Origin of the sequence: Lacrimispora sanguinis (assembly GCF_044987295.1) — a bacterium.
GTDB classification, from domain to species: Bacteria; Bacillota; Clostridia; order Lachnospirales; family Lachnospiraceae; genus Lacrimispora; species Lacrimispora celerecrescens_B.
In genome coordinates, this window is the sequence record NZ_CP173277.1 from 1,729,539 (window position 1) to 1,960,224 (window position 230,686).

At 41.7% G+C, this 230,686-nt stretch carries 204 protein-coding genes, 9 pseudogenes and 1 riboswitch (2 of these 214 only partly in view); of the genes and pseudogenes, 50 read left to right on the forward strand and 163 right to left on the reverse strand.

The annotated features are described in order from the left end of the window. The 6 genes from ACHZES_RS08115 to ACHZES_RS08140 all read left to right on the forward strand — a co-directional run. Positions 1-246, forward strand: the 3' end of a protein-coding gene (locus ACHZES_RS08115; RefSeq protein WP_404820350.1) for a sulfatase-like hydrolase/transferase. It extends 1,125 nt beyond the left edge of the window; the window shows 246 of its 1,371 coding nt (coding positions 1,126-1,371); its start codon lies beyond the left edge, outside the window; it ends in the stop codon at positions 244-246. 17 nt (positions 247-263) lie between these two features. Further along, positions 264-2,294, forward strand: a complete 2,031-nt coding sequence (locus ACHZES_RS08120; protein WP_395548318.1) for an alginate lyase family protein — start codon at positions 264-266, stop codon at positions 2,292-2,294. 103 nt (positions 2,295-2,397) lie between these two features. Continuing rightward, positions 2,398-4,542, forward strand: a complete 2,145-nt coding sequence (locus ACHZES_RS08125; RefSeq protein ID WP_395548317.1) for a heparinase II/III family protein — start codon at positions 2,398-2,400, stop codon at positions 4,540-4,542. 61 nt (positions 4,543-4,603) lie between these two features. Then, entirely contained in the window at positions 4,604-5,776 is a 1,173-nt protein-coding gene (locus ACHZES_RS08130) for a glycoside hydrolase family 88 protein (RefSeq protein WP_404820351.1), read from the forward strand. A gap of 9 nt (positions 5,777-5,785) precedes the next feature. Then, a complete protein-coding gene (locus tag ACHZES_RS08135; protein WP_395548315.1) occupies positions 5,786-7,219 on the forward strand; it encodes a sulfatase-like hydrolase/transferase in 1,434 nt (477 codons plus the stop codon). 21 nt (positions 7,220-7,240) lie between these two features. Beyond that, positions 7,241-8,731, forward strand: coding sequence for a DUF3604 domain-containing protein (locus ACHZES_RS08140; protein WP_395548314.1), 1,491 nt, complete (start codon positions 7,241-7,243; stop codon positions 8,729-8,731). A gap of 336 nt (positions 8,732-9,067) precedes the next feature. On the opposite strand, the gene ACHZES_RS08145 is transcribed toward ACHZES_RS08140, so the two are convergent. From ACHZES_RS08145 to ACHZES_RS08265, 25 genes are all read right to left on the reverse strand, one after another. Beyond that, positions 9,068-9,811, reverse strand: coding sequence for a D-alanyl-D-alanine carboxypeptidase family protein (locus ACHZES_RS08145; protein ID WP_395548313.1), 744 nt, complete (start codon positions 9,809-9,811; stop codon positions 9,068-9,070). Positions 9,812-9,999: 188 nt separating this feature from the next. Beyond that, positions 10,000-11,082 (reverse strand): vancomycin resistance histidine kinase VanS, encoded by a 1,083-nt coding sequence (vanS, locus tag ACHZES_RS08150; RefSeq protein WP_195841106.1) that lies wholly within the window; start codon positions 11,080-11,082, stop codon positions 10,000-10,002. Positions 11,083-11,122: 40 nt separating this feature from the next. Further along, positions 11,123-11,824: a VanR-ABDEGLN family response regulator transcription factor gene (vanR, locus tag ACHZES_RS08155; RefSeq protein ID WP_038279150.1), complete on the reverse strand. Its 702-nt coding sequence runs from the start codon at positions 11,822-11,824 to the stop codon at positions 11,123-11,125. A gap of 408 nt (positions 11,825-12,232) precedes the next feature. Continuing rightward, complete coding sequence (locus ACHZES_RS08160; protein WP_395548312.1) at positions 12,233-14,686, reverse strand: glycosyl hydrolase 2 galactose-binding domain-containing protein; 2,454 nt, start codon at positions 14,684-14,686, stop codon at positions 12,233-12,235. A gap of 70 nt (positions 14,687-14,756) precedes the next feature. Continuing rightward, positions 14,757-17,867 carry an alpha-mannosidase gene (locus ACHZES_RS08165; protein WP_395548311.1) on the reverse strand — a complete coding sequence of 1,037 codons (3,111 nt, stop codon included), beginning with the start codon at positions 17,865-17,867 and terminating at the stop codon, positions 14,757-14,759. A gap of 80 nt (positions 17,868-17,947) precedes the next feature. After that, positions 17,948-19,423, reverse strand: a complete 1,476-nt coding sequence (locus ACHZES_RS08170; protein WP_395548310.1) for an ABC transporter substrate-binding protein — start codon at positions 19,421-19,423, stop codon at positions 17,948-17,950. Between the two features lie 31 nt (positions 19,424-19,454). Next, positions 19,455-20,390 carry a carbohydrate ABC transporter permease gene (locus tag ACHZES_RS08175; RefSeq protein ID WP_038279158.1) on the reverse strand — a complete coding sequence of 312 codons (936 nt, stop codon included), beginning with the start codon at positions 20,388-20,390 and terminating at the stop codon, positions 19,455-19,457. 14 nt (positions 20,391-20,404) lie between these two features. Continuing rightward, on the reverse strand, positions 20,405-21,292 hold the full coding sequence (locus tag ACHZES_RS08180; RefSeq protein ID WP_154522655.1) for a sugar ABC transporter permease: 888 nt from the start codon (positions 21,290-21,292) through the stop codon (positions 20,405-20,407). Positions 21,293-21,347: 55 nt separating this feature from the next. Continuing rightward, entirely contained in the window at positions 21,348-22,403 is a 1,056-nt protein-coding gene (locus tag ACHZES_RS08185) for a LacI family DNA-binding transcriptional regulator (protein WP_395548309.1), read from the reverse strand. 369 nt (positions 22,404-22,772) lie between these two features. Beyond that, positions 22,773-23,417, reverse strand: a complete 645-nt coding sequence (gene pgmB / locus ACHZES_RS08190) for a beta-phosphoglucomutase (protein WP_154521888.1) — start codon at positions 23,415-23,417, stop codon at positions 22,773-22,775. A gap of 147 nt (positions 23,418-23,564) precedes the next feature. Beyond that, positions 23,565-25,175, reverse strand: coding sequence for a TIM-barrel domain-containing protein (locus ACHZES_RS08195; RefSeq protein WP_395548308.1), 1,611 nt, complete (start codon positions 25,173-25,175; stop codon positions 23,565-23,567). Then, positions 25,172-25,996: a carbohydrate ABC transporter permease gene (locus tag ACHZES_RS08200; protein WP_038279167.1), complete on the reverse strand. Its 825-nt coding sequence runs from the start codon at positions 25,994-25,996 to the stop codon at positions 25,172-25,174. Before ACHZES_RS08200 ends, ACHZES_RS08195 begins: the two co-directional genes overlap by 4 nt. Further along, positions 25,986-26,903, reverse strand: a complete 918-nt coding sequence (locus tag ACHZES_RS08205) for a carbohydrate ABC transporter permease (RefSeq protein ID WP_038279169.1) — start codon at positions 26,901-26,903, stop codon at positions 25,986-25,988. The genes ACHZES_RS08200 and ACHZES_RS08205 overlap by 11 nt, the downstream gene beginning before the upstream one ends. Positions 26,904-26,932: 29 nt before the next feature. Then, positions 26,933-28,246 (reverse strand): ABC transporter substrate-binding protein, encoded by a 1,314-nt coding sequence (locus ACHZES_RS08210; RefSeq protein WP_395548307.1) that lies wholly within the window; start codon positions 28,244-28,246, stop codon positions 26,933-26,935. 13 nt (positions 28,247-28,259) lie between these two features. Further along, positions 28,260-29,282 (reverse strand): LacI family DNA-binding transcriptional regulator, encoded by a 1,023-nt coding sequence (locus ACHZES_RS08215; RefSeq protein WP_395548306.1) that lies wholly within the window; start codon positions 29,280-29,282, stop codon positions 28,260-28,262. Positions 29,283-29,301: 19 nt separating this feature from the next. After that, a complete protein-coding gene (locus ACHZES_RS08220; protein ID WP_395548304.1) occupies positions 29,302-31,455 on the reverse strand; it encodes a glycoside hydrolase family 65 protein in 2,154 nt (717 codons plus the stop codon). After that, positions 31,442-33,259 carry a glycoside hydrolase family 125 protein gene (locus tag ACHZES_RS08225; RefSeq protein WP_395548303.1) on the reverse strand — a complete coding sequence of 606 codons (1,818 nt, stop codon included), beginning with the start codon at positions 33,257-33,259 and terminating at the stop codon, positions 31,442-31,444. Before ACHZES_RS08225 ends, ACHZES_RS08220 begins: the two co-directional genes overlap by 14 nt. Positions 33,260-33,489: 230 nt before the next feature. Continuing rightward, a complete protein-coding gene (locus ACHZES_RS08230; protein WP_395548302.1) occupies positions 33,490-34,632 on the reverse strand; it encodes a Gfo/Idh/MocA family protein in 1,143 nt (380 codons plus the stop codon). A gap of 12 nt (positions 34,633-34,644) precedes the next feature. Then, on the reverse strand, positions 34,645-35,991 hold the full coding sequence (locus tag ACHZES_RS08235) for a GH1 family beta-glucosidase (RefSeq protein WP_395548300.1): 1,347 nt from the start codon (positions 35,989-35,991) through the stop codon (positions 34,645-34,647). 16 nt (positions 35,992-36,007) lie between these two features. Beyond that, complete coding sequence (locus ACHZES_RS08240; protein ID WP_025231897.1) at positions 36,008-36,469, reverse strand: VOC family protein; 462 nt, start codon at positions 36,467-36,469, stop codon at positions 36,008-36,010. Positions 36,470-36,490: 21 nt separating this feature from the next. After that, positions 36,491-37,504, reverse strand: a complete 1,014-nt coding sequence (locus ACHZES_RS08245) for a mannonate dehydratase (RefSeq protein WP_395548298.1) — start codon at positions 37,502-37,504, stop codon at positions 36,491-36,493. A 6-nt stretch (positions 37,505-37,510) separates the two neighbouring features. Beyond that, on the reverse strand, positions 37,511-38,920 hold the full coding sequence (locus tag ACHZES_RS08250; RefSeq protein WP_395548296.1) for a mandelate racemase/muconate lactonizing enzyme family protein: 1,410 nt from the start codon (positions 38,918-38,920) through the stop codon (positions 37,511-37,513). A 69-nt stretch (positions 38,921-38,989) separates the two neighbouring features. After that, entirely contained in the window at positions 38,990-39,844 is an 855-nt protein-coding gene (locus ACHZES_RS08255; protein WP_038279195.1) for a carbohydrate ABC transporter permease, read from the reverse strand. A 1-nt stretch (position 39,845) separates the two neighbouring features. Next, positions 39,846-40,724, reverse strand: a complete 879-nt coding sequence (locus ACHZES_RS08260) for a sugar ABC transporter permease (protein ID WP_313186869.1) — start codon at positions 40,722-40,724, stop codon at positions 39,846-39,848. Positions 40,725-40,796: 72 nt separating this feature from the next. Continuing rightward, on the reverse strand, positions 40,797-42,086 hold the full coding sequence (locus ACHZES_RS08265) for an ABC transporter substrate-binding protein (RefSeq protein ID WP_395548294.1): 1,290 nt from the start codon (positions 42,084-42,086) through the stop codon (positions 40,797-40,799). A gap of 248 nt (positions 42,087-42,334) precedes the next feature. On the opposite strand from ACHZES_RS08265, the gene ACHZES_RS08270 reads away from it, so the two are divergent. Next, positions 42,335-43,354 (forward strand): LacI family DNA-binding transcriptional regulator, encoded by a 1,020-nt coding sequence (locus ACHZES_RS08270; protein WP_395548292.1) that lies wholly within the window; start codon positions 42,335-42,337, stop codon positions 43,352-43,354. A gap of 191 nt (positions 43,355-43,545) precedes the next feature. Here the strand turns inward: ACHZES_RS08270 and ACHZES_RS08275 are convergent, their stop codons facing one another. The 44 genes from ACHZES_RS08275 to dinB all read right to left on the reverse strand — a co-directional run bounded on the left by ACHZES_RS08275 (position 43,546) and on the right by dinB (position 80,955). Then, on the reverse strand, positions 43,546-44,415 hold the full coding sequence (locus ACHZES_RS08275) for a nucleoside hydrolase (RefSeq protein WP_395548290.1): 870 nt from the start codon (positions 44,413-44,415) through the stop codon (positions 43,546-43,548). Between the two features lie 6 nt (positions 44,416-44,421). Continuing rightward, entirely contained in the window at positions 44,422-45,444 is a 1,023-nt protein-coding gene (locus ACHZES_RS08280; RefSeq protein WP_395548289.1) for an ABC transporter ATP-binding protein, read from the reverse strand. A 29-nt stretch (positions 45,445-45,473) separates the two neighbouring features. Further along, positions 45,474-46,295, reverse strand: coding sequence for an ABC transporter permease (locus tag ACHZES_RS08285; protein WP_038279209.1), 822 nt, complete (start codon positions 46,293-46,295; stop codon positions 45,474-45,476). Between the two features lie 3 nt (positions 46,296-46,298). Further along, positions 46,299-47,168, reverse strand: coding sequence for an ABC transporter permease (locus ACHZES_RS08290; protein ID WP_395548456.1), 870 nt, complete (start codon positions 47,166-47,168; stop codon positions 46,299-46,301). Next, positions 47,168-48,361 (reverse strand): ABC transporter substrate-binding protein, encoded by a 1,194-nt coding sequence (locus tag ACHZES_RS08295; RefSeq protein WP_395548455.1) that lies wholly within the window; start codon positions 48,359-48,361, stop codon positions 47,168-47,170. Before ACHZES_RS08295 ends, ACHZES_RS08290 begins: the two co-directional genes overlap by 1 nt. 89 nt (positions 48,362-48,450) lie before the next feature. Next, on the reverse strand, positions 48,451-49,338 hold the full coding sequence (locus ACHZES_RS08300; RefSeq protein ID WP_395548287.1) for a rhodanese-like domain-containing protein: 888 nt from the start codon (positions 49,336-49,338) through the stop codon (positions 48,451-48,453). Positions 49,339-49,478: 140 nt separating this feature from the next. Continuing rightward, a complete protein-coding gene (locus ACHZES_RS08305; protein ID WP_038279223.1) occupies positions 49,479-50,483 on the reverse strand; it encodes an aminoglycoside phosphotransferase family protein in 1,005 nt (334 codons plus the stop codon). Positions 50,484-50,494: 11 nt separating this feature from the next. Then, positions 50,495-51,832 carry a TIGR04283 family arsenosugar biosynthesis glycosyltransferase gene (locus ACHZES_RS08310; protein WP_395548284.1) on the reverse strand — a complete coding sequence of 446 codons (1,338 nt, stop codon included), beginning with the start codon at positions 51,830-51,832 and terminating at the stop codon, positions 50,495-50,497. Then, positions 51,833-52,285 carry a C-GCAxxG-C-C family protein gene (locus tag ACHZES_RS08315; RefSeq protein ID WP_395548282.1) on the reverse strand — a complete coding sequence of 151 codons (453 nt, stop codon included), beginning with the start codon at positions 52,283-52,285 and terminating at the stop codon, positions 51,833-51,835. 2 nt (positions 52,286-52,287) lie between these two features. After that, positions 52,288-52,992: a TVP38/TMEM64 family protein gene (locus tag ACHZES_RS08320; protein WP_154521929.1), complete on the reverse strand. Its 705-nt coding sequence runs from the start codon at positions 52,990-52,992 to the stop codon at positions 52,288-52,290. Then, positions 52,985-53,986, reverse strand: a complete 1,002-nt coding sequence (locus ACHZES_RS08325) for a heterodisulfide reductase-related iron-sulfur binding cluster (RefSeq protein WP_395548281.1) — start codon at positions 53,984-53,986, stop codon at positions 52,985-52,987. Before ACHZES_RS08325 ends, ACHZES_RS08320 begins: the two co-directional genes overlap by 8 nt. Beyond that, positions 53,976-54,656 carry a TVP38/TMEM64 family protein gene (locus ACHZES_RS08330; protein WP_395548279.1) on the reverse strand — a complete coding sequence of 227 codons (681 nt, stop codon included), beginning with the start codon at positions 54,654-54,656 and terminating at the stop codon, positions 53,976-53,978. The genes ACHZES_RS08325 and ACHZES_RS08330 overlap by 11 nt, the downstream gene beginning before the upstream one ends. Continuing rightward, positions 54,649-55,080 (reverse strand): hypothetical protein, encoded by a 432-nt coding sequence (locus tag ACHZES_RS08335; protein WP_154521938.1) that lies wholly within the window; start codon positions 55,078-55,080, stop codon positions 54,649-54,651. The genes ACHZES_RS08330 and ACHZES_RS08335 overlap by 8 nt, the downstream gene beginning before the upstream one ends. A 65-nt stretch (positions 55,081-55,145) precedes the next feature. Beyond that, positions 55,146-56,225, reverse strand: coding sequence for a sulfurtransferase (locus ACHZES_RS08340; protein ID WP_395548278.1), 1,080 nt, complete (start codon positions 56,223-56,225; stop codon positions 55,146-55,148). 277 nt (positions 56,226-56,502) lie between these two features. Continuing rightward, the gene (locus ACHZES_RS08345; RefSeq protein WP_395548277.1) at positions 56,503-56,712 is read right to left on the reverse strand and encodes a (2Fe-2S)-binding protein; all 210 of its coding nucleotides are present in this window, start codon (positions 56,710-56,712) and stop codon (positions 56,503-56,505) included. 45 nt (positions 56,713-56,757) lie between these two features. Further along, the gene (locus tag ACHZES_RS08350) at positions 56,758-58,053 is read right to left on the reverse strand and encodes a LysM peptidoglycan-binding domain-containing protein (protein WP_395548276.1); all 1,296 of its coding nucleotides are present in this window, start codon (positions 58,051-58,053) and stop codon (positions 56,758-56,760) included. A 287-nt stretch (positions 58,054-58,340) separates the two neighbouring features. Then, positions 58,341-59,210, reverse strand: a complete 870-nt coding sequence (locus ACHZES_RS08355) for a LuxR C-terminal-related transcriptional regulator (protein WP_395548275.1) — start codon at positions 59,208-59,210, stop codon at positions 58,341-58,343. Between the two features lie 558 nt (positions 59,211-59,768). Continuing rightward, positions 59,769-60,284, reverse strand: a complete 516-nt coding sequence (locus tag ACHZES_RS08360) for a nitroreductase family protein (protein ID WP_395548273.1) — start codon at positions 60,282-60,284, stop codon at positions 59,769-59,771. A 305-nt stretch (positions 60,285-60,589) separates the two neighbouring features. Then, positions 60,590-61,627, reverse strand: a complete 1,038-nt coding sequence (locus ACHZES_RS08365; RefSeq protein WP_038279251.1) for an ROK family protein — start codon at positions 61,625-61,627, stop codon at positions 60,590-60,592. A gap of 31 nt (positions 61,628-61,658) precedes the next feature. Further along, on the reverse strand, positions 61,659-62,756 hold the full coding sequence (locus tag ACHZES_RS08370; RefSeq protein ID WP_395548271.1) for an N-acetylglucosamine-6-phosphate deacetylase: 1,098 nt from the start codon (positions 62,754-62,756) through the stop codon (positions 61,659-61,661). 4 nt (positions 62,757-62,760) lie between these two features. After that, positions 62,761-63,504 (reverse strand): 6-phosphogluconolactonase, encoded by a 744-nt coding sequence (locus tag ACHZES_RS08375; RefSeq protein ID WP_395548269.1) that lies wholly within the window; start codon positions 63,502-63,504, stop codon positions 62,761-62,763. 33 nt (positions 63,505-63,537) lie between these two features. Next, entirely contained in the window at positions 63,538-64,821 is a 1,284-nt protein-coding gene (locus tag ACHZES_RS08380; protein WP_051835067.1) for an AGE family epimerase/isomerase, read from the reverse strand. A 17-nt stretch (positions 64,822-64,838) separates the two neighbouring features. After that, positions 64,839-66,368, reverse strand: a complete 1,530-nt coding sequence (locus ACHZES_RS08385; RefSeq protein WP_395548268.1) for a DUF4127 family protein — start codon at positions 66,366-66,368, stop codon at positions 64,839-64,841. A 17-nt stretch (positions 66,369-66,385) separates the two neighbouring features. Beyond that, a complete protein-coding gene (locus ACHZES_RS08390) occupies positions 66,386-67,207 on the reverse strand; it encodes a carbohydrate ABC transporter permease (protein ID WP_395548267.1) in 822 nt (273 codons plus the stop codon). A gap of 8 nt (positions 67,208-67,215) precedes the next feature. Beyond that, on the reverse strand, positions 67,216-68,091 hold the full coding sequence (locus ACHZES_RS08395; protein ID WP_395548266.1) for a carbohydrate ABC transporter permease: 876 nt from the start codon (positions 68,089-68,091) through the stop codon (positions 67,216-67,218). A 32-nt stretch (positions 68,092-68,123) separates the two neighbouring features. Continuing rightward, positions 68,124-69,377: an ABC transporter substrate-binding protein gene (locus ACHZES_RS08400; protein WP_038279264.1), complete on the reverse strand. Its 1,254-nt coding sequence runs from the start codon at positions 69,375-69,377 to the stop codon at positions 68,124-68,126. Positions 69,378-69,692: 315 nt separating this feature from the next. Then, a complete protein-coding gene (locus ACHZES_RS08405) occupies positions 69,693-70,361 on the reverse strand; it encodes a class I SAM-dependent methyltransferase (RefSeq protein WP_395548265.1) in 669 nt (222 codons plus the stop codon). A 119-nt stretch (positions 70,362-70,480) separates the two neighbouring features. Further along, a complete protein-coding gene (locus ACHZES_RS08410; RefSeq protein WP_404820352.1) occupies positions 70,481-71,107 on the reverse strand; it encodes an HD domain-containing protein in 627 nt (208 codons plus the stop codon). Positions 71,108-71,594: 487 nt separating this feature from the next. Next, positions 71,595-72,836 carry a tyrosine-type recombinase/integrase gene (locus ACHZES_RS08415; protein WP_091237011.1) on the reverse strand — a complete coding sequence of 414 codons (1,242 nt, stop codon included), beginning with the start codon at positions 72,834-72,836 and terminating at the stop codon, positions 71,595-71,597. Positions 72,837-72,869: 33 nt separating this feature from the next. Beyond that, complete coding sequence (locus tag ACHZES_RS08420; RefSeq protein ID WP_091237010.1) at positions 72,870-73,043, reverse strand: CopG family transcriptional regulator; 174 nt, start codon at positions 73,041-73,043, stop codon at positions 72,870-72,872. An 86-nt stretch (positions 73,044-73,129) separates the two neighbouring features. Next, a complete protein-coding gene (locus ACHZES_RS08425; RefSeq protein WP_091237009.1) occupies positions 73,130-73,330 on the reverse strand; it encodes a DUF6462 family protein in 201 nt (66 codons plus the stop codon). Continuing rightward, a complete protein-coding gene (locus tag ACHZES_RS08430; protein ID WP_091237008.1) occupies positions 73,299-73,742 on the reverse strand; it encodes a type II toxin-antitoxin system PemK/MazF family toxin in 444 nt (147 codons plus the stop codon). Before ACHZES_RS08430 ends, ACHZES_RS08425 begins: the two co-directional genes overlap by 32 nt. Positions 73,743-73,744: 2 nt before the next feature. Next, a complete protein-coding gene (locus ACHZES_RS08435) occupies positions 73,745-74,131 on the reverse strand; it encodes a resolvase (protein WP_395548262.1) in 387 nt (128 codons plus the stop codon). Between the two features lie 13 nt (positions 74,132-74,144). Next, positions 74,145-74,495, reverse strand: a complete 351-nt coding sequence (locus ACHZES_RS08440; protein ID WP_091237006.1) for a helix-turn-helix domain-containing protein — start codon at positions 74,493-74,495, stop codon at positions 74,145-74,147. Then, positions 74,485-74,691, reverse strand: coding sequence for a hypothetical protein (locus ACHZES_RS08445; RefSeq protein ID WP_091237005.1), 207 nt, complete (start codon positions 74,689-74,691; stop codon positions 74,485-74,487). Before ACHZES_RS08445 ends, ACHZES_RS08440 begins: the two co-directional genes overlap by 11 nt. Then, positions 74,691-75,107, reverse strand: a complete 417-nt coding sequence (locus ACHZES_RS08450) for a recombinase family protein (RefSeq protein WP_091237004.1) — start codon at positions 75,105-75,107, stop codon at positions 74,691-74,693. Before ACHZES_RS08450 ends, ACHZES_RS08445 begins: the two co-directional genes overlap by 1 nt. A 160-nt stretch (positions 75,108-75,267) precedes the next feature. Then, positions 75,268-75,609, reverse strand: a complete 342-nt coding sequence (locus ACHZES_RS08455; protein ID WP_091237003.1) for a helix-turn-helix domain-containing protein — start codon at positions 75,607-75,609, stop codon at positions 75,268-75,270. A 34-nt stretch (positions 75,610-75,643) separates the two neighbouring features. Further along, positions 75,644-75,781, reverse strand: a complete 138-nt coding sequence (locus ACHZES_RS08460) for a hypothetical protein (protein ID WP_169823787.1) — start codon at positions 75,779-75,781, stop codon at positions 75,644-75,646. A gap of 364 nt (positions 75,782-76,145) precedes the next feature. Continuing rightward, complete coding sequence (locus tag ACHZES_RS08465; protein WP_404820353.1) at positions 76,146-78,179, reverse strand: hypothetical protein; 2,034 nt, start codon at positions 78,177-78,179, stop codon at positions 76,146-76,148. Positions 78,180-78,218: 39 nt separating this feature from the next. Then, on the reverse strand, positions 78,219-78,539 hold the full coding sequence (locus ACHZES_RS08470; protein WP_395548260.1) for a helix-turn-helix domain-containing protein: 321 nt from the start codon (positions 78,537-78,539) through the stop codon (positions 78,219-78,221). Positions 78,540-78,813: 274 nt separating this feature from the next. After that, positions 78,814-79,029 carry a hypothetical protein gene (locus ACHZES_RS08475; protein WP_091237000.1) on the reverse strand — a complete coding sequence of 72 codons (216 nt, stop codon included), beginning with the start codon at positions 79,027-79,029 and terminating at the stop codon, positions 78,814-78,816. A 173-nt stretch (positions 79,030-79,202) separates the two neighbouring features. After that, on the reverse strand, positions 79,203-79,454 hold the full coding sequence (locus ACHZES_RS08480; protein WP_091236999.1) for a hypothetical protein: 252 nt from the start codon (positions 79,452-79,454) through the stop codon (positions 79,203-79,205). Positions 79,455-79,469: 15 nt separating this feature from the next. After that, positions 79,470-79,691, reverse strand: a complete 222-nt coding sequence (locus tag ACHZES_RS08485; RefSeq protein ID WP_242875675.1) for a LexA family transcriptional regulator — start codon at positions 79,689-79,691, stop codon at positions 79,470-79,472. A 16-nt stretch (positions 79,692-79,707) separates the two neighbouring features. Further along, complete coding sequence (gene dinB / locus ACHZES_RS08490) at positions 79,708-80,955, reverse strand: DNA polymerase IV (RefSeq protein WP_395548259.1); 1,248 nt, start codon at positions 80,953-80,955, stop codon at positions 79,708-79,710. A gap of 195 nt (positions 80,956-81,150) precedes the next feature. Here dinB and ACHZES_RS08495 point away from each other — a divergent pair, with 195 nt between their 5' ends. Then, positions 81,151-81,606: a helix-turn-helix domain-containing protein gene (locus tag ACHZES_RS08495; RefSeq protein WP_395548258.1), complete on the forward strand. Its 456-nt coding sequence runs from the start codon at positions 81,151-81,153 to the stop codon at positions 81,604-81,606. Positions 81,607-81,674: 68 nt separating this feature from the next. Next, positions 81,675-82,229 (forward strand): ImmA/IrrE family metallo-endopeptidase, encoded by a 555-nt coding sequence (locus tag ACHZES_RS08500; protein ID WP_295679462.1) that lies wholly within the window; start codon positions 81,675-81,677, stop codon positions 82,227-82,229. A gap of 103 nt (positions 82,230-82,332) precedes the next feature. On the opposite strand, the gene ACHZES_RS08505 is transcribed toward ACHZES_RS08500, so the two are convergent. The 3 genes from ACHZES_RS08505 to ACHZES_RS08515 form a co-directional block, all read right to left on the reverse strand. Beyond that, complete coding sequence (locus ACHZES_RS08505) at positions 82,333-83,892, reverse strand: IS1096 element passenger TnpR family protein (protein ID WP_395548257.1); 1,560 nt, start codon at positions 83,890-83,892, stop codon at positions 82,333-82,335. A 212-nt stretch (positions 83,893-84,104) separates the two neighbouring features. Then, entirely contained in the window at positions 84,105-84,569 is a 465-nt protein-coding gene (locus ACHZES_RS08510; RefSeq protein WP_404820389.1) for a DUF2326 domain-containing protein, read from the reverse strand. Beyond that, entirely contained in the window at positions 84,503-85,333 is an 831-nt protein-coding gene (locus ACHZES_RS08515) for a hypothetical protein (RefSeq protein WP_395548256.1), read from the reverse strand. Before ACHZES_RS08515 ends, ACHZES_RS08510 begins: the two co-directional genes overlap by 67 nt. Before the next feature lie 58 nt (positions 85,334-85,391). Here ACHZES_RS08515 and ACHZES_RS08520 point away from each other — a divergent pair, with 58 nt between their 5' ends. Continuing rightward, on the forward strand, positions 85,392-85,484 hold the full coding sequence (locus ACHZES_RS08520) for a hypothetical protein (RefSeq protein ID WP_395548452.1): 93 nt from the start codon (positions 85,392-85,394) through the stop codon (positions 85,482-85,484). Positions 85,485-85,565: 81 nt separating this feature from the next. Here the strand turns inward: ACHZES_RS08520 and ACHZES_RS08525 are convergent, their stop codons facing one another. The 5 genes and pseudogenes from ACHZES_RS08525 to ACHZES_RS08545 all read right to left on the reverse strand — a co-directional run. Beyond that, a complete protein-coding gene (locus ACHZES_RS08525; RefSeq protein WP_395548255.1) occupies positions 85,566-86,054 on the reverse strand; it encodes a pyridoxamine 5'-phosphate oxidase family protein in 489 nt (162 codons plus the stop codon). 360 nt (positions 86,055-86,414) lie between these two features. Further along, positions 86,415-87,677, reverse strand: coding sequence for an IS1380-like element ISEnca1 family transposase (locus ACHZES_RS08530; protein ID WP_031587700.1), 1,263 nt, complete (start codon positions 87,675-87,677; stop codon positions 86,415-86,417). Between the two features lie 180 nt (positions 87,678-87,857). Further along, positions 87,858-88,121: pseudogene (locus tag ACHZES_RS08535) on the reverse strand (BREX-1 system phosphatase PglZ type A); the annotation flags it as partial. Between the two features lie 14 nt (positions 88,122-88,135). Further along, positions 88,136-89,044, reverse strand: a complete 909-nt coding sequence (locus ACHZES_RS08540) for a hypothetical protein (protein ID WP_395548254.1) — start codon at positions 89,042-89,044, stop codon at positions 88,136-88,138. A gap of 11 nt (positions 89,045-89,055) precedes the next feature. Then, a pseudogene (locus tag ACHZES_RS08545) lies at positions 89,056-89,850 on the reverse strand (restriction endonuclease); the annotation flags it as partial. A gap of 140 nt (positions 89,851-89,990) precedes the next feature. On the opposite strand from ACHZES_RS08545, the gene ACHZES_RS08550 reads away from it, so the two are divergent. The 21 genes and pseudogenes from ACHZES_RS08550 (at position 89,991) to ACHZES_RS08650 (ending at position 110,025) form a co-directional block, all read left to right on the forward strand. Next, positions 89,991-90,467: a PcfB family protein gene (locus ACHZES_RS08550; RefSeq protein WP_395548253.1), complete on the forward strand. Its 477-nt coding sequence runs from the start codon at positions 89,991-89,993 to the stop codon at positions 90,465-90,467. After that, positions 90,464-90,667, forward strand: a complete 204-nt coding sequence (locus ACHZES_RS08555; RefSeq protein ID WP_395548252.1) for a hypothetical protein — start codon at positions 90,464-90,466, stop codon at positions 90,665-90,667. Before ACHZES_RS08550 ends, ACHZES_RS08555 begins: the two co-directional genes overlap by 4 nt. Before the next feature lie 139 nt (positions 90,668-90,806). Continuing rightward, positions 90,807-91,181, forward strand: a complete 375-nt coding sequence (locus tag ACHZES_RS08560; protein WP_395548251.1) for a hypothetical protein — start codon at positions 90,807-90,809, stop codon at positions 91,179-91,181. A gap of 694 nt (positions 91,182-91,875) precedes the next feature. Beyond that, on the forward strand, positions 91,876-94,038 hold the full coding sequence (locus ACHZES_RS08565) for a HelD family protein (RefSeq protein WP_395548250.1): 2,163 nt from the start codon (positions 91,876-91,878) through the stop codon (positions 94,036-94,038). Between the two features lie 206 nt (positions 94,039-94,244). After that, positions 94,245-94,664, forward strand: a complete 420-nt coding sequence (locus tag ACHZES_RS08570; RefSeq protein WP_173821045.1) for a response regulator transcription factor — start codon at positions 94,245-94,247, stop codon at positions 94,662-94,664. A 340-nt stretch (positions 94,665-95,004) separates the two neighbouring features. Continuing rightward, positions 95,005-95,400, forward strand: coding sequence for a plasmid mobilization protein (locus tag ACHZES_RS08575; protein ID WP_404820354.1), 396 nt, complete (start codon positions 95,005-95,007; stop codon positions 95,398-95,400). Continuing rightward, positions 95,372-95,779 (forward strand): annotated as a pseudogene (locus ACHZES_RS08580) (relaxase/mobilization nuclease domain-containing protein); the annotation flags it as partial. The gene ACHZES_RS08575 and the pseudogene ACHZES_RS08580, both read left to right, overlap by 29 nt. Next, a pseudogene (locus tag ACHZES_RS08585) lies at positions 95,775-98,024 on the forward strand (VirB4-like conjugal transfer ATPase, CD1110 family); the annotation flags it as partial. The pseudogenes ACHZES_RS08580 and ACHZES_RS08585, both read left to right, overlap by 5 nt. A gap of 12 nt (positions 98,025-98,036) precedes the next feature. After that, positions 98,037-99,800: a CD1108 family mobile element protein gene (locus ACHZES_RS08590; RefSeq protein ID WP_395548246.1), complete on the forward strand. Its 1,764-nt coding sequence runs from the start codon at positions 98,037-98,039 to the stop codon at positions 99,798-99,800. 12 nt (positions 99,801-99,812) lie between these two features. Continuing rightward, complete coding sequence (locus tag ACHZES_RS08595) at positions 99,813-100,064, forward strand: DUF4315 family protein (protein ID WP_395548244.1); 252 nt, start codon at positions 99,813-99,815, stop codon at positions 100,062-100,064. Further along, positions 100,051-100,770: a DUF4366 domain-containing protein gene (locus ACHZES_RS08600; protein ID WP_395548242.1), complete on the forward strand. Its 720-nt coding sequence runs from the start codon at positions 100,051-100,053 to the stop codon at positions 100,768-100,770. The genes ACHZES_RS08595 and ACHZES_RS08600 overlap by 14 nt, the downstream gene beginning before the upstream one ends. Then, entirely contained in the window at positions 100,767-100,931 is a 165-nt protein-coding gene (locus ACHZES_RS08605) for a hypothetical protein (protein WP_395548240.1), read from the forward strand. Before ACHZES_RS08600 ends, ACHZES_RS08605 begins: the two co-directional genes overlap by 4 nt. A gap of 4 nt (positions 100,932-100,935) precedes the next feature. Further along, a pseudogene (locus ACHZES_RS08610) lies at positions 100,936-101,253 on the forward strand (toprim domain-containing protein); the annotation flags it as partial. A gap of 46 nt (positions 101,254-101,299) precedes the next feature. After that, positions 101,300-101,674, forward strand: coding sequence for a TnpV protein (locus ACHZES_RS08615; RefSeq protein WP_001129922.1), 375 nt, complete (start codon positions 101,300-101,302; stop codon positions 101,672-101,674). A gap of 366 nt (positions 101,675-102,040) precedes the next feature. Then, on the forward strand, positions 102,041-103,960 hold the full coding sequence (tet(O), locus tag ACHZES_RS08620; protein WP_000691758.1) for a tetracycline resistance ribosomal protection protein Tet(O): 1,920 nt from the start codon (positions 102,041-102,043) through the stop codon (positions 103,958-103,960). A gap of 51 nt (positions 103,961-104,011) precedes the next feature. Continuing rightward, complete coding sequence (locus ACHZES_RS08625) at positions 104,012-104,185, forward strand: cysteine-rich KTR domain-containing protein (RefSeq protein ID WP_002779755.1); 174 nt, start codon at positions 104,012-104,014, stop codon at positions 104,183-104,185. A gap of 235 nt (positions 104,186-104,420) precedes the next feature. Continuing rightward, positions 104,421-106,139 (forward strand): annotated as a pseudogene (locus ACHZES_RS08630) (helicase-related protein); the annotation flags it as partial. Next, entirely contained in the window at positions 106,139-106,474 is a 336-nt protein-coding gene (locus ACHZES_RS08635; RefSeq protein WP_395548229.1) for a plasmid mobilization protein, read from the forward strand. The pseudogene ACHZES_RS08630 and the gene ACHZES_RS08635, both read left to right, overlap by 1 nt. A gap of 80 nt (positions 106,475-106,554) precedes the next feature. Beyond that, on the forward strand, positions 106,555-106,836 hold the full coding sequence (locus tag ACHZES_RS08640; protein ID WP_395548226.1) for a CD1845 family protein: 282 nt from the start codon (positions 106,555-106,557) through the stop codon (positions 106,834-106,836). Between the two features lie 212 nt (positions 106,837-107,048). Continuing rightward, positions 107,049-108,548, forward strand: coding sequence for a hypothetical protein (locus ACHZES_RS08645; protein ID WP_395548224.1), 1,500 nt, complete (start codon positions 107,049-107,051; stop codon positions 108,546-108,548). Positions 108,549-108,612: 64 nt separating this feature from the next. Next, positions 108,613-110,025 carry a relaxase/mobilization nuclease domain-containing protein gene (locus ACHZES_RS08650; RefSeq protein WP_395548451.1) on the forward strand — a complete coding sequence of 471 codons (1,413 nt, stop codon included), beginning with the start codon at positions 108,613-108,615 and terminating at the stop codon, positions 110,023-110,025. Here ACHZES_RS08650 and ACHZES_RS08655 read toward each other — a convergent pair. Both ACHZES_RS08655 and ACHZES_RS08660 read right to left on the reverse strand, forming a co-directional pair. Beyond that, entirely contained in the window at positions 110,008-110,286 is a 279-nt protein-coding gene (locus tag ACHZES_RS08655) for a hypothetical protein (RefSeq protein ID WP_395548222.1), read from the reverse strand. The genes ACHZES_RS08650 and ACHZES_RS08655 overlap by 18 nt on opposite strands. Then, on the reverse strand, positions 110,283-110,636 hold the full coding sequence (locus ACHZES_RS08660) for a helix-turn-helix domain-containing protein (RefSeq protein WP_395548220.1): 354 nt from the start codon (positions 110,634-110,636) through the stop codon (positions 110,283-110,285). The genes ACHZES_RS08655 and ACHZES_RS08660 overlap by 4 nt, the downstream gene beginning before the upstream one ends. 425 nt (positions 110,637-111,061) lie before the next feature. Between ACHZES_RS08660 and ACHZES_RS08665 the strand changes: the two genes are divergently transcribed. Genes ACHZES_RS08665 through rlmN form a run of 3 tightly spaced genes read left to right on the forward strand, consistent with a single transcriptional unit; the run spans position 111,062 to position 113,481 of the window. After that, entirely contained in the window at positions 111,062-112,285 is a 1,224-nt protein-coding gene (locus tag ACHZES_RS08665) for an MFS transporter (RefSeq protein WP_395548218.1), read from the forward strand. Beyond that, a complete protein-coding gene (locus ACHZES_RS08670) occupies positions 112,286-112,456 on the forward strand; it encodes a cysteine-rich KTR domain-containing protein (RefSeq protein WP_395548217.1) in 171 nt (56 codons plus the stop codon). A 47-nt stretch (positions 112,457-112,503) separates the two neighbouring features. After that, positions 112,504-113,481: a 23S rRNA (adenine(2503)-C(2))-methyltransferase RlmN gene (gene rlmN, locus ACHZES_RS08675; protein WP_395548216.1), complete on the forward strand. Its 978-nt coding sequence runs from the start codon at positions 112,504-112,506 to the stop codon at positions 113,479-113,481. A gap of 497 nt (positions 113,482-113,978) precedes the next feature. On the opposite strand, the pseudogene ACHZES_RS08680 reads toward rlmN, so the two are convergent. Then, positions 113,979-114,419: pseudogene (locus ACHZES_RS08680) on the reverse strand ((2Fe-2S)-binding protein); the annotation flags it as partial. 108 nt (positions 114,420-114,527) lie between these two features. Here ACHZES_RS08680 and istA point away from each other — a divergent pair. Together istA and istB are read left to right on the forward strand one after the other, a co-directional pair. Continuing rightward, positions 114,528-116,078 (forward strand): IS21 family transposase, encoded by a 1,551-nt coding sequence (gene istA / locus ACHZES_RS08685; protein WP_395549405.1) that lies wholly within the window; start codon positions 114,528-114,530, stop codon positions 116,076-116,078. Positions 116,079-116,084: 6 nt separating this feature from the next. Next, complete coding sequence (gene istB / locus ACHZES_RS08690) at positions 116,085-116,861, forward strand: IS21-like element helper ATPase IstB (RefSeq protein ID WP_395549404.1); 777 nt, start codon at positions 116,085-116,087, stop codon at positions 116,859-116,861. A gap of 79 nt (positions 116,862-116,940) precedes the next feature. Here istB and ACHZES_RS08695 read toward each other — a convergent pair whose 3' ends face one another. The 7 genes from ACHZES_RS08695 to tnpA (ACHZES_RS08725) all read right to left on the reverse strand — a co-directional run bounded on the left by ACHZES_RS08695 (position 116,941) and on the right by tnpA (ACHZES_RS08725) (position 122,596). Then, on the reverse strand, positions 116,941-117,090 hold the full coding sequence (locus ACHZES_RS08695; RefSeq protein ID WP_395549363.1) for a hypothetical protein: 150 nt from the start codon (positions 117,088-117,090) through the stop codon (positions 116,941-116,943). 143 nt (positions 117,091-117,233) lie between these two features. Further along, complete coding sequence (locus ACHZES_RS08700) at positions 117,234-119,078, reverse strand: heavy metal translocating P-type ATPase (protein ID WP_066084863.1); 1,845 nt, start codon at positions 119,076-119,078, stop codon at positions 117,234-117,236. Between the two features lie 15 nt (positions 119,079-119,093). Continuing rightward, complete coding sequence (locus tag ACHZES_RS08705; protein WP_026478195.1) at positions 119,094-119,315, reverse strand: cation transporter; 222 nt, start codon at positions 119,313-119,315, stop codon at positions 119,094-119,096. A 145-nt stretch (positions 119,316-119,460) separates the two neighbouring features. Next, the gene (locus tag ACHZES_RS08710; protein ID WP_104409634.1) at positions 119,461-119,829 is read right to left on the reverse strand and encodes a metalloregulator ArsR/SmtB family transcription factor; all 369 of its coding nucleotides are present in this window, start codon (positions 119,827-119,829) and stop codon (positions 119,461-119,463) included. Between the two features lie 287 nt (positions 119,830-120,116). Further along, a complete protein-coding gene (gene tnpC / locus ACHZES_RS08715; protein ID WP_395549366.1) occupies positions 120,117-121,724 on the reverse strand; it encodes an IS66 family transposase in 1,608 nt (535 codons plus the stop codon). A 150-nt stretch (positions 121,725-121,874) separates the two neighbouring features. Further along, positions 121,875-122,219, reverse strand: a complete 345-nt coding sequence (gene tnpB, locus ACHZES_RS08720; protein WP_395549367.1) for an IS66 family insertion sequence element accessory protein TnpB — start codon at positions 122,217-122,219, stop codon at positions 121,875-121,877. After that, positions 122,213-122,596 carry an IS66 family insertion sequence element accessory protein TnpA gene (tnpA, locus tag ACHZES_RS08725; RefSeq protein WP_395549369.1) on the reverse strand — a complete coding sequence of 128 codons (384 nt, stop codon included), beginning with the start codon at positions 122,594-122,596 and terminating at the stop codon, positions 122,213-122,215. Before tnpA (ACHZES_RS08725) ends, tnpB begins: the two co-directional genes overlap by 7 nt. Positions 122,597-123,086: 490 nt before the next feature. On the opposite strand from tnpA (ACHZES_RS08725), the pseudogene ACHZES_RS08730 reads away from it, so the two are divergent. Then, positions 123,087-123,317 (forward strand): annotated as a pseudogene (locus tag ACHZES_RS08730) (transposase domain-containing protein); the annotation flags it as partial. A 176-nt stretch (positions 123,318-123,493) separates the two neighbouring features. Here the strand turns inward: ACHZES_RS08730 and ACHZES_RS08735 are convergent. The 44 genes and pseudogenes from ACHZES_RS08735 to ACHZES_RS08950 form a co-directional block, all read right to left on the reverse strand. Further along, entirely contained in the window at positions 123,494-123,862 is a 369-nt protein-coding gene (locus ACHZES_RS08735) for an ACT domain-containing protein (RefSeq protein ID WP_395549386.1), read from the reverse strand. A 327-nt stretch (positions 123,863-124,189) separates the two neighbouring features. Continuing rightward, positions 124,190-126,445 (reverse strand): ATP-dependent RecD-like DNA helicase, encoded by a 2,256-nt coding sequence (locus ACHZES_RS08740; protein ID WP_395549370.1) that lies wholly within the window; start codon positions 126,443-126,445, stop codon positions 124,190-124,192. A gap of 65 nt (positions 126,446-126,510) precedes the next feature. Beyond that, positions 126,511-129,000, reverse strand: a complete 2,490-nt coding sequence (locus ACHZES_RS08745; RefSeq protein ID WP_395549371.1) for a PIN domain-containing protein — start codon at positions 128,998-129,000, stop codon at positions 126,511-126,513. Positions 129,001-129,029: 29 nt separating this feature from the next. Next, positions 129,030-129,716 (reverse strand): SpoVG family protein, encoded by a 687-nt coding sequence (locus tag ACHZES_RS08750; RefSeq protein WP_395549372.1) that lies wholly within the window; start codon positions 129,714-129,716, stop codon positions 129,030-129,032. Between the two features lie 43 nt (positions 129,717-129,759). Continuing rightward, positions 129,760-130,140, reverse strand: coding sequence for a hypothetical protein (locus ACHZES_RS08755; protein ID WP_395549375.1), 381 nt, complete (start codon positions 130,138-130,140; stop codon positions 129,760-129,762). 8 nt (positions 130,141-130,148) lie between these two features. Further along, complete coding sequence (locus ACHZES_RS08760) at positions 130,149-130,754, reverse strand: class D sortase (RefSeq protein WP_395549376.1); 606 nt, start codon at positions 130,752-130,754, stop codon at positions 130,149-130,151. Positions 130,755-130,811: 57 nt separating this feature from the next. Further along, a complete protein-coding gene (locus ACHZES_RS08765; protein ID WP_395549387.1) occupies positions 130,812-136,631 on the reverse strand; it encodes a helicase-related protein in 5,820 nt (1,939 codons plus the stop codon). 488 nt (positions 136,632-137,119) lie between these two features. Further along, positions 137,120-137,476, reverse strand: a complete 357-nt coding sequence (locus ACHZES_RS08770) for a TnpV protein (RefSeq protein WP_395549377.1) — start codon at positions 137,474-137,476, stop codon at positions 137,120-137,122. Between the two features lie 800 nt (positions 137,477-138,276). Then, complete coding sequence (locus tag ACHZES_RS08775; RefSeq protein ID WP_395549378.1) at positions 138,277-138,639, reverse strand: hypothetical protein; 363 nt, start codon at positions 138,637-138,639, stop codon at positions 138,277-138,279. 15 nt (positions 138,640-138,654) lie between these two features. Then, complete coding sequence (locus ACHZES_RS08780) at positions 138,655-138,849, reverse strand: DpnD/PcfM family protein (protein ID WP_091232313.1); 195 nt, start codon at positions 138,847-138,849, stop codon at positions 138,655-138,657. Next, positions 138,850-139,764, reverse strand: coding sequence for a hypothetical protein (locus tag ACHZES_RS08785; protein ID WP_091232310.1), 915 nt, complete (start codon positions 139,762-139,764; stop codon positions 138,850-138,852). A 60-nt stretch (positions 139,765-139,824) separates the two neighbouring features. Further along, complete coding sequence (locus ACHZES_RS08790) at positions 139,825-141,696, reverse strand: C40 family peptidase (protein WP_395549388.1); 1,872 nt, start codon at positions 141,694-141,696, stop codon at positions 139,825-139,827. A gap of 92 nt (positions 141,697-141,788) precedes the next feature. Continuing rightward, a complete protein-coding gene (locus ACHZES_RS08795; protein WP_091232307.1) occupies positions 141,789-144,185 on the reverse strand; it encodes a VirB4-like conjugal transfer ATPase, CD1110 family in 2,397 nt (798 codons plus the stop codon). 103 nt (positions 144,186-144,288) lie between these two features. Continuing rightward, positions 144,289-144,828, reverse strand: a complete 540-nt coding sequence (locus tag ACHZES_RS08800; protein ID WP_091232303.1) for a PrgI family protein — start codon at positions 144,826-144,828, stop codon at positions 144,289-144,291. A 6-nt stretch (positions 144,829-144,834) separates the two neighbouring features. Beyond that, complete coding sequence (locus ACHZES_RS08805) at positions 144,835-145,230, reverse strand: DUF4313 domain-containing protein (protein WP_091232301.1); 396 nt, start codon at positions 145,228-145,230, stop codon at positions 144,835-144,837. Between the two features lie 12 nt (positions 145,231-145,242). Further along, the gene (locus ACHZES_RS08810) at positions 145,243-146,085 is read right to left on the reverse strand and encodes a hypothetical protein (RefSeq protein ID WP_091232298.1); all 843 of its coding nucleotides are present in this window, start codon (positions 146,083-146,085) and stop codon (positions 145,243-145,245) included. A 70-nt stretch (positions 146,086-146,155) separates the two neighbouring features. Continuing rightward, positions 146,156-146,542: a hypothetical protein gene (locus tag ACHZES_RS08815; RefSeq protein ID WP_330387851.1), complete on the reverse strand. Its 387-nt coding sequence runs from the start codon at positions 146,540-146,542 to the stop codon at positions 146,156-146,158. Between the two features lie 208 nt (positions 146,543-146,750). After that, positions 146,751-148,913: a VirD4-like conjugal transfer protein, CD1115 family gene (locus tag ACHZES_RS08820; protein WP_091232295.1), complete on the reverse strand. Its 2,163-nt coding sequence runs from the start codon at positions 148,911-148,913 to the stop codon at positions 146,751-146,753. A 5-nt stretch (positions 148,914-148,918) separates the two neighbouring features. Next, positions 148,919-150,076, reverse strand: a complete 1,158-nt coding sequence (locus ACHZES_RS08825; RefSeq protein ID WP_091232292.1) for a PcfB family protein — start codon at positions 150,074-150,076, stop codon at positions 148,919-148,921. Between the two features lie 12 nt (positions 150,077-150,088). Continuing rightward, positions 150,089-150,571 carry a hypothetical protein gene (locus ACHZES_RS08830; protein WP_242875490.1) on the reverse strand — a complete coding sequence of 161 codons (483 nt, stop codon included), beginning with the start codon at positions 150,569-150,571 and terminating at the stop codon, positions 150,089-150,091. 9 nt (positions 150,572-150,580) lie between these two features. Further along, complete coding sequence (locus ACHZES_RS08835) at positions 150,581-151,765, reverse strand: hypothetical protein (RefSeq protein WP_091232288.1); 1,185 nt, start codon at positions 151,763-151,765, stop codon at positions 150,581-150,583. A gap of 30 nt (positions 151,766-151,795) precedes the next feature. Next, positions 151,796-153,223, reverse strand: a complete 1,428-nt coding sequence (locus tag ACHZES_RS08840; RefSeq protein WP_091232385.1) for a relaxase/mobilization nuclease domain-containing protein — start codon at positions 153,221-153,223, stop codon at positions 151,796-151,798. A gap of 13 nt (positions 153,224-153,236) precedes the next feature. Further along, a complete protein-coding gene (locus ACHZES_RS08845; protein WP_091232285.1) occupies positions 153,237-153,566 on the reverse strand; it encodes a plasmid mobilization protein in 330 nt (109 codons plus the stop codon). A 4-nt stretch (positions 153,567-153,570) separates the two neighbouring features. Then, positions 153,571-154,116, reverse strand: a complete 546-nt coding sequence (locus tag ACHZES_RS08850) for a hypothetical protein (protein WP_091232283.1) — start codon at positions 154,114-154,116, stop codon at positions 153,571-153,573. A gap of 340 nt (positions 154,117-154,456) precedes the next feature. Beyond that, positions 154,457-155,428, reverse strand: coding sequence for a DUF3991 and TOPRIM domain-containing protein (locus ACHZES_RS08855; RefSeq protein ID WP_091232280.1), 972 nt, complete (start codon positions 155,426-155,428; stop codon positions 154,457-154,459). A 5-nt stretch (positions 155,429-155,433) separates the two neighbouring features. Beyond that, a complete protein-coding gene (locus ACHZES_RS08860) occupies positions 155,434-155,985 on the reverse strand; it encodes a JAB domain-containing protein (RefSeq protein WP_091232277.1) in 552 nt (183 codons plus the stop codon). After that, positions 155,957-156,085: a hypothetical protein gene (locus ACHZES_RS08865; protein WP_278276582.1), complete on the reverse strand. Its 129-nt coding sequence runs from the start codon at positions 156,083-156,085 to the stop codon at positions 155,957-155,959. Before ACHZES_RS08865 ends, ACHZES_RS08860 begins: the two co-directional genes overlap by 29 nt. A gap of 10 nt (positions 156,086-156,095) precedes the next feature. Next, positions 156,096-157,091, reverse strand: coding sequence for a DUF5688 family protein (locus tag ACHZES_RS08870; RefSeq protein ID WP_091232274.1), 996 nt, complete (start codon positions 157,089-157,091; stop codon positions 156,096-156,098). Between the two features lie 12 nt (positions 157,092-157,103). Then, the gene (locus tag ACHZES_RS08875; RefSeq protein ID WP_091232271.1) at positions 157,104-157,286 is read right to left on the reverse strand and encodes a hypothetical protein; all 183 of its coding nucleotides are present in this window, start codon (positions 157,284-157,286) and stop codon (positions 157,104-157,106) included. A gap of 78 nt (positions 157,287-157,364) precedes the next feature. Then, the gene (locus ACHZES_RS08880; RefSeq protein ID WP_295677909.1) at positions 157,365-162,740 is read right to left on the reverse strand and encodes a SpaA isopeptide-forming pilin-related protein; all 5,376 of its coding nucleotides are present in this window, start codon (positions 162,738-162,740) and stop codon (positions 157,365-157,367) included. 89 nt (positions 162,741-162,829) lie between these two features. Continuing rightward, the gene (locus tag ACHZES_RS08885) at positions 162,830-163,549 is read right to left on the reverse strand and encodes a hypothetical protein (protein ID WP_091232382.1); all 720 of its coding nucleotides are present in this window, start codon (positions 163,547-163,549) and stop codon (positions 162,830-162,832) included. A 239-nt stretch (positions 163,550-163,788) separates the two neighbouring features. Next, a complete protein-coding gene (locus tag ACHZES_RS08890) occupies positions 163,789-163,965 on the reverse strand; it encodes a hypothetical protein (protein ID WP_169823622.1) in 177 nt (58 codons plus the stop codon). 12 nt (positions 163,966-163,977) lie between these two features. After that, positions 163,978-164,415, reverse strand: coding sequence for an ATP-binding protein (locus ACHZES_RS08895; protein ID WP_395549381.1), 438 nt, complete (start codon positions 164,413-164,415; stop codon positions 163,978-163,980). Between the two features lie 11 nt (positions 164,416-164,426). Beyond that, positions 164,427-165,401: a ParM/StbA family protein gene (locus ACHZES_RS08900; RefSeq protein WP_330387848.1), complete on the reverse strand. Its 975-nt coding sequence runs from the start codon at positions 165,399-165,401 to the stop codon at positions 164,427-164,429. Then, the gene (locus ACHZES_RS08905; protein ID WP_091232262.1) at positions 165,367-165,651 is read right to left on the reverse strand and encodes a hypothetical protein; all 285 of its coding nucleotides are present in this window, start codon (positions 165,649-165,651) and stop codon (positions 165,367-165,369) included. The genes ACHZES_RS08900 and ACHZES_RS08905 overlap by 35 nt, the downstream gene beginning before the upstream one ends. Next, positions 165,629-165,784 carry a hypothetical protein gene (locus ACHZES_RS08910; RefSeq protein ID WP_169823621.1) on the reverse strand — a complete coding sequence of 52 codons (156 nt, stop codon included), beginning with the start codon at positions 165,782-165,784 and terminating at the stop codon, positions 165,629-165,631. The genes ACHZES_RS08905 and ACHZES_RS08910 overlap by 23 nt, the downstream gene beginning before the upstream one ends. Before the next feature lie 488 nt (positions 165,785-166,272). Next, complete coding sequence (locus ACHZES_RS08915; protein ID WP_169823620.1) at positions 166,273-166,554, reverse strand: DUF6462 family protein; 282 nt, start codon at positions 166,552-166,554, stop codon at positions 166,273-166,275. 2 nt (positions 166,555-166,556) lie between these two features. Then, entirely contained in the window at positions 166,557-167,021 is a 465-nt protein-coding gene (locus tag ACHZES_RS08920) for a DUF6462 family protein (RefSeq protein ID WP_091232260.1), read from the reverse strand. Beyond that, positions 167,011-167,250, reverse strand: a complete 240-nt coding sequence (locus tag ACHZES_RS08925; RefSeq protein ID WP_091232258.1) for a DUF6462 family protein — start codon at positions 167,248-167,250, stop codon at positions 167,011-167,013. Before ACHZES_RS08925 ends, ACHZES_RS08920 begins: the two co-directional genes overlap by 11 nt. Positions 167,251-167,487: 237 nt before the next feature. Next, a pseudogene (gene lysS / locus ACHZES_RS08930) lies at positions 167,488-168,984 on the reverse strand (lysine--tRNA ligase); the annotation flags it as partial. A gap of 72 nt (positions 168,985-169,056) precedes the next feature. Then, on the reverse strand, positions 169,057-169,539 hold the full coding sequence (greA, locus tag ACHZES_RS08935) for a transcription elongation factor GreA (RefSeq protein ID WP_038279266.1): 483 nt from the start codon (positions 169,537-169,539) through the stop codon (positions 169,057-169,059). A 109-nt stretch (positions 169,540-169,648) separates the two neighbouring features. Then, positions 169,649-170,617 (reverse strand): tRNA dihydrouridine synthase DusB, encoded by a 969-nt coding sequence (dusB, locus tag ACHZES_RS08940; RefSeq protein WP_353655132.1) that lies wholly within the window; start codon positions 170,615-170,617, stop codon positions 169,649-169,651. Then, positions 170,614-170,970 carry a DUF6145 family protein gene (locus ACHZES_RS08945; protein ID WP_038279382.1) on the reverse strand — a complete coding sequence of 119 codons (357 nt, stop codon included), beginning with the start codon at positions 170,968-170,970 and terminating at the stop codon, positions 170,614-170,616. Before ACHZES_RS08945 ends, dusB begins: the two co-directional genes overlap by 4 nt. 150 nt (positions 170,971-171,120) lie before the next feature. Then, positions 171,121-172,128 carry a LacI family DNA-binding transcriptional regulator gene (locus ACHZES_RS08950; protein ID WP_154522013.1) on the reverse strand — a complete coding sequence of 336 codons (1,008 nt, stop codon included), beginning with the start codon at positions 172,126-172,128 and terminating at the stop codon, positions 171,121-171,123. Positions 172,129-172,415: 287 nt separating this feature from the next. On the opposite strand from ACHZES_RS08950, the gene ACHZES_RS08955 reads away from it, so the two are divergent. Then, a complete protein-coding gene (locus ACHZES_RS08955) occupies positions 172,416-173,897 on the forward strand; it encodes a UxaA family hydrolase (RefSeq protein WP_395549384.1) in 1,482 nt (493 codons plus the stop codon). A gap of 56 nt (positions 173,898-173,953) precedes the next feature. Beyond that, a complete protein-coding gene (locus tag ACHZES_RS08960; protein WP_038279278.1) occupies positions 173,954-175,444 on the forward strand; it encodes a tagaturonate reductase in 1,491 nt (496 codons plus the stop codon). Positions 175,445-175,564: 120 nt separating this feature from the next. Here ACHZES_RS08960 and ACHZES_RS08965 read toward each other — a convergent pair whose 3' ends face one another. Beyond that, the gene (locus ACHZES_RS08965; protein ID WP_038279281.1) at positions 175,565-176,467 is read right to left on the reverse strand and encodes a LysR family transcriptional regulator; all 903 of its coding nucleotides are present in this window, start codon (positions 176,465-176,467) and stop codon (positions 175,565-175,567) included. 539 nt (positions 176,468-177,006) lie between these two features. Between ACHZES_RS08965 and ACHZES_RS08970 the strand changes: the two genes are divergently transcribed. After that, positions 177,007-178,269 (forward strand): cation:proton antiporter, encoded by a 1,263-nt coding sequence (locus ACHZES_RS08970; protein WP_395549385.1) that lies wholly within the window; start codon positions 177,007-177,009, stop codon positions 178,267-178,269. A 148-nt stretch (positions 178,270-178,417) separates the two neighbouring features. On the opposite strand, the gene ACHZES_RS08975 is transcribed toward ACHZES_RS08970, so the two are convergent. The 8 genes from ACHZES_RS08975 to ACHZES_RS09010 all read right to left on the reverse strand — a co-directional run bounded on the left by ACHZES_RS08975 (position 178,418) and on the right by ACHZES_RS09010 (position 186,488). Continuing rightward, the gene (locus tag ACHZES_RS08975) at positions 178,418-179,503 is read right to left on the reverse strand and encodes an RNA-guided endonuclease TnpB family protein (protein WP_404820355.1); all 1,086 of its coding nucleotides are present in this window, start codon (positions 179,501-179,503) and stop codon (positions 178,418-178,420) included. Beyond that, positions 179,496-179,900: an IS200/IS605 family transposase gene (gene tnpA, locus ACHZES_RS08980; protein WP_404820356.1), complete on the reverse strand. Its 405-nt coding sequence runs from the start codon at positions 179,898-179,900 to the stop codon at positions 179,496-179,498. Before tnpA (ACHZES_RS08980) ends, ACHZES_RS08975 begins: the two co-directional genes overlap by 8 nt. A 216-nt stretch (positions 179,901-180,116) precedes the next feature. Next, complete coding sequence (locus tag ACHZES_RS08985) at positions 180,117-180,947, reverse strand: sugar phosphate isomerase/epimerase family protein (RefSeq protein ID WP_395548214.1); 831 nt, start codon at positions 180,945-180,947, stop codon at positions 180,117-180,119. 14 nt (positions 180,948-180,961) lie between these two features. Beyond that, complete coding sequence (locus ACHZES_RS08990) at positions 180,962-182,515, reverse strand: glycoside hydrolase family 28 protein (protein ID WP_395548209.1); 1,554 nt, start codon at positions 182,513-182,515, stop codon at positions 180,962-180,964. 68 nt (positions 182,516-182,583) lie between these two features. Continuing rightward, positions 182,584-183,435 carry a carbohydrate ABC transporter permease gene (locus ACHZES_RS08995; protein WP_038284261.1) on the reverse strand — a complete coding sequence of 284 codons (852 nt, stop codon included), beginning with the start codon at positions 183,433-183,435 and terminating at the stop codon, positions 182,584-182,586. A 5-nt stretch (positions 183,436-183,440) separates the two neighbouring features. Next, on the reverse strand, positions 183,441-184,340 hold the full coding sequence (locus ACHZES_RS09000; protein WP_038284260.1) for a carbohydrate ABC transporter permease: 900 nt from the start codon (positions 184,338-184,340) through the stop codon (positions 183,441-183,443). Positions 184,341-184,344: 4 nt separating this feature from the next. Beyond that, positions 184,345-184,992, reverse strand: a complete 648-nt coding sequence (locus tag ACHZES_RS09005; RefSeq protein WP_404820357.1) for a transcriptional regulator — start codon at positions 184,990-184,992, stop codon at positions 184,345-184,347. A 116-nt stretch (positions 184,993-185,108) separates the two neighbouring features. Continuing rightward, positions 185,109-186,488, reverse strand: a complete 1,380-nt coding sequence (locus ACHZES_RS09010) for an ABC transporter substrate-binding protein (protein WP_038284256.1) — start codon at positions 186,486-186,488, stop codon at positions 185,109-185,111. Positions 186,489-186,718: 230 nt separating this feature from the next. Between ACHZES_RS09010 and ACHZES_RS09015 the strand changes: the two genes are divergently transcribed. Beyond that, the gene (locus ACHZES_RS09015) at positions 186,719-187,585 is read left to right on the forward strand and encodes a helix-turn-helix domain-containing protein (protein WP_395548206.1); all 867 of its coding nucleotides are present in this window, start codon (positions 186,719-186,721) and stop codon (positions 187,583-187,585) included. Between the two features lie 62 nt (positions 187,586-187,647). On the opposite strand, the gene ACHZES_RS09020 is transcribed toward ACHZES_RS09015, so the two are convergent. From ACHZES_RS09020 to map, 14 genes are all read right to left on the reverse strand, one after another. Further along, positions 187,648-188,784, reverse strand: coding sequence for a glycoside hydrolase family 105 protein (locus ACHZES_RS09020; RefSeq protein ID WP_395548205.1), 1,137 nt, complete (start codon positions 188,782-188,784; stop codon positions 187,648-187,650). 201 nt (positions 188,785-188,985) lie between these two features. After that, complete coding sequence (locus ACHZES_RS09025; protein ID WP_395548203.1) at positions 188,986-189,579, reverse strand: lactate utilization protein; 594 nt, start codon at positions 189,577-189,579, stop codon at positions 188,986-188,988. A 27-nt stretch (positions 189,580-189,606) separates the two neighbouring features. Further along, positions 189,607-190,581: a 6-phosphofructokinase gene (pfkA, locus tag ACHZES_RS09030; protein ID WP_038284251.1), complete on the reverse strand. Its 975-nt coding sequence runs from the start codon at positions 190,579-190,581 to the stop codon at positions 189,607-189,609. Between the two features lie 65 nt (positions 190,582-190,646). Next, a complete protein-coding gene (locus tag ACHZES_RS09035; RefSeq protein ID WP_038284250.1) occupies positions 190,647-194,129 on the reverse strand; it encodes a DNA polymerase III subunit alpha in 3,483 nt (1,160 codons plus the stop codon). Positions 194,130-194,329: 200 nt separating this feature from the next. After that, entirely contained in the window at positions 194,330-194,587 is a 258-nt protein-coding gene (locus ACHZES_RS09040) for an HPr family phosphocarrier protein (protein ID WP_024291282.1), read from the reverse strand. Positions 194,588-194,615: 28 nt separating this feature from the next. After that, entirely contained in the window at positions 194,616-195,584 is a 969-nt protein-coding gene (gene whiA, locus ACHZES_RS09045; RefSeq protein WP_038284249.1) for a DNA-binding protein WhiA, read from the reverse strand. A 2-nt stretch (positions 195,585-195,586) separates the two neighbouring features. Continuing rightward, the gene (gene rapZ / locus ACHZES_RS09050) at positions 195,587-196,468 is read right to left on the reverse strand and encodes an RNase adapter RapZ (protein ID WP_089993124.1); all 882 of its coding nucleotides are present in this window, start codon (positions 196,466-196,468) and stop codon (positions 195,587-195,589) included. A gap of 19 nt (positions 196,469-196,487) precedes the next feature. Continuing rightward, positions 196,488-197,399 (reverse strand): UDP-N-acetylmuramate dehydrogenase, encoded by a 912-nt coding sequence (gene murB / locus ACHZES_RS09055; RefSeq protein ID WP_038284246.1) that lies wholly within the window; start codon positions 197,397-197,399, stop codon positions 196,488-196,490. Positions 197,400-197,407: 8 nt separating this feature from the next. Next, the gene (gene hprK / locus ACHZES_RS09060; RefSeq protein WP_038284245.1) at positions 197,408-198,340 is read right to left on the reverse strand and encodes an HPr(Ser) kinase/phosphatase; all 933 of its coding nucleotides are present in this window, start codon (positions 198,338-198,340) and stop codon (positions 197,408-197,410) included. Between the two features lie 63 nt (positions 198,341-198,403). Next, positions 198,404-200,206, reverse strand: coding sequence for an excinuclease ABC subunit UvrC (gene uvrC / locus ACHZES_RS09065; protein ID WP_404820390.1), 1,803 nt, complete (start codon positions 200,204-200,206; stop codon positions 198,404-198,406). Positions 200,207-200,284: 78 nt separating this feature from the next. Next, on the reverse strand, positions 200,285-200,806 hold the full coding sequence (locus tag ACHZES_RS09070) for a DUF1653 domain-containing protein (RefSeq protein WP_038284243.1): 522 nt from the start codon (positions 200,804-200,806) through the stop codon (positions 200,285-200,287). A gap of 15 nt (positions 200,807-200,821) precedes the next feature. Next, positions 200,822-202,345: a putative glycoside hydrolase gene (locus ACHZES_RS09075; RefSeq protein WP_395548200.1), complete on the reverse strand. Its 1,524-nt coding sequence runs from the start codon at positions 202,343-202,345 to the stop codon at positions 200,822-200,824. Positions 202,346-202,544: 199 nt separating this feature from the next. Further along, positions 202,545-203,111 carry a DNA-3-methyladenine glycosylase I gene (locus tag ACHZES_RS09080; protein WP_038284241.1) on the reverse strand — a complete coding sequence of 189 codons (567 nt, stop codon included), beginning with the start codon at positions 203,109-203,111 and terminating at the stop codon, positions 202,545-202,547. After that, positions 203,112-203,984 carry a type I methionyl aminopeptidase gene (map, locus tag ACHZES_RS09085; protein ID WP_038284240.1) on the reverse strand — a complete coding sequence of 291 codons (873 nt, stop codon included), beginning with the start codon at positions 203,982-203,984 and terminating at the stop codon, positions 203,112-203,114. It lies immediately after the preceding gene. A gap of 317 nt (positions 203,985-204,301) precedes the next feature. On the opposite strand from map, the gene ACHZES_RS09090 reads away from it, so the two are divergent. After that, positions 204,302-205,780, forward strand: coding sequence for a DUF1846 domain-containing protein (locus ACHZES_RS09090; RefSeq protein ID WP_038284237.1), 1,479 nt, complete (start codon positions 204,302-204,304; stop codon positions 205,778-205,780). Positions 205,781-205,830: 50 nt separating this feature from the next. Here ACHZES_RS09090 and ACHZES_RS09095 read toward each other — a convergent pair whose 3' ends face one another. Next, positions 205,831-206,847, reverse strand: a complete 1,017-nt coding sequence (locus ACHZES_RS09095; RefSeq protein ID WP_395548199.1) for a phosphotransferase — start codon at positions 206,845-206,847, stop codon at positions 205,831-205,833. Between the two features lie 237 nt (positions 206,848-207,084). Between ACHZES_RS09095 and ACHZES_RS09100 the strand changes: the two genes are divergently transcribed. The 3 genes from ACHZES_RS09100 to ACHZES_RS09110 all read left to right on the forward strand — a co-directional run bounded on the left by ACHZES_RS09100 (position 207,085) and on the right by ACHZES_RS09110 (position 210,719). Further along, positions 207,085-208,398, forward strand: coding sequence for a collagen-like protein (locus ACHZES_RS09100; protein ID WP_395548198.1), 1,314 nt, complete (start codon positions 207,085-207,087; stop codon positions 208,396-208,398). Between the two features lie 431 nt (positions 208,399-208,829). Further along, positions 208,830-209,798 carry an aldo/keto reductase gene (locus ACHZES_RS09105; protein ID WP_395548197.1) on the forward strand — a complete coding sequence of 323 codons (969 nt, stop codon included), beginning with the start codon at positions 208,830-208,832 and terminating at the stop codon, positions 209,796-209,798. A 69-nt stretch (positions 209,799-209,867) separates the two neighbouring features. Then, positions 209,868-210,719: an NAD-dependent epimerase/dehydratase family protein gene (locus ACHZES_RS09110; RefSeq protein WP_395548196.1), complete on the forward strand. Its 852-nt coding sequence runs from the start codon at positions 209,868-209,870 to the stop codon at positions 210,717-210,719. Between the two features lie 161 nt (positions 210,720-210,880). Here the strand turns inward: ACHZES_RS09110 and ACHZES_RS09115 are convergent, their stop codons facing one another. The 3 genes from ACHZES_RS09115 to ACHZES_RS09125 all read right to left on the reverse strand — a co-directional run bounded on the left by ACHZES_RS09115 (position 210,881) and on the right by ACHZES_RS09125 (position 213,070). Further along, entirely contained in the window at positions 210,881-211,432 is a 552-nt protein-coding gene (locus ACHZES_RS09115; RefSeq protein WP_395548195.1) for a VanZ family protein, read from the reverse strand. Between the two features lie 68 nt (positions 211,433-211,500). Beyond that, positions 211,501-212,370 carry an NAD-dependent epimerase/dehydratase family protein gene (locus tag ACHZES_RS09120; protein ID WP_404820358.1) on the reverse strand — a complete coding sequence of 290 codons (870 nt, stop codon included), beginning with the start codon at positions 212,368-212,370 and terminating at the stop codon, positions 211,501-211,503. Positions 212,371-212,473: 103 nt separating this feature from the next. Beyond that, positions 212,474-213,070: a hypothetical protein gene (locus tag ACHZES_RS09125; RefSeq protein WP_395548193.1), complete on the reverse strand. Its 597-nt coding sequence runs from the start codon at positions 213,068-213,070 to the stop codon at positions 212,474-212,476. Between the two features lie 294 nt (positions 213,071-213,364). Then, positions 213,365-213,525: riboswitch (M-box (ykoK) riboswitch) on the forward strand. A gap of 530 nt (positions 213,526-214,055) precedes the next feature. Between ACHZES_RS09125 and mgtA the strand changes: the two genes are divergently transcribed. Then, positions 214,056-216,773, forward strand: a complete 2,718-nt coding sequence (gene mgtA, locus ACHZES_RS09130) for a magnesium-translocating P-type ATPase (protein WP_395548191.1) — start codon at positions 214,056-214,058, stop codon at positions 216,771-216,773. A 126-nt stretch (positions 216,774-216,899) separates the two neighbouring features. Here the strand turns inward: mgtA and ACHZES_RS09135 are convergent, their stop codons facing one another. The 4 genes from ACHZES_RS09135 to ACHZES_RS09150 all read right to left on the reverse strand — a co-directional run bounded on the left by ACHZES_RS09135 (position 216,900) and on the right by ACHZES_RS09150 (position 224,810). Continuing rightward, on the reverse strand, positions 216,900-218,870 hold the full coding sequence (locus ACHZES_RS09135) for a Na+/H+ antiporter (RefSeq protein WP_395548190.1): 1,971 nt from the start codon (positions 218,868-218,870) through the stop codon (positions 216,900-216,902). A gap of 15 nt (positions 218,871-218,885) precedes the next feature. Beyond that, the gene (locus ACHZES_RS09140) at positions 218,886-221,015 is read right to left on the reverse strand and encodes an EAL domain-containing protein (RefSeq protein ID WP_395548189.1); all 2,130 of its coding nucleotides are present in this window, start codon (positions 221,013-221,015) and stop codon (positions 218,886-218,888) included. 415 nt (positions 221,016-221,430) lie between these two features. Next, a complete protein-coding gene (locus ACHZES_RS09145) occupies positions 221,431-223,251 on the reverse strand; it encodes a sensor histidine kinase (protein WP_395548188.1) in 1,821 nt (606 codons plus the stop codon). Beyond that, the gene (locus ACHZES_RS09150) at positions 223,248-224,810 is read right to left on the reverse strand and encodes a helix-turn-helix domain-containing protein (RefSeq protein WP_395548187.1); all 1,563 of its coding nucleotides are present in this window, start codon (positions 224,808-224,810) and stop codon (positions 223,248-223,250) included. The genes ACHZES_RS09145 and ACHZES_RS09150 overlap by 4 nt, the downstream gene beginning before the upstream one ends. Positions 224,811-225,003: 193 nt before the next feature. Between ACHZES_RS09150 and ACHZES_RS09155 the strand changes: the two genes are divergently transcribed. From ACHZES_RS09155 to ACHZES_RS09170, 4 genes are all read left to right on the forward strand, one after another. Beyond that, the gene (locus ACHZES_RS09155) at positions 225,004-226,497 is read left to right on the forward strand and encodes a sugar ABC transporter ATP-binding protein (protein WP_395548186.1); all 1,494 of its coding nucleotides are present in this window, start codon (positions 225,004-225,006) and stop codon (positions 226,495-226,497) included. Continuing rightward, positions 226,497-227,492 carry an ABC transporter permease gene (locus ACHZES_RS09160; RefSeq protein WP_038283227.1) on the forward strand — a complete coding sequence of 332 codons (996 nt, stop codon included), beginning with the start codon at positions 226,497-226,499 and terminating at the stop codon, positions 227,490-227,492. The genes ACHZES_RS09155 and ACHZES_RS09160 overlap by 1 nt, the downstream gene beginning before the upstream one ends. A gap of 3 nt (positions 227,493-227,495) precedes the next feature. Continuing rightward, the gene (locus ACHZES_RS09165) at positions 227,496-228,491 is read left to right on the forward strand and encodes an ABC transporter permease (RefSeq protein ID WP_395548185.1); all 996 of its coding nucleotides are present in this window, start codon (positions 227,496-227,498) and stop codon (positions 228,489-228,491) included. Between the two features lie 64 nt (positions 228,492-228,555). After that, positions 228,556-229,647, forward strand: a complete 1,092-nt coding sequence (locus ACHZES_RS09170; protein WP_395548184.1) for a rhamnose ABC transporter substrate-binding protein — start codon at positions 228,556-228,558, stop codon at positions 229,645-229,647. Between the two features lie 221 nt (positions 229,648-229,868). Here ACHZES_RS09170 and ACHZES_RS09175 read toward each other — a convergent pair whose 3' ends face one another. Continuing rightward, a protein-coding gene (locus ACHZES_RS09175) for a DMT family transporter (RefSeq protein ID WP_395548183.1) crosses the window boundary here: on the reverse strand, positions 229,869-230,686 show its 3' portion. It continues 79 nt past the right edge of the window; only the last 818 of its 897 coding nucleotides appear in the window; the start codon falls outside the window, past its right edge — the gene reads right to left on this strand; it ends in the stop codon at positions 229,869-229,871.

A 230,686-nucleotide genomic window follows, 5' to 3' on the forward strand; every position in this document is an offset into this window, starting at 1 on the left:
GACGACTGGGATGATGAAAGCATCAGCCAATACTTAGGAGAATATTTAATGATTAAAAAAGGGCCGCTTAAGTACCAATACTACGGCCCAGACATGCCGCCGGTGCTGTTTGATTTGGATAAGAATCCGTCAGAGACCATAAATTACATCCATGCGCCGGAGTATCAGGAAGTCATAAGGGCTTTTAAACAGCGCAGTGCAGAGCTGGGATTTGGAGCAGTTACCTCCGGTCCTGTCTGCCCATAGCAAAAGGAGGAAAAACCATGACAGAAATCTACCCTTCAATCAAAGATATCCTTCCGGAAGGAATGAGCGTCTCCACCCTGCTGTCTCAATTGCGGGAGCGAGTACTGGAGGCCAATCAACATCTTACCGCCCTGGAACGGGGGCAACTGGTAAAGGAACAGTTTCCCGAGCTTGCCGCGGACACGCTGCGTCTTGCAGACGAAGCCCTGGCCGGACAGCTGGTCCTTCCCGGTACAGGCCCGGCACTCTACTATGTAGGCAATCCCCCGGAGTGGACTGTGAACCCTGTAGGGGATAATGAATACACCTTTCATTTAAACCGGATGCACCATTGGAAAACCTTATGCGAGGCCTACAGCCTGACCGGTGCGCTCAAATATGCCCAAAAGGCCATACAGGAAATCACAGACTGGATTGACCGCGTCCCCTGCCCTGCCCTTAAGGACAAAACAGGGGCTTACGCACCCAGCCGATTCGATGGGCTCACTCCTTGGAGGGCCCTGGAGGTGGGCATCCGCGGATACCGCACCTGGCCCTATGTAGTGGAACTGTTGGCGGACACTCCCTATATGACGGAAGCCTTTCTGGAGAAGCTGCTTCCCTGTGTCTACATCCATTGCCGGATCCTCTATGAGATATCCCCCCTCCTTTGGCCCAAGGCAGACCACAACCACTACCTGATGGAGAATTTAGGTTTGCTCTCCTTCTCCTTACTCTTCCCGGAGATGAAAGGCAGTGAAGCTTTCCGGGCCCATGCCTTAAGAGAGCTGGACCGCTGTATGGACGCTCAGTGCACCCCCTGCGGCGGACAGATTGAGGGCTGCCCCTCCTACCATAACGGATGTGTATTTTGGTTCGCCATGCGGAATGTATTTTCCAGAAAGTATCATATAGAAGAATCGGAAAGCTACACCAGGAGGCTTAATAGCATGTTCCTCCACTCCATCCACTCCACCCGTGCCTGCGGCGGCAATTTCCCCTGGGGCGACAGCCACACAGCCGATAAGGAAACGATGTGCCTGGCAGCCGTATCTTGCTATATGGCCTCCGGTGACCGGAACTACTTAGCCGCGGCGGCGCATTTTTATCCCATTGCCTCCATCTTATCAGACATCCGGGATAATTTGTGGCGGATTCCTGAGATTAACCGCTTAAAGGAGGATTTAAACTGGGCAGAGAAACATCCCAAATGCCCGGAGCTTCCCCTTCTGGCCTGGCAAAGAGATTTAAATCAGGTATATCTGCGTACCTCCTGGGAAACGGATGCCTTAAGTCTTATGACCGCCTGCCGCACCCCTGTGCAGAATCAGCACGCTCATATGGACCCGGGAGGCTTTGATTTCACCGCCTACGGCCTGCCCCTGATCTCCGACCCGGGGATCTATACCTATAAAAGCGGTGAAAACCGTTACCGTTTCAAGCGTACAGCTTCCCACAACTGTCTCACGGTAAATGAGGCGGACGCCTGGGAATACCAAGGCTCCTGGGCATATGGCCCGCAAAAAAGCGGCTGCATTTGTGCAGTGGAGCAGACAGAAGGAGTGACCTTCATCACCTCCCGCCATGAAAATTATGCTCCGGCCATTGCCACACGGCACTTGGCACTTGTGGATGACCGGTTCCTGGTAATCATCGACCATGTGACCGGACTTTCGAAGACGGATACCGTCCAGATCCACTATCACTTAAACAGGACCGAACTGATCCACAGTGGAATGCGCTCCATCATCTCCATGGATGATGGCCCTGCCATCGAACTGGCGGTGGGCAACGATCCGGCTGATTTGGTAATAGAAGATGGAAAAATTTCTACTATTAACGACGTCTGGCATGATTCTAAACTGGTCTGCTTCCATATAACGCCGGTTGAAAACGGAGAATGCTGGTTCGCCACACTGGCCGTCCCCCATCCTCAGTCCCCCGGAAAGCAGACATCATCGGTTCGGCGGCTTTCATCAGACGGCCGTCTCGTGCTGGAATGCCAGGCAGACAATCATGCCTTCCGTCTGACCTTGGACGGGAATCAATTGATCAGAGAGAACCTTTAATAGGACCGCATTTTTTGAATACATAATACAACATGGTGAAAGACGCGCATCATTTTTCTATTACTATTTTGCCGCAGGCGTCAGCGGCGGAATGGAGATTAATATGACCAAAACCAATTCCCACACTGCTTATTCCCCAAAGGGTATAAAACATCGTCGGCCCATCCCTGACCGCGAAGCAGAAATTACAGATCAACAGCTGTTTGAGGCCCTGGATTTGGAACTGCCCGGGCTTTCGGCTGTGAAATCTGCCTGGAGACAGGGTGATACCGCCGCTGCCAAAAAAGCCCTGGTCAGCTATTTTGAAACCCGGAGCAATGTGGCCTATTACTATGATTACCGTCGGCTCCCCCTCCAGAAGATGGAGCCGGATGAGCTGCCCTATGCCTATCAGTCCTCTCTGGGCCTTAGGGGCAGCTTAAAGGAATTCTGCCTGCAGTCCGGGAAAAGCATGATGGAACACCGCTATCTCCTTCCAGGTGCCAGAAAGGTAGAGGATTTGGGGCCCGCCTTTGAATCCATGATCCATTTTAATTTCCTGGAGGATCAGGGCAAACGCCACCGTCACAGCCTGAACATGTTTGTAAGAGGCCAGTTCCTTGAAGCCCTCTGTGTCCTGTATCATGAAGACGAGGACCCGAATGTCCTGGCTTCTTTTACAGAAATTATCCATAAGTTTTTTGAGACTTATCCGCTGGTCATTGAGGATCCGACTCCGGAGGCCAGCCGCTTCCAGTTCACAGAGGATCGGGATGCCATGAGTGTAGGCTGGCTGACCATGGTGCTCATCAGCCTGTTTTATACCAGAGTTCCATATGAAATCGACACAGACACTGCCTTCGAATTACTAAAGCATATCTGGTTTCTGGGTATCCAATTCCAGCGCTTTGAGTCAGATAGCTACCGCCCTTACAACCACCATATGTGGGAGCGCGGCCTTGTACCGTTTCTCCTTAGCATTCTGCTGCCCGAGATTCCTGATTTCCGTGCCTATAAAGAAAGAGGTGCCGAGATCGTATGCCGCCATATCAAAGAGGACTTTAATGAGGATGGCGGCTACAACGAGCATTCCATCGCCTACTGGTCGGGTGCTGCCGTAGGGGAAATGCTGTTTCGCGGGATCTATCTGGCAAAATTAAACCAGGAGCAGCTGTTAGATAAGGAAGCGGACCGGAAAATGTACGCCACCTTTTCCCTCTTAGCTATGCTGACCCCTCCCGGCCCCCTCTATCCTGCTCTTGGCGACAATGGAGGCCCTTTGGCGGATCCCATTCTGGGATTAGGCAGAAGCATTATGGACCATCCTATGTGCACAATGCTTTTAGATGCCAGGGTTACCGGGCAGGAAACTGATCCCTCCGTGCTCCCCCTGGACGTTTGCAGTCAGAGAGCCGGCTTCCTCTGCAGCAAAAGCTCCTATGGCCCCAAAGGTAACTACCTTCTCATGTCCGCCAAGACGGAATGCGGCTGTTCCGGCCACAACCACATGGATATGCTGTCCCTGTTTGTCACCTTCCGCGGAGAAGAGTTCATCGGAGAGCCTTATAGCGGCAAGCTGTATCATTCCATCCGCATGGGCAGCCCGCACCGGGGATATATGTACAACATGACCTCTCACAACACGGTCTTGGCCCATCAGGAACCTGTACTGCCGGATACTATGTATGCCAACAAGTGGGGGGTATACCGTCCGGACTCGCCCGTTACGAACTACCGGACTGAGCCAGACGGCATTTATGTAAGGGCTCACCATGATGCCTATACCTACTGCCGCCATACACGCAGGCTTTTATTCCATCGAACCCGGGGACTTATTGTACGGGATGATATGGAACGGGGCAGCCGCCAGACGGCTCCCCACATACAGCGCTGGCACTTAATGCCCGGAACTGCCTGCCACGTACTGAATGATACTTCCGTCCTATTGGAGAAAAACGGAGTCTCCATCCTGTGCATATGGTCCGGCTGCCAGGATATCCGCGTATGGAAAAATACTGCGCTTTGCCCGGAAATATATACCTCCGAGGATCTTCTGGCACCGATTTTGGACATCTGCTTTGCGGCGCCCGAGGATAAGAAAGTAGATATCAGCACAGTTGGCCTAAGCCTTCTTATGCTGGATGTGACGGACGCACCGGACAGATCCCCGGCCGCACCCTGGCCCTTAAGCAGCTTAGAGGCACAGCTTAGCGCTGTGATTCCCATGATGGAGGACAAAGAAGCGCTAAACCATTTTCCTTCGCTGTAATTTAAGAACCACACCCATGGAACCTATTAAAAACATCAAAACTGCAGAATGAGAGGAAACTATGACCCACGAAAAATTGATGAAAAAACCAGAACTCACACAGGAAGAGGCAAATGCTGCACTACGTCTCGCCATCCGCCAGACAGAGAGCTGCCTTGGCGAATTTTCCCAGCAATTCAAATCCATATTCTCAGAAGGCGGCTTCTACTCTCCCGCCCCCAATGAGCAGTGGACCAATGGCTTCTGGACAGGCGAGCTATGGCTGGCCTATGAAAACAGCGGGGATGACCGCTTCCGTGAGGCTGCTGCCAAGCAGATAGACAGCTTTCTTACGCGCATCGAAACCGGAAACCGCACAGATACCCATGACCTGGGTTTTCTCTACTCCCTTTCCTGTGTGGCAGGCTATAAGCTTACTGGGAACCAGACTGCAAGAAAGGCGGCGCTGCTGGCAGCCGACCGCTTAAAGGCCCGGTTCCATCAGAAAGGCCGTTTTATCCAGGCCTGGGGCTCCTTAGAAAATCGGAATAATTACCGGCTGATCATCGATTGCCTGCTAAACCTGCCGTTACTGTATTGGGCCACAGAAGAAACCGGCCTTCCTGAATACGCCGATGTGGCCAGGGCTCACCTGGAAACTGCTTTAAGCGTCATCATCCGCCCCGACTACTCCACTTACCACACCTATTACTTTGACCCTGATACCGGAATACCCTTAAGGGGCGTCACCCACCAAGGCTACTCAGCGGATTCCGCCTGGGCCAGAGGCCAGTCCTGGGGCGTCTATGGCCTGGCCCTAAGCTATCGTTATACGAAAGACCCCAAGTATCTGGAAGACTTTAAGCATGTAACCGATTATTTCATCTCCCACCTTCCGGAAAATCTGATTCCTTATTGGGATTTTATTTTTGAAGAAGGCAGTGAGGAACCATGGGATTCCTCTGCCTCCGCCATCGCCATCTGCGGCATCCTGGAGATGTGTAAGTATTTACCGGAAGCAGAAGCCGCCCCTTATCTGGCCGCCGCCAAACGGATGATGAAGGCTCTGGTGGACCTTTGCGCCGTCTCTTCACCGGAGATTTCCAATGGCCAGCTGCTTCACGGTGTTTACGGAAAGAAAACCCCTTATAACGACTGTATCGATCACGGCATTGACGAATGCAATCTCTGGGGCGATTACTACTATGTGGAAGCCCTGACCCGCATGACTAAGGACTGGAATCCTTACTGGTAGGAGGCTGCTATGAATGTAATCACCATTTTGTCAGACGAACATTCCTATGAGATGATGCACTTTATCAATCACTCCCATTTACGGACCCCGAACTTGGACCGGCTGGCCGGTGAAGGCATCGTCTTTGACAGCTTTTACTCCACCTGCCCGGTGTGCGCACCGGCCAGGGCCAGCTTCTTTACCGGAGATTACGTGCATCAGCTTGGAACCTGGGACAATTCCACTCCCTACGACGGGACCGTGGAGGGTATTTCCCACCACGCGGTGAGAAAAGGACGCTCCTTCGCCTGTATCGGCAAGACCCATTTCCATCACGAAGGCAGCTATGAATTTACTTTTGAGTCATTGGCCGGCTACATGCACAAACCTGATATCGGCTGCTATTACAGGGATCAGAAGATTGGAAGGATAGGGGCCGAAAAACGCTTTGAACGGATCGGTATCAAGACCGAAGAAAGCTTTGACGATCGGGTTCTGGCTGAAAGCCTGTCCTGGCTGGAGGCGCATCGGGATGAAGAAAATTTCATGCTTTATATCGGCTTTCTGGATCCTCACTTTCCGTTTTATGTGAAACAGGAGCACTGGGACTACTATAATTCCCGGATCACGGAAATCCCCGATGAACTGCGGCCACCCTTTACGTCCCTCAATCCTTCCCTGGAATGGATGCGCACTTATTTTAAGTGTGAGCAGGTTCCCGAAGAAACCATCCGCAGAGTCCTGGTGGGGTATCACTGTGCCATAGAAGAGCTTGATGAGCGCCTGGGCATCCTCTTAGACGCCGTCGACCGTCTTGGTCTGCGTGACAATACGGCTATCTGCTATTCCAGCGACCACGGCGAACAGCTGGGCTATCACGGGATGTGGTGGAAATGCTGCATGTTCGAGCAGTCTGCTCATATCCCGCTGATCCTACGGGTTCCAGGAATCACGGCGAAGCGCATACCCGCGCCCGCCAGCCTGGCAGACCTTTATCCTACATTTTGTGATTTGTTAGACATTCCGCAGCCTAAAGCGATCGCCGGACATAGCCTCATGAAACTAATCATAGACGGCATAGACCCGGACCGGCCGGATTTCGCTTTCAGCGAATATCACGCCCATGGCATACCGGACGGGATGTTCATGATCCGCTGGGGACGGTATAAATACGTATTTTACTGCAATGACAGCCCTCAGATGTTTGATTTGGAAGAAGACCCGGGTGAACATGAAAATATTCTGGAAACCCGCTTCAATGACCCGGAGGTCCAAAGAGTATTGGACAGCTGCCACAGCCGTCTTCTCTCCGTTTGCGATCCCCATGAAGTCAATGCCCGGGCAAAGGAATTTCAAGAACGTATGAAAAAGGAAATGGGACTAGAAGATTATGCTTCCGAAAAGGGGCAGTGGGTGCCTCACCCGGAAGCCATTGTTGCGACAAAAAATGAGGTTATTGAATAAGAATAAGAAAGGATTTCAACTATGAACATATACTGGGGTGACATACACAACCACTGCGGCATCACCTACGGCTACGGCTCCCTTCAAAACGCCCTGGCCGCCGCCGCAAACCACCTGGACTTCTGTGCAATCACAGGCCACGCCATGTGGCCAGACATGCATGAACGGACAGAAGATACCGCCTTTGTCGTAGATTTCCACAACAGAGGCTTTCAAAAGCTTCGGGACCACTGGCCAGAAGTAAACGGCGCTATGGCTGCCGCCAATTCAGACCGCCTGGTGACCTTTCAGGCCTATGAAATGCATTCCTCTCATTACGGAGACCATCATCTGGTGAGCCCGGATGACGCGCTTCCTCTGATTTACCGGGATTCACCCAGAGAGCTTAAGGAGGACTGCGGCTGCCGCTCCCTTACAGTGGCCCATCACATCGGTTACACGCCCGGCTACCGCGGCATCAACTGGGACGAATATGACGAGACTGTCACTCCCCTGGTTGAGGTATGCTCCAAGCACGGCTGTGCTATGAGCGAAACTGCTGCCTATCCCTATTATCACAACATGGGACCCAGGGACAGCCGGAACACCGTTTATGAGGGACTGAAAAGGGGACACCGCTTCGGCTTTGTCGGTTCCACAGACCATCACGCCGGCTATCCCGGCTCCTACGGAGACGGCAAGCTGGCGGTGCTGGCAGAGAAAAAGGACAGGGAAAGCATCTGGGACGCCTTGGTAAACCGCAGGACCTACGCCGTAACCGGCGACCGGATCCGGTGCGCCTTTGACGTTAACGGTGCCGTCATGGGATCTATCGTAAACCATACTTCCTCCGCCAGAGAAATCCATTATGCAGTAGAAGCCTGCTACCCCATTGACAAAATCGTAATCTACCGAAACTTGGAGCCTATCCGTATCGTAGAGGGCCTCCTCTTAAAGCCCCAGGCCGCAGACCGCCGCTACAAGGTACGGGTTGAAACCGGCTGGGGAAACAACGCAGACTCCTTATACCGCTTTGATTGTTCTGCCGATATTGAGAATGGCCGTCTTCTTGGCATAGAGCCCTGCTTCAGGGGACGCAGCGTTCTGGCTCCTTCTGCCGAAGACAATGCCTCTCAGGATGATATTAATCAGATCGACAACCAGATCCTTCACCGTGGGGAAACAGACGCCGCCTGGCGGTGTGAGACAGTTAAGAATCTTTCCACGCTCCATCCCCAGACCTGCGCTGTCGTCCTGGAGATCGAGGGAACACCGGATACAAAAGTCCGTCTCTCTATTAACGGTCAGGAAACCTCCCACACAGTAAGGGAGCTCATGGCCGCAGGATATAGCTCTCATATGAAGCCATACCACAGCCAGGCCTACAAGATCCATACGGCCATCAGCACTTCCCAGTACATGATAGAGGATACGTTTACAGACATGGCATCAGGCCCCAGGGACTTTTACCACATGGAAGTATCCCAGCAAAATGGACACTGGGCCTATGTGACTCCGGTTTATTTCCAGTAAATAATATTGAGGGGCTAAAAGCCGCGAAATCACTCTTAGAATTTCGCGGCTTTGCCGAGCCTCTCATTTCTTATGAATATTCCTCCATATAAAAAAGCAGCAGTCTTTGGAAAATTTCTTTCAAGACTACCGCTCTTATTTATGACTTACAAATTTTCAAATGGTTCCAGCACTTTATCAATCTTTGCCATCATCACATCATCAATATCCCAGGTTGTACATTGAATATTCTGTTCCTGATTTCCCGGCCAGAAGCCCCTGAAACAGCGGACTGTACGGCAGAAATGCCTACACTGCTGCCGTGTATTTCGACCTGACCGGCGACAGATCCTCTTTTCAGTCTCTTTCTCTTAAATATTCCTCAAGGCAGAGGTTTTGATCATTCATTTCAGTAGCGACCTCAATCCCTACATAGCGATAATGCCAAGGCTCATTGCTGACACCGGTAATTTCTGTTTTACTTGGCGGATAGCGGAGGATAAATCCAAAACGGTAACCGTTTTGTTTCAGCCATTTATAAACTTCACTTCCGTTTGATTTAACCCCATCCGCATTGATATCCACTGCAATTCCCAACTGATGCTCGCTTGTACCAGGTATGGCAACCCATGTTTCCGCTTCGGCTTTTGCCTGTGAGACAGAATATCCTTCCGCTTGATAAGCGGCAATTTTTTCTTCCATCAGGCTCTGCTGTTTCTCAGCCGTTCGGTATCCTGAAGCGACCACGGGATAAACACCGTCAGCCCTTGCGGCATCAAACATGTTCTGAAGTGCTGGGTATATCCGTGTATCAACAGCTTGTCCATTGGATAATTCGGTCAAATCTATGTCATAATCCTCCGGAATCGCATTCCAGCGATTGACTAAAATCAGGCACCACGAAGTCTCATCATTATTGTTTTTTTCGATACTGGCTGAACTAACGTTGGAATTGCCCGTCCCAACGGATAAAATGGGTTCGGGCGAAACTTCTTTCAAGTTTAAACCATTGATGCAGTACCAAAGCAGGCCGATGACTGCTGCCACTGAGATGAGCCGCAATATCATATGGTTCTTTCTCTTGCGTGAACGTTGTTTCAATGTTCTTTTCCTTTCATAGCCGCTAGAATTATTATTGCAATTAACCATCATAATTAAGTTCTTTCCTTTCAATGAATCGGATGCAAAAAGCTCCTGCTGGTAAATATCTTACCAAACAGGAGCTTCCTGTATTTTAATATGGAGTTGTTTAATTCCTAAGAAAAGCCTAATATCTGATTGATATCTTACTAATTCATAACCGGAAGAGATACCGTAAAAGCAGTAATACCGTTTTTGCTTTCCGCCGTTATCGTTCCTTCGTGCATGGTTATGATTTCTTTTGCAATAGCCAATCCCAAACCAGCTCCACCCGTATTCGAGGCGCGGGCTTTGTCCAGTCGGTAAAATTTCTCAAAAATAGAGGATAACTCTTCCGCAGGGATTGTGGTTCCCTGATTTCGAAACGTAATCACCACCTGACGATTCCATTCGCCCGCGGAAATGGAGATTTCCGAATGGGGATTGCTGTACGCCACCGCGTTTTTTAAAATGTTATTGAACACACGCGCCAACTGTGCGGGATCTCCATAAACGGTCAGGTTTTCATCCGCTTGGACCGCTATGGTATTTCCCTTAGGGGCGAGAACCGGATAAAATTCGTCCGCCATTTGAACCAGCATATAGTATAAATCAACTACTTGTTTTTCAAGTTTGATCTGCTGCGAGTTATAACGGGTGATCTCGAAGAACTCATTTACCAGATTTTCCAGCCGGTATGCTTTCTCCAATGTAATATGGACATATTTTGCCCTTTGCTCCAACGGCATGTCCGGAGCCTCGTCCAACAGACTTAGATAACCAATCACAGATGTGAGCGGCGTCCGTATATCGTGAGCCAGATACATGATGAGGTCGTTTTTCCTCTGCTCTGCTTCCTGGGCACGGTAAGCACGATCAGCCAAAGTCTTACGGACCGTGTTCAGCTTCTCTTCAATAGCGGCCATTTCAGGAACAAGTTGGATGAACTCATCCTGTTCTGATACCAATTCATCAATCCCACGATTAATTATATCAAAATACCGGGTGAACCGATGGAGAAATATGAACAGTAACAGAAAAAATACGATAAGCGCAGCACCGAGGAAAAAAAGTCCAAAATTATAGCGGAACACATAGTGATAGGTGGTAAATGCTTCTTCTTGCGTCATATGCAAGAACCTTTGGAAAAATTTTACCAGAAGGTTGCCTACTTTGCCTTTCCAAACCATCATATAGATGACTACAATCACTGAAAATGAAATAACAGCCATAATAATTAGCTGCCAAAGCATCTTTTGCCTGAACTTTCTGTATCCAGATGCTTCCTGCAAATTATAGTTCAATTTTATACCCCACTCCCCAGATTGTCTTGATGTATTGTGGATTCTCCACCGTATCCCCCATTTTTTCACGTAAATGGCGGATATGGACGGTTATAGTGTTATTGCTTTTCGTGTAATACTCGTCTTTCCAAATTTCGCGAAAAAGATTTTCTGCGCTGACCACTTTTCCCTTTCGTTCTAAAAGAATACGAAGAATGGAAAACTCGGTGGGCGTAAGGTCCAGTGGTTTTTCATTCAAAAGGCATTCATGGGTGCTGCTATTTAACACCAAACCGGAATGTACGATGAAACTTTCTTCGGTTGTATTGGCCTGAACTGAATTATACTTTTTATAGCGCCGAAGCTGTGCCTTTACCCGGGCTACCAGCTCCAACGGACGAAATGGTTTTGTAATATAATCATCAGCACCCAGGGTGAGCCCGGTAATCTTATCAATCTCCTGGTCTTTGGCTGTCAGCATGATGATGGGGTAGGCATGCTTCTCTCGAATCTTCTGGCAGAGTGCAAAACCGCTCATATCTGGCAGCATGATGTCCAAAATAGCAATATCAAGCTCCGTAGTCTCAATGCAAGCAAGAGCCTCTTTTGCGGTATAAAACTTAAATACCGAATAATTTTCATTTTGTAAATAGAGTTCTACCAAATCTGAAATCTCGTGCTCGTCATCTACGACAAGTATCTTTTCCTGCATAGATTTTAATTCCTTTCCCTGAACGTCAGTTATGTATGATTTTACCATTTTGCATGGGGTTTATTTTGATTATTTTCATGATAAATCATTAATATTTTCTTAAGACTATCGTTTGGGTTTGATCCTAGGCGCATATGAACGTATTATTCCCATGTGCATTGTGTATCATGCTTTTATTGACAAAATGTTTCTATTAAGTGTTTTTGAATAACATAATCGTCAGATACCGTTTTATATAGGTTCTGTAGGTTGGTGTTATTTTATTGGGAGTTCGCAGAAAAGCACAGAGTCCAATAAAAAAAACTACTAACCAAAATACTGAAAGTTAATAGTTTTTCTTATACATATATATTATTTGATAAGTATTTTGCTATTTCACTTATCTGCTATTAATTTAAAAAATCTTATTTACCGAATATCATAAACACTTCTCAGACGCAGTCCCTTAAGCGAACCGCTGATAATGCTCACCCTCTTTTCCCCTGCCTCCATATCAAAATAATTATCGGTAAGAACCAGATCCTCATTCTCATTGAGAATCTCAACCGATTTGGCATATGCCTCTGCCGTAATGATGATATCTGCCCCTTCCATGCGCCATGAAAGCTCCGGTTGTTCGTAGCGGTAGAATTTGGGCATGGTAAAAATGGCTGTTCCCTCAGAAATTACCACTCCGCCCTGTTCACAGGCAAAGTGTACATGATCCTCATAAAGGCTGGCCTCCGGACAATCTACCTTATCCAGCCATATGGTGCTCATAGCAGAGACCTTTCTTTCAACAAGCATTTCTTTTCCAATTATTTCTGATTTGGCATTACGCAGAGAATATCGCACTTTCACCAGCTGCTCATTCATCGTCTCATTGGCCACATTTAAGCGAAAGCTTTTCTCTAACGGATAAGGACGTGTGTTAATATTTGGATTCTGGGAAAGCTGCCCCTCCTCTTCACAGGAAATCATAATCGGAGCAAAAAACCTTTTCTCATAATAATGAAGCGCTTTCCAGCGACCGAAATAGTCAATGGATGACCAGGAGGTCACTGGCCAGCAATCATTTAACTGCCATACAATAGCTCCCATACAACGTCCCCGGTGACGCCGCCAATGTTCCACCGCATACTTCATGGCTTCACCCTGCATTAACTGGGATGCATAAACCAATGTTTTTAAATCAGTTGGATACAAAAAGGTCTGAGCCATGTAGTTCATCATCTTGGCATAGCCCATATTGCTTCTCTGGTGGCGTTCCATCACATAAGAGAATAAATTCCGGTCTTCCTCGCTGGTAAAGCTTTCGATGGTCTTATACGCTGGCATTGCTTCAAAGCCGAATTCCGAAGCATAGCGAAACATCTGTTTGCGGTATTCCGTAAATGGCTTGAACCCGTGCCATACCGCCCAGTAATGTGCATCTCCGCGATTCGGGTCATTGGGAAAATCATAACCGCCTCCTGAGGAAGGGCTTGAAGGCCAGTAGAAGGTGTCCGGATCTTCACTCTTAATGATTTTGGGAATGATATATTCAAATATCTTGATATAATCAGCGCGCAGAGATACCGTTTCTTCAAAGCTTCCATACTCTCCTGCAAGGATCAGCTCTTCCAGTTCATTATTTCCGCTCCAGAGCCCCAGACAAGCGTGATGGCGCAGCCTTCTCACATTTTGAACCAGTTCTTTTGTAATATTCTCCTCAAATTCCGGAGTCAGCAGATAGGTGGAGCAGCAGAACATGCCATCCTGCCAAACGATCAGTCCCATTTCATCACAAAGATCAAAAAAGTCATCATCCGGATAGTAACCGCCGCCCCATACCCGGACTGCATTGTAGTTGGCTCGTATACACTGGGTCAGCAATTTCTTTGTTGTCTCCCTGTTTACCCGGGGAACCAGGCAGTCTTCTGGAATATAATCCGCCCCCATGGCAAAAACCTTAACTCCATTTACTTCATGGGCGAAGCTCTCTCCCCACTCATCCTTCTCAACCGCCATAGTCATGGTGCGAAGACCAATACGAGTGCTATACACATCCTGGAGTTCTCCTCCAATATAAAACTCAACCTCCACCTGATAAAGAGGCTGATCCCCAAGACCGTTGGGCCACCAAACTCTAGGATTTTCAATTTCTATGTTTTCCGGGCTGTTCCCATAGATATTCAGCCTGCCCTCAGGATCAGTAATCCTTACTAAGGTCTCTATCTTCTCTGCGTCTCCGGTCATTGCTCCATTGATATCATGCTCGGTAAACAGATTTAAAGTAACCCGCCCATCCATATGCTGCTGGCGTATATGAACATTGGATAGACGCCCCTTTTCCACCACCACAACAGATGCTTCCTTATAAATCCCCATGTCTGGCAGGCGGGGCGCCCAGTCCCATCCGGACATGCAGCTGGATTTTCTCAGATAGGGAAATCCGTCCAAAGTATCGGTGTTGCAGGGGATTCTTCCATTTTTTTCAATCTGCTCATTCATATAGTGAATGGGGGATTCAAATTCCACCCTCAGATGATTTGTTCCCTTTTTCAGTGCGTGATTCACAGGAAACTCAAAGGTACAGAACATATTGTCGGTATATCCCACATGGATATCATTGAGGTAAACGTTTGAAATGGTGTCCACCCGGTCGAAATGCAAAAAGTATTGCTTTCTCTCGTCGATTTCTTCTTTAAATATAAAGTCATTCCGATAGGTATAATCCTTTTCCGACAAGCTTGTCAGAAGGGTTGCATTATCCCGGTAAAAGGGATCATCGATACGCTTATGGTTCAGCAAATCGTAATAGAGGGAGAAAGGAATCTGCGTATTTAACGTCTCTCCTTCATAATCCAATCTCCACCCCTGATTTAGTAATAATTTATTCATCTATAACTGCCTCCTCACCCTTATAGGCACAAGGCTTTGATTTTGAAAGGGCCCGTTCATGTTTTCTTCCTCACTTATCCAGATTCACTCTATATGTCTTAATCTCAAAGGGCTTGATGGTAAAGGTAAAGCCGTCCTCTGTTTTCTCTACCGCACCCTCAACCGGTTCCTCCATGAGATTGCACTCGGTCACCGTAAACAGCCTGTTATCCATACCAAAGGTAAGCGTTGCCGTAGTCTTCGTGTTTTCGCTTTCGTACAGTCGGATGATGATTCCATTTTTATCTTCCGCTATCTTCACTGTCTCCACAATCACATTTTTCCGGTCTGTCCATAAAAAGCTGTCCTGTTCCTTTGGTGCTCCTGCAAGTACAACGTGAGCCGGATAATTCAGCTTATAGCCCTCCCTAATGGTATTTCCGCCGTAAAGGCTTCCCTCATGGGGATAGAGCGAATAGGTAAAGAAATGCTCCTCCTGATCGGTGGTCTTATTCGGCTCAATACCGGATTTAATCAGCGTCAGGGATACACATCCATTCTTTACTGAGTGTCCATATTTACAGTCATTTAATACGCTGACTCCATAATGGCCTTCTGATAAATCCACCCACTTATGTCCGCAGCTTTCAAACCGTGCCTTATCCCAGCTGGTGTTTTGATGCACCTTGCGCTTTAAATTTCCAAACTGAATGTCAAATGCCGCTTCATCCGAATGAATATCCAGACAAAATTCTACCTTCAGCAGACACTGGCTGTCCTTCCAGTCCACATAGGTATCAAAATCTATGCGCTTTGCATGTCTGTAAAAGCTTATCTTTTGTACAATCATCGAATTGCTTATTCTTCTCTTTATCTTAAGCACCGCGCTAACCGGTCCGTTGGCCATCCATTCAATCTCATCCGCCTTATCAGCAATCCAGCTTTTTTCTGTATAGAAAATGTCAATATCCCAGTTGTCATAATAGATAGGCTTATCTTCAAACATCCGGAACAGATTTGCGCGCCTGCCTTCCTGCACCAGATCACGCCCGGCAGCTTTGTCATAAATGGAGGTAAACATTCCCGTCTGATCCATCTCCACCCGGTAAAATGGCGTTTCAAAACGGGAACCATCACCAGAAATCCGAGCGGTAACATCCTCGCATTTTTCCGGTTCATTCGTAAAGGTGTTATACCCCTTGGAGCAAAGATGCTCCAGATATACTAAGTTGGTAATTTCTCCTTCCTGAATGGGATAAGTATGTCCCTCTGCATCCTTAAGGCTTCCTGTCACCTCCCTGGGCAGACTTACTATATCACTGCGGTCAAAGGACAGCGTATTAAACACGGTTATTTTGCCCTTTTGCCTGCACAGTGAATCAAGGCTTTGCTTAATCAATTGCCCACCAGTCTGCTTAATTTCCTCATACTCCTTCCGGGTTACTTCGTACACTTCCTTAATGGAAGTTCCCGGTAAAATATCATGGAACTGATTCAAAAGTATTGTCTTCCACAACTGATCCAGCTCTTCAGACGGATAGTCCCCCCCCTTTAAAGCGCATAAGGTCAGGAAAAATTCAGCATCCATCATCATTACTTCGCTTTTGCGGTTCGCCCGCTTATTTCGTGCCATGGAGGTGTAGGTTCCCCGGTGATACTCAAAATATAGTTCCCCTTCCCAGGTCTCCAGACGGCAGTTATCTTTTACCCGTTCATACAGCTCATCAAAGTACTGTCTGGTAAACTTCTGTTCCACTTTTGGGATTCCTCTGATTCCTTTTTCCATGCGCTTAGAGGTTTCTAACATCTCCCTTGTGGGGCCTCCTCCTCCGTCTCCGTAGCCATAAGAAATCAGAATATCATGATTGAATTCCTTATTTTGATATCGTTTCCACCCACCCATAATGGCATCAGGATGCAAAATCCCATTGTAGGTAGTAAAAAAATCGTCTTCATTCTGGCCCACACCGAGGGTTGTAATGAGGTGGGTGAATACCTCGCTTCCGTCAATTCCTCTCCACATAAAGGTATCACTGGGAACCTTATCCACCTGATTCCAGGAAAGCTTTGTGGTCATAAAATAATCAATACCGCTTTTCTTCATAATCTGAGGCAGGGAACCGGAGTACCCAAACACATCCGGCAGCCACAGTTCCCGGCATTCAATGCCGAACTCTTCCCGAAAGAAACGCTTCCCATACAGAAACTGACGGACCAGAGATTCACCGGAGGTCAGATTTGTGTCGGCTTCCACCCACATGCCGCCCTCCACTTCCCAGCGCCCCTCCCTGACTTTGGCTTTCACCTTTTTGTACAAATCCGGATACCGCTCTTTCAAAAACACATAAAGCTGAGGCTGGCTGGACATAAATTTATAGTTTGGATATTCGTCCATTAATTTAAGTACCGTAGAAAAACTTCTTGCCACCTTTTCTCTGGTCTGCTCCACCGTCCACCACCAGGCAACGTCAATGTGGGTATGTCCGATGCAACTTGCAATCACATCATGATAACCGGACATCTTAACATACAAAGCCTGTTCAATATAATTGACCGCCTTGTGTATAGACGTATAAAATTCCGCAGAATAAGGCGTCCTTAAATCCAGCAGGTTGATGGTGTTGTTTAAAACCGTCTCAAGGTCGAGCCGTATTTTGTCATCCTTGTCCATCCGGGTAAACGCCTGCAGCGGAACTAAAAGATCAAAATACAACTGTTCAATTAACAAATCAACCTGCTGCATCTCAAGAAACAGGTTAAATTCCGAATGAAGTGTACCTGTATACGCCTGTAAATCAAAGATGTAATTATCCCCCCGTATGGCATGATCAATGAGATGTACAGCCCGGTGATTCATATCCAGCCCCTGAATCGCTGTTTTATTCAGAAACAACAAAAACTGAGGGTTTTTCCCGTCATCCCACTCGTCAACCTGGGTTTTTACCCCCAGCCGAAGAGTCTTTCCTTCCTGCACATCCTCCACCTGATAACTTGCCCTGAACCAGTAATGGGCGTCCGGGCCATACCATTTCATTTTCTGCTGGTCAAATTTCTCCCATGGCTGCTCATTTGCATCCGCATCCTCCGGGTAAAAAAATCTCCCTTTTTTATATTCAATCTCTTTGATAGGCTCTTTTTTTACAATTACCAGCTCTTTCAGTTGATTGCAAATAACCTCAATCCGTTTATCAATAAACCACATAATGTCTCCCTGCGCCTTCACGCACTCTCAGTTTTATTATTTTACAAAAGGGGCATATTCCACATGCCCCTTTCATCTCTTTATTTTGCTGCATTAACCTGTGCCTGAGCTGTAGCAAGAATCTTTTCATATCCTGCTTTATTCAGCTCCTCCCTCATGGTCTTTACCAATTCCCGGGGATCCCTGGCACCTGTCCAGAGTTCAGCCTTATACTTTTCATATACTGCCGTACAATTTGCAATCTCTGTTTTTACTTCACTGGTATCCATATCAAATCCAAGCATAACCGAAGGAGACGCATTAGCATTTAATTCCTTTACCTCATCCCACTGGTTAAATTCGTCACCAACCAGCTGACCCACATTAAAGAAGGTTCCCTGAGTATATCCGGCCATGCCCCAGTTTGAATTCAGTTTGTTTATCTTTTCACCCTCATATACAAAGTTTTCACCTTCCACACCATAGAAGAACCAGTTTCTTACCTTCGGATCTGTGTTTACAAGATTAAGAAGCTGCAGAGCTTTCTCCGGATGTTCACAACCTGCAGAAATGCCGTTTAATGAACCTCTAACGGTGGTGTTGGACACAACGGTTTCGCCAAATTTCACTGCTACACAGTCATCAATGCCATTCTGAGGACCCCATATGTTCTTTGCAGCACCACTCCAGCCCTGTGCAGTAAAAAATGTTCTGTATTTGTTTGCATCATCCGCATTTGGCGCATCGCCATTGATGATGCCTTCTATGTACATCTTGTGGATAATATCCAGTTCTTTCAGTACCTCTTCATCCTCCAGCGGATTTACCACCGTCCTGGTCTCATCATTGTACTTTACACCCAAAGGTACAAGGCCTGCACCTATCTGATCGAAGAAGTTGGTAGCAAGGAATTCCGCTCCGTTCTTGGACATATAATAGGGGGCAGAACCCTCACCTGTCTTGACCACCTTTAAGGCTTCATATAGCTTCTCATAATCTGTTACATGTTCAAAATCAATCTTATATTTATCTGCAATGGCTTTATCCCAGATAAAATACTGGGAAGATGAGCTGTCTTTGTAGGTTGGCACTGCATAAACCTTGCCGCCGATGGAGGTCGCCTTCCAGTAATCCTCCGGTACCATTTGATACAGGTCAGGAGTCTTTTCCTTCAGCAAATCTGTAATATCTAGAAATGCTCCTGTATTTACCTCTGAATTATAACGATTCATATCCGTAAAAAGGATATCAAACTTCTCGCCCGAGTTGACGATTACACTTCGCCGTTTATCCCAGTCACCCCAAGGAACAATCTCCATCTCAACATTTACACCGATTTTTTCTTCCAGGTAAGGATTCAACTGTTGAAGCCATGAGTCATAATTTTCCGGCATTCCATTTCCAACCTGAATCCATTTAATCGTTACCACCTCGCCATCGGCTGCAGTTTCTTCTTTCGCTTCCGTTACTTTTGTCTCTTTGTTACTCATTGCCGCACTGTTTCCTCCGCATCCGGCCAGCATGGATATCCCCAAAACCGATACTGTAAAAAGCCCCAATATTTTTTTCTTTTTCATAATACCTCTCCCTTCTTTTTTTGAATAAGTTCTATCCTTTCACTGCCCCAACCGTAAGTCCCGAAATAAAATATCTCTGGAAGAACGGATAGGTGCATGCAATTGGTACGATAATTATAATCGCCATCGCCATTCTCGCCCCTTCTTTAGGCATGTTATTCATATACTGCTGCAAAGTCACACCTAACGATGGGTTCTTTGCCATCATCTCCATATTTCTTTGAATATGATCCAGTAAAGATTGGATGGAAAATAATTTGGTATCTGTTATGTACAGCGAAGACTGAAACCAGTCATTCCAATAGGCGAAAGACAAAAACAATGCAATGGTGGCAACAATGGGCTTGGACAGCGGGAATGCAATCCGTGCAAAGATGGTGAAATGACTGGCCCCGTCTATCTGGGCGGATTCTACAATGGATTCCGGAATATTCAGCTTAAAAAATGTTTTACAGATAATTACATGAAACGAACTGACACACAGAGGCAGAATAAGCGCCCACAGTGTATTTTTCAGATGTAGAAACTGAGTGTTGATTACATAGGAGGAAATCATGCCCCCATTAAAAATCATGGGAATGAATACCACCATGGTAAAAAATGAATTGAATTTAAACTTCCGGATTGACAGCACATAACCCATAAGAGTGGTCAGGATAACCCCCATAGCCGTTCCCGCCACCGTTACTGCTGCCGATACGCCCAGCGCCCTTATGATCATCTTTCCTTCCTTCCACAAAAACAGGTAGGATTCCAACGAAAATTCTTGAGGCCAGAAGCGGTATCCGTTCAATTTTATAGACTGCTCAGATGAGATGGAAATAATAAACACAAAAACAACCGGGATAATACAAATCAACGCAAACAGAATGAACAGAACGTTAAAGCTAATGTTGATTGCGGGTGATATGCGGTTAAGTGTTGAGCTGTCGGCCATATCCATATCTTTTACTGCTCTTTTTCTCATTTCAGTTTTCCTTTCTAAATGATTGAACTTTCGTTATCAATCTTTTTCACAATCGCATTTGCCACCAGAATGGTAATACAACATGCCACTGACTGGAAGAAGGATGCCGCCGATGTCATCCCGATTGGAGTTGCTGACTTCAATGCATTAAACACATAGGTGTCAATGGTTGCAACCGAATTGAAAATCGAGCCCTTAGCCCCCTGTGACAACTGGTAAAAAAGTCCGAAATCAGAATAGAAAATCTTGCCCACATTCAAAATGAACATCATAATAATTACATTTTTCAGACTGGGAAGCGTAATATATCTGGTCTGCTGCCATTTGCCCGCGCCATCAATCACCGCCGCTTCATAGAGCGTCTGGTCAATTCCCGAAATACTGGACAAATAAATAACCATGTTATATCCTGTACTCTTCCACAAATACATAATAACCAGAATAGATGGCCATACATTTTTATTCATGTACCACTGATTTGCCGTCTTTCCTACATCTCGCATCATATTATTAATCAGACCGTTGTCATAATTTAAAAACGCATCCAGAAAATATGCTGCAACAACCCAGGACATAAAATAAGGGAAAAACATCAGCGTCTGATAGACTTTGGATCTTTTTCTGCTATGGAGCATATTCATCATAATGGCAAGTATTACTGCAAGTGCTGAGCCCATAACAATAAAAATCAGATTGTAAACAATCGTGTTTCTTAATATCACATACAAATCATTGGATTTAATAAGAAACTCAAAATTCTTAAAGCCCGCCCATTCGCTATGGATAACATTGTAGATGAAACCTTTCCCAGGCTGAATTTTATAATCCTTAAAAGCGATAATAAGTCCAAACATGGGCATAAAGCAAAATAAAATATACCAAATGGTTGTGGGCACCGCCATCAGGGTAAGTTCCCAATCACCTTTTGTAGCCTTTCTCTTTTTTGCTTTTGTGTTACTATTTAATGTTTTCAACCTTATCCCTCTTTTCAATTCTTTCCTCACCGTCCAAATTCAGATTTTTCACTGAATTCCGATAGATGATTTCGCCTTCAATCCGCTTTATCTCGGGCTTCTTATCAGGTTTTTCGATTCTTTCAATTATCTGCCTGACAGATACTTTTCCAATTAATGAAGCATTCACTGCTACGGTAGTAAGCTGGGGATCCGTCAACTTGGCATAAATATCATCATCGAAACTGCCTATGGAAATATCATCCGGCACTGTATACCCATGACTATTTAAAGTTCGTGTCAGCCGGAAGGCAGTTTCATCACAGTTACAGATAAAAGCAGTGGGCATTTCTTTTGGTAGCTCTATATCAACCGCTTTTCCCTCCAGACTCCGGTCAGGAATTACCCAATCGTCTCTTAACTGCATGTTTTTTTCCAGCATAGCCCGCAAAAAGCCAAGATAACGGTCGGTAATACTTGTAGTGGAATTAATGGTTCCCACAAATCCAATCTTTCTGTGACCCATCCGGATAAGATACCGTGTCATGTCGTACATGCTGTAAACATTCTCGGACACCACCGAATCTGAACGGTGCGTCCGGTCATAGATATCCACGTAAACCTTGGGAATATCAATTTCCTTAACCTGTTCACGTACCTCTTGATCTAAAAGACCTAAAACGAGAATCCCCTTAAAAAGATTTTCTTTCTTCATCATAGAAATATCATCGTAAATAGTCGCAGGGCTGGGTGTGAGCATCATGGTGGAATAATTATAGCGGCCAAGCTCTCTGACAATTTTCTCATACATCCGCATATAAATAGCCCCGCCGCCACCTTCTGAGATAAAGCGGCCATTCATGATGATGCCAATCTTCTTTCGTTCAGTTTCCTCTTGAACCGGCATAATATATCCCTGTCTGGCAGCAGCCTCTTTAATCTTATTCTTTAATTCCTCGCCCACTCCTTCTTTATCATTCAGAGCTTTGGACACCGTTACCTTACTGATTTTCAGTTCATCTGCAATACTTTGCATGGAAACTTTACGTTTTTTCATCATCTTCTTCTCCAAAACCTTTACTTTAGTTAACTTTAACTATTTGTAACTTAACACATTTTTGTATAATTTGTCAATAATATTTTTGTTTTTAATATTTTTTTATTTCATTTGAACAATTATAAACTTGCATTTTAGTAGAATTTTCTTTTATTTTCTTCATAATAAAAATATCAACTTCTATTGTAAGGTTACAATATGTGCATATCCATATGTTTATCAGCATTTACTTTTCACCACTCCTTTTTTGCTTCATCATAGCAGCCAGCTTGAATGTGTTCTTTGATAGCCCTGTATACAGTGATGGAGGCTGGTAAAACATATATCTAAAAAAGAGACCTAACATGTATTAAGCCTCTTTCACTCTTTTACTCACACTACTTTCAACACAAGTTCCGGCAATTTGCCAAGATTCCAATCCCCGCACCCTGTCTCCGCCGCATACCCTATGGCCGCTGTCCTCATGCCGCCAGCGAAAGCCGCCTTTATTCCGACCTCCGAGTCTTCCACCACGATACAGTTCTCCGGCAAGATTTCAAGGCGCTTAGCCGCCAGCTGAAACACCTCCGGGTCCGGCTTAGAACGGCTGATATCATTGCCATCCACAACCGTATCGAAAAAAGCGCCATAGCCGATCTGATTCAGAATAAACCGTGCATTTTTGCTGGAAGAGCCAATGGCCAGCAGTAATCCGCGCTTACGGAGATGAGACAGGGTATTTGCCGTGTCCTCTGTGATAGAAGCAGGACTTAAGCGTTCCAGATACTCTTTATAGTATCCATTTTTCTTATCCATTAGCTCCAGCTTATCCACTTCGGTCATATGGCAGTTCTGACGGGACAAAATTATGTTTAAGCTTTCTAAGCGGCTGACACCCCGCAAGTCAGAATTTATTTCTCTGTCAAAATACAACCCTGTTTCGTCAGCCAAACGTTTCCATGCAAGGTAATGGTATTCATCCGTGGAAACGATTACGCCATCCAGATCAAAGATAACTGCTTTTATCAAATTCTTCATTTCACCCTCCAAAATGTTCTATAATCCATTCATGTTTAAAATGACAACGGCACATTGGAAGCCTTTTTGTAAGACTTTCTCCATGTGCCGCTGCAGATTAATTGTTAATTTTTATACAATCTCACATCATCCATATACTCTTTCGATCTAATTCAAACGCCAGACCAATAGTTCTCCCACCCGGCATTTTTTATACAAACGGCACGGACCTGCCGTTTGTTCTCCGGTCCAATAATCTACCCAATTCCCTTTTGGCAGATATACCTGTCTCCCTTTCGCTCCTTCCTCTAAAACCGGAGCTACTAATAACTGGGAACCAAACAGATACTCGTCGTCCACCGCGCAGGCCTCTTTATCCTCCGGCCAGTCAATCACCAATGCAGCCATAAGAGGACGGCCGGTATTTGCACTTAAGCTTGCTTCCTTAAGAATATAAGGCATCAGCCGTTCCCTTTCTTTCGTAAACTTGTGGCAAATATCAAGGATTTCCGGCCTTCTCGTTACCTTTGCCATATTCCATGGGCTTCTGTCATTGATCTCTTCTTCTGATGCCGCCAGAAGTTCGGAAAACTGGCCGGAAGCAGGCTCTGAGTGCCACTGCATGACCGGAGCAAAGCAGGCTAAACAGAAAGAACGCAGATACAGTTCTGCGGAAGGCATTTTTCCTGCAAAACCCGCAAGGTCAAAGCCCCAGAAGGGCAGACCTGACAATCCTGCATTTAAGCCCGCCGTCATCACGTGGCGCAGTTCTTCCCAGGTGGACTGCTGATCTCCCGCCCAGTGCATGGGCGTGGTCTGAGCACCCGTGTAACCGGCCCTGGAAAAGAGTACCCGGTCTTCTCCAATAAAGTCCGTATAAGCCTTGGTGTACGCCATGGCGTAGCCGTTTTTCATTTGAACTCCAGTACGTCCGTCAAAGAAGCAGGCACCATCGTCATACACAAACTCCCCGCCGTCAGTCTTAAAGCCGTCAACTCCCATATGAAGCAGATATTGCCGTTTTCCAAACCACCATTCACATGCCGCAGGATTTGTAAAATCCGGTATCATGGAACCGCCGAACCAACGCCCTTCCGGTATCACGTAAGGGGAACCATCGGTATTGGTAACAACAAAGCCCTTTTGAACCGCTTCCGCGCAGTCCGCCTCGTGTTCCGTGCAAACGCGCCCCGGCTCCAGTTTTTTCAAAACCGGAATCTGCCAGAGGATCAGGCGGATCCCCTTTTCGTGAAGACCTCGGATCATCCCTTCCGGATCGGGGAAACGTTCTTTGTCAAAGCGGTAAAAGGTGGCTTCATCGCTCCAGGCTTCGATTACCACCACCGAGGGTTTCATCCCCTGCCTGATCGCTTCCTCCACTACTTCTTCCACCACAGCCTGACGATCCCAGCGGTTGGCAGACATCCAAAGGCCAAAAGCCCAGTCCGGCGGCAGTTTAGGCCGTCCCGTGAGCTCTGTAAACTTATTGAGTACCTCCAGAGGCTTTCCCGTAAATGTCCGTACATCGTATTGATCCGGAAGCGTGAAAACGATCCCGTCAGCGGTTTTTTCCGTTGAGACAGTAAACGGTTCCATTGTATCCACATATAGGCCCCCGCCTCCATCCGTCAGGGCAAATGGAATGGGCAGATAGGTGGAAGCCCCTTGATTGGTAAACGTTTCGTATACGTGGTTTTCCCGGGCCAGGCCCTCCTGATTCAATGCGTCAAACCGTTCTCCAAATCCGTAAACGGCCTGACCAGCAAGCAAGCATTTCATCCTTTCACACCTCCTACCTGCAATCCTGCTGCAAAATATTTCTGTGCCAAAGCATAGATTAGCAGAATCGGGAGCATGGAAACCAGTGCCCCCGCCATAAGCAGGTTGTATTCACTTTTGTACTGCCCATTTAAAGAACTTAGAATAATGGGCAAGGTAAATTTAGTCTTTGTGGTCAGCATAACTAAAGGCAATAAGTAATCGTTCCATGAATCCATAAAGCAGATAACCGCCAAAGTGGCCAGGCTGGACTTGCACATAGGGCATATGATCCGCAGAAAGACGGTGAAAACTCCTGCGCCGTCAATGGCGGGCGCTTCCAAATAGACGTTGGGAATTGTCATCATGCGCTGGCGCAGCATAAACACTGCAAACACCTTGAACACACTTGGCAGAACCAAAGCACCCAGACTATCCACCAGTTTTAACTCGCCCATAAGTAAGTAAAGGGGAATGAAGAGCACCTGGGAGGGGATCATCATAGTGGCAAGATAGACCAGAAATATGACTTCTTTTCCCTTAAACTCCAGTTTTGCAAAAGCAAAAGCGGCCATGGCTGAACTTATGATCGTCACAGTCACAGAACTAATTGATACGACCAGGGAATTAAGCATGGAAACAGTCATTCCCTCTTTTTGAAACAAATCCGTAAAATTATGAAAGGTCGGGTTTTTGGGTATCCACTGGATCGGCAGTGCCATGATCGCACCGTAATCCTTTAACGAAGTGGACAGCATCCAGAAAAATGGAAGCAAGGTTACAGCCGATAGCAAAACCGCCGTCAAATGGTATAAAACTCCGGATACTGCTTTACGACTCATAGTACACCCACTTTCTTTGCAGCACGTTCTGCAGTACGGTAAAGCCAAAAATTATGACAAACAGTACCCAGGACCAGGCCGCCGCATAGCCCATGCGGCCAAACTTAAAGGCGTATTTGTAAATCCGTTCCACCATGACCATGGTTGCCCCATTCGGTCCAGCGTCACCGTTCTTGGTCATGACCATGATCTGCGGGAAAAGCTGAAAAGCATTGATTAAGGAGAGCATGATTACGTAAAACAAAATTGGTGACAGCAAAGGCAGAGTAATGCTTTTAAATTTTTGAAAATATCCTGCTCCGTCAATGTCGGCAGCCTCGTAATACTCCGGATTGATTGCAAGCAGACCGCTGAGCAGAATCATTCCGTAAAATCCCATGTCCTTCCACACACTGGCCAAAACGATGGAGGGCATTGCCCAAACCTCGCTCTGAAGCCATAAAGGTCCCTTAATACCGATGGCTGACAAGGCATTGTTAATGGGACCGTACTCTGGACTTAACATCCATTTCCAGATCAAAGCTCCCGCCACCCAGCTGGTCAGTACCGGAATGTAATATAGTACCCGGTAAACAGAAGCCATGCGGCTCTTTCGCTGTATGATCAAGGCAACCATTAAGGAAAACAGCAGGACCAGCGGAAGGTACATCAGAATGAAGTAGGCGTTATGCCCCAAAACTGCCCAAAATTCCGGATCTTTGACAAGCTGGGAGTAATTGGATACCCCTACGAACTTGTCGCCAACAAATTGGAAAAAGCCGTGAAACAGCCTAACCCTGCTTAGTCCCGACCAATCGGTAAGACTAAGCAGTAAAGAGGCAAAAATAGGAATCAGATTAAACAACACAAGTCCGGCCAAGCTTGGCAAAAGAAAGATAAAAGCTCTTATCCCCTGTTTTTTGTACATAGCAGTTCCTCCTGTCTGGCACAAAAATGTCAGTTTAATTTGATCTTCTGTTCCAGTTCCGCCTGACACGCATCCAGTGCGTCTTTCGCGGAAACATTTCCGGAAACGGCGTTGTTTAAGTACTTGCTGATGATCTCCTGCATTTCAGACTGCTGCTTTACCACCGGAGGGGTAACCAGATAATCCAGGGATTTAAACACAGCTACCCGATTCTCAGGAGGAGTGACCTTTAAGTAGGAATCCAGTACATCCTGATAGGTAACAGGCGGAAGTTCCCAGCTTGCATCCACGCGGATTTGTGCGGCTTCCTTGCTTCCTGCCAGGAATGCAGCAAGAGCGGCGGCTGCCTCAGGATTGGTGGTTTCTTTGTTTACAACGTAGGCATTTGAGAAAAAATGTGTGGCTTTTGCCGTGTTGCCTGGCTCTACTGCCACGTCCCAGGCAAAATCGCAATTGTCGGTAAAGTCACTGAAGGCCCAGATTCCGGTCACAATCATACCCAGACGTCCGGATTTGAACAAATCCCAATCGCCCATGCCGCCCATTTGAGCATCCGAAGGCATCACATTGCTGCCCGTCACCCAATCAGACATAATCTCCAGGGTTTCCACATTTTGCGGTAAATTGACCGTAAAATTCTTGCCATCCTCGCTTAACAAGCTTCCGCCGTTCTGCTTTACCCCTTTGTAAAATTCATGGAAGCTTAAGGGACGGTATAAACCGTAAGTATCTGCGGATATGGCGCGGATCTTCTTTGCGCCCTCTGACATTTCCGTCCAGGTCCAGTCGTCGGTGGGATAGGAAACTCCTGCCTTGTCAAATAAATCTTTGTTATATATAAGAACCACATTGGAGAAGGAATTGGGGATTCCAAATTGTTTTCCATCGTACTGGAACGCTTCCAAAGCCGTCTGGTTAAAGCCTGATGTATCCCCGATCAGATCGCCGATGTCTAAAAGTACATCTTCCGACGCATAAGCCACAAAATTTTCAAAATTCAGTTCAAATACGTCTGCCGCACTGCCGCCGACGATTTTTGACTGCAGCTGGGTGAAATAGTCATCATAACCAAAGCTTTGCAGTTCCACCTTGACATTTGGGTATTGCTCGTTGAATTTTGCAATCATTTTTTTCAATGCTTCCTCGGATGCACCGCTGCCAGAGAACTGGTCCAGGCGGATTGTGACCGCTTCATCGGCCCCTGCCGCGTTTTTCTCCGTTTGGGCATCTGCCGGTTTGCCTGCAGGTTTTTCTGTAGTATTGGAGCCGCAGCCGGAGAGTAAAACAGCGGCACATGCCATTGCACTTACGGCCCATTTGCATTTTCTAGCCAATTTCTTCATAATAACTGCCTCCCTAATCGAACGAATGGTTGTCGCGCACCGATCCTCTTTCTACCAAAGTTAATGGAAATACTTTATTTTGGGGGGTGCGGTCCTCGTTTATTAAAAGTTTCACTGCTTCTGTTCCCTTATCAGCCACATCCTGATGTATGGTAGTAAGAGGCGGATCACAGGCCCTGGAAAGCAGAGAGTCGTCAAAACCTATGATGGAAATATCCTCAGGAACCCTTACACCCTTCTCGCGCAGTCCCACGCATAAGCCCACCGCTAAAATATCTGCAGAAACAAATACCCCGTCAGGCCTTTCGGTCAGTCCCGCCAGATATTCTCCCATTTTACAGCCGTGTTCAAAAGATACTTCTCCTGCTAATAAAAGGGATTTCTCCGGACTTAATCCGAACTCCTCCAGAGCCTTTTCATAGCCCTGACAACGTAAAAAATTCACGCCCTTATCATTGATCTGTCCTGTCACATAGGCAATCTTTCTAAGCCCCTTTTCCAGCAGATATTTCGTTGCCATATACCCGCCCTGCTTATCATCCACGCAAATGGAGTGAAAGCCGGAAGCTTCGCAGTAACTGTCCACCAGTACTACAGGGATGTTTAAGGCTTTTAACTGACGGCATTCCTCATCATCGTTCATTCCTACCACGATCACGCCGTCCAATCCCCGGGTTCTGGCTACTTCCGCATACGTCTGGCCGGAATCGGCTCCGGAAATCAGAATATGATAGCCGCTTTTGCGGGCTGTATACTCCGCCGCCGACATGAAATCACCGTAAAAGGGATTGGAAAACATAAATTCCTTTCCTGACTCCGTTTGCGGAATCAGAACACCTAATAAGTTGCTCTTGTTGTTTGCCAGGGTGCGGGCCGCCTGATTTGGAATGTATCCCAATTCCTTTATCGCGTCATTGACCCGCTTAATCGTTTCGGGACTTAAGCTTTGCGAGGGTGTATTATTGATTACATAAGATACCGTGGCTATGGAAACCCCCGCCTTTTCGGCCACGTCCTTTAAACCTGGTCTCTTCATAAAATCACCTTCCTTTCTTCTATTCCTCTTCCGTTATCAGCTTTCCACCTTCTCCGTCGATCACCGCCAGATATCGCTTACCTTTTACATTAAAGTGAAAAGATAAACGTTTCCAGTCCTTTGGGAGCCTTGGAGATAACTCCGGCTTGCCATTGTCCAGTGACAGACCTGCGAAACCAAAAATCACCGCCTGCCAGGAGGCACCTACTGCTGCCAAATGAATGCCTTCCCGCTCCGTATTCTTCATCCGGTTTTCCAGATCCAGAAACAGGCTCTTGTCAAAATATTCACTGGCTTTCTGTTCCAAGCCCAAATTTGCCGCCGCCCAGGCATGAATCCCAAAGCTTAAGCTGGAATCGTGAAGCGTCAGCGGTTCATAGAAATCCCAAATAGCCTTTTGCTCCTGTTTTGTAAACCATTCCGGCTTTAGAACCATGAGCAGCACTAAATCCGCCTGCTTTAACACCTGATACCTTTGCAGCCAGTCGAAATCGTACTGGTGGTAGGCCGCGCTTCCGTCCACGGCCTTCTGTCCCGGAAATGGTTCCAGCCGAAGGAAATTGTCGTCCTGAATGTACAAGTCCTTGTCCGGATCGTATTCAATCCGGCTCTTTTCTAAGATATCACGCCATTTTTCCATTTCTGAAACACTGGCTTTTGCGTCCTTTCTCTGGACCGCCTGTAAAGCCAGTCGGAGATTATGACGAGCCAGTAATACCGTATAGGCGTTGTTTCCTGAAACGCCGCAGTATTCGTCAGGTCCTTTGACAAAGAGCAGATTGTAAACATCATTTCTTTGGTCATAAGAAAATCTCCCGGCCCAATACCTGGCAGTTTCCACATACAGCTGCGCCGATTGGCTTTCCAGGGTTTCATCTCCTGAGACCGTTAAATAATTTTCAACGGCATAAGCCACGTCTGCGGTAATGTGAATCTCACAGCGGCCGATGTCCCAGCTTTGGCATTGTTCTATGCCGCCTATGGCGCACATCCACGGATACCTGGCACCCGGAAGATTCAGTGCCTCTGCGTTCTTTTTTGCGTCCGGCAAGGTGTTTAAGCGAAACAGAGCCAGATTTCTTGCGGCTTGCGGATCCGTATACAGGTAAAACGGAAACAAGAAAATATCCGTATCCCAGAAGCAGCAGCCTTTATACCGTCCGTGGGTCAGCCCCCTTGCACCAATGCTGACCGTTGGGTCATTGTAAGGGCAATTCTGCATAAGCTGAAATATATTGAAGCGTAGGGCTGACTGTATGGAAACGTCGTTTCCTTTTTGGGTAATCTGTATGTCGGCTTGGTCCCAGCGATATTTCCAGGCCCGCTCGCTGTCTTCTAACAGCTTAGCAAAGGATTGGTTTATGATGCGGGGACGCAAGTCTTGCCCGCCTTTATAGAAAGTTTCTGAGTCCTGGAAAACTGCTTCCTGATCCCGTAAATATGCTTCCGTATAAAGAATCTTTTCGATTCTTACCGTTTCCCCTTCCTGCAGCGGGATATTGAGTTCTTTCGCCGGACAATCAGTCACCGAAGCGTCCTTTGCCGTGCCACGGCTTTGAACGATGCGGGCAGTGACGGCTACGGTCATACGGCCGGAAACCTTACTGTCAGCCTTTAAAAAGCAGTAATCTTCTCCTATCTCCATTTCAGATACAGAGAGCAAAGAAACGGTGTCCAGGTTCTCTTTGGTCTGATCATCATCCACAGGCAGGTTCACGGTATTCCCGTCTATCCCCATGATAACGGCTGCGTTCCCGCTGTAGTTTAAGGCCGTTAATTCCAGCGACAAGGCTGACACATGTTTGTTGTCCATGCTGATAAAACGGGAAATCTCGATTTGCGTTTTCCTTCCTTCCCGATCTTCCCACACCGCCTTCCTCTCAAAAAGGCCGTTTTTCATATCCAGGGTTTGGGAAAAGGATCGATATTCTCCAGTCCCTAAGGATAATTGAAAGTGAAACAAATCCGGCAGATTCACCATATCCGTAACACCGGGACTGATGTACTCAAATCCACCCGCTAAATAGTTACAGCGCTCGTAAGCCTTTGCCCCGTCCATGAAAAATGCACAGCGGGATCCCAAATAACCGTTTGCCTGACTGAATATGCTTTCCAAAAACTTTGGGTTCTCTCTGCCCTCACAGCGTATTTTCCATGGCTCATACTGAATCATCTTCTGTATCTCCTTCCTTTAACCCTTCCATTAAACAATAGGCCAAAAAGCCGGCGCAGGTTGCAAATGCGGCTCCTGTGGTACATTCGCCTGTCACTTCATCCACGCTTTCACAGGCAATTCCATTGTCCATGGACGCCCTGCGCAGAAAGTCTAAAGACGCTTCCTTCCTGCCGCTGATCAAACCGTTAGCAACGCTCAGTATCCAGGGATGAGGCGCATGGGGGCAGCCTATGTCTGAAAAGGGCTTTCCCGCAAAAGAGTATTGATAATCCGGGCTTCTTATGATCTCAACCGTATTCTGCCAAACGGGATCCTCCCTGTCGCAAAATCCGAAATATGGTAAAAGCTCTAAACTACCCGGCGGTTCATCATACACATCCCAGTTCCCGTCTTCGTCGACGGACCAGGCAAAAATCTTTTTTCCCTGATACTCCTTAATACAGTGGGTGCGAATTCCATGAAACAAGCTCAAAACTTCCTCTTCTAACCACTTAAGCGTTTCAGTAGGCCACAAATTTCGGTATAAGTTCCCAAGATCCCGCAGACACCGCCAGGTCAAAACATTGTTATACGTGCCGTAAGGATAAATTCGCATGTCATCCGTTGGCTGTAAAAAAGTTTCATACAGATGCAGGGCATCGCTTCGCTTGGTCTTTAGAATTGAAAGAATCTTCTTTACTCCCCTCTCGATATGGCCCTCCTGCAAAGCGGAAACCTCTCCCGTTGCATCTACGTAACGGCTAAGAGCCATTAAGGGAGCGCACAGTTCATCCAGTTCAAACCCCGGTTCCAACACTGTTCCATCTATGTAACGGCTGTGAATGCCGATTTGTTTGATCTGACGGGTAAATACGTAGTCCAAAAGTTCCTTTGCATACTGCGGATCCGCCTTAAGAATCGAAGGAAAACTCCACAGCAGACTGTCCCGGTCCCAATAAGCCGCGCTGACGTAATACCTGGGACTTCTGGACGTGACCATGACTACTTCCTCCGTATCCATCGTCATGCCCGTTGCATAAAAGAAGTTGAAGAATAAGTTCCTGTTTAACAGGGAATCCACTTCCGGAATACCCACAGTTTTCCGGCGCTCCGACAACCAGCACAGAGTCTCCTTATAAACAGCATCAAAACTCTGCCGCAGAAGTTCCTTCGCCGCCGTGGCCGCGGACACCTCTTCAAAGCCTACACCCCAAAAGGTATCTAACACGACTGATTCGCCGGGCTTTAACAGACAATCATAGGTCCCCTTATAGCGGATCTCCTCTCCCTGTTCAAATTCCCAGGCTACCGGCAAAGCTGCCATAGGCGCAAATGCCATTACCGGCATTCCAATGGATAAATCAAAGACCGGGCCGTCATTCCAGCCTGAGCGGTAAACCGTCCTCTGCCCCGTAATCGTCTTATCCTCGTTGACGCTGTGAGTCACTTTTCCCCATGCACCGAGGAAACCGCATGAGATCTCCTTTTCTTCGTCGGAATGATTCGCGATCGTCAAGCGTATGGCAAAAGCCTTCTGACCTATGGGAGCCAGAAAAATTCCCTCTGTACAAATACCATCCTTCGTTGATTCAAACCTGGGAATCCAGTCATATTCCCGCTTCCATCTCAAATCACAAAGTAAATCTCCACTCACCGCCCGCACAAAGGGCCGTATGAGAGGTTCGCTTTCGCCGCCCCAAAAGGCCAGCAACCCTTTGTAACCCATATGCAGAATTGTAAAGCTTTCTATGGAAGCCGTGTTCTGGTCCAAGGTCGGCAGGCTGACAAATTCGTTCCCCGTGGGTATATAGCAATCTTGCATAAATAACACCTCCCCATTTTTACTGAAGCGTTTAAGTAGTATGTATAAAACTATTGATATTGTATAATAACAATATACTCTTTTTTGTTTTTTTGTCAATATATTTTAATAAATTTCTTTACCCCGATGGAAGTTTATGCAAAGTTAACGATAAAATTCAAAAGAAACCCCATTATTGTAATTTAAAAATGGGGTTTCTCTGCTTCTAAAATTCTCCAGCCACTATCCATTTAAAAGCTCAACGCGCCCTCCGGCTGGTTTTGCGCATAATTCCCGCCCAAATATCCTCTTGGCAGCATAGGCTGTCTTTCAAATCCGGATTTCATCTCATAAAACCCTTTCGTTTCCCCGCTTTCAATGATTCCCGTAAGGATTTCCAAAGCATGAAATGCCATATCACCATTTGTCCTGGGCACACGGCCTTTCCTTAAGGCCCAGGCCATCTCTGCCACTCCAAGACCTCTGTCATCACCATCGTATCCATGGGTATGTGGGAATACGATAGGCTCTGTCCGGCCTTTTAAGATGACCTTCACATCGCCGCCAAAGAAGTTGGGATCCTCCAGGAATATGATACCTTCCGTGCCGTAAAATGCCACATAAGGCTTTTCTGTGCGGATGCTTCTGGAATTAAAATGTAGCGTTCCCATACAGCCGCTTTTAAAGCGTAGAATACCCATAAGATACGTCTCTGATTCCTGGGAATAAGTCTCCCCAAAATTATCATTCTTTACAAAATAATGCTTCTGCTCCGGCATGAAAACGCCGGACATTCCGCACACTTCCTCCACCTCTCCAAGCACGTTAATCATGGCAGTGGTATAATAAATTCCCACATCAATCCCAATTCCGCCTCCCGCTTTCGCTGTGTAGGGAAATTTCTCAGCCAAAAGCCGGGCATCCCTTTGAAGGACAGCCACGCTGGATGTCACGGTTCCGATCATGCCCGATTCTACCAAGTACCTGGCGGTCTGCACAGCCGCCCCCAGAAATGTGTCCGGTGCGCTGCAAAGCAGCTTCCCCTTCTCATCAGCCAGGGCTATCAGCTCTTTTGCCTGGGTAATGTCAGCTGCCAACACCTTTTCCGTATACACATGCTTCCCATTCTCCAGAAGGTTCTTTATCACCTGGTAGTGAGCGGCAGGATTGGTCAGATTCACTACGATTTCAATTTCGGTATCCTCCAGTATTTCTTCCATTGTCATGGCACGAATGCCGAAAGCAGCAGCTGTTTCTTCTGCCAACTGGCGGTTTAAATCACAACATCCTGCTAATTCCAGGATTTCAAAGGTCTTTGACATGTTTTCAATATAGATCCGGCTGATAGCTCCGCACCCGATTACCGCTGTCTTTACTTTCTTTATACCTTTCATACGAAAGCCTCCTTATACCGCATTCTGCTCAATTACCTTTGAATACCAATGTCCGCTTTCCTTGATAATTCTTTCCTGGGTATTGAAGTCCACGAATACGATTCCGAAACGGCTGCTATATCCGAATGACCACTCAAAGTTATCATACAAAGACCACTGGAAATATCCCTGTACATTAACTCCCTGGGAAATGGCCTCCCTAAGTGCTTTTAAATGCCTGTGGAGATAATCCTTCCTTGCGCCGTCTTCCACTTTTCCTTCCATGGAAACCACATCCGGGAAGGAAGTTCCATTTTCCGTTATGTAGATCTTGTCAATTCCGTACTCATTCTTCATCCGCAATAGCATCGTTATCAGGCCTTGCTCTGTCACCGGCCAGTTTCTGTCATTGACAGGAACGTATTTGGGATTCTCTATCTTAAACCCAAGAGGCCATACGCTGTCATCTGCCTTCACATGAAAGTCATTGTAATAATTAAGGCCGATGAAGTCCAGCTTCTGTCCAATGAGCTTCATGTGCTCCTCCCTAAATTCCGGAAGCCTTACTCCCTTGGAACGATAAAACTCAATCATTTCCTGAGGATATCTGCCATACACAATGGGCTCAGCAAACCAGCGGTTTAAATACCCATCTGCCCTGGCTGCTGCCTGGATATCCTCTGGCTTATCCGTAAGAGGAAGCCTTCCCATAAGGTTTAAGGTAATTCCAATTTCCCCATCACAGCCCTTTTTACGGAAATAATCCACCGCAAGGCCGTGACCTACATAAAGATAGTAAGACACCCGCACCGCAGTAGAAAAATCCCGGATACCAGGAGCCTGACGCCCTTCGGAATTGCCTAAGAACGCAGCACAATAAGGTTCATTTAATGTAATCCATTTCTTCACCCTGCCATGAAATGCATCTATAACAACCTTTGCGTATTCCAAAAAGTATTCCGGCATCTGAGGATTGGCCCATCCGCCTATATCCTGCAGGGCCTGAGGAAGATCCCAGTGGTATAACGTGATATACGGTTCAATTCCTGCATTTAAAAGTTCATCTATAAGATTGCTGTAAAATTCAAGCCCTTTTTCATTGACTTCCCCGTATCCCTTTGGAAAAATCCTGGACCAGGCAATGGAGAACCGGTAAGCCTTGATTCCCATATGCTTCATCAAAGCTACATCCTCTTTGTATCTGTGATAATGGTCGCATGCTATTTTTCCATCATCTCCATTTAACACATTACCGGGAACAAGGCAATACCTGTCCCATATTGTTTCTCCTCTTCCGTCTTCATCCCAAGCGCCTTCAATCTGGTAAGACGCAGTAGCCGCCCCCCATGCAAAGCCTTCCGGAAACTGTCTCTGTCCCATGATTCCGACCTCCTTCTTATTCGTCACGCTCTAGCAGCTCTACCACTACTTTCAGGCTGTCCAGCGCATCCATGAATGCATATCTTCCATTGCCTCTCCTGTACTCACCTTTTTGCAGCAGTTCCATTCCCCAATCCTCACAGGCGCTGATGGTCTTTTTCATACCTTTTACATTGAAAGAAATATGATGGATTCCTTCACCAAACTGTTCTAAATGCTCCTTCCAGATGCTTGGCTCTTCATTAGGCTGGATCAGTTCCATCTGTAAATCTCCGAAATAGAAGAATGTCATGTAGCACTTTGCCTTTGGCGCCGGCTCTCCCCTGTACTGCGTCTTTGTTATCTCGAATTCACCGCTGTTTACGGTTTCAGGTTCCTCTACCCCGAAAAAGCGTGCAAACTCCTTTTTTGTCTTCTCAATATCATTTACCAGAAATCCAATCTGTGCCAGTCTCATGTCCTCAATTGGTTTGTCCATAATTATTCTCATCCTTTCAATTTACCCATTTTCCATTGTTTTTAATTTCTCTATCGCTTCCATCAAACCTTTTATGTAAGCAGTATCCGCATAGCGCACCTTGTGGCCCCAGTCTCTGTCACCTTCAATGCCAGGCACGTGGTCACTGACCATAAAGCCGTCAAATCCTGAATGCATCAGTGCATACACCACCTGGAAGGGATCGAAATTCCCTTCTCCCAGGAAACATTCCTGGAATTTAGGCACTGTACCTTGTACATCCCTCATATGGGCATAAATCAGCTTTTTCCTTGGCCCGAAATATTCAATGGCATCAAAAATGTTCTTTGCCCCGCCTTTCATCTGGGAAAAGGTTCCGATGCAGAACAGCAATCCCCAATTCGGGCTGTCAATCATGGCTTCCGCCCGTTTATAGCTGTCCACATCAATAAACATCCTTGCAATTCCTGACAGGCTTTTTATTGGCGGGTCGTCCGGATGCAGAGCCATGGTCACATGGTATTCCTCCGCCACCGGTATGACCCGTTTCATAAAATATTCAAAATTCTCCCACAGCGTTTCCACGTCAGGCACCATCACATCTCTTCTCTGGCCAAAATCCGCCATATCATCAATGCCCTGCTTCTGTTTTTCTAAGTCAAAGGCCTGCACAGAAGCGCCATACCTTCCTACGGGAGCGTGATTTTCCGTTCTCCAGACAAAGGACGGTGAAAAGTGATACCCCAGCACGGGGATCCTGACACGGCCCAGGCTGCGGATGGATTCACAGACATTTTCAATCTGCTTATCTCTTCCCTCCAGACCCAGCATCGCTTTGTCATAAAAAGAAATTGGCATGTTTTCCATTGCTTCCACGATTACACCGTACCGGTCGCATCGTTCTTTAAAACGAGCCAAATCATCGTACTTCCAGTACTTATGCGCAGGCAGATCATAAGGGAGGTTGAACTGTACTCGGTCAATCCCCATCTGCCTTGCGTTGGTCAGGATCTCCTGATCCACACTCCGAATCTGTCCATATGCTAATCTCATCATAACCTGTCAGCTCCATATCCGGTCCAGAGAGGTCTCCTGGTTCCATTCATCGGTAGATACCCATACATCTTTGCCCTTCATAGGCCCGTGTTCCCGGATCAGTTCCTCGTTTAAGGACTCAATTCCAAGACCAGGTGCATCCGTCACTGCCGTAAAGCCCTCCTGCACAATAGGCTTCACCGGTCCTATGATCAAATCCTGCCACCACTCAGAATCAAAAGCGTCATGCTCTTGCACAAAGAAATTCTCACTGGCAGTAGCCATATGGGCACCAGCTAAGGCTGATATGGGGCTTTCACACATATGGAGTGCCATAGATACTCCATATCTGGCCGCCATATCACCCAGTTTCTTGGTTTCCAGGATTCCTCCGGAAGTCAAGAGGTCCGGATGCACCACATCCAAGGCACCTGCCTCAAAAAGAGGTTCAAAGGTCTCTGTCAGGTACATATCCTCTCCCGTTGCAAGGGGAGAAGTCGTTGCATGCTTTAGTTCCTTGTATTGATCCGTCAGATACCAGGGGAGCATATCCTCCAGCCATGCCAGGTTATATTTTTCAAGCCTTCTTGCAATCTTAATCATATCCGGAAGAGGAAAATGCCCGAAATGGTCAATGGCCAATGGCACTTTTGTACCAATCACGTCCCGCACCCTTCCAATGTATTCATCCAGATGCGCCAGCCCTTGTTCCGTCACATGCATATTGGTAAAGGGGTGTGAAATCCGGTTAAAATCATACAATGCCGCATTGGCTGCAGAACCTTCAGCCCTTGTACCGGTTCTTGAAACCCGGCGTACTTCTTCCTCCACAGCCCGCAGCTCATTGACCCAGTCTAAGGGACCGGAATAATTCCCCTCCTGCGCCATAAGAAGCTCCACACTAAGGATCTTTACTGCCGTAAATCCCTGATCCATATATCCTTTTAAGATTTGTCCCACTTTCTCAGGCTCCATTAAGATGCCAGTGGCCCTGCCTTCCTCAATATGGGTATCTGCATAGAGCCTGACCTTATCCCGGAACCTTCCTCCCAATAGCTGATACACAGGAACCCCGTACGCTTTACCTGCCAGATCCCAGAGGGCCAGTTCAATGGCACAAACGCCTGCAGACTGTCTGGACTGACCACCGAATTGCTTGATTTTTCTAAAAATACGATCTACCTCACAGGGATTCTCACCAATAATCCTGCTCTTTAAATATTTTAAATAAGTGGCGCTGGCGCCGTCACGCATTTCCCCATATCCGCTGATTCCCTGGTTGGTGTCAATTCTCACCAGATAACAACCCCAGGGAGGAAGATCCACCTTGGTGAATTTTACATCCGTGATCCGTAACTTAGACGGATTGGAGCTTTGTCTCACAAAATTCAGACACTCTTCATAATTTATATCTGTCTGACCGCTCTTATGTTCCATCGTTAACCTCCTGTCCATTCCAACTCTTATCTTATTTCCTATTCAATTCATTACTGAAGCCTGCTGCAGTTAACCTTTTACCGCACCGTCTGCCATACCCTTGACAAAATACCTGTTGCATGAAAGGAAAATAAGGAGTACCGGAAAAGCTACTATGGCCGATGCAGCCATCGTGGAACCCCAGTCCACCGCAAACTCTCCTGCAAACATGTGGATAGCAATGGGAAGTGTTCTTGTCTTAGTCGATGTACTCAAGTTCAAAGCAAAAAGGAATTCTTCCCATGCATGGATGTAGGTGTAAATAGCCACGGAGATCAATCCCGGTTTTGCAATGGGCAAAACCACTCGAAACAGCGCCCCGATTCCCGTACAACCATCAATTTTAGCTGCTTCCTCCAGTTCCTTTGGCACTGTCTCAAAAAAGGAACTGAGCATGATAACACCCATAGGAATCGTCAGTGCCAGATCTGCCAGGATCAGTGAAAAATGAGTATCCAAAAGCCCTGTTTTTGCAACCAGGAAATACAAGGGGATGATGATTACCACACTGGGAATCATCTGTCCGAACAGAAGGGCAATCTTAAGCACTCCATGTCCCCTAAACTTATATCTGCTTAAGCCGTAACCTGCCAGAATGGAAATAAGCAATGTAATTACAACCACACTGACCGTAATGATGATGCTGTTGACAAAAGCGTCAAACATCTTGGAATTAGTAAGTACATTAACATAATTGCCCAATGTAGGTGTGTCTGGGATGATCTGAGGAGGGATATCATACTGTTCCGTAGGAAGCTTGATGGATGTGGACAGCATCCAGATTGCCGGGAACACGGCTGCCAGAATTACAAGAAGTAAGATTGCATAGGTGCAAATCTGCCAGACAATATTTGTTCTTGTTACAGATTTTTTCATTTTCACCATGTTAATTCCCCTCCTTTTCTCTTGTAAGATAGAGATATACAAGACTTACGAACATAGATAACGCAAACAATACCGCACTGGCTGCACTGGCTATCCCGAAATCATAATCCATGAATGCCCGTTTATAAATGTACATGGCCATAACTTCTGTCTTATGAGCTGGTCCGCCCTCTGTCATTGCGTAAATAAAAGTAAATGCATTCAGGGTCCAGATGATCATTAACAGGATTGTCGAATAGCAGGTTGCAGCGATTGATGGCCAGGTCACATTTTTAAAGATGCCAAATACATTTGCTCCATCAATAACCGCAGCCTCTTTCAAATCCTTGGATACACTCTGAAGGGATGCCTCGATCATCAGCAGGATGAACGGGAACATCTTCCATGTGTTGACTGCAATGACAGACCACATGGCAATCTTGGGATTGGACAGCCATGTCTGGTTCTTTTCAATGATTCCCAGAGAGCTGAAAATGAAGTTGATAATACCATAATCAGCATTGTACATCCACTTCCACACAGCGGAACCGATGATGCTGGGAGTTACCCATGGGATCATTAACAGGATACGAATAAGAGTCTTCCCTTTCACAAATGGCTGATGAAGGATCAAAGCCATGATAAAGCCCAGACCAAACTGGAAGAAAACACTTCCAAACGTCCATACTAACGTATTTGTGATAGAACCAAGGAACACCTTATCCTCAAACAACTTTTTGTACTGGGAAATGCCGCAGAAAACAGGAGCTTCCAGGAACAGGGTGTTGTTAAAGAACCCCATGACCAACGTATAAAGCAACGGATATATCATGACTACTGCAACGGTAATCACAGCAGGAAGTACATATCCGGCTCCTGAACGTTTGATTTTTCTAAGCATACTTTCATTTCACCTTTCTCTTTTAAAAGGCAGGCCCTGCCTGTGAACAGAGCCTGCCTGCCCCACTTCGGTTTACTTTAACAGTTTCGTTGTTGCCTGATCTAACAGACCGCTGGCTTCCTCGGCAGACATATCCTCAGAAAGCATCAGCTGAAGGTTATCCATGATAGCCTGGCGGATACCTACAATGTTCTCAACTGCCGGAAGTGCATTTGCATACTGCAAAGCGTCTGCATTTGGCTTGATGATTTCTTCCGGATAGTCTGTGTAACGGGCCGCTACTTCTGCCGTACCTGTGAAAGTATTTGTATAGATAGCTGCAATATCAGGTCTGCTAAGGAATTTTACAAATTCCCATGCCGCTTCTTTCTCCTTGCTGGATTCTGCAACCGCTACAGACCAGCCTCCTAAAATGGTATTCCTCTCAGCACCGTTCGTAGTGGGAACCATGGTGCATGCAAAATTCAAATCCGGATTTGCCTTCACAATTTCAGCCAAGTCATAAATGCCGCTTAAGTACATCGCAATTTTGCCGCTGGCAAACAGGGTGCGGTTTGCAATGTTGTCATTCTCCAGTAAGGATGCAGGTGCATAAGCTGCCAGATCCTTATAAAGCTGTGCCGTCTGGACCGCCACATCACTTCCAAGCGCAGATGCAGTATTGTCAGCATTCAAAATATCACCACCGGAAGAACGGAGCATGGTTATGTACTGGAAAGAGAAATTCGAGTAATTTGTTCCGCAGAGGCCATAACCATATACATCACCGTTCGTACATGCAGCCGCAACCCCTTTCACCTCATCCCAGGTTGCAGGAGGTGTTTGATATCCTGCTGCCGACAGGATGTCCTTGTTATAGAACATAACATATGTTTCACTGCGGAATGGAAGGCCATAGAGTTTTCCGTTCACAGTGGAGGCATCGTTAGCGCCTTTGACAAACTGATTCACATCCAGTGAATCCTTTGCCACGTATTCATCGAGTGGCGCAAGCAAACCTGCATTACCGAACGTGGTAACCCAATCCAGCGCGCAGGACAGGACATCTGGAGCCGTACCATTTTTAAGCGCTAGCATGTATTTATCATTTGCAAGATCTGCCTGGAACTCCGCTTCAATCTTAATATCAGGGTGTTCCTTGTTCCATATAGCCTCTACCTCCGGCCAAACAGCCTCCTGCCAGTTGCCATCCCAAAATTTAATGGTAACGGGTTTTCCTGAAGCCTCTGTTTTCTGATCAGACTGGGGAGCCGGACTCTCAGATTTCTGTTCTCCCTTTGCTGAAGAGCATCCGACCATAAGTCCTAATGCCATTGTTGCTGCCATAGTCATACTTAATGTTCTCTTTATTACCTTTTTCATGTTTTTCCTCCTTGCTCTTTTTACCCTTTTTCTAAAATGTTAACGTTTTCATTTTATTACAACTACATACTAGCAAATACTTGTGCATTTTGCAAGCTTTTTTTAACTTATCATTTCATTTTTAATCGTTTTTGATCATTTTATTTTTATAAACGTTTTCATTTTTAGCCACTTTCCTGCCTTGAAAGTGATTTTCGGATATGATATAATGAAAAAAGTACAAATATTTTCATAAGAAGGGATTAAAAATGAAAACCATAAAAGATGTAGCAGCTTACTCTGGCGTTTCTTTAACCACTGTATCCCGAGTAGTTAATGGCTCTGATAAAGTCTCTCCCAAAACCAAAGCCAAGGTTGACCAAGCCATAAAGGAACTGGGATATTTTCCTAATAATGCAGCCCGCTCACTGGTAAAGAAGCAAACAGATTCCATTGCTATCCTGCTGCGTAATATACATGATCCTTTTTTCACCGATCTCATTCGCGGCATCGAGGACGCCTCCGCTCTCCTTGGCCGTAACGTCATATTCTGCAGTCCGGGAAGAGATGAGAAAGTCAGGGACCGCTATATCGAATACCTGACAAACGGTATTTCAGACGCCATCATCTTATACGGTTCACTTTTTTCAGACAAAGCAATGATTGAGCATCTGCAAGAAGTGGGATTTCCCTTTTTGTTGATTGAAAACAACTTTCAGATGATGCCGGTTAACCAGTTCCTTATTGATAATGTAACCGGAGCAAAGGATGCGGTGAATTATTTAATCCGCCATAATCATAAGCGTATCGCCCATGTGATGGGTAACCCGAATAAGAAAGTCATCCTGGAGCGTTTCAGCGGCTACATGGAGACCATGCAGGACAACGGTCTGATAATCCAGGATTATTATATCCAGAATACCCTTAATGACTCTTCACTCTCTCTGCCCAATTTCAGGGAAATGATGGCCCATCCAGAAGGTGAACGGCCCACCGCCATTTTCTGCAGCAATGACAAGATTGCCATGCAGGTAATTAACGAGCTGCAGCAGTCTGGTTTTAAGGTACCTGAAGATGTTTCTGTTGTAGGATTTGATAATCTGATTACATACGGCTTTTCCTACCGGGGACCGAGGATCACCAGCATTCAGCAGCCTTTGTATCAGATTGGATACGACAGCATCCTGTCCATAGATGGGATGCTTCAGGGCAGTATCACAACACCTATAAACAAATTCTACCAGGCTACTTTGGAGGAACATGAGACGGTGTGCTTTTGCACGGAATAAATGATAGGCGGATTTATTAAGGAAACTACCTGGCCATAAGACAGCTTGAGATTTTAAATGGGCTTATTATTGAATTTAATAAAAATTGAATGACGCAGCAAAAAAGGTCTTATCACCCCTTTTTACTGCGTCATTCAACGTCTTCACATAATTAATCAATGTATATTTATATATTCTCCACCCCCACCGCCTTAATCCATGGGAACCCGCATCCACGCATCATAAATTTGATCCTTAAACGCCATTTCCTCACCAATCACCGGAAGATTGCACACACAGTTGCCTTCTTTGGCCTCCTGCAGATACCCCCGTTTTAAATCTTCCGTCGAGATAAGCAGCGTCTTTCTCTCATCCGTAAAAAGCTCCGGATTCATCAAATATACTGCCGCGGTCACATCCCAGTTATAAAAACCGCCGATGCCATAGTCCTCCTCATTATACCCAAACCAATAATCAGTTTTCTCACGGATGTATGCAGCGGCCCTATTATCTGAATTGAATAAACGTTCCTTAAACTCATCCCTTGTAAACAGCACCTTCAGGCAATGATTCCCTGTAATCACCGAGACATTCCTTCCTTTCGTAAGCACCGTCCACGTGGCAAAGGGATCACAGGAGAAATTCAGCTCGTCCATTACCTTTTTCTCAAACACAAGCGGGCTTGTAATCCCACCCATTACCACGATTTCTTTTACCTTCTCAAAAAAATGGTTGTCCATTTCATAAGCCCCCCGGAGATTTGTAAGGGAACCGGTTGCAAGAATCGATAAAGATCCTGCATACTGATCCGCCATCTCTGCAAGGTAATCTGCTGCTTCACTTTCGTATGCCCCGCATCTTTCCCCGCCCATTTTCACCGGAATGTCCTCACGTCCCAAATCCTTTAACATGTTTCTACAGGTGTTGTATACAACATCCAACCGATTATTTCCATAAGTTGCCGTAATCCCGTGCACTTTCGCTTCCGGGCAGCCAAGAAGGTACATGAACGCAAGACCATCATCAACATCACAGTCCTTTACCCCAAATGTATTGTCACAGTCAAATATCACATGCTTCATCTATTTTTACGCTCCTCTCCGAAACCAAGTTACTCCGTTTTCCTCTATAGAAATACCGGTCCGGTCTCCTTCTTCCAGTCCCAGCCTCTCCAGTTCATGACTCATGACCTGACTTACTATCACGCCCTCCGGTACCTCTATCTTCACTTCCGCCATCTCTCCCATAAATGCAATTCCGGTAATTGTATAGGTTCCCTCTCTTTCAAGGGTTACGGAATACGGCCGGATCATGGCCTCATAATCCCCGTCTTCCAGTTCTGAACTCATCTCAAACAGACTGCTATAAAACCTGTGATTTATCATTCTTCCCTTCACATAGTTCACCCTGCCGAAATATTCCGCCACTGCCTTTGAAACCGGATGACGGAACATATTCCTTGGCGTGTCGTACTGTAAAATCTGTCCCTCATTCATGAGCGCAATCCTGTCCGACATCTGCATTGCTTCTCTTTTCTCATGGGTCACAAGAATCGTGGTAATCTTCCGTTCCTGATGCAGTTTCTTCACAAGATTCCCCATCTTCAGCCTTAAGCATTCATCAAGTCCAGAAAACGGTTCATCTAAGAGCAGCACTCGCGGATTTGCAGCAAGAGCCCTTGCCAGTGCAACTCTCTGCATCTGTCCTCCGGATATTTCCTTTATCTTCCGGTTCTCAAAGCCCGTAAGCTGTACTTCTTCCAGCAGCTTTTTCACCGTTTTCTTCCGAACATCTTTCGGTACTTTTTGAAGCTCCATGGGAAATGCAATGTTCTGTTCCACTGTCATGTGGGGAAACAGTCGTAAATCCTGAAATACGATGACCGTCCCTCTTTTCTCAGGCGGAATCCCAGCAACCGATGCATTCTGGATCCGGATATCTCCCTGTTGGATTTCCAGAAGTCCGGCTATGCTTTTCAAAAGCGTTGTCTTTCCGCACCCGGAAGCACCAAGAAGCGAGATGAATTCCCCTTCTCGTATATCCAGGCTGATCCCATGAAGAATCTCTTTTTTCTGCAGTACAACTTTTAAATCTTCAACCATAAGGCTCATTGTTTCTCTCACCCTTTTCCTTTGTCATCTCATTCCGATGTATAAAATTCTCCGCCTCCGTGTTTCATAAAGCGGCCTGCCGCCCATTCAAACACTCCAAACACGAGCAATGTCACGCCCAGAAACAAGGTACTGTAAATACAGGCTATGTTTCTATTTCCGCTCTGCAGATAAGGGACCATAAGGATCGTAAAGGTCTTTACATTTCCCCCGCCAATCATCAGCGTGAGAAAATACTGGCTGAAGGAAACGATATAGGACATACTCACCGCGGAAAGAATCACAGGCATTAACATCGGCAGAGACGTTTTATAAAAGGCTTTAAAAGGGGAGGCCCCCAGGACTCTGGCCTGTTCTTCCAGCCTGCTTCCTACAGCCGCCGTCCCATCCATGATGAGGCGTATCGCATAAGGGAGTGAACAGATCAGATGAGCAATGATGACCCCTGTAATCCGGTTATTTAGCCCCATTTTAATAAACGTAATCTGTATCCCCATTGCAAATACGGTGGCAGGAACCATAAATGGAAGGATGGTAAAAAAATACACCACCTGTTTTCCAGGGAAACGGTATAACAATATGGCTCTCGCCGTCATAATGCCGATCACCGCTGATAAGACTGCTACAACCGTGGAAATTAAAATGCTTGACCAGAGGATTTGCAAAAGCTCCTTTTTTCTTCCTGCTATTTCAAAGATCGCTCTCTTTGAAAACACCTGAGGCGCCAAATCCGGCCATGTCCACCGTTCTGTAAAAATCCATAATAACAGAGTGACCGCCGGAACAAGAATGGCAGCCAGCAAAACGAACTGTGTAATGCTTATAAATATTGACTTTCTTTTATTCTTCATAGTTTATTGTTCTTCCGTTAAACATTTCACACTTTTCCGCATCATCAAAAAATATAGCAGCGAGCTGATAAGGGAAATCGCAATAATAATTCCATTTAAAGCCATGGCATAAGGCCGGTTTCTTAAATCCGGATGAATGTACTCCTGATACGCAAGAACTGGTAATGCCTTGGGAACCGTGGCCCCAAGCAAAAGGGGAAGCTCATATGCTCCCAGAGCGAACACAAAAATAATCAAAAATCCGCTTATTATTGTATTTCTGCACAAGGGCAGCGTCACCCTCCAGAACACCGTCCACGTTTTCGCTCCAAGGTTTGTCGCCGCTTCTCCCAGACTTCCGTTAATATTTGCCATCAGCGCGATGACGAAATAAATAATAAAGGGAATTTCTTTCCACAGATATGCCATGATGATTCCGATCCCGTGAGGATCATAGATAAGCATGGGAAACTGCTGCTGTTCCTGTATCATGCCAAGCGCATAGGCAGCCCTGGCCAGGATTCCGTTCCTGGAAAAAATGTTGATAATAAACAGTGCCGTAACCACATGAGGCACAATGATCGGAAGCTGAATGATACGCATAACTGCTCCCTGAGTCTTCTTTCCCATCACGCATACGCCGCAAAAAAATACGCCGCCTGCCGTTGCAAGAACCGATGAAAACAACGCAATCCTGAGGCTGTACAGCACCGATCTCATCATATCCGGCCGTGACAGAACCTCTTTATAATACAAAAGTGTTGGCTTCTTTAACCCAAAAGCTGGAATTACCCCTAAACTTTGGGTAATTCCAGTTACTAATCCAATCATAAACAAAAGGGTAAGCAATATTTGGGGAGCCAAAAGAACATATGGCATCAGCTTATCTTTCATTATTTTCCTGCCACTTCTTCTGTCCATATTTCTTCAATCATGGGAACAAGCTCAGCCGGCATTTCCGGAAGACGTTTTGATAACAGCTCATCCTGGGGAATCGTTCCCTTTCCAAGGTCCACCCCATCAAATGATGCTTTCTGCTCCTTTGAAAGCTTTGAATTATCAAGAACCGGAATGACTTTTAATGTATCATAACGGTCAGCCTGAATTTCCGGAGACAGCATTTCATTGATTGCCACCATTGCTCCTGCCTTATTCCCGGAATTTGCCGCAATGGCCATAAAGTTGGTATTACCGATGGTCCCTTTCTCAAACTGGAACGACTGTGTTGTCTGCGTATATGCCCCGTCCGCTATCTTAACAGCAGTTCCGTAGGCATCATAGGTCATATTCAGCACAACCTCTCCGTCTGAAAACATATTGTCCAGGGTCGTTGAGGAATCCGGGAAGGTTTTTCCTTCATTCCATAAGTACGGATTCAGCTCCCTTAAATATGCCATTGCAGGTTCCACAGCAGCTTTTACCGTTTCCTTATCCCCTTTCATATCCAAAAACTGTTCATATCCGCAGATTTCATAGATTATATTTCTAACAAACGCACTTCCTGTAAAATCCGGAAGCGCCGGATAAGTCACCTTTCCCGGATACTTCCGGACAAACTCCTTAAAGTCTTCGGTGCTTTTGGGCATGTCCGGGGTTACAGCCGTATCCGCAATCATCACGATCTGCGCTTTTCCATAAGGAGCTTCAAATCCTTCAATGGGATACGCAAAATCCAGTGTTACATCTTTGGACTTTGCATCTACATAATCTTGAAAATTGGGAAGTTTATCCACGAAAGGCCCATAGAGCATATTGTTTTCTTTCGCAGAACGGAAGTTTTCTCCGTTGATCCAGATCATGTCAATGCTTCCGTTCTTTTCGCCCGCCTGGATTTCTCCTGACAATTGGCTTAACACCTGATCAATATCCATTGGAACACGTTCCATGGTAATGTCATATGTTTCCTTCATTGCCGGTGCGAAGGTATTGTCCAGCCATTCATTCAGCTTCTCATCCCCGCCCCATCCATAAAATGTAACGGTAGTGCCCTTAGCTTCTTCCTTCATTGTGTCGAAGGACATCTCTTCGGTTACTGAAGCCGTTTTATTCTCTTCTTTTGGTCGTTCATTGTTCCCGCAGGCTGTCATGGAAAAAGCTATCGCAACTGCCAGAAGCGCTGCCGAAATTCTTTTTTTCATCTCTTTTCTCCGTCTTTCACTGTTTTACCGCAGGCTTATTATTTTACAAATGCCGCCTGGACGTCACCGTCTTTTGCCCCGTTTTCAATGATAAACAGATTCTTTTCATCAAAACCAGCATCCTTTAACACGGAAATCGCTGTCTTTGCGCATTTATTTCCGCTGTAGCATAAGAAATATACCGGCTCTTCTTTATTAAGCTTCTCTGCTGCCAGTTCATACATTGCTGTCTGTGCATCGGCACTTTCAAAATCCTTTAAATTAACCTGAAGAGAATTTTCCAAATGGCCTCCTGCATATGTATCATCATCACGTACATCCACGATCTGTGCGTCCTTCTTTGCAATCACATCTGCTGCTTTTGCATACTGCCAGTCTATGCCTTCTTCCGCACGGTTTGTTGTCAGCGCACCTTTTTCTTTTGCCAGGGCTTTTGCTCCCCCTTCAACTGTGTAGATAAGACCTGCATCGATTCCAGCCTCTTCTAACACCTTTGTTGACTTCTGAGCCCCTCTTTGCCCGCTGTTGCAGATAATATAGATTTTCTCTCCGTCCTTTAAGTTTTCTTCCGCATATGCTTTCATCTGATCTGCCAGGGATTCATCCTCCAGAGGGAAGATAGGACACCATTCCGAATTGGCAACTCTTCCTGCCCCGTAATTTGACCACTCCCTTACATCAAGGACATGTGTTTTCCCGTCAGCTGCCGCCTTTACTGCATCCTCTGCAGGTACAAACTGGTATTCCTCTTTCCCTGTGTTTTCTGCTGCTGATGTAACTTCCCCTGCCGTTGTGCCTTCTGCTGCCACTGTGCTTTCCACTGCTGCGGATTCTTTCTTCTCTCCCGTACTTCCAGAACTGCATCCTGCAATCATGGATACTGTCATTGCTGACACTAAAACTGCTGATAAAAACTTCTTTTTCATAAATACTTCCTCCTTGGTTTTCGGTGCGTATATATTTTTTCAGCACCGTGTTATGGTGATTATTAAGGCAATTCCTCTTCATTTAAGCGGAACCGCCATAGTTACCGATTCATTTATTCCATATATTTATATATCAACGATCAGCCAACAAATCCTGCTATTTTATCCAGGAATCCATGACTTAAATACGCCTCCAGCTTACAGGCTGTAGATTCATTGATTATTTCTTTGTCCGGCTGCTTATATTCTACCCAGGCCATTGCACACCAGGTGATACCCCGCAGACACGTAATGGGGATATATGCCCAGGTCCGTTCTTTCAGACCGTCAACATTAAATCTACCTGCAGCCTTTTTGATATACGCATCTGTAAATTTCTCCATCTGTTCACTTTCTAAAATCACATCGGTCTTCCAAAAAGTTGTTGTGGGTGCAAGAAAGTGACCCAGATCCTGTGCCGGATCACCGTAAATCGGCTTTTCCCAGTCAATTAAGTAATTCCCTTTTCCTTCCCCGTTAATAAGAAAATTCGTAGAGTTCAGCTCTGTGTTAATGCAGCACCGGTGGCCTGGCTTTGTCAGACTGTCTGCCCTTTCCCAGCCTCTGTCAAGCATCCTGCGTATTTTTCTTTTCTTCCCTTCGTCCCCAAGAGCGGACTCTTCATACGTACGAAACATCTCCTCGCATTCTTCCAAAATTGCTTTTAAAGGATTGTCCGGAGCTACCAGCGGCGTCTTCTTTCCAAGGTCAATGCTGTGTATATCCGCGAGGCAGTCTGCTGCATAAAGCAGTTCTTTTTCATAATCCAATGCATGTCCGGGAAGGTACTCCATTACCATTACTCCAAAGGGAAGCTTTTCCTTCGTTCCATCCACATATAAGGGTCTTGGCGTGCGTCCCGAATCTTTTAACAGCTCCAATGCCTGGAACTCATAGCCAATCTGATCTTCAAGATGCATTTGGCTTCCAAAATTCACCCTCAGAATCAGCTTCTTCCCTGTCACCGGGTGAAGAAACAGGTAGTTTCTGTTATATTCACCCTGAGCCAGCATCCGGTATTCTTCTGTAACCTCCTTAGGAAGCCCCAGTCTTTCCCGGTATCCTTTCCACTTGATGTATTCCTCTAATCCCTGTACCTGATCCATCTCAACACCCCCTATCTGATATCCCGGTACATATCCGAGATACGTTCTATGGAAGCTCCGTCCCGGTACATTTTTCGAAGCCGGTTCATTTTCCACATGAGCTTCAGCTTTGGTACGGTCCCTTTTGGAAAACGCCTGTCCGATGTATAAATTCTTCTCCCAGCCATCCCAAGCTTCACCCGTTTTTCTTTTAATGTCAGTGAGAACTGGTAGTCTTCCATGATCGGAATCTCAGGAAACATTCCAACTTCAAAAAATAATTCCCGGTCTACAAAAATCCCCTGGTCTCCAAACATGACCTTCCGGTCATTAACTCTATGGTTAGAAATCACCCTGCATGTAAACATGAAAAAGTTATGGGAGTGAAATGCTATCCCAAAACAACCGGCTCGGTGATCCCTCATCACCCGCCTGATTTCCGCCAGTGGCTTTGGCGGAAGCTCACTGTCACAATGAAGGAAAAACAGAATATCACCGCAGCTTGCTTTTACTCCTGCGTTCATCTGCCTTCCCCTGCCTTTTTCACTGTGCAGCACGGTATATCCGGGATCTATTAATTCCAATGTACGGTCTGTACTTCCCCCATCCACAAACAATATTTCACATTTTCCCTGCAATTCCTTTAACTGCTCCTGAAACATTACAATTCTTTTTTCTTCATTATATATAGGGATAATAATTGAGATCGGAGTGATTCCAGCCGCATACCGCCCGGTTTCCGACTGCTTCAGTTCCTTCCTTACGCGCATCCGTTTCCGATACTCTTTTAAATCCGATGGAGTGTCCAAATCCCAAAGCTTCTTCGTATAGCCCACCGTAATTCCGGACTGGGAAAGAGCCTTTATGGTTTCCTCCAAGACCGCCCCATGTCCATACTGGTCAAGACCAAAGGCTTCCCGTCTGGCTTTCTTCATCCCTACGAGATAATATCCTCCGTCATGTGTTTTCCCGAACACCACATCCTTGGTTTTAAGCACTTCAAATGCCCGCATTAGATCACCGGAACGCAGTTCTGGCACATCCGTTCCTATCAGAATGCATTCCTCATAACCCATAGCAAATACTTCTTTAAATGCCCGGTACATCCGTTCCCCCAGATGTTCCCCCTGCTGCGGAAAGTACCCTTTTTGCATTCCCATTATTTCCTTTAGATATCTCTTTTGTATATCTTCTTCCGCGGTATAACAGACAAAAATATTTGCCCGGCACTTTTCACATTCCTTATTCATGTCTTTCAAAAAACAAATATGAAGCTTAGCACATTGCTGCGGACTAAGCTGGGGCATCATCCTGGTCTTTGTTATTCCCGGAATTGGTACTCTTGTAAATATGATAATTGCCCGTCTCATTTATATAATCTTTCCTAAAATTTCTAGTGTATCTTCCACTACCTTGGGGCAGAACTGAAGAAGCAGCCCCTGCTCCATCACCTTTGCCAGCTCTTCCTTCTTTGAAATATCATGCCCCAGTAAATCACGGCAGATACAGGAAGGATATCTCTCCCCAAACAGCCTCTTAAATTCCCCGGTTTTCTGCATCACTATCTGCTTTTGCCCGGTATCTCCCTCTTCACTATGCCCGTATTTCATTCCAAGCACCATCAAAGCCCCTGTAACAGCGCCGCATGTTTCCCCGCACTGCATACCTCCCCCAAAGGAGGCAGAAACCTTCCTAAGCAGTTTCTTATCGGCTTCTAATTCATCCGCAAACGCCCCTGCAACTACCTGAGAACAGTCAATTCCCTGGAGGAATAGTTCCTGGATTTCTTCAAAAGTGATATGCTGTCTTTCATAAGTACCCATTCTTATTTCTCTCCTTTTTGTCTTTGTTTTTCCACGTATATTTTTCTTGCCATTACAATGAACGCAGACAATGCAAACAAGATCATAAGCCCTGTTACAAATAATTTTGCACCACCTGTCAGCATTCCTCCCACATAGGAATACACAATGGTCGCCGGAAGCTGACCGATACCGGTTGCAAGAAAGAAGGAGCCAAATGACATGGAAGTTAGTCCTGCCCCATAGCTTACAAGGTCAAAGGATACAAAGGGTAAAAGACGGCAGACCAAAATCGTACTTTTTCCATACTTTTCAAAGAAAGCATCAACCTGTTTTAATCCGGCCTTGCTTGTAAACCTTTCTGCCACATCTCTTCCCAGAACTCTTGAGATATAAAAGCACAGCGCAGCTCCCGCCATGGCACTTGTCCATGAAAGGATCGCTCCCTGCCACCAGCCAAACAGATTGGCATTTGCAAAGGTTATGAGAAAGGCTGGCAGAGGTGCCGCTATTGACTGAAATATCATAAGTCCAAAGGATATCACGGCCGCATACGCCCCCCAGGATGCGATGAAATCTTTCACCACTCCAAAATCGCCGCTTGCAAACATTTTAAATACCAGATTCATGGTTTCTTTTACTGATGGTATCCCATAATAACTTGCTATCGCAGCCCCAATCCCTAATATCAACACGAATTTCTTAATCCATTTACTCTTTTTATCCATTATTTTTCTCTCTCCGGTATTTTGTCATCATTCGGTTTACCACAGATCTGCCTGTGTCCGGCCCCTCGTTTCTCTCTAGTATTTCTAAAAGAATATGCTTTGTATCCTTGTATCCCTTTCTTACAAAGTTCCCTGAACAGGAAGCACAGTAAGTATATATGGTCTTCTCACTCTCCTGCCCGATGCTGCATACCATCTGTTTTGCCAGATCCTTTTCTTTGCTCCCGGCGCAGCCTCCAAGCCCGCAGCACTGCACATGAGCGATCAGATCCGGTTCTTCCTTTAAAAACGCCCGTATGAAGTCCAACTGCTCTTTATTTTCCCTGTCCGGACAAGGCGGAAATATGGTAAGTCTTCCTTCAATCATTTTCCCGATTCCAAGCTCCTGTAGTTTTTCATATATACTTACTACATTTACGTTCAGGCGAGGTTTTAAATAAGCATAGCAATTTGGACAAAGGGTAATCACTTCGTCCACACCGATTTCTCTAAGCTTTTTCTCAATTCTTCCAATAATCTCTTCTTCCTGCTTCTCCATTCCAAGCTCTGCGATGGGCTTTCCGCAGCAGTCAAATACTGTCCCAACATCTGCTCTTTCCCGAAACAGTTCCATCAGGTACTTGGTCGTCTTGGGATAATAAGCCGGAAAATTACAGCCGGGAAAAAGGACGCTCTTCTTCACCCCAAGACCGTAATTCTGAAATAAATAGTTCTGTTTCTCCCTTACAAGCATTCCGTAGCCCTTTTCACGAAGCTGTCCATCATTCCTCCGGACCTGCTCCTTTCGCATTCCTAAAACAACTTCTCTTCCGTCAATACCTTTGGGACAGACTTCAGAACATCTGCCGCATAAAAAGCAATGATAAGAAAGCTCCTCCAGCTTTTCTTTATCACCAATATCTATTTTGTATTTTTCCAGAAAGAGACAGTGCTGTCGGCAGATATGGCAATGAATGCATGCATCCGGATCCATGATTCTCGGCTTATCTTCCATCCTGACCCTCCTGTATGTATCTCTTTTTTAAGAATACTCCCATTCCCATCACTCCAATTGCCAATACCGCCGCGATCCCCATATACAGCATCCGGTTTTCTTTATCCGCAAGCCCGGCCGTACCAACTGTATACATCGCAGTACCCGGAAGCATGAAAACCAGAGAACCGATTATGTAAGTGCTGAATTTAATATCTGTAATGCCGTAGGCAAAGTTTTGAAGGTTATAGGGAAATACCGGTACAAGCCTTGTAATGATGAGGACAAACAACTGGTTTTTTCCCGAATTGTCAAACAACCATTTATTTAAATATTTGTTCTTTATTACCATTGGCCTGACAGCGTCTTTTAAAAAAAACCGCCCAGCCGCAAATGCAAGAACCGCCCCGATTGTGGTTGCCGCGGAACAACATATTGTCCCCAGCACGGGTCCAAATAAGAGACCGGCAAAAATTGCAAATGTGACTCCCGGAAGGGCCAGAAAGGCACAGCCCGCAATGGTGAGCAGCATATAAATTGCAATGGCATAGGGGAGATTATTCTCTACCGCCTGCTTAAAAAAAGCCAGATTATCCATATTGCTGATATAGGAAGACCACCCAAATATATGATTCAAGCAAAGAATCACAACGATGGTTCCTGCAAATACCCACATCTTTTTATTATTCATTCTTTTTCTTTCCCCATATCATATGTATCGCCCCTGTTTTTATGATTTGCAACAGCGCTGCCACTCCAAGCATCAGACTGATAAAATAGTACGCTCTCATGGTCTTTGTGGAGCTGATATAAATGAAAGTTCCATACAACGCTGTGAGAATAACCATGGCAACATGCATTGCAACCTCCAGTCTCCCCTTTTGCCTGCGTCGGATAACCAAAGCTGCCAAAAGCAGAACCGTCAATGCTGTCAAAACTGAAACCGAAGTGTATTTTAATGTTTCCATGGGAAACGTACGCTCCCATCCTTGACTTTTATAAATCACATATCTTGCCATCCCCATTTTTTTACGGGTAAAATACTGGATGAGGTATGCACCCGCTAAAAATAGAATCTCTGCAAAGGTCATAATAAAATATCCAAACTTTTTCATTTTGCTATCTTCCCATGTTAAAATAAGCGCTGCCGCTTCCGCGTCCAGCGCTCACATATTTATTGTTATTTTGCTGCTTTGTCCTTGGAAAGATTACCTACCGTGGTATACTCACATTTACCGCCTTCAGGATCTCCTACCTGCACCGGTAGACTGTCATCCATCTGCCACTGATACCAGCCTCCGTCATAAAGTTCTGCGTTGGTATAGCCGTTCTCGTAGCAGATCAGGAATGGGATTGTGGCTCTCCAGCCTGTTCCGCAGTAAAATGCCAGTTCATTGTCAAGAGAGGCTCCGGATTCTTTTAAATATCCTTCCAGCACATCAATACCAACTGTCGTTCCATCTGCCTTATTATAGGAACCATCGTCAGTATCATGTCCCCAAATCGCGCCTTTGGGTTCTCCTGCTTTATCGATATATCCGTATCCGCTGGTTTCTCCAGAGAATTCTGCCTTGCTTCTGATACTCACTAATTTGAAATTGTTGTCACTCTCAAGTTTTTCTTTTACATCATCAATGGAAATAATATATTCCGGATGGGCGGGAACTGTTGTTCCAAATGCCTTGTCTGTCGCTTTCGGCTTATTGCTGCCTTTTTCCGTACCGTATCCGGCTTTCGTCCAGGCCTCAAACCCGCCATCTAAGCATTTTACATTATCTACTCCTACCCAGAGCAGAGTAAATGCAACTCTGTCATCCGCGGAATTTATTCCATCCGCTCCATAGCAGATGACTGTCGTATCTTTTGTTATACCATAATCGGCCATCAGCTTTTCGATTTCTTCCGGCGTACGGATGTTCCAGTATTCTTCTGATTCTATATAATCCGTATTCATATGATAAGCACCCTTGATATGGCCTTCTGTATATGCAGGATTATCTGCTTCTTCCCCCCATGCACATTCCAGAATTACATAATCAGATGATTCTTCCTGATTCCCGTCAATAACACTTTGTACCCAGTCGGGCGATACGTACACCTTTTTTTTATCCACCGGATCGGCTTTTACATCAGTCTTTTCTTCTTTCTCTGTCTTCTTCTCGCTGTCAGCAGGTTTACTTTCTGACTTTGCTGCACATCCTGCGGTCAGTGATACTGCCATGGAAAGACACAGCAATGCACCTAGTACCCTTTTTTTCATAATACTTCTTCTCCCAATATGTATAATTTTTTGCTATATTAATTATAAGTAGGTACTGCTGTTGAGTCCAATTGATTTAATCGATAAGTAACCGGTTATTTATAGATTCTATCTATAAATCAAACGTTCAAACTATTACTTTTTTGGCTAAAAAAAGACCATTGCAAATCACTTTGCAACAGCCTTTTTAACAACTTATTATAGCAACATTTTCATATAAATACCCAATAAGTTAATAAGATAAAGCACTTAGCAGGGTTATAAAATCAATGAAAAATTATTTTTCTTCTTCCCAATTATCCAAAATAAGCTGAATTTTTTCTCCGCAACGTTTTCCTTTACAGCTGCCATTGCCAGTATTCGTCATACTCCATATTTTTTCAACGGTATCTGCACCTTCTGAAATTGCCTTTTTTATTGTTTGCTTAGAAACTCCTTTGCAGATACATACCTTCGTTAATTTATCAATAATTTCCTGATTGTCCATCGTTTGCTTTTTCCTTCCTTCATCTAAATTTAAGCCATTGTTTGTTTAACTAATTCCCAAACGTCTCTCTATATAATATTGATTATTAATAATAAGCCACATTTGGGCATCGAATCTCATAACAGTCCAAAGAGATAAACCCTGGAGATTATATTCTCCTGCCAGTGCTGCCCGTGCATCAAAGCTTCTTGCATCTTTAAACCATATTACATGCATAATTCCACTACTGTCATTATAATAGAAATAAGGTGATTGTGCCGCTTCATTAAATTGTATTGGTATATTATTTTCCGCTGCAATTAGTACTGCATTTTCATTGGTTATTACAGTGGCTTCTGTGGCACCGGGAACATAGGGAAGTGTCCAATCATAACCAAGTGTGGTGATACCTAGAAAAATTAATTCAGATGGAATAATACTAACCGCATAATCTAACAAGCCTCTCAAAAAATCAACCGGAAAGATTGAGCTTGGATAGCTGTAAGACCTTGCCCAGTCATAAGATGAAAATATAATTCCATCCACATATTCAGCAAATTTTGAATAGTCTAATTTTTCAAAACTGGTATATGGGGTTTCACTATTCGTAACCGGTGTTGTGGTGATCACGATCCTGACACCCTCTGAATGAAATATCGCTGAAGCTTTTTTCAAATATTCTGCGATATTATTTATATTGTCTAAGGTGATGTCTTCGACATATATGTTGATACCATAATAACCTTTTGCTTTCACTATTTGAAGAGCATTATTAATAAGACTATCCTGTATAGCAGGATTATTTAAAATTTCATAGTTCACTTCACGACTGGCTATTCCCTCTCCCGAAATCGTGGAAACAAACAACATGGGCGCAACACCATATGATTTAGCCAGCTGGATAAGTTCCGTATCGTCAGCAGTTGCGATAATCTCTCCTAAACTTGTTGCTCTATAATTGAAAATAGTCAAATATGTTAAAAAAGGAAGTGTTTTTATTAATACAGATTTATCTATATAGGAAAAAATGTATCCACTGGTGGCAATTGTTTTTGATTTATCCGTTTGATATTTTATAACAATCGTTTCACCAGAGTACAAATATTCTCTATCGGAGAGATAGGGATTGTTCCTTAATAATTCCATTGTAGAAACACCGTGCTTCTCTGCAATACTTTTTAAAGTATCACCAGCCTGGACGGTATATACTGTTTCAGGTTGAACAATCACAATCGTTTGGCCTATTGCTAAATTGTCTGGGTTAATAATTCCGTTTTCCAATATTAATCTGTCAACAGGAATTTTGTAATACTCTGATATGGTAAAGATGGTTTCACCAGGTTGGACAACGTGTATGATCATAGCTATCCTCAAATGATCTTATTAATTCTATTATATGCCAACCCTATCTGTTCATAACAATATGTTACAAACAATTACATGATTTTTTGATAATCATATTCAATAGCGGGACTAGATAGTCCTTGTCCAGGTTTATATCCTTCAAAAGAGAAATTCGAAAGGGTTAAAAGCTATCCCCTATTTGCGTTAAGGGATAGCTTTTCCGTTAATTGTGGTCAAATCTATCGTCAATGTATTTTAAGGCTGCAAATAGACTATTTTATATGGCAGCATTAATATAAAATTTATTATATATCTTTCATATACTCTTTCAAGATATCTTGTAAGTTATCTTCATTGTTCAGACCTAACTTCTTTCGAATATTGGTTCTATGGTAATCTACTGCCTTTTTAGATACGCAAAGTTTATCCGCGATTTCTTTACTCACATATCCGGCCCTAATAAGTTTTGCAATCGTCAATTCTTTCTCTGACAATCTTATTACTTTAGGATTCATTTGTTGAGGTATGCCCATGATTCCCATTTCAAGCTGATCTTTAACAATGCTATAACTTTCTTTATCCAAAACTTCTTCCAAATAACCCAAAACTGAATTCACAGCTTTTGTTACATTGTTTACATAACTCTTTTCCCTGTCATACATTTCCTTTTCTTTTCTAGCTGAAAGTTCTTGCAAAAATTCGTTTTGATCTTCTACCAGTTTTTTTTCAGAAACACTCTTTCGTTCATTTGTTATATCCCGCACATATTCTATCACCATAAACACATTTCCATCATGGTCATGAATCGGTACACTAAATAACCGGTGCCATTTCTTTTGCCCTTTTATGGAACAGTGATACTGTATGGCCGTCTCCGGTTGTTGGCTCTCAATCGTTTTTAGAACTGGGCAGACTTCACAGGGTTCACTTCTATCATGATAAAGCTCATAACATTTATGTCCCAAGCCATTTCCCTTTTCTTTATACCAACTTTTCAATGCAATATTGGAATATAAAATATCCAAATCAATACCTAGAATACATACTCCATCCTGAATTACCGATAAAACAATCTGGAGTAAATTATTATCTAATGCCTCTTCCCACAATTCCGCTCCTAAACGCTGTTCTCCCGGAATAGTCGTCCAAGTTTCTCCCCCATTTCTCTCACCCATAAAAATCCTCCCAGTGTGATGGCGGCTGTATAATTATAGCAAAATCAAAATTACCTGTACCATTGCTTCCATGTTATGGCTGATGCGTACTTAAAGTCCCACTTGACTTATTATATCACAGTGAGGAATTAAAGTCATTAAACCACTATCATTTGCTAAGGTTATTAATTTTTACGATTTGGAAAACAAGAGAATTCAGGAAACTGATAATACAAAGAAAGGGGAATACCCAGGCAATAAGATTTTATAATACTGCTATCACCGATGAGCAAGGGTATTTGATTGTAGATACCGGAGGTGGAAATCAAGTGCTGACGATATTACGAGATGTGGGAAAAAACCATCACGGAGATTCAAGATCTGGCCTGATGCATGCCCATACGGATCATATGCATGCTGAATTAAAATCAGTATCACTTGGTTATTTCTGCTCCTGAAACCTTTTGGATTCCGGAACCACAGGCCGTTCTTCCATATTGTACATCAACTCCCGATTTATACTCTGCCATGATAGCAAAACAATCACGGAGGCTGATGACAATATGAAATCAGGGACTGTCAGGAAATGAAAGTTACCCGTTCCTGCAAGGGTTTCTTCTCCCGCTGCGTCACTTCATGCATTGGCTTTCCCAACGGAATGATTGCGCGGATATGCTTTCCTTCCGGTATATTCAGAACCGCAGCTATTCGTTCTCCGGCATCACATAGTTTGATCTGTCCGTCGATCCATACGCCGGCATAGCCCTTCGCTGTGATTGCCAGCATGACATTTTCCGTTGCACTTGCGTAGTCCTCGATCTCAAAGGATAGTCCATTTTCTGCTTGCCAGTACTCAGAAAGCGGTATAATCATTGCTGAAGCTGTTTGCATGGCAGGCGTATCTATAATGGTTGCCAGTTTTTTCATGAACTCTTTATTTGTGATTACGATAAATGAAGTAGTCTGGTGATTATATCCGGAAGGTGCCTTAATACCTGCCATAATGATCTGTTCAAGATCTTCCTGTGGAATTATCTCATTTATAAACTCTCTACGATAACTGCCGCGTTTTGAAACTGTTTCAAAGAAATCCATATTGTTCACGCTCCTTTATGTTAATATTACACTACTAGCCTGTACACTACAATACTAATCAGATACGGGTTGTATACTAACGGCAATTAGTATTTTAAAGACTGATCTGAAAAGATGGGGCACTTAGTTGGGGCATAGAGTCAATGCGAATTTATTTCTCTTCTTCCCAATTATCCAGCGCAAATGTGGACTTCTACAGCGGATTCGTATATAGTATGTCGAAATTCAAAGGAACTGTTTACTCCAATGCTAGTTTATGCTGCTTATCTTAAAATCATAAATCAATTTGATATCCTAAATGCATATTAATACTCTATCCCATTTTCAAAATCATTAATCAGTGCATATGCAGAAGCTAAATTATTATCCAGCTGCTCACAAAAAGATACGTTGGTTGGTATTTTTTTAGCTGTTAATGACTCCTTAAATAAATTATGATTAATCGTTGAACCATATAAAAATATCTTTTCAGGATCGAATAGATAATTCAAATTTATAATTAACTTAAAAATCATGTTTGTGATTCTTTCAATATCTTCTTTTTTTATTTTCGAAATACATTCATAACTTCCAATAATACTATTATAGAACGCTTCAACTGTTTGGTCGTTTTGATCATCTGAAATCGAAACTAACATTTGACCAATTTCGCAAGCACATCCATTTTTCCCATAAAGCGCTTTGTTTTTCCGGATATAAGCTCCCCCCAAACCCTTATCAATATTCATAAAGAATGCTGATTCCGGTTTATTCAGTGCTACTTCATACTGCAATAATGCTACACTTTTTACCGTATTACACAAGAAAACTTTTCCTTCAAAGAAACTATCCAACATTTCTTTCAAATTGACATTTTCCCATTTTAATTGAAATGATTTTTCTATTACGCCTTTCCCGGAATTGACAATTCCGGGAATTGCTATTGATACACCAAACAAAGCAGGGTAATCTCTTAAAACATTTTTGATAAAATTCATTAACTTATCCACGAGATTCTCTTTCAGCTGCACAGGTTCTTCATAATGCCTGACAGTACTCAATCCATAGTTGTACACCGTTCCGGTAATAATTTTCGCAGATAAAACAATGCCAAGGATTAACATTCCGTCTGCCTGAAAATCTAAAGCAACGGTAGGCCTGCCTGCTTGTTTCTTGTTCTCTGTGTATGCTTCGTATATCACATTTTCATTAATTAAATCTTCCGCTATCAATGAAATCGTGTTTTTACCCAACTTAGTTAAACCGACTATTTCTTTTCTCGAAATCGGTCTGTTTTGTCTGATTAGCTTCAATACTTTTCGCCTGTTTATTTCTCTCAAAATTGCCGGTCCTACTTTTTCCACAAGCGTTTGCCTCCTGATATGCCATCATGTGTTAATCCAACACCTCATCATATGTACCTAAATACTCTAAATCTTCTTCACTCTCATAAAATACTATTATAGCATCATAATTAAATTTGCACACCCTTTTTAACATGTCCATCGGATGATTTGTTGCACAGCTAATAGCATATTCTAAATCTAACACACTTGATTTTTTTATATATTTTAAAATGTCCAACAAGCCCATAGCAGAACCCGCTAAATATTCAGGGTGGTCAGCAACATACAATCTTTTTTCTTTCGTAAGAGTCACTTTACCGCCAATCAGAGTTTCATAATCACCTGGTTGTTTGCCCGAAAATTGAGTTGCATCACTTATCAATATTAATTTTTCATTTTTTACTTTAGCAAAAATTTTAATTACATTATCCGGCAAATGATGCCCATCTGCAATAATTGATGCATATAACTGGTCGTAACTTAGCTGATCCCAAATATAATTAGGATGTCTTTTCAAAAGCGAATGGCTCCCATTACCCAGATGCGTAGAGCAGGCCGCGCCATGGCGAACCGCTTGTTCAATCTGACCGGTATTTGCTGATGTATGCCCAATTGATACTAAAATATTATTTTTAATACAGTAATCAGAAAATTCATCCATATTTTCCCATTCTGGAGATACCGTAATTATTTTGACTAAATTATTTGAAATTTCTTTCCACCGCTGTATTAATTTAACTTTTGGAGCTGTTACAAACTCTAACGGATGAGCCCCCCTGGGCCCATCCTCCTTTGATATAAAAGGTCCCTCTAAATGTATTCCCAGAATCATTTTCTTGCAAAGTTCAAATTTCTCTGTCGCCTGCTTAATCACATTTAACAAGCGATCTATTTTTTCTTCACTATTTGTGATAATAGTAGGACAATAAAATCCTATCCCCTGACCAGCCAATACCTTTGAAACATATTCAATATCTTCCACTTTTAACTTTTCGTCATTAAAATCAATTCCGGAAAAACCATTTATCTGAATATCAATTAGAGCTGGAGAGATTATAAACCTTCCCGGCTTATCAATAGACTCTAATTTCTTTCGAACCTTCGGAGATATTTTCCCCTTAGTTAAATCAACGATTTCTTCACTCATTCAATTACTCCCGGCCAATCACATTTTGATCGGTATATATCGTGCAATTATTATGTTTTTTTAGTATTGTTGCAGGAATCTTTTCATTCACGTCTGCGCTGAATGTTTTAATCAGAATATCTCTCTTGGTTACACCCGGTACGGCACAAAAAATAAATTCAGACGCAAACAGTGTGGGGATAGTCAAAGTCAATGCTTTAGTCGGTACTAGATCAATTGTTTCAAAGCATCCATCGTTTACCTGCTGCTGACGGCAGATTGGATCTAAGGTAACTGGCTTCATTACACAGGGATCATTGAAATCTGCATATTCTGGTTCATTAAATGCTAAATGGCCGTTTTCTCCAATTCCCATGCAGCAGATATCTATGGGACTTTCTTGCAAAAGCGCACAATACCGTTTTATTTCAGCCTCTTCGTCATTACCCGGATTCATTAAGTAATATTTTCCTATAGTGACCTTGTTGAACAAATGAGTTTTAATGTAAGAGCCAAATAACCTCTCATCCTCCCCATCTAATCCTCGGTATTCATCCATGTGAAATCCAACCACCTTGCACCAATCAACATTTTCCTGTGCCAAGTGGTTCAGCATCTCATCCTGGGAAGGAGCTGATGCAAAAATCACCCTTGCCTGTCCTTTTTTTGTGATTATTTCCTTTAATTTGTCTGCAATATCACGAGCCGCTTGTCGTCCCATTTCCTCACGATCATTAAAAGATTTAATATGTAATTCTAAGTTATTCATTTTATTCCTCCAAATATTTATATAATTTCGTCATCATTTCAGCTTGCTTTCAATTATTTCAGCAAAACTATCATTATCGCTTAGCAAATCAATAATCAGGAGCATATTTCTTAAAATATGATAAGGGTCTTTTACCGGCAAAGCCACCACTCTATCTTCCGGTTCTCCATTTCGTTTTCTTATCTGTATCCACTCACCCGTTTCCTTATAGCAATTAGGAAACATAGAAAAAATATATCGATGCAAAATCATATACCATTCTTCTATTTCAGACTCCTGATATATGGATTCTAATAACAAGAGAGCATAAAGGGATTCCGAATGGGGCCACCATAATTTGTAATCCCAGGTTTCATGAATTAATTTTGAAAGTGGATCGTCTCCCAATTTCCCTTGAGGCTTCCCGCCAAATTCATAATCTACATACCGTAATATCCCACCGCTATCTTTATCCCATCCAAGTTCAAGCGCTTTCATTGCAATGTGGTATGCCTTGTCTACAATGTCTTTCCTGTCTTTTGACAGCGCTGAATGAATGATAAACCATGAATCTTCTATCGAATGGCCAGGATTTAAATGTCTTGTCAAAATAGAATCATCCCTGGCCGAATCTAAGTATAGCATTTCACCTATTCGATATTCTGGATTGCAAAATTCATTGAGGATAATATCCATATACTCAGTTTCTTTGCTCTCAAGATAAGCCTCTTTCCTTATATCAAAACCGGAAAGGCATGTTTTTAATTCCTGGGTAACATTCAGCATGATCATTGGAATCGAATGCGTTTTCATACCCTCCGGAGTTGGATAGGGATGGGTTTTATAAGAATTTGATTTTATTCTATTCTCTACATTCAAATAAAGATTCCATATCCATTCAAATACCACCTGATGCTTGCCAAATGCCTTCATATATCGGGAAAAACCCAGTAACACAAAGCAGTCTGCAAAAATGCTGCTGTCGAACCCCGTGCCCGGATCCACTTCCTTTTTGATACCCTCCCGTGTTAATAAAAAGGTGCAGCTGCCATCTGGCAATAAAACATTTTTCTGCAAAAATTCCAGAGTTAATCCCGCCTGTTTTTTTACTGTATCAGGGTCAACTTCTATCTTACCTTGCTGATTCATTTCATACAATTTTGATAGTATCCATAAATATCTGCCTTGTGACCACACATACTTATCTGTGCTGAGCAGCTCTGTTCCCTCATTATTAAAACAGGTATACACTCCTCCAAACTCATAATCAAAGGCTCTAAGCCAAAATGGCAATATGCTTTCTTCAACTTGCTTTTTGTAAAACGTCAACAATTTCATAGAAATCTCCCATTTTATTACTTGTCTTTTAGTGTGACTTGAAAATCCCCATTAAATAATCGATTCCAAGGAAAACCAATCGATACTTTCTCTATCTTTAATCCGTTATTGTTGCTTAAAACAGAATCATAAAGAGCAAGTACTCTGCGGCGGGTAATTTCTGTTATTTCAGTGATTCTTTTTTGTATGTTAAAATACGAAACTTCCTCATGTTCAGGTAGATATTCATCTATAAACTCTTTTCGAATTTTTCCTTCATAAAAAACATCTTCAAAAATACTGGATATAAGATTTTCCTTTACCTTATGTTCCAATGCCTGCAGAAAAATACAAGATTCAGACAATGTACTGCCAAGTGTATTACAATTTGTATTCCAGGCATGATAACTCTTAATGTTTGAAACCAGTTTTGTACCTGCATTCAACATATTGAGCAGTTGAAAATCGCCGCCATTTGCATACGCACAGTCACAGACAGCCATGTACCTGTTTTTATTTAAATAGTAAACGATTTCATTTACAAAATACGGAAGATTTCTTTCCCGGTCGTAATGGATGTTATGTTCAAATTGTCCACTGGCCTCTATCATTTCTTTAGCAGGTGTGTTATAAGCCATAATAATATCAGCTGAATCAGGATTGTTCGTCAACCGTGCGCCAACTGCCAGAACATGGGATTTTAAGCTTTCACCTATCATCCTGTCCTCGTATTTAGGAACCACAAACTCACCGGAAACAGAAGAATAAAACACAAATATATTCGGGGTTATACCTCTGACTTGATTGACTACTCTTGCAGTGAGGGTATAACCAAATTCATCAGCCCCTGGGTACATTAATATCTGATTATTTAGGTTTTCTTTTTTTACCAAACTATAAATATGCTGTTGGTCGATCGACGTATAACCAAACGGATAGGAATCATCCTGCGGTATTACTAAAAACTCAAAAACACCTTCCTTTATCAACTGAACCACTTCGCTTATTACTTTCCTATTAAATGCCCTACGGGATTCAAAATCATGGATTATATCTGAAGGAATTTCACTTTTCAATATGCGATATTCCTGCTGCTCCTCTTCTGTTATAATCCCCCTGTTGCTCTTGTCTTTTAAAACACCGAACTTAAAAATCCGTTCGCCATATATTTCATAATACTCCGGTTCCTGTTCACTGCTGCTATATCTTGGTGTTCGCATGATTAAACTGGAGACAAAGATTTTACACTCCAAATTTTCTTTTTTTAAGGCACGCAATTTTTCCGCAAATTCAGTAATTTCCTGTTCGTCCCTTTTATTGTGAATGCGGGATGGCAGTAGCCCACCATAAAAAAGCATTTCAATGGATAGCACTGCATAATCACAATCTTTTATGTTATGTTTCATGAACTCCCACATGGCATTGATATCGGCAGGTTCCTTTTTATTAGGCAGCAGACATCTTTCCGGATAGATAAGACATACATCATCAATTGCGCGAAACATTCTGATAATATTGGCATAGTTACAAGCTCTTTCATCCAATGGAATATAAAGTACTTTTTTCATGCTTGAGCTTCCTTTCATTAACCTTTGTTGGCACCACTGACTCCATCTACAAACATATCCTGTGTCAGAACAAATATAAATAATGTTGGCAGAATAGATAATACTGTACCCGCAGCAACCCAGCCAAAATTATATGCAAACTGTCCATTTAATATAGTTAATGCTGCAGAAAGCGGATATTTACTGGTACTGTTTAAAACAATCATAGGCCAGAGGAAATCATTCCAGCTTGCCATAAATTGAAACAGTACTACTACTGCTAAACTAGGCTTTACCATCGGCATAATCAAAGAAAAAAATATTCTCAATTCACTGGCGCCATCCATTCGCCCCGATTCTCTTATGGAGTCCGGAATATTTAAAAATGCCTGACGCATATTGAATATATTAAAAATAGTGACAGATGTCGGCAGTATAACTCCCAGGTAAGAATCACTTATTCCCAATTTGGTGATGGTCAGGTAATTCACAACCATAGCTGCTGTCGATGGAATAATCATCGCCGAAATAATAATCGTGAACAGTATATCTTTTCCCTTAAAATTAAGCTTTGCTAACGGATAAGCCGTCATACTCGCGATCAGCGCATTTAAAAATACACTGGCTCCAGAAATAAGTACCGTATTCCATATATAACTTCCAAAATCAACAAACTCAAAAACCCCGGTAAAATTGGATATGGAAAAACTTTGAAGTTTTACATTGTATGGAAAATCATATACATTCGTATTCGGAAGCAGAGAGGAAAGCAGCAGCCAAAGAAATGGTCCAACCATAATTACGCTGATGCAAATCAAAATCAAATAAGTAAATGTTTTTTTAATTTTTCTGTTCATCATGCTCCCCTTTATTTTTTTCGATTATAGAGTTTTACAAATAAGCTAAAGAATAAAATGATTACACTCAATATTAGACTAAGCGCAGCTGCATATCCAAAATCAAAATTTTGAAACCCCTTTTGGTATATGTACAAACTTGCAGTTAAGGTTGAGTTTCCCGGTCCTCCTTTGGTTAGTACAAAAGGTTCATCAAAGACCTTGATTGCACTCATCACACTCATTAATGAGCACATCACAACCTGTGGTTTCAGCATTGGGATTAGTATTTTGAAAAAAATCTGAATGCTACTAGCCCTGTCAATTCTTGCTGCCTCTGTTAATTCGCCGGGAACCGTTTGTAAGCCCGCCAAATATATTACCATATAATATCCCACACCCTTCCAGGTGGTAATAAACATTAATACCCACAAAGCAGTCTGATCATTGGAAAGCCAACTGATTTTTTCAGAAAGAATATTGGTTCCCAATAATATTTTGTTAATCAGTCCTCCACTGCTTAACAACCAGCTCCATACAATTGATACCGCTACCGTAGATGTAATTACCGGAAAATAGAAAAGAGTTCGAAATACTTTTACTCCCCTCATCTTCTGATTCAGCGCAACCGCAAATGCAAGAGATATCAACTGAATAATTGGAACAATAATTACATATTGAATTGAGTTTTTAAGAGCGGCTATAAAATCCGAATCTGAAAATGCTTTTTGAAAATTCTTCATGCCTACAAAATGCATATCCCCTACTACAGAATAGTCTGTAAATGCCAATGGAATACTGTATATCAAAGGCCAAAAAACAAACACTGCTAAAATGAGCAGCCCAGGCAACATAGTTACCCAGGCATATGCAGTTTCGGACTTTAAATGTTTTTTTTTATTTTTCATCTTCTCCAAAACAATAGGATCCTTTCTACGAATTAATCTTTGAGTTGTTTATTAACTTCTTCAACAATTTTGTCCAACCCTTCCTGCACATCTTTGTCATTGAATAAAATATCCTGTAAATCGCGGTTTACTTTTTCCAAAATATGCTGAGGTACAGGAATTTCCTTAGATTTTTCCAGACCGGAAGCTGCCGCTATTTTAATTTGTGATTCTAATGAACCATCACTTTCTTTAAAGTAAGGATCTTCAATTGTCTTTTTCGTAGAAGGTATCGTATTTGCTGTTTTTGAAAACTCCAGCTGATTGTCAGGATTCGAAACAAACTCTGCAAATTTAAATGCCATCTCTTTATGTTTGGATTTATCCGGGACGCCTAAGTACATGGTTGTTGTTACGCTATGCTCAAAAGGTACCGGGATAACCGTGGTATTTTGATACACATCCGGTGCGGTTGTCTTGAATTTGTTAACAAACGTGGTACCGGAATAAACAGACACAACTTGTTTTGAATTATATAATTGAGCTCTTGTCTCCTGATCCAGATTTTCTTTCGGATTGGCACTGTCCGCATACAATTTTTGAAACTCTTTAATGACTTCAACCGCTTCCGGTTTATTAATCAGTAATTCTGTATAATCTTCATTAAATACCGGAACCCCAGCAGAGCCTAAGATTTCACGGATATTCGCTTCCATTGCCATTCCATATAAATTTGTCTTTTTTTTGACATCAATTGCCCAATCATAGTATTCTGCAGCGGTAGTTGGATAATTTTCCGTGGGAATACCTGCATCTTTTAAAAGACTTTCATTAATATAGATAATTGGTATTGTTGTATACCAAGGTAATGCCAATGCCTTATCTTCCACCTTAGTTGCTCCGTAAATTCCATCAAAAAATGAATTCTTGGTTTCATCCGAAATGAATTCTTCTGCATTTGCTAAAGCAGATTTATCTCCAAGTGTTAAGGTCATATCTGCGTTTAAGTTCACTACATCCGGTGCATTGTCACTGGCTATAGAGGTTAATAATTTATCCTGTATTGTATCCTTCGGATAGTCTTTCCAGTTGATTGTTACGTTTGGATTCGCACCTTCAAAGTCAGCGATTAATTTTTCAAAATAGTCGTTGAACGTCGGCTGTAACGATATGGTCCAAAACTCTATCGTTTCTTTATCTCCATCATTCTTTTGTGCAGTACTAGGAGCTGCACCACATCCCATTGTTCCAATAACTAAACCCATAGTTATTGCAGAAACAGCAATTTTCTTTTTGATGTTAAACATTTTCCTTTTCTCCTCCAATATTATTCGAATCTCAAATTATGTTGCCATTAAAATTTTTGTTTTTTTTACACCTCCATTTTTACATTTGTGTTAGTTAAGTTCATTTAGTCCTTAATTAGGATTAATTGGATTATAGCATCTTCCCCATATCTTGTCAATTGGCTTTTTTGCAGATTCAACAAAAGAAAATATCTTTTACAATATTTAATTGTGGGAATTTATTCTTATTTTCTCAAAACGTAATAAAGGACATTTCCAAAATGGAAATGTCCTTGTTATTTACATAAATGGACTTAAAGAAAGGTAAAGCATGTGTTATTTTTTAATCACAAAGAGCCTGTTCATGCCTTTCTGCCAAGTATATTGGAATTCTAAATAGGCAACAATCTCACCAAATTTTGATAACTGTTTCTTCCAATATTCTGAAGTGGCCTGTCGAAGATGAAGAATCCCCTCTTCTTCATATAGATTACCCCCTTTTTTCTGATAGCCAAACGAATCAAGTTCTTCTTTGGAATAATAAGGGTTCATTTTGATAAACCAGCAGCCGTCATGTTTCAAGAGACTGTTTAACTTAAGCATCGTTTCACTGGAGACATCTTTAGGCATTACATCCAGAACATTTGATAAAATAATTCCGTCAAACTCCTCTTTCTCAAACTGATCTAGAAATTCCTCTCCTCCTGTAAAGAAATGGGCTCTTCTATAATGACTCAGCTTGGCTGTTTCTTTTGCAAATCTAATACCGGTTTCTGCTTTATCTACTCCGACAATCTGATGATCTGGTTGGTACTGAAGGTATTGAAAAGAAACATCACCAGTTCCGCATCCAAAGTCCAATACTCGTTTTGTTCTGCTGGCAAACAGTTTCAACGCTTCGTCAAACATTGGTTCGACCTTTAGTTCTATCTCTCTTAGATCCAATGGCTGATATTCTTCAAATAGCTTGTTCCACATATCTGTCTCACGTTCATATGATTTCATCTCTAATACCTCTTTTGCATTGCCATTAATACCGTCCTCATTAAACATTATACCACATATAAACCCGATGATATATACTGCAACAGCAGAATCCTCGCAACCTCTTCCACACTCATTGCTTATGGTTCAATCTTAGATTCTGAGTAATTCAAATAATATTTTAAGGTGCTCTCTCTTATAGAAATAAATTCATTTACTTTTTGCTCAGAATGAGCGAATAAATCAGATAGCTGCAATTCCAGTAAAGGCAGCACTAATTTTGCACCAACTTTTTGTGTGATATCATCAATGCTTTCTTTAGTGGGTGTTAAATCAAAATCATGATATCTAATTAACAAACAAACATCCTGTCGGATATTATCTTCAAAACCTAGTCTCTGCAATATCAAACCCGCCAGTAATTCGCTGATCTTCTCATGCCCCTTAAAGCTGTCAACTCCATTGATTGTTCTTTTTGTATAAGGTTTGCCAATATCGTGCAGCAAAGCAGCCAGCTTCAGAGTGATGTCTTTCCTTACGCCATTTACTACCTCATAGGTATGGGCAAGCACTGGTACACGGTGAGCCGGCATATTTTGCTCACAATTTTTGCAAACAATTAATTCAGGAGATATCGTAAAAAGTTCATCCTCTAGCAATTGTATTTCCTTATCACTCAATAATATATCTTCTAAATATTCTCTCGGCATTCTATCAGCACTGCCTAATCCATGTTGTTTATTCATATTCTTATAGAATCCTTTCATATATGTATAGTTTAATTATATCATATTTCCGACTGCCACTCATACCTTCTCAATCAAACTTTTAAAAACCGAATAAAGTTTATTGTGATTGTATTTGTAAGCACTAAAATAAGCCCACATACTTATATTTCTATAAGCATATAGACTTATTTAGATGTCCAAAATATTTCGTTTACATTTTATATCATACAAGTTTCTTATGTTATTGGTGTCAAAACATCACTTTAACTGTTTCTCATGTTCAAAGAACCGTGTAAAATCAAGAGTTCCAAGACTTTTAAACATCCTTACTCTTCATCGTCGGGAATTTTGTTGGAGTTTAACTACACTCCTACGAACTTCTTTGTATTGCTTTAAATCGTACCTCTACAATTCTTCAAATTCATTCGCATTTATTCCCGTTTTCATGGCTTTTTGATGTCCAATTGATGTCCTTGTTCTATTTTTGCTGTCCTTTTGGAAAGTTGCATTTAACAGTGGCTCTTCCCTAAAAAACATCCATATTTTTTGCTAAATTCTCAAGCGATTGTCTTGTAATACTTTCATTAACCTCAGCGTAAATGTTCATGGTTGTTGATACATCCGCATGACCCATAACTTCCTGAATAACTTTCACATTTGTCTCGTTCTCACAAAATCTTGAAGCAAATGTATGACGGAATATATGGCATGAGAATCTAGGTAACATTACTGGTTCTCGCTTCTGCTTTTTTGCCTTAATTTCTTCTTCTGCGTTATGTGCATCAACTATACGCTTAATGGCTCTGTTTACTGCTGCCGGATTATGAGGGTTTCCAAAGCGATTCGTAAATATGAAGTTCGTCATTCCATCTACTTCATTACTACAGAATCCTTCTTGTTTCTGTCTCTCACGTTCCTGCAATAAAATCTGATATAACTGTTCCATAATTGGAATTGTCCGGACACCTGCTTCTGTCTTAGGCTTTGATACCCTAAACTCACATACATAGGTTTCCTCACGCCTTGGATAGTATGTCAAACTATGGTTGATACTAATCAGGCGCTTCTCCATATCAACATCATCCCAGCGAAGTCCAATGGCTTCTCCAATTCGACATCCTGTTCCTAGCAATAACATAAAGAACGGATACCACACATAAAATATCGGATTCTTTGCTACATATTGCATAAAGGAACGCTGCTGCTCTACAGTAAGAGCATGTCTTGTCTTGCGACTTCCACCATTTCGTTTCTTAATCTCCGCATATGCACCATCAGTTGGATTCTTTCTTATAATATCATCTCTGACTGCAAGTTGAAAGGTTGGATGCAATACTGTATTGATACTTTCCAGTGTATTTACCTGCAATCCCAATTCCGTGATTAAATGATTGTAAAAGGCTAACACATCTGAATACTTCACATCTCCTATTTTCTTCTTGCCAAATCCATCTTTAATGAAATGATCCCATGTGTACCGATAATTGGAATACGTTGTACTTCTTAATTCTGTCTTTGTTGATAGGTAACGGTCAAACACATAATTAAGTGTGGCACTTCCTGCTACATACACATCTAATCCATCCATCTGATTCCTTATAAGCTGTTCTTCTCTTTCTCTAAGAGTTGCCAGGTTATTGGAATAAATATACTTCCTTTTTCCAAATGGATCAGTGTAACAGTAGGAATATCTCGTTCTTCCCTCACTCTTACGATACGACTCACCTTTGCGTAATGCTCGTCCTTTTCCATCTTTTCGTGCTGCCATCTTTTCCTCCTTCCGAGGGATAGAGAGCTTGCACTATTTCTGAGTTGATAATATGTTCATTCTCAAACTCATTTTTATCGCTTGCGTTACAGATAATTCATGATTCTTTGCATACTCTAGCAAAATCTCATATTCTTCATTCGTGAATCTCACACTGACTTTCTTATCCATCGGATCATCACTCTTTGGTCTACCAGTTCTTGCCATGTTGCACCTCCTCATATCATGATTATACTTTTTGTCCGTCATAAAGTCAAGCATTAAAGTACAAGTTTCTCTATCTCTCTCCATATTTATTTATAGAAGCTGTCTTCCGTTATTCTGAATGTCTCTAAATACTCATCAATTACATCCAAATTCACGAGTACAAGCTGATTGATTTTGTAACAGGCTTTTGCGTCTTTTGCCAACTCTTGAAACTTTGTCAGTCCCATAGAATACAGTTCTGCACCTTCCGCATATCTAACAAATTTTTTCCTCTTTGCTCTCTCCATGAAGCAGCTCCTCCCTCACAAGTTTTTTTGCTGTCTCCCATAAGGAAAGTTGTGTAATCAATGATTTATCAATTTCCTCCATTACATTAGAAGCCACCGTAATATACCCAATGTGTCCCCTGATTGCACTCTTTGATACAGTTTGCATATCCTCTGGCATAAAATCAGAGATTTTATGAAGGTGAAGTCCATTTACATCCAATGGATTAATTTTCACATGCACCTTAATATCTTTTAATTTAGAGCTTAATGGGCACACTGTAACCTGTGGTGCTCTGCAATGATTACTTGCATCAGCTGAAACCACGACCGCAGGTCTAATGAATCCCTGGACACCATTTGGCTTCCATCCAAAATCTACATATACAACCTGTCCTCTTTTGTACTCTTTATAATAATTTTTACTCTTCATAACTATACTTCCTCCCTGTCTTTTACATTCATCCCCAGCGAACCTTCATCCACTGTAATAATCGCACCACCTACTGCCTTAATCTTTCCGACTTTGTAATAAGCATCTGGAATATCTAAGGAAATTGCCATCATATTAGCCACAATGACTCCTTCCACTCTCTTCTGTCGAATGAGCTGCGCAATCTTCTCAAACTGCTGATTGCAGTCACCCTGACCAAGACCATTTCTTCTCATAATGCCTACAATCTTAACATTGTGTGCTCTTGCATATTCTCTAATGTAGCGTTCCTGATTTTTCTCACGCTTTTCTGTTTCCCATAATGGTCCAGTAGTTGATAAGTATGCGATAACCTCAATAATAGGTTCTTTCTTTTTTCTTCTACTCATAATATAACCTCCACTAAGATACAAGCCCTGTTGCCTGCTCAATCATAAATTCAAATATGTGTCTTAAATAATTCTGTTGTTCAACAGGTAGTTCCGATAATCTGCTGTCTATTGAATCCTCATTTTTATTCATCTTGGTATCCGTTTCTTCTATATTAAGAAGTTTATTTGCATCACACTGATAAGCATCCATTAAAAGGTATAATCCATTCATACTTAGACCTCTTCCACCCTGTTCAATCTGGTTAATACTGGAATTACTTAATCCTGTCAATTCGCTTACCTGATACACGGATAACTTTTTATCTTTTCTAAGCTGGCGAAGATTCGGTCCAACTGTATATCCATCATATTTATTCAACATATCCAATCAGACCTCCATTCCTCGCTCTTTCTTCAATCATTGCTTTGACTTCTTCATAAGCTGCCGATTCCGTTTCATATTTACCAAGAAAATCACCACACTGGCTATACACAATAGTTCCCCACTCGGTGTTTATAAAATTGCATCGGCTGAGTGCCAGGGGATACCCCCAGCAGCTAACAACCTTTTCTTTCATTATTCTTCATCGCCCTCTGGTAAATATGGTGCGATGATTGCCTTCTCAGTGAAATCCACAATTATCATGCCAAAGTACATAGCCTTTTCTATGAACTTGTCCAGATCATCTACATCATTTGAAAGGTCTGTGATTGACTTTACAAAAATAATACCAACGCCTGAGTTTTCAATCCAATCGCTTAACCTGTCCACAGATTCACGATCAATATCTCCACCTGCTAATTCATCTACGATGATATCAACCATTTCAACACCTGTTGCATCTGCTACCTCAAGCATCTCAGTAACTAGTACATGAATCTTGTCATCTGACCTGCGGGTTTTAATGAAGATGACACCCTGTCCTTTTGGCACTCTTGTCTCTTTTGCTTCTGCCTGCTGTTCATTTTTCATTCTTAAAATCTTGTGTTTCATTGTAATATTCTCCTATTCTGAATTTGATTAGGAGAGCTTCTGCGCATCCACTCTCAAGTGGTATACTCCGTCGAGCACATATATATCATAAAACACAATAGATTTTGTATCTCGACTGCGTAAGTCGTATTTCTGTTCAGAACACGACTTCGGAAGTCGTTTATTTGAAAGCGGCAATAAGAATTCTCTCTGCACGCTCTAATTCTTCCTTACTTAATCCATTTAGTATTTCAGAAATGCTATCATGCTTCATTTGGCTTGTATCTCCATATAAAATGTAATCAGCCGTTACACCCAATGCTTGTACAATTGCATTTATATGCTCTGTTTTTACAAGCACTACTCCACGTTCTATTCTTCTGTATTGCTCATAGCTAAGACCCACGAAGTCCGCCATCTCCTGCGAAGAAATCTGTGCAGCTTCACGAGAAGCTGTTATGCGTTGTGCAATTTCTAATGTTTGATTATCGTCAATAGCTCTTAACAGCTTCTCTTGAAGCATTAAAACACCTCCTTCTTTACTATTTCTTTACTGTTTACTCTTCGTCTTCGTCGATTAGCGAGTATTCTGCACCACAGGCTGGACACTCAACATCAAAATCTCCGTTGAGCCACATGCCAATGTGTCCACAGCATTCACATTCGAGGGCGTCCTCATCAATAAATGAAGCCATACTATCACCTCCTGAATATAAGGTATCATTTCTAAACACTTCATTCGAGGGCGTGAAAAATCATAAAATTGGGTAAAAAAAAGCAGCTAACTAAATTAATAGTTAACTGCTATATTGCATACTTTTCCTATGTAATTATTCCTGTCAGATATGCCAGGTCTCTCACCCTAACAATCCCTGCTGTCCAGCACATTTCAAATCACTGTCTGCTGACCCAATGGCGCTTCTTACCATGGATTCTCTATATTTCTAGGGTACGTAGCCACCCGCTTGTAAATTATGTGTTGAAAGTACTTGTACGCCCCAAGCCGACAATTCCTTTCAGTCCAAATCATTATAACACTTTATATCTTATACATCAATGCTAAAAATCTGTGAAATCTTCTGTAAACCAAGGCAATTTTAGTTCGATTGCTCTTTGAAACATATTATACTGATTCCCTAATTGCAGATATTTCATCTCTAGTAATCGTATTTTTCCTTCCTCTTTGTTCTGTTCGAACTTAACAGCCATATATCTCATGTTATAATGAAATTGAAAAATATTCTCATCGTATTGATATTCGTTAAATTGTATTATTTCAGTCAATTCGTGACAAAAATATTCTATAAAATTCTCATGTTCAAATTCCCTTAGTATTCGCATATCCTCAATAATCAACTCATACCCACTTAATTCCTGTATCTCTTGCTGTACCTTCTGTTTTATTCCAGTCATTCTGTATTCCTGTGGTAAACCTAATTCTGCAAACATTCCCTCCACAAAAATATCAATATTACTTACTGAATCTAATTCCACTACTTTACGAATCAGCTCCGTAAATTTAAGATCTATTCGAACGGAATGCTCATATAAACCATATTTAATTTCATTATAGTTGCACCATCTTTTTATTAAAGCAGTCCACGCATAATCAAATGCATCTGTATTTTCATTCACATCTATATTTTTTAATGAAGCATATAACGATTTAGCTTTATTTCCATAATATCCCTTGTAGTTGTTTTCATATACAAGTTTCTTTGTTTTTGCCTCATATAACGCTTGGGCAGATGCAATTACCATTGTTAAAGGAAAACCATCAAAAACTGTTCTTCGAAAAAAGCGTTCCATAATAGAACACAATTTCACTATATCTTCCGTATGATTTTGTACCCACCTCTTTGTACATTTCCCTGATATTGACTCCGCAAACCATTCACTTTCTCTTTTTATAAAATCTGCCAAACCTGTTTTAGGCACTTCATAAAAGCGAATCTTTGGATCAGCTGTTTGTTCGAATAGCATCTTTCCTACGGGCTTTCCTAAATCATAAGCATATTTTAGACTCTTATATGAATCCTCTCTTTCACATCTACGTATAAATGCCTTATACTTCAAATACCCTATCTCCCACACAGAATCCTCATATGTATGTTTTTGTTCATATTCCTGAACATTTTTTATTGCTTCCATGCATTTATCAACACGATTTTCTATATCTGTTAATTCTCTTTCCTCAATAAACACATTTATAGGAACATCTAAAAGCTTACCTATATACTGGAATGTTGTCTCATAGCAATATATCAATTGAACATAGATTCTATTTATCCTATTTATCTGGTTCAAAGATAAATGCTTGACAATTTCATTCTTTAGTAATTCAAGTTCCTCAGCCGGTTCTGGTATATTTGTATGTTCAAGAAAATTAGCAACAAGCTGAAGTCTTGGTTTGGTAATACTATCTAGAATTTTTATCCTCTGAAATTGTTTATTTCCATATTCTATTCCGTGTTTATCCAAGTAATACAGCAAAAAAACCATCTTATAGTAATCAATGCGATTCTCTTTACTGATTTTATCTTCTTTAATTCCTAAATATTGTTCAAGTTTTTTTGCCACACCAGCCTTATCTGTAAACAATATTTTTTTCATTTTATTGCGTTCTTGAGTAATTTCATCTTTATCAGCTTGTTTTTTTCCACCATCATATATTGATATTCCATCTAATTTTTCTAATTCAAGCACATCTTTGATAATGTCAATTTTTTTCACTTCTTTAATATCATTTCTAAAAATAAAGTTGAATTTTACTTCTGTATACGTCCGGCATTTATAGAAATCAGATACCTTTTTTTCCTGGTACAAAAAATAATCAAATGACAATACAATATTTTCAAACATCATATAAACCATTGTGTCCTTGGATATCTTATCTTGCCAGTATTCCTCCGTTGTTCTACTCTCATACTTATACGTCTCATGTATCAACTTAATTATTGCGCCATATTCCGTCACTATAACACCATCAAAGACTATGTCATTAGCTTTCTTTATATATTCATATACATATTGTGCTTTTTCAAGTTCAGTATCCCCCTGTGGTTTTACATTTAAATTATCTCTGTTTTCCATAGCCTTAAGATTAACAAAAATTATTCCCATACTTCACCTCTACAGTTCATTTAACAAACGTATTATTTGCAACTTTTTTTCAATATTTCTTGTCGCAATCAATTCATCGCTTACTATATATTTTTCTTTTCCATATAATAAATAGTCAGTTGATATTTCCAAGTATTGAGCAATAACATATATATATTCCAATTTACAAACAACTCTACCATTTTCAACTCTTGATAATTGATCTTTACCTATACCTATTATATCGGCAAAATCTATTGCTTTAAACCCTTTATTTTTTCTTGCATCTTGTATTCTTTTTCCCATATCTTTCATAGTGTCTTCTGTAAATAATTTAACTTCTCTTTCCATATAAAAATCCATCCTTTCGTTTGTTTGGCTCGATAAACGTTTAAGGATGGAAAATTACTCCTACTACTATGAAATTTTTTGCAACAAAAAAGGACGCATGAGAAAGTCCAGTCCTTAAACTGGTTTCTTTCCCATGCGTCCACGGTGAGTCCGTCTTAGCAAGCATCAGCCTTGCCGTAATTCAATACGTCTCCCATATCATGAGGCCTTCATTAAATTGTCTTTGTTACATAGCAATTACTATATCTGATGTTAACTTTGCTCTGATTTTTTTTTAGATATATACTTTCCCTTCATTATCTGCTCGGGCAATCAGCATTCCCTCTGTGTACTTTTTTAGTACCATAACTCTGGTACATCTATTTGTATGACATCTGATAATCATCCCTGTTAAAACAGGTTCATCATCATTACCCGTAAGTAAATATGCCATTTTCATACTTTTTCTACATTTCTTACAATAAAATTCAATTTGTTTTAATTCTCTCATCGTTCAGTCTGCTCCTTTACAATACAAAATCATCAGTAACATTTTGTACTTGAAAGGAAAAGGGAATCACCTTTGCAAGCTTATCTGGTGGGAGTTCCGTTACATACCTGTCTAATATGCCCCAACCATATGCTGATCTTCGAAGCCAACTGATTACATGTCACCACACATAATCAGGCTCCGGCTTTCCCTTCTACAAACCAGAGATTGTTATCCTCATAATAAAGATAACTTTCTCTACCATCAACAACACATGTATATCTCATTCCTACACCACCTGCCTTCATGCTGGCAGCTCGACGCATATCTTTTACACGCTGAATCTCATATACTTTGCCATCTTTCCATATAAAACTTTTTGGTGTTAATACTCCTTCTTTTGAAAACTCAGCAGTAACATCCACATATACCTTTACACTCTCCATGCTACAACCACCTCTTCACATTATTTCAATTGCTCTTGGACTTCCTTCTACTCGGCGGATATATCCCTTTTCTTCTAATTGCTTCAAATAATGATGTGCACTAGATGCTGAAGCAAGTCCCGCCATTTCTGCAATTTCTCTTACAGTTGGCGGAAAACCATGCGCCTTAAGAAAATCACATAAAAAGTCATAGATTTTATTCTGTTTATCGTTTAAATCGTATCTCATATAAGCCATACTTAAATACCTCCTTTTAGCCAAAATATCCGATTGGATGAGTCGTATGATCCTCTTTTGCATTCACAGAAGAGAGACTCTTATCACAGTACATAAGACCTCTTTGAACACTATAAAATCCAAATCGTCGTCTTATGGTATCTACTGCATCATCCAATTTCATCTGTTTTTCTCTTTGCTCTACACTAGAAAACAAATCCATCTGTTCCCAGTAATTGTCGTTGACAAGATCTGCCCCTCGAACTCCTACGCTTCTGATTGGCTTTCGCCAGTTGTAATTTTCCTTGAATATTCGATACGCTTCGGTTGCAATCTCCCCAGTAATATTCGTGGCATGATCAATCTTATGCTGTCTGGTAAATGAATAAAGTTCATTATCCCTGACACTGATTTCCACCACCCTGCACTTAAATCCATTATCTCGAAGTCTTGCTGCAACACTCTCTGCAAGAATGTAAAGAATAATTTTTACATCCTCATCATTCTCTAAATCTCTTTGAGTAGTAGTGCTATTTCCAATAGATTTAATTGGTGCATGTGTATGTTCCATTTTTACAGGTGAGTCATCATAGCCATTCGCAAATGCCCAGAGAATACCACCCATCTTGCCAAGATGTGACATTAATAAATGTTCGTCTGTTTGTGCTAAGTCTCCAATAGTCTTGATTCCAAATCGTGCTAACTTCTGATTGGTACTCCGTCCTACATATAAAAGATCAGATACTGGAAGTGCCCATGCTTTGCTTTTGAATTCATCTTCGTACATAGTTGTAATGGCATCTGGTTTCTTATAATCAGAACCAAGTTTAGCAAAAATTTTATTAAAGGATACTCCAATACTAACGGTTATGCCTAATTCTGATTTCATACGATTGCTAATTTCTTTTGCTATCTTGTATCCATCACCTTTTAATGAACTACTGGCGGTCACATCCAACCATGATTCATCCACTCCATACGGTTCTTGTAGATCCGTGTATTCCCCATATATCTCATGAGCCATTCTGGAAAATCGCAAATACAAATCCATTCTTGGTGAAACAATGTTGAGTTCTGGGCAAACCTGCTTCGCCTGCCAAAGTGCCATACCTGTTTTCACACCGTATTTTTTAGCTATATAATCTGCGGTTAAGACTATTCCATGTCTTGCTTCGGGGTCTCCGCCTACAGCCAAAGGTTTTCCATTCAGCTCAGGACGATGCAAATGTTCTATTGCCGCATAACATGCGTTAATATCTGAATGCAATATGACTCGTTTACCCATCTCTCATCACCTCGTTTCTTTTCAGAAGTTACCAATTATATAATCAGAACTTTTTATTGACAATTCGGAAGTTCTGATATATGATTAACCAGAAGTTACTTAACAAACATGATTATATCATCAAAAAGAAGTTTGTCAATAGTTAATCGGAAGTTACAAAAATAAAATTTTTCTTCCTGGAAAGAAGGTAGTAACATGACTTTTGGTGAAAAAGTAAAAGAGGCTCGATTATTAAAAAATCTATCCCAGACCGAGCTTGCGGCAATAACAGGTATTTCAGAGCGTTCACTCTATACCTATGAACAACTAAATACACTCCCAAGAAAAAGTAATATCAGGAAACTGGCAGATGCGCTAAGTGTATCTGTATCTTATCTGGTAGATGATGAAGAAGCTGATAAGCAGAAAAATATTGAGAATGAAGACTTTCTCGATACTGTCAAAGACAAATTCGGTTATAAGAGTGCAAAAGAGGCAAAAGATGTATTAGACCGTGCTGGAGCGCTTTTCGCTGGTGGCGATCTTGATGATGATGCCAAAGAGATATTCATGCAATCATTAATGCAGGTGTATATTTCATCAAAGAAAGAAGCATCTGAAAAATTCTCCAGAAAGAAAAAAACGAAGCCGCCAATTGACGAGTCCGTTTAATAGGACAGTATTTTTGCTACTGTTATAATAGCAAAATGCCAAAATATTTTTGAAGGAAGTGATACCAAATGACAATTGATTACATTGTTAATGTGGTAGATGCTCTGGTCAAGAAAGCAGGTAGCCGAGATCCCTTTGTTATCTGTGAAGTCCTGGACTATAAATTGCACTATATAGATTTACATCAGAGACTGAAAGCCTACTACTTCTATCAATCACGCATTAATAATATCGTAATTGATGAGAATATCATGGAACTATTTCGTCCCATACTGATTGCCCACGAGCTAGGACACGGTATGCTTCACAAAGAGATTGCCATGATGTCCGGCTTTCAGGAATTGGAAGTATTGGAAAAAAGAGCTGATAAGCCTATGGAATACGAAGCAAATCTATTTGCAGCTGAGCTTCTACTCGAAGACAAAAACGTTCTAGAAACATTAAATGAATATACCTTTTTTGAAACAGCAAGCATTTTAAATGTCCCTGCTGCTCTACTTGATTTCAAATTTGCAATCCTAAAAACAAAGGGTTACCGTATTAATGATTTGCAAATAGCCAAGTCTCATTTTTTAAAAGAGGATCTAGGAGCTTATGGGGGTAATAATTCCCATGATTGCTAATGCATTTATAAGAATGACGAAAGCTTGACCAGACGAATCATATTCTCTGGTCAGCTCTGTCTTATAAACTCTATGAGTTGCAGCTTTCATGGCTGTTTTTCTTCTATAAAATATTTGGAGGATTTGTCTTTCTTCCAGTCCAACCCATACCTCTAGCCCATTCTTTCATAGATTCTTTTTCTTCTAAATCTTCTCCGTGAAGAACTTCAAGCATATTACAATATCCATAAATTCCACCAACATCATCGCATACTGGCAGTGCATCTGCATCCACGCATACTGGTCGGTGTTCTTCCATTGGTTCTATTGGGTTTCCAGATGCTTTATACTTCTCCTTTGTCTCATAACATGCCGTCGCAGTTATTTTTACATTCCAATCGTCACCATAATCGTACCAGTAACGGATTGCATTTAGAATAGGTGATGTGACTGGAGCAAGACATATCTCTTCCTTTTCTGAATTTTTCAGTATTAGTCTATTAGAAAAATCCCAAGAATCAAAGTTTTGTATCATTCCTGGCATAAGTAAAATGTCATAGATTGGAAGTCTTTCTATTAGTTCATCAAAGCCACCTTCAAAAGTAATGCTGTCTGCAAGCTCTGTAATTGTCACCTCTGTAATTGGCGCAATGCGTTTTATCATATTTGCTTTTGCGTCCTTATCTCCTGTTTTTTCAGTAAGCTCTCTGCATTCATCCATCCATTCTCCGAATGATTTTCTTATTTCTAAGGTAGGCTGCCACTCATATAACTCTTTTACATCCTTCTGACACCTATAGAAATATTCTCTAGTTCCTCCATAATAATATGGTCCGGTATATTTTTTCCTCATCCAGTTTTTCACACTAATCCCAGCTTTATAATCATCATCCCAATAAATATCTTCATAATCTTCACATGGAAAACGGAAATACATGCCTGCAAGTTTAGCCCAATCTGTAAGTTTCCCTGATTTAATCATCATATTATAATCATCTTCATATGGATGAAAACTGTGCAAATGACTATTCTGCCATCCGAAAGCTCTGTTTATTGCATAATGAAGTGCATGTAGAGTAATATCTCCCGGAACAATGATATCTCTTGATATATTGTTCGTCATTTTTCCATATTGTACAAGTATGCCTAATTCATTTGTTCCCAATGCCTTGTCTTCCATGTCCAATTCTAAATGAAGTCTTATGGCATAAGGGATAGGACGATCTTCTGCCAACTGTCTGGTACGTTCCTTTAATATATCTAATTTATCCATTCGATTATTCTCCATTTCTTTATCTGGATTCATATGTTGATTAGTATTTTGATTAAGCTTCTTTATTTGTGAACTTTCAGCTACATGCATTCGTTCACGATACACTTCACTTCGCACAGCTTCATCACTTCGATTGTCTCCGCCATATTGTCCTCTGCTATATGGAAGATACGATTGAACATTCTTTTCAGATATAAAAAGCTGTTTTGCAATCTCAGCAACAGATAATCCCCTTGCATATAGAGAACCTATCTGAACACTTGTATTGCTGTTCCATAAACCTTCAGTAATAAGGACACGACGTACCTTGATAGGATATGTGCCTAACTTCTTTGCTGTTTCTTTTACAGAAGAAGTTTCTTGATATAATTGAATAATCTTATGATATAGATTGTCATTTATCTCTTCCATGTGCAACGTCCTTTCATTAATATTGAGTAAATTATATATTTTATAACTTTTCGTGTCAACCTTACCTTTTCAAATTAAAAACAGAGGGAACTTTACTTAAGCATTACTATATTAAGAAGTTCCCACTTTTTTACTCTATCTCATAATCTTTGCCATCATCGGCATCTCGTGTTGAATAATTGAGGCACATTTACAACTTTCCATATAAATCATTAATACTTACAGCCAAAGAAACGGTGCTCATCTCCATGCTCTCTATCAAATTCAGCTACAATCATCTTCTTCTTTCGAAAATCTTCTAAATCCGTTTCTTCCACTTCGGACTTATTTATTGTGATAAAATACTGCCCCTTCTCAGCGTCTTTCAAATAGTTATCTACATAATTAACAACTTTAGCCTTTGCCCCTGGATTAGGCTTACAATAAGAACCATCGTGAATTAACAAATCACACCCTGTATTATTATCAATTCGATTAAGAAACAGGGCTAGGTCAAACATGTTTATTTTCATATATAAACGACCATGTGAATTCTCATCAGCAATTTGGCAGCAAATTTTTATACGTCCAGTACTTGATCTCTTCTTTACGTCATTCTCGTAGCTGTAATTTAGAACTCCATCTTCACCATATGCAGCTTGAACAAGGTTTTGGAAATGCGTTTCAATATTTTCAATATTTTCACTATCCCGTAATGCATTTTTCTTCGCTTTTTACAAATCTCTGGAATAGATAGGCCATTTAATTTTGCATCAGTATCTTCATTTTCCAGTCTTTCAATTAGCCACTTAATTAGTATTCCATCAACCTGGTAGAAAACTTCAAAGTCAACTAAGGCATCCGCACTCAACTTACTTAATACAATTTCTCCACTTAATGAGTTATATACCATCTTAGCAATGTTTTCATAATCTTCTTTATAGACTATGCTATTCATCAAACTATCAAGAAAAGCTAATATGTTTCCAGATTTATATGAACTATAATTTTTCCACGCCTGTGGAAGTTCAGAACGAATTGATTTTGATGTGTAAGTAACAAAGAGTGTGAAAATAAATTTTGTTAACGATGGAGATGCATCTGTATAACCAAATGTCTCTTCACACATTTTCCAAAATGGTTCCAGTAAATTATATTTTTCAAACTCTACTAAGTACTTATTCTCTTCTAATTCTTCTTCTGTGATAATTGTTCGAACTATTTCTTCAAAAGAAACAACCTTAGTTTTACATATTACACTCATCAGAGCCGTTTCTATTACATGTTTGTTGAAGTTCTCTATTTCAAGATCATAAAACTTCTGTGTTCTATCCTTCGCAGCAAAGAACTTAATATAGTGCTGTAAAATAGGTTTGTACCTTTCCTCAATTCCTAAATCAATGGCAAGTAACGATGCTCTATCTGCAAAGAATTCTTTTGAATATCGGATTGTGTCCGCCAAATGATTTTCCAGGGAATTAAATCTTCACAGGCAATCCCTTTTATACAGGCTTAAGAAAATCGAAGCCCTTACCAATCGTTCCCTGTCTAATACAGACGATCTGTTTCTTCTGAATCTGAGCATAAGACTCCTGATGTATACTGTCAAATAGAAGGTCTGACAAATAAAATGAAAAAGGGACTGACCCTTTTGATTTTGAGTCACTCCCTTTTAAATCTTTAGTCCGTAATAACTATTTTTTGCCGTTTATTATATCCATGGCTGCTTTTCCCGTCATATGCTCAATTTCAACTTCGACCAGGCATAACCTGGCCCAACTGCTTTCGATTGCCTGCCGGCTTTCCCCGATATAATCAGGCGAATACTTTTGAACTATAATGTCCATAGCATGTTTCCGCTCACTGTCTTCCGTCAGTATCCTTGCTCTTCCGAAAACGATCACACTGCGAAAATGGGTTGTAAAGGCTTCCTGTACCACATCATCTTTGTCTATGACGCAAAAGGTCACTTTGTCATCCTTTTTTATACTGTCGATCTTATGACCTTCCTTTGCACAGTGAAAGAACAGCTTATTATCCTTATAAATATAGCTGACGGGCACGGTATAAGGATAGCCATCATCGCCGTTAACGCCTAATACACCTGAAGTGTGGGCGCTTAAAATTTCAATGGTTTCATTCTCCGGCAACAGTTGTTTTTTTCTTCTCATTTCTCTGAACATTGTTTCACCTCGCTTATTCAAGTACGCCTCGGCGTACTTGCGCGCCGATTTCGTATCTCACGAAGTGAGATAATCTTCCTTACAAAATCGTTCGCATCCGCCGGAGGCTATATCATCAGTGGGGATTGGCACCCGCCACTGATAAATTAATTACCTAAATTCCACGTGCATTTTTTATTAGCTTAAAAGAACACTATTTCACGAAGAATTTAAACTGATACTCCCACATTGTAACATTATTTACCACCACCTTTCAATCTTTTTCAATAAATTATTGATTGCAACTTTGGAGTAAAGATACTTATTAAACCCTGCAAGTTATCCACAGAGCAACACTCGATTTTCAAGATGATATCTTTATTATACCAGACATTTTTCATACACTTCCTTGTACGGATAGTTTTCTGACAAATTCATAATTACAGTTCTTGCGGTTTTAATGATTTTGGCTGCAAGAAATACATACTTCAAACGAAAGGTCTTTATTTGCTGTCTGTATTCTGAAGGCTCTAAGGAATCAATCTTGAACAACAAAAACAGGTTATATGAAAGCATCATCATTTGAAATACCGCTTCATTTGCCCAAAATGATTTAAGTAAAAGATGACCCACCGCCATGTCGTATTTGGCTTCTTTAATATAGTTCTCAGCATTGCCACGTTTTTCATAGGATATAACTACTTTTTCAGAAAGCAATGTAGTGTTTGTCACAAAGAAAAAGTATTCGTACTCAGAGCCTTCTAAAAGTGATATTTGTGCTCTTTCTTTTTCTGGTTTCAGTACGCGAGACACAACAAACCTTCTGTCTTTCTCCCAGTTATCTAATTTTGTAAACAGTTCTGTAGTTTCTCTGCCTTCTTCACCTTTAACGAATACAACCGATGAATTCGTTGCTTGGGATGCAAGCGTAGAATAACTTTTGGCTTTAATTAAATATTTGCAACCAAGAGATTCTATCGTTTCAATAATTTTTTCATCAAAGTAGCCACTATCCATTCGAAATAAAATCTCTAAATCATCTGTTTTGATGTTGGCTACTATTTCTTTGATCATTTCAGATGCACCGTTAGCTGTGTAAGTATTGCCACTTCTTACAAATCCGGTGACGTAGGCTTTTAATTCGTCGCAAAATGCAAACTGGATATTGTAGCATCGGTTTCCTAGTTTCTTGGGATTATATCCTTTTGATGCACCTTCTTGATGACCTTCTACGTTGATTACACTACTATCAATATCAATCGTAATGGATGTCAATTTACTTTTAGTGAGCAGTTTTTTAAAGACTTTAAAATTAATGTCTCTAAACATTTGTGTTGTCTTAAAGGTGAAGTTTCCTAAAAATCGTGACACTGTTTCAGGTTCTTTTACGGAAATATCAAATTCATTAACGAGTGGATCATTTTGAAGGAGCTTTAGACGTTCTAGCTTGTCTATACCAATAAAGTGACCACAGATCATCGTCTTTATATGATTCATCTTGATTTTATTTGTGGAGTCATTATCAAATACGAGGTCATCTTCAACTAGATCAAAAATCTCATTACTTTTTGCGTTCTCAAGGAGAAGAAAAAGACCTGCATTTGATGTTAGATTCTTAGCTGTGAAATCAATTTTATTAATCATAATTTAAACCCCTTTTTCTGCTGCTTTTGTTACTATTATTGTACCATATATCGACTCATAAAAGCTGATAATTCAACACATTTTTGAGCATTTTTCTTTCACCCAATGGGTGAAAGCTGAATTTTGAAGGAACGTATATTTATCAATGCTTTGAGGGTGGTTTATAAAGTACTGACGTAGAATCTCAGTTTCCTTTATACTTGGTTTGGGAAAAGGGGCATATATCAGATAATTAGTAACCTTGTCCTCTCTTTCTAGAAAGTATTTAATGTAAAACTGATTATCCTTTTGTAACTTCAAAATTTTAGCATTCTGAAGTTCTATTGTATCTATATCTAATTCAAATTCCGCATTAGAATCGTACCAAAATACAAGTTTGCGAGCCTCTCCAACAAACTCTGTATTAAGCTTATCTGTAATTTGTTTCAAATTTAGTTCTGCCATTTATTCACCACACCTTACTTTGTACTAGAATATACCCAATATAAGATGCTCTCTAATAATCGCAACATAAATAAAGCATCTTCCTGTGTTGGGTTTTCATTTGTGCCTTCATGTCTATGAGTTCCATAATCAGACATCATTGAATAAATAGTGTAGATTGCTTTTGTCTTTGTAAGCTTTCCGTCTCTATTTTCTTTGAAAAAATCAGCCAAATCATTCTTTTTCAAATCACTATTTAGTGCTTGAGATAGATCTGCAATTGTTGTCGATTCACTTTCACCACTTACTTCATATATCCCTCGCATCCATTTTGCATACTGCTCGGTGCCTTGGTATTTTGTGAAAATCCCCACCAGTGTGGTTCTGCAAGACTCAATTGTAGCCCCAGAATTTCCATCAATAAATGAATCAATCGCACTCTTATATGAAGCAAATACATCACTATACGTTCTTTGAAGCCATGTTTCTATTGAAAATGTTTCAGTTATTGCCACACTTACCGTTGATAGAGCCGGAACGCAACAAATAGTATCATCTTCAATTTTTAGTTCAAGTCCTATCAGACGATACATATTAGCTAAATTATCAAATACTTCATCTGATTCTGATAAAATGTATAAATTGAATGCTTGGGTTAATTGTGATAAAAACTCAATAAGTTTATCTGTTTTATCATATTCAATTAACTTTCTAAATGTACAATCAATCCCCATATACACGTTGTATTCTGGTGCATTATTTTCATAAGTATAACCTTTTGATTCTCTATACCAAAATGGGACTAAGTACTCTTGGAATTTTTCATAAATATCATCCAATCCGCAACACCTATATACTCCCAATAGAAGTCCATGCTTTTTTATGATGATAGATTTCGTATCAAGCAATAATGCAATTCTTGATAATACAACTTTCTTTTCCATTTCATCACCCCCTATATCTTCCCAAGAATATCAAGTTTCTTTCCGTCCTGTCCCGTCTGTACTTTCTCATAGTTTACTTTTACACCATCATCTAAATCAATGTCAATCCGGCTAAGTGCGAGATGGGCTATTTTTTCATCATATTCTTTTGTTTCTTTTAATTGCTTAACTAGCTTTTCTTTTCTCTTCTCTGCTTGAGCAACTTCTTTAGAATTAGATGAATTATCAACCATTTCCTGCATTCGTTCTATTTCATTCATATAAATTTTTTGCATTTTATGCAAATAATCAACACGAACAATTCCTGTTGTATCCTCAGTATAGCGGTGCATATAAACAAGCGCCTTAAAACCATCATTTTTACCACTATCATAAAGCCAATAAATCGGACGCTTTTGATATGTTTTCAAATGATCCTTGTAGAAGTCCTTCAGAAAGTAATTTCGGATAATTTCTCTTGAGGTATTTCCTTTATTGCCAAGAGCACTTGCAATAAAAGCAAGATTATCTTCCAAGGTTTCTTTTCCATAGACCATCTTTACAAATTCAACAAATAATCCCAGTATGTCATCCTCAAAGTACTCTTCGTCAGAAATAGGAATAACATTATCTTTATCTGGAACAAAATCACCATATTTGCCATCGTCCCATTCACCTCCTGCATATATGAGTCCTTCAACATTAAGTGAATATCGCCCAAACATACAACCTACTGCATAAGATATAAAACTCTTTATATCCTTTTGTAAGTCAGCTTGATAAATTGTTATATCTTTATCTTCTACTTGTGGTGTGTGGCAGTCTTGTTGATGAAAATGTGAAAAACGACATTGCTATCGCCCAAAGGCTGAATATCACCGCCGCTACCCTTGAGGGTATCTTAACCGTCAATGGGCAAGGCAGAGAGGAATAGTCGCAGAAAAAATCGTGAAAGGAGGGATTTTTCATGCAGGAAGAAGTGGAACAAAAAACCGTTGCTCTTGTCATCAGTTCAGGCAAGCTCACAGGCAGAGAGCTGAAAAAGGCGATATTGAAATTGCTTGCACACATGAAAAACAAGAAAAACTACCCCAATATTCCACAGGGGAAACAGTCGGTAAAACAGCTTGCAAAGCAAGGGCAAGGCATGACCAGTATTGAAATCACCGACCAAAACATCAAAGATTTTGAGCGAGTGGCAAAAAAGTATGGTGTGGACTTTGCTGTTATGAAAGATAAGCACGAAGTACCGCCGAAATATGTGGTCTTTTTCAAAGGTAAAGATGCCGATGCCATCACCAATGCCTTTAAGGAATATACCGCAGATATGGTGAAAAAGGCGGTTCGACCGTCTGTGCTTGCAGAGCTTAGAAAGTTGGCTCAGATTGTGAAAAACACCGTTGTAGACAAGGTGAAACATAAAAACAAGGAGCAGAGCCTATGAGTAAAAAGATGAAAAAGCTCCTTATCCTTAACATTCCCTACCTTGTGTTGGGGCTGCTGTTTACAAAGCTGCCCGAAGCATGGCGGCACACAAACGGTGTTGATTTAGGGCAAAAGATACTGAATTTGGGTGAGGGATTATCAAGAGCCTTTGAGGGGTACGGTAATGACAACCCCGGTGCTAATGCTCATGTGCCATAAAGTAACACACCGATAAATGCAGACAGCCAACCTCTATTCCGTATAAAATGGCGTATGTGGCATTTCAAATATGTGGTTTAGAAGTAGAAGAAAACTGAAAACCGTATTCCACGATTTGAAAGGATAGAGGTAAATGAGCATGGAAAAAACAGTATATATCACAGAGAAAGAACGGGAAATGTGCTACAAAGTAATTGGTGCGTTTGCGGAACTGTACGAAATGGAAGATGAAGATATTTTAGTGGTTGATGTTGGTAGGTACGGTTTTGTTAAATTGCAGTGCTATACACCGTCATATGGCTTTGAAGAACTTGACACCTATACAGACAGCCATAGTTTATTTGAAGGGCTTTGGGAGGAATGGCTTAGTCTAAATGTGTTTTTACTTGCTAGGGAAATGCAGTTAGACGATATTCTTTATGAGGATTTATTCAATAGTCTGCCAAAGGAAAAACAGTCGGAACTTACCGGGAGAAAAGGCTATTTTGCAAAAAAAGCGGGTATTATTCTGTAAAATGAATTTTGCAGAAAGAAAACGCTCTATGTAGAGGGTAAAAAGATTAGAATGGCTCTGTATATGATAATATGCAGGGCTTTTCTTAATAACCAATATGCTCATTTTGATAAAGACCAAAAGACAAGCATTGTGGAAATGTGCATAACTGGCTATGGAATCATGGATAACTCTATTCACAGCACATGGAAAAGCTAAAGTGTAGCTTTCCTACGTCCTGCAAACAGAGTTACCCACAATTCCATGATACAGCCAGTTATACACATTACGCACAATGCCGACTACTGCGGAATCCAAATCATTTTTTCACAGAACAAGATTTGCTTTTACAGAAAGAGATTATAGGTTGGAATGGAGATAAGGGAACCTGCATAGAGCACAGTGGAAAAGTTGAAGAAACTGATTGAGGAAGAATTTGCCGGGCTTGTGTTTCTGTCTGCTGAAGATATGGAGTAATAACAAATTGGGACATAATGGTATAACTCTTTGTCCCAATTTGTTTATTGTTTAAATTACCCGTATTAGAATTGATATGCTTGCAGAAATCAAATATCTAACATAATTCCTCCCACTGTAATAATACCATACAAATTTTATGAATACAAGACTGTTTATATAAGCTGACACATGCTAAACTAGCCTAGCAATGTTTCAGTAAAACTTTCTTTCATTTTTCAAGGAGGTCATAATCATTATGGGGAATAATCAGACAGAAAAAGCGTTTGAAGAAAAAAGATTAGCACAAACAATCTCTTTAGCCGAGGAACAATTAAAGCAGGCAAAAGAAGCGGCAGACAAAAAAAAATCAGAAATTATCGAAGCCAAAAAAGATGTGCGTGAAAATACAGAACACGGCATTACATCACTGTACACATCAGACGGTTTCGAGGCACTTGTTGAATTAAGCCAATATATCAATCCTGTTACAGACAAAATTATAGATTATGAAGAAGAAGAACATAAAATACTTCTGTTAGAAAAGATGATAAAATCGCCCTATTTTGCCCGAATTGATTTTAAATTTGATGATGAGGACGAATTTGAAAAAATATACATTGGACGTTCTTCTCTACGAAAAAACAGCTATCAAGAGATGTATGTTTATGATTGGAGATCGCCGATTGCCAGTGTTTTCTATCGTTTTATGACAGGCGAAGCGTTTTATGACGCTCCATGTGGACGAGTAACAGGTGAACTCAATTTGAAACGCCAATATGAAATAAAAAACGGAATACTGGAATATTTTTTTGATTCAGATGTTCAGATTGTTGATGAATTTTTAAGGCAATTACTGTCACAAAACACTACTGCTAAAATGAAAGCTATTGTTGAAACAATTCAGCATGAACAGGACGTGGTTATTAGAGATATGGAAAATGACCTGCTAATGGTACAGGGTGTAGCGGGAAGTGGAAAAACCTCTATTGCTCTCCACCGGGCTGCTTATCTTATGTATCAAGGTTTACAAACAAAGCTGTCCGCAAATAACATTATGATTATTTCCCCAAATTCTATATTTGAGCAATATATTTCAAATGTATTGCCCGAATTGGGAGAAGATAATGTTATTTCTTCCGTGTTTGAAGATATACTTAGTGAGTTATTAAATGGCAGGAAAATTCAGTCAAGAAATGATTTTTTAGAAAACTTGATTGTCAATTCAAAATACAAGGAAATTTCAAGAAATAGTATAGAATTTAAAACGTCAAGTTTTTTTAGGGAAATTTTAGACCAATTTCTCATTGATATACCCCGCCAGTGGATAGAATTTGAAGATGTTTATTATGAGGGAAAATGCGTTGTAAGCGGGCAAATTCTAAAAGACAAGATATTAGGAAGACCAGAAACACCATTAGGCATAAAATTAGAACAATTAGAAGATTATATTTTAGAACAAATATTTGGAACAGGAAAAGGGCGGGGGCATAAAGAAGAAAAAAATCTAATCAAGCAGGAAATACAGAAATTTATAAAAATTGACATTGTTGAATTATATAAAATATTATTTAGCAATGAAGCCTATTTTTATAGCCTGCTGCAAAATAGCAATCCGTCACAAAACATAAAAAATATTTGGAAATATACTAAGGAAAATTTGGAAGCAGACAGCTTGTATTATGATGACGCAATAGCAATCGCTTATTTGTATTTAAAAATATACGGAACAAATAAATATAAAAATATTAAGCAGATAGTCATTGATGAAGCACAGGACTACTACCCTCTCCAATATGAAATATTTAATTTGCTTTTTTCTAATGCCAAATTTACTATTTTAGGAGATATGAAACAGACTCTTGCCAAAAAAGAAGATATTTCTTTCTACGAACAAATTCAAAAAATATTGAACAAGAAAAAATCTTCTCTTATTATGTTGGATAAAAGTTTCCGTTGTACGAATGAAATTTTAAATTTTAGTTTAAAGTTCATTGAACAAAGTTCACAGATAAAAAGTTTTAATCGGAATGGCGATAGCCCAAAAGTATATATTGCTGATAATTCCGAAATCTTCATTGATGAAATTGTTAAGGAAATAAAATTATGCCAAGAGAAAGGGTTTCAGTCGATATGCTTAATTTGTAAAACCGAAAAAAATTCAACCTATCTATTTAATAAAATTAAACACAAACTTGATATTCAATTAATTAAAAATGGGAGCGTATCAGATTTACAAGGCGTGTTTATCTTACCAGTATATATGTCAAAGGGATTAGAATTTGATACTGTCTTAATTTGTGATGCAGATAGCCAAAACTACCATGATGAAGATGATAAAAACCTCTTATATGTTGCCTGCACAAGAGCGCTTCACAAACTTAGCTTATTTTGTGAAAATGAGGTTAGCCCGCTGATATAGATAAATTTACAATATATTGAATTGCCTAAATGCCAAACGCAGCGTAAGTGCATATGAACAAAATGATAATAATTAGACAGACCATCTTTCTCTTTTAATGGCATTAAATTGACATTACGCTCTCTATCATATATATTTGTTGCTTACTGTCAAAAACACGACAGAAAAATATAGTTTAAATTCAACGGATAAAAGAGGTAATGAACATGGGGAAATTACTACTGCTGACACTTAACGAACAAGAGGAAACAGCGATTGACAAAATCATATCGGCAATATCTGATTATATACAGATTGAACCCATGCAGATCACAACCGCTTCCGTGTTATCTTTTCCGGGACTGGAAATAAAGCAGAACCAACGCCGGGTATTTCAAGACGGGGAGGAAGTAAGCCTTACCCGCCTTGAATACAGTACCCTTGTATATCTTGCTTCCAACCCCGGCATTGTCCTCACACGGACACAAATATTTGAAGCCGTTTGGAACATGGAAAGTGAAAGCTGCCAGTCAAGCGTTGCAAATGTGATTTACAACCTGCGGAAAAAAATAGAGCCGGACAGCCGCAAGCCCATTTACATAAAAACCGTTTTAGGTATGGGCTACAAGTTTGCTTCCGGGGAATGACAACAGAATAACCGCCGCCCGTTACAGCGGCATACCATGACAGGAAATCAGAAAAGGTTTCCTGTTTTTTTGCGCCAAAAACCGCGCTGATTTTCCAGCTTTGTCGAAAAGTTTTATCAAAAAGTTTTTCAAAACTTTGCCATATTTGCATTTCTCTGCGTAGTAAGGAGTAAAGGGGGAGTTTCGCCGTTTTCTTAGAGCAAGATTCTACCACAGTACCAAATTTCGCTAACCGCTCATTTTGTCCTGCGGGAATCTTGTTGGGGTTGCCACCCCAAGCCCGCCTTTTTGCGGCTTGCGCCGCTTGAAAAAATCCACCCATGAAAGGAGGTCTACAGCCATGAAAAGATACAACACGCCCCACCGACACCGGGTAATCAAAACACGCTTGACCGAGGAAGAATACGCCGAGTTTTCCGAGCGTGTCACCCTCTGCCAAATGAGCCAGTCCGAATATATCAGGCAAGCACTGATTAAGTCACGCATACGCCCGGTCATTACCGTTTCCCCGATCAATGATGAACTGCTCTCTGCCGTTGGGAAACTCACAGCCGAGTACGGCAAAATCGGCGGCAACTTGAATCAGATTGCCCGCTGTCTGAACGAATACGGCGCACCTTATAACGCCCTCTCCCAAGAAGTGAGAGCCGCCATAGCGGAGCTTGCCGCCTTGAAGTTTGAAGTTTTACAGAAAGTAGGTGAAACCGTTGGCAACGTTCAAACATATCAGCTCTAAAAATGCCGACTATGGAGCAGCCGAACAGTACCTAACCTTTGAGCATGACGAGTTTACCATGAAGCCCACACTTGATGAAAACGGGCGGCTTATCCCCCGTGACGATTACCGCATTTCTTCCCTTAATTGCGGTGGGGAGGATTTCGCCATAGCGTGTATGCGCTCCAATCTCAAATACGGCAAGAACCAAAGACGGGAGGACGTAAAGAGCCACCATTATATCATCAGTTTTGACCCCCGTGACGCACCCGACAACGGCTTGACCGTAGACCGGGCGCAGGAGTTGGGCGAAAAGTTTTGTAAAGAGCATTTCCCCGGACACCAAGCGTTAGTCTGCACCCACCCGGACGGGCATAACCACAGCGGCAATATCCATCTGTCATGTGGGCGATAAGCTCTACACCAAAACCCTGCAATTTGGTGATATCAATTATCAGATTGCACAGAACGAGGACAAGACCGCCATTTTTGAAAGTTGGTGCGACTTCCTCAACTACTTTGACAGCACCATCAAATTTCAGCTCACATTCTTAAACACCACAGCGAATACAAAGGACTTTGAAAAAAGCGTGTTCATCGCTCCGCAGGCAGATGATTTCGACAGTATCCGAACAGAGTACAGCGAGATGCTGCACAATCAGCTTGCAAGGGGCAACAACGGACTTGTGAAAACCAAGTATCTGACCTTTGGCATTGAAGCCGAGAATATCAGAATCGCCAAGCCCCGTCTTGAACGCATTGAAAATGACCTGTGGAACGCATTTAAGCGATTGGGTGTGCAGCTTACCTCTCTTGACGGTAAACAGCGATTAAAGCTCATGCACAATATTCTTCGTATGAGTGGAAATGACCCCTTTGCCTTTGAATGGAGTTGGCTTGCACCCTCGGGGCTTAGTACAAAAGACTTTATTGCCCCGTCCTCTTTTGAGTTTAAGGAGAAAGGTACATTCAGAACAGGCGATAAATACGGTGCGGTATCCTTTTTGCAGATACTCGCCCCCGAGCTGAATGACCGTGTGCTGTCCGACTTTTTGGAGATGGAGAGCAACCTCATTGTTACCATGCACATTCAGTCGGTAGACCAAATGAAAGCAATTAAAACTATCAAGCGTAAGATTACCGACCTCGATAAAATGAAGATTGAGGAACAGAAAAAAGCGGTAAGAGCAGGCTATGACATGGACATCATTCCGTCAGACCTTGCCACCTATGGCGGTGAAGCGAAAAAGCTCCTTGCCGACCTGCAAAGCCGAAACGAGCGAATGTTTTTAATCACATTCCTTGTGCTGAATACCGCCGACAACAAAAAGGAACTGGACAATATCATGCTCCAAGCAAGCGGCATTGCCAACAAGCACAACTGCACCCTCATAAGGCTTGATTATCAGCAAGAGCAGGGCTTTATGACTTCACTGCCCCTCGGTAAAAATCTTGTGCCGATACAGCGGAGCTTGACTACCTCAAGCACCGCTATTTTTGTGCCTTTTACCACACAGGAGCTTTTTCAGTCGGGCGGCGAAGCCTTGTACTATGGCTTAAATGCTCTGTCAAGCAACCTCATCATGGTAGACCGCAAGCAGCTCAAAAACCCCAACGGGCTTATCCTCGGTACACCCGGCAGTGGTAAATCCTTTGCCGCCAAGCGAGAAATCACCAATGTATTTCTCATTACCACCGATGACATCATCGTGTGCGACCCTGAGGGAGAATATTTTTCCCTTGTGCAAAGGCTCAAAGGACAGGTTATCAAAATATCGCCCACAAGCAGCCAGTACATTAACCCGATGGACATTAACCTCAACTACTCTGAGGACGATAGTCCCCTTGCCCTAAAGAGCGATTTTATCCTCTCCTTGTGTGAGCTGATTGTCGGCGGCAAAGAGGGATTGACCCCTGTTGAAAAGTCCATCATCGACCGCTGTGTTACCCTTGTTTATGCAGAATACCTTGCCGACCCCGACTCTGCCAAAATGCCGATTTTGGGTGACCTCTACGATGCTTTGGGCAGGCAGGAAGAAAAAGAAGCAAAGCATATCCGTTCAGCTCTTGAAATCTATGTCACAGGTAGCCTTAGTGTGTTTAACCACAGGACGAATGTGGATATTACAAACCGCACTGTTTGCTACGATATTAAGGAGCTGGGCAAGCAGCTAAAAAAACTCGGTATGCTCATCGTCCAAGACCAAGTTTGGAACAGAGTAACCATAAACCGTGCGGAGAAACGCTCCACTCGCTACTATATGGACGAGTTTCATTTGCTACTCAAAGAGGAACAGACCGCCGCTTATTCGGTGGAGATTTGGAAACGCTTTCGTAAATGGGGCGGTATTCCCACAGCCATCACGCAGAACATCAAAGACCTGTTATCCTCTCGAGAGGTGGAGAACATCTTTGAAAACTCCGACTTTGTGTATATGCTCAACCAAGCGGCAGGCGATAGACAGATACTTGCCAAGCAGCTTAATATCTCCCCTCATCAGCTCTCTTATGTGACAGGCAGCGGTGTTGGCGAGGGCTTGCTCTTTTATGGCAATGTCATTTTGCCTTTCGTGGATAAATTCCCGAGAAACACTGAGCTTTACAGCATTATGACTACCAAGTTGGACGAAACCAAGCAAGAGTAAAGGCGGTGTGCGATGAAAAAGCAATCACGGTTACAGTTTACCGAAGAAGAACGTGCCGACCCCACGTTAGAAAAGCCCATAGCAAAGTCTGAAAAAGCGGCGGATAAACTGGAAAAGGCACAGGCGAAAATACCGAAGAAAACAGTAAAAACCAAAGAACGCACCTTTGATGCCGACACAGGAAAAACAAAGGTGCGTTTGCATTTTGAGGAAGTGGATAAGCCAAAGCCACCCTCAAAACTTTCGCATGGCATTAAAAAAGCCCCCGAGAGGGCTGTCCTGTCTGCTGTGCATAAGAAAATCAGTGAAGATGAGCAGGACAATGTGGGGCTTGAAGCGGCACACGGCACCGAAAAGGCAGGCGAATTTGCTGTACATCGTGTCCAAAGTGCCTATCACTCCCACAAGCTGAAGCCCTACCGTACACTGGCAAAGGCAGAGAAAAAGAGCATACAAGCCGATGTGAATGTCCTTTACAAGAAAAGTATTAGGGATAATCCACAGGCGGCAAGTAACCCCATTTCTCGCTTTCAGCAAAAAAGAGCCATTAAAAAACAGTACATTGCCACACGGTACGGGAAAGGCACAAAGGCGGCACAGACTACCGTCAAGACTGCAAAATCAACGGTTAAAAAAGGGGTTGACACAGTATCAAAGGCAGTATCGGCAGTCGCTAAAAATCCAAAAGTATTGCTAATTGTGCTTGCCCTCTTTTTGATGATTGCCTTAATCGCCGGGGTGGTTTCTTCCTGCTCGGTTATGTTTCAAGGGGCGATAACCAATGTGGTATCCACCTCTTACACTTCCGAAAATGAGGAACTCATCGCCGCCAACAACAACTACACCGCACTGGAAACAGCGTTGCAGGCACAGATTAACAACATCGAAAGGGATTATCCCGATTATGATGAGTACCGCTATGACTTAGACACCATAGCACATGACCCCCATCAGCTTGCATCTTACCTTACCGCCTTACTGCAATATTTCAAGGCAAGTGAGGTGCAGGGCGAATTACAGAGGGTGTTTGAAAAGCAATACAAGCTCACACTGACAGAAACGGTAGAGGTACGCTACCGCACCGAAACGAGGACGGACACATGGACAGACGAGGACGGAAATACCCACTCTGACACCTACACTGTGGAAGTGCCTTATGACTATTATGTCTTGAATATCAGCCTAACTAATAGCGGCATAAATGCTATTGCAAACAGCCTGCTCACACCCGAACAGCTTCAAATGTATAATGTCTATCTGCAAACGAAAGGCAATAAACCGCTGCTCTTTGGCGGCGGATCTATTGACGGTAGTCCCTCCACTGATTTAAGCGGTGTTGATTTTGTCAATGGCGAAAGACCGGGCAATCAAAATATCGTGGACATTGCAAAATCACAGGTAGGCAATGTAGGCGGTCAGCCCTATTGGTCATGGTATGGCTTTGATTACCGTGTAGAATGGTGTGCCTGCTTTGTGTCATGGGTGCTTAATCAAGCAGGATATTCCGAGCCTAAGTTTGCAGCCTGTCAGTCACAGGGTATCCCTTACTTCTCGTCCAAAGGGCGATGGGCAAACAGAGGATACAAAGACATTGCCCCGGGCGATGTTATCTTCTTCGATTGGGAGGGCGATGGCAGCTCCGACCATGTGGGTATTGTTATCGGCACAGACGGAAACCGTGTTTACACCGTTGAGGGCAATAGCGGCGATGCCTGCAAGATTAGAGATTATGACCTTAACAGCAGTGTGATTATGGGCTACGGACTTATGAATTAAGGAGGAAACTATTTGAACGCAAAACTGAAAAAAGTGATTTCCGATATGAAGAAAATCGAGGATAAAATCGGACTTTTGCAAGGGAAATGGGAAGAACTGAACAAGCAAAAAACCGAGTTTGAAAACCTTGAAATTATCGGACTTATCCGAGGCGCGAAAATCAGCACAGAAAATTTAACCGATGTTATCACGGCATACCGCAACAAAAGCGGTGTGCCTTTTTCATCTGAAAAACAGGAGGAAAACAAGAATGAAGAAAACTAAAATCCGTATTTTTGCCGCTTTACTTATGACGGTGCTTTGCATGACCGCCTTTTCCACGACTGCCTTTGCAGGCGGTGGCGAGGGTACTACCGAGCCGACACCCGAAGTGACCGAAACACCTACCCCCTCTGTTCCTCTCACTCCCGAGGGCAACTTGACCCTTGTGGACGATGTGGAGCGAACAGACGAGATTGATAAGCAGTTTATCACCGCAGTATCCAAAAATGGCAACTATTTTTACCTTGTCATTGACCGTGCAGGCAAAGAGGACAATGTTTACCTTTTGAACATGGTAGATGAAGCCGATTTGCTTGCCCTCATGGAAGATGCTCCAACCGAGCCTAAAGTTTGCTCTTGCAAGGATAAATGCGAAGTTGGTGCAGTAAATGCCGACTGTACCCTGTGCAGCAATAGCAGAGCTGATTGCACAGGCAAAGCTCCCGAACTGACCGAGCCTGCCGAGCCACAGCCCAAAAAGGGCAAAGGCAACCCGATGGGGATTGTGGCACTTCTTATTGTGTTTGGCTTAATCGGCGGCGGTGCTTTTTACTATTTCAAGGCGGTAAAAAATAAGGAAAAACCGCAGAGCAACCCCAATATGAACGAGTATGATTACAGCGATGAGGATGAGGATGAGGACGAATACGAGCCGACCTCTGAGGAACAGGATGATACTCCCGAAGAAAGTGAGGACGATACCCAGTGAAATATTTTACCGACAGTGCCTATGAAAGAATGATGATGCAAAAGCCCCAGTGTTCGCCGCCCCCTGTCACAGACAGACCGCCGAAAAAGGAGCAGAAAATCCGCAAGCTCATCATTGTGCATGAAAAAAACGAAACCCCAAAACTGCATAAGGAGGGATAACAATATGCAACTTGTCATAGCAGAAAAGCCAAGCGTTGCACAGAGCATTGCAAAGATTTTGGGAGCAACAAGCCGCAAGGACGGTTATACCGAGGGCAACAACTACATTGTTTCGTGGTGTGTTGGGCATTTGGTTGAGCTTGCCCCTGCCGACAGCTACGATGAAAAATATGCCAAGTGGAGGTATGGGGATTTACCCATACTTCCTGCCCTTTGGCAGTACCAAGTTTCAAGCAGTACCAAAAAGCAGTTTGATGTGCTGAAAAAGCTCTTAAATGACAGCCGGGTAGATACCGTCATCTGTGCCACCGATGTAGGACGGATTTTGCGGACATTCAAAATAAAAAAGAATGTGGAGGTAACAGACAATGGCAAAATCATTATTTGAGGAACTGGGCGGCAAATACGAAAGGCAAGGGGATTATTTGATACCGTGCTTAACTGTACCCGCCGAAGAAGAACAGGCAATAGGCATCTGGGGGCAACGGCATTTAGATTATCTAAAACAGTACCGTAAAGTTACATACACCAATCTTCTTACAAGCGGCAGGCTAAACGCCTACCTTGCCGACATCAACAGACAGGCACAGGAACGCTTTGAAAGGCTCATAGAGGGTATGAAACAGGCACAGGGCATAACGGAACAGCTAAAGGCAGAAAACGCCTTAGAATGGACAGGATGCCTCAATAACATAAGGGCTTGTGCGAGGGAGATTGTGGAAAAGGAAATTATTTTTGCATAAACAGATGATTAGTGGCAGGGGGAAATCCTGCCGCTTTTTCTGCTTTAGTTTGTCAGCTTGACAAATAAAGGGTTAAGGAATATAATTAGATTAAGTATTATACAAGGAGTTAATAAATATGCGGCAAGGTATTCTTAAATAAACTGTCAATTTGATAGTGGGAACAAAAAGTAGCAGTCCCGTTTCACTTTTAATATGGGGCTTAGTTTTTTGTACCCAGTTTAAGAATACTTTTATCATGTAATTTTATATGCCCGAAAACATATAAGTGTTTTGGGGCTATTGGAGTTATTTACCCAGTGATAGGAGTATTTATCACTGGGTATTTTTATGCCCTTTTTTGGGTGTTGATAGGAGGAAAATCACATGAAAATAATTAACTTAGGCATTCTGGCTCACGTTGACGCAGGAAAGACAACATTAACGGAAAGTTTATTGTATACCAGTGGTGCAATTGCAGAACTAGGGAGCGTAGATGAAGGCACAACAAGGACAGATACAATGAATTTGGAGCGTCAAAGGGGAATCACTATCCAGACAGCAGTGACATCTTTTCAGTGGGAGGATGTAAAAGTCAACATTATAGATACGCCAGGCCATATGGATTTTTTGGCGGAAGTATACCGTTCTTTATCCGTATTAGACGGAGCAGTATTATTAGTTTCTGCAAAGGATGGCATACAGGCACAGACCCGTATACTGTTTCATGCACTACAGATAATGAAGATTCCGACAATTTTTTTCATCAATAAAATTGACCAAGAGGGGATTGATTTGCCAATGGTATATCGGGAAATGAAAGCAAAGCTTTCTTCGGAAATTATAGTGAAGCAAAAGGTTGGGCAGCATCCCCATATAAATGTAACGGACAATGACGATATGGAACAGTGGGATGCGGTAATTATGGGAAACGATGAACTATTAGAGAAATATATGTCAGGGAAACCGTTTAAAATGTCAGAACTGGAACAGGAAGAAAACAGGAGATTCCAAAACGGAACGTTATTTCCCGTTTATCACGGAAGCGCTAAAAACAATCTGGGGATTCGGCAGCTTATAGAAGTAATTGCCAGTAAATTTTATTCATCAACGCCTGAAGGTCAATCTGAACTATGCGGGCAGGTTTTTAAGATTGAATATTCAGAGAAAAGGCGGCGTTTTGTTTATGTGCGTATATATAGCGGAACATTGCATTTGAGGGATGTTATTAGAATATCTGAAAAAGAGAAAATAAAAATCACAGAGATGTGTGTTCCGACAAACGGTGAATTATATTCATCCGATACAGCCTGCTCTGGTGATATTGTAATTTTACCAAATGATGTTTTGCAGCTAAACAGTATTTTGGGGAACGAAATACTGTTGCCGCAGAGAAAATTTATTGAAAATCCTCTCCCTATGCTCCAAACAACGATTGCAGTAAAGAAATCTGAACAGCGGGAAATATTGCTTGGGGCACTTACAGAAATTTCAGATGGCGACCCTCTTTTAAAATATTATGTGGATACTACAACGCATGAGATTATACTTTCTTTTTTGGGGAATGTGCAGATGGAAGTCATTTGTGCCATCCTTGAGGAAAAATATCATGTGGAGGCAGAAATAAAAGAGCCTACTGTTATATATATGGAAAGACCGCTTAGAAAAGCAGAATATACCATCCACATAGAAGTCCCGCCAAATCCTTTCTGGGCTTCTGTCGGGTTGTCCATAGAGCCGCTCCCTATTGGAAGCGGAGTGCAGTATGAAAGCAGAGTTTCACTTGGATATTTAAATCAATCGTTCCAAAATGCGGTTATGGAGGGGGTTCTTTATGGCTGCGAGCAGGGGCTGTATGGATGGAAAGTGACAGACTGTAAAATCTGTTTTGAATATGGATTGTATTATAGTCCTGTAAGTACCCCCGCAGACTTTCGGCTGCTTTCCCCTATCGTATTGGAGCAGGCTTTAAAAAAAGCAGGGACAGAACTATTAGAGCCATATCTCCACTTTGAAATTTATGCACCGCAGGAATATCTCTCACGGGCGTATCATGATGCTCCAAGGTATTGTGCAGATATTGTAAGTACTCAGATAAAGAATGACGAGGTCATTCTGAAAGGAGAAATCCCTGCTAGATGTATTCAAGAATACAGGAACGATTTAACTTATTTCACAAATGGGCAGGGAGTCTGCTTGACAGAGTTAAAAGGATACCAGCCAGCTATTGGTAAATTTATTTGCCAACCCCGCCGCCCGAATAGCCGTATAGATAAGGTTCGGCATATGTTCCACAAGTTAGCTTAACAGCTTGCAAAAGTCATATAAAATGAGATTTGAAAGGATTAGAGACTAATTATGATGAAATGCGAATGGATATTGTGTCCTGTTTGTGGGAGCAAAACCCGTAATAAAATTAGGAAGGACACTGTTTTGGAGAATTATCCCCTTTATTGTCCAAAATGCAGACAAGAAAGATTGATTAAAGTTGACAACTTGAAGATAACTGTCATCAAAGAGCCAGACGCTTAAGACGCAGAGCCGATGAAATTGTGGAACAATTCACGAATCATCGGCTCTTTTTGTTTCGTATTTGAAAGAACAAACTCACCAAATAAAAAAAACGATATTCGGGTGGGTTATTTTGTTATACCCTAAATTACCCTCTGAATTTGTTTTTAAATTTGGAGGGATTTTTTTATGTCCTTTTTTCGGGCAGTTATCTATCTGCTCATACGAAGCAAAATTTATCAATACATAGCATATCAGAGAAGTGGCAGACATCAAGACCGCCGATGAGCTGAACTTACCCACCCCCGAGGTTATCTATGAAACGGTAGTGGCAAAGCCCACAGAAATCCAACAGGAATTGGTGCAGGAGCTTTCGGAACGAGCTGCCAAAATACACAATGACCGTATAGACCCCTCAATTGACAATATGCTGAAAGTGACCTCGGACGGACGAAAATTAGGGCTTGACCAACGAGTAATTAACCCTATGCTGCCCGATGACGAGGGCAGTAAGGTAAACACTTGTGTAAACAATATTCTGCGTATATGGGAGGACGGCAAGGACGATAAGCTGACACAGCTCTTGTTCTGCGACCTCTCCACCCCAAAGGGCAGACCCCAAGCCGACAGAGTGGCAAAGACAGGCGGCAGTGCAATCAACGTTGTAGAACTCCATGCTCTTGAAGATGCTTTCCCCGATGATGTGACAGCTCCACAAGCGGTTTTCAGCATTTATGAGGATATACGGGAAAAGCTCATCGCAAAGGGTGTGCCTGCCGCTGAGGTAGCCTTTATCCATGAAGCCAATACCGATACACGCAAAAAAGAGCTGTTTGCAAAGGTGCGTAACGGCGATGTGCGTGTTCTCCTTGGCAGTACCGCAAAATGCGGTGCCGGCATGAATGTGCAAGACCGCCTTGTGGCTTTGCACGATTTGGACTGCCCGTGGCGTCCGGGGGATTTGACCCAACGCTCGGGCAGAATTGTCCGTCAAGGAAACAGCAACGAGGAAGTAAAAATCTTTCGCTATGTCACAGAGGATACCTTTGATGCGTACCTCTGGCAGACCGTAGAGAACAAGCAAAAGTTTATCAGTCAGATAATGACCTCAAAATCTCCTGTTCGTTCCTGCGAGGACATAGACGAAGCCGCCCTCTCTTATGCGGAAATCAAGGCTCTATGTGCAGGCAATCCATTGATAAAGGAAAAAATGGACTTGGATATTGATGTGGCACGGCTGAAGCTCTTAAAAGCCAACCACCAAAGCACAAAATACCGCTTGGAAGATAACCTGTTAAAGCACTTCCCCGAAAGCATTGAACGGCACAAAGGCTATATCAAGGGCTTTGAACAGGACATTGTGACACTGGCAGACCATACCCCAAAAGTGCCGCAGGGCGAACTGCCAAAAGACGATTACAAAATTACCATTAAGGGCGATACCCTTACCGACAAGGACAATGCAGGGGCAGCAATTCTCGAAGCCTGCAAGGAAGTGAAAAACAGCGACTCTGTGGAAATCGGCAGTTACAAGGGCTTTACCATGCTGCTCTCCTATGGCGGTATGATGGACGGTCATCAACTCACCCTCAAGGGGGCGATGAGCCATACCGTAAAGCTGGGGCTTGATGCAAGGAGCAATTTAACCCGTATCGACAATGCTCTGAACAATATGCCACAGCGGTTGCAGTCGGTGCAAAAGGAGCTTGAGAACCTCTATAATCAGCAGGCGGCGGCAAAGGTTGAGGTACAAAAGCCGTTTATGCAGGAGCAGGAGCTAAAGGAAAAAACGGCAAGGCTTGCCGTTCTCGACAGAGAGCTGAATATGAGTGCCCTGCGTTCTGCCCCCTCGAGGGATACGGCAACAGTAGCTAAACAGGCTCGACCCTCCATACTGGACAGCTTAAAGCATCAGCAACCGCAAAAATCTGTGGTAACACCGAAAAAATCAAAGTCAGAAAGAGAGGAACGGTGATGGCAAACAGACAAAGAAATATCCGTATTCAGCTTAGAGTGACGGAGCAGGAAAAGAAATTGATAGAGCAGAAAATGCAGGAGCTTGGCACAAAAAACACCGAAGCCTACTTACGCAAAATGGCGATTGACGGACTTATCATTCACCTTGATACCGCCGATGTGAGGGAGCTTGTCAGGGTGCTGAGAGTAACGAGTAACAGCCTTAACCAGCTCACCAAACGGGTACATGAAACAGGCAGTATTTACGGTGAGGACATTGAGGATTTGCGAAAAAGCTATGACAGACTTTGGAGTGTTGCCGAGGAAACCATGCTCAGACTGGCGGCGATTTGAAATGACAAGATAGACACTTTCTTTTTTCTCTGCTACGATAAGTACAAGATGGATACCGTTAGATAGATGGAGGGGTGCTTATGAAAATATTACTTAAAATCGTGTTGCTGCCAATCACTTTGGCACTGAATATCCTGCTTGGAATATCAAAGTTTGTGCTTGTGTTCGGCGGTGGGATTTTAGGTGTTCTGTCCTTTGTCCTGTTTGCACTCGGTATCGGTACAATTATCGTTGCAGGCTTTTCACAGGCAATACCTGCTTTTATCGCAGGCTATCTCATCAGTCCGTGGGGTTTGCCCATGATGGGAGCATGGATTATAGCAAGAGTGGAATATTTCAATGATTGGCTAAAAAGCATTTAGCCTTAGATATGGTAAGGGGGCGGTAGCATTTGTGTGCTATCGCCCCCTTAATTGCCGCATAGCAGAAGTGCCACCATAAAGCAAGGGCGGCGAAGTCCGTTTATCTCGACCCTTGCTTTATGGTGGCACTTCTGCTTTTTGATTAGATTGTGTTGATGAATTTTACGGAGGTGTGTGGTATAATTTAATCGTTAATGTTAGGAGGTGAACGGATGAATTTAGAATATATGATGAACAGCTATAAGACAGAGGATTTGCTCAATGCAATCCTACTAATGTCCGCAGATAGAGATGAAGCCCTATCGGATTGTCGCATTCCTGCAAGTGAGTGGTTGGCATCGAATGTAATTAGGAAAAATAATACAGAAGCAAATCCCTTTTCTGCAAAGAGCTATGAAGAATTAAAGCAGACGGCAACGTTGGTGTTTGCTCCTGCTATTGATGAAATATTCAAGACGGTTTTTGAAAATATAAATGCGAGTGATGATAAAAAGCAAGATGTTTTGAAGGCAACCTTAATGAAGTTAAAAAATATGTCATTCCGTGGAGATGCCTATCAATTTCAGTTAATGCAAGTTGCAGAGAGATTTTATAAGCCATTTGATGAAGACTTGAAAAACACATACGGATTTTCATTTTCAACTTGTCAAAAAGTAGTTATGTTTATATATCAATTTTACATGAGCATTTTGCATGTAGCAGATAATCCTGCTAATAAAATATCCATAATTCAGTCGCAAGGATTTAAAGTATCTAAGGAAATGCTTTATCAAAAGTTTGGTAAAGATGAAATCAACAGCCTACTCGACTACCTTTCGATTGTTCCGGGGGATGACAATTTAAAAGCCGTTTCAATAGATGACTTTAATCCATTATATGCGAAACCTTTTGTTGACTTTGGAAACTATATTTATATGCCAATACCTGGTTCAACAATCTCTAATTTCCCTAAAATATTTCATTATACTTTCATTGCAGAGAAAAAATTTGCTCAAGATGTAGTAGATAGATATACTAAAAATAGAGGTGATGTAGTCGAGCAATTGGCAAAGGAGTATTTTTTACGCCTTTTTGATGCTGTACATCTATCCTTAAAATATCCCCCAAGCACCAAAACATTTGAAGCTGATATTACAGCCCAAAGTGATAATGCTACTATTTTTGCAGAAGCAAAAGGCAAACTATTAACACTTCCTGCTCTTAGAGGAAACTTGGATGCAATTAAAGATGATGTATATAAGGCTATTGGAAAAGCATATGAACAATCGGTAAGAACTATTGAGCACTTAAATAATGGTGGTGCATTTGTGGACGAAAATGACAATGAGGTCAATATAAATAACACTGCATGGAATTTCCCCTGTAGCATTATGATGGACAATTTTACATCAATACCATCAGAAATCTATAACTATTTGCAGTTGTCAGAAAATCAACTAATACCGTATGCAGTGAATATTTACGATTTGGATATAGTAACAAGAGAATGCAACTCTTCCGAGGAATTTGTTCAATATATGATATTCCGACAGATGAACATTGAAAAACTAAGCGCAATGGACGAGCTGGATTTTTTTGGATATTTCAAAAAACATGGAGTAAATAAAATAACTCTTGATGCGGACGAAGTCTGGGCTATTTCTTACACAGACGAGTACGATAAAAAATACTATGCCTTAACGATGAAATGGTTAGCAGATTTTCATATATAGTTTTATTTAGATGAGCACACCAAAAAATGGTGTGCTTTTTTCTTGCCCCAAAGGAGGTGTTATTATCGCTACCACAAGACTAATTTCCATGCACCAAAATAAAGGAAAATCCATTGCAGATTGCCTTGCTGACCGCACCGATTATGCTAAAAATCCCGAGAAAACAAATGAGGGTGAATTGTTATCCTCTTACGAGTGCGACCCTAAAACGGTGCAGGGCGAGTTTATGCTATCTAAGCGGCAATATGATGATATAACGGGCAGACAGCAGGCAAGCAATGTTATCGCCTATCAGATACGGCAGTCCTTTAAACCAGGGGAAATTACACCCGAGCTTGCAAACAAAATCGGTTATGAATTGGGCATGAGCTTCACCAAAGGCAAACACGCATTTATCGTTGCTACTCACATAGACAAAGCCCATATTCATAATCATATTATCTTTAATTCTACCTCTCTCGATTGCACAAGAAAGTTTCGAGATTTTAAAAGAAGTGGCAAGGCTCTTGCCCAAATATCCGACCGCCTTTGTCTTGAAAATGGGCTTTCCATTATCGAAAATCCCAAACGCTCCAAAGGTCATTACGGTAAGTGGCTTGGCGATAATAAGCCCCCATCACACTCCGATAAATTAAGACAAGTCATAGATGAAATACTTGCCCAAAAGCCCAAAAACTTTGATGCGTTTTTACAGCTCATGCAAGATGCAGGCTATGAAATTAAAATCGGTAAGCACTACGGATTTAAAAGTGCAATGCAGAAAAATTTTATCCGGCTGCGTTCTCTTGGTGAGGGATATTCCGAAGATGAAATCAAAGCAATCATTGAGGGTAAAGCACCGCAAAGAGAGGTCAAAAAGTCCTCTGCCAAACAGCCGAGAAAGCAAGAAAAATCCGTTAATCTCCTTGTGGATATTCAAGCAAAATTACAGCAAGGCAAGGGCAAAGGCTATGAGCAGTGGGCAAAGATTTTCAATCTAAAGCAGATGGCACAAACCGTTAATTTTCTGCAAGAACACAAGCTCCTTGCCTACTCTGATTTAGAGGAAAAGGCGAAGAAATGCACCGCTACTTTCGATGAGCTGAATACACAAATTAAGACCGCTGAAAAGCGTATTGCTGAAATACAGGCTCTTAAAAAGCACATCTTCAATTATGCCAAAACCCGAGATATTTACACCGACTACCGCAAGGCAGGCTACTCTAAAAAGTTTTACGAGGAACACCGTGCCGAGCTTGCCTTGCATAAGGCGGCAAAGGCGGCTTTTGAGGAACTTGGTGTAAAAAAGCTCCCCACAGTTAAAACCCTGCAAGCGGAATGTGATGAGCTGTTTTCCGTAAAAAACAAGGCTTACAGCAAGTACCATACCGCTAAAAAAGAAATGCAAGATATTCTGACTGCAAAAGCAAATATCGACCGCCTTTTGGGAAGGGAACAGGAACAAAAGGCAAAAAAGAAATCACAGGATCAGCGTTAAGCTACCCTGTGATTTCATCAGCCCCAAAGGGAGCGTAGCACGATGATTTATCATCGTTTCAGTGGGGATTGGGGATACTTCCCCAACAAGCAAAAGCATACGGTGGTCACCCGTATGCCCTGCTTGCCACTTTGCTTCAACATTAATGGCTACAACTTTGAAAGCACTTATTCTATTAAAAATGTTAAAAGAAAAACGTTGCAAACTCGTATCGGCCGCAACGTCTCTCATTCCATATTCTGTTGTATTCTGGACATTCATTCGTCCTCTGTTTCGACTTCCTTAATCTCTTTTGCCGTGGCAGTTACTATACGCAATCCTTTGTCACTCATATCGTCAAGCAGACTTTCGAGCTGTCTGCGTTGAGTGGATTTCCCCGTTTCCTTGTTTGGGAAAAAGAAATGGTCTACCGATACATCTAAAAGAGTGACAAGCTCATAAAAGATTTGCAGGCTTGGATGTTGTCCGCTGTTCTCAATGGACGCAATATACCGAGGGGCAATGTGCATTTGGTCTGCTAACTGGTTTCTAGATATTCCTTTTGCTTTTCGTGCTGCTTTTATAGCTTGGCCGAAAGCCTTAAAATCGTATTTCTTGACTTCTCGTTTCATAATTATTTCACCCTATTACATTTTACTGTTCATATTTTTTATTGAATATGATTACACAAATCATAGAGTTAAGTATAATAAATCATATTTACTATTGTATGAGGTTGACAACAAATCATTTCTTGTGTATAATTTTATTAAATTTAGAGAAAAAGGAGTAATCACTTATGTTGCATAGCGTTCGCATCTGGAGATAATAGGCAATAAAAAGCAGTTCCCATTTTTAGTGTGGGCTTTTTTGACGCGCCTATTTTGCGAATGTATGCACAGTTAACAAGTGATTATAAGACATAGTTTATATAGCTATGCCTTAGATTTGTTGTGTTATTACTCGTACTATATATGCAGGTCAATGCTCACATTGAGAATTGACCTGCATTTTTATTGCCTTTTTTAGTTCAATAAAAATGTAGGAGATAATAATTATGACAAATAAAAATTGGAAAAAAGAATTTTATACATTATGGTCTGGACAGGCATTTTCTGTCCTCTCAAGTTCAATATTGCAAATGGCATTAATTTGGCACTTAACTGCTACAACGCAATCAGCTTTCGTGCTCTCTATGGCTTCATTAGCAGGATTTCTTCCGAATGCTGTTTTAGGAATGGTAGCCGGAACTTTCGTAGACCGAGTAAACCGAAAAATAGTTTTGATGGTTGCAGACCTTTTCATTGCGTTTGTTAGTCTTATACTTGTTTTTGCTTCATGGAACAGTGAATTGCCTATGTGGCTTATAATTGCTGTATTGGCAATTCGTAGTGTGGGTACTGCGTTTCATACTCCGGCAATCAGTGCAGTAACCCCCTTAATTGTACCAACTAAAGAACTTACAAAATGTGCTGGATATACGCAGTCATTACAAACGGTTGGTTACATGGTTGGGACTGCTTTTGCAGGTGTTTTGTATCCTATTTGGAGTATTAGTAACATGGTGTTTTTAGATGTTATTGGTGCACTCATTGCTATGTGTACTGTAATAGCCATCAAAATACCTGATTTAGAAAAATCTGAGTTGCCAAAGGTTAAAACTAGTTTTTGGCAAGAGATGAAATTAGGATATGTTGAACTTAGACAAGCAAAGGGTGTGTTTGCTCTTGTCTGGATTGCGGCGGCATTTACAATTTTATACTCGCCTATCAATGCACTGTTTCCTTTAATGTCACTTGACTATTTCAGCGGAACAACATTTCAAGCCTCTTTGACTGAAATAGCATTTTCTATTGGTATGCTTGTTGGTGGTATTATCCTTGGGACTTTTGGTGGAATAAAAAACAGAGGAATTGGTATTACCTTTTCGATTGCACTAATTGGAGTGTTTATTTCACTTTCTGGGATACTTCCTAAAAATGGATTTTGGGTATTTACGTTTCTTTGTATTGCTATGGGGATTTTTGTTCCGTTTTACAATAGTCCAGTCACAGCTCTTATACAGGAAAAAATTCCACCCGAGTATTTGGGGCGAGTATTCGGATTGTATGGAAGCATGGCTTCATTTGCTATGCCCATAGGCTTGTTAATTTCCGGGTCTTTTGCAGACAGCGTAGGAGTAAATAAATGGTTTCTCCTTTCTGGCGTATTAATCATTGGCCTTGCCGCATTGTGCCTGATTATTCCGTCGATTAGAGCAATAGATAAGGAAGTGAAATAGATGAATGAAAAGCATTGGATAATGTGTCCAGTTTGCAATGGGAAGACCCGCGTTCAGATATTTAAGAATACCCTGTTGAAAAACTTTCCCCTATTCTGCCCTAAATGTAAATCAGTTCATATTATTGATGTCGAAGAATTAAAAATCACAAGTAAAAGTGCCAGTCGCTAAGTCGCAGAGCCGCTATTTGACCCTTAGTGGAGAAAGGACTTAGAAAAATGAAACACTTATACAAATATACACCTACGGAAATAAGGCGGAATCCTTATGAATTTACTTACAAAGAAATAAGCGAAGTCATTGGGGAGAGTGAGGCGAAAGCTTTATGTACTTTATTATATAAACATCCTCCCCAAAAGAATTATCTAACTATGTCAATAAAAAATATCTACAAGGACATTGACACCGAAAAATATGTTTATGAACTATTAGATGGCAAGTGTATTGAAACTGTTTTTATTAAACGTCGAGATGGTGGAACGGTTTGCGTGAGCACACAAGTCGGTTGTTCTGTTGGCTGTATTTTCTGCGAATCTGGCCGAAACGGCTTTGTTCGTAATCTGACTCCCTCTGAAATAGTTCAGCAGATTATACTGTTGCGGCGGAAAGTAAATCGCATCGTTTTTATGGGTATGGGAGAGCCGTTGTTCAATTATGACAACCTGATAAAAGCAATTCATATTCTGCGGGATAGAAACGGAATGAATTTTCCCACAGACGGTATTACTGTGTCAACCGTTGGGCCGGTTAACCAACTGAAAAAATTACGTGAGGAGCATCTAAAAATTCAGTTAACAATATCATTACACGCAACAACACAGAGTACAAGAAACCGTATCATTCCTAATATGCATATAAACGATATTAATGATGTTGTCGAGGGAGCATTGTCTTACTCCGAGAGGCACAATCGAAAGGTCGTATTTGCGTATTTGTTTTTGCCAGGAATAAATGACCGACCTTCCGATGTAAGGCAACTGGCAAGGTGGTTTCGAGGCAAAAATATCATGCTTAATCTGCTTGAATACAACCCTACAAGAAATTTCCAAATCAAAACGCCCCAAAAACATGGGATGGCTATATTCAAACAGCAGCTAGAACAGGCCGGGCTTGAAGTTACCATGAGAATTTCTCATGGCAGAAATATTAAGGCTGCATGTGGCCAGTTGGCTAATAAATACAACAATAAAAAATAAAAAGTGCCAGCCGCTAAGTCGCAGAGCCAACAACAGTGAGTAAAATCACCGTTGTTGGCTCTTTTTTTATTATGACAACAAATACAAAACCGCCGTTTTCATTTCACGAATAGAATTTGGGGGAGTATAGTAAATTCACCCTTTTAAGGATATGGCGGTATCTTGGAGGTATCGCTGTGCTTATTTTTTATCAACAGTATTCCATCATGCATAGCTTGTTAAAAAAAGCTTCTACCCACCAACAGGTTATTTTAGCCACCAATATGAACACACACATCATCATATAATTGTTAATAATTCCCTTATGCCCGGTTGCACTATGCAACTGGGCTTTTTGGTGTTTATAGAGCTTCACTGCCGTTCTCCACCACTGTCCTTTCGATTTCTGCAAACCCCAAATCGAAAGGATGGTAAAACCATGAAAACAATTAATCTGAAAGATTATTACCTACACTACACACAAGACACCTTTGTAGAAGTGTCTGATGAGCTATTCGCTATCTTTGAGGAATCTGCAAGAGCAGAGGCAGCATATGAGAGAAGGAAATACCGCTACAAAGCTCACTATCAATGGCTTCCTGAATAATCTTATGACAACATACCCCCAAAGGATTGTTTTCCTTACAAAGCGAATTTTTCATTGCTCCAGTTATGGCATTTACTTCTTTAACGGTTTTCGCACCATGCTTTACAACTGCTTCAATTACCTGATCTTCTGTGACTTTGCTGCAATAACAAGCATACTTAGGATCTGCATCTTTCTTAAACCAGATAGGAACCCTAACTTGGTCTTTTAAGAATTTTATTTCTTTATCTAAGTTATAGTAAATAACATCGCAGTCCTCATTCATGCATATCTTATATTGATCTCCATCAACGGCATTGAGTAATCCGGAGCTGATTACACCATCTGTCCGGACTATGGAAACCGTTATTCCGTTTTAAAGGAAACCGACATTTCGGTGTTGGAAACCATTTAAACATAAAAGTCTTATAATGAAATCATGCACCCTGTCGGTGTAAATTCATTATGGGAGGTCACTATCATGACCAAATATCGAGAGATTTTAAGACTACATAGTCTACATCTCAGCCAACAGAGTATTGCAGATAGCTGCAGTGTCTCTAAAAAAACCGTCAACAGTGTTCTTAAGAAAGCCAGCGAATTAAATATTTCATGGCCACTCGATAAGAACCAGACCGACGAAGTCCTTGCTGGAATTCTTTTTCCAGAAAAAGGCAAGCATATCGAAGCATCGAATAAACGTATGCCTGATTATGCTTACATCCGCAAGGAGCTACTCCGCAATGGCGTTAGTAAAAAGCTCCTGTGGACTGAATACATGGAGGATTGCCGATTAAATGGCGATGAGCCTTTGATGTATTCCCAGTTCTGCTATTATATCCAGCAGGATGAGCAGAAACACCGTGCAACCATGCACATCAATCGTAAACCTGGTGAACAGGTGGAAGTGGATTGGGCTGGTGATCCAGCTCACCTCATCGATCCAGATACGGGTGAAATCATAAATGCTTACGTTTTCGTTGGTGTTATGACCTATAGCCAATACGTGTATGCAGAAGCATTCATTGATGAAAAGCAACCTGCGTGGATTAGAGCACATGTTCACATGTATCAGTTCTTTGGTGGTGTTGCTAAGATTCTGGTTCCTGACAACTGCAAAACAGCAGTAATACATAATAATAACTGGAATGATCAACGAATCAATGCCACATATCAGGAAATGGCTGAACACTATGGTACTGCTATTATTCCAGCCAGAGTGCGTGCACCTAAGGACAAGCCAAATGCAGAAGGATCCGTCGGAAATATTTCCACCTGGATTATCGCTGCACTACGTGATGAACAGTTCTTTTCACTTGCAGAATTAAATCGTGTGATACGTCAGAAACTAGAAGAATTCAATAAAAGGCTCTTTCAAAAGAAAGAAGGTAGCCGATTGGAACTCTTCCGCGACGAAGAACTGCCATTGCTGGCTCCCCTACCTGCTACCTCTTTTGAACTGGCGGACTGGAAACAGGCCACTGTTCAGTTCAATTATCACATATCCATTGATGGAATGCTATACTCGGTTCCATATGAATACATTAAACGCAAGGTAGATGTCAGGGTAACAGATACTACAATTGAAATTTTCTACAACCACAACCGCATAGCTTCTCACAAAAGACTTCATGGCAGAAAAGGTCAGTATGATACGATCCTGGAACATATGCCAGAAGACCACCAGAAATATCTGGAGTGGAACGGTGACCGTTTCCGTAAGTGGGGTGAGCGGATCGGTAACAATACGTACAAGGTAGTGGATGCAATCCTTACCTCCAAACGTGTGGAACAACAGACTTATAAAGGCTGTATGGGACTTCTTAAGCTTGCTGATAAATACTCAGTAGAGAGATTAGAAGCTGCCTGTGAAAAGGCTCTCAGCTACACAGCAACGCCTAGCTACAAAAGTATTAAAAACATACTCACCGCGGGGCATGACAAATCTGTTGATACTGATTTTGGAACAAAATCAGCAAACACACAAAACAAGTATGGCATCACAAGAGGTGCCGACTATTATCGGAGGTAAACACTTATGACAAACCAAAGTACGATTGATAAATTAATAGAAATGCGTCTTAGCTCTATGGCAGATGCATTCCGTAATCAGCTAAATGATCCAAAGATGAAAGAAGTTTCCTTCGAAGACCGCTTTGGTATGCTGACCGACATCGAATTCAGCAGCCGTAAGAATAATCGACTGAAAAGACTGATTCATAACGCTGGATTCGACCAGACTGAAGCAAGTATCATGGATATCGATTATACTTCAGGACGCAAGCTGAACAGAGAACTCATAAGGAGACTTGCTGCTTGCGAATATATATCTGAACACCGTAACTTATTTATTACTGGTGCAACAGGTAGTGGTAAGACTTACATGGCATGCGCGTTCGGTATGGAAGCATGTAAGCAGTATTACAATACTAAATATGTACGTCTCCCAGATCTTTTGATTGAGCTGGAGATGTCAAGAAATGAAGGTACATACAAAAAGGTCATGGCGAAATATGCCAATCCACTTCTTCTTATCATTGATGAATGGCTCTTGCTCAAACCAACTGACAATGAACAAAAAGATATATTTGAACTTCTGCATAGGAGACGTAAGAAATCATCTACGATTTTCTGCTCCCAGTATCTGCAGGAAGGATGGTATGAACAGTTAGGTGGTGAATCCAGTCCTCTGGCTGATGCCATTCTGGATCGTATTGTTTATGATGCCTATAAAATTAATATCCAAAGCATTGATCCTTCAAAGGATATCTCAATGCGAGAGGTATACGGACTAGACAAAAACATGAGCGAGTAAACTCGCATAAGGTGGTTCCCATGTTCCGGTCAATCGGTTCCCGATTTCCCGGAACTGCGGTTTCACCGCACAAGAATATTCAGGCATTACGATAATCATCTGTCACCAAGTGTTCAACGGTTATCCTACTAACTGTTACTCCTTCATTATTACAGACAGGGCAACTCTCCTTTGTTCTATTTAAATTTTGTGTGATACATTCACAGCAACATTCATCAATAACTTTCAATTACATAACCTCCATATCTTTAAAACCATTTAATTCAAGGTAAATCCCAACCAATTTTCATTTATAGTTTTTAAATTAAAAAATACCCCTTGATTGTATCGTCAATTATCGGTATCATTCAAGGGGTGAATAGGAAAAATAGTTTATAGCTTCTTTACATTCAAAGCTCTAAAAGCATTTAATACTGCAATGATAGTTACACCTACATCTGCAAATATAGCTGCCCACATAGTAGCTATTCCAAAAGCACTCAAAATAAGAACAATTATCTTTATTCCAATTGCAAATACTATGTTTTGATTTGCAATTTTTAATGTCTTTTTAGAAATCTTCATTGCAGTAGCAATTTTCGATGGCTCATCAGTCATAATTACAATATCAGCAGCTTCAATGGCTGCATCAGAACCTAAACCACCCATTGCTATTCCAATATCTGCACGAGCTAATACAGGTGCATCATTGATTCCGTCACCGACAAAGGCGAGTTTACCTTTTGTGGATTTTTGTGAAAATAATTCTTCTAGTTTTTCAACTTTGTCTGCTGGCAATAGTTCTGCATAAACCTTATCAAGACCAAGCTCTTTAGCAACTTTTGAACCAACACTTTTATTATCACCTGTCAACATAACTGTTTGCTTAATATTAGCTGCCTTAAGTTCCTTGATTGCTTGTGCTGAATCTTCCTTTACCTCATCGGCAATTACAATGTAACCTATATATTTATTATTAACAGCAACATGTACAGCAGTACCAATCAGCTCTCCCTTGAAATAAGGGATATCCATCATTTTCATAAGTTTGATATTTCCTGCCATAACCTTTTTGCCATCTACTGTTGCAATAACACCATGACCTGATATCTCTTCTACATCTGAAATACGTCCATTGTCTATTTCTTTGCCATATGCACGTTTCAGTGAAAGTGAAATTGGATGATTGGAATAGCTCTCCACATATGCAGTTAATTCAAGTAGCTCTTCTTTGGAAACCCCTTCTGGATGAATTTCCTGTACATTAAATACACCTTTCGTTAGTGTACCTGTTTTATCAAAAACAACAATCTCTGTTTGAGCCAATGCTTCAAGGTAGTTACTACCTTTAACTAAAATACCTTTTTTTGAAGCTCCACCTATTCCACCGAAGAAACTCAAAGGAATTGAAATAACTAAAGCACACGGACAGGATACCACAAGGAATGCTAGTGCTCTATATATCCAATCACTAAAAGTCGCCCCGTCTATAACAAGAGGCGGTATAATAGCTAGAAAAACTGCAATTATAACCACAACTGGTGTATAATATCTCGCAAACTTAGTAATAAATTGTTCTGAATTGGATTTTTTACTACTTGCATTTTCAACTAAATCAAGAATTTTGCTTACAGTAGATTCTCCAAATTCCTTGGTAACCTCTGCTGTAATAACTCCATTAATATTGATGCAACCACTCAGGATATCACTTCCTACTTCTACTTCACGAGGAACAGATTCACCAGTAAGTGCTGATGTGTCAATCATTGAACTTCCCTCTATTACCTTGCCATCAAGAGGAATTTTTTCTCCTGCTTTAATTACAATAATATCTCCAATTTGTACTTCATCTGGGTCAACTTTGACAAGTTCATCGCCTTTTTTAACATTTGCATAATCTGGTCGAATATCCATAAGGCTTGCAATTGACTTTCTCGACTTGCCAACTGCATAGCTTTGAAACAGTTCTCCAACTTGATAAAACAGCATAACTGCAACACCTTCAGGATACTCACCAATAAAAAATGCACCAATTGTTGCAATACTCATTAAAAAGTTTTCATCGAAAACTTGACCTTTAAAAATATTTTTTACAGCTCTTTTTACAACATCTCCACCTACAATAATGTAACTTATTATAAAGAGAGCAATCTGTAACCATTCGTTATTTAAATTAAGCAATACTGCTGTAGCTAACAAGGCTGCACCAATAATTATTCGCCATAGTCGTTTTGTCATACTAAATAGCCTCCTTTAAGCCTTTTTCATAGTTGTATCGGGTTCAATTTTTTTAATTATTTTTTCGGCCTCTTCTATTATTGTTGGCATTTTTTCATCCTCACCATCAATAACGAGTTTTGTGGTCATAAAGTTAACAGTAGCTTCTTTCACTCCATCAAGCTCATTAATAGCCTTTTCCATTTTTGCCGCGCAATTTGCACAATCCAAACCTTCAAGTATAAATTTCTTTTTCATTATTAAATCCTCCTAAATATTATTTGTAATTTTATTTTGAATACTACAAGTCTTTTTCAAATTTTCTTGAAACATTGCTCATTTGATATGAAGACTTAAATATCTGCCCAAATATCTTCAAAAAATATTCTATTATACCGCATTACTACTTCTCGTTGATATGAATTAGACCTTGGTCAAATATTTCTCTTACATGATCATCAACTAATGAATAATATACTACTTTGCCTTCTTTTCTGTTTTTCACTAAATTAGCTTGTTTTAAGACTCTCAGCTGATGGGAAATTGCTGATTGTGTCATGTTAAGTAATACAGCGATATCACAAACACACATTTCAGCTTCATGTAAAGCCCATAATATCCTGATTCGTGTTGAATCTCCAAATACTTTAAATAATTCTGCTAGATCATAAAGGCTTTCTTCTTGAGGCATTTTATCTCTAACTTGATTTACAATATCCTCATGAATTACATTGCAGTCACATCTTTCAATTGAATTAAATTTTTCAGTCATATTATCACCTCTTTTTAAATCATTTCATCTGAATACTTGGGCAAGCATTCATACGTTGTGTATTTATTATATTATTGTTTTTCTCATATGTCAATAGTTATATGAGCATTTATTCAAGTGTTTTTTATATTATTTGAAATATCTCAAAACCATCTATTACGACATTAATACCATAAAAGGGTGATTTCTATACAAACCTATTTTAAAAACGTAAGCGCTTAGTATTCCTACGTCCGCGCTAAAATATCACTTGCCCTAATTGATAGATGCAAGCGTTTTACTTCATTTTAGTTTTGACAACTTTGTTTTACACCATCATTCCATGGAGTAAATTTTTCAAGTTGTGCATCTGACATGAAGTCATTTGGACGTTGTTTCAATAAATAAGTCAGATATTTGTATATATTCAGACCATTGGATTTTGCCATTTCTACCATGGTATAAACAATGGCGCTTGATTCAGCCCCTTTTGGAGTTGCACTAAAAAGCCAATTCTTGCGGCCAACTGTGAATGGTCTGATTGCATTTTCACTTAAGTTGTTAGAAAAACTACAGTGCCCATCTTCAAGATAGGTCATTAAAGTATCTTTCCGATTTAGCGCATAGTTCACCGCTTTCTCAAAACGGGTTCCTTTTCTTGGCTTTTGTTGCTCCAACCAAATCCAGAATGCGTCGAGTACAGGTTTTTCTTTTTCTAACCGGTATTCCTTTCGTTGCTCAGGTGTATGCTGTTTTACTTTAGAGATACGCTCATAGTCAAACAACTTGGAGCAGAACTGAACACCCTGTACTGCTGGGTTACTATAGTCGTATTCTTTTCCTTTTGGTACGGCCTCAATAAAATATCTTCTTGCATGAGACCAGCAAGAGCAACGTTTGATTCCGGGGAGGTTATTATATCCCTGATATACATCCGTTTCTAAATATCCACAAAACCCCTCCAGAAACGATACAGCATTATATTTTGCTCGCGTTTCTGTGTAATGGTAGAGGATGATAGGTGGTAATCCATCTTCTCCAGAGCGGAATAGCCACATAAAAGAATCCGTCTCTGGATTCCTTTCAGGCTCATTTAAAACTTGAATTCTTGTTTCATCAGCCATAAGAAAAGTTCTCTCAAGCAGTTGGCGGTGTAGGTAATCATAGACTGGTTTAAAATAATTTTTAGCACAATATATGATCCAGTTTGCAAGTGTTGCTCTTGTGAATGGAACTCCAAGCTGTTTCCAATCCTGTTCCTGGCGATAGAGTGGCATAGCATTCGAAAACTTCTGATACATAACCCATGCAACTGCAGACTCCGAAGTATAACTGTTTGGAATCAGTGCTTCTGGAACATGTGCCTTCACAAACTTGATATTCTCAGCCATAGAATTAGCTGTAGAACAGGTTAGACATTTATAGGTCTCACGATAGATATTTATTACCTCACCTTTTGCTGGAGTATATCTGAATTCATGCCGAACGAACTCTTTTCCAATTGGCTCAAGTTCAGCTCCACATATATCACAGCTTCGCTGATTTTCTGGTAGTGAGATAAGTTCATCTCTTGATGGAACACCTTTGAAAAGTTCTCGATATGTACTTTTGCTTTTTCGCTTATGTTCCGGAACTGTTATGGAGGGTATTTCCGATTCGTCATTAGCAACTTGTTCTGCCTCATCAAACAGATTGAGTTGGCCATTGATATCCTTGCTCTTTTCACTGGAAGTGCCAAAAAGTTTCTTTGTCAGGTAATCAATTTTTTCCTGAAGAATCCTTTTCTCTTCACGATCAGCTTCGAGAGACTGTTGCAATGATTTAATTACTTCAATCTGCGCCGCAATGGTTGTATTCAGTTGGCTAATGAGATCCTTATACTCAAGAATCTTTGAGTCTTTTGCATTACCAGCCATATGTTTCTGCTCCTTTTTCTATACTCTTATTTTACCATAAAGAGCATAGAAAAAGAAGCAGAAAGTCCAGTATTTTCAAGGGTTTCAAGTATTTTTACCGGCTCAAAAGCTGTACACAAAACAGGTTTTGTTTATGAATGTTTTCCACTGCTAATCAGTTGCTTTAAATGCTTTTGGTTGCTCTATTTCTAATCCGGACATCAGCCAGTCGAATTGCTGCCAGGTAAGCTGGCGCACCTCCTGGACGTTTCTGGGCCAGCGGAATCGTCCCTGAACTTCCATTTTTTTGTAAAGAAGGACAAATCCGTCAGATTCCCATAAAAGAGCCTTAATCCGATCGCAGCGTTTACCGCAAAACAGATAGAGTGCGCTACGTCGCGGATCCATTTTCAACTGATCTTCAACGACTGCACACAGACCATCGATTGACTTGCGCATATCCGTATAATTGGTCACTATGTAAATTTCATCAGCAACCGTGATATCCCCTAACATGCGAGCTCCGATAGAACTTTTATTGTTTGAGCAAGTAGCATTGAATCCGTTCCATTTGGAATCTTAAGTTTGAGATTACCAATGGATAATTCCATAGAAGCAGGCAGTTGCCCTAATAAAGTGTCTGGCAGTGATGTTGCAAGCATTTGATTTCTTTCAATTCTTACGACTTCCTGTTCAACTGGTCTGCCAGTTGCTCTACCTGTGGTTGCTGGAATATCTTGACAACCTTTTTGACGCAGACGTTTCACCCAGTTATAAAATGTTCCTGGCTTTATGTCATGATTCATGCACCACTGCTGATCTGATAAGCCACTTCTTCGGCATTCCATGATTAAGCGGTATTGTTCATCTGCACTAACTCTTGATGTTCGCATAGTAAATCCTCCAGTAGTAAACGAAGTGAAATGCTTGCATCTAACAAATCTAGCAAATGAAAATGGGGTAAAGTGCTTGCATTTCCTATCAATGATTATGGAAGAAGAATCAGACTAGCACAATCCGTCGAAATATAAAGCGCTTACGCTTGCTCTGCATTCATACAACGTTTTAGGATGATTTTGCTTTTCGTTTTCTAAGAATAAATTTATGTTCTTAGATAGTAAATCCAAAGCGTTCATTTCCGACCAACGTAGAAACCTTGAAAGATAGGTTTTGTATCCGTCAATGGTTGACTTTGAGTATTCATTATTAATCATGAACAGCTCATAATTACGAAGTTGGCATGTAACCTCTTGTGATACTTTAATTGTTGACATAATAGCAGTGCTCCTTTCTAAAATGGTTTACATTACTATTATCGGATAATTAACTAAGCACATAAATTAAGTGAGCACATAATTCCGATTATGTTCTTAAGCACATAATCGTAAGAATTGGTTATTCTCAGGAAGCCCAGAAGGAGCTGATGCAAGTGCTGCTGTATACAGTGTTATTGAGACAGCTAAAGCCAATAACATAAATCCTTATGATTATCTAGTATATATATTTAAATTTTTGCCTGGTGTAAGATTTGATGAGGAGCCAGAATTCTTAGAAGATTTTCTACCATGGCATCCAGATGTGCAGGCATTCTGTAATAATAAAGTCAGAAAGTAATTAGAATTATTATAAATTACTTTACTGGCTTTTACTATGCACTATTTTATTTGACGCTTACACTTGATGAACAATTTTTCTTTTCCATCCGTAATTGTAATTGCAGGCAAAATACTGATTGCTTTCATGCGTTCTCCTCCGTATATTCAACTCTATTTCTTTCGTATACTCTATTTCTATTTTTCCACCGAATACCCTTTTCGTTCTAGTACATCCAAGGCTTTTTCAAAATCACTCGACTTTACCAAGATATAATCTGTATTAAAGGTGGAAATCGCAAAAATTCCAATTGCATGTTTTGCTAATTCTGAAGAAATGCCAGATAAAATACCAATTAGAGAGAAATCAAGCTGTCCACTAATTCGCATCGCTTTCCAACCATCATCTCTATCAGTCACATTGGCTGGTACAGCATCTGTCAGACATACTAGCGACTTTTCTTCATCAGTTTTGCCAGTAAAACAAAACTCCAAATCTATATTTACTTGTGAATAATCTGTCACCTTGCACACCGATAGTTCCACCGATAGTCCTTCTATATTCACCTGCGAGATAGCTAAAGACCGTTCTTCTTTTTGAATCTGTCCTTCAATTTTATCTACTCTTCCCATTCTGCTTCCCATAAATCTTTTATGAATCTCTTCATATGGAATCCATATATCTGCTGCATCTATTCTTTCATAGAGCTTATCAAGAATTATCTGAAACTCATGTTCTTTTCTTGGCATTTTGCCATTTAGTTTGTAATATGCTCTGATTTCTTCCGCTATCCATAAATTGATGTTCTCTTTCTGTTTCATTTTCAGATTAGAATATTTCTTATCTGTTTGCAGAAGTTTTCCATCAATCATTTTGTGATTTTTTCGTGACACCTAATCAACTCCTAATCGTAATCTTTCTTTTAATAAAGTATTTCTTTTCGTTACAGTTACATTTCTTACGGCATAAGATAATGCTTTTTTCGTTCCAACCATAACTAATATCTTCTTCGCTCTGGTAATGCCTGTATAAATCAAATTTCTCTGCAACATCACATAGTGATTCATCAGAATTGGCATGACAACAATTGGATATTCTGAACCCTGTGCTTTATGAATAGTAGTCGCATAAGCATGAACCAGTTCATCCAAGTCTGTCACATCATATTCAACGCTTCGTCCTTCAAAGTTTACTTTCAAAGATCGGTCATCTGTATTTACTGACTCAATCATACCAATGTCTCCATTAAATACTTCTTTGTCATAATTATTTTTTATCTGCATTACCTTATCATCTGCTCGAAAAGCATAGCCGCTTCTTCGCAACACATCTTTTGAAACTGATACAGCACCTCTTCCTCTCATGAAAATCTCATGTTCTGGTGGGTTTAATGCTTCCTGCAAAGATAGATTAAGATTTGTTGCACCTACAACGCCCTTTTGCATCGGTGTTAATACCTGTATCTGCGATGGTTCTACATGATAGTAGGCTGGTAGCTTCGTTTGAACTAGATTTACAATCTGTGGTACAACTGATTCTGCATCTTCATTTTCCATAAAGAAAAAATCTGTATCTTTTCCGTTTGATGTATCTGGAAGTTTTCCTTCATTTATTCTATGAGCATTCATAACAATTCTACTACTTTGAGCCTGTCTGAAAATACGAGTAAGTCTTATTACGGGGAATGATTCTGAATCAATAATATCACGTAATACATTTCCGGCTCCTACGGATGGTAACTGGTCAATATCTCCCACCATAATTAATCTCATCGTTGGTGGAATTGCTTTTAAAAGAGAGTTCATCAATACAATGTCTATCATAGAGCATTCGTCAATAATAAGTACATCACCCTCCAACGGATTATCTTCGTTCTTCTGATACCCTTCTGGTGGCTTACACTCTAACAATCTATGTATCGTTTTTGCTTCCAATCCTGTTGCTTCTGTCATTCGCTTGGCTGCACGACCTGTTGGAGCTGCTAACAAAACCCGTAATCCATATGCTCTATATGCTGCAATAATTCCTTGTGTAGTAGTTGTCTTTCCTGTACCTGGACCTCCTGTAAGTACCATTACTTTGGCAGTTGCTGATTTTCGTATAGCATCCGCCTGTATTTCATCATAAGACATGCCTACCTTGTCTTGAATAAGTTCAACATCAACCGACAATTCATCATTTCCGGTTTGCATTCTTGCTTCCATCAGCTTTGTATATAATCTATCTCCTGCGGGTGATGATGCAAGTTTTTTTAACTTACCTGCTACGCCTACCTCAGCATAATAAAATGGTGGCAAATAAATCGCTACTACTTCTCCGCCATCTTCATTTTCCTTTTTTATATCTTTTTCTAAAATCAGTTCTTCACTTTTAAGCATCTCGTCCATTGTCATAATAATCGTCTCTGGAGATGCTTCCAATAGTTCACAAGCCTTATCAATTAACTGCTGCTTTCCTGCATACACATGACCATCATTAGACAATTCTGATAAAGTATACATAAGACCACTTCTTAATCGAACAAAAGACTCTTTTCCAAATCCTAACTTTTCTGCAATCTGGTCAGCAGTCTTAAAACCAATTCCCCAGATATCATCAGCTAGTTTATACGGATTTTCCTTCATTACAGTTATGCTGTCATTTCCATATTGCTTATAAATTTTTGCTGCAAATGCTGAACTCACTTGATGTTCCTGTAAGAACAGCATAATGTTCTTGACTTCTTTCTGTCGTTCCCAGGATTCAGCTATCATCTTTACTCTTTTATTTCCGATTCCTTCTACTTCAATCAAGATTTCTACATTATCTTCAATAACTGAAAATGTACCTACTCCATATTTCTGTACAATCTTTTTCGCAAACTTAGGACCTACTCCCTTAATCAATCCAGAACCTAAATACTTTTCCATTCCATAAACAGTAGCTGGAAGTGTTTCCTCCCAGTTTTCGGCAATAAACTGTTTTCCATATTTTGCATCTACTTTCCAATTACCCTCTACGAGTAGAACTGACCCAACATTTGCATCCAACAAACTTCCAACCACTGGAACTAGGTCACTGTAATCTTTTACTCTACATTTAAGAATAGTGTATCCATTTTCAGGATTTTGATAGGTAATGCGTTCTACAACGCATCTTATTTTCATCATTGTGAACGCTCCTTTCCAACCTTACTAGTGTCATTTGCTAATGCTGCAATTTATATAACCATTCACTAATTCAATGCTCCACTTTGAATTTTTGTCATTATTTCATCTTTCTTATTTATTACAGAATTAATGGCATTTTTATAGATTGCTTGTTTAGCTCTACCAGGTAATCTATCAACTGCTTCAAGTGTCAACTCAAAGAAATCTCCAATTGTTCTAATTTTATTCTGGGATAAATATGTAATAACATTGTTATCCATCACTGGCGCAATTTTTCTTAAACTCGATAGTGGTAGTTTTTTCCATGTCGTTTCTGTAACATCAGGAGGAGTGTCTATAGATACATCTACATTGTCTTTCTTTTGTTCCGTTACTTCTACTCTTGGCATAGAGCGAGTACCATTCTTTCTAGACTGAATAAAATCTGCTCCAGAAATTGTTTCAATATTCTGGCTAGTGGATGTCAATCTAAATACACCATCATCACTTATAATTATTGGTTTTTCTTCCATATACTTCATTGCAACCGATAATATCTGATTATCTGGAACCATTGGATCTAAATCTAATGGAAGCAAATCTGTATTAGCGTTTTCAATTACAAATCTGTATGCCGTTTGTTTATTCATTGTGATAAGTGCGTTCTCAATATCTTTACTTACATTTCTTGCAATATTTGAAGTCTCGTAATCATATTTATTACTTCTTCCATCCTTTATTTTCCCAAGTTCATCAATAACTTTTGTTGGAATTCTAATATACTCATCCATAGAAAAATAATTTAGCAAATCCGGATGATGAATAATTGCACATGTGTCAAGTACGAAAACTGTTCTAAGTTTCTTTTCCTCACTTGATAAAGTTAAAAATGCTGCTTGATCATCAATATTCTGTTTGATAATGTTGATATTCTCAGCAAAGTTCTCCGTCATACTCTGATTATATTCCGACATGATATTGTTCAAATCGAGATGCTGATTAGCCAAGAATATTCTCTTAGACTCCATTTGTTCAATATATGATTTTAATGCTGCACTATCAACACACTTTCCTATATTCTCTTCTAGCTTATCACGCTCAATTCTCTGATATAGATTCACTCCTGATAAAAGATTTCCAATGGCATCAATGCATTGACTAAAATCGTTAAAGAATACATCGTACTCAAAGAATTCTGGGATTTTCTGATATTTTCTTTCCATGATTGCCACAATAAGCTCACTTACAATTTTTTTGTTGTAAATAGAAGTAATTTCATCATCAAATCGTAATGCAAATTCATGTGAGTTAATTCCTACCGCTTGATATAGCTGTAACATATCTATATAGGATTCAGATTTCTTTGCTTTTTTCAATATTTCCTTAGTATAAAAAGCTTTATTATCAACATTCTTATTAACAATTGATAATTCCATCAAATTCTTTATTTGTGTCAACGCTATATTGTTATCAGAGAAATTGATTTTTTCAATGATTGTATCACTTATGTCACAAATGTTGAAAGCAGCCTCACCTATTGTGCTAATGTACGAACTTATACAAATAAGCTCCTTAACCAACTCATCGAATTGTAAATCTTTCCATCTAAGTTTCAACATTTTAATTCTATATGGTCTCTTTCGATTTAATCGTTCAGTAGAATTTATCGTTGCTGGTTCAATTGCACCACATTCGCTACATAGTTCAAACCCTTCATCATCAGGTCCCTTGTTAATGATCACAAGATTTTGGTTTTCTCTGTTCTCAATCTTCATAAAACCAGCTCTACCCACTTGTTCCATTTCATTTCCAGATGGCAGCGATGAGTATGAAGGTTCACTTGCATATGACATTTCTTGATTTTCTTGTGTCTCAGGAACATTTCTACCTTCTCGTGCCGCAAATCCCCAAGGCTTAATCATCGTTTGAGTAATTAACTCACTTCCACACAGTGGACATGATTCAAATTGTTCATCAACACCAAACCATCCACACGCACCATTAGAACAGCATTGTACTTTTTTACTTGTTTCATCAAGCTCTAACCATGGTTGTGCCGCCTTGAATCTGTTTTCTTTCTGGAATTTAGTATAGTAATCATATAATCCTCCAGATATATATGTTTGCTTATTTACAACTAAACTTCTTCCAGGAGCATATTCACTTAATGCTATATCAATGCTACGTTCTGGACTTTCTCTCACAATACCATTCAAATCCTCTATCCAGAAGTTTACAATATTTCTTGGGAAGCTATAGTTTGGCAATAAGCCCTCTGTAAACAATACATCCATTAAACGATACGAATTTGAATAACTTTCATCTTGATTTGCTGGTTTATATATAAATTCTGCTTCTTTGACTTTATTACTGATACTCTGTAATGAATCGCAAAATTCCTTTTTAAATTCGAGCCAATCAAAATCAATATCTGGAACTAATATTGTCATTCTTTTATTGTTAAAAGGTATTTGACTCTCCATCCATTCACAAAAATCCAAATAGTTTTTACCCTTTTCATCATCAAAAAAATCTATTGTGTATCTTTCATTCCTCCAATCATAGTGCGGGGACAAGCAATGGCCTGTCCCCTAATGTTTATTGTTTATCGAAAGGGTGTTGCTTCCTTCTCTGGTGCTCTGTCAGGCACTTGTGTAGCTCGTTCCTGTGCCTGTGTTTGTGTCTGCTCCTTTGCCTTATCGTATTCATTGATAATCTGGCTATAGAGCTTCTCACGAAACTCCTTTGTAACCGGATATACCACATCCTGATAAATCGCTTTTCCCTGCTCATCGACCTGCTTGGTCTTATACGCAGGCATTGCTACAAACAACTTATCTTTCCCCTGTAAGATACTCACATTGTTGACAATAAAGCTGTCATCAAAGTAAATACGGGCAAGTCCACGAATACTGCTTCCCTCTTTCTCATAAGGGGTAACAGATACAGAGAACTCAGGCATTTCTACTTCAGACTTCCCTGGTGTATCCTGACCTTTTCCTTTGGTAATCTCCTGATTGTATGCCTCTAAGATATTCCCGTAGAGTTCCTCACGAAATTCTGCTGTTACTGGATTGCAAACATCCTTGTAGATTGTTCCTCCATTCTCATCACGCTCATTAGAACGATAGCGAGGCATGGATACAAACAACTGCTCCTTATCCTTATTCTCCAAGATTGCAATATTTGTAATCTTAAAAGAATCTCCAAATACAACAGTAGCAAATCCACGAATGTTGCTTTCTTTTCCTTCTTTTTGTTTCACTTCATTAACTTTAATTGAATATTTCATATAGTTCCTCACTTCCTGTCTGCTTCTTGCCGACAAATATAAATTAATTAGTTACATTTGCAATCTCGATATAACACTCTAGCTTCTCGATTGCGTCTATTGGCATTCTGCCATTCAGCCAGTTTGCCAAAGTTATTAAAATCCCGTCCTGCTCGTAGTACATCCATGACTCAGAAGCTATCTCTCCTTCATAAACCACAGTCACATCAAAGTCTGGCATAAACATGTTTTCTTCTTCATCAAAAGTACACGCTACACCTTCTCTGACATGGATACCAAGACTTGGTATCACAACATACCATCCGCTGATCCAGAACTCTAAATCATCATCAATCTCTGCAATATCATCATCTGTGTCTGAAAAATCTATTTCAGCAATTACATCTTCTATATCGCCGAGTCGGTACATCTTCTTTTCTTCCATATCCTCACCTACTCTCTCAAAACACATTTCACAACGAAACGCATCGTGCCCTTACTCGCACAGGTAAAAAGAGTTAATTCTGTATCTTCTCCCTGTACTTTTATAGAATTGTCATAAGGATCGGTCACAAAACTGTCAGCCACTTCATAGGTGTAGGTAATACCGCTCCTATCAAGCAGCGTAACTTCACTACCAACACTCACTTTGTCTAAATGCGTGAAATATTCCCCATATCTGCTGCCATTATGACCAGCAATTACACAGTTTCCCGATGCTCCAATCCCTGCTGTTTCAGTCAAATGACCTACAGCGATATTCAAATTGCTAGAAGTGGCTCCCTCTACTACGGGATATTTAATGCCTAATTCTTCAATTTCAAGAATGGCAATAACATCGCCTTCTGCAAATAAGGCGGCATCCGTTTCACTAAGGGTGGTTTGCTCTTCCTTTTCATCTGCTGTCTCTTCATCCTGTTCTTCCTCTACTGCCTGCGTAAATCCCTCTAGCAGCCTTTCTGTTTCATTTGCTCCTTTGTTGTAGTAATAAAAAGGAACTGCCATAAAAGCAATTCCCACCACAATGCACATTCCCGCTATCAGTTTTCTTCTGTCCAAGTTGCATCACATCCTCTCTTATTTACAAAATGCCCCATCTTTCGACAGGGCATCACACTATCTTATTCTGTTATCCGTCTGGTAAGGTACGTCTCTTTCTGCTACACCGATGTTCTTTTCTTCCTCTTCGGACTGCTCTGCTCCACCTAAATCTGCGTCAACACTCTTTGCGTTTTCTAGGTCAAGTTCTGCATTGAGTTCAAACTGTCTGGCTAACTTCTCCTGCAATTCTTCCTCATGGGCAAATGGTTTCTCATATTCCTCTTTAGAAGCTGCTAAGTCATTCTCATACTGTTCAATCTCCTTATGAAGAAAATCCTCATTCTCCGATATTCCAGCAAAAGTATTCTCAAGCTTTACCATATTTCCTACAGGACTGGTGGACAGTTCCATCTTATACTCGGTATTTCCTCTTAAAATTAGATAATTTACTCCTAAGAAGTTTTTCTCTACCAAGAGTTCAAACCCATGAAAAGCACCTATTGCAGTTGTTTCCCCAGTTTTACATTTACTGATGGTTTCCAGAAGATTTGTTCCACCATCCACACGCTCCGTAAAGGTGAACTTGCCAACAACAACCGAAAAATCAGGATTATTGATAAGCTCTGCATCTCTGGCTTTGATATCCTCTTTTACACAGGCAAGTTTTTCATTAGCCGCCTTAATCAGTTTTGGGTAACGAATCATGAAGTTATCCTGCAATCCATATCGTTGATTATCATAAGACGCTTTTAATAGCTTCAATCTCTGTACATCATTATCAAGCTGCATCTTCTCCTTAATCAATGGATTACCTGTTGCGACTGCCTTAATCTCTGCATAGGAAAGTGTTGCTTCATCAATGTCCTCACAGCTTCGACTAATCGCTTTGCTGGTCATGACCTGACTGATAAATCGCTGCTTATTCTCCACCAAACTCCAGTTATACGCATCAAAAGTACCTTTCGTAACATAGCGGTAAACTGCTATCTCTTCATTCTCATTTCCCTGTCTGATTCCCCTTCCTTCTCGCTGCTCGATACTAGAAGGCTTCCACGGACAGTCCACATGATGAAGTGCTACAAGGTGCGTCTGTACATTTACACCAGTTCCACATTTATCAGTAGAACCAATGAGTACTTTCTTTTTGCCTGCTCGCATTTCCTTAAACAAGACATCCCTTTGTGCATCTGTCTTTGCATCATGGATAAAAGCAATCTCTTCCTCTGGTATTCCATATTGAACAAGGGACTGTTTCAAATAATCATATACAGTGAAATCCTTCTCCGCTGATGGCGTTCCAATATCCGAAAAAATAAGCTGACAACCAATACGGCCATCAGCTTTCGCTCTTTCATATTCTACAAATACATTCTCTGCAACCTTATTCAGCTTACCATCAGGATTATTCGGTGCATCCTTATCTAACAGTCTTGCATCCGTTCCAAGTAATCTTGCTTCGTGAGTAATCTTTAAGAAGTTATCTTCCGATGGATCAACTCCACCATTACGAATCCTCTCTGCTCTTACCACAAAGTCTTCCATTACCTGTTTTACATACCAGTCTGGTTCGCTTTCTACAATCATTGCCTTGCCACCTCGAAGTGCTGGCACATCAAGGTCAAGCATATCCGAAGTCTGCACATCTGCTACTTCCCTGAAAATGTTCATCAGTTCTGGAAGATTAGTAAACTTATTGAATCTGCTCTTAAATCGGAAACCACTACCTTCTACGGTTAATTCCAGTGCTGTTGTTACCTCACCGAAGTTTGCCGCCCAAGAATCAAAGTGATAGATTCCCATCTGCTCTAATGCTTCTTTCTGCAAATACAACTGCATAACATACATTTCACACATGGTATTACTAATTGGTGTACCCGTAGCAAATACAATACCTCTGCCCTGGTTAATCTCGCTTAGATACTGACACTTTAACTGCATATCCGTAGACTTCTTTGCACCTGTAGAACTAATACCAGATACATTGTTCATCTTAGAAAATATCGCAAGGTTCTTAAAATTATGCGCTTCGTCAACCATAATGGAATCTACACCTAGCTCTTCAAAGGTAATCAAATCATCTTTTCTGCTTTCATCAGTTAAGGTTTTCAGCTGTTCCTCTAACTTCTTTCTGGCTGACTCCATCTGCTTAACAGTCCACCTTTCGCCATTTTGCGACTTCATTTCATCAATGGCATAGGTGATTTCCTCAATCTTCTGATTCAGCATTCGCTCCTTACGTTCCGCAGAAATAGGAATCTTTTCAAACTGCGAGTGGGACATGATAATACAGTCATAATCCCCAGTTGCAATACGAGATACAAACTGTTTTCTCCTGCTCTTCTCAAAGTCTCGTTCCCTTGCAACCAAGATATTCGCAGAAGGATACAGTCTTAGAAACTCAGAAGCTGTCTGTCCAATCAAAGGTTTTGGTACAACCATAATGGTCTTATTCGCAAGTCCTAGTCTTTTCTGCTCCATACAGGCTGCCATCATTTCAAAGGACTTTCCAGCTCCTACGCAGTGTGCCAACAGAGTATTTCCACCAAGAAGTATTCTTGCTATGGCATTTCTCTGATGTGGCTTTAAATCAATCTCAGGATTCATCCCCGGAAACTGTAAATGACTGCCATCATATTCACGAAGTCTGCTGTTGTTGAAAGTCTCGTTGTAATACTCCACATACTTCGCTCTGCGTTCTGGATCTGAGAATAACCAGTCTTTGAACTTCTCCTTAATCTGGGACTGCTTTTCTCTAGCAAGCATTGTCTCATTCTTATTAACCACATAATGATACTTGCCATCCCCATCATCCACCCTGTCCCTAACTGTTACAATCTTTAGATTCAAGGTATCCTCAAAAATAGAATAAGCATCCATGCGGCTTGTACCATAGGTCTTTGTAGCTGCCACAGAACGCTTATCCATCGTTTTGTTTTCAATAAACCATTCCATACTCATCTTATTTAAGTGTACCTGAATGCCTGAATTATACCACTCTGTTTTAACTGCCCTTGCTCTTCTTGGCGTATTAACCAGTTCATAAATAAACTGCTCGTAATCCGTAGATTGCACCCAAGTAGAACCAATTCTTACATCAATATCGCTCGCTTCAATATCTACGGGCTGAACCTTTTCAAGTGCAGCCACATTCACGGCAAAGGATGGATTATTACTAACTGCTGCCTTTGCTACACGAAACTTATCTCTTACATTACCAGACAGATATTCATCTGATGTTTCCCATCCTGCATTTGGATTGTTCTCATTGAAGCTGGCAGGATTTAAAAAGATTAGTCCTTCTAATTCCTGCACAAGTGCAGCTCTCTTCAAGAATGATGTCAGTTCATCAGAGAACTCTACCTCTGGGAACGGAACATCCATATCCTCTGCCACATTCTGTCTCATTCCTTCAATATCTGGTTCATAGATACTGAGCATATAGGGAAGATTTACTCCACCAAACTCATTTACTGAGATATTGAGAGCTTCCACAGCTGTCTCCACTCGATCAATCACAGTTTTTGCCTTAATCGTCTGCTTATAAAACATATCCGCTTTCTTGACCTCCCCATCTTCATTTACCTCTTCTAAAGAGCAAAGCAAAGGATAATCACTATCATCACGAAATGCTATTTTATTTGCTTTCGATGTTACATAGCCATACTTCTCCACGAAATTATCATATTTCTTATTTAGTGTTCTCTGGCTGTTTGCAAGTTCCTCATCGCTGCATCCTTCCATCTGCAAATCAATCAGTTCTCTTGTTACCTGTCTGATTTCATCTAACAGTCTGATTCTCTCCTCCGCTGCATCTGAAACATTTTGTCTTACCATCTCGGAATTTTCTCTGTAATAGAGCTTTCCTTCAAAGAATGTGTAAGTGAAATTTCTTACATCAGGATTTGCTGGGATGGTATCTTTCGATACTTCCTCTGCATCGACTGCCCTGTCGAAATCTGTCATTTCTGCTTTGATATTGCTGATTGCCTGATTAAGCGCTGCATAAAGATTGAAGTCCTCATCGTCATTCACACAGACTGTATATCTGCTGTCCTGCCCATAAATTCTAGTATCATACTCCATACGACCTAACATCATTTCTGGATGTTCTGTGAAATAGCTGTTTACTGCAATGCCATTCTCGGTATAACCTAAATGCACCCAGTCAGGTTCAATGTCAATCTTTCGTTCTCTCTTTTGAAGAAATAGAATATCGGAAGTTACTTCTGTACCAGCACTATCCTTAAATGCAGTATTCGGAAGTCTTACTGCACCCACTAGTTCTGCTCGTTCTGCAAGATACTTTCGGATGGTAGGATTGCTTTTATCAAGCGTTCCCTTTGTGGTAATTACTGCAACCACTCCACCCGGTCTTACCTGATCTAATGCTTTTGCGATAAAGTAATCATGGATACGGAAGTTGTACTTATTGTACTTTGGATCAAATAGCTTATAATCACCAAAAGGCACATTTCCTATGACTGCATCAAAGAAGTTATCTGGATAAGTCGTTTTTTCAAAGCCTGTAATACTGATGTTGGCTTTCTGATATAACTGCCCTGCAATTCTTCCTGAAATGCTATCTAGCTCCACTCCATATAAGTTACTTCTTTGTAATGGTGTTGGAATTGTCCCAAAGAAATTACCAATACCCATAGATGGCTCTAATACATTGCCACCTCGAAAGCCAAACTGTACCAATGCCTGACTCATACAGCTTGCCACTTCTGGTGCTGTATAAAATGCATTATTAACAGTTGCTCTGGCTGCTGTGTATTCATCCTCGGAAAGCAACTCCTTCAACTGCGCAAATTCCTTTTTCCAGTTCTCGTTTTTCTCATCAAATACCTGAGATAAACCGCCCCATCCGACATAATTCGACAAAGTTTTTTGCTCTTCTGTTGTAGCAAGTCTGCCCTCTGATTCCACAAGTTTTAGAGTATGAATCGCATCCACATTCCACTGATATCTGGTCTTAGCTCCACCTTTTGGTACTTCCCATAGATTGAAATGGAAGTTGTGCTTTTCTCCATCCACAGGTGTTTCAACTGGTTCTGACCTAGATACTTCAGCATTAATAGCACCACCATGAAAACTATCACTCCATGCTTTATGTTTCTCCTGGTTCTCGACAAATGCTTTCTGCTTATCTAAGAAATCACGATAAATAGGCTTCATCTTTTCCTTATCACCGATAAGCATTTCAAAATATCTTGCTTTCGCATCTTCCCCACAATAAAATGGCTGCTTCGACATATAGGATAAGACTTCATATAATTCTCGGTATCCCGTTCTGTCCTTCACTCGCTCGCCATGTCGGTTCTTGTAATTTAACTGAACTTCAAATGGTTTCATGACATATTCAACCAATCCAAAACGATTATTACAGTATCCTGTGCGTTCTTCCTTATCACTTAATGCTATACCCGACAAGAACGCCAAGCGATTTGGCATTAACAAACTTGTTGAAGCTGCTAAGTCCTGTAAGAATGGATGAAACGGACTATAAATGGAACACTCTGTTACAAGTATCTCCATTGCATCCCTTTTATCCTCATCCATATCTGCAATGACCTGTGCATAATCTGTAGGAATTACTTCTAGTTTCTCAGCTTCTGCCTTCATCTCTGCACCATACTCAGCCATTGTAACCATATGATCTTCTTCTGCTAATTCCTCTGGTGTCATTTCAGGGGAACTATCCACTTGCGCCTGCACTCTGCTACTCTCATAGCTTTCTGGTTCATCAGGAATCGCAAAGGAATCAATTATTTCTACTTCCTCTGGTTCAATATCTTCCACTTCTCTATATTCAGCGTCTATAATATCTTCCCTGTCACTATCCATTGCTATCTCGTCAAGAGATTGTCTCTCTGGCTGATAGTCCCCTGTCATAATGAGAACACCAATCTCTTTTTCTACTGTCTTCCAAGAAATATAACCTTCTTTTTCGCCTTCCTCATCTCTCCACTGAAAGCGAAGTCCTTGAGAATGGAAAGTATCATAGCCATGAAGTCCATACCCTTCAAGCGGCCAGCCTGCTCCACCTTGACCATATTCCTTTTTTACCAGTCTAGCTCTTGTACCTGCATCAATCTCTGTTTCATATATCTTACAGATACGGGTTCTACCATTCTCAAATCCCGAACCACGAAGTAAGGTCTGTTTCACATATTCCGCTGGCACTACCAATTCTTTCTTTGGTTCAATATAAGTGTACTGATATCCTCCAGCAGCTTTCTTTGTTACTTCCTGTCCCTTTTTCTCAAGTTCAAAATCTGCATCAAAAAAGGAAGCCTGATGATACTCGGCTTCCCCACTATTTCCAAATGAATTTAATTCATTCAGTTCTCTGTTCAGTTCTTCATCTTCCGATGTGTTATTTAATAAAAGGTCATCACTACTTGATGAAACACTACTTCCTCTGCCTGCATCTTCGCCTGTTCTCTGATCTTCCACATCTCCATTGTTGAGGATGGATTCTCTGGTTTGTGTTTCTGAAGATAACTCTCCATCAGCTGGTCTAGCAACTGGTTTGCTTCCTCTTCCACTTCCTTCATCTTCTCCTCTAGCATCCCGAATCGGAACAGTGTCTTGTATCTGCTCGGATTGTTCTCCTGTAGATACTTCATCGCCATTCTTCCGTATTTGCCCAGATTCTGAAGGTTCTGTTCCTCCATCTGAATGTTCGGATACAGTAGTCCGTCCACTTCGTGATACATTAACGCCATCTCTGCCATATGATAATCTCCTTTCGTTTTCAATGGTCTTCAAGTTACGATTAAAACTTTTCAGAACACTACAGGAGACATCGCATACAAGAGAACCAAGACGGTAAATTGTATCTTCATCAGTTACATTTACGATTTGACTAAAATCCTGTTCTTGCATAGATAAGTCAAATCCACATCTCGTACCTACCACATACATAACACTCTGAAATACTAACTGTTCAGAAATGCTCATATCTTCTGGTAAGCCCTTGCGTTTTGTAAAAAATTCCTTTATCACACTACCTGATAGTTGCATTAATTCGGACATTCGATCTTCGAATTCCTCTTCTATTATGCCTCTGATCTCGGTCTTTGTAAAGTGTTTTAGCGAAGTCATCATCGTGTTTCTGTCTGTTCCATCATACTGCTTAATCTGCCCTTCTGACACAAGCATATCCAGATAATCCTTTAAGAAATCTCCCTCTAATGTCCATGTCAGGTTCTTGTTTTTGCCACCCGTATCGCTAATATCAAACACATATCTCATTCGTGGATTTAATGCTCTTGAAGGGAAGATGGCAATGCCTTTACTTCCCCTCTTAACAAATCGGTCCACTAACTTCCAAGTATCATAATCAGCACATAATGTTGCTCGTGGCTTCTGGGCATAAATCATAATAATGTTATCAAATTCATAACGATACAGATTACCAGCCAGACGAAGTACAGTTTTCCATTTGTCCGCTGACTTTGTAACATCGTGAATTTCTTCTTCATAGATTGCTCTTACTTTATAATCTACGCTCATTCCATCACCTCCGTATTATTTACTGAACTTTGCTTTTGAATATTCCCTTAAATAGTTTTAATTCCTCTTTGTCCAATGCCAATTCAAATTCCAACCCCAACGCTAATTTATTGGTTCGGTCTTCTTCTTTCTTAATCTTTCTAGCAAGGCGTAAGAGAATATAGTTCTCTTTGGAAAGTCTGACACATTCCTTGAAATCAATAGCTTTGTCAGCCTGTTCCTGTCTTTTCATAATTGTAGCTACAAGTGTTTTATTCACTTCCTCTACTTCCCCTAAAGAAATAAGAACGGATGCTTTCGTAGCACCAGTTCTGTCCCATTCCTTATGAAGTTCACTCATTAAAAATTCCATTGTTTTGTCAATACTGTTAGTTTTTTTCATTGCCTTATCCTCCGCTTATCGTGTTTTCTCTTTTTGTTGTTCTATAGGTTGAAATTCTACGCCCTTCATATCATCTGCATCGAGGATTACCTTCTGCCCATAATAAAGTTCCATTGCCTTATCAATGGCATCTCCAAGTGTTTCTGCTTCTATCTTCTCCACTCTTGAAAGCTGCTCACTAATCTCTATCTCAAATACCTTTGTTGCCATCTATCTCACCATCTCTTTCTGCACAGGTGCTGCTCCAATAAAATTACTATCATACTTGCCACCTGATAGATTATTTAAGAACACTTCCTGTCTGCCAGTGCAAAAGACATCATACATTGCATTCGTAGCAGCCTCTTTCACAGAGGTTTCAAGGATTGGACTCTCTGCAATCTTCTTATAGAAGTTGAACAAATCCTCCTGACTGCTTCTGAAATCATCAATGGTTTCAATCTCTTTCACTTCACCGTACTTTTCTCTGATGATTGAAAAATCTACAAGGCTCGGTGTATTCCCAAGATATACTCCATGATCCCACTCCAAACCGATTGTCTGATTATCCTCAGTAGGTTCTTCGCCCTTTGGATACTTGGTGTACATTCCAGAACCGATTGCAACTACCATACTTCCCTGCTTTACATCCATAAGAAGTAAGTTTCTAGCAGATAGCTTCTCTAATACTCTGTAGTCCGAGCCATTGAAATTGTGAAGAATATCTCCCTGCTCAAAATGGCTGTCCACTGGTTTGTAAGTGAATTGAAACTTAGTATTGGTACTTCCATCAATTCTCAGACCAAGATTGGTTACTTTATCAAGGCAGTAAGCGTTACATACATCCTCTGCAAATACTGTCTTTACATCAATCTCATCAAATCTGCCACCAAGAAATCCTCTTAGCTGCATTTCACTAGAACAAAATCTTGCTTCCACTCTTTTATGCTCTGAAAACTCAATCTGCATCCAGTTCTTATCCTCTGACAAGGTCTTTGCCAGTGCTAATGCAATCTGACCACCCATGACCAGCGAATCCGTTTTTCTTCCAACATGAATCTGCATGAAATCATCCAACGATAAAAGATAATTCATTGTTTTTCCTTTTAAATGCTCTTTCACAAGCACAATCTCTTCTAACTTCATAAATTCCTCCATTCTACAAAAGAAGGGCGAAACCTTCTTGGCTTCACCCTTGTCCTTTGTCTACTTATTTGGTCTTGCATATAACACAGCACTTCCACTATGGAAGTCCCCATATACAACACCCTCTGCTTCGTTTTTCGCTTCAACCATCTTTCCATTTCCAGCATAAATACCAACATGACTGATATTCATATATCTGCCGTTATTTGTATAACTGTAGAAAATCAGATCGCCCGGTTGAAGTTCTGCTTCTGTTACGGACTTTCCTGTTTCGTTAAGTCCCTGTGCTTCCGCAGCTGCTGTGGTTGCACCACCATAACTGATATCCACTCCCGCAGCTCTCCATGAATAATATGCCAGTGAACTGCAATCATAATAATTGCCTGTATCTCTTAAATCCTGACTGTATGGATAACCTACTTTTGTCAGTGCATAACTTAATACTGACTTTTGCGTACTATCACTAATCGTATTTAAGATGGCATTTATCTCTGCCTGTGTCAGCGAAGAAACACTGTTTCCTCCGCCACCACCTCCACCAGAGTAGCCAATCATTGCAAGATTCTCTGGACTCATCATTTCATTAAGAAGTGCTATCTGTTCCGAAGAAAAACCATATATGGTAATCATATCCCGATAACTCTTTATTGATACATTTACACTTAGGATTGTCTCAGAACTTGTTGTTCCATCTCCATTATCATGTGATTCTGTTCTTGAACTCGTTGTATAGGAACACATGTCATCTACCACATCCTGAAGCCACCCCTTAGAAGTATCATTCATTATAGTCGCAGCATCCCCAATTCCATGCTTCACCATATACACGCACATAATGTCGTAGTAATTAGATGGATTAGCATCCGTACCTTCGTAATCCACATAGACCACTTCTCCACTGTCATATCCCGTATGGTCATTTGCCAGAGTATTCACATCACGATTGAACTCTGCAACATAAGCACTTGTAACTGTCTGGACTGTATCACCCGCTTCAAGTGGTGGTAAAAATAAAGCAAATGGTGAATTGTAAATCGTTGCAACTACTGCAATCACAGGCACACATATCAGCGCTATCAAAAGAACCAACAGCAATAGAAACGGACCAATCACTGCGATAATCTGCTTAATCACCATTGATGCTCTACGAAACACCAAATCTTTTACAAGTTTTGCAAGAGAATCCTGCTGATCATTCTGTGCTTTCATCTTATCTAAAAAGAATTTCACTTTTCTTGCACGATTACTACGCACCATATCGTCATGTTCTATCTTTGCTCCAACTACTTCTCCTGCCGCAAAACCTATTGCTGTACCAACTCCCGGCGCAACTGCTGTGCCTGCTGCCGAAGCTGCAACTTTTGTTGTAACCTTAGCCGTAATCTTAGCTGTTTTCTTTGCAGTCTCTTTTGTAGTCTCTTTAGCGACTTTTTTCGACACATCTTTTACAGTCTTTTTCGCTGCTTTCTTTGCAATCTTCTTACCTGCCTGAACCTGCTTAATCTTTCTTTGCTTTGCTGCGATTGCCTGCCTTTTAAACAATGCCGCACCTCTCGACGCAGTACCTGTTACCGGTTTCGATGCTTCATACATAATTCCAGCAGCCTGTTGTACTTCTCTACCACCTTCCATATGGTCTGTTGCAGTCTTTGCACCTACAACTCCTGCATTCCGAAGTGTAGTCTTCTTGACCTTAATGGGCTGGTTACTATTCTGTATCCCTTTACAGAATTTAGAAATACGTCCTGTTCTATCAGCCTTTGTCTTATGAATGGTGCTCTTTCGATATGACTTACTTTGCTTCTCATTAGCAACCGCACTACCCTTAATCTTGGGAGAACGGTCAACAGTGTATATATTACTACCTTTGATGGATGCACCTTTGGGAACATGGCTGTGAATCTTCGCTTTCTCTTTGGTATGAATCACCATCGGCTTATCATCAACCTTTTTGATGTTCAATGTTCTTACCTCCCTGCCAAATAAAACATGCCACCATGATTACTCCTAGTGGCATATCCTTCTTATTCTTCAATTCCTTTTGCTCTCGCAAGTGCTGCCTCTTTTGCTTTCTGTTCCGCAATCTTTTCATGGATATTGGTGTTATAAAGTTTATAGAGGTTGGTATCCTTACTGATCTGATTATCAAATGGAATAACTACTGAACCACATTTAATCAGTCCCATACCTGATGAAGTGTTTGTTACAAATCGAAGCTGTGCTTCTGATACACCAACTACTTCTGCCATCTTAGAACTGTCTGTATTTGCCTGTTTTAATAAGGCTACAAATTCTGAGTTAGCAAGCATTGTGGTAGCTGTATAGTTCTGTAATAAATCCACGACATTCTGTGTGATACCAGTACATAAACCTCCCTGCTTACGCACTTTTTTCCATAACTGCTGTAAATACTTCGCAGAATATTCTGAGTTAAGCAAAACGTGGAATTCATCAATATAAAGCCAAGTTGCCTTACCTGCTTTTCCATTCTCTACAATTCTCTGCTGAATACTCTCCATCATAACAAGCATAGTAATAGGACTAAGTTCTGCACCTAAGTCTCTGATTCCATATACAGTAAATCTGTTATCTACATCCACATTTGACTGGTGATTGAAGATATTTAAGGAACCAGATACAAATAACTCAAGTGACAATGCAATATCCTTCGCTTCATCTTCTGGTTGCTGTAACAGTAAATCATAGAAGTCTGACATAACAGGGATATACTTTTCTTTGCTTCTTGCAATGTCGATATAGAGTTTTCTTACACATCTATCAATGATTGATTTCTGTCTGGAATTTAAAGTATCTCCAATACACTGTTCACAAAGACCAAGCATAAACTCGCCCTTTTCTCTTACCCAACCCTTAGAATCGTTCTGGTCTAAGTTCCATACATCCATCGCAAGGGGATTCACATAGTTGTCTGTGTAGGTAGACATATTTACTACAGTTCCACCATAGGTCTGTGCAATATCAAAATACTCGTTCATTGGATCAATTACGATGATTTCATCATCACCCGATAAGAATACATTTCCCATCTCCATCTTACAGAAGAAGGACTTTCCAGAACCAGGTACTCCAAATACGAATCCGTTTCCGTTAATCAGTTTCTTACGATTCCCTACATTGATGTTCTTTGAAATCTGATTGATGCCGTAGTAATTACCTCCAGCATCATTTAATTCCTGCACATTAAATGGCATAAGAACAGCTAGTGACTGTGTAAGCATAGTTCTCATGGTTTCTACCTGTCTCACTCCAATTGGAAGTGTAGTATTTAGTGCTTCTCTCTGTTTCAAATAATGCACATCAATGGTACAACTGTTACGCTTTCCAATGGTTTCAATGGTTTCGCAGATGCTTTCTAATTCCTTTTTGCTCTCCGCCATAACAATAATGGTGACTCCCACATAGAACAGGCACTGGTCATTCTCACGCACATCATCCATAATTGCTTCAATTTCCTTTTTCTCTGTTCTCTTTGCATATGAGATTTCAGTAGAAAAGTCATTGTTCTTATTACGAACTCTCTGCTGTTTGATAATGTCAGATTCAATACCTAAGTATTTCTTCTGAAGTGTCTTTGTGGTCAAGTCCTTTGGAACTGGAACAACATCAATACTCGTCATAGAGTGTACTGGAAGTGACGTAATCTCATTGATGAATCGGTCTGACAAGCTGCTTGGATACTTCTTAATAAACAATGCTCTGCAGAACTTGCTCTCATCTTCAAAGTGGTCTGGGAAGAACTTAATCATGCCATTGCATAAATCATTCTTAAAATCCGCTCCTACCTTCTTTGCTTCCTTCAAATCAAAGTTGAAACTGTTCTCATCTCCTAAGTGGTAATAATCATAAAGCACCTTAATTCTTTCATTTCCAGAAAGAGGAACAATCTCTGCTCCAAGTTCTACAAATGCCTTATGAATGGTTGCTTCAAGGGTTGCAAACTGTGCCTTTGCCTCCTCGAAATTCTTTCTTTCGATCGTGACAGTCAGGTATCTTTCCTGCTCAATCCCCTGTCTGCCCTCATGAATCTTTTCTTCAATGATGTCATTGTAAATCTTACGGAAACTGTCATAACCATCATCACAGTAAGCAAGCAGAACTTTGTCTCTCAGATCAATCATGTTCTTATTCTTATTGTTGATTGTAATTTTGAAGTTACAATCCAAAGAATTAAGGAACTTACAATATCTCTCAAATACTCCAATTTGTTCATCCTCTGTTGCTGTGGTGTAGTTAATATCCTGAAAACGATAACACTTTGAATATCTATTCTTTGCCACTTCAAAGATTCCATTCTCTGCTACCGCCATAATTTCAATGGTTTCCTGTATGGATTTCGGTGCCTTGTAAAGAGGTTCACTTGCTTTCTTTAACACCTTGAATCCGTCTCCAAATAAGCCCATTCGCTCTTACCTTCCTTTCTGCTTTCGCATATAGCACCGCCGGAGTAATCCCGGCAAGTGCCAACATTACCCCGACTAAAAAGTCAGGTATTCCTTCTAGTTACTACTGCATATACTTATATGCCATGATTCCTGCTACCGCTGCTACGATAACGCCAATCAGTCCAAATAACATTCTCTTCGTCTTTTTCTTCATAGCTTCAAATTCCTCCGTATTCTTTGCCTGTTGCTTTGTGTTATTATCCTCAGTTACCTTTGCTGTATCTTTCTTAACAGCTTTCTGCTTCCCCTTTTTCTTCCTACCTGTGGAGAGTTCCTCCATGCGATATTCTGCAATCGCAAGTTCTCCCTCTGTGGACAGATAAGTAAGAGGTTTATTAGAAAACATAAACTTCAGCTTTTTTCCCATATACTCATAGAAGTCCATTCCGTTATAGGAATAGAATCCGCCAAGTGCGATTGGTGCAACACAAGGAATTGCAACATAAGCTGCTCCTGTAAGACCAATATATCGGTACAAAAGAAGTACCAATGTGCCTCCAACTGCCACACTTGCTACAGAAAAGATAAGCTGTTTTGCAGAAAGACCAAGTGCAACTGATTCCTGATAACGATCAATATCTTTGTTAATCTCAATTACCATTACTTTCTACCTCACTTTCTCTTTTACTTCTGGTGTCTTTTTTACTCCGATACTGTCTTCATACATCTTCATGCCCTCTGGACATAATTCTCGTAATTTTTCAGCATCAAACATATAAAGTGGATACTGACTAAATCCACTCTGTTTCACAAGTCCTGAAAACTCGCCCATATGATTCTCTTCAATAAACTTCTCAAGTTCTGGCATATTGTTTAAATCTACATAGGCACAGTAATCAGGGACTTGTCCATCTAAATTGACTGTCAAATCACCAAATGGTTCTGGATAACCTTCTTCATGGCTTACCAAGCCAATATAAAGACATCCATTATTCAGATAACTGTTAATATCAATCGTTACCTTTTCTGTACTTCCCCATTGTGTCTTATAATCTAATTCCATTGCCGCTCCTTTCTACAAGCCAAATGCCTTGCTTGTGAGTGACTGCGCTCCCTTAACACTTCCAACTGTCATTGCAATCGTAAATGTCATTTCACACAGATAAATGAGCGTCTGTGCCCAGTCTGCATAACTTCCTGTAAAAGATGGAAGTCCCGCACTAACAAAAGCATTACACACAATAATTGCAAGTGCCATAGTGACTGCCTCAAAGACAACAGATAAGAAATATTTGCAATAAGATACTACGGTATGACTTACTGTTCTGTTTCCACCCATTGTAGAAAACGCTATCGCTCCCATCGGCACGATAATCAGTATCTTTAAGAATCTGAAATACACTGTGTAAATAATGAAAAAGCCACAGATAATGATAATAATGGAAAGTAATGCTGCCAGAATTAACATGACTAGACTCTCTCCAAATCCTAAATTCTTAATAATATCTGCCTGTGCACTATCAATACTTAGTGTCGTTGTTGTGCCTGCTGTCAGCAGATTAACCAAATTTCCAATGGAAGTAAAAAACGCCTTCATAATCGTGACATTATTGGCAACAAACCATTCTGCCAGTCCCACTCGAATCAGCATTCTTAAGATTACTTCAAATCGCATATCCTCTTTTACATCCACACTCTCCGAACAGAAACCGATAACAAAGAACAAGACGACCAGAGATGAACCAACCGCTACAAAGATTGGTTCTATCCCTTCAATAATTGCCCAGGGACCTCCGCCCTTAAAGTTAACCGGTGACTGTCCAAGCATTGAAAATACAAGTGAAATCTGGTTGTTCCAAAAGCCGAATACCATTTCTAATAGAGACAATATTTTGTCTCCAAGTTTGAATATATCCATACTTGTAATTCACCTTCCTTCTTAATATCTGCGAGGCATGACTGCCCCGCATTTGCTTTTCCCATAATTCCTAAAAGCCAAGGAATGTTAATACAGTAGAGATACCTGCCATCATAACACCTGCTACAATTCCCTTTAATGCTGAGTTCATAGTAGAGGAATCCTGCTGCTGATATGCCTGAGCGAACTCCATTACGTTTTTTGCCAAGATAATGACACCGACTGCACCGATGACTGCGATTACAAGTGTCTTTAAGTTATCGAGTGGCTGGGTTACAGCTGATGTTCCTGTTGCTGCTGCAAAACACTGTGTGCTCATAAGGCTGACTGCCATTACACTTCCAAATACTGTTGGAATCAGTTTCTTTTTAACATTTCCATAAAATCCTTTCATTGTGTTACCTCCGTTTACTTTGTTTGATGTGTTTGCTGTTACTGCTGTGCTTTTTTTACGCATAATAAAATCTCCTTCAAAGTCTGGTGCAGAGGTCACGCCGGATATAAAAAGATGAACATCATCTATCCGGCTAAAATGACCGAATAGATAACATTCATCTACTCATATCTGCGTTGTTATTAGTTTCTATCAAAACAGGATTACTCCTGGTACCTAGGTTAATCAGGCTTTTCCTGATGCGTTACTGCGATAACCACCTCCTTCATATCTAAGCGTTCCTATACCAAACTTCCCGCATTTCTTTCACACTATAATCAGGATAAAAATACTGCATTACCAATGCTTTTGATACTTTTGCTTCAAGTGCCTGTTGCATCTCGTGTATCTGTTCATCAGAATAATGCCAATGAACGATTCGATTTGAAATCTTATCTTCCCATTCTGGAACTTCCCTTCTTGCTTTAGGTTTAGGACGAACTCTTTGATTCTCCGTCATTTCCTCTGCATACTCCAATTCGTTTCCCTGCTCCTCATTTAACTTATTCTTCTGAACTTTTTCTTCCAGACTGCTAAATCTTCGGTTCAGTTCAACCTCTCCAAGCAGCATAAATTCCTCATACTTCAAATCGTCAATATAAATATTCTCTCCCTTTTCCTTCATCTTTTCAAAATGTGCAATTGCCTTTTGAGACAGAATTTCAAAAGGTGGACCAATCAGATTCTGATTCGCTTTAACATCATGAACATAAGGCTCACCTTTTCCATCTGATGTCTGGTCGAACATTGGATGTGCGAAAGGAATATACTTATTATCAAGAATTGGATCAAAACCACGGATAAAGATAATACATTTCTTGTTATCCAGCTTTCTTACCTCATCAGGAGTAAATATCTCTCTTCCTAACACATCAAAATTCCTTGAAGAGCTTCCTTGTCTGCCTCTAGTTTCTCCACTCGACTTCTTATCAATCGTGCTTTTTCCAAGCAGTTCTGACACATATTTGTGAGTGGATTGTTCGTTTCCACCCAAATAGATAAAAGTATCACAATTGCCGGGGATTGTTTCCCAAGTATCCTTAAACAAAGCCTTTAGCTGTGCAAAGTTCTGAATGATGATAATACTTGAAATTTCCCTGCTTCGCATAGTAGAAAGCAGCGAACAGTAATCATCTGGTAATGCAACATTCGCAAATTCGTCTAACATAAAGGTGACATGGATTGGAAGTCTGCCACCACAGTTAAAATCTGCCTGATAGTACAATTCCTGAAATATCTGCGTATAAAGCATACCGATAATGAAGTTATAGGACTTATCTGAATCTGGTATTACACAAAATAGAGCTGTCTTTGTTTCCCCATCTCCATTTACACCAATGCCTATATCTGCAAGGTTTAGCTCATCCTTCGATAGCAATCGTAATACCTGCTGATTCTCAAGGAAGGCAAGTCTTGAGTTTGCACTGATAATAATGGAACGAACTGTATCTCCTGCACCACGCATACACTTGTTATACTGTTTAACTGCTGGATGATTTGCACCTAATGGTGAATTTTTTTGTAAATAGGACATTCTCTGGTCTAGCATCGACTGTTTTCCTTGTTCTACAACCTCTGCTTCCCCAATCAGTTTTAACACTGTTTCAAAATTACGCTTACTCGGTTTTTCTTCTAGCCAAACATAATAGAAAATGGACTGAAGAAATAACCCCTCTGCCTTCTCCCAAAATGGATCAGATGGTGTAGCACCTTTTGGTGTGGTATTACTGATAATATTAGTAATCAGTTTTACAACATCTGTTTCTTCTCTGATATAGGAAAATGGATTGTAACAGTCTGACTTATCCATCTCCAATAGGTTAATAACTTTCACATTGTACCCGTTCTTTTTTAACATTCCACCTGTACTTCTAAGGATTTCTCCCTTTGGATCGGTGCAGATAAAAGAACAGTTATGAGGCATCTGCATCAGATTTGGCTTTACTTCATAAAAAGTTTTACCAGCACCAGAACCACCACATATCAAAATGTTTCCATTCAGTTTCAATCTTCTGAAATCAAGTGACATTCTTACATTCTGGCTTAGAATACGATTGAAATTCTCATCCTTATCTGCAAGAACCTTATTGACTCTCTGTGGTGTCTCTAGTTTTGCTGTACCAAATTCCTTTCCCGGCATCATATTTCTTTGACTGGTGTAATACATAACAATAGCCATTGCGTATATTCCCAACACAATGGCTACTGCTTTTACTGTATATTGATTGAAGTAATTGCCATATGGTACAGCACATACTTCATTGAATCTACTTAGGAAGGCATTAAACTCTATGCCATCTTCCCATGCTCCACCTATCAGATATCCAAGATACCATGCTGCTAATGCTCCAAGTAGAAGAAAGAGAACCGATGGTTTCTTTTTACTTGTCTGCATAGGCTCTACCTCTTTCTTGTTGTGGTTGTCTTCGTAGTAGTGGACTTCGTGGTAGTCTTAGTTTCTCCCGCCTTTCCACGCTCGCCTCTAGTTTCTGTCTTAGTCTGCTCATACTTCTCACGCAAATTGGATTCCACTTTATCATAATGTGTATATAGTTCTTCCCCTCGCTTCGTCTCTACCACTCGATTCTGTGAATCGTACATCTTATAGTTCTTATTGCTGTCGATAAAGGTAAGCATTGTCTTTCCATTATGAATCTCCATAATGTTTTCCTTATTCAGCCACACGAATCTTGCGTTATCTCCCCAAGTGCCTGGTACTCTGGTTTTTACTGCATGTTCATTTTCCTCAACAATAAGATTCTTGCTGATTGTGACATCGGATAAGTTCATATTCTTAGAAGCAGAAACTGCTCTCATTCTTTCGGCAAGGCACTGATATCCTCTCACTCGATTTAAGAACGCTTCCTTGTCCATAATGACCTTATGCTCACCAGAAGCATTCTTTGTACCAAGAACACCAATGGTTTCAAGCTGCTTAATAACACTTTCTGCCTGAGAATTATCAATACTGAAATTCTCCTTTACACTGTCCACACTGATACTCTGTTTGCCCATCGCAAATAATCCAACTTTTTCAATTAGACCATCCATAACAGTACTTACTTTCACTCCATCCTCACTGTGGACCATGTCGTTTCCCATTTTTTGATTCTTAAGAAAATCCATCAACTTTCCCAGCTGCTTTTCATCCCCGTTTTTCAAGTAATCATCAAAGGTGGCAATACGTCCTGAACTGAGTTTCTGAAGGATCATATTTACTCTAGGAACTGCTTCCGTGTGGAAAATAACCTCGCTCATACCATCCTTATGATTCAAATCCGGTAATACAGAATATAGAATCCCATATTTCTTAGCCAGTTTTTGAACTTTTTTCATATCTTTGGTTTCAAACTGCAATACCTGCAAATCTCCACCCTTCATCAATAACTTTCTCATTGATGTTTTTCCTAAAGATTTCTCATAATCGAGAAGTCCCTTTAAGACATCAATTGCTTTCTGCATGGCGCTAATACCACCACTGCCTACTTTCATAGCAATCTCTACACCATCATATGCGACACGGATAATCTGTACCGCCTCTTGAATTTCTTCTGCCATCTGTCATCCCTCCTACAATACTGGTTCTCTCAATGTGCATCTCGGTTCAGATTCAACAGACTTTTTGTCTGCTTCTTCTTCCTCCTGTTCCTCTGTTTCTCTCTGACTTTCAGCAATCTTTGCCTTGATACTTTCAGAATCTGCCGTTCTTACCTCATCTTCAGATACATCAATTCCATACGCACCCAATACTTCCGAAAGTCTTGTTATCGCTTTTTGCTCCTGGATACGATACATCTCAATAGAAACTAACAAATTCTCAATCTGGCTTACCCAAGTTGGCTTCACATCATACATCACAGAATATTTCTCCATAATGCGTATGGAATCCGTTTCATCCACCGATTCTACCAGTTCATCAATCAACTTATTTGTAAGTTCTTTGTCCGAAGTCTTGAAAGCAAACTGCACGATAAATTCCTTTTCTTCATTAGAAAATGAATGTGATACCTTACATATATCATTTATGGTTTCGCTTATCATCAATAATCCCATAGTATCCTCCTAATAATCCATACTGTTTTCAAGTACAGCAATTTCAATGATTTCCTTCATCTTTTCTGCTGATACATTGTTGTTAATTAGTTCTACAAGCTGCCCCTCAGTAAGTCCTCGTTCCATACCAGTCTTTATCTGGATAAGCTGTGCTGGAACTAAATCTCCCGATGCAACAAGTTTCACAATATCCTGTCTGCTCTTTTTCTTAAAACCAAGCCTTCCGATCAGTGCAGCAACACCTGTTTCACTTTTTCTAATAATTTTCTCTACTGGAACTCTCTGCACCATTCTTCCCTGAGCATCAACTACTGGCATCTGATAATAAACTGGGATTGCATTGCTACCTGTAAACATTTCTGGAATTGGAGCTGTGATATTAGATGCAGCCTGTTTTTCCTCTTTTACAGTTGTATCCTCTGGTTCGCTGTCTGCTATCGCTTTTTTTGCGACAACTGGTGTATCTTTTTCTGGCTTATCTGCTCTTGCAAGCAGTTTATCCTCTAAAGTATCTATGCGTGTCTGCATTCTTTTCATCTCCTTTTCTTTATCCGTGATTTGTTCACGAAGTCTTGCTATCGTAGAATCTGCTTGATTTAACTTGTTCTGCTGTGAATTAAGCAACGACTCCGCATCGTTGTACTTCTGTAGCAGATTATCTCTGACTTCCTCATCTCGCTTAGTGCTTTCAAAGATTGTCAGCTTCTTATTCAGTTCATCATAGCGTTGCTCCTGATACTGAATCTTCTCAATAGATGCTGCCATTTGCTCCATCATTTCCTTTACATATGCAGGAGCATCCTCTGCTCCTACCCTGGCTGCTTTTGCCTTTTCTAACACCGACTGAAATAATTCCTTCATTTCAGCAACATTACTTTTATTTCCAACCGAGCTTTCTATTGTTGCTATGGGAACACCCTTTTGAAAGAAATCCAAAGCAACCTGCACCTGATATCCTGTCAATTCTGGATGATTTGCAACCAGTTCCACAAATTCCACATCTATTCCCTTTCTCAAATAACTAGATAACACCTTCATTTGAGATAGCTTGAAGTTCTTTTTCAAATACAAATCAATCTGATCCTTTTCAAGTCCAAAAGTCAAATCCTCTTCAACAAGAAGATACACATCATCTTCAAAACGGTTTGCATTTTTGATTTCTTTAAGTATGTTACCTCTCCTAATGTTGTCCATTCTAAAACCTCCTTCAACTAAAAAAACAGCCTAACGAATTGGCTGCTTCTGCTTAGTTCTTTCTGTTATTTTGTTCTTTGTATTATCCTCAATCATAGTTCTATCCTCGTTATCAGAAATCATATCTTTCACTATCGACTTTCCAAGATTAAGTTCTTTAAATACTACTTTCTCCTTGCTACTGACAATCGAATACTGTTCCCTGTAATACTCTTTAAGCTGCTCCACCTCTTCTAAGGAATATCCCTCTTGTTGTAACTGACTCATTAGATTTATCCACTGATTATGCTCTTCCTCAAAGAACTTATCCCCATTCAGATAACTATTTTCCGCTGTTTTTAACTCCTCTAAATCATCAGCAATCGCAAAAATCGTTTTACACTTTTCTCTAGAACGATATACTCTGCTTTTTTCTGTGGATGCCTCCTTCTTCTTACCAGTCAAATTATCAACTGTTGCTGCTAGTTCTACTACATTATGAACATTATGCCTTACTAAAAACAAATACTGCTGTTGTAACTTCTGCATTTTTTTTATGTCATTCTTATATTTCCAAGCCTGACTATAAGGTTTTTTCTTTAGTTTTCCGATTCGATATAGCTTCGCATAATATCTTTTCTGAATACCAGACATCTTTGCTCTGCGATACCGTCTCACATAGCACTTCACAATTTCTGGCTGTATCTCTTGTTTCATAGCTTGATAGAAAGCTAAATCTTCGGTGGGTATTCTTTCACGAATCCTCTCCTCCGAATAATTCTCGCCGAGTGTCTTGCATCGCTTAAAACGATTCATCCCCGGTGGCTTTACGGCAAGATATTTTCCTTGCTTCACTTCATACCCTTTATCATGAAGCAATTCTAAAAACTGTTCAAAATCACCAGCCTGCAAAATACATGCATCTAAATCTCTTACTATCATATCTGACCACACGAATTTACCATCTCGATACTCATTCCATTCATGATAGTATTCGTGCTTTTCATTCTTATCTGTTTCAATATCAATCGTAGATAAGCCAAATTCCTCACATAAGCGATTGGTTATAGGCTGTATTTCTTTAGCCCAGTCCCCTTTTTCATAACGATACTTTTTCCCATCTACAAAGCTAACACTGTTAAATACTGTATGAGAATGAATATGGTCCGTGTTATCGTGAACACAGAACACTGCCTCATACTCTTTGCCCAAGTATTCTTCCACAAATCGTCTGGTTATTTCATAAGCTTTATCAGAATCAATTTCACCTTCCTTAAAAGATAAAATAATATGATAACCCTGACGCTTATCAATCTTTCCAAACTTTCTTTTTGTTGCTTTCATTTGTTCAAAAGCATTGTCTGGCTGGCAGTTGATTCCTCCAATCAGCCTTCCATCCCGTGTTTTCTCTGGATTCATAACATACTCAAGTGCTGTCTTTAAATGTCTGCCATGAAAACCAGAACCACAGTCTTTCATATATAGTATCTTGCTAATTGCCAATCTGCTCCACCACCTTTTTAACCTCCAAATTCAGCTTTCGCATATACGCTGTTAAGCTATCTTTATCTTCCTTTGAGTAAAGTTCCGTATTGTTATTGTAAGTAATCTGGTTAATATTCACACCAATTCGATTGACCTCATTAATCAATTCCTTTAGCATCTTGCGTATTTCTGGATAATCATTTGGTTTCTGGTCAATAAGAAGTCTAAGATAAGCGGACTCAGACATACCTGCCTCTTTTGCCTTTATCGCTAACACCTTTGCTTCCTCTGGAGTCAGTCTAAGCAGCTTATCAATGCTGTGCTGTCTTCCCGCCATCTAATCACCTCGCTCTCGCACTTACTTCCTGCTTTGGAAATGCAGTCGTAATATTTTGTACTGTATCGCTAATGTCCTTCCCTTGTGACAAATTAGTAATCAATTCATCCGCAAGTTTCACCGCTAACTCTTCTACTTGTTTTCCATACTTCGTCTGATCAAATAGCTTATCAAGCACCTGTTCTTCCGATTTCAAGTTGTCATAGCGGCTCTGCATGTTTCCAAATTCAATCATATCCCTAGCATTTTGCCTTTCGGCATCAATATCCAAGATAAACTCATAATTCCATTCACATACAAGATCAATAACATCATCCATTGAATATTCTTCCCAAACAGTCTCCTCTTTTTTGTCAGCTAAGTCTCCTCTAAAATGAACACCCTCCACATGACCAAGCACATAATCATGGCCTTCAAAGTAATCAATAATAATCTCTGCCTCTTTATCTGTAAAATGAAATCCTGTCTCAAAGTTCCTTTGGAATTCTAGTAGTGATTCTACTGTAGATAATTCTACTGGTTTTGTTCCTTGTAAATCTTCTCTGTCCATCGCTACAAGTACACCTCCTTATCCGTGTTTAGTTAAAATTATCATGGCTCTCTTGCCCAGTGCTAATACCCTGAGCATGGCTAGATACGCAGATTGGATATCCATCCATTCTGCTTCCTAGTCAGGGGACAAATTCCCCTAAAACCCCTTTATATTGCCACATGGTCTCACTTTTCAAGTTCATTTTGCGCTTGTGGTCTTACTTTTTAAGTTCACCTGCCCAAAATGGTCTCACTTTTTAAGTTCACTTTCTAATAATAAATAGATATTTATTTCAAGCTTTCTTAATGTGGTCGCATATTTTAAGTTCTTTTTGGTATAGTGGTCTTACTTTTTAAGTTCACCTACCTGAAATGGTCGTACTTTTTGAGTTCACTTTCACCTTTGATGCAACAAGCCATTCATTATAATCTTTAAATCCTTCTGGTGGAGGACAATCTTCCACATCATACCCTAGACCGTAGTATTTCACTGTCAATTCATCGCTTGCTTTTCTCCCTGGTGCATCTGCATCTAAGCAAAATCTGATTGAACTTACCTTGGGATGTTCTTCCAAGAATGTTTCAAGAGGTGCATCAGACAGCATTCCAAGAGCTAGTTTATTACTCTCGTAATCACCAAACATATCAACATAGCTCATAAGGTCTATTGCAGCTTCAAAAACAATCAGCTGCGTACTGTCCTCATTAGAAACATTGAAACCATATCGCTTATCATTGCCTGCAACATCACACTTAAAAGGTTTTCCTTCTTTGTCAAAAACACCTCTCATACTGGCAAATCTAGTGACTCCCGCTTTGTCATTTCCTCGAAACACTACATTATGATAATGCCTGCTTTCGTATATCAGCCCCTGACTTACAAAATAGTCTATTACTGCCTTACCAATAGCTCGATCCCGATTCAGGTATTCATACAGATATGAATTATCAGCAGATGGTTCAGGCAAAACAAATGGCTTTCTCTCTTCTGTTTTTTGAGTGGGCACCTGATATTTTAGTTTTGGTTTTTCAGTAGCATTGGGTATTCTTCTATACCCTGCAAAATCTAATAACCAAAATACTGCTTCTTTAACATCCATACCACAGAACACTCGTAAGAAATCAATCTGAGAACCGCCATTATTCCCTTTGTCATACTGTCTCGACCAACGATACCAGTGGCTTTTATCATAGATTCTTATGGAATCCATTTCTTTTAAAGTGTAATACTTTCCAACACGCTTTACTGTATAGCCTAACTGTGAAGCAACCGCTGTAAGGTCAACACTCTTCGCCACTCGTAGTTCTCCCTCTGTATATCTGTCATCCATCCTTATCACCTGCCTCTTCCCTTTTCCGCAACTAATGGTGAGTTCATATCAAATGTTTTATAGTCTGTTGCAAGATGAATATTGGGATTCTTAATCATTCCCTTTTCCTTAAAGCTAAAAAACTCACGATTCTTGCCCCCGACAATAATATGATCCACTAACGGGATTCCCATCATTTCACATACAGAATTCATCCTGTCTGTCATCATAGTGTCCGCCTTACTTGGTGTGAGGTTTCCGGTTGGATGCGAGTGAACCAGCATAATACTTGCTGCATTTGACAATATACTTGCTTTTAGCAGCTCTCTCGGATGTGCCATTGCTTCATTCAATGCACCAATACTTGCAAAGTGTACATTGATTGGTTTTAGGTCTGAACGAAGATTTATTACACATACCACCTCTCGGTCAAATTCCGACATTAATTCCCCTAGAACTGCAACTGTCTCTGTTGGAGAAGTAAAAGGATGCTCCGAAAAAATAGGCGCATCCTTTACTAATCTTACTGATACCACATCAAGTCCGAATTCATTCTGTACTTCTGGTTTCTTCCCCATCCACATCAGCCTCCTCTCCGAACTCAACATGGATTAAAAGTTCTCCATCAGTGTCATTCATCAGAGCAATCAGTTCCTGCATTGTCATCTCCTGCTCCATAATAACCTCCTTATCTGGACTTTTCTGTAGCTGAGTAAATCAACTTAGGCTCTGCCACAATTCCATCCAAACGCTTATTTGGAGTATCTGTTGCAAGAGAAAGTTTTCTCAAATCTTTGTCATAGTGATATACCTGGTTCGACAATCTTTCCTCTAACGATACCTGATCCATATTGATTTCCGCTACCATCTGAGCAAGTTCATTTGGATCACCCATATTAGAGCTTACTGCGATGACTTCATGCACAGATGAGGGCATAATATAGAGGTCTGTTTCTAAATCTTCCGCCAATGCATGAAGCTTATCTTCATATAACATGGAGATTGCTCCATTGATACCCTGCTCATTAGAAATCACATACATAGACTGTTCTGGAGGAATTTCTCCAATCATCATTTCTGCAATTTCAAGTGGCATTCCATCCTTCATAAACATATCCTTAATTACCTCATTCATGTTTCTGATTCTTGGCGGGAAAATTCGTCTGGTATTCTCTACCGCAGCCTTAAACATTTCATCTTCACTCATGCCAAGCTGCTTTGCTAGAGAATTATGAACCACAGTACTTTGAATGCCAGAATCTTCTACCTTCACTACCCAGCGATAAATAATGGACAAATCCTGAAAGGCTCTGTTTGGTGCATCTTCAAGAAGCGCTTTATTCTGCTCAGTATTTACAAGCTGGAATACGATGTTATCCTTTGCACTTTCCATATCAAGGGAAGGGACATTATCTGGAGCTTCTCTCATGGCTTTTTCCATCATGGCTGCTGCATCAGTTAATACCAACTCAAGATTGTCTGTATCTTTGTAATGCTTATACATGTTGTTGATATAGATGGTAGGCGAAACTCTTACCCCTTCTCCCATTAATGTCAGTCCATCTACTGTATGATTCACCTTTTCTGTGGGATTTACTGCCAGCTTCATATTCTGGTACTGTTCTGGTAAAAAATCCATAAACTTCTCTTTTACTACCTCTTTAAAAATCTCATAATTCATCATAATAAAATCCTCCTAATTGTTGTTGGATGGTTCTGAACTCATCCAATTCTCTGCTAATTGACTCATTAATACTTCCGTTGGTTCTGCCACGCTCTTTGTCTTCATTGACTGAACTAGGCCAATCGGAATATCAATGCTGATACTGATTACACCTTCTGCATTACTACGAAGATAAATACTAATGTTGTCTGACATAATTAACCTCCTGACATTGAAATAGGGAGCTATAAGCAATGGCCTGTAACTCCCTGTGTGAATAGTTCCTATTTCTTTCTACGCTTCTTCCTTATCCTCTTTCTTTTTCCAAAAGAGTGCCGCTACACCAAGCGTAAGTGCAACTGCCCCGATACCTCCATAAAGCCAAGGATTGAAGTTATCGCCTGTCTGTGGTAACTTCGGTTCGGTTGGTTTGTTGCTGACAGCAAGCTTGTATTCTATTACCCCAACCTTGCCATCTCTATACTCAAAAGTTACTTCCTTTACTGTTTCATCAAGGATATAACCCTTTGGAGCCTCAACTTCAACCACATAATAAGTGATTGCCGCTTCATACTTGCCATCTTTAAATGTGCCAATAGCAAGTTCTTGTGATTCTGCATGACCGTTTTTGTCAGTGATTAAGGTTTCAATTACTTTACCATCCTTATCACGAATCTCGAACTTAGCACCAGCTAAAGCCTTGCCAGTATCCGCATTCGTTTTCTCAATGATAATCTTTCCAACAGCTGCTTCATCTTTCATAGAAACCTTCTGAATATCTGCTATCTCCGTTACTGTGAACTCAACATCTTTGGCGATTACATAACCAAATGGAGCAGTTTCTTCTCTTAAGATATACTTGCCAATAGGAAGTCTTTCGATAAGATGTGCTTTCTTTCCAGAAGTCCATTTCTCTACTACTTTTCCATCTGCATCAATTATAGAAAGTACTGCTCCTTCTAATTCATGCTCTCCTGTAATATCTGTCTTCGTGAAGTATACCTTAATTGGCTCATTTGTAAATTCAGCTTCAAATTCTAATACCTTAATAGAATCTCCCTGATAAGAGGCATTCACATCATAGGTAATGTCTGATTTCACATATCCCTTTGGTGCTTCCACTTCTTTTACATAATACTTTCCAAGTGGAAGGTCTGATACAAATGTTACCTTACCGTCTTTTCCCGTTACTGCTCTTTCAATCTCGGTGTCAGCCTTTACAATTACTTCACCATCCGCATTTACAATGTCAACTTTTGCAAACAATCCAAATGCTGCTCCGCTTAATACTTCCTTTGTTTCTGCATCTTTCTTAATAACAGTAATCTGTACCTTCTGTCTTTCATTGGTTACAGACATTCCAGCATATACGACAGCTGTATTCTGATCCACATAAGAAAGTTCTGCATCCTTTGGTGTGGAATCTAAAACAAATCCTTCAATTGTCTTGGTTTCTACCACATAGTATTTACCAAGTGGAAGGTTCTCTAAGGTTGCATATCCCTTTTCATTGGTAACAATGGTAGCCACTAATTCATCTTTCTTGTAGCTGATTGTTCCAAGCCCATCGGCACTTACCACATCTTCCTTTGCATATACTTCAAAGGTGACTCCAGCAAGACTCTTTTTAAAGTAATTGAACACGAAATCATACCAATGTTCTTTTACAAGAGTGGTATCTGTTACAAATTCTCCATCCTTGTTAAGAATGATTGTTCCAGTTGGAACTTCGTCCTTCATAACAACACACTGAATCTTCTCTGTGTCTTCTACTGTAAAAGTAGATTCCGCTGCCTTTAAATATCCGTAAGGTGCATAGTCTTCACGAAGAGTATAAGTTTTTCCTACAACAAGTCTCTTAATCACATGAGCCTCTCCTGATTTCGATGTCCAAGTATCAATGACATTACCCTTTGCATCTGTAACAGTAAGGGTTGCTCCGCTAATTTCTGCTCCACTTGCGATATCCTCTTTGGTAAATTCAAAAGTAGTTGGTGTATTTAAGAATACCGAACCATACTCTGCAATACTAACTTCCTGACCTTTGTACTGTGCATCAAAAGTCACTACTTCCTCAGAAGATACATATCCCGCTGGTGTTTCCATTTCTTTTGCATAATACTTGCCAAATAGATAATCCTTCGTGAATGAAATATGACCATTTTCATCGGATACTACTGTTTCTAGTAAAGAACCTGCACTTACAATGACTTTACCGTCCACATTCTTAATGTCTTCATCTGCATATAGTCCGAATACTGCTCCCGGAATACCTTCTTCCGTTTCAGAATCTTTCTTGTCAACAAATAATGACAATTTCTGACGCTCGTTTGTGAATGTGACAGATTCATAAATTACTGGTGTCTTATCATCCACATAAGTGAATGTGACCACCTGTGCTTCTTTGTTTAAAACATAGCCATATGGTGCTTCTACCTCTACTACTTTGTAGCTTCCCATTGGTAAATCTCCAAGTTTGGCTTTGCCATCCTCACCTGTAACAAGTGTTGCTACCAACTCGCCATTTGTATAATACTTGGTTCTTACACCATTCTCATCTAACTGATAATCATTGGTGTAAATGTCTTCCGCCGCATATACTTCAAACTTAGCTCCTGCAAGAGAACTTTCTTTGTAGATAAAGGCTTTCTCATTTTCAGACGCAAATAGTCCACCTTCATAAGAAGTAAGAACATCACCCTTTTTCTCTACTGTCAATTCTCCAAGTGCTGGTGCATCTTCATACACTGCATCAATGATTGCTTCATAAGTGTCACTATCTACTTCATATGCTGTATCAGAATCCACCACTACTTTGATATAAGTTTCGTTAATCACATAACCAAAAGGTGCAGCAATTTCTTCAATACGATAGTTGCCTAACTTCAAACTCTCAGGAAGAATCAAATCTCCATCTTCATCTGTTGAAAATGTGGTGTGTTTTACTTTGGTAGGATAAGTTGTAATCTGTTCTATATATTCTTTCTTATCCATGTTGTAAATCCTAAATGTTGCATTTGGAACTAATACAGTCTTTCCAGTTTTGGAATCCTGCTTTACCACACGAAGCTTCGCTGTAAATTCTCGATCCACGAATACACGCCATGTCTGTGGCTCTGTTGGATGGTTCTCTACAATCTTCACTTCAAATGGTTTGATTGTTTCCATGTTGTGAGGTGTTACTGTTTCCAATACAATATAAGTTCCATAAGGAATTGGCTGTGTTACAAGATGTCCCTTATCGTCCGTAAACAAAGTTGTCTCTCCATTAGAGCCAATCAGAACTTTTGTTGCATTGTCATAATCATAGCTGCCATTCTCTAATACCTTCAATGATGATTTCAGAAATGCAGTAAAGCCTGCTCCTGAAAGAAGTGGTTCTTCTGTATCATCCCCATTATCAGATACCTTGATTAACTGGAATGGCTGTTTGATAACCTGCTCCGTTGACTTTGTACTTCTTGAAACCTCTGCTACCAGATCATTCTCATAATCACAGATAACATCATGTTCCTCTTCATCTAACAGATAACCTTCTGATGGTTCAATCTCTTTTACATAGTAATTGCCAAGATAAAGGTTCTTTACCTCTGCTTCGCCTTTACTGTCTGTTGTAAGTGTTGCTATCAAGTCTCCTGCTTTGAAAATGATACCTGTTGCTCCATCTGGATGTGAAATATCATTTCTTGCATAAAGACCGTAAACTGCACCCTCTAACTTCGCATCTCCCTGTGGAACTGCTTTTCCTGTTTCCTTATCTACTTTATAGATATGAATCTTTGCAGTTGTTCTGTCATTCTTGAAAGTATGGCTGAATGTTGCTGTAGGTGTTGTGTTTGACAAGTAATTGAAATTGAAGCTATAAGTGTCTCTCTGGTTTCTCGTGTAAGCATATGGTGCTTGTGTTTCTGTGATATAGTAGCCATTTGCAATTGGAATATCTACTGTATAAGCTGCCACACCATTTTCCCCAGTAGTAACTGTCTGGAGTGCTGTGCCTTTTGTTACAATGACACTGCCTGCATAATTCTTAATATCATTTGCTGCGTATAAAGTGTATTTACCACCATCTAGCGGATTTTCTGTATCAGAATCCTTTTTCACTACTGATACCTGGCCTTTCTGTCTGGTATTGTAAATGCTTGTTGCTTCATACTGGATATCTACTGTCTGGTCCTTATACTGAATATCTACAGTCTGAGGTGTTGTATTGATTGTGTAACCATCAATCGTACCTGTCTCTATTACCACATAAGTTCCAAGATGAAGGTCTGTCACAATGACTTTGCCATCAATGCCTGTTGTCACAGCTTCTTTGATTACATCGTCCTTGTTATAAACCTTTGTTCCATCTGCCTTGTAAATATCTGCACCAGCTGTCACTTTAAAAGTAGCACCAGGTAAATACTTTTTCTCATAAGTGAAGTTGCTGCCATTCCATCCAGAAAGTACTTCGCCTTCCTTACAGATGGTGATTGCCCCTAGCTGTTCCTTATCAGTAGCTGTCACACCTGTTGTCTGGCCTGCTTTTACAGTTAAGGTATGGACTTTATTGCTGATCACATATTTGTTTGGTGCTTTAATTTCTTTCAGATAATAGGTCCCAGCAACAAGTGCCTTTGACTTCGCATACCCATTACTATCTGTAGTTAATTCCTGCACCTTATTTGTGCATCCACTATCAGAATAGATTCCATATACTGCACCTGAAAGTAAAACACCACTTGCCACATCTTTTTTATAGATTTCTCCATATCCGATGTTTTCTGTTTTTACTTTCAGATACGCATGAAGTGGATCAGCTCTTGGAACTTCTGATACAAATTCCTGATCTCCAGCTTTGCCAGTCAGCCAGAATACACAGCTGTCGTCTACACTGACTTTGCCAGTATTAGAAGTAAATGAACCTGCTGTAGCTGTTGTATTTACTGAATTAGAATAGATTGTCATACTGTTGCCATTCTTATCAATGCTGTAACCACTGATTGAAAAATCATAACCGGATAACACACCATTACTGTCTGATAATGTCTGTTCAAATCTCTGATTACCTTCGTTCCATTTCAACTCGTAAGTTGGTGCACCACTTTGTGTAGATGCTGCAAAACTTGGAATAATCGCATTGTAAGATGCACTGATATTGTTCTTTAATGACGTGTAGTAATTATAAGAAGCTGTTGAGTCTGGTGCTGTTGCACACAGTTTACTAGCTGCCGAATCTGCACTCGCTGTCCCGAAAATACCGTTTGCAATAATCCAAACCATAGCCTGTGTTGCAATATACTCATTACACTGACCATTGCTTGGTGCTGATACATCCGTTGAACTAAAGCCATAATAAAGGCAGTAAGATAAATACTTCTCCTGCTGGGCACTTAAACTTGTACTTGCATTATCATAACTGTTCATTAACTGACCACCCGAAGCTGATAAACCGAAGTTCATGCAATACCCCGTGTGCCCATCAATCATGGCATACAAGACTTTTCCATGATTATATCCTGCTTTCAATTCGCTGACTTCACCCGATGAATTTGTAGATGCATTCCAGAATGAAATCTTTGCACTGGCACTCGCTGCAAATGCAGTTGTACCATTTGAAAACAGGGTTGTGAAAATAGTTAATATAGCAAGGAAACCTGCCATAATTCGCTTCCATTTCTGTTTCATAAAATTGTTACCTCCTTGTTTTTGAGCAAAAAAATAACAGGTTAAAGTATTTGGCTTTAACCTGTTATATATTGTTCATTTAATTGTCACTATGCTCTGTAGCACCTAAACTCATAAAAGTCTCCACTTCCATTGGTATAGACACCGACGTATTCAATCAAAAAGTATGGTCCAGACTCGCACGCTAACATTTCAGCAATATACTGAGCAATTCCATCTTCCGAACCTAGAAGTCTTCCTGATGTTGTACTTGCCGTATTTAAGTCGGTCTGCACATACACGCTGTAATAGCCTGCTCCATCATAAGGATAATATGAATTGTACTCTTCCTGCGAAATACTTCCATTTGCTAACAAGCTATCAAGATTATCAGTAAGAAGTATTTTACCAGCAGCCTTTGTCTTAGCTGTTGCCAAACTGACAACATTTGCTGGACTGTAATCTGCTTTTGCTGGCTGTACTGGAGCTTGCTGTTCTACTTTTGGTTCTTCTTTCGGTTCATCCTTTGGCTGTTCTGCCTCGTTGCTCTTATTGTCTGATTGAGTGCTATCAGTCTTTATCTTGGTACTTTCTGTATTAGAATTATCTGCTACAGTTGTTTTTTCTTCTTGCTTTGGTGGTTCTGTTTCTGTAAGCTGTTCCGTTTCTTTCTTTTCTTCCACAGTAGGCTTCTCTGTAGGTTCTTCCGTGGAGGCTGGTATTTCTGTAACACTTTCCTTCTGAGTAGCCACATTTTCTGCATTCTTACTTGAACATCCTGCAAGTATCAAAACCATTACGGATAAAATGATAATCATCATCTTTTTCATCTGCTTCACCTATCCTCTCCGTAAGTGGGATAGGCTCTGTGTTCCGTGCCTGTCCACACTTACAAATGTGAACATCTATTAAGTTGCACGGGACACTTCTAAGGTACATCCCGTATTCTGTTCATGTCTTCCTCCTTATTATACTGCACTTAGTTTACTCATTGCAAAAAAGTATTTCATCAAATGACGATACTTTTTGTATGCAGCAAAAGTCATAATCTTCATAGTCTCACCTCCTCTCAGGGTGTACCAATTCTGACAAATGCTAGAAATAATCTTGCAACTAATCCAAGCAAAAGAAGGAAGATTTTTGCCACTCCTAGCGCAAGGTTTAATATGCTTAATAAAATCCAAGCGATTCCTTTTAATATTGCTAACAATATCATGCCTAATCCGGCGAAAAATCTTCTTAACATTTGCATTCCCTCCTATTCATCCATTCCTTCAAAAGACTGTTCCATCCAACCAGTCGCTAAATCTGATACAACCACATCATCCTTAACCTTTGGGCTTTCTTCTACTGGAACTGTTATTTTTTCTGAATCTATAATCACTCTTCCAGAAATAGCAGTACCAAGAAGTCTTATTACTTCTCTTCTTGCTTCTGTCAAAACACTTTCAGTAAGTTCTGCCTTCACTTTCTCTAAATCATCTACTGTAATAAATCTTGAAGCTTTTTCTTCAGATATTGCCGTAAATTCTTCCTTTCCGAAATGATCAATATAAAACTCTATCGCATCAATAATCATTTGATTTTTTGATTTACATACATTGTTATCCAGATTGCTAAGAACTGCATTTACCTTTACGTGTTGAGGATTATTCATATTCATACGAATACTATTGAAAACAACATTATTAGCCATATGCACCTCCTCTAAGCTTTCTTTCTCATATTTCTAAGACCAATATCAGCAAGTTCCTCATATCCTCTTGCATTAGCCTTGATATCAAGAATATAAGAAATATTCTTTTCATCATAATTGCCAAAATTCTTCATAACTACTGCACCCCCACCCACAAAGATTATTGGTGTGGTTTTTAGGTTGTAGCCATATTCTCGGATGGAGTTGTATACTTTCTCTACAAAAGCTTCAATCTCGTCTTTTGCAACCTGATAGTATTCTTCATCTTTCGCATAATCTGCACCATATCGCATAAGATTCTGCAACTCGCTTTCATCAATCTCTCCATTATAGAGCCTGACACATTTCTCGTTTATTGCCCTCATGCAGGTTATCAACCCTCTTTGAATCGTAATGCAATTGGATTCATCCGGAGATTTGTTAATCACTGGCATAATATCTATTGTCCAAGAACCTATATCAACAATCAGTGTCTTTTTCTTGAAAGCAAGAATCCTATCTGCTACTGCTGCATAACACTGTGGAAATACTGCCGCATTCACAATTCTGATTGTGTAGCAAACTGTCTCATAATAGAAAGTAACTTCTTTTCTTGCTGTAAGATAATGAATGAAGTCCGCTTTTTCACTTCCAAATCTTGTGAGTGGAAGTCCAACTGCAAGGAATACATCTGCACTTGTTTTTCCTCTACGCTTTAGTTCTTTTGCAATGGATGCGTAAGTCAATAGTAAGAATGATTCATCATCTGTCTTTCTATCTTTAACTTCCTGTCTCTGAGTTCCAACCTTGTAGTACTTACCATCCAATTCCAAAACATCATCGAATACGGCTGGCTCTGTTCTTATTTCTTTTGCTCCAGTAACAAATACCTGCGATACTGTCTTCATCATTGACCAGCCATGATCAATGCCAATCACTTCTAAATTACTAATATTCATTCGTCTCTTCCTCCTAATATTTTCTTTGATTTTCCACATCTGTTTCATCTGCCTTCATCCCCATTATTTTCTTCATACATGGGAAACAGTAAGAATCGTTTTGTTTATAAGGACAATCATCACATTCACTCTTTTGCTTATTTGTAACTGTTTCTTTCTTTTCCTTATAACACTGATTGGTTATGCATCGACTATCATTCCCCCAAAAGAAATGACATTTCATACATGACTTCAAATCCTTTTCTATCTTCTTTTCTGCATCACTATCTCTGCTATTAGATTTCTCCTTGACCTTCATACGCACTATCCTCCATTTTGAAGATTAATGCATCATGAAATTCTTCTAATCTTTGGTCTGCAATACCCGCTGATTTAGCACATGAAAATAGTGGAATAATAATGATAATAGCTATAACAATAATTCCTATCATTTTGCATTCTCCTTATCTTTCATAGCTTTTGCTATGTAAGGTGTACGTTGACTGTTTCAAGTCCCTATTGCCCCGTACACTAAGGAATGTTCTCATCCCGGGAGTTACAAATGAGCCGCCTAATGCGTTCATGACGCCTTACTATTTTGCAAGTAACACTATCTCCTCTATTGCCATTTCGAGGATAAGGTTGAACCTCTCAACCTTCATGGTTTATTATCCATTCGCAATATCTGTAATCCTTTTACCGTGCTTGTGCCCTGCTTCTCGTTCTTCATTTTTCAATCCTTCGAACTACTAATGTGATAACAGTGGTCTTGAACCTTCCAGGCAGATACCCCGAACTTTTACTCTAACTTTGTAACTGATATTAAGTTGTATGTTCCTTGCTTTCGCTGGGAACATGTATATAATAACTTCAATGCAATTATCTGGATAGAAACTATACTGGTGTATTTTACTTATTTCACACCAATTATTGGTGTGTTTTATTTATGTGGACTATCTCTATCACCATCTGATTCTTGCAACTTTTTCCAGATATGCTTTGGCAGTGATCTTGATGGCTCATGAAACTGTTCCAAATATGTTTCAAAAACCTCAGTATTTACAAGTGCTGAATTGCCTACTTTGTAGATTGCACCTGCTTCACCTGCTAGTGCCATAAACCTTGTTTTTCCAATACTGTAGATGATTTCACCTTCTCTCGCATTAACATACTTTTTCATCACTTCTTTTGTATCTGTATAAGTCTTATATGAATACCCCATAGTTACTCTCCTTTCGCTGGGCCAAATAATGGATGTTTCATTGGAATTGCCTCTTCCCGAAATTGCTCCATGTATTCGTCAAAGATATCAATGTTTATAAGAACAGTCCCACCAGTTCCCTCATTTATCTTATATACAGCTCCCGCAGCCCTTGCCATTTCAATAAACCTATGATGACCAATGCTATATGTGATCGAACCCTCTCCTATTCTGACATATTTTTTCTGCACATATTTTGATGTATTGGGTACCTTATATAAATGCTTCATATAATCCTCCATCTTCTTTTGATGTATCAATGTTGTTCTCGGCAACTGATATAATGCATCCGCAGATAACGCTACTATCAATAAGACTTCATCTTCTATATGAAAAAGTTGTTGTGCATCCTCAACCCTAAGAAACCTTTTTATCTGAATATTATCCGCTGCATATGCCCTGATTGATGTCTGTAACTTATTCGCCATCCAGCTCCACCTCTTTACTTAATACTCTATATCGTTCTAGATAACGATCTAGAATCTCTGTATTTACCAGTACCATCTGATTCACTTTGTATACTGCATTTGCTTTCTTAGCTATTTCCTGAAACTTTGAGATACCCATTCCATAGACTTTGCATCCATCCTTATATCTCACAAACTTTTTTCCACTCTCTTCTGCTTCCTTATAATTAAATCTCTTATCCTGCTTCATGCTATTACACCTCTTTCCTGAAAAGGACATCATTTTCTCCATAACGCAAAAAGGACACTTTTCTAAATTTCTCTAGAAAAGTGCCCTAAAATAGTGCTTTTATTAAATTCAACTTCATTTACCAAAATTCCAGCTCATTCGAACTCATTCGGACTTGACCATCTTTTTGATGTCCTTTTGATGTCCTTTGGACATCTGAATCTCTCAAAAGCCGTATAAACACTGGCTTTATTTATCCAGACTCTTCATCGTCGGGAACAACAGCACATCCCTAATCGCATAAGAATCCGTAAGCAACATAACAAACCTGTCAATCCCAATCCCAATACCGCCAGTAGGAGGCATACCAATCATGAGTGCATTTACAAAATCATCATCCATGGAATTCGCTTCATCGTCTCCTGCTGCAAGTAATGCCTCCTGAGCCTTAAACCGCTCAATCTGATCCAGAGGATCATTTAACTCAGAATAAGCATTTGCCATCTCACGTTTCGTAATGAACAGCTCGAAACGCTCCGTATACTCCGGATCATCAGGCTTTTTCTTAGTAAGAGGAGAAATCTCTACCGGATGGTCCATAATAAAGGTCGGCTGTACCAAATGCTCTTCTACAAATTCCTCAAAAAGCATGCTTAAGATATCGCCCTTCTTATGGTGCGCCGCATACTCTACATGATACTGATCTGCCAGAGCCTTAGCTTCCTCATCCGTACGAATGGTGGTAAAATCAATGTCCTTGTATTTCTTTAAAGCATCTACCATGGTAATACGTTCAAATGGCTTTGATAAATCAATTTCCACACCATCATAGTTTACCACAGCCGTTCCAAGAACCTTAAGGGCAACTGAGCGGAATAAATCCTCTACCAGATCCATCATGCCGTGGTAATCGGTATAAGCCTGATATAACTCCATCAAAGTAAACTCTGGGTTATGGCGGGTATCCACGCCTTCATTACGGAAAACGCGTCCGATTTCATAAACTCTTTCCAAACCGCCTACGATCAGTCTCTTTAAGTAAAGTTCCAGAGAAATACGCAGCTTTACATCCTCATCAAGAGCATTGTAGTGAGTTTCAAATGGTCTTGCCGCAGCGCCGCCTGCATTAGAAACCAGCATAGGTGTCTCTACCTCCATAAAGCCCTGGGCATCTAAATGGTCACGGATGGACTTGATGATCTGGGAACGCTTTACAAACGTATCCCTTACTTCAGGGTTCATGATCAGATCCACATATCTCTGTCTATAACGAATGTCCGTATTGGTCAGACCGTGGAACTTCTCCGGAAGAATCTGAAGACTCTTGGTAAGCAGAAGCACGCTCTCTGCATGGATGGAAACTTCTCCCGTCTTTGTTGTAAACGCAGTTCCCTTAATGCCTACGATATCACCGATATCCAGCTTCTTGAATTCCTTGTATTCTTCTTCTCCGATACTGTCTCTGGCCACATAGGACTGAATATTGCCCTTTAAATCCTGTACATTACAGAAGGAAGCTTTCCCCATTACTCGCTTTGACATGAGACGTCCTGCGATGGATACTTCCTTTCCTTCCCATACCTCATAATGTTCCTTGATTTCACTGCTGTGTACATTAACATCGTACTTTGTAACTTTAAACGGATCCTTTCCCGTTTCCTGAAGCTCTGCCAGCTTTTCCCGGCGAACCTTCAGTAAATGGTTTAAGTCTTCTTCTATATTCTGATTCTGGTTTTGATTCTGCTGTTCTGCCACCTATTTGCACTCCTTTGTGAACTATGTTAAGGAAGTTCGATTCGCCAGACGGCTCATCGAACGGCTAATTTTCTAAGACACTCTCTGAATTTCCAGAACCTTATACTGGATTACTCCGGACTGTGTCTCTACGTCTACCACATCTCCTACTTTCCTGCCGATCAGCGCATGACCTACCGGAGATTCGTTGGAAATTTTATTCTGAAGGCTGTTTGCCTCTGTGGAACCCACGATTTTGAATTCCATCTCTTCGTCCTCATCCACATCGTAGACTTTTACCTTGCAGCCAATGTTAATCTTATCTAAATCAATCTCATCCTCAACCACTACCTCTGCATTTTTAAGGAGCTTCTCCAGCTCTTCAATACGCAGCTCTATGTCTCTTTGTTCATCCTTAGCGGCATCATATTCAGCGTTCTCGGATAAGTCGCCTTGTTCTCTGGCTTCCTTGATCTTCTGGGCGACCTCTTTTCTTTTTACTACCTTTAAATTCTGAAGCTCATCCTCGTATCTTTTAAGGCCTTCGTAGGTTAAAATATTTTTCTTGTCTACCATGGTTTTTGATTCCTCCTGGTTTCATACTCGCTCATTCGCATTCCAAATATTATAGCGTAAACATCTAAAAATGTCAAGAATGTAACTATTCCTGATTCTATTTCTCTGATCAGATTTTTCCGATCCTTTCTTCCGCAAATCGCCTTAATTCGTCCATGGTTCCCACCTGGTTGATATCATTTCTAAGCTTTGCAGAATGAGGGAGTCCGGCTGTATACCACGCCATATGCCCACGCATTTCTCGCATGGCCACCACCTCTCCTTTGTGCTCCATCTCCAGGGTACCATGACGGATGATCATCTTAGCAATCTCCTCTCTGGTAGGCCCCGGTAGCAGCTCCCCTGTCTCCAGATAATGAAGGGTTCTTTTAAAGATCCAGGGATTTCCCTTGGCTCCCCGGGCGATCATCACCCCGTCGCAGCCGGTTTCCTCTAAAAGAGCCTTTGCATCTTCCGGCTTAAATACATCACCGTTTCCGATGACCGGGATTGAGACAGATTCCTTTACCTTCCTTATAATATTCCAGTCCGCTGTTCCTGAATAATACTGCTCCCTGGTCCTGCCATGAACAGCCACTGCCGCCACTCCGCAGCTTTCAGCCATTTTGGCAAATTCCACGGCATTGCAGTCCTCTTCGGTAAAGCCTTTTCTGAATTTTACGGTCACAGGCTTTTTAACTGCCTTTACCATCGCGGTTAAAAGGCGCTCTGCAAGCCCGATATCCTTCATAAGCGCCGACCCCTCGCCGTTATTAACGATCTTCGGCATGGGGCAGCCCATGTTCACGTCAATGAATGCATAGGGCCCTTCTTCCACTTTAGCAGCAATATCTGCCATGATATCCGGATCAGAGCCAAAAAGCTGAAGGCTCACAGGGCCTTCTCCGTCAGCCACCTTTAGCAGCTCATTGGTATTTCTGTTTTTATATAAAATTGCCTTGGCGCTGACCATTTCCGTTACTGCCATACCACAGCCCTGCTCCCTGCAAAGAAAACGAAATGGCAGGTCCGTAACTCCTGCCATGGGTGCCAGTATCAGATTGTTATCTAACGTCAAATTTCCAATTCTAAGCTTCACGTATCTATATCTCCGCCTTCCAATTCTTCTCCCAGATAAAATACCCGGTAGTACATCTCCAAAGATTCCAGAAGTTCCCTTTTTTCTTTCCGGTACTGCTTGATCTTCAGCACGCTTCCGATCTCATCAAACAGATAATCCCCCTCCTCTGCTGATACCTTAAATTCCAGGGTTCCATCCTCATCATATTCCATGACAAGGATCCCACCTACATCTTCGGTATAAAGCACGCACATGATCTGAAGATCCTGCTTGATGCTCTCCGGGAGGCTCGAAAACTGCTGGTTAAAATAATATTTCTGCTCATAGGAATTGGCGCCGCAAAGCACCACATTATCTCCATCATGCTCCATCGTTTCTGCCACCGTTCTTTCCTCATTCCTTCCCATGCACTTTAGGCAGGGGCACCCCGTATTATCGGGTGTAAAGGAATACCCATATAGGGTATTTCCATTATTTGCTGAGATTATATTTTAACATACGCACAAAGAAATGACAATAGGTTAAAAATCAGTGGTACACCGCTTAATCAGCCGGCATGGAATCCGGTTATTCCTGTTCACTTCCGTTTCTTCTCCACGAAGGATTTTCATCATATTATCGACGGAGATGTTGCATAATTCCTCCACCCGGTTATCAATAGAAGAAAGCTCCGGATCACTGCAGATTGACAGGGCAGAATTATTAAATCCGGTAATGCATAAATTTTCCGGTACCTTTAATAGCTTTGCATTGGCATACTTAATCGCACCTACGGCAAGACCGTCATCGGTGGCTACCACGCTGTCAAATCGTAAATCACGGCGCTCCAGAAGAATATCCCTTACGGTATGGATCCGGTTCTTTACATAAAGCTTTAAATCTCCCAGCACAGGAAGCCCGTGGGCTTTTAAAGCAGATTCATAACCTGCCAGTTTCTGATTTGCACTGTAAGAATGGGAGTCACAGAGAAACAGGATTCTTCGCCGTCCTGTTTCAATCATCTGGCTGGTCACATCGTAGGTTGCCTGATAATCATCTCCATAAGCGCAATAAATATTCTCGCCATCCAAATATCCGTTAATTAAAAATACAGGAACCTGTTTTGCCGCATCGCGGACATACTGCGTATTTTTATCCGATTCCCCTGTTCCTGCATAAGTAGAACCGACCATAAGGAGCGCATCAATCCGCTTCGCAAGAAGAAGGCTGACATATTTTTCTTTCACAGACTGTTCAAATCCGCTGCAGCACAAAATACAGTCGTAACCATGCTCGTGCATACGGCTCTCTAAATGGGCTACCGCAGTAGCCATATAGGCATCTGATACATCCGGACATAATATCCCAATGGTCTTCATGGAATCAAGCCCAAGGCCCCTGGCAAATACATTGGGAGTATAGCCATTTTCTTCCATAATCGTTCTGACTTTTTGTTTTGTTTTCTCACTCACACGGGGGCTGTCGTTCACCACCCGGGATACGGTAGCGATGGAAACTCCTGCAAGTTCTGCAATGTCATAAATGTTCATCCTGGTAGTCCCTTTTACTCATCAAAATTTCCATACACAAAGCAAGCGTAAGCGCTTACACATACTTGCTTCATTATACAGGATAATTTTCTGTAAAGCAACTGTTATTACTGATTTTTATCCATGGAAAAAATCAGTTTTTTTCTTAAATTGTACCCCTAAATAAAAAGAAAAATCTCTTTTTTTCTTTCCCTATTGACGGTTGCACAAAAATAGTGTATGTTTTATGTAAGTACTTACATTACATGTACCGATTGATACTGGTACCAAGAAAGGAAAGGAAGCTTATGCAGGATTTTATCAAAATTCATTCCGGAGATAATGTTGCAGTTGCATTAAAGCCGCTTTCTTCCGGCACTGCCGCAGAGATAGGCGGAAATACCATTACACTTCTGGAAGATATCCCACAGGGCCATAAATTCGCCCTCTCCGATATACCTGCCGGCTCATCCGTCATCAAATACGGCTGTGCCATTGGCATGGCAAAGGAACCTATTAAGACAGGAGCTTGGATTCACACGCATAATTTAAAAACAGGTTTAGGGGATTTACTTACTTATACGTACGAGAAGCAGGAAACAGCTGTTATTTCCACAGAAGAACGTTTCTTTGAAGGCTACCGCAGGCCGGACGGAAAAGTGGGCGTACGCAATGAAATCTGGATCATTCCTACGGTTGGCTGTGTCAACAACATCGCCACTGCACTGGAGCGTATGTCTAAGAAATACGTAGGCGGCACCATTGACGAAGTCGCCGCATTCCCTCACCCTTACGGCTGTTCCCAGATGGGTGACGACCAGGAATATACCAGAACCATTCTGGCTGATTTAATCAATCATCCCAACGCCGGAGGCGTTTTGGTTCTTGGACTTGGCTGCGAGAACAGCAGCGTTGCCGAACTGAAACCCTATATCGGCGATTACGATGAAAACAGGGTAAAGTTCCTGGTAACTCAGGAATCCGAGGATGAAATGGCTGATGCCATGGAACTCATCGGACAGCTGGCTGAATATGCAGGTACGTTCCACAGAGAGCCTGTAAGCTGCAGCGAACTCATCATTGGTATGAAATGCGGCGGTTCCGACGGTTTATCCGGAATCACAGCCAATCCCACGGTAGGAGCATTCTCCGATATGCTGGTTTCCAAAGGCGGAACCACCATCCTGACAGAAGTTCCTGAGATGTTCGGAGCGGAAACACTTCTTATGAACCGCTGCCAGAATGAAGAAACCTTTGAAAAAACCGTGGATTTAATCAATGATTTCAAGAATTATTTCACCAGCCATAACCAAACCATTTACGAAAATCCTTCCCCGGGCAACAAAAAGGGCGGCATCTCCACCCTTGAGGACAAATCCCTGGGCTGTGTTCAGAAATCCGGTAGTGCTCCGGTCGTAGATGTATTAAAATATGGGGAACCGGTACGTGACAAGGGATTAAACCTCTTAAGCGCACCCGGTAACGACTTAGTCGCCTCCACGGCACTGGCCGCTTCCGGTGCCCACATCGTCCTGTTTACCACAGGCCGCGGCACCCCATTTGCCTGTCCGGTACCGACCATGAAGATTTCCACCAACACTGCGTTAAGCACAAAGAAGAGCAACTGGATTGATTTTAACTGCGGCGTACTGGTTGAGGGTACGGATATGGATACCCTTAAAAATGAGTTCTTTGATTTTGTTATCGAGGTAGCTTCCGGCAAAAGGGTAAAATCCGAAGAAGCAGGCTTCCACGACATGGCTATCTTTAAGCAGGGCGTGACTTTATAATTCGACTACGGTATGCGGATTGAAATATGCAATGAAGAAAAAAGGAGATAAATTCAATGGAAAAGTTATGTTATGAAACACTGGAAAAACTTGGGTTTGACGGATATCTTTTAAAGGAAGCTCCGGAACGGGTTCTGCAGTTCGGCGAAGGTAATTTTTTAAGGGCATTTGTGGATTATTTTATCGATGTCCTGAATGAAAAAACCGGATTTAACTCCAAGGTTGTTTTATGCCAGCCTATTGCACCAGGTCTTGCGGATATGATCAACGAGCAGGAAGGACTTTATACTCTTTTCCTCCGCGGTTTTGAGAACGGACAGAAGGTAAATGACAAACGGGTGATCTCCTGTGTAAGCAGATGCTTAAATCCTTATACAGATTATGAGTCCGTATTGGCCTGTGCGGATAATCCAGACCTGCGTTACATTGCCTGCAATACCACTGAAGCAGGTATTACTTATGATCCTTCCTGCCAGTTTACAGATGTTCCGGCTGACAGCTACCCTGGTAAACTGACTCAGTTCCTTTACAGAAGATTTGAAAAGTTCGGAAAGGAAGCCGGAAAGGGCTTTGTTATCCTCTCCTGTGAGCTGATTGATGACAACGGAAAAGAGCTGGAGAAATGCGTATTAAAATACGCCGAGCAATGGAACCTTGGCAATGAATTCACCGCCTGGATCAAAGCGGAGAACATCTTCTGCTCCACTCTGGTAGACCGCATCGTGACCGGTTATCCGAGAAATGAAGCTGCTGCCATCTGTGAAGAATTAGGCTATCAGGATAACATCATCGATACCGGTGAAGTCTTCGGCTTCTGGGTTATCGAAGGACCGGACAGCTTAAAGAAAGAACTGCCTTTTGAAGAAGCAGGCCTTCCTGTTATCATCTGTAACGATCACAAGCCATATAAGCAGAGAAAGGTCCGCATTTTAAACGGCGCTCATACATCCTTCGTATTAGGCGCTTACCTTTCCGGACAGGATATTGTCCGCAACTGCATGGATGATGAAGTGATCTGCGGCTTTATGAATAAGACCATTTATGATGAGATCATTCCTACCCTGACCCTTCCAAAGGAGGAATTAATGAGTTTTGCAGCCTCTGTTACAGAGCGTTTCAAAAACCCATTTATTGATCATGCCCTGTTATCCATTTCCTTAAATTCCACCTCTAAATGGAAAGCCCGTGTTATGCCTTCTCTTAAGAGCTTTGTAGAAAAAACAGGCGCACTTCCGAAATGTATAACAGCTTCTTTCGCGTTCTACATTGCATTCTACAACGGAATGAACCTTACGGAAGACGGTCTTGTTGCAGCACGTCCTGCAGGTGACGAATACACCATTAAGGATGATAAGCCAGTTCTTCAGTTTTTCTATGACCACAAGGATGACGATGCAGCTGCCCTTGTTCATGCGGTTTGCACCAATGCTGAATTCTGGGATGAGGATTTAAGTGAAATTCCAGGATTCGAAGCGGCCGTGGCTGGTTATTTAACAGGTATCAAAGAAAAAGGCGCTTATGAAGTTATGAAGGAATGTTTAAACTAATCGTTAAAACGAAGAAACAAACACCGGTATCACCTTGATTGGTGATACCGGTGTTTTAATATGCGAGGAAAGTTGTGAGTATCCCGCAGTCACATTGCTTGCCGTTTTGCGCATGCAGCATTAAGAAGCATAGAACTTTACCACCTTATTATATTCCTTCATGATACTATGCAAAACATCTACATGTTTAAAATCGCTGTGATATAGAATGTTGATTTCCCGAATCATACTAAGATTTTCTATCGGTAATGCAGTGATTTTCCCTTTCTTTAGTTCATCCAGACATACACTGCGTGAAAGGATAGAAACTCCAATGTCCCGTCTAATAAGATCTTTAATCGTTGCAATATTGTCAACTTCTAAAATGACATTGAAATCATCAAGTGACATGTTATTACTTTCCAAGTGGGCTGTAAACAGGTTTCTTGTCCCCGATGAGGGTCTGCGAAGAATCAATGGCTCTTTCATTAATTCATTTATGGTTACCATGCTCTTTTTTGCCAGAAGATTATTATTTGATACAACTAACATCAAGGAATCCGTGTCCAGTAGAAGCGAGTTGATGCTGTCATCTTGAACTTTCCCCTCTACAACAGCTAAATCCACCTCATAATTTTTCAGCATTTCATAAAGATTATTTATAGAGTCAGAAATAATTGTTATGCTTGCGCCAGGGTTTTTGGAGCTGTACTTCCCTAATACTTCTGCCACTGCATTACTTTCAGCAGTATGGGTAATCCCAACCGTAAGCCGTCTTATATGGCGCTGCTCATCCAAAATATTTTGCCCCATCCTCTGATATAGGGCTATGCTTCGCCTGGCATACTGAATTACAATATTTCCTTCATTTGTAGGCTTTATTTCACTTCCAACACGATTGAAAATTTTAATGTTTAATTCCTTTTCCAATTGCTTTATGTGTTGAGTTACCGCTGGCTGTGTCAAAGATAGATGTTCTGCCGCCCGTGTGTAACTGTTAAATTCGACCACTGCTAATAACGTATAAAGTTTCGTATCAATCATCTTATTCACCCCTGATTATAATGTTTTCTTATGACATGCTAAATAATTATAAATATACATTATGTAATTTGTGATTATAATAGTAGCATAAATCAAGAAAGGAGGCAAGAATAATGAGGCAAAAGCTTTTATTTGTATGGCACGTTCTTATTTTTAATGTTATTAAACCATTTCCATCCTCTTCATACTATTTTAACAATCATTTTCGGTCACCGACACAAATTGCTGCTGATTATTATTCAATTTCGCACTATAGGGGAATTGTTAACTTCGGAAAGGAACATTTTTTTCTTACCGCTTTGTTTTACCGCAGATTTGGTAAATCATGGTGTATATCTGCTTTCGATAAAAATATCAGTTAATGTTATTCTCGTCCTAATGGCTATGGTCAAATTTGATATGCTACGCCTTCGTGACACGCGAAATTATTTAAAACTTCTTTATCTTTTTAATTGTCTGGTTTCGTCATCATATTGGACTTTAACATGCGTGTTTTTAACCGCATTTGAAAATATAGGATTATAGAGGAGGATTTATCAATGGGGCATCTTTTAAGTCATTTCAATGACACAACAATTATTCTTTTATCTTTATCAGTAATATTGCTGGCTGGATTTCTGCTTACACGTATTACAAAGCTGGCAAAACTGCCTAATGTAACTGGTTATATTGTGGCCGGAGTTGTGATAGGGCCATATGTATTGAACTTGATTCCACATGAAATGGTTGAACAAATGGGGTTTATCAGTGACATTGCTTTAGCATTTATCGCATTTGGTGTTGGGCGCTTTTTTAAAAAAGAGGCTTTTAAAGAAACTGGATTTGGAGTTATCGTGATTACTTTATTGGAATCTTTATTGGCCGGACTATTCGTTTCGTTATCCATGCACTACATATTCCATTTAAGCTGGAGCTTTTGCCTGCTCTTGGGAGCGATTGCAACGGCAACAGCCCCGGCAAGCACTATGATTACAATCCGGCAATACCATGCACGTGGGAATTTTGTAAATATCTTATTACAGGTAGCTGCACTCGATGACGCGGTGTGTCTTATCGCATTCAGCATAGCCTCTGCCTTTGTCAATGCGGAAGCTGGAGCAGGGGTTTCTGCTTCTGAAATCATATCGCCCATAATTTATAATATTGGTGCATTGGTAATCGGTTTTATAAGCGGAGTTTTATTAAGCAGGCTGATGACTCCAGGACGGAGTGAGGATAACAGGCTGATATTAACAATTTCACTTCTTCTTGGAATTGCAGGCCTATGCGCCTCGGTAGATATTTCACCTTTACTTTCCTGTATGCTTTTTGGCACAACTTATATCAATATGACAAAAGACAAAGAATTATATAGGCAGGTGGAAAGGTTTACTCCGCCTATTTTGTCAATGTTCTTTGTTGTATCAGGAATGAGTTTGAATATTCGCTCGTTTGGAACTCTAGGGATCATCGGAGCATCCTATTTTGTAATACGGATCGTGGGAAAATACCTTGGTGCTTTTTGGGGTTGTATGATAGCTAAAACAACAGTAGCAGTACGAAATTATTTAGGGTTGGCACTGATCCCACAGGCCGGTGTTGCCATTGGCCTTGCTTTTATGGGTAAAAGAGCTTTGCCCGATAGTATGGGGACCATGTTGCTTACGATAATATTATCCTCTTCGGTCTTGTATGAGTTAATTGGACCAGTGTGCGCTAAAATCGCTCTCATTCATTCTGGATCGATAAAAAAAGATAAAGTTATTATAACAATAAAAATGAGCCAGCAACCGATAGAACGCAAGAGGGGCAAAATGTTATAAACTGGAGGTGACATACTCCCACCACTTAGCACCACATTTGGGATCAACCAAATGCTTATGCTAGAAGTGAGGGCTTCTTGCTCAAGTAACCTAACGGTTACAGTATCAACAAGCTATCCCCGTGTGCCCCACGGTTTCTCTTAGCTGTTTATGCCAATACTAATATTCCTTGTTTCTTGATATTGCGTGCAGCATTTACATCTCTGTCACATATGAAACCGCATTCACATTGATACATGCGTTCCGACAGAGACAATTCTTCTTTTACTTTTCCACAGCAAGAACAGGTTTTACTGCTCGGATACCATTTATCAATTTTTATCAGTTTCTTTCCCTGTTCAGACAGCTTGTAGTCTAGTAATGAAGTGAATATTCCCCAGCCATTATCATAAACGCTCTTTCCGAAATTCAAGCTCTGGGACATTCCCTGCATATTTAGGTCCTCAATACACACCGCATCGTAGACATTGGTTATCTGTCTTGACAGCTTATGTAAAAAGTCTTTTCGTTGATGTGATACCTTTTCATACAATCTGGCTACCTTGATTCGCTGTTTATTACGGTTGTTACTTCCAATCCGGCATTTAGACAACCTTCTCTGTTCCTTGCTTAACTGCTCCATACTTTGACGATGGTAATGGGGATATGCTGCAGTCACTCCATCAGAAGAAACAAATAGCTCTTTCATGGAAAAATCCAGTCCTACAACATTCTTTGCCTTTACTGGCTGGATCACTTCCTCATATTCAAAAAGGACAGAAACAAAATACTTTCCTGTGGGAGTTTTCGATACGGTTGCAGACTTAATGCAAAAGTTCTCTGGAATAGGTCTATGCTGTTTCAACTTTACAAATCCGATTCTTGGAAGTTTGATACGTCCATGCTCTATACGAATACTGCCTCTTTGATTATTGGTCGTATAACTGTCCTGATGTCTATGTTTGCTTTTGAACTTAGGAAACCCTGACTTTGGAGAACGAAAGAAATTACGATACGCTGCTTGTAAATGGAGCTGGGCATTGGCGAGTGCCAGACTGTCTACTTCTTTCAGCCATGGGAATTCTTCTTTATACTGCGCAGGCGTATTGCTCAGCTTTTTCCCTGTCTCATGATAATATTCAATTTTATCACCGAGCATTTTATTATAGATAAATCTGACACAGCCAAAGGTCCTGGTCAGTAAATTCATTTGTTCTGCATTAGGATAAAGTCTGAATTTATAAGCTTTATTCACTCTTCTCACCCTGGCTTTCGATATACTGCTTAAGGACAGTTAAGGGAGCTCCACCAGCAGTTATCAGGCAAAAGCTTTGACTCCAGAAATATTCGTTCCACAGTTTCTGACGAATTTCCGGAAACTCTTTCTTAATCAGTCGGCTGCTGGCACTTTTATAAGCATTGATGAACTTACTGATTTCGGTTTTGGGATGGGCACGAAATAAAATATGGATATGGTCTGCATCATGATTCCATTCCATAAGTGTTATATGGTAGTTCGGTGCGATGTACTCAAAAATCTCCTTCGCACGAGACGATATAAGGTTATCAAAAACCCTACGCCTATATTTTACTACTAATATCAAATGATAATGCAGTAGAAATACCGAATGAGCATTGTTATCTAAAACCATAGTATCACCAGCCTTTCATTCTATTCGACTGATTACATTATACTACAAAAATAGATTTATATCAAGGGATTATAGCGATTCATCCCACCACCTTAGAGGTGGGAGAATTCTCGCTAATATATGTTAAATTATAGGTTCATTTAATCAGCAGTGCATTCAAAACGGTGAGGACATAAGCCTCACCGTTCTTACCTGCTGCATATTTAAGTTATCTTCTTAACGACCATAATTTTCAAGAAATTTCCTAGACCACTCAGCATTATCCGGCCTGCTGTCCTCAATGGTCATCTGGATGTATGGCTTTTCCTTTTTCACAAAATCCAAAATCGTATCATATTTCATAACACCGGTTCCCGGAGCACCGGAAATGATCCGGCCGCCTTCTACTACAAAGTCTTTCATATGAAGAACATCCGTATACCTGCCTAAATCCTCAATGGCTTCCTTTATTACCTGCTCGTAACGATCACTGTTTTCCACTGACAAAAGATTTACCGGATCTAAGATAATCCTTAAATTAGGTGAACCAATGGTTTTAAGTACCTTCAGTGCCTGTTTGGAATTGTATACAATATGGTTCCACACCGGTTCAATTGCCAGAATCACACCGAATTTTTCCGCACACTCCACAACCGGACGCAGATTGGTGATAAATGTCAGAAGAGCCTCTTCTGTGTGGCAGGCCGGTTCGTAACAATAGTCCTTATTCGGTGCGCCGGTCTCGGTTCCCACAACGCTGCATCCTAAAATAGAAGCAAAACGCAGGTGAGCGAAATAACGCTCCTGGATCTTTTTGATCTCATTCTGATCAGGATGGGCCAGATTTAAATAGCAGCCCAGGACTGCGATATCCACATCATGTTCCGCGAACTTTTTACGCAAATAGGAAGCGTATCCCGGCGTCAGCGCGGAATTCTCCACGGAATGTTGTTGTACTGTTTTTGTCAGGGCCAAATGAGCACAGGTAAATCCCTGCTCATGGGCAATCTTTACCCGTTCCTCCAGGGTCCCAGGTGCGATATCGTGCAACCGGATTCCAATCTGCATCATAAACTCCTCCTTTATCTCTCTTCGTAATGATTAATGCCGCTCAGCTCAAAGGCTTCCCCTTCCTGGCCGGAAATCTTCACATGATCACAGATAAGGGTATCTACATTACTGATAAGAAAGCCTTTTTTCCTGCACTCTTCTACTCCGGACAGCATGGCGGGGGCTCCTGTCCTTGCATTGTCCGCAAAGGAAATATCAACATTTTTAAATTCAATGCGCTCAATTTTTCTCTCCGGAAGCCCATAGAGAAAGGACGCCGCCACATGGCAGTTTTCTGCCTTGATGTTTGTAAAGTACAGCCTCTTAATCTCAGGGGTCCGCTCATCCACAGGAAGAGCCTCTCTGCACTGTACATAATCGGACTTTCCGTCGGGATCACAGAAGTAAAAGCTATTTACAACAAATGGTGTCATGACGTGATCCATGAGTATGTGGTTAAAATAAATTTCAGAAAGCACGGAGTCTTTTCCCCTGCCCCTTCTGGTCTTGATCCGAAGGCCTCTGTCCGTATTGGAAAACAGGCAGCGCTCCACTCGGATATTCTTAACTCCTGCCCCCACTTCGCTTCCCACTGTCACCGCCCCATGGCCATCTTCCATCAGGCATTGGCGGATCACGATGTTTTCAGAAGGTGTTTGATACCTGCGGCCCATGTAGATCTTTCCAGACTTGATTGCAATGCAGTCATCACCTAAAGAAAAGTGAAGGCCCAGTATTTCCACATCCTTGCAGGATTCCGGGTCCAAACCATCGGTATTGGGAGAATCTGCCGGATTATGAATATCCAGATTGAGAAATTTTAAGTCCTGGCTGAAATATGGATGAAGCACCCAGGCAGGGCTGTCTTTTAACGAAAAGCCCTGAAGGGTCACGTTTTTACACCTCTCTAAAAATACCATGCGGGGACGGAATGCCACCTTCATCTGGCGGACATTATCCCACCAGTTATCAAAGGAGGCCTGACCGTTTAAGAGGCCCTGGCCATAGACCACCACATCTTCTACATCAATTCCGGTTATGATTCCTGCAAACATCGGGAGAGGATTTCCTTCCCAGGTGCCCAGATTGTAATCTTCTTTTTCATCATAGCTCTCGACCATCCCAGGAAATCTGGGATATTTATACCGGTCCGTATCTGCTAAAAGTTCCGCTCCCTCAGCCAGTTCAAGCCTTAAATGGCTCTTTAGAAACAGGCTGGAAATGCGGTACCTTCCCTTTGGAATCAATACCCGGCTATCCCTTGGACAAGCCATGATGGCTGCCTGGATAAAGGACGTATCATCCTGGATTCCATCGCCCCTGGCCCCCATATCTTTTACATTTAATGTTACAAATTCATAGTCGGTATGGAAACTGGCTTCCGCTCTTTTTCCATCCCTTTCCAGAGAAATATTATAATCCATATCAGGTTTTAAGTCAAATAGCGAAAAGACAACCCGGTTCGTTTCTCCAAAATCATTTCCATTTAACAGGATATTTCCCGGTGTTTCAAATGCATAGATTTGTTCTGTCACAGTCTCCACCGTCACGGACCGTGCCGTTTTAAAGACAATTTTTAATTCCATTCTGACTTCACCTCAACTTTTTCCTATTGAAAAAGGGCGCAGCAATTTTTTACCACGCCCGTTCTTTATTATCCTTTCACGCCTCCTGCTGCGATACCGTCAATAAAGGCATCCTGGGCACAGAAGAATACAATCAGGGAAGGAATAATGGAGATTAAAGACATCGCCAAAATCCGGTTCCACTGGAATCCTACATCACCGTCCATGGACATGCGCAAATAAATGGAGTTCGTATATTTGGGCATATCAGAAACGTAAATAAGCGGTCCCATAAAGTCATTGGAAGTCCACATAAACTGAAACAGTGCGACGGATACCAGGGATGGCTTTAACATGGGAACAATCACATGCCATAAGGTTTTAATGGAACTGCAGCCATCAATTTTGGCGGCCTCCTCCAGCTCCTTTGGCACGCCTCTTAAAAACTGAATCAGCATGAATAAGAAATAGGTGTCTCCTGCAAACAAGGAGGGAATCACTAATGGTAAATAGGAGTTGGTCCAGCCCCATTTATTAAACATGATATACTGTGGCGCATTTAACACTACCTGAGGCAGAAACAGGGTGGAAATCATAAGAGAGAACAGGATTCCCTTACCCTTAAACTCAAACCGGCCAAAACCATAAGCCGTAATCGTGGCTGATACAACGGTAAAAAGAACCTTTGGCACAACAATCTTATATGTATTAAGCATGGATTTGATCAGATTGATCTTACCGCCGTAATCTACAAATGCATTGGCATAGCCATCGGTCACAGGCTTTTTGGGCCAGAACCATGCTGTGGTAAAAATCTCCGAGTTCGTCTTAAAAGTAGCACCCACCATCCAGAACAAGGGGTATACCATAATAAATCCGACAAGAATCAGTAATGCATAACGAATCGCTGCACTGATCTTTCTCTTAGTCTCTTTCGTCATGTCAATTACCTCCCGTCCTCATCTGAATAATAAACCCACTTCTTCTGGCTTACAAATGCTACTACCGTAAAGGTCATAACAATTAAGAACAGGATCCAGGCCTGTGCACTTGCCATACCCATCTTATGCCGTAAGAATGCATTGTTATAAATTAGGATTGAGATCAAAGTAGTCGCTCCGTTAGGTCCGCCCTTTGTGACTAGGAATGGCCCGTTGAATTCCTGGAACGCCTGGCATAACTGCGTGATCAGGTTATAGAAAATAACCGGTGTAATTAAAGGAACCGTGATTTTAAAGAACTGTGTCCATTTTCCAGCCCCGTCAATGGATGCCGCTTCGTATAAATCTTCGGAAACTCCCTTTAAGGCCGCAAGGAATATTACCATGGCAGAACCAAACTGCCAGACTCTTAAAAGAACAATTACGGTCAGGGCACCGCCCCCACTTGCCATCCAGTTGATCTTTTCAACACCAAATACGCCAAGAACCGCATTGATCAGACCGTCCGTATTGAATACGGCTCTCCACAGAATTGCGATGGCAATGGACCCGCCCAGAATAGACGGAACATAATACGCAGTTCGGAAGAAATTAACTCCCTTTAATTTAAAGTTCAGAATGTATGCAATGAACAATGCAAACATCAGCTTTAAGGGAACATCAAAAATTGCATATTTAAATGTAACAAAAAAAGCCTTTTTAATGTCGGAATCTGTAAAAATCTTATTATAGTTCATCATACCCGTCTTCGAAATGCCGTTAAACAGGTCATAGTTTGTAAAGCTGTAGTATAGAGAAGAGGCGAACGGATAAACTTTGAAAAGTATAAAACCGATCAGCCATGGTAAGATGAAGAAGAATCCTGCATTGTCTGCCAGAACCTTACGAATACCTTTTGACTTCATACTCTTATTCCTCCTGTTTTTTTAATATTGTATATTGCGCTTTCATCATTTCCTGTAAGCCTGCGCATGTATCTTTATCGTTACCTTCGATCGTTTTCCATATTAATTCCCCGAAATCACCATATTTCTCTCTTGGAAGCACCCCCATATTACATGCTCTCAAGATGGAATAACCGATTTCTAAGGATTCAGAAGTATCCGGGAGTTCCTTTATTTTTTCCTTCACTGCTGTTTTAAACAAATCCCTTAATTCCCGATAATATTCATAGATTTCTTCTGACATCTGACCAATAGTTTCTATAAGAGCTATCAGATCGTTTCCTGTTAGCTTCTCTTCCCCCCGGAAGAAAGCTGCAATCTCATTATAATGTTCTTTTCTTTTATACCTTGTCTCGTATTCTGTTACAAAGGGCATAAAATCCAAGGTCCAATCATTCTGCCCGATAAGCGACTCAATTACCTGTCTGTATGTCTCATTCCCTGTCTGATCCAAAGCAAAAAAGCAGGCCAGGCTATCCTGTACCGACAGACTAACTGCCATCCCCTCCGGAACTTCCATACTGCTTAGATAAGTCATTACAAAATCCTTATAGACCTCTTCGCCGGTAGCTTCATACATTTGTATTGCCCCAGTCAGCTGGTATGGTTTCATTCTCTCACTTCTGCATTCCATAACTTTTGTCTACCCTTTTCTTTATAGGAGCCGCCATAAAATTATGGCGGCTCGTATGAAATATGTACCCTTATTCAAACTATCCGAATTCTTTATTAGCTCTCAAGAGTCTCTGTAATTCCCTTAATCAGCTCGCTTGCTGCCTGCTTGGAATCAATTTCCCCTGTGCTTAACTTACCAAATACTTTATAGTAAACACCATCTGGATTTGCTTTTAAATCGTTGTGTTCAAACTTGCTGTCTAAGTTGAACTTGCTGTAATTCATAACCTTTGTATTCGCTTCAATGGTCAGAGGATCGCCAAGTTTGTTCGCCTCAAGAATCTTTAAGCCCTCTGTGGAGCAAGGAATTCCTCTCTCTGTGGAAACGATCTTAACACCTTCCTCATCATTTAACAAGAAGTTGATTAACATTGCTGCTTCCTTCGGATGCTTGGAATTACCTGCAACTGCATATGCCATGGAAATCTTTGTAAAGCCTCCGTTGTTATCGCCCATCTTAACGAACTCACCGACTACAAACTTTTGACCAGGCTTGTTTACGCTGCCTTCCAGTGCTGCCATGAATTTAGAAGCAGAGGAATCCCACTCAAAGATACCTGCATACTTGCCATCGATCCATTTTGCATTCTTGTCAAGAGAGTCAGCCATATCACCCTGAATGGTTGCCAATGTCGGAATGACATGCTTTGTTTCCAGTTCAGTAATGAAATCCATTCCGTCCTTAACTTCATCTTCCGTATAGTTGACCTCTCCGCCTTCAACCCAGTTTTTACCGTACTTGGATTCCAGATAGTAAACCATTAAAATCATACGATCATATTCGCCAAGAGCTAAAGGATACATATCCGGATCTTTTGCTTTAAATGCTGCACCTGCTGCATACAGGGAATCCAGATCAGTAGGAATGTCACAGCCTACTTCTTCAAATGCAGTTTTATTCCAATAAAATACACGCCCTGTTAATGAAATCGGAACAGCCATTAACTTATTATCAACCTTACAGAGGTCAAGACTTTCCGGTGTAAACTGTTTTAAATCAAGAACATCGGAGTAATCTTCCAGATTGGCAAAGGCTGTTCCGCCCTGGCTATAGGATTCGATCCAGTTCCAGTTGATCTGCATAACATCGGCAGCATTTCCGCCTAAGATATTTAAGGACTGCTTCTCTTCCCAGCCCGTCCAAGCGCCGTACTCAGGAGTTACCTTGATGTTTGGATATTTCGCTTCAAATGCCTTAATCGCTTCTTCTGTTGCAGCATGTCTGCTGTCACCGCCCCACCAGGAGAACTTAAGCTCTACCGGCTCTCCGGAAGTAGTTGCTTCTGTTGTCGCCTCACTTGCTGCTGCAGAAGTGGTCTCTGCTGCTGTAGAAGCTGCAGTCTCACTGGTGCTCTTGCCCCCGCCGCAGGCGCTTAAGGATACTGCCATAGCAGTCGCTAACCCCATCGCAGCCCACTGTTTGATTTTTTTCATATTATTCTCTCCTTTTTCTTACCCTCATAAATGAGTTCTTGAAAGCCCTGTGTAAGAGGTTTCACTTTTTCTACATTTTTTGACACATTTGCGTAAGCGCTTACACTATGCTTTTTCCTTATTATAACATCCATCTCTTGATAATTCATTTCAAATCTCGCACAAAACATTGCAAATATTGACATCCTATGGTAAGATTTTAGTATAATTATCTAAGGAATTTACGGTTTATGAAAGTACTTACCTCTTTTTCAGATGGAATTGAACAATGCATTGCCTCCCGGTACTTCTCTATTGTACATCTTCACAACGAATCGGGAGTTTTAAGCATGCACCGCCATCGCTGCCACGAATTTCATTTTTCCCTAAGCGGAGGCAGTACGTTTCTGATTGATGATAAAAATTACCTGATCGAACCGGGAAGCTTATTCATGATCAGCCAATATGAAAAACACCATCTGCTGCAGATGGATACCACCAGACCTCAGGAACGGTTTGTCATATTCATCGATCCCACCTATCTGGAAAATATTTCCACAACGCAGACGGATTTAACCTACTGTTTTACCCACCGACCCGAGAGATTTTCCCATCGTATCGCCTTAAACCATGGACAGCAGCGGCGTTTCACTTATTTTTTTAATAAACTGGCCGTAGAAGAAGGATTTGGACAGGATGTGGAGGAACGCTCAGCCTTTGCCGAATTTATGATTTTCATGACAAAGTTGGCTGCAGATGCCTTTCTTGGAGAGGGATCGGGAGAACCGAGACAGTATTTCAGCAGTAAAGTGACCGACATCATCACTTATATCCATCACAACATCGATTCCCAGTTGAGCATCGGAGATATTGCGGCCCATTTTTATTTAAGTACCTCATACCTTTGCAGACTGTTTAAGAAAAGCACCGGTACCACCATCAATTCCTACATAATTTCCTGCCGCATCGAACTGGCCCAGAAACTTCTTTCAGGCGGCTACAGCGTCAACGAGGTTTACAGTATGTGCGGATTTAACGACTACAGTAACTTTTTTAAAGCATTTACGAAAATAGTGGGGGTTTCACCGAAGAAGTATTCACAGAATTGTTTGAAATGATAAGTTTTGGGGATTGGAGCCCGGTGATCCGGGTCCCAATCCCCATTGATGTTTCTGTTCTATTAATTATTGTATACCCAGCCGGTTCTTCTCATTTCCGTATAGGCGAGAAGGAAAGGTCCTACTCCTTTTGCATCATCCTTAACAATGGGCTCGGACATGTAATAGTCATACGTTCCGTTTCTTCTGTCTTTACCGCCAAGTCCGGCTACCAGGCAGATTCCTCCCAGGCTTATATCCCCCTCTTCCAGCTGAAGATAGGTATCGCAGATTCCCTGGAAAGCCTTTTTGCCATACCCGGAATAGGACTCCGGAAGATAACCCAAACGGACTCCCTTTAATATAGCATAGGAAAAAATAGCGCTTCCGCTGGTTTCCAGATAATTCCGGTCCATGCCGCCTAAGTTTACCACCTGATACCACATACCGCTATCATCCTGGTATTTTAACATGGAATCAATTAAATCCCGGAAGGCTTCCTCCATCTCTTTTAAGTCATTCTTGTCCGACGGATCTGATTTGTCCATGGTATCCAGAAGGGCCATGGCATACCAGCCTAACGCTCTCAGCCAGAAGTTCTGGGACAGCCCGGTCACCTTATCACACCAGAACATCTCTCTGGAAGAATCATAGGCATGATAGTAAAGTCCGGTTTCCGTATCCCTCATGGCCTTCCTCACATTGGCAAACTGGCTGTAAATATCCCCGCAGTTTTTCTTATGATTGAACCGGGTTTCGTATTCCATATAAAACGGCTGGCACATGTACAGACCGTCGAGCCAAACCTGGTTCGGATAAATATTCTTATGCCAGAAGTTTCCCTCTCTGGTCCGAGGCATCTTTCCTATCTGGCTGTAAACTAAATCAATGGCTTTTCTGTATTTTTCCTTGCCCGTCAGGTCGAAAAGCTCGAACAGAGTTTTACCCGCATTGACATTATCAATGTTCCGTTCTTCCACATCATATCCGTCAATGCTCCCATCCTCTCTCACCTTGTAATCGATAAATGTGTCAGCAAAATTCAGATATTTTAAATCCTCGGTAATGGCATACATTTCTAAAATGGCTTTGATCATACAGCCGTCTATGTAATTCCATCCGGCCTTCTCTCCCTGAAGCAGTTTCTCAATGTTCCATACCGGACGGTCCGGTGTACTCTTTTCCATCAGTTCATTGATATATCTTTCAATTGCATCCATGTTCTTCTTCTCCTCGCCTTCTGTCCCTTTTTGTCCCCTTAAGCATTCGTTTTGCTTTGGTCATTTTAATACAAGCATAAACGTAAAATTCCCCTTTGTCAAATTCCATTGAAAAGCAGACGATAAAAAAATGGCGGGAAACAGCCGGGAATATACTAAAAATCCCGTCTGCTCTCGCCGATCTCATTATATTTCAGTTCATTAAAAACCAAGTGCCTCATCCACAAAGATGATTTCGCACTTCATGCCCATAGGAGCCCGGTCGATCACCGCTGTTATGCGGCAGATCCGTTCAGGGCTGTTGCAGTCATAGCACTTATCTCCTTTTTGGGCGCACGGTGTCTTTGCATGGATTCTTTGTGCATTTTGCGGAGCAGCCACATTCCTGCTTCGGTAAATGGCGTCCTCTAAGCTTGGGGTAATTTTATTCCTTCCCACAACATAATAGCATGTTTGAGGTCCAAAAGCGGTCATAGCGACCCGGTTTCCGGTTCCGTCGATGTTAACGATCTGCCCGGTCTCCGATACGGCATTGGCGCTGGTTATATAGATATTGGAGCAGTTAGCCAGGTGCCGCACATCTCTGGAAGGCACTTTGTTGTGCCATACCACGGCATTGTTCTGAAGCAGCGCTTCATATAGACCCATTTCCAGAAGTGTCACACTTCCGCCAAATCCAATGGTCTGATTCTTTAAGGTATCCACCAGATAATCACGTGCTTCTTCTTTTGTAGAAAAAAGCTGTGTGGAAAACCCGTGTTTTTCAAAATTTTGCCTGATCACCGTATATTCCATATCTGCCTCCAGATGAATCTGATTCAATTATCTCACAAGCATCTTGCTGATTTGATACTGGTCTTCCGGGATGTCCTTTGTCATGCTAAGGGCTTCCTGAATATCGAAATCCTGGAATTCTCCATGCTTATAGCCTACGACGCGGTTGCTTTTTCCCTCACACAGAAGCTCTACTGCCCTTGCACCCATAATGGAAGCATAGACACGGTCCTTGCAGGTAGGCGCGCCGCCTCGCTGCATATGTCCCAGGATGGTCGCTCTGGTCTCAATACCTGTGGCCGCTTCGATTCTCTTTGCCATAGAGGAAGAATGTCCGATGCCCTCTGCATTGATGATAATGTGGTGCTTTTTGCCCCGCTTTCTGTTCTCAATGATACGGTTAATGAGGGCCTGTTCATCGCCGTCATAACGCTCCGGTAAAAGGATATCCTCCGCACCGTTTGCAAAACCGCACCAAAGGGCAATATAGCCTGCATTACGTCCCATTACCTCGATGATGCTGCAGCGTTCGTGGGAAGTAGATGTATCACGTACTTTATCAATGGCTTCCATGGCTGTGTTAACAGCTGTATCAAAGCCAATGGTGTAATCGGTACAGGCAATATCTAAGTCAATGGTTCCAGGAAGTCCAATGGTATTGATCCCAAGTGCAGAAAGCTTACCTGCTCCCCGGAATGAACCGTCTCCTCCAATGACCACAATGCCGTCAATATTATGTTTTTTACAGATCTCGGCGCCCTTTTTCTGCCCTTCGGCAGTTGTAAACTCCTGACATCTGGCTGTATATAAAACTGTTCCGCCGCGGTGAATAATATCGGATACACTGGTGCTGTTCATATCAACGATTTCTTCCTGCAGAAGGCCTGCGTATCCCCTCATGATTCCCTTTACTTCCAATCCTTTATGGATTGCAGTCCTGACAACAGCGCGGATTGCAGCATTCATACCTGGTGCATCACCGCCGCTGGTTAATACGCCGATGGTTTTCACTTGTTTTGCCATAGTAGCTTCCTCCTGATTCACGGATATCTGTTATTGTAAGTTTTTCATTGCATACATGTTGTATTCTAATTCATTTTCCCAATCTTTTCAAGTTTTTTTTCTATAAGCTTGACATTTTTTTCACCAAGTTTTTTAACCAGAGCATCAAGGAGACCATCTCCCGCGTTCACGTTCCGGTTGGCCGGCAGAACCTTTCTGGCCCGTTCTTTTTCCAGATAGATGATAACCGAATCATCACCTTCTGATTCCTTTAGGTCATTTAAGATTTCTCGCTCCACCGCCATATAGGATTCCTTATCAGGGAATTTCAGCCACAGTTCCTTGGGCAGATCTGTAAATGGAGTTACCCGCTCACAGATTAACTTACCCACCGGGTCCTCTCCTACGGATACCCTGCCTTGTATGAAGACCTTGGAATCTTCCACAAAAAGCTCCCTCTTGCTTTCATAGTCCTTGGGGAACACGATCACTTCCACGGATCCCGCCAGATCCTCCAGGTTTAAGAATGCCATCATTTTATTGTTTCTGGTAGTTTTTACGGTCTTTCCTGTAATCATACCTCCGATGGTCACATAGGAACCGTCGGAAACACCTGCATTGCCGGTTTCCTCATCCACAATAAAGTCTATGGTGGTTGCGGTAATATTATTTCTCCAGGTGGATTCGTAAGCTTCCATGGGATGACCGCTTAAGTAAATGCCAAGGGTTTCCTTCTCAAATGCCAGAAGATCTTCCTTTATGAATTCTCCCACATCAGGGAATGTGATCTGAAAATGACTCTTTTCTTCTTCCCCTGCAATATCAAACAGAGTCATCTGGCCTTCCATGGTATTTTTACGCTCCTTGGCTTTATGTTCCAAAAGCTCCGGCGATGTCAAAAGCTTCTGCTTTCTTGTACCAGGAAGGGTATCCAATGCTCCTGATTTTATGAAATTTTCCATGGTTCTTTTGTTGACCTCCTTATTGCTCATACGGTCAATAAAGTCTTCCATATCGTGAAATATTCCATTTTGCTCCCGTTCCGTCACAATCTGCTCTACCACGGACTTACCCACGCTCTTAATGGCCGACAGGCCGTAGCGGATGGATCCTCCTGAAACAGAAAATCCGCTTTCTCCTTCGTTAATATCCGGCGGAAGGATGGAAATCCCCATCTGTCTGCAGCTTAAAATGTATTCGGATACTTTTGTCACGTTATCCATGACTGAGGTAAGAAGGGCTGCCATGAATTCCTGGGGATAATAATATTTTAAAAAGGCGGTCTGATACGATACCACTGCATAAGCTGCCGCATGGGACTTATTAAAGGCGTATTTAGCAAAATCAATCATCTCGTCATAGATTTGGTTTGCCGTCTTTTCATCGATCCCATTGGAGATACATCCGGTTACCTCCTCCTCTGGATTCCCGTAGACAAAGTTCTGCCGCTCTTTTTCCATGACAGAAGTCTTCTTCTTTGACATGGCTCTTCGCACTAAGTCACTTCGGCCCATGGTATATCCGGCAAGATCCCTAACGATCTGCATTACCTGCTCCTGGTATACGATACAGCCATAAGTAGGACCTAAGATAGGCTCCAGCTGGGTGCAGTCATAGGTAATGGAGCTGCGGTCATTTTTCCCCTTTAAATACTTAGGAATAAAGTCCATAGGACCGGGGCGGTAAAGGGATATTCCGGCAATAATATCTTCTAAGCTTCCCGGTTTCAGCTCCTTCATAAAGCTCTTCATACCGGAGCTTTCCAGCTGGAACACTCCATCATCCTTTCCGGTACCAATGGAATCAAGCACTGCCTTGTCATTATAATTGATCTGGTCCATATCAATGGATAATTGCCTGTTTTTCTCAATTCCCTTTACTGCATTCTGAATAACAGTCAGGGTACGCAGCCCCAGGAAGTCCATTTTCAAAAGCCCCAGTTCTTCCAAAGTAGTCATGGTAAACTGTGTGGTAATGGTTCCGTCGGCTGCCCTGGAAAGGGGAACATATTCATCCACGGAAGTCCGGCTGATTACAACTCCGGCAGCATGCATGGATGTATGCCTTGGCAGGCCTTCTAAACGCATGGACATATCAATTAAGTATTTGACTTCAGAATCCTCTTCGTATGCGTTTCTTAGATCAGGGCTTTGCTTTAAAGCCTTTTCAAGAGTCATGCCAAGGTCTCCCGGGATCATCTTTGCTATGGTGTCACAGCGGGCGTAGGGCATGTCCAGAACTCTTCCCACATCCCTTACCACACCCTTAGCCGCCAGGGTACCAAAGGTCACGATTTGAACCACCTGGTCCTTTCCGTACTTCCGGACCACATAATCAATAACTTCCTGACGCCGTTCAAAGCAGAAATCCACGTCGATATCAGGCATGGAGATTCGTTCCGGATTCAAGAAACGCTCAAACAGCAGGTTATATCGGATCGGATCGATGTTGGTGATCCCCAGACAGTAGGACACAATGCTCCCTGCCGCAGATCCTCGTCCCGGCCCCACGATAATATCCTGGGACCTGGCATAATGAATGAAATCCCATACGATCAGGAAATAGTCCACGTACCCCATGGTATGAATGACATCCAGCTCATAATCAAGTCTTTCCTTTAATGACCCGTCATCCTCCGGATAATGGCGCTCAAATCCCTCCAGGCATAGCTTGTTTAAATAAGACCAGGAATCATAGCTTTCCGGCACATCGTACTTTGGCAGTTTGGTCACACCGAACTCAATTTCCACATTGCAGCGTTCTGCAATCTTGTGAGTGTTGTCAATGGCTTCTCCTGCGTAGGAGAAAAGCTTCCGCATCTCCTCTTCGGACTTGCAGTAATACTGGCCGCCCTCGTACCGCATACGGTTCTCATCCGCCACTTTTTTTCCGGTCTGAATGCACAGCAGGATGTCATGAGGTGTAGCATCCTCTGCATAAGTATAGTGGATATCATTGGTGGCCACCAATTCGATCCCCGTTTCCTTGCTCATCCGCAAAAGGCCCTGGTTTACCGTATTCTGAGCCGGTATTCCATGATCCTGAAGCTCCAGGAAGAAATTCCCCTTCCCGAACAGCTCCTGGTAACGAAGAGCCGTTTCTTTTCCCTTCTCATACTGCCCGCGGCTGACCAGCCTCTGCACCTCTCCTGCCAGACAGGCACTTAATGCAATGATCCCCTCACTGTATTCCTTTAAAACCTCGTAATCCACTCTTGGTTTATAATAAAAGCCATCTACAAAGCCCTTTGAGACAATCTTCATTAAGTTCTGGTAGCCCTGGTTATTCTCCGCCAATAAGACCAGGTGATAGTACCTGTCCTCTCCGCCTACAGTTTCCCTGTCAAACCTTGATCCGGAGGTTACATATACCTCGCAACCGATGATGGGCTTGATTCCCGCCTCTCTGGCCGCCCTGTAAAAATCAATGACGCCATACATCACCCCATGGTCAGTGATGGCCATGCTGTCCATTCCAAGCTCCTTTGCCCTGGACACAAGCTCTTTTATCTTACAGGAGCCGTCCAACAGGCTGTATTCCGTATGGACGTGTAAATGTGTAAATGCCATTTGTGCCTCCTTTCTTCTTTCCTATGTATGCATAAGGCCGCAGCGAAGCCTGCGTATCCTGCTCATTGCTCTATGAAACAGTATACCATAAAGAAACATGCCGGAAAACCTTTTGGACCAGATTTCTTTGTTTCATACGTTAAGAGGCGGAGCCTCCATTATCAGAGCCTCCGCCTGGAACACACAGTATTCTTTAAATATTACTCGTGATTGCTTAAGTATTTTTCGATTTCGGCAATCGCCTGCTCCTCATCCGTACCATCCGCAGTGATCGTAATCTGTTCTCCCGCTGCAAGTCCCAGAGTCATCATGCCCATAATACTCTTTGCATTTACTCTCTTGGATTCGATTTCAACATAAATGTTGCTTTCATACTGGCTTGCAACCTGAACCAGCATAGCAACTGGTCTTGCCTCTAAGCCTGATGCAAGTTCAACGGTGACTGTTTTTCTTACCATAATTATCCTCCTCAATCCTATGAACGGATTATTCCATTCCGCTGCTAATGCCTGTCCCCCGCAGCCGCCCTGCCAGGTCGCCAAGCTTTCTAAGTCGGTGGTTCACTCCTGATTTTCCTACAGGAGGGTCCAGAGCTTCTCCAAGCTCTTTTAATGTTGCTTCCGGCCTCTCCAACCGTTCCCTGGCAATTTCGCTTAAATTGTCCGGAAGATTATCAAGTCCGATTGTATCTCTGATATATGTTATATCTTCTATCTGCTTTACCGCAGCTGATACCGTTTTATTAATATTGGCAGTCTCGCAGTTGACCTGTCGGTTCACGCTGTTACGCATGTCCTTTAAGATCCTGATGTTCTCCAGCTCCATTAAAGCCACCGGGGCTTCCATAACATTCAGTATATCTACGATCTGGTTACCTTCTTTTATATAAACCACAAAATAACGTTTCCTCTTCACGATCTTTGCTTCAAGATCAAAGGTCGCGATAATGGACTTTAGCTGCTGTGCTTTTTCTTCTGTCGCACATACGATTTCAAAATGGTAGAATTTCTCAGGATCGCTTAACGATCCGGAAGAGAGAAATGCACCGCGGATGAATGCCCTCCTGCAGCAGGACTGCTGGATGACCACATTCCGTACAAGATTTAAGTTTTCCCCTATTTCTCCGTTTTCATCAAGAAGTTTTGTAGCATGTAAAACACGGATTGCTTCTTCATGCTCCCGGATTGTCACCGTATAGGTACGGCTTTTATTTAAATAAGCATTTCTTCTAATGGACACATCAGTACTTATATTAAATGTTTTTTTCAATAATGTAAAGTACTTTCTTGCAACTGCCACATTTTCCGTATTAATTTTAATCGTATAGCGGTCGTCTTCCGATATGATTATTTTTCCACAAAGGCTTATAATCGCAGCCATCTCTGCAATCTGGCAATGTCTTGCCGGGCTGATCTGCCTGGAAAGCTCTTCTTTTAACTTGGAAGAAAATGACATGTCTAGACCATCCTTTTCCGTATATTATCCTTATCGATGTCCCGGTGTTCAATCTTAATTCCAAATTCTTCCCTGGATTTAAACCTGTCATAAACAGATCTGGCAATGGTAACCGACCGATGCTTGCCGCCTGTGCATCCGATGGCAATTACCAGCTGGTTCTTTCCCTCCAGCACATAGTTTGGAATCAAAAATTCCAGCATATCGTTAAGCTTGTCTAAAAACAGGGCAGCGGTCCCATGCTGCATCACATAGTCCCGCACTTCTTTTTCTTCTCCGGTCTTAGGCCGCAGCTCTTCAGCATAGTAGGGATTTGGCAAAAACCTTACATCAAATACCAGGTCCGCATCCGACGGAATCCCATACTTGAATCCAAAAGAAAGGATCGTGATATATAAATTCCGGTAGGATTCCCGGTTTATAAATATCTTTTCCAGCTCCTGCCTGAGTTCCTTTGTAAGAAGCCGGCTGGTATCGATGATATAATCCGCTTCTTCCTTTAAAAACCCCAGTTTTACCCGTTCTTTTTCAATCCCGCTGTCGATCCTTCCGCCAGCCGCCAGGGGATGGGCTCTCCTGGTTTCCTTATAGCGTTTAATCAGTGTTTCGTCGCCTGCATCAAGGAAGAGAATTTCAAAGGGTACCCGTTTTCTTGACCAATCATCAAAAATCCTGTTTAAAACCGATAAATCCTCCCCACTTCGGATATCAATCCCCAAAGCTGCGTTCCTGATTCCTCCCTGATTGCTCATGGTCAGCTCTGCGAACGTTTCTATCAGGGGAATGGGTAGATTATCCACGCAATAAAATCCCATATCCTCCAGCATCTTAAGCGCCTGGGTCTTTCCTGCGCCTGACATGCCTGTTACAATGACTAGCCTCACGTTGTTCTCCTTTGCACCGTTAAAACTTCCCCAGTGTCTTTACCTCCATCTCAAGAGCTACTCCGGAATTTTTAAACACTCTTTTCTTTACCTCTTCGCACAAGTTTCTGATATCAGCCGCAGTTGCACTGTCCTTGTTAATGACAAATCCACAGTGCTTCTCCGAAACCTGGGCTCCGCCCAGGGAAAAACCTCTTAATCCGGCCTCCTCTATGAGCTTGCCGGCAAAATGCCCTTCCGGCCTCTTAAAGGTACTTCCAGCACTTGGAAATTCCAATGGCTGTTTTTCCTTTCTCCTGCGGGCCAGTTCATCCATCCGATTTTTAATAGAAACCTCATCTCCATCTCTTAACCGGATCTTTGCTTCCAACACAACATACTGTTTAGGTATAATACAGCTGGTTCGGTATCCAAGAGAAAGTTGATCAGCAGGCAGCTCCCTTACTTCTCCCTCCGGTGTTAAAACTCTAACAGACCGAAGAACCTCCTTCATCTCCGAACCATAGGCTCCGGCGTTCATCACCACAGCTCCCCCAAGGGTTCCCGGTATCCCGGCTGCAAATTCAAAACCGGTTAAGGTCGCCCTATAAGCTTCAAGTGCAATCCTAGCAAGTGGTGCTCCGGCTCCAGCTTTTAAAATCCCCGTCTCCTTATCCGCCTGGCAGTACTTAAAGCAGTCCATGGAAATGACCACCCCATCAAAGCCTTCATCCCCAACCAGAAGATTGCTTCCATTGCCAAGTATGAAAAAAGGTACCTCTTCCCGACGGCAAAGAGCTATAACAGCAGCAAGCTCCTTCTCATCCGCCGGAGTCACAAAGCAGGCGGCTGGGCCCCCTACCCGAAACGAGGTATGCTTACGCATCTCTTCCCCAACTTTTATATTGTCTTTATCAGCTGCACCAAGAAGTTTTTCATAAAATCCAGTCATCAGACACCTCAATCATCCTGTTTTCTTGAAAGGTTTGCCTGAACGCGGTTATATAATTCCTGAGCCGCGTTGTACCCCATCTTCTTTTGTCTGTAATTGACAGCAGCAGATTCAACGATAATAGCCAGATTACGACCCGGCCGTACCGGAATGGAATGACATACCACCCGGTTCCCAAGGAATTCCGTATACTGGTCTTCGATTCCCATTCTGTCGTATTCCTTATCTCTATCCCAGTCTTCCAGTTTGATCACCATATCAATGGCCTGGGTATCCTTTACACTTTCCACGCCGAACAGCGTCTTAACATCAATGATGCCAATGCCCCTTAATTCAATAAAATGCCTGGTTATCTCCGGGGCAGTTCCAATCAGAGTCTCATCACTTACCTTGCGGATCTCCACTACATCATCAGTGACTAGACGGTGACCTCGTTTGATCAGTTCCAGAGCCGCCTCACTTTTTCCAATGCCGCTTTCTCCCATGATCAGCACGCCTTCGCCGAATACGTCAACCAAAACCCCGTGAATGCTGATACAGGGTGCCAGCTTCACTTTAAGCCAGCGGATGATCTCCGCCATAAGATCGGAAGTTGTTTTATCTGATACAAGGCATGGCACGCCGTAATGGTTGCAAAACGCCAGCATATCCTCATCAGGACTCTGGCTCCGGCTATATACCAGACACGGGATCTGGCTGGATAAAAGCTTGTCGTACATCTCAAGCTTTCTTTCATGATTCATCTGATGAATGTATTCTTGTTCCACATAACCGATGATCTGCACCCGCTCGTTGTCAAAATGGTCGTAAAATCCGGCTAACTGTAATGCCGGACGATTGACATCCGGATGGCTGATCACAATTTTTTCCGCGTCAATTTCCGGCGTCATATTCCGGAAGTTCATCTTCTTTATCAAATCTGTAATAGCTACTCCATGCATGGCGAACGCTCCTCTTTTCCATCTGTTTTTTTCATACTAACACAGATTTCGTATTTTGAAAAGCTATATGTGGAAGAACTCGTAAACGCTTTTCGCTGACAAAGCATTCATGCCAGGCACTTTAGAAAGCTCCTCCACGGTCGCTTCCTTTATGGCTTCCAGCCCTTTAAACTGGCGCATCAGCGCCTTTCTCCTGTTGGGGCCGATACCAGGAATATCGTCAAGAATGGATTTCACCTGTCCCTTGCTTCTTAAACTTCTATGGTATTCGATGGCAAACCGGTGGGCTTCATCCTGGATCCTGGTGACCAGCTTAAATCCTTCGGAATGCCTGTCAATGGGAATTTCCACGTTATTATAGTATAGCCCTCTTGTCCTGTGATTGTCATCTTTTACCATACCGCAGACAGGAATGGAAATATCCAGTTCCTTTAAAACCTCCAGGGCAATGTTTACCTGTCCCCGTCCTCCATCCATCATGATTAAGTCCGGGAAACGGGTAAAGCTTCCAAGCTCCTCATCCACGCCCTTTTCTTTTAAGCTTTCCGCTTCCTTAAGGCCATGGGAGAACCTTCTTGTGAGTACCTCATTCATGGAGGCGTAATCATTGGCCCCCTTGACCCACTTGATCTTAAATTTCCTGTAATCATTTCTCTTGGGCCTTCCATCTTCATAGACAATCATGGAGCCCACAGACTCAAAACCGCTTATGTTGGAAATATCAAATGCCTCGATCCGCTTAATGCCGGAAAGCCCGAGCCAGCTGCCCACCTCATTCATGGCGCCGATGGTTCGAAGCTCTTCCCGCTTAATTTTTTCCTTATCCTGGGACAGTACCAGTGCGGCATTTTTCTCCGCCAGTTCCACCAGGCGTTCCTTCTGACCTTTCCGTGGAACTACGATCCTGACCTTTTGGCCACGCTTCGCAGAAAGCCATTCCCCTATGACGCTCTCATCCTCAAGACCGGTCTGCACCCACAGCTCTTTTGGAACAAAGGGAGTTCCTGCATAAAACTGTTTGACAAAACTGGTCAGGATCTGCGTGTTATCTTCTGCCATTGCGATGCTTACATGGAAATGCTCCCGGCCGATGAGTCTGCCTTCCCGGACAAAGAATACCTGAACCACGGCATCCTTTTCATCCTTTGCCATGGCAATGATGTCCCTGTCTTCCATGCCGCTGTCCGTGATCTTCTGCTTCTGGGAGATCTGCTTTACGCTGTTTAACAAATCCCGGTACTCAATGGCCTTTTCATAATCCATCTCTTCCGATGCCGCCTGCATCTTCTCTTCCAGCATATTAATCACAGGTGCGTATTTCCCGCCTAAAAAGTCCAGGGCCCGGTTTATGGATTTCCAGTACTCTTCCTTGCTGATATAATCCTGGCACGGGGCCGAACACTGCTTGATATGGTAATTTAAGCAGGGGCGTTCCTTCCCGATATCTCTAGGCAGATTCCGGTTACAGGTTCTTATCTGATAAAGCTTGTGGATCAACTCAATGGTATCCTTTACTGCTCCGGCGCTTGTATATGGTCCGAAATACTTGCTCTTATCCTTTTTCATATCCCTGGAAAATAAGATCCTGGGATAGTCCTCGTACACCGTTACCTTGATATAGGGATAAGTCTTATCATCCTTTAGCATGGTATTGTAACGGGGGCGATGTTCCTTAATGAGATTGCATTCCAGCACAAGGGCTTCCAGCTCAGAGTCTGTTATAATGTATTCAAATCGTGCGATCCTCGACACCATTTGTTCGATTTTTGCCGTTTTATTTCTGCTGCTCTGAAAGTACTGCCTGACCCTGTTTTTTAAACTGATAGCTTTTCCCACATAGATGATTTCGTCCCGCTTGTCGTGCATCAGATACACACCAGGCTGGGACGGTAGTTTTTTTAATTCTTCTTCTATATTAAATGACCTGTGGTCCACTGAAACAAATCACCTCAATCTAGATCCCTCGTATTTATTCTGCAGTTCCAAATACCTTTTCACTGCATAATATTTCTCTTCAGGTTCAGAATCCGGCCTTCCGATCTCCATAATCTCGCAGATAGCCATCAGCTCTTCTGCAGAAAACCGATCCTTCCGATCCTCAAGAACCTCCAGCTTCTCATGATACGTCCCTGCGTCAAGAAATGCAAGAAGATTTTTATTTTCACGATAACAGCTTTCCGAAGTCATGCACTCCTGATTTTGGTGACTGGCTTCTGCCACAGGCTGTTCTGAAACCATATCCACCCGTTCAAACCTGTATTTCTGCTCAACCTCCGGATACTTTTCATGGTCCACCTCACTGATAAACATGGACAACGGGCGGGCATAGGTTCCAAAAGATCCATATAGCGCCTGATACACAACCAACTCTTCTCCTGTTTCGGAATGAACCGCAACGGTTATCACCTGGTACATCTTGTCTTTAAAATGCCGGTAGAAATCTCCTGGTCTGGGTGTTCTGTCCATGGCTTTCCTCACTTCCTAATCTCTTAAGCCGCCTGTGGTCACAATGACTACATCAGGCTTGGTTCTGGTTTTCTTTTTATTTTCCGCCCTTGTCTCCTGTTCGGTTTCTGCTGCTGTGCTTCCTTCCAGGCTCTTTTTGGTCTTCTCTTCTTTGCTTTCCGTCTGTCCCTCCGTTGATACCTCGGTTGGTACCCCAGTTGGCACCTCAGGTTGTGCCTCAGGTTGCGCCTCAGTTGATACCCCAGTTGCTGCCTCAGCTGGTACCTTCGTTGGTACGGAAGTAGTCTCTTCCGTTTCCCTTATCCTGGCAAGTTCCTCTGCCTCTTCTTTCGCTGCCTCCCGGCTTAAGAAACCATCCCAGGTATACCGGTTGGATGCGCTCCAAAGAATCCACTCATCATAACCTGCATCATAGACCGCCTGGATCTGGGCCCTTACCTCCTTAGCACCGTAAGTGATGTGGTGTTCCAGATAGGAAGCCGTGAAATCCTGGAGCCAGGGGCGGACTATGGCCTGATGCTTTCCAGCCTCACGGGCAGATTCCAGATCCTGCCTGGACAGCTTTAACGCTGCACGAATGGTACGGTATGGTTCCGTATCCGGATGATCGATTCCAAAGTTACCGTCACCGTAATGGGATGGGTAGATCATAGGACAAATATAATCCAAGTGGCTTGCCATCTCCTGATAGATCTGCCCCACTGCCTCCGCGTCTACCTTGCTCCCGATGATGGTACCAAACACATCTGCCGAAACAAAAACATTGCGGGAAGACAGCTTGTCATATGCATACTGGATAAATTCCGTAATAATATCCGTTTTGGAACGGCCTTTGGTATCCTTTTCGTCAAATACCACCTGTTTCATGGAACTGTCCGTGGAAAATCGGATGTAATCAAACTGGACTTCATCAAATCCGGCCTTGGAAGCCTCGGTTCCCACTTCCACCAGATAATCCCATACCTCTGTCCGGTAAGGATTCACCCAGGCCAGTCCCTTGTTATCCCTGTGCAGACTTCCATCCTTGTTTTTAAGTGCCCACTCCGGCTTCTTCTCAGCCAGATAAGGGTCTCTGAATGCCACTACCCGGGCAATGGTATAAAGCCCCCTGGCCTTTAACTGAACCATGAGACTGTCAATATCTTTGATGTACTTTTCTGTGGCACCGATCTCATTTACCGTAGGTGCATCTTCCATGGCAAAGGTGATCCGTCCGTCATCATTCTTCACATCAATGACAACCGTATTGATCTCAGTACCCTGGATCTTGTCCAATATTGCCTGAAGCCCTTCAGAGCCTGCCATATAGCCGGAGATATAGATTCCCTTTACCTTTACCGGCTTCTTTCCAGGCTCAGCGGAAACTTCAAGTGGAAGCTTCCCGTCATCTGCCTCTGTGCTCTGTTCGGACTCTTCTGTACTCTGCTGAGATTTTTCTGTTTTGTCATCTTTTTCTGAAGGTTCGGAAATTCCTTTGTACCTGCTGCATCCGGAGGTCACCAATGAGAATGCAATCACTGCCAAAAGCCATCTTTTCATAATACTCCCATTCACTTTCTTTATGGTTTCAGGTGTTGAATGTAATAATTATTTAACATTTTACCATAATTTGTAAAATTTTCCAATAAAAATTACATTTTCCGGATGCAGCCTTTTATTATTAGCCTCTTATTTCATAAGCTATGTACTCTTTAATCAAATAATTCCCTACTTTTTCTTAGTATGATCCGCCTCTGTTTCAGCCTTTCTGACTGCTCTCCCGGCAGAAACAGGAAAGTTCGTGGTCATTGACCACACCGATTGCCTGAAGATAAGAATAGATTGTAACAGAACCTACAAAGGCCATTCCCCGCTTCTTCAAATCTTTGGAAACCCGGTCAGACAGCTCTGTTTTTACCTGGAAGTTATCATCCTGATTAACGATGATCTCCTTGTTTGTAAATCCCCATAAGTACTCGGAAAAAGAGCCAAACTCCCTCTGAATCTCCATAAATGCACGGGAATTTTTCACTGCTGCTTCTATTTTTCTCCGGTTCCTTATGATGCCAGTATCTTCCATTAAGCGATTAATTTTTTCCTCTCCGTAGCATGCCACCTTTTCTACATCAAAGCCATCGAAGGCTTCCCGGAAGGATTCTCGTTTTCTCAGTATGGTAATCCAGGATAGCCCAGCCTGAAAAGTCTCCAAAAGAAACATTTCATAAAGCTTTTTATCATCATAAACCGGAACGCCCCACTCTTCGTCGTGATATTTTACATAAACCGGTGAGGATTCATCCACCCAAAAACATCGTTTTTTCTCCATTTATCTTGCAAGCACCTCCGGACCTTCTTCCGTAATCAAAACAGTATATTCCCACTGGGCTGACAGGCTTCCATCCTTTGTATAAATGGTCCAGCCGTCATTGTCATCCTGTACCACATCGGCTTTTCCGGCATTTACCATCGGTTCAATGGTAAAAATCATTCCGGGAACCAGAAGCATGTCGGTCCCTCTTGTACCAATGTGGCTGACCCATGGCTCCTCATGGAAATCAACCCCCACGCCGTGACCGCCGATTTCCCGCACTACCGTAAAGCCATTGGCATAGATATGTTCCGAAATAGCGGCTCCGATATCTCCAAGATGGCCCCATGCCCTGGCTTCTTTCAGAGCCAGATCCACACTCTCCTTTGTAACCTGCATAAGCCTCAATGCCTCATCCGATACCTTGCCTACGCCAAACATCCTGGAAGCATCGGCGTAGTAACCGTTAAAGATGGTAGTCACATCTACATTGACGATATCTCCCTCCTGTAAGATCCGGTTAGGATCCGGGATTCCGTGGCATACTACATCATTGATGGATATGCACACACTTTTGGGATATCCCTCAAAATTAAGGGGAGCGGGGATCCCTCCCAGCTTAATGGTATTCTCGTGTACCAGAGTATTGATATCTTCCGTACTGATGCCAGGCCTTATCATCTCTTCCACCAGATCAAGAATCTGATTGTTTATAATTCCAGCTCGGCGTACTCCTTCAATCTGAGCCGGCGTTTTTATCATATAGTGCTCTGGAACCTCATCGCCCATGACCTCATAATTTTCAAGTTTTTGGTCAAATGACAAATGACAGCTTTTGTATTTTTTCCCGCTTCCGCACCAGCATGCATCATTTCTTCCTATTTTAAACATTTTTATCCTCCTTCTTACTACAACGTTTTAACACGTTTAAGGCCGGTTGTAAAGGGTTTCAGGAAAAAGAAGGGGATAGTAAAAATTCCGTGGTAATTTCATGATTTTTATGATACAATTTATAAGTACTATGGTCAAAAAGTTCGTGTATGCGTTATGGTTCAACCATGCCATCCCTAATTTGGCGGATAAAACATATTTCCGAAAGGTATATGTATTTGCCGCCAATTTATTCATGTTGGGCGTTCGCCCTCTGGAAATAATTGAACAATTGTTTCTGCATGACTGAACTGTAAGCACACATCATGGAGGGACAAATGAAATTCGGATTTGATAACAATAAGTATTTAACCATGCAGTCAGAACACATCAGGGAACGGATCAGCCAGTTTGGTGACAAGCTTTATCTGGAATTCGGCGGCAAGCTGTTTGATGATTATCACGCTTCCAGGGTGCTCCCAGGGTTTGAACCTGACAGCAAGCTCCGCATGCTGATGCAGCTGTCAGACCAGGCCGAAATTGTGATCGCCATCAATGCTGCGGATATTGAGAAGAATAAAATCCGCCATGATCTTGGCATCACTTATGATGTGGATGTCTTACGACTGATCCAGTCCTTTACGGATAAAGGGCTTTATGTGGGAAGCGTTGTTATCACTCAGTATTCTGGGCAGAAGGCGGCCGACTTATTTAAAACTAAGTTGGAGAAAATGGGGATTAAAGTATACCGTCACTATATCATTGACGGTTATCCAAGCAATGTTTCTCTTATTGTCAGCGACGAAGGATATGGCAGGAATGATTATATAGAAACAACAAAGCCCCTAGTTATTATTACTGCACCAGGACCAGGAAGCGGAAAGATGGCAACCTGCTTATCTCAGCTTTACCACGAAAACAAGCGGGGAATCAAGGCTGGATATGCGAAATTTGAGACATTCCCTATCTGGAATATCTCTTTAAAGCATCCGGTTAACTTAGCTTACGAGGCTGCTACTGCAGACTTAAACGATGTAAATATGATTGATCCTTTTCATCTGGAGGCTTATGGAAAGACCACCGTTAATTACAACCGTGATGTAGAGATCTTTCCTGTATTAAGTGCTATCTTTGAGGGAATCTACGGAGAATGCCCTTATAAATCCCCCACTGATATGGGCGTAAATATGGTCGGCTTCTGTATGGTGGATGATGAAGTATGCAGAGAAGCTTCCATGCAGGAAATCATAAGGCGTTATTACCAGGCCCTCTCCCGTCTGGCAAGGGATATGGGTTCCAAAGAAGAGGTCTATAAAATCGAGCTTCTCATGAAGCAGGCAAAAATAACCTCTGACATGAGAAAAGTCGTGAATGCTGCCAATAATCTGGCCGAAATAAAAGGCTCTCCGGCTGCCGCTCTTGAATTAGAGGACGGAACCATTGTCACAGGAAAGACTACCAACTTATTAGGTGCATCTGCTGCCCTTTTATTAAATACGGTCAAGGTGCTAGGTGGTATTCCTCATGACATCCATCTGATCTCTCCTTCTGCCATTGAACCGATTCAGAAATTAAAGATCAACTATCTGGGCAGCAAAAACCCCAGGCTTCATACGGATGAGGTTTTAATTGCTTTGTCCGCCAGTGCAGCAACCGATCCCAATGCTCAGATCGCTCTGGAACAGCTTCCCAAATTAAAGGGGTGCGATGCTCATACTTCGGTATTGCTTTCTGATGTGGATGTTAAGATATTTAAGAAATTAGGCGTTAATCTGACCTGTGAGCCTATTTATGAAGAGAAGAAAATCTATCATTGATAACTGACTACTGAAAAAGCAAGGAATCTATTTCCTTGCTTTTTTTAGGCTTATTTACTTTTCATGTTATTACTTTTATATTGATTAATATTGTGTAGAACTTCATCTTTAACCTTTGCATAATAAACAACATGTTCTATCGTTTCTTTTACTTCATTTATTCCTATGTCCTGTTCTTCTTTTGTGTCACATTCAATCATTAATGCTCTTTTTATATTGAATTCTAACCATTCAAGTCTTCCAAAATTACAATCATAAACCGTTTCCCAATCGATATTAGTATCTAGTGTTGTATTTTTAAAATAAGAATTTAAAAATGAAATAAGTAAATCATAATGGATATTGCATGTTTCATAACCAGACCAGCATAATGCAAGTTCGAATAGCTCTAAATATGGATTAGAATATCCTAAGCACTCTAAATCGATTATTTTATAGTCATCTTTTATCCATAATACATTCTTACTATCCATATCATTGTGGCAGATACTTGAAACTTTAGGCATGTTTTTTATTGCCTTATTTCCACTATACATACTTTCATTTATAATTTCAATATTATCCTGCAGCAAATCATAGATTGGTGAATTTACTTTTTTTGCAAGGCCAATATATTTACTAAAGTCTACGTGAATTTCATTCCTTATGAATTCATGGTTCGTTAAATCTATATTATGGATATTGGCTAATGCTTCACCTATTTTGTTACAATTCAATTCTTTTATTTCATTGCCTTTTAATGATTTTCCGTCAAACCAATTATATACATAAAAATATTGTCCGTTTAATTCTTGCATCTTCTTATTGTTATAAATCAAAGAGTATATTGCCGGAATGTTATTTCGTTTTAATATTTCTTCAATAGAATCCGCTTGATTATAGTTATTCATAGCGGTAGGTCTACTCATAATGTTAGGATTTAATAACTTGATGATATAGTTTCCTTTATCTGTGCTAATTTTGTACATCTTATGGGTAAGACCACCTGTAATCTTTTCAGGTTCCGAAACCATATTACCCATATTGAGATTTGCTAAAACCATTTCAAAAAATTCTTTTAAATTCATGCGATTATTCCTCATATAAAGATTGTTTCATACAATTGATGTGGTCACATTACATACTTTTTAATTTATTAATCCTAATGGTTGATTCACGGTCATTGATCTATTCTAACATACTTGTCTTCCAACGCATATGCTAAAGTATAAAGCGGTGAAAACCCCTTTATATTATGATTTTAACCTTGCTATAGAAGGCTTTAAGAAATAACTCACAAATCAACTTAACAGAAGGGAGTTATAATGAATAACTGTAGAAATAACGACGATAATTGCTGTTTTGATAGATGCTGTTGTTGCGGTCCATCTGGACCTAGAGGTCCCCAGGGGCCGACTGGGCCTACTGGACCGACTGGACCTACTGGGCCTAGAGGTCCCCAGGGGCCGACTGGGCCTACTGGACCTACTGGACCGACTGGACCTAGAGGTTTACAGGGACCTACCGGACCTACCGGACCGACTGGACCTACTGGACCTACTGGACCTAGAGGTTTACAAGGGCTACAAGGACCTACCGGACCGACTGGGCCTACTGGAACTACCGGGCCTACCGGGCCTACCGGACCTACCGGGCTTACCGGAGCTACCGGGCCTACTGGACCTACTGGACCTACCGGGCCTACCGGACCTACCGGGCCTACTGGGCCTACTGGAACCATCGGACTTACTGGAGCTACAGGGCCTACTGGACCTACCGGGCCTACCGGACCTTCCGGGCTTACTGGAGCCACTGGACCTACCGGACCTTCCGGGCTTACTGGAGCCACCGGGCCTACCGGGCCTACCGGACTTACTGGAGCTACAGGGCCTACTGGACCTACCGGGCTTACTGGAGCTACAGGACCTACTGGACCTACTGGGCCTACCGGACCTATCGGACTTACTGGAGCTACAGGGCCTACCGGGCCTATTGGACCTACCGGGCTTACTGGAGCTACAGGGCCTACTGGACCTACCGGGCCTACTGGACCTACCGGGCTTACTGGAGCTACTGGGCCTACTGGACCTACCGGGCCTACTGGACCTACCGGGCTTACTGGAGCTACTGGGCCTACTGGACCTACCGGGCTTATTGGACCTACAGGGCCTACCGGGCCTACCGGACCTACCGGACCACAAGGAATTACCGCATTTGCATTTGGAGGACTTTTTTCAGTCATACCTCAGACATTTATTTTTACCGCCGCAGATCAGATCGAACAGATTGCACTGCAGACCCAGATGCCTTCCTTTGACGTTGGCTTTGGCATAAATACGATTCAGATCATGTTATCTGGTTTTTACGAGGTGAATTTCATGGTTCGTATCGCCCCAGCTACTATAGCTTCTACAATTGAAGCAGGAGTCCGGCTTAACGGCGGAACCACTTTCTTTACCTCTACGTTACAATCTGCCACCTTGTCTGTAACAGATGATACGATCTTACAGGGAAGTGTCATTGTGGCATTGGGTGCAGGATCAATCCTCGATTTGGCACTGCAGTCTACGGGAGCTACGACGGTCAGCCTGGCTGCCGCTGCAAACGCATCGCTTAGTGTCAAACTGCTTATGCCCTAACGACTAATCATTTCCTTTGACTGATGCGTTCCAGAAGCAGGCAAGGGCATTTGAAGCGACAGAATGGCAGTGGGGACAGATTTTATTCCTGTTGTCGGCATCGCAAAGACATGGCAAACTTCCAGCCAGTCAAGAGGCTAAGAGTGAAGATTTTGCGACAGCAAAATACTACTCGGCTCTTGACTGCCTGGATAGGCATAGGCCTGATCTACGGGCATTTCTATGTACCACAAGGGTTATCTGTACAATGTGGACAAGCCATTAGGCCGAACGGAAATATCCCCTCTTGAAATCACGAATTTACTATCACATTTTACGACATTTTATCAAACAACGATTGACTTAAAGTTAACGTTAAGGTTTATAATTATCACAAGCATTACCCATGAGCATATCAAAATACTTTAGAGTATCTGAAAGGAGGAATCTATATGCAATACAACAATTTGCCCGGAACAAGTATTAAAGTTTCTTCGCTAAGTCTTGGCACAATGATGTTCGGCGCTCAGACCAACGAAGCTGACAGCCTCGCCATCATGGATTATGCCTGGAATCAAGGTGTAAACTTTTGGGACACTGCCAATGTGTACAATCAAGGCGAGAGTGAACGCATCGTCGGCAAGGGCTTAAAAGGGCGGCGTGATAAAATTATTCTCGCCACGAAAGTTAACGGCCAGATGGGTAAAAACCCGAATGACAGGGGCCTCTCCCGCCGCAATATTGTCTCCGCTGTAGATGCCAGCTTAAAGCGCCTGAATACAGATTATATTGACCTCTATTATATGCATGCGCCGGATTACGAAACAAAAATTGAGGAATCGCTTGAGACAATGTCTGGCCTTGTTAAAGCCGGAAAGGTCCGCTATATCGGTGTCAGCAATTTTGCCGCCTGGCAGATTGCCGATATGTTGGCTATCTGCGATAAACGGGGATACATAGCACCGGTCATCAGTCAGAACGTTTATAATCTTATTACCCGGGGAGTAGAGACGGAGCTCATTCCATTTTTACAGGCCCATGAGCTGGGTATGGCAGTATACAACCCTATCGCTGGCGGACTTCTGGTCGGAAAACATAAGCCAGGCACCCCTGCAGAGAATACCCGTTTTGCAAACAGTGAAGCCTATTATAAACGCTACTGGTCAGACGAGAATTTTGCCGCTGTAGAAAAGTTGACAGAAATCGCATCAGAGTATGGCTTGAGTATTCTTGAACTCGCTATGAAATGGTGTTTAAGCCGCGAAAAAGTCACCAGCGTAATCAGTGGCGTCAGCAAGCTTTCACAGATAGAACAGAATATTGCCTCACTGGAAGGAGCCGTGCTTCATGATGACGTGCTGCAGGCTTGTGATGTTATATGGCATTCTCTGGCGGGTACACGCTTTGGATACAATCGATAGCAATGCTTGAGACGGAAAAGGAATGGGCAAACTAACATATTTTAATCATTTATAGGAAGGAATTTATATATGAAAAAGATAGTGATAACCGGAACTGCGGGTCTTCTTGGCCCCTATGTAGTTAAGCATTTTTTAGAGCAGGGATATGATGTTTTAAGTGTAGACAAAGTAAAGCCGGCTGAGACATTGACACGACATATGACAGCGGACTTAACCAACCTGGGCGAGTGTTATGGAATCTTAGAAGGCGCATATGCTGTGATCCATCTTGCCGCAATCCCTACCGCTTATATTTTCCCCAATGAAGTAACATTTCAAAACAATGTAATGGCTACTTATAATATTCTTGAAGCTGCGGCCGGATTAGGAATCACGAAAGCTGTTATTGCCTCCAGCGAATGTACCTATGGGATTTGCAACTCCCGCCAGGGTCTGACACCTGTTTATGTTCCCGTAGATGAAGAGCACCCGGTACTTCCTGAAGATAGTTACGGCCTTGGAAAAATCGTTGGGGAAACAATTGCCGATGCAATCAACCGCCGCTGTGGAATGCAGATCGTTTCGTTTCGGATCGGCAATATCATAAGCAAAGAAAAATATTTAAACTTCCCCGGTTTTATTCATGACTCCGAGAAACGGAAACAACTTATGTGGAATTATATTGACGCCCGTGATATCGCTGTGGCATGCCGCCTTGCTATCGAAAAAGATGGACTTGGTTCTATTATAATGAATCTTGCCGCTGACGATAACAGTATGGACATCAAAAGCTGTGATCTGATGAAAGCGGAATATCCAAACGTAACTGACATTCGTACTCCAATTGATGAATACCAGACTTTATACTCCAATGAAAAGGCAAAAAAAATACTGGGGTGGAAACCAGTTCATTGCTGGAGAGATAATGTATCTCAGGAATAATACATAAGGGTTGTATCGTTCCACTATCTGTAATCCCTATATTTCAATTTAGTAAAGCTTGCAAATACTAATCTTTTTAGTATTTGCAAGCTTTTAGATTCATACCTCGTCATTCCAACCTGTTATGAAATTGTAATTTTACCGCCTCGTATTATTTATTTTCAAAATCTCATTTTAATAAAAAATAAAAAGTATAATACAATAGGTAATCCTATGATCGTTGATAGTATTGTGATTATAGTATGTGCCTTTTTCTCATCTCGTAATATGAATAAAAAAAGCTTATATCCTAATATGCCAAGCAGGCCACCAAAACTATTAAGAATTACATCGTCAATGTCTGAAGCCCCGATGCCGAAAAGTCCCTGAATGATCTCAACAAATATACTCACTATAATTATAAACAGTAAATTGGTTGTTACTTTTTTATCATTTTTGAATAATGGTAAATAGACACCAAACGGAACAAAAATAGCTATATTGCCAACCACATTACCAAAAGCAAATCTTTTTAGATTCTCAGATCCGCCAGATACATATTCCATTATGCTATGAAATGGGATGAGATTGATCGACCTGACTACAGTCCTTTGATTATTAAATAGTTCCAAAAGAGAAACTCTTGATAGGAACAGTATTTTAATTAGCAAAAGTATATAACAAATGAAAACGCCATATAAAAAGACTGTTTCAATTCGCTTACGTTTATTCATAAAACCTCCAAATTCATTTCATCCATCTTTGCTTCTCTCTGATATTACGCTCCCATGGTGCTCATATTTTATACCATTGCTTCTTGAATATATTTGTTAATTAATTCATAAATCCACGATTTTAATGGAGAGAAATCAAATCCCCATTCTGATGCGAGTCCAGTATTTAAACTATAATCGGGCGCACTATTGTAAGGACCGTTATCCCCCACTTTTGATAAGACTGCTCGTCTGCCGGTCTTTCCTTCAACATATGTGATGATCTCTCGGAGAGATATTGTTCCCATATTGCTGCCGTTTACTACGCCTGTGCATTCTTGCTCCGCCAGGAAAGCCAGAAACTGGCCCGCTTCATTTGAACTGACAAATCCCAACTGTGCGTCAACATTGTCAATAAACATGGGAATCCCCTTAACAACATGTTCGATATAGAAATACAATCGCTTTGTATAATCATCAGTGCCAATGACAAAAGGAAACCTGATAGCCACACTGTTTTGTGACGGATATGCTTGAAACAAAGCACACTCTGCAAGCCGTTTCACCTCATCATACGTATAATCCGCTCTGTCGCACCATTTTAGCGGCTTCTCAAGAGGATTGAAGTCGCTTTCCATTGTGTTGATATGGAGATCATCATATACTGACACGGTGGAGGTCATTACATAGCGATTGCATTTTATAGAGTCCAGCGCAAATTTTACATCATTGGAGCAATAAGCAATATTGTCGCATACTACATCATAAGTCTTGTTGCGAAATACTTCCGCCATGCTATTGGCAGATGTGCGCTCAACTATTAATTTGCGGACTCTGTTTCCGTAACTATCTTTTGCCATTCCTCTTGTCGCAATCGTAACATTATGTCCTTTTCTGATAAGTTCCTCAACCATATGTACGCCAAAGTATTTTGTCCCGCCCAAAACTAAAATTTCCATTCTGTCCTCTACCCCCACATTATATAAATGATCATACTTCAAATTACGATTTATAAAAGTATATCATAAAATGGTACCGAAATATAGCAACGAAATGGACAGTCTACCCTTTCTGCAATGTGGCTTTACTTTTTATTTCAGTTAACCGTTCGCACAGCATATCGGCTTTTGAAATAGCTTCCAAAACCGTGAGGTCTTTCATATGTATTTGGCGTCCTCCGGTCACGCGAAGGGTATCAATTTTCTGTTTCTGACCGTTGATTGTGAACCGGCAGCTGACAAGTCTGGTTCCATTATTGATCTGCTCTCCGTTATGTGTACAGATGTCATCTAAGGTGGCCCCGTCAATGAATTGAAGCTCCTTGGGGTTGTACTTAAAAACTACAGCGAATTTGCCGTTAACAGCATCCAGAAAAAAGACACCATTGTCCGCACTGAAATAATAATCAATGACAAACCCCTGCTCCTTTAAGTCCTGCTCATGGAGACTCGAATGTTTAGTCAGGTTAGAATCCAGGATTTTATTGGGAAGCCAAAAGAAAATATAAAGAAATTCAAACGTTAAAAAAGTCGCTATTAGGGAATCCATCTGCGGCAGCTCCCATAACAATATACAGACCGGAGCTATGAGGATAGCTGCTAGTAGCATCAACCTAAGCCCCAAAATTTTTATAAAGTAACCCATATCAATTTTTTTCATTGATATTTATCCTCCCTTGTTCTTGGATCTTGTCCCTTAACTGCATATTTATCTGATGTATTGTATTATTATTTTCGCTATTGTCTTTGATTCACAATTCCGAATCCCATCCAAAAACGAAATTTCCCTATTACGAACTTTTCTAAATAAGAATATTAAAAAATGTATTTTTCTGGAATTAAATTGTTCTCAAACTGATTTTTCTTGTACTCAATTTGATTTCAAAGTAATTCAAAGAAAAGGTTGACAAATCAAAACCGGGGACATATACTATAACAGGTTAATTAAATAAATAGACCGTTTCGGTAGGTGAGGCTACCGCAGGGATACGGGTTGCTGCCGCAAAGTAGTGGAAACACTATGAGAAGGTGAACAGTCCATGTCGAAAAACAAGGCATGGAATAATGTAATTTCATTGCCCTGCGAAGTTAAAGCTTGAACGATGGCGGAAGACGCTTTACATAATACAGTCAGGCGTTTTTATAGGGATGGTATCCCCTGTCGTCGTTTTATAAATGATGACAGGGGATTTTTTATGTTTGGAGGTGAGGACATGGACGACGGACACAGTATAAGTAGAAACGATGGACAGGATAATACCGCTTGTGGCATAGGTGTTCTTTTATTGTGCAACCATGCCCAAAACCGGTGCTTTAGGCAAAGGCTTTTATAAGCCTTAATTCCTATTGCCACTTTGCGTGTTGTCCATCGTTTTGTTTGGAAAAGACAGACGATGGATTTTTTATGCCCATTTTTAACAAAACAACACTCCCCATTGGGGTTTATATAAATACTATTTAAAACAAGAGAGGTGAACGAAATGGAAACCGGAAGTCAATGCGGCCCTGATCCTGACGGGCGGAACCGAAGGCCTGAGCCGAAATGGAAACCCTTTTCCATTTCGGCGGCCTGACTATAGACGAGGCTCATCAGTGTTTGGGCTGTACTTCCTCATATCTTATAAAAATTATGGAGGTGCAGACCAATGCAAAAAGTAAAAAACAATTTAGAGACATTAAAAGTAACCCAGGACGTGGTAAGCCGTGACAAAATTGCAGCCAGGCTGAAATCAGCTGCCGCAGCTAAAACGGATACACTGTTCGGCAATTTAAACACGACGCCGGAAGGACTCAGTGAGGATCTTGTAGATGCTTCCCGTGAGCTGTACGGCGACAATAAAGTTACCCATGGAAAAAAAGTATCGCTTCCCAAGCGTATCGCCGAGGCGTTCATCAATCCTTTTACCGCTATCCTCTTTGGGCTGACGGCTGTGTCGGCATTTACCGACATCATTCTTGCAGAACCAGGAGAAGCAGATCCGCTGACTGTTGTGATTATCATGACAATGGTGCTGATTTCCGGGGTTCTGCGCTTCGTGCAGGAAACTAGAAGCGGCAACGCTGCTGATAAGCTTTTAAAAATGATCAAGACGACCACAAACGTTCAGCGAATCGAGACAGGGAATGCAGAAATACCGCTGGAAGAAGTCGTTGTGGGCGATATTGTCCATCTGGCTGCGGGCGACATGATTCCCGCAGACATGCGGATTATCCAGGCCAAGGATTTGTTTGTCAGTCAGTCGGCATTGACTGGCGAAAGTGTGGCAGTTGAGAAAATTCCAGGGGCAGTGAGTATGGAATACGATACATTAGCAGAGTATCCTAACCTGGCCTTTATGGGATCAAACGTCATCAGCGGCAGTGCGGCAGGTGTTGTTGTGGCAACCGGTGACGACACGATATTCGGAGATATGGCAAAGAACGTCAGTGATAAGCCTGTGCAGACCAACTTTGAAAAAGGGGTCAACTCGGTATCATGGCTGCTCATCCGCTTCATGCTGGTCATGGTTCCAATCGTACTATTTGTTAACGGTTTCACAAAGGGTGACTGGATGCAGGCAACTCTGTTTGCCCTTTCAGTGGCGGTAGGCTTAACACCGGAAATGCTGCCGATGATCGTCACCACTTGCCTTGCGAAAGGCGCTGTGGCTATGTCTAAGGAAAAGACAATCATCAAGAACTTAAACTCCATCCAGAATCTAGGCTCCATCGACATTCTATGTACTGACAAGACCGGAACCCTGACCCAGGATAAAGTGGCTCTGCAATACCACTTGAATATCCATGGAGATGAAGATACACGCGTATTGCGCCATGCATTTTTAAACAGCTACTATCAGACAGGACTGAAGAATCTCATGGATGTCGCTGTCATTGAGCGCACCCTGGAGGAACAGAAAACGGTAGCGGAGCTTCGCGGCCTTACCGATCAGTTTACCAAGGTCGATGAAATTCCCTTTGACTTTGAGCGCCGCCGCATGAGCGTAGTGGTGAAAAACGGCAAGACACAGATGATCACCAAAGGTGCAGTAGAGGAAATGTTGTCGGTTTGCAGCTATGCCGAGTATGAGGGAAAGGTGCTGCCTTTGACCGATGACATCAAAAAATATATCTTAGAAAAGGTAAATGATTTAAACGAGGATGGAATGCGGGTTATTGCCGTTGCGCAGAAAACAAATCCCTCTCCCGTTGGCACGTTTTCCGTAGCCGACGAATCCGATATGGTACTGATGGGATATCTTGCTTTTCTTGATCCGCCAAAGGAATCCACTGCGGATGCACTGGCTGCTTTAAAAGAGCATGGTGTGGATGTGAAGATTCTGACCGGCGACAATGACAAGGTAACTCGCTGCGTTTGCCGGCAGGTTGGCCTCTCCGTTGACCGCATCCTGTTGGGCTCTGATCTGGACAACATGACCGATGAAGAGCTTGGCAGCGCCGCTGAAAAAGTCAGTGTTTTTGCAAAGTTATCTCCACAGCAGAAAGCCCGTGTCATTACAGTCCTGCGGGATAATGGGCACAGCGTGGGCTATATGGGCGACGGCATCAACGACGCGGCAGCAATGAAGGCTTCCGATGTGGGCATTTCCGTGGACACAGCAGTAGACATTGCCAAAGAATCCGCTGACGTCATTCTTCTGGAAAAGGACTTAATGGTATTGGAAAAGGGCATCATCGAGGGCCGCAAGACCTACGCCAACATGATCAAATATATCAAGATGACGGCAAGCTCCAACTTCGGAAATATGTTCTCAGTATTGGCTGCCAGCGCTTTCCTTCCCTTCCTTCCTATGCTGCCCATCCATCTGATTCTGTTGAATCTGATTTACGATTTAAGCTGTACGGCAATTCCGTGGGATAATGTAGACAAAGAGTACCTTGCTGTACCAAGGAAATGGGACGCTTCCTCTATCGGAAAATTCATGATATGGATCGGACCGACCAGCTCGGTGTTTGATATCACCACCTACATGCTGATGTATTTCATCATCTGCCCGGCCATGACCGGCGGACTTATGTTCCATCAGCTTACGGACCCGGCAACACAGGCATACTTTATCGCACTGTTCCAGGCCGGCTGGTTTGTGGAATCCATGTGGAGCCAGACGCTTGTCATTCATATGATTAGAACACCTAAGATTCCTTTTATTCAGAGCCATGCTTCCCTGTCGGTGACACTGCTCACCTTCACCGGTATTGCGGCCCTGACCATCATTCCCTTTACCAAACTTGGAGCAACCATCGGCCTGGCCGCTCTGCCGCCTGTATATTTCGCATGGCTGGCATTGACTATTTTCCTGTATATGGTGCTCGCTACAGTGTTCAAGAAGATTTTTATTAGAAGGTATGGTGAGTTATTATAAGAACTTTTTATCAAGATCCATGCAAAAGCCTGCAGGTATTATCACAATTACGAGATAATACCTGCAGGCTTTTATCATTGATTTCTAACACAGTGATTGGGACTTCTATTCCATACACTTTACTACTTAACTTACATCCTCCTCAAAAAGCGCAGCCTCTTCCAATCCAATATTTTTTCTCAACTGTCCTGCTGTCGTGTAAGAAATTTCACCAAGCTCCAGCAATTCCTGCACCTTTACCTTTTGAGTTTGTATTGCGCTAAATTGCAGCTGTCTTTTTTTATCGGCATAAGCCTTTCCTTCTTCACCTAAGAACCTCTTATTAAACACCTCCAGGATGGATAAATAATGATCAATTGCTCTTTTAGCAGCGTTTTCATTCTCCGGAGTAACGGTATCCCATATCGCTTCGATCGCAACCTTCGTCGTGTGCCTTTTCACACGAACCATCTCATCCTGGTTTAAATACTTATGTCTTTTCAGGAAAGAACCCGGCTCCAGCATATGGCGAAAGACCGGTAAAATGCCCTTTACCGGTCCTCTTCTCTCCAATCGTCTCTGGACAACGATAAGAGTGTGCTCGATCCGAAGCAAAGCTTCCTTATTATATGTATTGTTTTCGAGTAACCGTTTGATTTCCTCTTTCTCGGCAACAAGCCCAGTCATGAAAATCTCGATTTCTTTTCTCCATTCATCCGATGCAAACTTTAAAGTCCTGTTGTTTGAATTTTCAGAGAGCAACCGCTCATAGTGGGTAATGATAGAAAAAGCGGCCTGACTGTTATCGTCATTCATCTCACTTTTTATCGAATCAATTGCGGCCTGAATAACCTTTCTTGTAGCAGCCAGCTCTAATTGCCTGCTGTCGGTTTCCGTTTTTGGACAAATCAGGGGCAGGACAATATTTGCAATTAACAGCGTGACAATAATGACTCCACCGCTGATAAACAGCAGCAAATCTCTCTGTGGAAAAGGCGAACCGTTATGCAAGGTTAACGGAATTGACAGACAGGCGGCAAGCGTCAAAGCACCTCTTACACCGGACAGGGAAATCAACAGGGAATTTCGCATACGACTGCTTTGATCCTTTCCGATAAAAAAGTACGCCCAGATATAACGAATCAGTATCAACAGGGCGGATATATCCAATACGTAGCTGATATCCGTAATTGTGCTGATCTGTGTATTCATAACTTCCTTACTAAATGCGTTTGACAACTCCATTCCAAGCAGTAAAAATACCAATCCATTTAAGACAAAAAGAAGCGTTGACCAGGCACCCTCGGAGATATAGTTTATATTTGCTTCCTGAGTGGTAAACCTTTTGGGCCTGCTAATGGAAATTATGATACCGCAAACTACAACGGCCAATATCCCGGAAAGACCAAGCTCTTCTGCAATCAAAAACACGGCAAAAGGTGTGATGATCTGGATCAGCGTATAAACGGTCGCATCCTCAATTCCCATGGCCTTGAGCTTGCTTGTAAATAGATTAATGATATAGGTTGCTACGGCACCAAACAGAGCGCCGCCGATTGCGATATAAAGAAAGCTCAATGTCGCGTCTTTTATAGAAAAATAACCTGTAAGCTGTGCCGCAATGGCAAAATTAAAAGCAACGAGGCCGGAAGCGTCATTTAATAAGGATTCGCCTTCTACAATTGTAATAATATTGTGTGGCAGCTTGATTTTATTTGAAATCGCCTTGACAGCTACTGCATCCGTTGGTGACAGTACCGCCGCAAGAGCAAAAGCCGTGGCAAGAGGCAGTCCGGGTATGAGCCTGGTTATAATGGGACCGCAAATAAGAACGGTTGAAAAAACAAGCCCCAATGCCATCAGCAGAATGGGATTTCTAAAATTCCATAACTCCCGGTTTGAGATTTGTTTGCCATCCACGAATAAAATGGGAGCGATAAAGAGAAGCATGAAAACTTCAGTATCCAAATGAATGGTAATGCCAAAAGGCAGTATACCGGCTAAAACTCCTAATAGAATTTGAAACAGGGGTAAAGAAATACTGGGCATATATTTTTGAAGCACGCTGGATAAAACTATTAAAATAAGCAGTATTAATATTGTCTGTATCGTTCCCAATGGCTCACCTTCCCATCACTCCCTTGCTTTAAATTTTTGTTTCTCCTCCTCCGCCGTACCATGCTGACTGACATATTCCATAAAACTATCATGATTTAAGGACCTGCTGAAATAAAAGCCCTGATAGCACTCACAGCCAAGTTCATGCAGTAATTCGACCTGTTCCCTGGTTTCCACACCTTCCGCCACAGCCTTGACATTCAACTGGCCGCAAAGAGAAAGGATTGATTTTACAATCTGCCGGCGCTGTTCATCGCTGGTTATCAATCCTACCAGGGAGGCATCTATTTTTATGATATTAGCGTAGAAATCGCATATGTAAAGAAGCGAGCTGTGACCCATTCCAAAGTCATCAATGGAAAGATTAAGCCCCATCGCTGTAATCTGCCCTAATTTATTGCATATGGCGTCAGTCGCATCAATTGTAGCATTTTCGGTAAGCTCCAATTCCATATACTGAGGCTCGATGCCCAACCGATTGATGCACTCCTGCACAGATCGAACAAGGGAGCCATCCTCTTTCAGCTGCCGCGGACTTAAGTTTACGGAAAGGGGGACTTTAAAACCTTGTTCATGCCAGCGTTTCATATCTCCAAATGACCGGTTCATAATCCATTGGCCCAGCTCATTCGTCAAATTTGCCTCATCACAGATACTCAATATAACGATAGGGGATACATAACCATATATGGGATGATTCCATCGCAGAAGAGCTTCTGCACCCACGACCTGACCTTTATAATTTACTTTCGGCTGATATTCCATATGAAGCGTTTGCTCCTGGCTCTTTAAGCCTTCCCGGATCTCTGCCGCCAAAGCGCGGGCAAGAGAACCCGTTTCATCGTGACGGTTAAGGATGGTTTTATTCTGCCGTTCCTGAATATATTGAATTTCATTAGCCAGTCCCTTAAACACTTCCATGCGCGCACACTGCTGATGCTTTTCCTGCAGCCTGACGAAAGGAATATAGATCAGCACAGCCAACGCCAGATTAACCGCTTGCATCACGGCTCCGGCAAAAGATCCCGTACTGAGATAACCGGACAGGAATATTGGAGTAGTCCATGTTACCACCTGCGTAACCGGAGGAACCAGGCCCACGCTTACGGATATCCAGGCGGTAAGGCATAAAAAAACAGGCGCTAACACAAATGGAGCAAAAAAATACGGATTAAATATAATGGGTAAACCAAATATCATGATTTCATTTATATTAAATATACCTGGCAGTATCGAAATCTTTGCCAAACGAGTTTCGCTGCTGTTTTTTCCTACCAGCAACAGGGCAATCAGCAGCCCAGAGGTTGCTCCTGCACCTCCTAAATAGACATAGGTGTCAAAAAATTCTTTGTTAAAAATCACTTCACCCATGGTTGACGGTACTGACGAAACCACAGTAGGCATGGCATCCATAATGACATTTCCACCGTGTACGCCAAACAGCCATAAGATTTGTGTAATGAGAATAACAATGACTGCGGAGAAAAAACTTTGTCCCGGCACCCATATTTCGTTGATTGTATGTAAAATTTGACTGCTGTTTAATCCGATAAAATCAAGTATCACCTTTGCCATGCAAAAGGTGAGAACCGTGAGCAGAGCCGGAGTTACCGTCCGGAAGGCTTCCCGGGTCAGGGAACTGCTATAATAACTGATAAGATTCTTAGACCGGATACGATCTCGTAATTTATAGAAAAAACAGTATAAATTACATGCAAGAAATGATATGATTATGGCTCCGAACATCCCGGAAGAACCGGCATATTCTGTGCTTATTACCGTACCATCTGAATTTTTTATCCATATGATGAAAACGATCAGTGCTACTGCCTGTAAGACAGCTGTACTGACCTCTCCGGACTTTACGAACTCTTTCTCGCTTGCAATCGCATGGCTGACGGTAATCATCGTGATTATCGCCATGATTTGAAGTGTCCCACCATATATGAGCAGGCCAATTTCCCACCAGCCTTCTCCAAAAATATATGACATAAATGATTGGTATGCCGGAATGGGCAGATTCAGCAATGCCAGCACTAAGGAACCGATTAAAACAAACGGCATTAAGTATAGCAGTCCTCTACGGAGTATTCGGATCATCTGCTGGTTTGCCAGCTTAGATATAAGTGTATCAAACGTATGCATTATTTTTATGAATTCCTCCTTCAGGTATGCGGGAACTAACGGCAGTGACGCTTTAAATATGGTTCTCCACACCTTAGGTCACTATTATCTTATTTAATATAATAGCTTTAACTAAGTTGCTGTTGTTAATTGTAATCAATGTATATAATTATGTTCCCAATTTATTTTCTGTATGAACTGAAGTTGAATGAAAGGTCAATTGCAATCCGAGCTTCTGGCTAATTCAAGTTACAAAAAGGCAGGGACTGCGCCCTGCCTTTTTGTAACTTGAATTTCTCTATACTATTTTCAAACATTTGCATCTTTCCCTTTCTAATGGGAAAGATATTTTACATTGAGGTTCATTCAATATAGGTAACTACTCAGTTCTGTTGTTATTAATTGTTTTATGAGCATTATGGGTTGAATGAAAGCATCAATTGCGGTCATAAAAAGAGGAAATCCTGATCTCTACCTCTGTCCCCTTTCCCGGCAGACTGTTATAGGTCAAGCCGTACCCGGGACCGTAAAGAATCTCCAGCCGTCGGTGGGTATTGAATACGGCAATGTTTGTCCCAATTTTACTGGTCCCCTTGCCTGAGAGAATACCGGAAAGCTTTCCGGTGTCCATTCCAACCCCGTCATCGGAAATCAGTATGACGGCTGTGTTATCCTCCATCCAGCCGGTAATTACAATGGTTCCTCCTTTTGGAACCTTTTCCAAAAGCCCATGAAGGATGGAATTTTCCACCACTGGCTGAAAGGTCAGCTTTGGTATTGGCAAATCCATCATATGATCCGGGATATCATCCACAAAGTCAATGATCTGATGGTATCGCATATTTTGAAGCCTGACATAGGTTTTCACATGTTCCAGCTCATCTGCAATAGTGCTTAAGATTCCCTTATGGCTTAAAGTCAGCTTGTAAAAACGGGAAAGATCCACGACAGCCTCCGAAACCTCTTCCGTCCGCCCCTGCTGCGCCAGCCAGTTGATCATGTCCATGGTATTGTATAGAAAATGGGGATTGATTTGGGCTTGAAGAGAATTAAATTCAGCGGCTCGTAAGTCCTCTGCCGCTTTTGCCTGCTCCCCGATGAGCCTGTTCATCATCCTTGTCATATAATTGTAGGTGTCGATCAGGCCCCCGATCTCATCATGGTAAAGAGATGCGGGCAGAGGGGTGGGCGGTTCTGTACGCACCTTTGCCATTTGCCCAATGACAGAAGAAATCCGGTTGGTAATGGAATGAGACAGCCGGTTTGCAATTAAAAAGGAAATCAATATGCAGAGCAAATATATAAAGAAAAAGCCGATCATAAGGAGGAAGCTTTTTTTAATAATGGCTCTGGTGGGAATTACAGCCACCATAAACCAGTCCGCTTTCCTGATATAATAAAAACCGGCATAAACATCATGATCCAGAATATTTTTGAGGACAAAGTTATTGGATGACATAAAAAAATCCCGGACCTTATCATAGCTGAAATGGTAGATTCCCGCCAGTCCGTCGTCAGATGTTGCAACGGTACTGTCCCGATCGTTGATGATATAGGCTACGCTGGTATCCTCTGTTAGATTGTTCTTTAAAAGTTTTGTAAATGGTGCCTTGGAGTAATAAATAGCCGTATAGCAGGTGCGATACTCACTGTCATACAAAATGGTACTTTTGGTAATATAGGCCATATCCCCAGATTTCCTCACCTCGATGGGGCTTAAATAGAATTCCGGACAAAAGAGAGAATTTAAGGACCGGTCCCCCTGGAAAATTCCATGCCAGTAAGACCCTCTGGCCTCGCTCATGGGACGGAAGATCTGGCTGGAAGCTTCATTGTGAAAGATTTCCTGAAATTCAGGAATATCCAGATAAATAAGAATATTCGTTATGTATTCGCCGTCAATGATGTTTTCTGCTGCTCCGTAAAAATCTGCTGCCTCAGAGGAATCATGACTCCAGTTAGATGGCTGGTATCCAATCAGACGGAACAATTTTTTATAATAAGGATGGGCTTCCAGGCTTTTCTGCGCCTCCATACACGTATCAATCAGCTGATCAATCTGCGGCATGGTCATGGCAGAGGCGTTTTGTTCCGTCCGTATGGTATCCGCCAAAACCATGTCATAAAGCTTTCCATGGAAAAAGAAGAACATGACCAGCATAGGTATCGTAGTGATGACCAGATGGGTGATCGTAAACTTTGTCTGCAGCATCATATTGTTATAGAAGAACTTTCCTCTTTGTATCAGACTTTTCATTTCAACATTTTCTCCCGGTAATCAGACGGCGACAAGCCGGTCATCTTTTTAAAGCTCTTACTGAAATAATTTCCGTTGCTGTATCCTACCTTGTTTGAAATATCGGCAATCTGATAACGGGAATCAGCCAGGAGCTCTTTGGCTTTTTTCATCCGGTAATCCGTAAGATATTGGTTAATGGTCTGCCCTGTTTCATTTTTAAAATATGTGCACACATAAGAAGCGGATAAGTAGACCTGGCCGCCAATATCACGTACCGAAAGGGCTTCGTCGTGATAATGATTGTGGATGTACTCTTTAATTAAGAAAATAGTGGGTTCTTCCGACAGATGGGACCGGGCTGCTTCAAATAGCAGTTCGGTTTTTTGCGTCAGCTTTTGATGCAGCTCCCGAAAGCTAAAGCAACTTTCAAGAAGCTTCATGGCATTTTCCGGCTCCATGACAGGTGCTAGTCTAAGAGTCTGGCGGCAATCCTCCAAAACCATAAAGAGCTTATAATAAAGATCTTTTGCCTCATGGGGAGATACCTCTCTCCTCTGGTAAAAATCCTCATAAAGGCGCCGAAGCAGTTCTCTTCCGATTTTCCGGTCATTATTTAAAACGGCCTCCGATAAAAGGGTGATATAAGCCTCCTCGGCGGACTTATTCCTGTCTTCTTTTTCCGTATGTACCGTATCATTCTCTTCAGGAGTAAAGAATGTTCCCGGATCAAAGAAAAAGCTGCTCTGCATGAGAGAAACCGCAGATGCATAGGAATCGTAAGCCCTTGCAATGCCCGAACAAGTTTCTCCTCTGCTGATATAGAAGGTACAGGCCGGATCAAAGCAATTCTTTAAGAAAACACCGATCCGGTTTACAGCACCATGAGGAGGTAAAACAGGGGATAGGATATGAAACACATGGTACTGGATATATTTTGATACATAGTAAACCTGCATATGGGAATGGGAAAGAAATACCTCCAGATCCGTCAGTACCTGATCCATAAGGTTCTGGTCTGTCTGGCTCTGCTCCAGCTTGACAACAAAAGAGGTGAAGCTTGCATGGGAAGTGAGCTTGAGGCCCAGCTCTTTTGCAAGGGCTGTGACGTTTTCCTTATTGTCCCTGTAAGGCTGGGTTAGGGCTGCGGCAAAGGAAGAGGCGGTTCCCCTTGAATAAAACAGCTCATTTTTTACAGTCCTCATATTCTGACGGACGCAGTTGTAGCCTTCTTTGATTGAGTTTTTCACCTCTGTAGGGTCCAGAGGCTTTTCCACATAGTTGATAGCCTTTAAGCGAATGGCTGCTTTTAAATATTCTTTATCCGAATAACCGCTCATAAAGATAAAGGCCGAATGAGGAAGCAGCTTCTCCAGCCGTTCCACCATCTCAATTCCATCCATTCTGGGCATCCTTACATCGCATAAAACGATTTCAGGCTTCACAGCCTTTGCTATGCGAAGCCCGCTTATGCCGTCCTCTGCCTGGAATAGCTGAAAGATGCCCAGAGACTCCCAGTCAATGGAATCAATCAGTCCGGTACGTGTGAGCTCCTCATCATCAACAATCAGCAATTTCATAACGGTCTCCTTCTTGCATTTTATCCATTATTATTCTAGCAAAATAACCAAGAAAAACAATACAAAAGGCCTATTATTGCCATTATCAACGAAAAAGTCGAAAATATATTACCCGTTATCAAAAGATTATGCTGTTTCTTCCGTGTCTCACCGATGATAGGATGATCCCAGATTAAGAAGGGAGGAAGAAGCCGTGTCCGAATATGTTCTGGAATTAAAGGGCGTTACAAAAATATTTCCCGGCGTGAAAGCCTTGGATCAGGTCCATTTCAGTCTGAAAAAAGGCGAGGTTCATGCACTGATGGGGGAAAACGGAGCGGGAAAATCCACATTTATCAAAGTGATAACAGGAGTTCACAGGGCCGACGAAGGAGAAATCTTTCTGGATGGGAATCGGGCAGAATTTAAAGGGCCAAAGGATGCCCAGGCAGCAGGAATCGCTGCGGTTTACCAGCATCCTACCTCCTACCCGGACCTTACGGTGACGGAGAATATATTTATGGGCCATGAGATCGTGAAAAACCGTATGATCCAGTGGAAGCGGATGAATCAGGAGGCGGATAAGCTTTTAATGCAGCTGAATGCAGACTTTAAGGCCGCCGATGAAATGGGAACCTTGAGCGTTGCCCAACAGCAGATGGTGGAAATTGCAAAGGCACTATCTACCCAGGCCAGAATCATCATTCTTGATGAACCCACAGCAGCTCTTACCAAAAATGAATCTGAAGACTTATACCGGATCGTGGATCAGTTAAAGGCCTCCGGTGTTTCTATTATCTTTATCTCCCACCGGTTTGAGGATATGTACCGGCTGGCGGACCGGGTAACCGTTTTCCGGGATTCCAGGTACATCGGGACCTATGAATCAGGGGGGATCACCAATGGAGAGCTCATCAAAGCCATGGTAGGACGTGAAATTAAGGATCTATACCCAAAACCGGAGGTGAAGACCGGCCCGGAGGTCCTTAAAGTGGAAAACATGTCAAGGACCGGATATTTCAAAGACATAAGCTTTACACTGCACCAGGGGGAGATTCTGGGACTTACAGGTCTTGTAGGGGCAGGAAGAACAGAAGTGGCAGAAAGCATCTGCGGCATTACAAAGCCGGATTCCGGAAATGTTTATATTGAGGGAAAGCACGTCTCCATAAAACACCCGGCTGATGCCATGAGAGAAGGACTTGTCCTTCTTCCGGAGGACCGCCAGAGAGCAGGTCTTATCCTCACCTGGGGCTTAGGGCGCAATGTGACCCTGCCTATCATAGGAAAATACGCAAAATACGGCATCACAAATGAAAAAAAGGAATGTGAGACTGCAAAACAGCTTTTGGAAGAAGTAGATACAAAGGCAGTTTCCATCTTTGATCCTGCAAACTCCTTATCCGGCGGGAACCAGCAGAAAGTGGTGGTGGCAAAGGCTTTAAGCCAGGAAATGAAAGTCGTCATTATGGATGAACCAACCAAGGGCGTGGATGTTGGAGCAAAGGCTGAGATTTATCAGATTATGGGGGATTTAGCGAAGAAAGGATACGGAATCCTTCTCATATCCTCGGAAATGCCGGAAATTCTTGGCATGAGCGACCGCATCCTGGTCATGTGCAATGGCAGACTGTCCGGTGAGTTAGATCGCGGGGAGGCGACTCAGGAAGTCATTCTCCAGCATGCCATGGAAAGGAGTTCGCAGTAATGGAGAAAAAATTGCTTAAGAAAATTACAGGCTCCAGAGAGGCCAGCCTGTTCCTTGTACTGGTGATTCTCTGCATGGTGATCCAGATATTCAGCCCATCATTTCTGACCGCAAAATCCATTCTGGATATGCTGAAAAATAATGCGGTTATCATGATTATGGCCCTGGGAATGCTTTGCGTCCTGCTGGTGGGAGGAATCGACATTTCCATCACCTCCACCCTTGCTCTTTCCGGCATGACCGTAGGAATGCTTCTTAAATATAACATCATTCATAATACTCTCCTGCTGTTTCTCATCGCCATTTTAGTAGGCGCTATATGTGGGGCAATCATTGGTTTTGTGGTAGCAAGAGGAAAGGTACTTCCTATTATCGCCACCATGGGATTCATGTACATATACAGAGGACTTGCCTATTTGATTGCCAGAAGCCAGTGGGCCAGTGCGGAAAATCTGGGAGGCTTTAAGAACTTTGCATTGGAAAAGGAACTGGGGCTTGGTATATTAAATAATGTTATTGTCATTGTCCTGGTGTGCTATATAATCTTCTTTGCAGTCATGAAATGGACCAAGACAGGAAGAAAGATTTATGCGGTAGGCAGCAACCCGGAAGCTGCTGCCGTATCCGGCATCAATACCAAGAGAATCAAGCTGTTAGTCTATACCCTTATGGGAATGCTGGCCGGTTTGTGCGGTGCCCTTGCAGTAGCTGTCTATTCCTCCGCTCAGCCTAACATGCTTTACGGAAAGGAAATGGATGTGATCGCGGCCTGTGTCATCGGAGGCGTGAGCATGTCGGGAGGCCGCGGAACAGTGGCAGGCGCTTTGTTAGGCTCTCTGATTCTGGCAGTCATTGCCAAGGCCCTTCCTCTCGTAGGGATCGACTCCATCGTACAGAATACGGTTAAGGGCTGTATTATACTGGCCGTCATCATTTTTAACGTAGTGGCGCAGCGCATGATGCAAAAAGAAAACTTAAAAGGAAGGGAGATGTAATTCATGGCGGGAAAATCGGGAAGAACAATATCTGCGCAGGCAGAGCAAAGCTGGAAAAAAAGCCTTCTCAGCTGGGAAGGGATGCTGGTATTTCTGTTTTTTGCTGTAAACCTGTTATGCATGATCATCTCTCCAAGCTATAAGCTTACCAATGTGCTGCGGGAAATGCCAAAATATTTGACCGAAGTGTTTCTGCTGCTTCCCATGGCTTATATCCTCATTTTAGGGGAGATCGACTTATCAGTGGGAGCCACAGTCTGCTTATCGGCAACCACCGCCTGTCTGGCGGGAAATGCGGGCATACCATTTCCGGTTGTCATTTTGATCGGTATTCTTGTTGGAACCTCCTGCGGGCTTTTTAACGGGATTGCAGTCACCCTGTTTACAGAGCTGCCATCCATGATTGTCACACTGGCTACGATGATCATATTCCGTGGGATAGCGGAAATTGCACTGGGAAGCGGAGGTTCCGTGTCTTTAAAGCACAATGAAGGCTTTCGGGCACTGGCTGGGAAAATCGGGCCCATACCTTATATTTTTTTTGCAGTCCTGTTTGCGGCAATTATATTTATCTATATTTTAAGCAGGACCTCCTTTGGGCGAAGGCTCTATGCCATTGGAAGCAACCGGACAACATCATTTTATTCCGGCATCCATGTACAGAAAATACGTCTGGTAGTTTATTCTGTTACCGGCATGATGGCGGGCATCAGCGCCATGTTTCTGGTTTCTGTCCTCTACGGTGCAAATACCACTACGGGAACAGGCTTTGAACTGGATGCCATTGCCATGGCAGTATTCGGCGGAATTTCCACGGCTGGAGGCAAGGGAAAATTAACCGGAGCCATGATATCAGCATTTATCATTATCTGTCTCCGGATCGGCTTAGGCCAGATAAACATGAATCCCCAGGTTATTCTGGTGATTCTTGGTACCCTGTTAATTCTGGCAGTTATGATACCGGAACTATTTAAGAACAGAAAACGGAAGCAAGCATGATACGCAGCACCAGAAGGTGTTCAGTATAAAAAACTAAGAAATGGAAAAGGGAGGTAATTCTAACATGAGAAAACAATTGGTTTATGCATTCCTGTGTACCGCTGCGATTTCAGGAATCCTTGCAGGCTGCAGCAGTAAAAGCAGTGTAACGGAAAGTACGGCGTCCCCACAGAAAACTGAGGCTGCGTCCAAGGATGGGGCAGGAACTGGGGGAGCCGCCGGAAAGACCTTTGCTATCGTTACAAAGGCAGCAGGCAATCCGTATAATGAAAAAATGGCACAGGGCTTTCAGAAGGTCATTGAGGCAGAGGGCGGAACCTGCATCATCAAACATCCGGAGTCCGCTACGGCAGACGCCCAGGTTTCCGTTATCCAGTCCCTGATCTCCCAGGGTGTGGATGCCCTCTGTATCGCGGGAAATGATGAAAATGCTCTGCAGGCAGCCTTGGAAGAAGCCATGACAGCAGGAATCAAGGTTTCCTGTCTGGATTCTAAGGTGAATAAGGATAGCCGTCAGACCTTTGTCAACCAGGCCGGAACCACGGAAATTGGCCAGGCCTTAATGGATGCTGTCTATGATATCTCAGGCGGCGAGGGGGATTGGGCCATTCTTTCCGCCACTTCCCAGGCTACCAACCAGAATGCCTGGATCGAAGCTATGAAAGAGGTCATGAAGGAAAGTAAGTATTCAAAGCTTAATCTGGTAGAGGTAGCATATGGAGATGACGAACCCCAGAAATCCACGGACCAGACTCAGGCGCTTTTATCCAAATACCCTGATTTAAAGGTTATCTGTGCGCCAACCACCGTTGGAATCAATGCGGCCGCAAAAGTCCTTCAAGATGAGAAATCCAAAGTTAAGCTGACAGGACTGGGACTGCCCTCTGAAATGGCGGAATACATCGGCAATGATGACGCTCACTCCTGTCCTTATATGTACTTATGGAATCCTATTGACGTAGGTTCCTTAGGGGCCTATACTTCCATCGCCCTGGTAGACGGCTCTATCACAGGGAAAACCGGCGACAAATTCACTGCCGGAGAAATGGGCGATTACGAAGTGATCGGGGCATCGGATGGCGGAACGGAGATTATCCTTGGACCTCCATTTAAATTTGACAGCTCCAATATTGATGAATGGAAATCCGTTTATTAATAAAAAAGGGGTTGAAGTGGCTGTCGTACCTCTCTGGTACTATCCTGTCTAAACCTAAGTCATAAGAATAAAACTCTACTATATTTCCTCAATATAGCGGATAGCATTTACAGAAAAAAATTAATGAGATAACATCTATAAGTATGGAAAAGGCCGCAGTTTAACTGTGGCCTTTTCTTTGTTGATAGGAGTCTTCCCCCTCATTAATGATCCTCAAGTTTTTAAGCAGCTTTCTTTTGATAGCTTATGATAAGCGTTGCAAAAACTACAAGTACACAACCTGCAGCTTGATACTTACTGATTGAATCTTTTAATATAGTGATAGAAAACAATGTTGAACTAATTGGAATAATACCTGCAAATGCCGCAATGGTATAACCGTTACACCTTTTTGCCCCTGCAAACATAAACGCAAAGGCGACGATTGTAACAATACTGCCATACCATAAGAAGGCAATCCAGCCGCTGACCGGCAGCGCTGCGATTGCTGCCCAAGGCTGTTCCAGCAAGGCGGGAATAAGGCACAGTACCATAGCACAAATACTTACAAATCCAGCGTGGACCAATGGGGGCAGTGTTTCATCACTTTTTGCACCTACATGGATTTTTCGTGAAAACGTTGTAAATAGCGATTCACAAGCTGCCGCACATAATACATAGATAACTCCGATTGGCTGAAAGTTTTCAAGCGTTGTCTCAAATGGAAAGCCTTGTACCAACAGTACACTGGCAAACGTTATAAGAATACCTGTCACCGTGCGTAAGCTTAAATACTCGTTCAGCATCAACCAGGTGAGCAATGCAGTGATTGCCGGCGTGGCCCCTGTAATAATCCCTGCTTCTACAGCCCCGATATATTGCAATCCGGTTGTCAAAAACACCCGGAAAAGAAAACTGCCAAACATTGCCTGCAACAAAATGACCGTCCAAGTTTTTCTTGACAGGCACTTTGCTGTATCATACATGTTCTTACCGCAAAACAGTACCGCAGTTAAGGATGCGAATACCAGGCTTAAAAACGTGGTGGTAAAAGTCGGAA

Coding starts and splice junctions, on each gene's coding strand:
- ACHZES_RS08925 (WP_091232258.1), bottom strand. CDS start 167,250: ATGAAGCAGGATAAGAGATTTAATTATAAGGAAGCAGAAGAGAGTGGA.
- ACHZES_RS08485 (WP_242875675.1), bottom strand. CDS start 79,691: ATGGCTTATATGAGATACGATTTAAACGATAAACAGAATAAAATCTAT.
- ACHZES_RS08995 (WP_038284261.1), bottom strand. CDS start 183,435: ATGACGAAAGAGACTAAGAGAAAGATCAGTGCAGCGATTCGTTATGCA.
- ACHZES_RS08415 (WP_091237011.1), bottom strand. CDS start 72,836: ATGGCAGCACGAAAAGATGGAAAAGGACGAGCATTACGCAAAGGTGAG.
- ACHZES_RS09140 (WP_395548189.1), bottom strand. CDS start 221,015: ATGCATACGTTTGATACACTTATATCTAAGCTGGCAAACCAGCAGATG.
- ACHZES_RS08195 (WP_395548308.1), bottom strand. CDS start 25,175: ATGAAATGCTTGCTTGCTGGTCAGGCCGTTTACGGATTTGGAGAACGG.
- ACHZES_RS09040 (WP_024291282.1), bottom strand. CDS start 194,587: ATGGTAAGAAAAACAGTCACCGTTGAACTTGCATCAGGCTTAGAGGCA.
- ACHZES_RS09120 (WP_404820358.1), bottom strand. CDS start 212,370: ATGGAAATTTTAGTTTTGGGCGGGACAAAATACTTTGGCGTACATATG.
- ACHZES_RS08635 (WP_395548229.1), top strand. CDS start 106,139: ATGGCAAACAGACAAAGAAATATCCGTATTCAGCTTAGAGTGACGGAG.
- ACHZES_RS08140 (WP_395548314.1), top strand. CDS start 7,241: ATGAACATATACTGGGGTGACATACACAACCACTGCGGCATCACCTAC.
- ACHZES_RS08400 (WP_038279264.1), bottom strand. CDS start 69,377: ATGTTTAACATCAAAAAGAAAATTGCTGTTTCTGCAATAACTATGGGT.
- ACHZES_RS08275 (WP_395548290.1), bottom strand. CDS start 44,415: ATGAAGCATGTGATATTTGACTGTGACAATACATTTGGGGTAAAGGAC.
- ACHZES_RS08840 (WP_091232385.1), bottom strand. CDS start 153,223: ATGAAAGACTGTGGTTCTGGTTTTCATGGCAGACATTTAAAGACAGCA.
- ACHZES_RS08865 (WP_278276582.1), bottom strand. CDS start 156,085: ATGGAGCAGGAGATGACAATGCAGGAACTGATTGCTCTGATGAATGAC.
- ACHZES_RS08405 (WP_395548265.1), bottom strand. CDS start 70,361: ATGAAATCATATGAACGTGAGACAGATATGTGGAACAAGCTATTTGAA.
- ACHZES_RS08160 (WP_395548312.1), bottom strand. CDS start 14,686: ATGAATAAATTATTACTAAATCAGGGGTGGAGATTGGATTATGAAGGA.
- ACHZES_RS08575 (WP_404820354.1), top strand. CDS start 95,005: ATGAAAAGATACAACACGCCCCACCGACACCGGGTAATCAAAACACGC.
- ACHZES_RS08890 (WP_169823622.1), bottom strand. CDS start 163,965: ATGTTAAGAAGATTTTTCGCCGGATTAGGCATGATATTGTTAGCAATA.
- ACHZES_RS08390 (WP_395548267.1), bottom strand. CDS start 67,207: ATGATGAACAGAAAAATTAAAAAAACATTTACTTATTTGATTTTGATT.
- ACHZES_RS08130 (WP_404820351.1), top strand. CDS start 4,604: ATGACCCACGAAAAATTGATGAAAAAACCAGAACTCACACAGGAAGAG.
- ACHZES_RS08645 (WP_395548224.1), top strand. CDS start 107,049: ATGAATTTAGAATATATGATGAACAGCTATAAGACAGAGGATTTGCTC.
- ACHZES_RS08165 (WP_395548311.1), bottom strand. CDS start 17,867: ATGTGGTTTATTGATAAACGGATTGAGGTTATTTGCAATCAACTGAAA.
- ACHZES_RS08565 (WP_395548250.1), top strand. CDS start 91,876: ATGGGGAATAATCAGACAGAAAAAGCGTTTGAAGAAAAAAGATTAGCA.
- ACHZES_RS08525 (WP_395548255.1), bottom strand. CDS start 86,054: ATGTTCAGAGAAATGAGAAGAAAAAAACAACTGTTGCCGGAGAATGAA.
- ACHZES_RS08135 (WP_395548315.1), top strand. CDS start 5,786: ATGAATGTAATCACCATTTTGTCAGACGAACATTCCTATGAGATGATG.
- ACHZES_RS08815 (WP_330387851.1), bottom strand. CDS start 146,542: ATGCGTAAAAAAAGCACAGCAGTAACAGCAAACACATCAAACAAAGTA.
- ACHZES_RS09080 (WP_038284241.1), bottom strand. CDS start 203,111: ATGGAGAAAAAACGATGTTTTTGGGTGGATGAATCCTCACCGGTTTAT.
- ACHZES_RS08395 (WP_395548266.1), bottom strand. CDS start 68,091: ATGAAAAATAAAAAAAAACATTTAAAGTCCGAAACTGCATATGCCTGG.
- ACHZES_RS08270 (WP_395548292.1), top strand. CDS start 42,335: ATGAAAACCATAAAAGATGTAGCAGCTTACTCTGGCGTTTCTTTAACC.
- ACHZES_RS08335 (WP_154521938.1), bottom strand. CDS start 55,080: ATGAAAAAGTTTGGATATTTTATTATGACCTTTGCAGAGATTCTATTT.
- ACHZES_RS08845 (WP_091232285.1), bottom strand. CDS start 153,566: ATGGCGGGAAGACAGCACAGCATTGATAAGCTGCTTAGACTGACTCCA.
- ACHZES_RS09010 (WP_038284256.1), bottom strand. CDS start 186,488: ATGAAAAAAATCAAACAGTGGGCTGCGATGGGGTTAGCGACTGCTATG.
- ACHZES_RS08780 (WP_091232313.1), bottom strand. CDS start 138,849: ATGGCAACAAAGGTATTTGAGATAGAGATTAGTGAGCAGCTTTCAAGA.
- ACHZES_RS09150 (WP_395548187.1), bottom strand. CDS start 224,810: ATGAAATTGCTGATTGTTGATGATGAGGAGCTCACACGTACCGGACTG.
- ACHZES_RS08370 (WP_395548271.1), bottom strand. CDS start 62,756: ATGAGTGAAGAAATCGTTGATTTAACTAAGGGGAAAATATCTCCGAAG.
- ACHZES_RS09075 (WP_395548200.1), bottom strand. CDS start 202,345: ATGAAAAGATGGCTTTTGGCAGTGATTGCATTCTCATTGGTGACCTCC.
- ACHZES_RS08470 (WP_395548260.1), bottom strand. CDS start 78,539: ATGGAAAGAGAAGTTAAATTATTTACAGAAGACACTATGAAAGATATG.
- ACHZES_RS08380 (WP_051835067.1), bottom strand. CDS start 64,821: ATGAAATTGTTGACGTTTTACAAAAAGCAAGTTGAAGAAAGCATATTG.
- ACHZES_RS08435 (WP_395548262.1), bottom strand. CDS start 74,131: ATGAGTAGAAGAAAAAAGAAAGAACCTATTATTGAGGTTATCGCATAC.
- ACHZES_RS08910 (WP_169823621.1), bottom strand. CDS start 165,784: ATGATAGGAATTATTGTTATAGCTATTATCATTATTATTCCACTATTT.
- ACHZES_RS08550 (WP_395548253.1), top strand. CDS start 89,991: ATGCAGGAAGAAGTGGAACAAAAAACCGTTGCTCTTGTCATCAGTTCA.
- ACHZES_RS08215 (WP_395548306.1), bottom strand. CDS start 29,282: ATGAAGAGACCAGGTTTAAAGGACGTGGCCGAAAAGGCGGGGGTTTCC.
- ACHZES_RS08900 (WP_330387848.1), bottom strand. CDS start 165,401: ATGAAACAGATGTGGAAAATCAAAGAAAATATTAGGAGGAAGAGACGA.
- rlmN (WP_395548216.1), top strand. CDS start 112,504: ATGAAACACTTATACAAATATACACCTACGGAAATAAGGCGGAATCCT.
- dinB (WP_395548259.1), bottom strand. CDS start 80,955: ATGGGTAAACGAGTCATATTGCATTCAGATATTAACGCATGTTATGCG.
- ACHZES_RS08625 (WP_002779755.1), top strand. CDS start 104,012: ATGATGAAATGCGAATGGATATTGTGTCCTGTTTGTGGGAGCAAAACC.
- ACHZES_RS08210 (WP_395548307.1), bottom strand. CDS start 28,246: ATGAAGAAATTGGCTAGAAAATGCAAATGGGCCGTAAGTGCAATGGCA.
- ACHZES_RS08555 (WP_395548252.1), top strand. CDS start 90,464: ATGAGTAAAAAGATGAAAAAGCTCCTTATCCTTAACATTCCCTACCTT.
- ACHZES_RS08875 (WP_091232271.1), bottom strand. CDS start 157,286: ATGTCAGACAACATTAGTATTTATCTTCGTAGTAATGCAGAAGGTGTA.
- ACHZES_RS08255 (WP_038279195.1), bottom strand. CDS start 39,844: ATGGTGAAAATGAAAAAATCTGTAACAAGAACAAATATTGTCTGGCAG.
- ACHZES_RS08300 (WP_395548287.1), bottom strand. CDS start 49,338: ATGAAAAAGAAGTTTTTATCAGCAGTTTTAGTGTCAGCAATGACAGTA.
- ACHZES_RS08475 (WP_091237000.1), bottom strand. CDS start 79,029: ATGAGAGAATTAAAACAAATTGAATTTTATTGTAAGAAATGTAGAAAA.
- ACHZES_RS09070 (WP_038284243.1), bottom strand. CDS start 200,806: ATGGACAGAACACCCAGACCAGGAGATTTCTACCGGCATTTTAAAGAC.
- ACHZES_RS08855 (WP_091232280.1), bottom strand. CDS start 155,428: ATGGATGACAGATATACAGAGGGAGAACTACGAGTGGCGAAGAGTGTT.
- ACHZES_RS08320 (WP_154521929.1), bottom strand. CDS start 52,992: ATGGATAAAAAGAGTAAATGGATTAAGAAATTCGTGTTGATATTAGGG.
- ACHZES_RS08870 (WP_091232274.1), bottom strand. CDS start 157,091: ATGATGAATTATGAGATTTTTAAAGAGGTAGTAAAAGAGAAGTTTATG.
- whiA (WP_038284249.1), bottom strand. CDS start 195,584: ATGTCATTTTCTTCCAAGTTAAAAGAAGAGCTTTCCAGGCAGATCAGC.
- ACHZES_RS08350 (WP_395548276.1), bottom strand. CDS start 58,053: ATGATCATACACGTTGTCCAACCTGGTGAAACCATCTTTACCATATCA.
- ACHZES_RS08590 (WP_395548246.1), top strand. CDS start 98,037: ATGAAAAAGCAATCACGGTTACAGTTTACCGAAGAAGAACGTGCCGAC.
- tnpC (WP_395549366.1), bottom strand. CDS start 121,724: ATGGCTGGTAATGCAAAAGACTCAAAGATTCTTGAGTATAAGGATCTC.
- ACHZES_RS08170 (WP_395548310.1), bottom strand. CDS start 19,423: ATGAAAAAGAAAAAAATATTGGGGCTTTTTACAGTATCGGTTTTGGGG.
- ACHZES_RS08530 (WP_031587700.1), bottom strand. CDS start 87,677: ATGATTAATAAAATTGATTTCACAGCTAAGAATCTAACATCAAATGCA.
- ACHZES_RS08885 (WP_091232382.1), bottom strand. CDS start 163,549: ATGAAAAAGATGATGATTATCATTTTATCCGTAATGGTTTTGATACTT.
- ACHZES_RS08445 (WP_091237005.1), bottom strand. CDS start 74,691: ATGAAAGAAAAGGTTGTTAGCTGCTGGGGGTATCCCCTGGCACTCAGC.
- ACHZES_RS09020 (WP_395548205.1), bottom strand. CDS start 188,784: ATGGATGCAATTGAAAGATATATCAATGAACTGATGGAAAAGAGTACA.
- ACHZES_RS08670 (WP_395548217.1), top strand. CDS start 112,286: ATGAATGAAAAGCATTGGATAATGTGTCCAGTTTGCAATGGGAAGACC.
- ACHZES_RS08420 (WP_091237010.1), bottom strand. CDS start 73,043: ATGGCAAGAACTGGTAGACCAAAGAGTGATGATCCGATGGATAAGAAA.
- ACHZES_RS08295 (WP_395548455.1), bottom strand. CDS start 48,361: ATGACAGCCTGCGGGAACAATGAACGACCAAAAGAAGAGAATAAAACG.
- greA (WP_038279266.1), bottom strand. CDS start 169,539: ATGGTAGACAAGAAAAATATTTTAACCTACGAAGGCCTTAAAAGATAC.
- ACHZES_RS08560 (WP_395548251.1), top strand. CDS start 90,807: ATGGAAAAAACAGTATATATCACAGAGAAAGAACGGGAAATGTGCTAC.
- ACHZES_RS08770 (WP_395549377.1), bottom strand. CDS start 137,476: ATGGCAGAGATGGCGTTAATGTATCACGAAGTGGACGGACTACTGTAT.
- ACHZES_RS09115 (WP_395548195.1), bottom strand. CDS start 211,432: ATGAATAAACGTAAGCGAATTGAAACAGTCTTTTTATATGGCGTTTTC.
- ACHZES_RS08305 (WP_038279223.1), bottom strand. CDS start 50,483: ATGGATCAGGTACAGGGATTAGAGGAATACATCAAGTGGAAAGGATAC.
- ACHZES_RS08640 (WP_395548226.1), top strand. CDS start 106,555: ATGAAAATATTACTTAAAATCGTGTTGCTGCCAATCACTTTGGCACTG.
- ACHZES_RS09100 (WP_395548198.1), top strand. CDS start 207,085: ATGAATAACTGTAGAAATAACGACGATAATTGCTGTTTTGATAGATGC.
- ACHZES_RS08960 (WP_038279278.1), top strand. CDS start 173,954: ATGGAAAAGTTATGTTATGAAACACTGGAAAAACTTGGGTTTGACGGA.
- murB (WP_038284246.1), bottom strand. CDS start 197,399: ATGACTGGATTTTATGAAAAACTTCTTGGTGCAGCTGATAAAGACAAT.
- ACHZES_RS09105 (WP_395548197.1), top strand. CDS start 208,830: ATGCAATACAACAATTTGCCCGGAACAAGTATTAAAGTTTCTTCGCTA.
- ACHZES_RS08860 (WP_091232277.1), bottom strand. CDS start 155,985: ATGGGGAAGAAACCAGAAGTACAGAATGAATTCGGACTTGATGTGGTA.
- ACHZES_RS09095 (WP_395548199.1), bottom strand. CDS start 206,847: ATGAATTTAAAAGAATTTTTTGAAATGGTTTTAGCAAATCTCAATATG.
- ACHZES_RS08205 (WP_038279169.1), bottom strand. CDS start 26,903: ATGTACAAAAAACAGGGGATAAGAGCTTTTATCTTTCTTTTGCCAAGC.
- ACHZES_RS08790 (WP_395549388.1), bottom strand. CDS start 141,696: ATGGTGATTCATACCAAAGAGAAAGCGAAGATTCACAGCCATGTTCCC.
- ACHZES_RS08245 (WP_395548298.1), bottom strand. CDS start 37,504: ATGATGAGATTAGCATATGGACAGATTCGGAGTGTGGATCAGGAGATC.
- ACHZES_RS08825 (WP_091232292.1), bottom strand. CDS start 150,076: ATGGCAGAAGAAATTCAAGAGGCGGTACAGATTATCCGTGTCGCATAT.
- vanS (WP_195841106.1), bottom strand. CDS start 11,082: ATGCTTTGGCAGCTAATTATTATGGCTGTTATTTCATTTTCAGTGATT.
- ACHZES_RS08740 (WP_395549370.1), bottom strand. CDS start 126,445: ATGATGAAAATAAGATGCGTTGTAGAACGCATTACCTATCAAAATCCT.
- ACHZES_RS09015 (WP_395548206.1), top strand. CDS start 186,719: ATGAAAGTACTTACCTCTTTTTCAGATGGAATTGAACAATGCATTGCC.
- istB (WP_395549404.1), top strand. CDS start 116,085: ATGACAAACCAAAGTACGATTGATAAATTAATAGAAATGCGTCTTAGC.
- ACHZES_RS08285 (WP_038279209.1), bottom strand. CDS start 46,295: ATGAAGAATAAAAGAAAGTCAATATTTATAAGCATTACACAGTTCGTT.
- ACHZES_RS08835 (WP_091232288.1), bottom strand. CDS start 151,765: ATGGACAACATTAGGAGAGGTAACATACTTAAAGAAATCAAAAATGCA.
- ACHZES_RS08460 (WP_169823787.1), bottom strand. CDS start 75,781: ATGGCTTCATTTATTGATGAGGACGCCCTCGAATGTGAATGCTGTGGA.
- ACHZES_RS08375 (WP_395548269.1), bottom strand. CDS start 63,504: ATGAATAACTTAGAATTACATATTAAATCTTTTAATGATCGTGAGGAA.
- ACHZES_RS08265 (WP_395548294.1), bottom strand. CDS start 42,086: ATGAAAAAGGTAATAAAGAGAACATTAAGTATGACTATGGCAGCAACA.
- ACHZES_RS08430 (WP_091237008.1), bottom strand. CDS start 73,742: ATGAAGAGTAAAAATTATTATAAAGAGTACAAAAGAGGACAGGTTGTA.
- ACHZES_RS09145 (WP_395548188.1), bottom strand. CDS start 223,251: ATGAAAAGTCTGATACAAAGAGGAAAGTTCTTCTATAACAATATGATG.
- ACHZES_RS08810 (WP_091232298.1), bottom strand. CDS start 146,085: ATGGATATATTCAAACTTGGAGACAAAATATTGTCTCTATTAGAAATG.
- ACHZES_RS09025 (WP_395548203.1), bottom strand. CDS start 189,579: ATGGAATATACGGTGATCAGGCAAAATTTTGAAAAACACGGGTTTTCC.
- tnpB (WP_395549367.1), bottom strand. CDS start 122,219: ATGTTAGGGGATATCACGGTTGCTGATGAAATTTACATAGTGACCAAT.
- ACHZES_RS08800 (WP_091232303.1), bottom strand. CDS start 144,828: ATGGTAATTGAGATTAACAAAGATATTGATCGTTATCAGGAATCAGTT.
- ACHZES_RS08540 (WP_395548254.1), bottom strand. CDS start 89,044: ATGGAAAAGAAAGTTGTATTATCAAGAATTGCATTATTGCTTGATACG.
- ACHZES_RS08225 (WP_395548303.1), bottom strand. CDS start 33,259: ATGCAAGATTGCTATATACCCACGGGGAACGAATTTGTCAGCCTGCCG.
- ACHZES_RS08905 (WP_091232262.1), bottom strand. CDS start 165,651: ATGAAGGTCAAGGAGAAATCTAATAGCAGAGATAGTGATGCAGAAAAG.
- ACHZES_RS08230 (WP_395548302.1), bottom strand. CDS start 34,632: ATGAAAGGTATAAAGAAAGTAAAGACAGCGGTAATCGGGTGCGGAGCT.
- hprK (WP_038284245.1), bottom strand. CDS start 198,340: ATGCATGGAGTAGCTATTACAGATTTGATAAAGAAGATGAACTTCCGG.
- tnpA (WP_404820356.1), bottom strand. CDS start 179,900: ATGGTTTTAGATAACAATGCTCATTCGGTATTTCTACTGCATTATCAT.
- ACHZES_RS09165 (WP_395548185.1), top strand. CDS start 227,496: ATGGCGGGAAAATCGGGAAGAACAATATCTGCGCAGGCAGAGCAAAGC.
- ACHZES_RS08775 (WP_395549378.1), bottom strand. CDS start 138,639: ATGAAAAAAACTAACAGTATTGACAAAACAATGGAATTTTTAATGAGT.
- ACHZES_RS08615 (WP_001129922.1), top strand. CDS start 101,300: ATGGCAAAATCATTATTTGAGGAACTGGGCGGCAAATACGAAAGGCAA.
- ACHZES_RS08945 (WP_038279382.1), bottom strand. CDS start 170,970: ATGGAGCATGATGGAGATAATGTGGTGCTTTGCGGCGCCAATTCCTAT.
- ACHZES_RS08180 (WP_154522655.1), bottom strand. CDS start 21,292: ATGGCGGTGCCCACAACCATTTGGTATATTTTATTTTGCTTTATGCCC.
- istA (WP_395549405.1), top strand. CDS start 114,528: ATGACCAAATATCGAGAGATTTTAAGACTACATAGTCTACATCTCAGC.
- ACHZES_RS08990 (WP_395548209.1), bottom strand. CDS start 182,515: ATGGAATTAAAAATTGTCTTTAAAACGGCACGGTCCGTGACGGTGGAG.
- ACHZES_RS08315 (WP_395548282.1), bottom strand. CDS start 52,285: ATGGGTACTTATGAAAGACAGCATATCACTTTTGAAGAAATCCAGGAA.
- ACHZES_RS08965 (WP_038279281.1), bottom strand. CDS start 176,467: ATGATTGATACGAAACTTTATACGTTATTAGCAGTGGTCGAATTTAAC.
- ACHZES_RS08345 (WP_395548277.1), bottom strand. CDS start 56,712: ATGGACAATCAGGAAATTATTGATAAATTAACGAAGGTATGTATCTGC.
- ACHZES_RS08360 (WP_395548273.1), bottom strand. CDS start 60,284: ATGGATTTCTTTGAAACAGTTTCAAAACGCGGCAGTTATCGTAGAGAG.
- ACHZES_RS09005 (WP_404820357.1), bottom strand. CDS start 184,992: ATGAAACCATACCAGCTGACTGGGGCAATACAAATGTATGAAGCTACC.
- ACHZES_RS08970 (WP_395549385.1), top strand. CDS start 177,007: ATGGGGCATCTTTTAAGTCATTTCAATGACACAACAATTATTCTTTTA.
- ACHZES_RS08235 (WP_395548300.1), bottom strand. CDS start 35,991: ATGGGACAGAGACAGTTTCCGGAAGGCTTTGCATGGGGGGCGGCTACT.
- ACHZES_RS08200 (WP_038279167.1), bottom strand. CDS start 25,996: ATGAGTCGTAAAGCAGTATCCGGAGTTTTATACCATTTGACGGCGGTT.
- ACHZES_RS08820 (WP_091232295.1), bottom strand. CDS start 148,913: ATGCAGACAAGTAAAAAGAAACCATCGGTTCTCTTTCTTCTACTTGGA.
- ACHZES_RS08705 (WP_026478195.1), bottom strand. CDS start 119,315: ATGAAAAAGAAATTTATACTTGAAGGTTTGGATTGTGCAAATTGCGCG.
- ACHZES_RS08330 (WP_395548279.1), bottom strand. CDS start 54,656: ATGAATAATAAAAAGATGTGGGTATTTGCAGGAACCATCGTTGTGATT.
- tnpA (WP_395549369.1), bottom strand. CDS start 122,596: ATGCGAACATCAAGAGTTAGTGCAGATGAACAATACCGCTTAATCATG.
- ACHZES_RS08185 (WP_395548309.1), bottom strand. CDS start 22,403: ATGATGAAAAAACGTAAAGTTTCCATGCAAAGTATTGCAGATGAACTG.
- ACHZES_RS08795 (WP_091232307.1), bottom strand. CDS start 144,185: ATGGGCTTATTTGGAGACGGATTCAAGGTGTTAAAGAAAGCAAGTGAA.
- ACHZES_RS09090 (WP_038284237.1), top strand. CDS start 204,302: ATGAAATTCGGATTTGATAACAATAAGTATTTAACCATGCAGTCAGAA.
- ACHZES_RS08570 (WP_173821045.1), top strand. CDS start 94,245: ATGGGGAAATTACTACTGCTGACACTTAACGAACAAGAGGAAACAGCG.
- ACHZES_RS09035 (WP_038284250.1), bottom strand. CDS start 194,129: ATGGCATTTACACATTTACACGTCCATACGGAATACAGCCTGTTGGAC.
- ACHZES_RS08355 (WP_395548275.1), bottom strand. CDS start 59,210: ATGGGTGAGAGAAATGGGGGAGAAACTTGGACGACTATTCCGGGAGAA.
- ACHZES_RS08850 (WP_091232283.1), bottom strand. CDS start 154,116: ATGGACAGAGAAGATTTACAAGGAACAAAACCAGTAGAATTATCTACA.
- ACHZES_RS08465 (WP_404820353.1), bottom strand. CDS start 78,179: ATGGAAAACAGAGATAATTTAAATGTAAAACCACAGGGGGATACTGAA.
- ACHZES_RS08830 (WP_242875490.1), bottom strand. CDS start 150,571: ATGGGATTATTGATGATAAGCGAAACCATAAATGATATATGTAAGGTA.
- ACHZES_RS08500 (WP_295679462.1), top strand. CDS start 81,675: ATGACAATTGATTACATTGTTAATGTGGTAGATGCTCTGGTCAAGAAA.
- ACHZES_RS08425 (WP_091237009.1), bottom strand. CDS start 73,330: ATGGAGAGAGCAAAGAGGAAAAAATTTGTTAGATATGCGGAAGGTGCA.
- ACHZES_RS08325 (WP_395548281.1), bottom strand. CDS start 53,986: ATGGAAGATAAGCCGAGAATCATGGATCCGGATGCATGCATTCATTGC.
- ACHZES_RS08410 (WP_404820352.1), bottom strand. CDS start 71,107: ATGAAAGGATTCTATAAGAATATGAATAAACAACATGGATTAGGCAGT.
- ACHZES_RS08290 (WP_395548456.1), bottom strand. CDS start 47,168: ATGAAAGATAAGCTGATGCCATATGTTCTTTTGGCTCCCCAAATATTG.
- ACHZES_RS08220 (WP_395548304.1), bottom strand. CDS start 31,455: ATGATTCAGTATGAGCCATGGAAAATACGCTGTGAGGGCAGAGAGAAC.
- ACHZES_RS08660 (WP_395548220.1), bottom strand. CDS start 110,636: ATGAAACGAGAAGTCAAGAAATACGATTTTAAGGCTTTCGGCCAAGCT.
- pgmB (WP_154521888.1), bottom strand. CDS start 23,417: ATGAAGAATTTGATAAAAGCAGTTATCTTTGATCTGGATGGCGTAATC.
- ACHZES_RS08755 (WP_395549375.1), bottom strand. CDS start 130,140: ATGGAAGAAAAGAAGATGTACCGACTCGGCGATATAGAAGATGTAATT.
- ACHZES_RS09000 (WP_038284260.1), bottom strand. CDS start 184,340: ATGAAGTCAAAAGGTATTCGTAAGGTTCTGGCAGACAATGCAGGATTC.
- ACHZES_RS08880 (WP_295677909.1), bottom strand. CDS start 162,740: ATGAAACAGAAATGGAAGCGAATTATGGCAGGTTTCCTTGCTATATTA.
- ACHZES_RS09160 (WP_038283227.1), top strand. CDS start 226,497: ATGGAGAAAAAATTGCTTAAGAAAATTACAGGCTCCAGAGAGGCCAGC.
- ACHZES_RS08915 (WP_169823620.1), bottom strand. CDS start 166,554: ATGGGGTATTCATATAAGACTTATACAGATACAAAAGAAGTGATGAAA.
- mgtA (WP_395548191.1), top strand. CDS start 214,056: ATGCAAAAAGTAAAAAACAATTTAGAGACATTAAAAGTAACCCAGGAC.
- ACHZES_RS09110 (WP_395548196.1), top strand. CDS start 209,868: ATGAAAAAGATAGTGATAACCGGAACTGCGGGTCTTCTTGGCCCCTAT.
- ACHZES_RS08495 (WP_395548258.1), top strand. CDS start 81,151: ATGACTTTTGGTGAAAAAGTAAAAGAGGCTCGATTATTAAAAAATCTA.
- ACHZES_RS08600 (WP_395548242.1), top strand. CDS start 100,051: ATGAAGAAAACTAAAATCCGTATTTTTGCCGCTTTACTTATGACGGTG.
- ACHZES_RS08340 (WP_395548278.1), bottom strand. CDS start 56,225: ATGAAAAAAAGGGTACTAGGTGCATTGCTGTGTCTTTCCATGGCAGTA.
- ACHZES_RS08985 (WP_395548214.1), bottom strand. CDS start 180,947: ATGCAGATTGGAATCCGGTTGCACGATATCGCACCTGGGACCCTGGAG.
- pfkA (WP_038284251.1), bottom strand. CDS start 190,581: ATGGCAAAACAAGTGAAAACCATCGGCGTATTAACCAGCGGCGGTGAT.
- ACHZES_RS08440 (WP_091237006.1), bottom strand. CDS start 74,495: ATGTTGAATAAATATGATGGATATACAGTTGGACCGAATCTTCGCCAG.
- ACHZES_RS08710 (WP_104409634.1), bottom strand. CDS start 119,829: ATGACTGAAAAATTTAATTCAATTGAAAGATGTGACTGCAATGTAATT.
- ACHZES_RS08480 (WP_091236999.1), bottom strand. CDS start 79,454: ATGGAGAGTGTAAAGGTATATGTGGATGTTACTGCTGAGTTTTCAAAA.
- ACHZES_RS08280 (WP_395548289.1), bottom strand. CDS start 45,444: ATGAGCCTTATGGTTGAAGATTTAAAAGTTGTACTGCAGAAAAAAGAG.
- ACHZES_RS08955 (WP_395549384.1), top strand. CDS start 172,416: ATGCAGGATTTTATCAAAATTCATTCCGGAGATAATGTTGCAGTTGCA.
- vanR (WP_038279150.1), bottom strand. CDS start 11,824: ATGCAGGAAAAGATACTTGTCGTAGATGACGAGCACGAGATTTCAGAT.
- ACHZES_RS08175 (WP_038279158.1), bottom strand. CDS start 20,390: ATGAGAAAAAGAGCAGTAAAAGATATGGATATGGCCGACAGCTCAACA.
- ACHZES_RS08895 (WP_395549381.1), bottom strand. CDS start 164,415: ATGGCTAATAATGTTGTTTTCAATAGTATTCGTATGAATATGAATAAT.
- ACHZES_RS08950 (WP_154522013.1), bottom strand. CDS start 172,128: ATGAACATTTATGACATTGCAGAACTTGCAGGAGTTTCCATCGCTACC.
- ACHZES_RS08505 (WP_395548257.1), bottom strand. CDS start 83,892: ATGGAAGAGATAAATGACAATCTATATCATAAGATTATTCAATTATAT.
- ACHZES_RS08920 (WP_091232260.1), bottom strand. CDS start 167,021: ATGGCGAATAAGTTACAGACATCAATCAGGGCATATGCAGCGGATAAT.
- ACHZES_RS08750 (WP_395549372.1), bottom strand. CDS start 129,716: ATGAAATATTCAATTAAAGTTAATGAAGTGAAACAAAAAGAAGGAAAA.
- ACHZES_RS08455 (WP_091237003.1), bottom strand. CDS start 75,609: ATGCTTCAAGAGAAGCTGTTAAGAGCTATTGACGATAATCAAACATTA.
- ACHZES_RS08310 (WP_395548284.1), bottom strand. CDS start 51,832: ATGAGACGGGCAATTATCATATTTACAAGAGTACCAATTCCGGGAATA.
- ACHZES_RS08765 (WP_395549387.1), bottom strand. CDS start 136,631: ATGACAGGGGACTATCAGCCAGAGAGACAATCTCTTGACGAGATAGCA.
- map (WP_038284240.1), bottom strand. CDS start 203,984: ATGTTTAAAATAGGAAGAAATGATGCATGCTGGTGCGGAAGCGGGAAA.
- ACHZES_RS08250 (WP_395548296.1), bottom strand. CDS start 38,920: ATGGAACATAAGAGCGGTCAGACAGATATAAATTATGAAGAGTGTCTG.
- ACHZES_RS08260 (WP_313186869.1), bottom strand. CDS start 40,724: ATGCTTAGAAAAATCAAACGTTCAGGAGCCGGATATGTACTTCCTGCT.
- ACHZES_RS08665 (WP_395548218.1), top strand. CDS start 111,062: ATGACAAATAAAAATTGGAAAAAAGAATTTTATACATTATGGTCTGGA.
- ACHZES_RS08450 (WP_091237004.1), bottom strand. CDS start 75,107: ATGAAACACAAGATTTTAAGAATGAAAAATGAACAGCAGGCAGAAGCA.
- ACHZES_RS08120 (WP_395548318.1), top strand. CDS start 264: ATGACAGAAATCTACCCTTCAATCAAAGATATCCTTCCGGAAGGAATG.
- ACHZES_RS09170 (WP_395548184.1), top strand. CDS start 228,556: ATGAGAAAACAATTGGTTTATGCATTCCTGTGTACCGCTGCGATTTCA.
- ACHZES_RS08805 (WP_091232301.1), bottom strand. CDS start 145,230: ATGGAATTAGATTATAAGACACAATGGGGAAGTACAGAAAAGGTAACG.
- ACHZES_RS08785 (WP_091232310.1), bottom strand. CDS start 139,764: ATGAAGTTAGAAGAGATTGTGCTTGTGAAAGAGCATTTAAAAGGAAAA.
- ACHZES_RS08700 (WP_066084863.1), bottom strand. CDS start 119,078: ATGACAAAACGACTATGGCGAATAATTATTGGTGCAGCCTTGTTAGCT.
- uvrC (WP_404820390.1), bottom strand. CDS start 200,206: ATGCACGACAAGCGGGACGAAATCATCTATGTGGGAAAAGCTATCAGT.
- ACHZES_RS08240 (WP_025231897.1), bottom strand. CDS start 36,469: ATGGACAAACCAATTGAGGACATGAGACTGGCACAGATTGGATTTCTG.
- ACHZES_RS09125 (WP_395548193.1), bottom strand. CDS start 213,070: ATGAAAAAAATTGATATGGGTTACTTTATAAAAATTTTGGGGCTTAGG.
- ACHZES_RS08655 (WP_395548222.1), bottom strand. CDS start 110,286: ATGAATGTCCAGAATACAACAGAATATGGAATGAGAGACGTTGCGGCC.
- ACHZES_RS08385 (WP_395548268.1), bottom strand. CDS start 66,368: ATGAAAAAAGTACTTTATATTCCATTGGATGAAAGAGCTTGTAACTAT.
- ACHZES_RS08125 (WP_395548317.1), top strand. CDS start 2,398: ATGACCAAAACCAATTCCCACACTGCTTATTCCCCAAAGGGTATAAAA.